Origin of the sequence: Streptosporangium canum, from assembly GCF_900113865.1 — a bacterium.
Classification (GTDB): Bacteria; Actinomycetota; Actinomycetes; order Streptosporangiales; family Streptosporangiaceae; genus Streptosporangium; species Streptosporangium canum.
The window spans coordinates 1-200,724 of the sequence record NZ_FOQY01000014.1 but is presented as its reverse complement, the minus strand read 5'-3'; the positions used below and the strand labels follow the sequence as shown (position 1 = coordinate 200,724).

Genomic DNA, 200,724 nt, shown 5'->3' with positions numbered 1-200,724 from the left:
TCCAGCGCTGGTCCTCGGCGTAGCCGTGTGCGGCCGGGCCCCGCGCCAGCTCGGCCCTCAACCGAGCCAGGCGAGCCTCGTCCAGGCGGCATTTGTCTCCGCCGGGGCCCTTGGAGGCCAGCGCCTCGATGCCGCCGGCCTGCCAGGCCCGGTACCAGCGGTTGGCCGACCTCCGGCGGTGGCACTCCATGGGCGAAAAGGTCCGCGGCCTCGAAGCACAACCGATCTCGCTTGGCACGTGCGGCGGCGGTCAGCCCGCCGCTTTCGGGATACCTCATGCTCCCGGTATGGCCGGTCTGGGCGATCGTCACGCTCTTCGCGAGGTAACTTCAGCCCTTCAAGCTCAGATGCTCGATGCACCCGCCTCCGCACAGGCACGATGGGCGGACATGTCAGGCGGCCCACAATGCGCCATAGGCTGGTTGTCGTGATCAAGGCTGTGGTGTTGACTGAGCTTCCCCCGTTTTTCCGGAGGCTTTGGATCATGGTCCACGGATCATGGGAAAGGTCTCGATTACGGGGAAGCGAAAGTACCCGCTGGAGCTACGCGAGCGCGCGATGAGGCTGTATCGGCAGGCCGAGCCCAAGCCGGTCATCGCGCACCTGGCCGACCAACCGGGCATCCACCGGGAGGCGCTGCGGAACTGGATCCGGCAGGACCAGGCCGATCACGGCGAGCGTGACGACCTGCCGAGCACCGCGGTGCTGGAGGAGAACCGGCGGCTGGCCAAGGAGAACGCCGAACTGCGGCGAGTCAACGAGATCCTGCGGGCGGCCAGCGCGTATTTCGCCCAGGAGTTCGACCTGACCCGGCGGCGGTCATGAGGTTCATCGACACCCACCCTGGCCTTGCCGCGGTCGAACTCCTCCTGCGGGTCCTGGGCGTGCCCGTCTCCACCTACTACGGATGGCGTGAGCGCGTCGCCCGGCCCAGCGCACGAGCGGTGGCCGATGCCTTGCTGCTGGAGGAGATCGTTAAGATCCGGGCCGGTCACGAGTTCGCCGGCACCTACGGCTCACCACGCATCCACTTGGAGCTGCGCCGACGCGGCGTCCGCGTCTCCCGCAAGCGGGTCGAGCGCCTCATGCGCCAGGCCGGGCTGCAGGACGCCTTCATGCGCAAGGGCTTCACGACCGGCTCCACCCGCCAGGACCCGCGTCATCAGGCGGCGCCGGACCTGGTCTGCCGCGACTTCTCCGCGTCCGCGCCAAACCGGCTGCGGGTCGCCGACCTGACAAGGATCCTCACCGGCCAGGGCGTGCTGTGGCCGGCCTCGGTCCGCGACGCTTTCTCCAACCGGGTCGTGGGCTGGAAGACCTCCGACCGGGCCGACACCGAGGTGGTGCTGGGCGCGCTGGAGTTCGCCCTGTGGAGCCGCGACGTGCGCACCGGGCAGCTCGTTCACCACTCCGATAAGGGCTGTCAATATACGGCGATTCGCTTCACCCAGCGGCTGGCCGATGCGGGTATCGCCCCCTCGACCGGTAGCGTCGGCGACAGCTTCGACAACGCCCTGGCCGAGAACCTCTGGTCAACGATCAAGGTGGAGCTGGTCTACCGCACCACCTGGGCCACCCGAGAGGAAGCCGACACGGCCCTGTTCCGTTACATCGACGGGTGGTACAACCCCCGCCGCATCCAGTCGTGATCCTTCGCGGTCACCTGCTGGCCTATTCTCCGGCTGCTGATGGGCGACTGTTCTATGACGGGCCGGAACAGGCACCGCTTACCGGAGGGGCTTACCGGGCCGTGTGGCGACGTGCCCGTAAAGCTGCTCTGAGCCCTGCTGAGCACGTGTCCCAGGTGGCTCGACGTCCGTACGACCTGCGGCATGCCAACGCCAGCATGCTGATCCAGGCAGGGGTGCCGGTAGTGGAGATTGCCCGACGTCTGGGCCACTCCATCCGCACCCTACTCAATACCTATGCTCACTGGATCGACGGCGGGGAGGATGCGGCAAACGCGCAGATCGAGGCCGCCCTATCCGCCAAAATGATCACCGGTAGTGCTGTGACCTGCAAAAACGCAAACCAGGGGCCAACCACGGGCCAACGGGCCGTAGAACTGGCCGTATGGCTGTAAAACCCCAGGTCAACCCCCTGTGTATGGGCGTCCGCACGTTATCCACAGAACGCCGTTCGTGTCCGCAGGGCCGCGTGTTCGTAAGGAAACCTGATCCAGCAGAGGCCGGGCATTGGACCTGGCGGGATTTCCGGGAGGAAACGATGGCTCGATCGATCGCCGGTGGTATCCGAGGTCACCGGTCGCGGTGGTTGCGTGCCCGCTGGACGCTGCTGATCGCCGGCCCGGGCCGCGATCGGGGTATGTCCACCGCTGAATACGCGGTTGGCACGATCGCCGCCTGTGCTTTCGCCGCGCTCCTTTTCAAGGTGGTGACGAGTCCCGAGGTCCAGCAGATGATCTCAGGCTTGATCAACCGGGCGCTGAACGTGGCCGGATGACTTCTGTGGGGACGGTCGCCTCCACGCGCCCGTCGCAGGGATCGGTGACCGCGGAGACCGCGGTGGTTCTGCCCGCCGTCGTGGTGATGCTGGCCGCCGCGTTGTGGGCGGTGGCGGCGGTCGGTGCACAGCTGGAGTGCGTGGACGCGGCCCGGGCGGGAGCTCGGGCCGCGTCACGGGGTGAGTCGCTGGAGCAGGTGCGAGGTGGTGTGCTGGCCGCCGCTCCAGCGGGTGCCAACGTCGTGGTGACCCGGAGCGCGGAGGTGACCCGGGTGGAGGTCTCCGTGAGCATCAGACCCCGCTGGGGCGCCTCGCTTCCGGCCGTCACCATCCGCGCGACCGCGGTCTCCGCGACAGAACCGGGAGCCGGGCGGTGAGGCGGAGGGATCGTGAGGGAAGGCCGGGAGGGGCCGGTGGATCGGGAAGGCCGGAGAGGGGCCGGTGGATCGGTAAGGCCGGGACGGGCCGACGCATCGGGGGGATAGGGAGAGATCGGGGAGCGGTGACCATATGGGTGGCCGGGCTCATGGCACTGGTCTTCGCGGTGACTGCGACGATCGTGTTCGCCGGCACGGCCAGAGTGGCCCGTCATCGGGCGCAGAGTGCCGCCGATCTCAGCGCGCTCGCCGCTGCCCGGCTGGCCTTCGCCGCTCCGGAGCGCGGGTGTGCGGAGGCGTCCTCGCTGGCCGAAGGCAACGGAGCGATGATCACACGATGTTTCATCGACGGCGACGGCATCGCCGACGTCCAGGTGGCCGTGGGGCTCTCGCTGCCTGTGCTGGGCGACCGGACGATCATGGCCAATGCGCGTGCCGGACCTGTCGACATCGCCGGTTTCATTGGTTGAGAAACAGTGTCGAGACGCAGGTGAGGGCGGGAGGAAACCTGCGGGAAAGCGCAGTGTGGACCCACAGGGAAACGCGGGAAAGCGCAGTGCGGCCCCATGGAGAAACAGAGTGGAGACAGGGCTGCCGGGCATTTGAGGGGCAAGGTCGCAATCGAATTACGACTCTTAGACGACATGTCCAAAAGCCAGAAATCTCACGTAAGGTTCCGCTTACCCTCGGTCCGTGTTGTCTTGTGCTCAGGCATGGGAAGGGATGGGTCGCGAGTCGCCGGGGCGCACGGCACTGTCGAGCGGTCCGTCCCGATCGCGACCACAGGTTCGGGGGCCGGGCCGGTGCGAACCGGCCTGGAGGACTGGCACGTCCGGTCGCCGTGCGACCGCTCGCGCAGCGGGTGGCCGGGTGGTGCGCGGCTCTCGACGAAGGGAAGCGTCGTGACGACGGTTCGCGGACTGGTCGCTGTGGCGACGATCGCGCCGATCGTGTCCGTGTCCGCTCTGCTTGCTGTCGCGAGTCCGGCGCAGGCCGTGGCGAGACTGGACATCCCCTCACGGGTCACCTCCAACAGGGCGGTGACTCTTTCCGGCACGGTCGATCCGCTGTTCGACGCGGTCCTTTTCATCAATGGCCGGCAGGTGGCGAAAGGCGATCGCAAGGTCTCCTACTCATGGGACCCCCGTGACCGCCCCAATGGCAGGTATGAGATCAAAGTCGAGCAGAGAGGCAAGCTCCTCGGTGCCGAGTGGCACCAGGCCGGCAAAACCCTGACCCAGGCGGTTCCTCCGGCGACACCGAGCGGGGTGGCCGTCAGGCTGCGGGGCGGCAAGGCCATGGTGACCTGGCGCAAGGGCTCCGAACCCGATCTGCGGGGCTACCAGCTTTCCACGAGCCAGACCGGCAAGGTCGGATCGGTACGGGTGGGTAGCGCCTGTTCCGGCGGCTGGTGCAGGGCGACCCTGTCCGTTCCCGCGAAGGCAGCCGGCCGGCGGATCGGGTTCACGGTGCGGGCGCTGCGCGGTAACGGCAACGGCGGCACCCTGACCTCAGGCGACTCGGCCGTCGCCTCGGTGAGCATCCCCGCTCCCAGGGCGCCGCGGACCTCGCAGGACACCGAGAGCCAGAACGCCGGCACCGGCAAGACCACCGAGAAGACCACCGGGTCACGGAACGGCACGACTCAGCAGAACACCGGCAGGAGCACAGGCAGTCCGCAGAGCGGAAAGACCGACGGCAAACAGCGGAGTGGCGTCCAGGACCTGCCGCGGCTACCGGCAAAGAAGCCCGCGACGGCTCCGACACGGCCTCCGGGGACGGCGGACGTGCCCACGAAGGCACCTGGGTCTCGGGACGCGGTCGAGGACGACGGCAACGTCGCGCAGCCACCCGCCAAGCGGGACAAGAAGGGCGATGCCGCCAGAGGTGAGTCCAGGGACGAAGAGGAGCCGACCCCCGACTCCGCGATCACCGGGACAGACGTCGCACCGGCTACGAAGACCAGCGTCACGGCCCGGTCGTCGGAGACGCCGGCGGAGGGGATAGGCCAGTACGGCATCGTCATCGCCGGTGCCCTGATCCTGCTGCTGCTCGGCGCGCACGGTGGTGCCTGGGTCCGTCGCAAGCTGCTGGCCGCGGACGCGGGCGCCGGAGCGGCGGCGACGCCCCCCGCCTCCGGCGGTGACGGCCCGCCCACGGCCGCTGCCAGGGCAACCGGGGACACCGGGCCGGTCGCGGCCACGGCCGCTCCCCGGCGGCCCGCGGTCATCCTCGCCGTGGTCAAGACCCGCCAGGTCCAGCCGGTCCCGGCGAATCCGTCTTCCGTGCACCCCCCATCGGCCCGACAGGGGCCGGCCTCTTCCCCGGTACGACAGGCCCCCGCCCGTCGTATCTCGGTTCATGCGGAGGACGCGCCGTCGGAGCAGGCTTCGGTCCGTCGCTTCTCGGTTCATGCGGAGGGTGCTCCGTCCGAGCAGGCTCCCGCGCGTCATCTTTCAGCTCACGGACAGCATGTCCTGGCCGAGCAGGTTCCCGGCCGGGCGGAGCCGGGCTCCGAACCTGTTCCTGAGCCCCGGGCCGAGCCCGTTCACCTGACGCTGCCCGTCGCGGCGCCGATCCCCGAGGTGGCCGCCGTCACCCCGGTCGCGGTCCGGATCGGAGACCAGTGGGACGGCTATCTCCCGCCCGCGCCCCGGTCCATGGAGGACAGCGGTTTCTGGGAGCGTCCGCAGCCAGGGGCGACCGACTTCTGGGCCGCCGACGACAAGGAAGAGGACGACCCGTCCTACTCCGGTGGTCGTCGCGTCCTCGGTGATGGCTGACCCGAAGGACACGCGGTCCTTTGCCGTCTCCCATACGGCGGCGTTTCTCTCGTCCGGTCGTTACGGCTGATCGGCTGGACATGCGGCTCTTTGCCGTCTGCCGTCTGCCGTCTGAAAGTGTCCTCTCGTCCGGTCGTTATGGCTGACCCGAAGGAGATGCCGTCCTCTGCCGTCTGCCGTTTGGCGGTGTCTTCCCGCCCGGTCGTTTCCGGATGGAATTCCCGTGGAGCCGATGGGGAGCATGGTGGTGGGCTGTGCCGCCGGGTGTTTCAAGGAGTCCCTTCGCGGGTGGGGTGAGGCCGGGTTCTGCTGCCGGGTTTTTCAGGGGCGGGGGCTTCGGCGGGTGATGGCGGCGGGAAGGTGACGGCCTCCGATCAGGTTTCCCGCGGCGGGAAGGTGACGGCCTCCGATCAGGTTTCCCGCGGGGCGATGGGGAGCAGGCGATCAGGTTTCCCGCGGGGCGACGGGGAGCAGGCGATCAGGTTCCCTGCGGGGCGACGGAGAGCAGGACGGCCAGGAGCCGGAGGGCGCCTGCCTTGTCCAGGGGTTCGTTGCCGTTGCCGCACTTGGGCGACTGGATGCATGAGGGGCAGCCGCGTTCGCACTCGCAGGAGGCGATGGCCTCCCGGGTGGCTGTGAGCCAGTCGAGGGCGCGGGCGTAGCCGCGCTCGGCGAAGCCCGCGCCGCCTTCGTGGCCGTCGTAGACGAAGACGGTGAGCAGCCCGGTGTCGGGATGGAGCTCGGTGGAGACGCCGCCGATGTCCCAGCGGTCACAGGTCGCGAAGAGCGGGAGCAGGCCGATGGCGGCGTGTTCCGCCGCGTGCGCGGCCCCGCCCAGGTCAAGGCCGTCCTCGGCCAGGGAGACGACCGCGGAGGTGGGCAGCGTCCACCACACCGCGCGGGTGCGCAGCGTGCGCGGGGGCAGGTCGAGGGGCTCGTCGCCCAGGAGCTCGCCGCTCTGGGCGCGGCGCTTGAGGTAGGACACGACCTGGCGGGTGACCTCCACGGAGCCGAAGTGGAGCTCTCCCGGGCCGAGCGGGTGCGAGCGGAGGGACTCCAGGACCGAGATCTCGGTGACGTCCCTGGCGAAGGTCGTGTAGTCGGGGGTTCCGGCCTCGACGAGGGCGACTCCCGCCTCCAGGTCGAGTTCGACGACCACGTACGTCTCACCCTGATGGACGTAGACGGCGCCGGTGTGCACGGTCGTGTGGGCCGAGGGTTCGTCCACGGTGCCGAGCAGCCGCCCGGTGGACGCCTCCACGACCTGGACCGGCGCGCCGCCCGCGCCCCGGATGTCGGCGAGGTCGGTGGCCCGTTCCCGGCTGGTCCAGAACCAGCCCGTGGCGCGTTGCCTGAGCAGGCCCTCCGTCACCAGGCCGGCGAGCACCTCCTTGGCGGTCGGGCCGAAGATCTGCAGTTCGTCCGGGGTGAGCGGGATCTCGGCGGCGGCGGCGCACAGATGCGGGCCCAGCACGTAGGGGTTGTCGGGGTCGAGGACGATCGCCTCGACGGGCCGGCCGAACAGCGCCTCGGGGTGGTGGACCAGATAGGTGTCCAGCGGATCGTCCCTGGCGATCAGCACCGCCAGGGCGTCCTGCCCGGCCCGTCCCGCCCGTCCGGCCTGCTGCCAGAGCGAGGCCCGGGTCCCCGGCCATCCCGCGATGAGCACGGCGTCCAGCCCGGACACGTCGACGCCGAGCTCCAGCGCGTTGGTCGTGGCCAGCCCGAGCAGGTCTCCCGACCGGAACGCCTTCTCCAGTCCACGGCGGTCCTCCGCCAGGTATCCGGCCCGGTAGGCCGCCACCTTGTCCGGCAGATCCCCGGGCGCCCCCACGTCGAACACGAGGTCCTGGAGTTTCGCCCGGGTGGTGAGGGCCACGGACTCGGCGGCACGCCGCGAGCGGACGAAGGCCAGGGTGCGGACGTCGGCGATCACCAGGTCCGCGAGGAGGTCGGCGCTCTCGGCGGTGGCGGGACGGCGGAGGGGGGCGCCGCCCTCGCCGCGCAGATCGGTCAGGGGAGGCTCCCACAGGGCGAAGGTGGTCGCGCCCCGAGGGGAGGCGTCCGTGGTCACCTCGGCCATCTGGAGGCCCGTCAGGCGCATCGCGAAGGCCCCGGGGTCGCTGGCCGTGGCCGAGGAGAGCACGAAGGCCGGGGCGGAGCCGTACCGTGTGCAGACGCGGCGCAGGCGGCGCAGGATCTGGGCCACGTGGGAGCCGAACACGCCCCGGTAGCCGTGGCATTCGTCCACCACGACCATCCGCAGCCGCCGCCAGAAGGACGACCAGTTGGCGTGGCGGGGCAGCAGGGTGCGGTGGAGCATGTCCGGGTTGGTCAGGACGTAGTTGGCGTTTTTGCGGACCCAGGCCCGTTCCTCGAAGGAGGTGTCGCCGTCGAAGGTGGCCGCGCGGAGCTCGGGGACGTCGAGCTCGTTCAGGGCGCGTAGCTGGTCGGCGGCCAGCGCTTTGGTAGGCGTGAGGTAAAGGATCGTGCCGCCGTCGAGCACCGAGGAGAGGGCGGGGACCAGGTAGGAGAGGGATTTGCCCGAGGCGGTCCCTGTGGCAATGATCACGTTTTGACCACGATGGACCAGGTCGGCCGCCTCTGCCTGATGTGACCATAGGCCCGAAATGCCGTGGTTCGCCCAGCGCGTAACCAGGCTCTCGTGAACCCAGTCCGGCCAGCGGGTCTGACCCGCCTGACGTGCTGGAACGTGCTCCACGTGGGTCACGCGGTCGCGACGTGCGGGAACGCCGAGCAGGTGGCGGAGCGCGGAACCTGCTCGAAGAGAGGAGGATGAGGGCGGAGTCACTGGTTTCCAGTCTGGCATCTGTGGGCAGAGTCGCCGGGAATCGTGATTTCGTATAGACACTGAGCGTACGCATGGTTGAATGCCGCGCGTCGGGGCTTGTCGTCTGGGGGCCACCCGGTCCCAGGAGTCACGCCTGAATCGGTACTTTCGCAGGCAAGGCGCTGGAGGATCTGTGGATCTGAAGTTGGACCACCATTCCGAGGACCGTCTCACCATCGTTGAGGTCGAGGGTGAGATCGATGTCTACACCGCGCCCAGATTGCGTGAGCTCCTGATCGACCTGGTCAACAAGGGGAACTTCCACCTCCTGGTTAACATGGAGAAGGTTGACTTCCTTGACTCAACGGGCCTTGGTGTCCTGGTCGGCGGGCTCAAGCGAGTTCGGGCGCACGACGGCTCACTGGAGCTGGTCTGCACCCAGGAGCGCATCCTGAAGATTTTCCGGATCACCGGACTCACCAAGGTCTTCGGGATCTACGCCTCGGTGGAAGAGGCCAAGGAAGCCCACGGCCGAGACAAGTAGTCGTGGCTACCGTCGAGCTGACGTTCAGCGCTCTCCCCGCGCACGTGCGCACGGCACGTCTGGTCGCCACGGCGATCGCCAGGCGCACCGGCGTGGAGGAGTCGTTGCTGGACGAGGTACGGCTCGCCGTCGGTGAGGCGTGCTCCCGGGCTGTCGAGGCACATCGCCTCCACTGTCCGGGAGAGCCGATCCGCATCGAGCTACGTGATGATCTGGGGCGGTTTGAGGTGACTGTCACCGACTCCGCCCCGAGTGATGAGTTGGAGCAGGAGCGCGAGCTTTTACGGTTCGACGATCCACTCGGGCAGCTTCCCGACACGCTGATGACCGGATTCGGCATCGCGGTCATCGTGGGACTGGCCGACGACGTCCAGGTCTACCCCAGCCAGAAGGGCATGCGCATCCGCATGAGCTGGCCTGCGGCGACCAACGGTCTGTCTCCGGTCTGACAGCCGAGAGCCTCGGGGCTCTGGCAGCAGAGAACTTCGGTAGCCGGGCGCGTCCACTGGGCGCGCCCGGCTGTCCGTATGGGGGCACGAGGTTTCGGTCAAAACATAATTTTGATACGTGTAGGCCGAAACCAGAGGGAAATGCGAGTTTAAGATTCGTTTCACCGGCCTGAATGCCCTTATAAGCAGGCTGGTCGAGAGCGATTACTGAACGCTCCGTTAATTTGGCCGAGCACAGAGGCTTCATATCCGAGTCGTAGCTGCGTAGACTCCCGGCACCGGCCAAGGTTTGTCCTTCGGAGCGGCCCGTGAACGGGCTCAATTCCGTGGGGAGTCTGCGGACGCAACCGGAAGCGGCACTGCCAACACCCGGAGTGCGCCGCTCCGTCTGCCGACCATCCATCGCAGCGCACTCCGGGCAGGACGTGTTCCCGTCTTGCCGAGGAGAGTCGGATGTCTGTGCTCCATCTAGCCGTTGCCGAAGAGCCAGCGGTATCCCTGAGCGGTTCCCATTTCAACATAGTGATAGTGGTGGCCGTCGTGGCCCTGCTCGCACTCGCCGTCGCCGGCGTCCTCGTGCGGGAGGTGCTCGCCGCCGGTCAAGGCACCGAGCGTATGCAGAACATCGCGCGAGCCGTACAGGAAGGGGCCTCCGCGTATTTGGCGCGGCAGTTCCGGACGCTCGCGGTGTTCGTCATCCTGATCCCTTTCCTGCTCTATCTGCTCCCCGCCGAATCGACCGGTGTGGCCATCGGCCGCTCGGTTTTCTTCGTGGTGGGCGCGGTCTTCTCCGCACTCACCGGCTTCATCGGCATGTGGCTGGCGGTCCGCGGGAACGTCCGGGTCGCCGCCGCCGCCCGTGAGTCGGGCGAGAAGGTCGCGATGCGGATCGCCTTCCGCACCGGCGGCGTGGCCGGAATGATCACCGTCGGTCTCGGCCTGCTCGGCGCCGCCATCGTGGTGATCGTCTACGGAGGCGACGCCCCGGCGGTGCTGGAGGGCTTCGGCTTCGGCGCCGCCCTGCTCGCCATGTTCATGCGGGTCGGCGGCGGCATCTTCACCAAGGCCGCCGACGTCGGCGCCGACCTGGTCGGCAAGGTCGAGCAGGGCATCCCCGAGGACGACCCGCGCAACGCCGCCACCATCGCCGACAACGTGGGCGACAACGTCGGCGACTGCGCGGGCATGGCCGCCGACCTGTTCGAGTCCTACGCGGTCATGCTGGTCGCCAGCCTGATCCTGGGCAAGGTGGCCTTCGGCACCGAGGGCCTGGTCTTCCCGCTGATCGTGCCGATGGTCGGCGTGATCACCGCGATCATCGGCATCTTCACCACCTCCCCGCGGAAGGGCGACCGCAACGGCATGGCCGCGATCAACCGCGGCTTCTTCATCTCAGCCGTCATCTCGGCGGTCCTCGTCGGCGTCGCGGCCTTCTTCTACCTGCCGAGCAGCTTCGCCGGCCTGACCGGGGTGAGCCCGGAGATCGCCGCGATCACCTCCGACCCGCGCCTGATCGCCATCGGGGCCGTGCTCATCGGCCTGGTGCTGGCCAGCGCCATCCAGATCCTCACCGGTTACTTCACCGAGACGAACCGCCGTCCGGTGAAGGACATCGGGGAGAGCTCCCGCACCGGTCCCGCCACGGTCATCCTGTCCGGCATCAGCGTCGGCCTGGAGTCGGCGGTCTACTCGGCGCTCATCATCGGCGCCGCCGTCTACGGGGCGTTCCTGCTCGGCTTCGGCAACGTCACCATCGCCCTGTTCGCCGTGGCCCTGGCGGGCACCGGCCTGCTGACCACCGTCGGCGTCATCGTGTCGATGGACACCTTCGGCCCGGTCTCCGACAACGCGCAGGGCATCGCCGAGATGTCCGGGGACGTCGACGGGGAGGGCGCCCGGGTGCTCACATCGCTGGACGCCGTGGGCAACACCACCAAGGCCATCACCAAGGGCATCGCGATCGCGACGGCGGTGCTCGCCGCGACGGCGCTGTTCGGCGCGTTCCGGACGGCGATCGAGACCCAGCTCGCCTCCGCGACCCAGGGCGTCAAGGACGTGCTCGGCTCCTTCAGCACGTTCAGCCTGAGCGTCGACTCCCCGAACGTGCTGGTCGGTCTGATCATCGGCGCGGCGGTGGTGTTCATGTTCTCCGGCCTGGCCATCATGGCGGTCGGCCGGGCGGCCGGGCGGGTGGTCTTCGAGGTGCGCGAGCAGTTCCGCACCAAGCCGGGGATCATGGCGGGTACGGAACTGCCCGACTACGGCAGGGTCGTGGACATCTGCACCCGTGACTCGCTGCGGGAGCTGGCCACGCCCGGCCTGCTCGCCGTGCTCACGCCGATCGCCGTCGGCTTCGCCCTCGGCTACGCGCCGCTCGGCGCGTTCCTCGCCGGGGCCATCGCCTGCGGCACGCTGATGGCGGTGTTCCTGGCCAACTCCGGCGGCGCCTGGGACAACGCCAAGAAGCTGGTCGAGGACGGCCACCACGGGGGCAAGGGATCGTCCGCCCACGAGGCCACCATCATCGGTGACACCGTCGGAGACCCGTTCAAGGACACCGCGGGCCCGGCGATCAACCCGCTGCTGAAGGTGATGAACCTGGTGGCGCTGCTGATCGCTCCGGCCGTGGTCACCTACGCCGACAACGTGGCGCTGCGGATCGGCGTCACCGTGGTCGCGGCCGGCATCGTCGTCGCCGCGGTGGTCGTCTCCAAGCGCCGCTCGGCGAGCATCGCCCCGACCGAGGAGAACAACGTCAAGCGCGAGCGAGAGCCGATCTCGAGCTGAGTAAGGCCTGACGGGAGGGGTGCGCGGGGTCCGTGCACCCCTTCCGCGTGTGCGGGGTCCCCCGATGGGAAACTGAGCCGTATGGAACAGCAGCCCTCCGGAGGCAAGTCACTCGTATTCATCCTGCTGGCGATGGCCGCGGTGTTCGCGGTGATCGTGGGGATCGCCATGTGGGCGGCGAGGTGACGACACGTACCCTGATCGTGCTGCGGCACGCCAAGGCGGCCCACGTCCACGGCCTGGCCGACCGGGAGCGCCCTCTCACCGGGCGCGGCGAGCGTGACGCCCGCAGGGTCGGGGAGACGCTCACCGGCATGGACCTCCATCCCGACCTGGTGCTCTGCTCGCCGTCGGAGCGGACCAGGCAGACCGCCAGGCTGGTCCTGCCCGATGCGGACATCACATTCGACCCGGCCATCTACGAGGCATACTCCGACGAGCTCCTCACGCTGATCCGGCGGAGCGACCCCGAGATCCGCACGCTGATGCTGGTCGGGCACAACCCCGGCGTCCACGAGCTGGTCCTGGACCTCACCGCGGGGGACGGCGACCCCGGCTTCCCGCCCGGCGCGTTCGCCGTCATCGAGACCGAGGACGAGTGGGCCGAGCTCGAGGCGGGACGCGGCGTCGCCCGCTGGAGTCCCAAGGAGCACTGAGCGTCCCGGGGTCCAGGAGCACTAAGCGTCCGGAAGGCGGGCAGGAAGGTCGCATCCCCCCGTCCTGACGACCTCGGGGGGTGGCATGCGCAGGATCGCCGAGGCGCTGCGGGGCGACTTCGTGCTCGCCGGCCGTCCCGCCTGGGGCTACAGCCTGCTGTGCGCGCTGGGCATCTGCCTTCCGCTGGTGGCCGGCGTCATGCTCGGCCATGTCCCGCAGGGCGCCGCGATGGCCCTGGGCGGCTATCTCACCGTCTTCGGGGACGTCCCGGGCCTGCCGTACGGCGAGCGCGCCCGCAAGCTGCTCGTCGCCACGCTCATGGTCACGCTGGGTTCGGGCCTGGGCGCGCTGATCCAGCCGTACCCCTGGGTGGCCGCCGTCGTGGTGGGCCTGGTCGCCATGGCCGGCGGCTACTGGCCGGTGATCAGCATTTCCGCGGTGCTCTCGGTGGCCCTGACCTATTTCGCCCCGCCGGGCCTGAGCGTGCCGGCCCACATGGAGGTCACGGCGGCCGGTGGCCTGCTGATGACGCTGCTCCTCGTGGGGCTCTGGCCGGTGCGCCGCCTCCAGCCGCTCCGCACGGCCTTCGAGACGGCCGGTACGGCGCTGGCCGACCTGCTGGAGGCCGCGGGGCGGGCCCCGCTCTCCGAGGAGAGCTGGGAGGTGCTGCGCCGCTCCGCCGGCACCGCCCTGGACGACGCGGCCAAGGGGTTCTCCCTCTACCGGGTCTCGGAGGAGGACGACCGGGCCCTGCAGCGGCTGCTGGCCACGCTGACCCGCGTCCTTCACGAGACCGTCGCGCTGCGCGTGCTGCGGGCGGCGGCCGTGCAGACGGGTGTGGGCACCGGCTGGACCGAGGAGCTGAACGAGGCGGTCGGGGCCCTGGCCCGCGCGCTGCGGGAGGCCGTGACGCTCGGCGGTTCGGCCGGGGTGCCCGAGGCGCTGGGCGCCGTCGGGCGGTTCGCCGACCAGGTCGAGGAGATCCGCCGGGCCGCTCACACGGGCGGTGCGCCGCTGCCCGCGGCCGCGCTGCTCGGGCAGGTCCGCCGGTGCCTGGACCGGATCGGGATGGCGGTGCGGTCGGTGGCGCAGCAGGCGGTCGAGGGGGTCGAGGTCGGACCGCGCCTGCCCAGGTTCGGCCGGCTGCGCAAGCCGGTGTTCTCCACCGGCCACCATCCGGTACGGCTGGGCCTGGCGGTGACCCTGGCCATGGTGCTGATGCTGGTGACCCACGAGCACTACGCCAAGTGGTTCGTGGTGACCGTGATCGTCAGCCTCCGCCCGGCCTACCGCGACACCGTGGAGCGGGTGGTGCTGCGGACGGCCGGCACGGCGGTGGGGGCGGCGGGGGCGGCGGTGGTGCTGGCGGTCGCGCCCGGCCACCTCTACCTGATCGTTTTCATCGCGGTCTGCGCGGTGCTGGGATTCGCGCTGCGGGGGGCCAGCTACGGCTACTGGACGATCTTCGCGACGCCGCTGTCGCTGATGCTGTCGGACTTCTCCCTGCCGCTGGACTGGGGGGCGGCGGCGGTCCGGGTGGCCCTCACGATCGCGGGCGGGGCGCTGGTGCTGCTCTTCGCCCGGCTGCTGTGGCCCCGGGGGCAGCGCGCGAAGCTGACCGGCAGGGCCGTGGAGATGCTCGAAAAGCACGCGGCGCTGGTGCGGTCGTTGATCGACCAGGACCCCGACGAGGTGCGCGCGCGGCTCTCCTCGGCGGCCGTCGCCGCAGACCGGTTCGCCGACTCCCTGGACCGGCTGGACAAGGAGCCCGGCGGCAGCGCGCCGCAGCGGCTCAGGGACGCCGTGACGGCCGCCCGGCGGCTCCGCGACAACGCTCTGGCGCTGTTCGCCGTGCCGCGGCCCAGCGAGGAGTCCGGGCCCACGGCGGCGGTCCTCGACATGGTCGCCGACCGGCTGGAGAACGTCGCCGAGGCGGTCGGCACGGAGCGTCCCGAGGCTCCGGCCGACGACCTGGACGGTGTCCTGGACGAGCTCGGCGCGCACGTGGACGTGCTGACCGCGCGACGGCTGGACGAGGTGGCCGAGGGGGCGGCCGATCAGATGACCGAGGTGCGCCGCGGGATCATGCACGCCGCCGCCGCGCAGCCGGCCCTGAAGGGGCTCAGCGCCGAGGCTCTCCGGCTGGCCGCGCTCACCGCTCCGCGACGATGACGCCGTCCTCGGCGTCGGCGGCCTCGACCTCGGCGCGCGGGATGCCGAGCAGGTAGAGGATCGAGTCGAGGTAGGGCACGTTGACCGCGGTGTCGGCGGCCTGGCGGACCACCGGCTTGGCGTTGAACGCGATGCCCAGCCCGGCCGCCGCGATCATGTCGAGGTCGTTGGCGCCGTCGCCGATGGCCACGGTCTGGCTGATCGGGATGCCCGCCTGGCGGGCGAAGCGTTCCAGGGCCCGTGCCTTGCCGGGGCGGTCGACGATCTCGCCGACGACCCGTCCGGTGAGCACGCCGTCCACGACCTCCAGCGTGTTGGCCGCGGAGTAGTCGATGCCGAGGTCGTCGACGAGGGCGTCGGTGAGCTGGGTGAACCCGCCGCTGACGATCGCGAACCGGTAGTCGAGCCGCTTGAGCGTCCGTACCAGGGTGCGGGCGCCGGGGGTGAGGACCAGCTCCTTGCGGACTTTTTCGAAGATCTCCTGGGGGAGGCCCTCCAGCAGCGCGACCCGGCGGCGCAGCGACTCGGCGAAGTCGAGCTCGCCGCGCATCGCCTCCTCGGTGACCCGGGCGACCTCCTCCAGGCAGCCCGCGTGGGCCGCCAGCAGCTCGATCACCTCGGCCTGGATGAGCGTGGAGTCCACGTCCATCACGATCAGCCGCTTGGCCCTGCGGTGCAGGCCGGTCCGCTGCACGGCCACGTCGACCTGCTGCACGTGCGCCTCGATGGCGAGCTCGGCCCGGAGCGTGTCCGGGTCGGCGCCGGAGACGGCCAGCTCGATGCAGGTCACCGGGTAGTTGGACAGCCGTTCGATCCGGTCGATGTTGGCGCCGGCCGCGGCGATCCGGCCGGCGATGCCGGCCATGGCGGCGGGCTGCAGCGGCGATCCGAGCACGGTGACGTGCAGCCGCCCGCGCCGCCGCTTCTCCTGCGGATCGGAGCCGGTGGACAGCTCCACCTGCAGCCCCATGTCCTCGGCGGCCCGCTCGACGGTGGTCCACAGGGCGCCTATGGTGCTGCCCGTCCCGGTCGGGGTGTCGCCCGCGTAGGCGACGAGGACGCCCAGGGTGAGCCGGCCGCGGATGACGACCTGCTCGATGTCGGCGACGACGACGGGGAAGCCGGCCAGCACGGAGAAGAGCCGCGAGGTGACGCCCGGCCGGTCGGGTCCGGTCAACGTGATCAGAAGCGTGCGCTGGTTCATCGGTGTCTACGCTACTTGGCCCCGGAATCGATCGTGAATGTGGTTCATCATCCGGACGCCTGAAGTTCGCGCTCTCCTCCCGCCCCGCGTCTCAGCGGGGCCCGGGGCAGGCGATGACGGCGGCCACCCGGCGGTGGGTGCCGGGGATATTCTCCGGCGCGGGCTTCAGGAAGATCGAGTTCACGTGTTCCACGATCGCGGAGACCGGCGGGTGCGGGGCACGGGCGTGCCGCCGTTGGACAGGCCGTGCGCCGTCTTCCGCTCCCGTGCCCCACGGGGTCCGGAGCGTCCCCGACCGTCCCGTGCCCCACGGGGTCCGGAGCGTCCCCGACCGTCCCGTGCCCCACGGGGTCCGGAACGTCCCCGACCGTCCCCCGGCGCGCCCACGGGGTCCGGAGAGCGGAGAGCCCCCGGCCTGCGACGCCCCCTGAAGGGAAGGGACAGGACGGGGGCTCTCACGGGGGGGTACGGCTAGCGCACGATCCTGGTCTTGACCTTCTTCACGAAGTACCAGCTCTTGAAGCCCATGCGCTCGAACTCGTCGCGGTTGAGGGTCTCCGCGCCGGTCGGCAGGTCATAGGTGTCGACGCCGAGGATGGCCGTGGCGGTGCCCTTGGACTTCTTGCCGAGCTTCACCGTGATCTTGATGCTCTCGTACTCGCCGACTTCGAGGGCCAGGGGGGTCCAGCACCAGTAGCCGTCCTCGTACCAGTCGCACTCGGTCCCCTTGGGGGCGTGGACCCGGACGACCTTGGAGCCCTTGGGCAGCACGCCGCCGAGGTAGTACGAGTCGGCCTCGTAGGGGCCCGTGTTGGTGGCCTTGATCGTGTAGGAGATCGTCGCTCCGGCCCGGGCCCTGCTCGGCGCCGAGATCTTCAGGTCGAAGGAGGAGTAGGGGTCGTCAGCCGTCTTGACGGCCGCGGCGGAGGCCTTTGTGGGAGCGGCCGAGGCCGGCGTGGCGAGCAGCATCGTGCCCGCGAGCGGAGCGACCAGGGCCAGAGCGGCGATCTTGTAGATCGGGTGGCGCATTAAACGTCTCCCAGTTGAGGGGTACGAGGGCGCTGCGGTTGCCCCCGTGAAAGTTCGCAGCGTTTTATCACACATATTAGGTAAAGCAAAAATCTACCTAAGTAAAGTGATTTGTGACGGAGCGAACGGGGCGGCGGCCGTACGGAATCGGGAGGGATCCCGCGCCGAGGCGGCCCGCCCTGGTGGGCCGCCTCCGCACGCGTCGGATCCGGGCGCGGACCGTCAGAGGATCCTGGTCTTCACCCGCACGTACTTCAGGTCGGTGCCCACGTCGATGCCGTGGATGTCGAGGGTGTCGAGCCCGCCCGCGGGGACGTCGATCGACGCCGAGGCGAACTCGGCCGTCGCGGTGCCCCGAGCGCTGCTCCTCAGCCACACCTTGACCTTGATCGTGACCGATCTGCCCGGCTTCAGGGTGTCGAGCAGACAGCCCACCTCGCGCCCGTCGGCCTCGCAGATCGAGCCGGAGGGGCCGGTGATGCGGACCTTGCGCGCCTGCCGGGGAGCGTAGCCCCCGACGTAGGCGATGTCGGTGGCCCAGTCGCCGGCGTTCCTGGCCTTGAGCGTGTAGGTGATCGTGTCGCCCGCGTAGACCCGGCGCGGGTAGTAGGCGGTCAGCTTCAGCGGCGACAGCGGTGCGGCCACGTGGGCCGTGGTCGGCGCGGCCGCGGCGGCGTTCGCGCCACCAGGGGTGAGGAGCATGCCTCCTGCCAGGGCGATGGCGGCGAAGGCGGTCAGGTGCCGGCGCATTTCTTACTCCAGTCGAATTCGGTGTTCCCCCGTTGATTGCCGTGCCCAGCATGGGGCGGCCGACTTGGAAACCCCTTGCGGCTGACTGGCTACTGGAGAATCAGATGGACGTCGCCGAATTCGTGCCAGAGATAACCCTCACCGAGCGCCTCCGCGTAGGACAGGGAGAGCAGCTCGCCGCCGGCGATCGCGGACAGCATCAGCAGGTGGCTGGAGCGCGGTCCGTGCAGGCCGGTGATCAGGCCGCTCACCGCCCGCACACCGGTCGAGGGGGTCACCAGGTGGGAGGTCCAGCCTCGCGCGGCCCGGACACGGCCGCCGGTCAGAGCGGCAGTCTCCAGCGCCCGCACCACGGTCGTGCCCACCGCGATCACCCGGCCTCCGGATCCACGTGTGAGCCGGACCTGCCGCGCGGTCGCCTCGGAGACCTCGAACCACTCCGGACAGGGCGGCTCGTCCGCTGTCGGCGAGGCCACCCCGGTGTGCAGGGTGATCGGCGCGACGCCGATCCCGCGCGAGACCAGCCCGGTCACCAGCCCGGTGGTGAACGGCCGGCCGGCGCTGGGCATCTCCGCGCTGCCGGGCCGGACCCCGAACACGGTCTGGTAGTCCTCCAGCGGCCAGTCCCGCTCCACGTACGAGTAGCGGATCGGCACGCCGTACCGGCGCAGGTAGGCGGGGACCTCGCGGTCCAGCCGGGCCCGCCACAGGCGCGGGGTCTCCCGCTCCAGCAGGAACAGCGTGGCCCCGCCGGGCAGCGGCAGCCACTCTCCGGCCGCGCCGCCCGGGTAGGGCTCGCTGGCCATTTCCGCGCCCGCTCCGGCCGCTCCCGGCCTCCGCGTGTCCTGCCCGGCGCCCCCGCCGCCGGGCCCGGACCGCAGTTCCAGCCGGCGGCGCAGCTCCACCAGCCAGGTCCCGTCCTCGCGCTCGGTGGAGAAGTGCACCGCGAGCCGGTCGAGCCGGACCGCCGCGGGGAGGGTGGCGGAGTTGTTGACCACCAGCAGGTCGCCGGGGTGGAGCAGGCCGGGCAACTCGGCGAACCCGTGATGGGTGATCTCCCCGGTGTCGCCGTGCGAGACCAGGAGCCGCACCCCGTCACGGGTCAGCCCCCGCGCCTCCGGCGGCTCGTGCGCCTCCAGGTCGTGCGGGAGCACGAAACCCGGAGCCATGGCGTCCGTCACGGGCGCGTTCACGAGACCTCCTCCGCCGGCCCCACCCGCCGCCCGTCCACCCGCTCGCCTCGCGCGCTCACGGGTGGCTCACCCGGCCGATCGCCGGACGCTCCTCGATCAGCCGCCGCAGGGTGGGCACGACCGTCTCCGGCCCCGGCGCCGCCGCCGCGTCCTCGGCGCCGACCGCGTCGGCCGGCATGGCCGTGTTCATCTCCCCCGGGTCGACCCACCAGACCGCGACCCGAGGCTCCTCGACGGCCGGCACGTTGGAGAGCTGCTCCAGGGCGGAGCCCGTACCCGCCCCAGCCGTCGGAGGCCAGGGAACGGGCCAGGGCCAGGCCGAGTCCGCGGGAGGCGCCGGTGATGAGTGCGGTCTTCGTCATGTCCCCGACGGTAGGAATCGAACGTCCCGCGCGCATCGGCCGCAGGACCGGGCCGCGCCTGGGCTGATGGACCTAGGACCCCGGCCGGAGGCTCCGGTGGGTCGCGGCGCTTAGAGTTTTCCCGTGACCGAAGACCGGGACGCCGTCCTGCAGGCGGTGAGCTCCGCCGTTCTCGCGGTGACCAGGCATCTCTCGGTCCGGGAGGTGCTCCAGGTCATCGTGCGCTCGGCGCAGCAGTTGCTGGACGCCCGCTATGCCGCGCTCGGCGTGCCCGACGACCAGGGGGCGTTCGCCGAGTTCGTCGCCGAGGGCATCTCCGACGAGGAGTGGGACGCGATCGGGCCGATGCCCCGCCAGCACGGCATGCTCGGTGCGATGCTGCGCGAGGGCGCGCCGGTCCGGCTGCCCGACATCCGCAGGGACGCGAGGTTCGAATACTGGCCGCGTGCACATCCGGTGCTCAAGGACTTCCTCGGGGTGCCGATCCGCGACGGCGACCAGGTGCTCGGCATCGTCTTCCTGTCCAACAAGAGGGCTCCCGGCGGCTTCACCGAGGCCGACCAGCGGCTGCTGACCATGTTCGCCGCGCACGCCGCGATCGCGCTCACCAACGCCCGCCTCTACGAGCGGGGCCGGGAGCTGGCACTGGTGGAGGAGCGCACCCGGATGGCCCGGGAGCTGCACGACGCGGTGACCCAGAAGCTGTTCTCGCTGCGGCTCACCACCCAGGCGGCGGCCTCGCTGGTGACCCGCGACCCCACGCGGGCGCTGGAGGAGCTGGAACGGGTGGAACGGCTGGCGGGGGAGGCGCTGGCCGAACTCCGCGCGGTGATCGTCGAGCTCCGCCCGGCCGAGCTCGACCGCCACGGCCTGGCCGAGACGCTCCGCAAGCACGTGCGCCTGCTGGACCGGCTGCACCCGGCGTCGTTCACGTTCGACGAGGCGCCGGTGTGCGCCCTCGAACCGGTGACCGAGGTGGCGGTCCTGCGGGTGGCCCAGGAGGCGCTGCACAACGCCTCCCGGCACTCGGCGGCGCGGGCCGTCGGCGTGCGGCTGGGCTGCGAGGCGGGCCGTGTGATCCTGGAGGTGCGCGACGACGGGGCGGGGTTCGACGTGGCCGCCGCCGCCGGGCGAGGGTTGGGCATCGCGTCGATGGAGGACAGGGCGCAGGTCCTGGGGGGGAGCGTGCGCGTGACGTCGGAGCCCGGCCACGGGACCCTGGTGCGGATGGAGGTGCCGGTGTGATCCGCGTGCTGATCGCCGACGACCATCCGGTCGTCCGGCAGGGCCTGCGCACCTTCCTGGGCCTGCAGGACGACCTCGACGTGGTGGGGGAGGCGGCCGACGGCGCCGAGGCGGTCGCCCTGGTGGAGTCCCTCGCCCCCGATGTGCTGCTGCTCGACCTGAAGATGCCGGTCCTCGACGGTCTCGGCACGCTCCTCCGGCTGGAGGAGCACGGGCTCTCCCCGCGCGTGCTGGTGCTGACCTCGGTCGGCGACCGGGAGGACGTCGCCCCGGCGATGCGGGCCGGCGCGTCCGGCTTCCTCTACAAGGACGTCGACCCCGCCGCGCTCGTCCAGGCCATCCGCGCCGTCCACGGCGGCCAGGTGCTGCTGGCCCCCGAGGCCGCCGAGGCGATGCTGTCCGTCCCCGCTCCTGCCCCCGCCCCGGCGGCGGGCAGATACGTGGCGCCGCTGACCGACCGGGAGCTTGAGGTGCTCACACTGATCGCCTCGGGCCGGTCCAACCGTGAGATCGCCCGGGAGCTGGCGGTGGCGGAGAAGACCGTGAAGACCCATGTCTCCAACGTGCTGATGAAGCTGGGCGTGCAGGACAGGACCCAGGCAGCCCTCTACGCGGTACGGCACGGCCTGGCCTGACCGCGCCCGCGGGTGGGCTCCGCCGTGCCGGGTGAGCGGCGCCGTGCCCGGATCCGCCGGGGGGCGGGGTGCCTCACGCGGCGGGTCCGCCGTGCCCGGACACGCCGGGGCGGGACTAGACGAGCTCGGTGATGGCGTGGTGGGCGGCCACGCGTGCCCGCCGTACCGCGCGGTCGAGGTCGCGCAGGGCGTTGCCCCGGGTGGCGATCTGGCCGGAGGTGAGCCCCCGGTCGTCGGCGACCCGGAGCACCGCGGCGAGCCGGGCGGCGAGGGCGGCGACCCGGTGGGCGCGGGCCGGGTAGCCGGGGGCCAGGCCGTCGTCGACGCTCTCCACCCGCCGATGCCCCTGGGCCGGGCCCTCCACGCCGAGCAGGGCGTCGGTGGCCGTGCGCATCGCGAGCGTCAGGGTGTGCTCGGCCTCGGCGAGGGAGGGGATGTCGGGGACGTTGACGCTGGCCTCCAGTACGCTCCAGCGCACCCCGGCGTACGATGACCCGCGGCGGTCCCGCGTGGGGACCAGGCCGAGGCATCTACCGGCAAGCACGGCTATCGCCGCCTGCCCGGCCTCGATGGCCGCGGAGTTGAAGGGGGGCGGTCCGGTGAGTCCGAGCGGGTCGCCCGCGACCGGGAGGGCCAGGCGCAGGGATTTCATGCCTTCGACCCGCAGGTCGGCGAGGAAGGCACGGAGGAGGAGGTCGCCGTTCTCTCCGGCGACGAGTTGGGGGCCGGCCTGCCGCTCCACCCGGTCGGCGGCCTCGTCGAGGCCGACCTGCCCGGTGAGCCAGGCGTTGCCCCAGCAGACCAAGGTGGCCGAGATCTGTGAATCAGGGTGCACCGATCCACGATATGCGCTTGTCCTGCAATAGGTTTTGTTCGAGCGATTCACGAGGAGGCGTAAGGGATGGGCGGTCAGGTGCTTCGGCTACAGGACGTCACCGTCCGCAGAGACGGGGCGGCCCTGCTGCGGGACATCGACTGGACCGTTCACGAGGACGAGCGGTGGGTCGTCATCGGTCCCAACGGCGCGGGGAAGACGACGCTGTTACAGGTCGTCGGGGCGATGCTGTTCCCCACCGAGGGCGTCGTGGAGATCCTGGGCGAGCGGCTCGGTCAGAGTGACGTGTTCGACCTGCGGCCCCGGATCGGGCTCGCGAGCGCCGCGCTCGCCGAGAAGGTGCCGCCGGAGGAGAAGGTCATCGACCTGGTGCTCACCGCCTCCTACGCGATCCTCGGCCGCTGGACGGAGGAGTACGACTCCAACGACGTCACCCGTGCCGTCGAGCTGATCGACCAGCTCGGCTGCGCCCATCTGATCCGGCGCCGGTTCAACACGCTGTCGGAGGGCGAGCGCAAGCGGGTGCAGATCGCCCGGGCGCTCATGCCGGACCCCGAGCTGCTGCTGCTGGACGAGCCCGCCGCCGGACTGGACCTGGGCGGCAGGGAGGACCTGGTCCGCCGCCTGGCGACGTTCGCGCACGACCCGAAGGCGCCGACCATGGTGCTGGTCACCCATCACGTGGAGGAGGTGCCCAGCGGGTTCACCCACGCGCTGCTGCTCCGGCACGGCTCGGTGGTCGCCCAGGGCCCGATCGACCAGGTGATGACCGCCGAGAACCTGTCCCGGACCTTCAGCGTCCCGCTCAACCTGGAGCGCGGGCTCGACGGCCGCTGGTATGCCCGGGCGCATCATTTCTGAGACCCGCACCGGCCGCCGCCCGAAGGCCGGCGGCCGGTGGCGGGGAAGTCTGTCCGGTGCCGGGGACACCCCCGCCGCCGGTCATGGAGCGTCCCCCTCCTAGCATCCGGTGAGTGCCGTGCACCGTTCCTGGGCGCGAGCCGTACGAGCCAGGTAGGGGAAGCTTGATGACGCCATGGGAAGCGATCGCGATCCTCGCGGCCGGGATAGGGGCCGGAGGCATGAACGCCGTCGTCGGATCGGGGTCGCTGATCACGTTCCCGACGATGGTGGCGGTGGGGCTGCCGCCGATCGTCGCCAACGTCTCCAACAACATCGGGCTGGTGCCGGGGTCGCTGACCGGCGCGCTCGGCTACCGCGCCGAGCTGACGGGACAGCGTGAGCGGCTGATCCGGCTGGGCGCCGCCTCGATCGCGGGTTCCCTCATCGGTGGCGTGCTGCTGCTCTTCATGCCCGCCGAAACCTTCAACGTGGTCGTGCCGATCCTGATCGGCCTGGCGTGCGTGCTGGTGGTGGTCCAGCCCAGGCTCAACAAGTGGCTGAGCGCCCGGCGGGAGGATCCCCACCCGCACGGCGGGCCGTGGCTGTGGATCGGGGTTTTCGCCGCCGGGATCTACGGAGGCTATTTCGGTGCGGCCCAGGGGGTCCTGCTCATCGGGCTGCTGGGCAGTTTCCTCGACGACGACCTGCAGCGGGTCAACGCCGCCAAGAACGTTCTCTCGCTGCTGGTCAACGGGACCGCCGCGGTCCTGTTCGTCCTTGTCGCGGAGGTGGACTGGCGGGCGGTGGCGCTGGTCGCCGTGGGGGCCACGATCGGCGGTTTCCTCGGCGCGAAGGTCGGCCGGAAGCTGCCGGCGCCTGTTCTGCGTGGCTTCATTGTCTGCATTGGCATTCTGGCGATAATCAAACTGGTGTACGGATAAATGCAGCGGCTTTTGGGCATAAAGCAGACATGAAAGGCGACAAGGTAGAGATCGTCATCGACGCGGGCGACAGCTCGCGTACCTACGAAGTCGTCGCCACCAAGGCGGGCCGCCGGGTCGAGGTGTCCAACCGCCGAGGTGGCGTGGTCGAGGTGAGCGAGGTCACCCGTAGCGGTACGGCCGTGCGCACCGCCCGGTTCATGTCCAGCCGGGTCCTGGCGCTGGTCGAGCACCCGGCCGACGGCGAGCCCGACTAGACCGGGGCGGGGCGGACCTGGAGCACGCCGTCGCGGCGGATCCGCGTCTCGAAGGACGGCTGCGGGGCGGTGGCGGGGCCGTGCGCGACCGTCCCGTCCGACAGCCGGAAGGTGCTCCCGTGCCAGGGGCACACCACGCAGGCGGAGCCGTCCTTGGAGATCAGGCGCCCCTGGTGCAGCGGTCCGGCGAGGTGGGAGCAGCCGTCGGCGAGCACGGTGACCCCCTCGCCGATCCGCAGGACGAACAGGTCGATGTAGCCCAGCCGCCTGGCCACCGGACGCCCGTCCGGCAGGTCCTTGAGCTCGCACAGGTCGTGCCAGCCCAGCGGGACCAGGTGGGCCACCGACTCGGCGTGGTTGGCCCCGGCCGCCTGACGGTAGGCCAGGTGACCGCCGAGCTGGCCGCCCAGCCCGGCGGCGCCGAGCGCCGCGAACGACAGCAGCCGGCCGCGCCGGTCGTCGCCCGCGATCCGCAGTGCCAGCGAGCCGGCGTAGAGCCCCAGCGCGGTCAGGTTGGCGATCGCGTGCACGAACCCGACCCGCTGCTGCTCGCGGTGGAGCGCCGACCAGTCGGTGATCCCCGCCGCGGCCGCGGGGAGCGCCGTGGCGATCCCGGTGGTGAGCACCGCCCGCGTCGCACGCGGGTCGGCGTGGGCCAGGTCGAGCACCGCCGTCGCCACCCAGCAGCCGAGGCTGACGGTGACGAGCGGCGGGTGAAGGGGTTTGCCGGTGGGAACCCCGTGCAGCAGGTCACGCAGCCGCCCCGGGCCGAGCCGTCGGCGCACGGCCTTGGCCAGGATATGGATCGGCCGATCCATTCTGGTTGACCGCTCGATCCGGCCGGTGAGGTCGACCGGGGGTACCAGATGCTTGAAGCTTCGGCGTTTCGTTTTGACGGTTTCCTTCACAGTCGCCCCCTTATCAACCCATAAGGACCTACCCGCGAACAGGGTTATGCACGCGCCAAATGCCCCCGGCTGACGGAGAGCTCGATGATCTCGGTGGCGTAGGCCCCCAGCGTCGCCGATCCCTCCTCGATGATTTTCACCTTCTCCAGCACCTGCCCGGCCGTCACCTTGTAGAGCGACCAGGTGCCACCCTCGTTGTGGTGGTTGGCCATGATCGGCGCGATCCTGTCGAGGGCCTTGGCGAACCTGGCCTCGGGGGTCTTGCGTTCCTCGAACTCGTCCCACAGCGCGCGCAGCCGCGCCGACTGGTCCTCGGGCAGCAGCCCGAAGATCCGGTCGGCGGCCTTGCGCTCGATGCCGAGCTGGGCCTCGACGGCGTGGGCGTCGTAGATGAACGTGTCTCCGGCGTCGATCTCGACGATGTCATGGACGAGCAACATCGCGACGACCTTGTCCAGGTCGGTGCCCGGCGGGGCGTGCTCGGCCAAGACCATCGCCAGCATGCCCACGTACCACGAATGCTCGGCGTCGTTCTCCCGCCGCGACCCGTCCATCAGGGTGTTGCGGCGGAGGATGCGTCTGAGCTTGTCGATCTCCATGGCGAAGGCGAGCTGAGCGTGCAGGCGGTCCTGTTCTGGAGGGGTGGTCACCTGCGCAAGCCTAATGCGCGCCGATCCCCCTTTTCCGAACGATCATGTGATCAGGCGGGGCTGAGCGTGACCGGGACCCCGTTGAACACGGCGTTTCCCGAAGGGATGTCGACCACGGAGTCGTCGGTCAACGTGTTCGCGTTGACCCCCGCGTGTTCCGCCGCGACCAGTTGCGCGGTCCCGGAGTGGCCCCAGCCGTGGGGCAGGCTCACCACCCCCGGCATGATCGTTTCAGTGGGTTCCAGCGGCACCACGAGCTCCCCGCCCGCCGAGCGGACGAGCGCGTGGCCGTCGAGACCGAGCCTGGTCACGTCCTCCGGGTTGATCTGCAACGTGCACCGGTTGCTCCCGCCGACCAGCGGCCCCACGTTGTGCAGCCAGCTGTTGTTGGAGCGCAGGTGACGCCGCCCGATCAGCACCATCTCCGCCGGCCGTACGGCCAGCCGCCCGCGCAGCCGCGCGAGATCCTCCACCAGGGGCGGCGGAGCCAGCTCCACCCGCCCGGAGGCCGTGCACAGCACCTCCGCCAGCCGGGGCTCCAGCGGGCCCAGGTCGACGCCGTGCGGATTGGCGAGGAGCTTGGCCAGCGACAGGCCGTAGGGGCCGAGCCTGAGCATGGCGTCCAGCCGGCGCTCGGCCCCGGTGGTCCCGTCCAGCGAGGCGCGCAGCTCGGCCACCTCGCAGCCCTCCACCGGCGAGCCGGGCGTCTCGACGGCCTTGCGGAACATCTGGTCGAGGATCATCTCGTCGAGCAGGTCCGGATCGGCGTCCGCCCCCTGCCCCGAGGCGATCATCGTCAGCCGTGCCAGGATCTCGGCCTCCGACGGCCGTCCCGGCTCCGGTGGCAGGACCGGCGGGGAGAACCGGGCGTAGTTGCGCACCGCGACGAACAGCAGCGACAGGTCGTAGTGCGGCGTCCGCATCACGGGCGGCGGCGGCAGGATGACGTTCGCGTGCCGGGTCGTCTCGTTCAGGTAGGGGTCCACGCAGACCATGAAGTCCAGGTCGCGGAAGGCCCGGTCCAGCCGGGGCCCGTTCGGCGCCGACAGCACCGGGTTGCCCGCCACCGTGACCAGCGCCCTGACCTGCCCCTCGCCCGGGGTCTCGATCTCGTCGGCGAGGGTGGCCACCGGCAGCTCGCCGTTCGCCTCGGGCAGCGCGCGGACGCGGCTGTGCCAGCGTCCCGTGGTGTACGGCCTGCGCCTGCGGCCGTTCTCGACGGCGGTCTTGGCGAACATGACCCCGCCGGGGCGGTCGAAGTTGCCGGTCAGGATGTTGACCACGTCGACCAGCCACTGCGCGACGGTGCCGAACTCGGCGGTGCAGGTGCCGATGCGCGCGTAGACGGCGGCCGTGGGGGCGGCGGCCAGCTCGCGGGCCAGCCGGGCGATCTCCCCGGCCGGCACCCCGCACACCTGGGCCACGGTCTCCGGGGCGAAATCCATCGCCAGCCGCCTGACCTCCTCCAGGCCGTCGGCCTCGACGCCGACCGCGGTGAGGTTCTCCACGAAGAGGGTGTGCACGATGCCGAGCAGCAGGTAGGCGTCGGTGCCGGGCCGTACGAACAGGTGCTCGTCGGCGAGGGCGGCGGTGCGGGTCCGGCGCGGGTCGACGACCACGAGCTTGCCGCCCCGCGCGCGCAGCGCCTTGAGGCGGCCGGGGAAGTCCGGGGCGGTGCAGAGCGAGCCGTTGGACTCCACCGGGTTGGCGCCGAGCATCAGCAGGTAGCCGGTGCGGTCCAGATCGGGCACCGCGATGGCCATCGGGTCGCCGAACATGAGGCCGCAGGAGACGTGTTTGGGCATCTGGTCGGCGCTGCTGGCGGAGAAGACGTTGCGGGTGCCGAGCGCGCGGATCAGCGGCGGGCCGTACAGGGCGCCGGCCATGGAGTGGGCGTTCGGATTGCCGAGGTAGACGGCCAGGGCCTGGCGGCCGTGGGCGTCGATGACGTTCTTGAGGCCCTGGTCGACGGCCTGGAACGCCTCCTCCCAGGTGGCCTCGCGCCACTCGCCGCCCTTGCGGACCATCGGGACGCGCAGCCGGTCGGGGTCCTCGTCGAGGCGGCCCAGGCTCGCGCCCTTGGGGCAGACGAACCCCTTGGAGAACGGGTCGTCCGGGTCGCCCTTGACCGACGTGACGTGCCCGGTGTCGTCGAGTGTGAGCCGCAGGCCGCAGACGGCCTCGCAGAGGGGACAGGTCCGGTGCGCGGTTCTCATCGGCACTCCTGAGTTCGTCGACTGAACTCATCATGGCCCGCCCCGGAGGCGCGGGGAAGCGGCCCGGAGGATTTCGGTGATCCTCCGGTCTGCTCCCGGACGGGCCCTGGCGGGGACGGGGCCGTCCCCGCCGCCGACAGGGCCGGCCCTGGGGCCAGGACGCTCCGCGGCCGGACTGCCCGGAGCCTCACCCGCACGGCGCGCGGCTCAGAACCGGACTGCCCGGAGCCTCACCCGCACGGCGCGCGGCTCAGAAGTAGTAGGGGAACCGGGACCAGTCGGGCGCGCGTTTCTCCAGGAACGAGTCCCGGCCCTCGACGGCCTCGTCCTGCATGTACGCCAGGCGCGTCGTCTCGCCGGCGAACAGCTGCTGGCCGACCAGGCCGTCGTCGATCATGTTGAACGCGTATTTGAGCATCCGCTGGGCGGTCGGCGACTTACCGTTGATCTTCCACGCCCACTCCAGCGCGGTCGCCTCCAGCTCCGCATGGGGGACGACGGCGTTCACCGCCCCCATCGCGTGCATCTGGTCCGCCGAATACTCCTCGCCGAGGAAGAAGATCTCCCGCGCGAACTTCTGGCCCACCTGACGCGCCAGGTACGCCGAGCCGTAGCCGCCGTCGAACGACCCCACGTCGGCGTCGGTCTGCTTGAACCGGGCATGCTCGGCCGAGGCCAGGGTGAGGTCGCACACCACATGCAGCGAATGCCCGCCCCCCGCGGCCCAGCCCGGCACGACCGCGACGACCACCTTCGGCATGAACCGGATCAGCCGCTGCACCTCAAGAATGTGCAGCCTGCCCGCCCGCGCCGGGTCGACGGTGTCGGAGGTGTCGCCATCGGCGTACTGATACCCCGACCGTCCGCGGATGCGCTGGTCGCCACCGGAGCAGAAGGCCCAGCCGCCGTCCTTCGGGGAGGGTCCGTTACCGGTGAGCAGCACGCAGCCCACGTCGGAACTCATCCGCGCGTGGTCGAGCGCGCGGTACAGCTCGTCCACCGTGTGCGGGCGGAACGCGTTGCGGACCTCCGGACGGTCGAACGCGACGCGCACGACCCGCTTGCCGGAACGGGTCTCGGACGAGCGGTGGTAAGTGATGTCGGTGAAATCAAAGCCCTCGATCTCGGTCCAGGCGGCCGGATCGAACAGCTCGGAAACGTCAGCGTCTGGCATATCCGCAGGATAGTGGCCGCCGATCACGCCTTCCGAACCCGGAACCCCGGCCACCACGCCGCCGGACACACGTGTCCGGCGGCGCGGTGGCGAGTGGTGGCGGGAGGGCGAGACGGCAGGAGGGCGAGGCCGCCTCGCCCTCCTGCCCGATCGGACTAGCCGGCGACGCCGAGGCCCTGGGCGACGCCCTGGCCCAGGTCCTTGTGGACGTTGGTCCAGTACTCCACGACGCGCTTCTTCATCTCGGCCGTGACCTCGGGGGCCGAGGCGTGGCCGACGACATTGCTCACCAGGTGGGAGCGGTCGGTGTCGGACAGGACGTTCTCCCACAGGGCGCGGGGCTGGACGTAGTCGTCGTCCTCGCGGTGCAGGGTGTAGGCGGAGCGGATGATCTCGCCGCTCACCTGGTAGTTCTCGCCTTCGAACAGTGCCGGGTCGGCGGCCGGGCCACCCACCGTGTTCGGGGCGTAGACCGGGTCGGCGGGGTTGGCGAAGGTCATCTGGCCGTCCTTGTTGTAGCTGTGGACGGGCGACAGCGGCCTGTTGATCGGCAACTGCAGGTAGTTGGCGCCGATGCGGTAGCGGTGGGCGTCGGGGTAGGAGAACAGCCGGCCCTGGAGCATCTTGTCCGGGGACGGGCCGATGCCCGGCACCAGGTTGGCGGGCTCGAAGCTCGCCTGCTCCACCTCGGCGAAGTAGTTGTCCGGGTTCCGGTTCAGGACGAACTTGCCGATCGTGATCTCGGGGTAGTCGGAGTGCGGCCACACCTTGGTCAGGTCGAACGGGTTGAACCGGTAGTCGGCGGCGTCCTCGAACGGCATGACCTGCACGTTCACGGTCCAGGACGGGTGGTCGCCGTTGTTGATCGCGGTGTGCAGGTCACGGATGTGGTAGTCCGCGTCCTGCGCGATGACCGCGCCGGCCTCGGCGTCGGTGAAGTTCTTGATGCCCTGGTCGGTCTTGAAGTGGTACTTGATCCAGAACTTCTCGCCGGCGGCGTTGTACCACAGGAAGGTGTGCGAGCCGAAGCCGTGCACGTGGCGCCAGGACGCCGGGGTGCCGCGGTCGGTCATCAGGAAGGTGACCTGGTGGGCGGTCTCCGGCGAGAGCGTCCAGAAGTCCCACTGCATGTTGTGGTCGCGCAGGTTGGTGTCGGCGCGGCGCTTCTGGCTGTGGATGAAGTCGGAGAACTTCTGCGGGTCGCGGATGAAGAAGATCGGCGTGTTGTTGCCGACGATGTCGTAGTTGCCCTCTTCGGTGTAGAACTTGATCGCGAAGCCGCGCGGGTCACGCTGGGTGTCCGGGCTGCCGAGCTCGCCGGCCACCGAGGAGAAGCGCAGGAAGAGCGGGGTCTCCTTGCCCTTCTGGAACAGCCCGGCCTTGGTGAACTGGCTGACGTCCTCGGTGATCTGAAGGACGCCGTGCGCGCCGCCGCCCTTGGCGTGGACCACCCGCTCGGGCACGCGCTCCCGGTTGAAGTGCGCCATCTTCTGGATCAGGTAGTGGTCCTGCAGCAGCAGGGGCCCGTTCGGGCCGACCGACTGCGAGTGCTCGTCACTCGGAGCGGGGATGCCCGCATCGGTCGTGGTGATGGGCTTGGTGCTCATACGCGGTCCTCCGGTGGTTCTCTTCATCGAGCGTCTTCGGAACGACAGTCGGGGCACAGGCCCCAGTAGATGACGTCCGCCTCGTCGACCAGATAGCCGGCATCCGACGCGGGGGCCAGGCAGGGAGCGTGCCCGACGGCACAGTCCACGTCCGTGACCTTTCCGCACTGCCGGCAGACGAGGTGGTGATGGTTGTCGCCGACCCGTGTCTCGTATCGGGCGGGGCTGCCCGCGGGTTCGATCCGCCGGAGCAGTCCGCCGCGCTGCAGCGCGTGCAGGGAGTCGTAGACGGCTTGCAGGGAGACCTGACCGACCCGATCCCGCACACCGCGATGGACGGCGTCCACGTCCAGGTGGTCGCCCTCCCGCACGGTCTGCATGATCGCCAAGCGGGCCGCGGTCACCCGCAGGCCTGCCTTCCGGAGCCGGTCTTCGTCCCCCATAGGCACACGTTATGCCCTAAACCGGAACGATTCAACTAAACGAGTCATCCAAGTTTGGGAGAATCGGATGTCCAACGGCCAAGTTGTGCCGCTTAAGGCCGATCAGGTGACATCCTCGGATACCGATGGACACGTATATTCCTCGCCGCCTCGGTGTGGCCACCGCAATCGCCCTCTCCTGCGTGCTCGTGTCGGCGTGCTCGAGCGCCGAATCCTCCGCCCAGGGCTCCACGCCGGACGTCGTGGAGAAGCCGACCGCCTCCGGCGAGCCCGCGCCCACGCCCACCCCCGAACGCAGGCCGTACACCATCTCCTTCGGAGGTGACGTGCACTTCGAGGGGGTGCTGAGGTCCCGGCTGGACGCCGACCCGCGGACCGCGCTCGGCCCCATCGCCAAGGTGCTCAGCCGCTCCGACCTCGCGATGGTCAACCTGGAGACCGCGATCACCACCGGCGGCACCAAGGCGCCGGGCAAGCAGTACACCTTCCGGGCCCCCGCCTCCGCGCTGACCGCGCTGAAGGCGGCCGGGGTGGACGTCGCGTCCATGGCCAACAACCACGGCATGGACTACATGGAGAGCGGGCTGGCCGACTCGCTGGCCGCGATCAGGCGCTCGAAGTTCCCGATCGTGGGTGTGGGCAGGAACGAGGCCGAGGCGTACAAGCCGTGGCGGACGACCGTGAACGGCAACCGCGTCGCCGTCATCGGCGCCACCCAGGTGCTGGACTCGGAGTTCATCCAGGCGTGGACGGCCGCCGGTGACAAGGGCGGGCTGGCCTCGGCCAAGAACGAGGCGCGGCTGATCCAGGAGGTGCGCCGGGCGCGGAGGAACTCCGACACGGTGATCGTCCACCTGCACTGGGGCACCGAGCTGCAGAGATGCCCGAACGAGGCCCAGCGCGGCCTGGCGCCCAAGCTGGTCGCGGCCGGGGCCGACGTCGTCGTGGGCGGCCACGCGCACATCCTGCTCGGCGGCGGCTACCTGAAGAACGGCTACGTCAACTACGGCATGGGCAACTTCGCCTTCTACAACTCGGGTCCGGAGACCGGCAGGACCGGCGTGCTCACCCTGACGATCAACGGCCGCAAGGTGCTCAAGGACCAGTGGACCCCGGCCACCATCCAAGGCGGCGTGCCGGTCCCGCTCACCGGCGCGAGTCGGCAGCAGGCCGTGACCGGCTGGAAGGCGCTGCGCGGCTGCACCGGCCTGGCGGCCAAGCCGGGCCAGGGAGATCCGGGCCAGAACGGCTAGTGTTTGGACTATCCGTCCAACAGGAGGCCGCAGTGCGATGGGTCAGGTCCGGTGACGTACGGCTGGCGCTGTTCGAGGAGGGAGACCCGGCCGCTCCCACGGTCCTGCTGCTGCACGGCTACCCCGACACGCACCGGGTCTGGGACGAGGTCGCCGCCCTGTTGCGGGACCGTTTCCACGTGGTCCGCTACGACGTCCGGGGGGCCGGGCGGTCCGGCGCCCCGCGCGACGGCGGGGACTACGCCTACGACCACCTGGCCGCCGACATGGCGGCCGTCCTCGATGCGGTGGGCAAGCCGGGCGTGCATCTCGTGGGGCACGACTGGGGCTCCATCCAGGGCTGGGAGCTGATCGGCCGGCCGGAGATCAAGGAGCGCGTCACCTCCTTCACCTCCTTCGGAGGCCCCGGGCTGGACCAGGCCGCCCACTTCCTGCGGCACGGCCGGCGGATCGAGGTCGCCGGGCAGCTCCTGCGGTCCTGGTACATCGGGGTGTTCCAGGCCCCGGTGGCGCCCGAACTGGCCTGGCGCACCGTGATGCCGGGCGTCCTGGAGCGGACCATGCGGATCTCCGAGGGGATCGCCCCGCGCCCCGGCCATCCGGCGGACACCCTCCGCGAGGACGGTGTGAACGGCCTCGGCCTCTACCGGGCGAACATGTTCACCGCCCGCCGCACGCCCCGCGCCGAGCCCGTCGTCGAGACGCCGGTCCAGCTCATCGAGACCACCCGCGACCCCTTCGTCTCGCCCGCGCTCCTGGCCTCCCTGCACCCCTGGGTGCCGCGCATGTGGCACCGGCGGATCGCCGCGGGGCACTGGGCGCAGCGCAGCCACCCCGAGGTGATCGCCAGGATGATCGCCGAGTTCGCCGAATACGTCGAGCACGCGGAGGGGACCGAGCACGCGAAGGGCGTCGAGGGTACGGAGGCCGAGGGTACGGAGGGCGTCCGGGGAGTGCGGCCGTCCAGGGAGTTGCGCCGTGCCCGGACGGGAGAGCGCGGGCCGTACGAGGACCGGCTGGTGGTGGTCACCGGCGCGGGCGGCGGCATCGGCCGGGCCACCGCGCGGGCCTTCGCCTCGCACGGAGCCGAGGTGATCTGTTCCGACATCGACCTCGACGCCGCCCGGCGCACCGCCGACGGCATCTCCGCGACCTGGCGTACGGCGCACGCCTACCGGGTGGACGTCGCGGACGTCGCGGAGATGGAGCGGTTCGCCCAGCTCGTCCGGGACGAGCATGGCGTGCCCGACATCGTGGTCAACAACGCCGGCATCGCGGTCGCCGGCCCGTTCCTCGACCACTCGGTCGACGACTGGCGGCGGACCCTGGACGTGAACCTGTGGGGCGTCATCCACGGCTGCCGGCTGTTCGCCGCCCAGATGGTCGAGCGCGGCGAGGGCGGCCACATCGTGAACATCGCCTCGCTCGCCGCGTTCGCCCCGAGCAGGGCGCTCCCCGCCTACTCGACGTCGAAGGCGGCGGTGAAGATGCTCAGCGACTGCCTGCGGGCGGAGCTGGCCGGGCAGGGGATCGGGGTCACCGCCGTCTGCCCCGGCTTCGTCTCCACCGGGATCGCGGCCAACGCGACCTATGTGGGCGGCGACGCGGCGACGCGGACGCGCGAGGACGCGGCCGCCAGAGCGGACAGGGCGCTGACCAAGCGGGGATACCCGCCGGAGCGGGTGGCCGCGCACATCCTGCGGGCGGTCCACCGCAACCGGCCGGTCGTCGCGGTGAACGCCGAAGGGAAGATCGGTTACGCGCTCTCGCGGATCTCCCCGGCCGTCATGCGCCGCCTGGCCAGGCTCTCCGGGGCGGCGGAAATCTCGCGATTGCCGAATAGCGACTGACCCGGAGGGGCCGGACGGGCAAGATGGTGGGATGCCCCCCCTGCCTGTCGAGGAGCCCGAAGAGGCTCCGCTGCGGCGTCAGCCCACCCAGAGACGGAGCGCACGGCGCGTCGAAAGGATGCTCGACGCGTGTGCCGACCTGCTGGACGAGGTCGGCTACGACGCGCTCTCCACCACCCGCATCGCCGAACGCGCCGGTGTCGCGATCGGCTCGGTCTACCAGTTCTTCCCCGACAAGCGGGCCATCACCCAGGCGGTCACCCGGCGCCACGTGGAATGCTTCGTCTCCCGGGTCGGGAGGCGCTTCCTGTGGGAGGACTACGCCGGCTGGTGGGACGCGGTCGACGCGATCATCGATGAGTACGTGGAGATGCACAGGACCGTGCCGGGGTTCCGGTCCCTGCACTTCGGCGACGTGGTCGACCTCAACCTGCTCGACGGGATGGCCGACAACAACACGGTGATCGCGGGCAGGCTGCGCGGGCTCCTCCTCCAGGAGTACGGCCTGACCGACAGCGAGGAGCTCGACCTGGCCATCCTCGTGGCGGTCGAGGCCGGGGACGCGGTGCTCAAGCTCGCCTTCCGGCGCGATCCCGCCGGGGCCCCGGAGATCGTGGCCGAGGCCAAGCGCCTGATCCGGGGTTACCTGAACCGTCAGTTCGCCGGCGCCTCGGCCTGATCGGGCCCGGGGTAAGCCTCGGCCTGATCGGAACCGGAGTAAGCCTCGGCCTGATCGGGCCCGGGGTACCCGGTCCCCGAGGGGATCCTCCGGAGAGGCACCGACGGGAGCGGAGCCTCCTCCTCCACCATGCTCCGCTCGGAGATGACGATCTGGTCCCGGGGGTCCGGCCGCCCGGCCTCGCGCCCGACCTTGCGTCCGAACTCGCGTCCGACCTGGCGTCCGGCCTCGTCCCCGTGCTCGGCGAAGGGGCGCCGGTCGCCGCTCCCGCCCTCACCCGGCTGGTCCGGGCCGGGCTCGTCCGGCAGAGGCTCGATCCGCAGCCCTTCGGCCGGCGCGGGGGCCTCGGGGAGAGTCTCGGCGGGCAGCGCCTCGACCGGCACGGGGATGAGCGCGGGGGGCGCGGGCGCCCTCTTCCGCTTCGGCTGGGACAGCGGCGGGATCTCGCAGGGCATCGCCGGGACGGCGATCGTATGGATCTGCGGCTCCTCCGGGACCGGCGCGAGAAGCTGCTCCTCGCGGAACCGGCTCTCCAGGGAGACGAGATCGCGGTAGGCCCGCTGGACGGCGTCCATCTTGGCGGAGAGGTATCCGGCAGACCCCGGGACGAGCACGGAGAGACCGACCAGGAATGTCAGGGTGAAGGTGGTCTGCTTGGACATGCCCATCGCAGCTCCTTCGCACGGTAGCGTCCCCTAGCAGGAGTCGCCTGCCATATGCCCGTTTTCCTGCGAAAACACGCGCACCGTAGCTGACCATTTACATTGAGTTACTTAAGGAATACCTGCCGTTGTGCGGGCGGAGTCGAGCGTCGCTCGGTACTCTCGCGATGTGGCGCATGTGACACATGAGCAGCTTGATCGGCTGCTTGAGCAGGCACTCCTGGCCGACGATCACGAAGACCTCGCCCGGCGGCTCGAAGCGCTGGTAGGGGCATACATATCCGGCGACATCTCGCGGGCGGCGATCCTCGTGCTCGCCGCGGAAGAGTGGCGGCAGGCCGGACAGCCCGCCCGCGCTCTCGACTGCTTCCAGCGGGCGGTGGACGACGGCGGCGAGGTGGGCGTCGATCCCCGGGCCGGAATCGCCGACACCCTCTTCGAGCTCGAACAGCCGGACGAGGGGCGGGAGGTGATCGAGGCGATCCGGGTCGACGGCGAGGTCACCCCGGCCACCGCGCTCACGGTCGCCGAGACCCTGGTCGCCTACGGAGACCTGCGGGAGGCCCACCGCTGGGCCACCGAGGGAGCCCAGGGGGCGGTGGAGGGCAGCGGGGAATACACCGCGTTGCTCCGCACCCGCTACCGGATCAGGGTGGACCTCGGCCTGCCGGAGGACGAGCTCGACGCCCTGCTCGACGCGTCGCACTGACCTCCCGGCCGTGTCGGGACGCGGGCCGTTCCGGGCTGCGGAGCGAGTCCGACAGGCGGGGCCGCGTCCCCCCGGGCGCGGCCCCGCCTGCGCGGACGGTCAGTCGAGTCCGAGCTGCGGGAGCACCTGGTCCAGGGCCGGAAGCTCGGCGGTCTCCTCCGCCACCTCCGACGTCACCTCCGACGTCACCTTCGACGGGGCGGCGTCGGCGGGGGGAGCCACCGGCACCACCGGGACCTCCGGCTCGATCGCGGCGGGGAGGTCCTCCGTCACCGCCTGCACCGAGACCGGCTCCTCCAGCGGCAGCGGCAGCGCCGTGCCGTCGCCGGACAGCGCGCCGGTCGGGTCTGTGAGGCGGGGGACCGACGGGACCTCCGAGACCGGGAACCTGATGAGGTCGGTGCCCGGGGTGCCCGGCAGGCCGGGCAGGTCCGGCGCGGTGGCCAGGGTGCCGGCCGGGGAGTGGCCGGGGAAGCCCGGCATCCCGGAGGGCAGGGCGGGCAGCGCGGGCGTGCCGGTGCCCGCCGCGACGCCGGCCGTGTCGGCGAAGCTGACCACGGCCGAGGCCTGGGAGAGGCCGGGCAGGCCGGCGATCCGCGCGAGCCGTTCCATGGAGGCGGGCCCCTCGCCCCGGGCGGGGACCGTCGTCCTGCCGGCGGTCGCGGACGCCCTGAGGTCGCCCGCCTCGTCGCAGACGGTCGCCACGGACTCCGGCGTCTCCAGCAGCTCCACCATCTCCCGCCCCTGGCAGGACACGCCGCCGGCCGACGCCGGAGCGGCCGCCAGCCAGCTCACACCGGCCGTGAGCGCCGCCACCGCGAGGAGCCCCTGGATGTGCCGTGATGTGTTAGACATTCACGTCCCCCTGTTGTTTTCGGTAGTCCGACGACTGCCGAAGGTAACAGCGGGGGTCTGCCGAGGGGTGGGCTTAACCCAATGCTGGTCAAGCCCTTACCCGGCCGGTGGTCAGGCCCTCACGGGGCCGATCTCCAGGGTGTCGCTCGTCTTGTCGAGGTCCACCAGGACCTCGTCGCCGTCCTGGACCTCGCCGGACAGCACCTCCTTGGCCAGCTTGTCGCCGATCGACGACTGGACGAGGCGGCGGAGCGGCCGCGCGCCGTACATCGGGTCGTAGCCCGTCAGCGCCAGCCAGTCGCGCGCCGCCGGGGTCACGGTCAGCGTGAGACGCCGGTCGGCCAGCCGCCGGGCCAGGTGCGTCACCTGCAGGTCCACGATCCTGGACAGCTCCTCCACGCCGAGCGCCTCGAACAGGATCACGTCGTCGAGCCGGTTGAGGAACTCCGGCTTGAAGGAGTTTCTGACCGCGTCCATCACGGCCTTCTGCTGGGTGTCCTTGTCCAGCTTCGGGTCCACGAGGAACTGCGAGCCGATGTTGGAGGTGAGGATCAGGATCACGTTGCGGAAGTCGACGGTCCTGCCCTGCCCGTCGGTGAGCCGCCCGTCGTCGAGCACCTGGAGCAGGATGTCGAAGACCTCGGGGTGGGCCTTCTCTACCTCGTCCAGCAGCACCACGGTGTACGGCCTGCGCCGCACGGCCTCGGTGAGCTGGCCGCCCTCCTCGTAGCCGATGTATCCGGGCGGTGCCCCCACCAGACGCGCCACGCTGTGCTTCTCGCCGTACTCGCTCATGTCGATGCGGACCATCGCCCGCTCGTCGTCGAACAGGAAGTCGGCCAGCGACTTGGCCAGCTCGGTCTTGCCGACGCCGGTGGGGCCGAGGAACAGGAAGCTGCCGGTCGGCCGGTCGGGGTCGGAGATGCCCGCCCGTGCCCGCCGTACGGCGTCGGAGACGGCCTGGACGGCCTCCTTCTGGCCGATCAGCCGCCTGCCGAGCTCCTCCTCCATGCGGAGCAGCTTGGCGGTCTCCCCCTCCAGCAGGCGTCCCGAGGGGATGCCGGTCCACGAGGAGATGACCTGGGCGATGTCGTCCGGGCCGACCTCCTCCTTGACCATCGGGTCATCGGGCTGGGCGGCCGCGCTGGCCTCGGCGAGCTCGGCCTCCAGCTTGGGCACCTCGGCGTACATCAGCCGTGAGGCGGCCTCGAAGTCACCGTCCCGCTGCGCCCGCTCGGCGGCGCCGCGCACCTCGTCGAGCTTCTTCTTCAGGTCGCCGACCCGGTTGAGCCCGGCCTTCTCCCGTTCCCAGCGCCCGACCAGGCCGTTGAGCTCCTCCTGACGGTCGGCGAGCTCCTTGCGGAGCCGTTCCAGCCGCTGGATGCTGCCCTCGTCGGTCTCCTTGGCGAGCGCGAGCTCCTCCATCTTCATCCGGTCGACGTTCCGCTGGAGCTGGTCGATCTCCACGGGACGGGAGTCGATCTCCATGCGCAGCCGGGAGGCGGCCTCGTCGATGAGGTCGATCGCCTTGTCCGGCAGGAACCGGGAGGTGATGTAGCGGTCGGAGAGGGAGGCGGCGGCCACGAGCGCGCTGTCGGCGATCTGGACCTGGTGGTGCGCCTCGTAGCGGCCCTTGAGGCCGCGCAGGATCGCGATGGTGTCCTCGACCGTGGGCTCGCCCACGTAGACCTGCTGGAAGCGCCGCTCCAGGGCGGGGTCCTTCTCGATGCGCTCGCGGTATTCGTCCAGCGTCGTCGCGCCGATCATCCGCAGCTCGCCCCGGGCGAGCATGGGCTTGAGCATGTTGCCCGCGTCCATCGCGCCCTCGGCGGCGCCCGCGCCGACCATGGTGTGCAGCTCGTCGATGAAGGTGACGACCTGGCCGTCGCTCTCCTTGATCTCGCTGAGCACGGCCTTGAGGCGCTCCTCGAACTCGCCGCGGTATTTCGCCCCGGCGACCATCGCGCCCAGGTCCAACGCGACCAGGCGCTTGTTGCGCAGGCTGGAGGGCACGTCGCCGGCGACGATCCGCTGGGCCAGGCCCTCCACCACGGCGGTCTTGCCGACGCCGGGCTCCCCGATGAGCACCGGGTTGTTCTTGGTCCGGCGGCTGAGCACCTGGATGACCCTGCGGATCTCCGAGTCGCGGCCGATCACCGGGTCCAGCTTGCCCGCCCTGGCCCGCTCGGTCAGGTCGACGCCGTACTTCTCCAGCGCCTGGTAGGTGTCCTCGGGCGTCTCGCTGGTCACCCGGGCGTGCCCGCGCACCTTCTCGAACGCGTCGAGCAGGGTGTTGGGGGTGGCTCCGCGCGACTTGAGCAGCTCGGCGACCGGGCCGCCGTCGGCGGCGAGGCCGACCAGCAGGTGTTCGGTCGAGACGTATTCGTCCTCAAGCTGCCGGGCCCGCTGGGCCGCGGTGTTCAGCACCGTGAGCAGCTGCCGTGAGCTCGACGGGGCGCCGACCGTGGCGCCCTGCGCCTTCGGCAGTGCCGCGAGCTGCCGCTCGGCCTCGGTGCGCAACTGCTTCCAGTCGGCGCCGACGGCCTCCAGCAGAGGTACGGCGGTGCCGCCGGTCTGGCCGAGCAGCGAGGTGAACAGGTGAGCCGGGGCGACCTCCGGGTTGCCCTCGGCGGCGGCGCGCCTGATGGCGGAGGAGACCGCTTCCTGGCTCTTCTGGGTGAGCTTGTAGTCCATGCTTGTCTGCCCTTACTCCGTTCGGCGGCTGGAGCGCCGGTGACGGGTGCCCTCACCGGTCGCGGGTCCGCCTGGTTCCCGCGCTCCGTGAGTGACGGCCACCGGTGCGCTCTGGCGTGTCGATTGCGACGTCGCGCGTCGCGGCTCGCCCCCCGGCCTCCGTGGCGTCAGGCGGGTGGCAGTTGGTACTGGATCAGCGCGCGGATCATCGCCATCTCCGCACGCAGGCGGTGGTTCTCGTCGCGCAGGCGCAGGGCCTCTGTCTCCAGCGCCAGGATGCGCTTGATGCCGGCGAGGTTGATGCCCTCCTCCTGGGAGAGCCGCTGGACCTCGCGGAGCATCACGATGTCGCGGGTGGAGTAGAGGCGCCCGCGCCCCGACGTGCGGCCCGGACTGACCAGGCCGATGCGGTCGTACTGCCGGAGGGTCTGCGGGTGCAGACCCGAGAGCTGGGCGGCCACCGAGATCACGTAGACGGGGGTGTCGTCCGACAGATCGAAGTAGTTGGCTTCCATGGCTACTCGCTTCTGGCCTGTTGGATGAGGTCGGCCCGGGGGTCACCGCCCGCCGTGGCGTCACGGAACTCCTCCAGGGCGTTGCGTGCCTTGTCCTCGAGCTGCTGGGGCACCAGGACCTCGACCGTGGCGAGCAGGTCGCCCTTGGTGCCGTCCTTGCGGGACACACCCCTGCCCCGCACCCGGAAGGTGCGGCCGTTCGGGGTCCCCTCGGGGATGCGCAGCGTGACCGGCAACCCCTTGAGGATCGGCACCTTGATCTCGGCGCCGAGCGCGGCCTCGGTGAAGGTGACCGGCACGGTGATCGTCAGGTTCTCGCCGGTCCGGCCGAAGACCGGGTGCGGCTTGACGTGGATCTGGACGTACAGGTCACCGGCCGGACCGCCGTTCTCGCCGGGCGCGCCCTTGCCCTTGAGCTTGATGCGCTGGCCGTCGCCCACCCCGGCCGGGATGCGCGCCTGGATCGTACGGGTGCTCTTACCCCGCCCGCTCCCCTCGCACACCGGGCACGGGTCGTCCACCAGCAGGCCGCGGCCCTTGCAGTCGCGGCACGGCTCGGAGAAGGCGAAGTTGCCCAGGTTGCGGCTGGCCGCGCCGGTGCCCTCGCAGGTCGGGCAGACCCGCGGGGTGGTCCCGGCCTTGGCGCCGGTGCCGGAGCACGCCGTACAGGCCGAGGAGCTGGTGAGGCGGAGCGAGACGGTGGCGCCGTCCACGGCCTCGCCGAACGAGAGCGTGACCTCCGACTCGATGTCCTGGCCGCGCCGGGCCCTGGTGGTGGCCGTCCCGCCGGCGCGGCCGGCGCCGCCCCGGTTGAATATGCCGCCGAAGAGGTCGCCGATGCGCTCCCCGGCCCCGCTCTGCTGCTGGTTGGTGCCGCCGAACAGGTCACCCAGGTCGAAGGGGAACCCGCCCCCACGGGAAGCCCCCCCGCCTCCCGCGTAACCGCCGAGTCCCGATCCGAACAGCGTCCGCGCCTCGTCGTACTCCTTGCGGCGCTTGGTGTCGGACAGGACGTCGTAGGCCTCGGAGACCTCCTTGAACTTGGCCTCGGTCTCCGTGCTGCCCTGGTTGGCGTCCGGGTGGTACTGCCTGGCCAGCTTCCGGTACGCCTTCTTGATCTCTTCGGCGGTGGCGGTCTTGGGCACACCAAGGACGGCGTAGTAGTCCTTCTCCAGGTAGTCCTTGGTGCTCATCGTCCGTTCCTTCTTTGATATGGGGGTATCAGTTGTCGTTTGACGAGGGCTCTTCGGGCTCGGCGACCGCGACCCGCGCCGGGCGGAGCACCCGCTCGCCGATCCGGTAACCGGACTGAAGGATCTCCACGCAGGTCGGCTCGGCGACGTCGGGGGAGTAGCTGTGCATGAGCGCCTCGTGCACCGTCGGGTCGAAAGGCTCGCCCTTGGCGCCGAAAGAGCTCAGTCCCAGCTTCCCGGTGGCCGTCTCCAGCGACTCGCTCACCTTGGCGAAGCCGCCGGTGAGCTCTCCGTGGTCACGGGCCCGGCCGATGTCGTCGAGAACCGGCAGCAGCTCGGCCAGCACGCCGGCCACCGCCTGCTCCTTGACCGCGGTCCGGTCCCGCTCGACCCGCTTGCGGTAGTTGGAATACTCCGCCTGGAGACGCTGCAGGTCCGCGGTGCGCTCGGCGAGCTGGGTGGCCAGCTCGATCGAGGCCAGGTCGGCGGCCGGAGCAGGCTGGTCGGCCTGCTCCTTGACCGTCTCGCGCACCTCGCCCGTCTCCGGATCGATCTTGCGGTTGTCGCGGATCACCGGCTCCTCCCCGGAACCGTTCTCACGCGTGTTCACGCTTGCGCTCCCCTCGGCTCTCCCGCCGTCACTTCTTGCCGTCTTCGCGCTTCGGCTCGTCGTCCACGATCTCGGCGTCGACCACGTTGTCATCGGACTCCTGGCCGGCCGTGTTCTCCGCGCCGGGGGCGCCGGCCGGGGCCTCGGACCCCTGCGCCTGGGCGTAGATCGCCGACCCCATCTTCTGGCTGACGGTGGCGAGCTTCTCCGCCGCGGTGCGGATCTCGGCCGAGTCGGTGCCCTCAAGCGTCTTCTTGAGCTCGGCGAGCGCCTCGTTGACCTCGTTCTTGATGTCGTCCGGGACCTTCTCGGCGTTCTCGCCGAGGAACTTCTCGGTCTGGTAGACGAGCGAGTCGGCGTTGTTGCGCGTCTCGGCGTCCTCGCGGCGCTTCTTGTCCTCTTCGGCGTAGGACTCGGCCTCGCGCATCATGCGCTCGATGTCGTCCTTCGGCAGCGCGGAGCCGCCGGTGATGGTCATCGTCTGCTCCTTGCCGGTGCCGAGGTCCTTGGCGGAGACGTTGACGATGCCGTTGGCGTCGATGTCGAAGGTGACCTCGATCTGCGGGATGCCGCGCGGCGCCGGGGCGATGCCGGTCAGCTCGAAGGTGGCCAGCTTCTTGTTGTAGGCCGCGATCTCGCGCTCGCCCTGGTAGACCTGGATCTGCACCGACGGCTGGTTGTCCTCGGCCGTGGTGAAGACCTCGGAGCGCTTGGTCGGGATCGTGGTGTTGCGCTCAATGATCTTGGTGAAGATGCCGCCCTTGGTCTCGATGCCCAGCGACAGCGGGGTCACGTCGAGCAGCAGGACGTCCTTGACCTCGCCCTTGAGCACGCCGGCCTGGAGGGCGGCGCCGATGGCCACGACCTCGTCCGGGTTGACGCCCTTGTTGGGCTCCTGGCCGCCGGTCAGCTCCTTGACGAGCTCGGCGACCGCGGGCATGCGGGTCGAGCCGCCGACGAGCACCACGTGGGCGATGTCGGAGATCTTGATCCCGGCGTCCTTGACGACCTGGTTGAACGGGCCCTTGCACCGCTCGAGCAGGTCGGCGGTGATCCGCTGGAACTCGGCGCGGGTGAGCTTCTCCTCCAGGTGGAGGGGGCCCTCGGCCGAGGCGGTGATGTAGGGCAGGTTGACGGAGGTCTCCGACTGGCTGGAGAGCTCGATCTTGGCCTTCTCCGCCGCCTCGCGCAGGCGCTGGAGGGCCATCTTGTCCTTGGTCAGGTCCACGCCGTGGGCGTTCTTGAACCGGGTCGCGAGCTCGTCGACGACGCGCTGGTCCCAGTCGTCGCCACCGAGGTGGTTGTCGCCGCTGGTGGCCTTGACCTCGACGAAGCCGTGGCCGTCCTCCTGGCCGACGTCGAGCAGGGACACGTCGAACGTGCCGCCGCCGAGGTCGAAGACGAGGATGGTCTCGTCCTTCTCCTTGTCGAGGCCGTAGGCGAGCGCCGCCGCGGTGGGCTCGTTGATGATGCGCAGCACGTTGAGGCCGGCGATGGTGCCGGCTTCCTGCGTCGCCTGCCGCTGGGCGTCGTTGAAGTAGGCCGGGACGGTGATCACCGCGTCGGTGATCTTCTCGCCCAGGTAGGCCTCGGCGTCCTGCTTGAGCTTCTGCAGGACGAAGGCGCTGATCTGCTGCGGGGAGAACTTCTTGCCGTCGATCTCGACGGACCAGTTGGTGCCCATCTCGCGCTTGACCGAGCGGATCGTGCGGTCCACGTTGGTGACGGCCTGCCGCTTGGCGACCTCACCGACGAGGACCTCGCCGTTCTTGGCGAAGGCGACCACGGACGGCGTGGTCCGCGAGCCCTGCGCGTTGGCGATGACGGTGGGCTCACCGCCCTCGAGGATCGAGACGACGGAGTTGGTCGTCCCCAGGTCGATACCTACCGCACGTGCCATGAGTACGTCCTTGTAGTCAAAGTTGAGTCGGTCAGACTCATACTGGAACCTCGTGTGACGTTTGTCAAACGACTTGAGTCTATGTCGCTCAACCCTGTGAGGCGTGAAAGCATTCCCGGTTTCCGGGAAACAGGAGGCGTTCCCTGTCTCCCAACGAAGGAGCACGCATGATCGCTCCCCCTGATCCCGGTCCGGGAGCCGAGACATGATCGGCTCCCCCGATCTCGGGCTCGGGCCCGGGACCGGTGAGTGGTCGCCGCGCGACGACTTCGACCGGGTCTTCGACGCCCACTTCGCCGAGATCCACCGCTACGTCGCCCGCCGCCTGGACACCGACGCCGCCGACGACATCGCGGCCGACACCTTCCTCGTCGCCTTCCGCGAACGCGAACGCTTCGACGCCGCACGGGGCGGCGTCCGTCCCTGGCTGTACGGCATAGCCACCAACCTGCTGGCCAAACACCGGCGGAGCGAGGTGCGCCGCTGGAAGGCGCTCAGCCGGACCGAGGCGGCGGGTCAGGTGGACAGCCACGAGAACGCCGTGGCCGCCAGGGTCGCCGCCGGGCAGGTGACCGGCCGACTCGCGGGGGCGCTGGCAGGTCTGGCCAAGCGCGACCGCGATGTCGTCCTGCTCGTCGCGCTCGGCGGGCTCGCCCACGCCGAGGTGGCGACCGCGCTCGGCATCCCCTACGGGACCGTGGCGTCCCGGCTCAACCGCGCCCGCAAGCAGCTACGCAAAGCACTGGGCGACGTCAACCCGCTGGAGGCCGGAGATGGATGAGATCACCCTGCTGTCGTCCGCCCTGCCGGACGCCCCGCCACCCACACCCGAGGCCGTCGCCCGCGCCCGCGCCCGCCTGACCACCCACGAGGTACGGCGCCGCCGTCACCCCTCCTGGACACTGATCATTGGAGCCTCCGTGGCCACCACCGCCGTCATCACCGCGGTCGCGCTGGCCGCGACCCTTCTGGGTTCGCCGCCGCTCCCGGTGCTGGAGACACCGAAGACCGGTGAGCACCTGCTCCGGGAACTCGCGGACAGGGTGGAGAAGCTCTCACCCGGGACCGGCGCCTACTGGCGCGTCCAGGGGACTCGCGTCCGCCGGTATCTGGTCGGCACCGGACCCACGCGCTACTGGATCGCGTCCGGAGGGGAGATGCGACAGTGGACACCGCGGAAGCCGGGAGCCTTGTACGTCCAGGAGACGGAGTCGTCCGGCATCCGGCCGGACACACCGCGGGACGAGAAGATCTGGCAGAAGCAGGGCTCGCCTGACCGCTGGCGCCTGCCCGAGTGCGAGAGCTCTTCTTCCCTTCCCTGCCCTTCGATCACCCTCGCCGACAAGCGGTCGCGACGCGAGTACCGGATCATAGGAGACGTCCCCGACCCTGGCCTGGGAGGTCTCACCATCGCCGAGTTGGACGCCCTCCCGACCGATCCGGCGCGGCTGCGGGAGCGCCTTGAGGGCTACCGCAAGGCCGAGCAGAAGCGGGGCCTCAAACGGTCCTGGGAGGAGTTCCTCAAGGCGGCCGTGCGCGATATGACGGTCATACCGGCCAGTCCCGGACTCCGGGCGGCGCTGCTGCGCCTGTACGTGGAGCAGCCCGGGGCCGAGGTGGCGCGGGAGGACAGCGATCCGCTGGGCCGTCCCGCCATCGCCATCGACCTCGGGACCAAGGGGTATTTCCAGCTGGGCACCCGTATGGTGCCGATCACGCAAGAGATCCTCCTCGACCCTCGGACCGGTGAGGGCATGGCCGAGAGGTCCGTCACGACGGACGCCGAAGGCGGGTTCCCGAAGGGCACCGTGGCCCACTACGTGGTCGTCGACAAGATGGGCTGGACCGATGAGCGGCCCACGCTCCCCCCGGGCTGCCGCCGCGTGAAGGCCGGCGGCGTCTGCCGCTGACCCCTCCGGTACGGCTCCCGCCGCGCGGCGGGAGCCGTACCGGGCACAGGTCAGGGCTTGGCGCCGTCGACGATCTTGCGCTTGCCGAGGGGGGCCTTGAGCTTGACGGTCGTCACCTTCTGGATGGCGATGGCGATGCAGGCCATGTTCTTGGCCTTGGCGCTCGGGCCCTCCCAGAGGGTGACGGTCACCCGCTTGGAGGTCTCCCGCACGGTGACCCGGTCGAGGACGGTGCAGGGCTCCACCCCGGACCACCAGACGACCCGCAGGCTCCGGCCGTCCTTGGACGGCTTCGCCGTCAGCCACCGCACCTTGCGAGGGTTGTCGGTGTGGCCCTGAGGCTTGGTCGGCTTGGGGCCCTGGGTGGGCTCCTCCCGGGGGGCCACCGTGTGGCTCACCGGCCGGGAGGGGCTGTCGGCGGTCGCGGTGCCGGTGGTCGCGGTGCTGTGCCCGGCGCCGCAGCCCACGGCCAGCAGCAGGCTTCCAGTGAGGATGGAACTCGCGATCATACGCATACCCCTGCAACGGATCGGAGCACGGAGCGGTTCAGGCCATTCTGACATCGCGCCGCATGACCTCGGTCCTGACCCGGAGGACCGCCGGCTTCTCCAGTGCTTCGATCCGCTTGACCCGGGTCACATACTCCCGCAGGACCGCGTTCACGGTGTCCCCTGCCGACGAGATGCCCAGCATCCTCATGGCCTCGGCGAGGGCCTCGTCATCGAGGTCGATCCAAGTGACGGTCATGTCGTCTCTCCAGCGCCGGTGTTGTATGTAGCCACCATGGACGGCTCCCGGGGCTCGCGGGGGCGGATCCCATAGGCTGGTCAATCACTTCTCCTCAGGCAAGGTGCGCAGACATGATCGCGATTCTGGGAACCGGCAAGATGGGCGAGGCCCTGCTCTCGGGGCTGCTCCGGGCCGGGTTCAAGCCGGGCGACGTGCTGGTGACCGCGCGGCGCGCCGAGCGGGCCGAGGCCCTCAGGGAGCGGTACGGCGTGCAGGTGGTGTCCAACGCCGAGGCGGCCAAGAGCGCCGACACGATCATCCTCGCGGTCAAGCCGCAGGACATGGCGTCCCTGCTGACCGAGATCGCGACCCACGTCCCGGCAGACCGTCTGGTGATCTCGGCCGCGGCGGGCATCACGACCTCGTTCGTGGAGTCGCGGCTCGGCGCGGACATCCCGGTGGTCCGCGTCATGTCCAACACGCCGGTCCTGGTGGACGAGGCGATGAGCGTGATCTCGGCGGGCGCCCACGCCTCGGAGGAGCACCTCAGGCGCACCGAGGACCTGCTCAGGCCGGTCGGCAAGGTGCTGCGCATCCCCGAGACGCAGCAGGACGCCGCCACCGCCCTGTCCGGTAGCGGGCCCGCCTACTTCTTCTACCTCGTCGAGGCCATGGTCGACGCGGGCATCCTGCTCGGCATGCCCCGGGCCGCCGCCCTCGACATGGTCACCCAGTCGATCGTCGGCGCGGCCATCATGCTGCGTGACTCCGGGGAGCACCCGGTGATCCTCCGCGAGGCGGTCACCTCCCCGGGCGGCACCACCATCGCCGCCATCGCCGAGCTGGAGCGGCACAGCGTCCGCGCCGCCTTCCTGGCCGCCATCGAGGCCGCCAGGGACCGCAGCCGCCAGCTCGCCGGGGGCTGACCGTCCCCCTCTATTAGGAAACCTTCCTGCATAAGGCATCATTTCCACAGAACTTCGGTGGGAATGAGGCAATCGTGGCGCAGGCCGTACAAGCTGGTGACCAGCGGGAGCAGGCGGGGCCGGCGGTCTGGTCGCGGAGTTTCGGGCTGTTCTTCACCGCGCGGTCCGTCTCCATGCTCGGCGCCGCGATGGTCCCGTTCGCGACGGCGGTCGGCGTGGGCGGGCTCGGCTACGGCGCGACCGGGGTCGGGCTGGCGCTGGCCGCCTGGATGGCGCCCTTCGCGGTGCTCATCCTGTTCGGCGGGGTGTTCGCCGACCGGTTCACGCCGCGGCGCATGATGATCGGCGCCGACACGGTCCGGGTGGTGACGCAGGGGGCCGGCGCGGCGCTGTTCGTCTTCGACCGGCCGCAGCTCTGGCAGATCCTGGTCATCTCCGCGGTCAACGGCGTGGCCGCCGCGATGTACCAGCCCGGCGTCTCCAGCACGGTCCCGCGCGTGGCCGCGGACGTGCAGAAGGCCAACGCGACCCTGCGCGTCTCCGAGTCGATCATGCTGCTGGCCGGGCCGGGCGTCGCGGGCGCCATCGTCGGCTTTGCCGGGGTGGGGGTCGTCTTCGCGATCGACGCCGTCGGGTTCGCGATCAGCGCGGCCTGCCTGCTCCTGCTCCGCCTGCCGGTGGTCGCGGCGCCCCCGGCAGGGGAGTCCATGTGGCGCAACCTGCGCGGCGGCTGGCAGGAGTTCCGGTCCCGGACCTGGATGTGGTCGGTGATCCTGATCTGGGCGGTCTTCGGCGTCACCCTGTTCGGCCCGATGATCCCGCTGGGCTCGGTGCTCGTCACCGGCCGGCTCGACGAGGCCGCCTACGGCCTGGTCATGTCCGCCTCCGGCGCCGGCACCGTCGTCGGGGGCCTGGTCGCGATGCGGGTCCGCCCGGTCCGGCCGTTGATGGCCGGGGCGATCGGCCTGTTCGGCTTCGGGCTGGAGCCGCTGTCCATCGCCGCCGGGGCGCCGCTGACGATCATGATGGCCGCGCACGTGGTGGGCGGCGCGGGCTGGGCGTTCTGGTCGGTCATGTGGGCCACGAGCGTGCAGACCCAGGTGCCGCCGGAGGCGCTCAACCGGGTCACCGCCTACGAGGTGGCCGGATCGACCCTGTTCGTCCCGCTCGGCCAGGTGCTCGCCGGCCCGGTGGCCGGGCTGGTCGGGGCGCGGGAGCTGCTCGCCGTCTCCTCGGTCGTGGCGGTCGCCGGCTGCGTCGCCCTGCTGCTGGTGCCCGCGATCCGTGGGCTGCGCCGGGTGGCCCCGGCCTGACCCGGCCCGCCTGACCCGGCCCGCCTGACCCGACCGGCCTGGCCCGGCTGGGAGACCGCCGGTCGGCGCGGGGGCGGCCAAGCGCGTGATCAGTCGGTACGGCATGCCGTACCGTCATAAAGGGGGCGCGGTTAATCGGAATAAGTCTGGATATTTCGCTCAGATGAAAACCGCCCTCTCCTCCGTGACGGCTGGGTAAACCCGCGTGCGTATCCGTGCGGTAACGTCGGCCGGGGTGGGAGATCGTCCAGCGAGCGCGCCGCGACGCGATCAGACAGGGAGGCGTCATGAGCCGGTCCGTCCGGGTGGTCTGGGACGACGCGCTCATCGCGTACGACTTCGGCCCCGGGCACCCGCTCGCGCCCGTGCGGGTCGAGCTGACCATGGCGCTGGCCAGGGAGCTCGGCGTGCTGGACGCGGTCGAGGTGACCGGCTGCGCGCCCGCCACCGACGACGAGCTGGCGCTGGTCCACAAGCGCGACTACATCGAGGCCGTCAAGAGGGTCTCCGCGACCGGGCGGCCCGACCTGGCCCACGGGCTCGGCACCGAGGACAACCCCGCCTTCGCCGGGGTGCACGAGGCCTCCGCGCTGATCACCGGTGCGAGCCTGGCCGCGGCCCGCGCGGTCTGGACGGGCGAGGCCGAGCACGCGGTGAACGTCGCGGGAGGCCTGCACCACGCCATGGCCGCCGCCGCGAGCGGGTTCTGCGTCTACAACGACCCCGCGGTGGCGATCGGCTGGCTGCTGGCGCAGGGCGCCTCCCGGATCGCCTACGTGGATGTGGACGTCCATCACGGGGACGGCGTCCAGGCGATGTTCTACGACGACCCCAGGGTCCTCACCATCAGCCTGCACGAGAGCCCCCGCACGCTCTTCCCGGGCACGGGCTTCCCCGAGGAGCGCGGCGCGGAGGGCACCGCGGTCAACGTGGCGCTGCCCGCCGGATGCGGCGACAGCGGCTGGCTGAGGGCCTTCCACGCGGTGGTGCCGCCGCTGCTGCGGGAGTTCGCCCCCGAGGTCCTGGTCACCCAGCACGGCTGCGACAGCCACGCGCTCGACCCGCTGGCCCACCTGATGCTCAGCCTGGACGGCCAGCGCACCGCCTACGCCGCGCTCCACGAGCTGGCCCACGAGACCGCGGGCGGCCGCTGGGTGGTGACCGGCGGCGGGGGATACGAGCTGGTGCAGGTGGTGCCCCGGGCGTGGACCCATCTGATCGCCGAGGTCTCCGGGCACCCGCTCGCCCCGGCCACCGCCACCCCGCAGGCGTGGCGCCGGCTGGTCAGGGAGCGGACCGGGCAGACGCCGCCGCTGTCGCTGACCGATGGCAGAGATCCGGAATTTAGTGATTTCTCCGCTGGTTATGATCCAGCAGACCCGATCGACCGGGCCATCATGGCGACCCGGAAGGCCGTGTTCCCCTTCCACGGGCTGGATCCCCTCCCGTGACGGCGGGCACCGGCGAACCGGCGCGGGAGACGGGGAACGGACGGATGAGTGACGGAGGAGGTCACAGGTTGACAGCGCCCGAGCTGCGACGCCCGGCGTCGCCGCTGACCCGAGACGACCTTCGTGAGCATCTGGTCCGCACCCGGATCGCCGGTGACGTGGCGACCAGCCGGGAGAACAACCTGGACCACTACAGGTCGCTGTCCAACCGGGACCCGCACCACATGTTCGGGCTGACCCTGGAGGGCCACTGGTCCTACCGGGACGTGCTGGCCCTGATGGCCAAGTCCGCGGGGGTCGTGGCCGACCCGGACCACCGCGAGGGCCAGGACGTCATCGACCCGGACCGCACGATCGACGCGGTCGAGGCGATGGGCGACACGATCGCCGGCGTGCTCCGGACCGGCAGCCCCCGGATCCTCTTCGCCACCGGCCACCCCACCGGTCTGCTCACCATCCACATGGTCGTGGCCCGGCTGGCGCGGGAGCACGGCGCGATCCTGATGGGCCCGGCCGAGGGCTGGTCCTACTGGAGCGCCGGGTTCGGCCGCAAGCGTCAGATCCGCTACATGGACGACGTCGCGATGCTGGCCGACCGGGGCGCCTTCGTGCACAGCCACGACCCGGCCCCGATGCGGGCCATGCTCGACGAGCTCGGCGACGACCGCCCCGATCTGGTGATCGCCGACCACGGCTGGGCCGGCGCGGCCGGCGAGGCGGGGATTCTCACGGTCGGGTTCGCCGACAGCAACGACCCCGCGCTCTTCGTCGGAGAGGCCGAGGGCAAGATCGCGGTGACCGTCCCGCTTGATGACAACGTGCTACCAAGATATTACGATCCGCTGACGCGTCATCTGGTCGAAAGGGTCGTGCGGGCCCTCTGAGGCGAGGGTTGCGCAAATCGGGACATCCCTATACGGGCTTTTCGCGCCTGCATTCCGTGGTGCTCGCCGACCGTTTGCCAACTTTTTGAGGATTGTGGGCGACTCTAATAAGAGACGGTTGGTCCGTTCCAAGATCAAGGCGAAGGGTGCGGTCCGGCTGCTGGCCAGCGAGTTTCTCCATTTCGCTGACATGGGGCTGCGGAGACTGAGAAAGTAGGGGGTTTGCGCACTCGGAGTCCCGACTTACGCTGACGGCAGTACACGTGCGTGAGCAATGGCACCAGTGGGGATAACCCGGAAACACGTGCGGAAGAGGCGTCCGATGGGTGCAGGCGAAAGACCTCTCAGCGAGGTGAAGTTCCTGACGGTGGCTGAAGTGGCCACGGTCATGAGGGTGTCCAAGATGACTGTGTACCGACTCGTGCATTCGGGCGAGCTGCCGGCCATCCGGGTCGGTCGATCCTTCCGAGTGCCGGAGCAGGCGGTGCACGACTATCTCAGGGATGCCTACATCGAGGCGGGTTGAAGCGAGCGAGCCCCAGGTGGTGAGCGGAGCGACCGGTGAGGGACGGACCGGCTGCGTGGCCGGCGCGGAGCGGTGAGCGGCCAGCGGGTCCGAGTCTTCCGGTCAAACCGGCACGTGGGGGACTCATGCTTCACTGAGGTAGCGGCGTGGTCGTCACGTCGTGAGTTCCAGTACCCGGGATCCCCCCAGGGGGCGATCTACCGTGGATCGCCGGTAGTCTGTTGAGCCGGTGTGTTGTTCGCGCACCGGTTTGACAATCTCGGCTACCAGCTACCTGGGGGTCCCGTGGGCTCTGTGATCAAGAAGCGCCGTAAGCGCATGGCGAAGAAGAAGCACCGCAAGCTTCTCAAGAAGACCCGTATTCAGCGGCGTAACAAGAAGTAGTAACGCGGATCTGCGAGGCGCCGATGACCCACACCGTGCTTGTCACCGGGGTCTCGCGCCACATCGGCGCCCGAGTGGCGAGCGTTCTCGCGGCTGACCCGGACATCGACCGGGTCATCGGAGTAGACACGGTGCCGCCGCCCTCGCTCTCACGTGATGGCGGCGTCCCTCTCGGCCGGACGGAGTTCGTCCGCGTCGATCTGCGGAGCCCCGACATCGCCCAGGTGATCGCGGCCGCCGACATCGACACAGTGGTCCACATGAGCCTGGTGAGCGCTCCCCCGCGGAGCGGTGGCCGGATGCTCATGAAGGAGCACAACGTCATCGGCACCATGCAGTTGCTCGGTGCCTGTCAGCGGTCCGCGACGGTCCGCCGTGTCGTCGTACGTTCCACCACCGCGGTGTACGGCTCGTCCCCGCACGACCCCGCCGTCTTCACCGAGGACGCGGAGCCGGGCGAGTCGCCCACCCACGGATACGCCAAGGACGCCTCGGAGGTCGAGGGCTACGTCCGGGGCTTCGCCAGGCGGCGCGGTGACGTGACCGTGTCGATGCTCAGATTCGCCAACTTCATGGGCCCCGGCGTCGATTCGCCGCTGACCCGTTACTTCACCCAGCCCGTCCTGCCGACCGTGTTCGGCTTCGACCCTCGCCTGCAGTTCGTCCATGAGGACGACGCGGTCGAGGTGCTCAGGCGGATGGCGATGGAGGACCACCCCGGCACGTTCAACGTGGCCGGCGACGGCGTGCTCCTGCTCTCGCAGTGCGCCCGAAGGGCGGGGCTGCTCTCGCTGCCCGTGCCCTCTCCCGCGTTCCGTCTCCTGGGTGACCTCGCCCGCGGCGCGGGACTGGTGGACTTCTCTCCCGAACAGCTCCGGCTGATGTGCCATGGCCGCGTGGTGGACACCACCCGGCTGGCCGCCCGCCTCGGCTGGAAGCCCAAGTTCTCGACCTCCGCCGCCTTCGAGGACTTCGTCCGCGCCCGGGACCTGGCCGGCGGACTCCCCGCCGCCATGATGGAACTGATCTCCCAGGCGGTGACGAGGTGACGGAGATGGCAGGTGAGCCCGCCGAGACGGACGACGCCCAGGTGATTCCCATCACCCGGGCCCGTTCCCCGCACGGGTCTCCGCCGTCCGAGCACGAGCCGCCGCCGTCCGAGCCGCCGCCGTCCGAACGGGGGGCTGCGCCCGACGAGGACGGCGACCACGACCACGACCGCGACCGCGACCGCGGCCTCGCCGAGCTGCTCGCCTTCCTGCGCCGCCGCATCACGGGGGAGTACGAGGTCGACGAGTTCGGCTTCGACCCCGAGCTCACCGACAAGGTGCTGCTGGAGCTGATCCGCCCGCTCTACCGGCACTGGTTCCGGGTCGAGACCGTCGGCATGCACAACGTGCCCGGCGACTCCGGCGCTCTCGTGGTGGCCAACCACTCGGGCACCCTCCCGCTGGACGGGCTCATGCTCCAGGTGGCGCTGCACGACGACCACCCCGAGCGCCGCGCCGTCCGTCTCCTCGGCGCCGACCTGGTCTACCAGCTTCCGCTGCTCGGTCACCTGTCCCGTAAGACCGGTCACACTCTGGCCTGCCGCGACGACGCCGACCGCCTGCTCCGCAAGGGTGAGCTCGTCGGCGTCTTCCCCGAGGGCTTCAAGGGGGTCGGCAAGCCGTTCTCCGAACGCTACAAGCTGCAGCGCTTCGGCCGCGGGGGCTTCGTCGCCTCCGCCATCCGGGCCGGGGTCCCGATCGTCCCCTGCTCCATCGTGGGTGCGGAGGAGATCTATCCCAAGGTCGGCGACCTGCGTTTCCTGGCCAGGGCGCTGGGCCTGCCCTACCTGCCGATCACCCCGCTGTTCCCCTGGCTCGGCCCCCTCGGCCTGGTGCCGCTGCCGTCCAAATGGATGATCGGTTTCGGCGAGCCCATCCGCACCGACCAGTTCGACCCCGCGGACGCGGACGACCCCATGCTGGTCTTCAATCTCACCGACCAGGTCCGCGAGGTCATCCAGCAGCAGCTGAACGAGCTCCGCCTCCAGCGCGGCCACGCCTTCCCTCCCTTCTTCTGACTCCTCCCCGTGCCTTCCGGCCGCTCTCCCGGCTCTTTCCCGTGCCTTCCGCCCGACGCCCGCTCTTCCGGCGGCGAGCGGACGCTTTCTGAGGGGTGAGCGGACGCTCTCCCAGGAGTGAGCGGACACGCCGATTTTTATTAGGCGCCGCGTCTAACAGTGGGTGCTTTCGGTAGATATGGTGTGCTCAGCATCGAGCCTCCGGACATGAGGAGTGGTCATGGGCGCACGCCGTACCGCGAGAAGTGCCCTCGTCACCGGGCTTGCCGTGGGAACGGCGCTGGGGATCGCCACGCGACGGCGCAAGGCACGCGCGGAGACGGCGCTCGGCGGGCACCGGGGGAGGCCGGTCACCGTCGTCACCGACGACGGGGTACGGCTCGCGGTGGACGTGGAGGAGGCCGAGTCACCCGAGTTCGCCGTGGTTCTCGCCCACGGCTGGGTGATGAACCGGCACTGCTGGCACTTCCAGCGGGAGGCGCTGGCCGGCAGGGCAACCCTGATCTTCTACGACCAGCGCGGGCACGGAGACTCCTCGGCCGGGGCTCTCGGCGCGTGCACGGTCGACCGGCTCGGCGACGACCTGGCCGCGGTGATCGAACAGGCCGTCCCCGAAGGGCTGCCGGTGGTGCTCGTCGGCCATTCGATGGGCGGCATGACGATCATGGCGTTCGCGGGACGGCACCCCGCCGCCTTCGCCTCACGCGTGGCCGGGGTGGCGCTGCTGAGCACGTCGTCCGGCCGGCTGGCCGGCAGCACGTTCGGGCTCCCCGGGCCGATCGGGCGGCTCGCCCCGCGCGTCACCCCTGTCGTGTTCGACCGCATGCTGACCCGTGCCGCGGCCATCGACCGCGGCTCGGCTCTCAGGTCACGCACGAACCTGCCGGTGATCCGCTACGTCGCCTTCGGCCCTCGCGCGACGCGCGCGCACGTCCGCTTCGTCAACGACATGGCCGTGGCCACCCCGACCGAGGTGATGGTCGGCTTCTTCCGCGACTTCCTCGTCCACGACAAGCTCGCCGCGCTGGCCGCGCTCGGCTCGGTGGAGACGCTGGTCATGGTCGGCAGCCGTGACCGGCTCACCCCGCCCGTCCACAGCCGGCGCATCGCCCGGAGCATTCCCGGCGCCGCCCTGACCGTGCTGCCCGGCGCCGGTCACATGATCGGGCTCGAACGGCCGGAGGCCGTCAACCAGGCCCTGAGCGATCTGCTGGACCGGGTCGCCCGCCGTGTGGACGGTCGTCCGGAACGGTAAGGGGCGGTTACCCGGAGCCGTGGAGGCGGCTCACTTGGAGCGGTAGAGGCGGCGCAGGGCGACCGCAGCCGCCACCCCGCCGGCGAGGGCACCGGCGCCCGCGGCGATGGGCAGGGCGATCATGGTGGCCTTGCGGCCGGTACGGAAGTCCTTGATGTCCCACTTGTTCTCGCGGGCGTGGTCGCGCAGCTCGGCATCGGGGTTGATCGCGATGGCGTGGCCGACCAGGGAGAGCAGCGGCAGGTCGTTGGCCGAGTCGCTGTAGGCCGAGCAGCGGGACAGGTCGAGGCCCTCCCGGCGGGCCAGGGCCCGGACGGCCTCCGCCTTGGCGGGCCCGTGGAGCAGGTCGCCGACCAGGCGGCCGGTGTAGACGCCGTCCACGGTCTCGGAGACGGTGCCGAGGGCGCCGGTCAGCCCGAGCCGCTGGGCGATCACGCGGGCGAGCTCCACCGGGGTCGCGGTGACCAGCCAGACGCGCTGACCGGCCTCCAGATGGCTCTGCGCGAGGGCGCGGGTGCCGGGCCAGATCCGGTCGGCCATGGCCTCGTCGAAGATCTCCTCGCCGAGGCGGACGATGTCCTCCACCCTGCTGCCCGCCACGAACGCCAGCGCGGTCTCCCTGGCCTGGGCGATGTGCTCGGGGTTCTCGTCGCCGCGGACCCGGAACACCGCCTGGCCGAACGCGAACTTGAGCAGGTCCTTGGTGGTGAACAGGCCACGTGAGGCCAGGCCCCGGGCGAAGTGGTAGATGGAGGCGCCGCGCATCATGGTGTTGTCGACGTCGAAGAAGGCGGCGGCGGTCGGGTCGGGGTCGGCCATCGGCATCGCGACGGCCGCCGCGGCCGCAACCTCTCCGGCTATCTCCGGTCCGTCCTGCCGTCGTCTCAGCCGCTTCATAGCCTCCCAGCTTAACCGGCGCAGGCGGGTGAAAACGGTGTACATCGCGTTAGCGGAAGGGGATGTCCCGGTGGCGGCGCGGAGTCCCGTTCGGGCGTGGCGCGGAGTCCCGTTCGGGCGTGGCGAGGACTTCCGGCCGGGTGTGGCCAGGCTATTCGGGCGGGGCCAGCCCCTCGATGTAGTTGAGGTAGCCGTGTGCCCGGCGCCGTTCCTCCACGTCCATCTTGGGGAGCATTCCCTCGATCTGGTTGCGCTGCTTCTGGACGAACCGCTTGAGCTGGCCTGTGCTCTTCGCCTCACTTTTCGCGTCGTGGCGCCGTACCCGGGTGAGAGAGGTGATCGCGGAGCGGGTGGTGTCCTCCATGTCCTGGAGGGTCTCCTTGATCAGACGGTTCGGGCGGCGGCTGGAGCCGAGGAGTTCCTCGACCTCGTGGGCGCGGGTCTCCGCGTAGTCGAGGGAGCGGCCCGCCCGCTCGGCGTCGTCGGTGCTCAGGTGGAACAGCGTGCTCTCGGCGGCGCGCTTGAGCGGGTAGAGCGTGTCCCCCGGCATCGACCGGTAGGTCGCCAGTCCCGCCATGACCACCGTGGCCGCCAGGCTCAGGCTCAGGAACTGGGCCAGCAGGCCGGGGCGCGGCCTCGGCCGTGCCGGGGCGGCCCGTTCGGCGGATGGCTCCTCCGGGCCGGACGTGTTCACGAGGCGCGTGCGGAGTTCGGAGCGGAACTCCGGACGGGGGCCGCCTCCCATCCGGGCGCCGAGCCTCGACACGCGGTTCTGGATGCGCGCCTGCGATCTCCGTGAGATTCCGGGCAGCCACTTACCCATGAACGCTCCCTGCCGCCCCCAGATCATGACCCATCGGTGTCACTTGCCTAACGACGGCTCGGCGCGGCAGGTTACGCGGTGCGGTCACCATCGGCATTCCGGTCGAGGTCAGCTGAGGTCCGAGGGGAGCGCGCGGGCGAGTGCCCGGATCGCCCGGAACTGCAGCGCCTTGATCGCCCCGCTCTTCTTCCCCATGATGAGCGCGGTCTCCGCCAGCGACATGCCGTGCAGGAAGCGCAGCACCACGCACTCCTGCTGCTCGGGGCCGAGGTCGCGGACGGCGCTGAGCACCCGGTTGTTGATCATGGCGGTGACGACGGCGTTCTCCGGGATGTGCGGGCCGTCGAGCGGGATGTCGATCACCTCGGCCGTCGAAACCTCAAGGCGGTACCTGCCGGACTTGAAGTGATCGGTGATCAGATTCCTGGCGATGGTCACGAGCCAGGCCCCGAAATCACGTCCCTGCCAGGTGAAGTCGGCGATTCGGCGAAGTGCGCGGAGGAAGGTCTCGCTCGTGAGATCCTCGGCCAGCGGGTGGGACCCGACCCGGAAGTAGATGTAGCGGTAAACGAGGTCGAGGTAGCGGTCGTAGAGCGTGCCAAACGCATCGGCGTCTCCGGTTTTGGCACGCAGAACGAGCCTCCGGAGATCCTCCGAGGCATCCTCGCGTACGGCGAGCTCGTTCCTGCGGACAGGCTGGGTCACCCCGGAGACGGTGGGGAGAGGCCCGGCGAATGGCCACGTGTCTGGCATCCGTTATCCCTGTGGGGGAGGGGGTGCGGCGTGCTCGCCCACTCTAGAAATCAACAGGAAATTCCACAATCCACTTCGTAACGTCGTGACTAGGGGTAATCGGCCGATACCGTGTGGGGCCGGTTCTTTCGGGCCGGACCGGTGAGTCAACTACCAGTTCGGCTACCGGTTGGGGGGTAATGTCCGGCAGCATTGGAGACACCATGGAAGTCCTCGTCGCTGTCATCGCGTTTGCCGGTGCGTTGCTCGCAGCCATTGCCACTGCCGCCCTCATCAGTCGGTTCCGCGCTGAGCCCAAGGGGTGGCTGATCGCCTGGAGTATCACGACGGCGACCCTCTGCCTGTCACTCGGAGTAATCGCCGTCGGCCATTTAGTTGGGTTCGGGTCGACCACATTCCGGGTTTATCAGCTGACTGGATCATTGCTGGCCCCGTTGTGGCTGGCCATCGGTGCCGTCCAGTTGCTGGCTCGCAAGTCCGGTGCCAGGTTCGCCTCCTGGCTCGTGGGGATCGCGCTCACCATCATCGCCTCGGTGATCATGATGGTCGACCCGATCCTCCAGGACACCACGTTCACCAAGTCCCTGCCGCCCGGCGGCCGCCACTGGGGACTGCTGCCGGGCTATCTGCTCGGCGCCGCCCACGTCGGCGTCGCGCTCGTCCTGCTGGGCGGCGTCGTGCTCGCGGTCCTGCGCTGGCGCGGGGGCGACGACTACGACGCCGACAACATGCACGCGCTCCTGGCGATCGGCCCGACCGGCCTGGCCCTGATCGGAGCCGTGAGCTTCACGGTCCCCGGGCTGTTCACCGCGCTCCTCCTCTTCGTCACCGCCGCCGCGGTCTGGTACGTCGTGCTCCGCCCCCTCGCGCCCTACGAGGACGAGGACGAGGACGACGAGCCGGAGGACGACTGGGAGGAGCGGCGGCCGGTCGGCCGCCGTGCGGCCGAGCCGCCCCGGGACGTGCAGGTCGCCGGCCGCCGTGCCCTGCCCGAGGAGTCGCCTCGGGACGTGCAGGTCGCCGGCCGCCGTGTCCTGCCCGAGGAGTCGCCCCGCCGCTCCGGTCTCGGCGACCTGGTGGCCGAATACCGCGCGGGCGAGCAGGACGTCGACTACGCGGCGCGCATGCAGCGGCAGCCGCCCGTCCAGGGCGACCCGTTCGGTGGTCCCGCCACCGGCACGTTCATGGCCGGCGAGTACGGCATGCCGTCCCCAGGCCAGCCCGCGGGCGGCGCCGAATACACCCGGCAACCCCCGATGACCGGCCAGTTCGGCATGCCGCCGGGCAACCAGGCGACCGGTGAGTACGACGTGCCGGTCAACGAGTACGGCAGGCCCACCGCTCCCGCGGTCGGCGGCCCGGGCAGGCCGGTGGGTCCCAGCACCGGAGAGTTCGCCAGGCCCGACCCGCTCCACGGCGCCCAGCCCGGCGGCAGCCTCCAGCCCATGCCCGCCGACCAGGCGTTCGGCGCCCCGTCCGGTTACGGCCAGAGCGCCGCTCCGGGACTCGGCGGCGCTCCGGGTTACGGTGAGGCTGCGGGGTACGGCCAGGCTGCGGGGTACGGTCAGGCTCCGGACCGCGGTCCCGGCGGCATGCCCGGTTACGGCCAGGCTCCCGACCGGGGGCTCGGCGGCCCGCCCGCGACCGGTTCCGCGTATCCGGGCGCGGCGGCCGACCAGCCGGGCGGATCCTCCCGCCCGTCACCCGGCATCTTCGGCCTGCTGACCGTGTTCACCCTGATCGACGGCACCGGAGAGGCGTTCGACCGGCTGGCCGAGGAGACGCTTGAGGCCGTCCGCCGTTCCGAGCCCGACACGCTCGTCTACGTGTGCCACTCGGTGAAGTCGGCCCCGCTCCAGCGCATCGTCTACGAGCTCTACCGCGACGAGGTCGCCTACACCGAGCACCAGCGCCAGCCGCACGTGGAGCGTTTCGTCAGCGAGCGGCAGAACATGGTGCTCGCCACCAACGTGATCGAGCTCAACATCAACGCGGCGAAGGTGATGCCGCTCCCGATGGCCTTCAGGCTCTGAGCGCGGCGCGCAGACGGTTCTCGTCGACGCGCCAGAAGTCGTGCTGGACACCGTCGACGAGGGTGACCGGGATCATCTCCCAGTATTTGTCCTGGTCCTCCTCGGAGGCGGTGATGTCGCGCTCCTCCCAGGGGACACCCAGCTCCGTGGCGACCCGCTCGATCACCGTCCGCGCGTCGTCGCACAGGTGACAGCCGGGCTTGCCGAGCAGTGTGATGCGGTGGTCCTGCGGTGCCATGCCCGCCACGGTAGCCGAGCCGCGAGCGTGCGCAGGCGCTCCGCCTTCCGCAATCGGCGAGAACCTCCGGGACGGACAGGCGGGTTACGCTTCTGAGTACCGGGAGAGCGATCCTCGCGCGGTCAGCGGGACGGCGGGAGGGCGCTCGCTGTCGCGTCGCGGCCGACGCCGCGAACCCCCACTTTGTGCACCGGTTCACAAAGGGACTAACCTGAATGACAGTGGCCTCACCTCGTCATCCGTCGCGTCCGGGCCGCGCCGGCCGCCTGTCCCCCTGGAGCTCCGGCACGTGATCCGCCGTCTGTCCCAAGCTCGTGAACGTGGCATACCCGAGGCGACCGTCGCCCGGCTGCCGCTCTATCTGCGCGCGCTGAACGGCATGGCCGAGCGGGGCCTGGCGACCGTGAGCTCGGAGGATCTCGCCGTCGCCGCCGGGGTCAACTCGGCCAAGCTCCGCAAGGACCTCTCCCATCTGGGCTCCTACGGCACCCGCGGGGTCGGCTACGACGTCGAATACCTCATCTACCAGATCTCCCGCGAGCTGGGTCTGACCCAGGACTGGGCCGTTGCCATCGTCGGAGTGGGTAACCTCGGTCGTGCACTGGCCAATTACGGCGGGTTCGTCTCCCGAGGATTCCGGGTCGCCGCTCTCCTCGACGCCGACCCCGAGGTGGTGGGCGACCATATCGCGGGATTGAATGTGGAACACATCGACGAGCTGGAAGCCGTGATAAAGCGGCGGGGAGTGTCGATCGTGGTGCTCGCGACGCCGGCGGCGGCAGCTCAGCAGGTGGCCGACCGGGTCATCGCCGCAGGGGTCACCAGCATCCTGAACTTCGCCCCCGTCGTACTCGCCGTGCCTGAAGGCGTCGATATCCGTAAAGTCGACCTATCGATTGAACTGCAGATCCTTGCGTTCCATGAACAGCGCAAAACGGATCGGATGACTGGGGGGCCCGCGATGGCCGAGGAGTGGCCCGAGGCGGTGGACCTGTGAGCGAGCGCGACGAGCGAGCCCGGGGACACCGCATTTCCCGGAAGGACGCGGGCGGTCGGGCCCGTCGACGTCCACGGAGAGCCGAGGCGGGCCGATGAGCGTCCTCGTGGTCGGCCTCAGCCACCGGACGGCTCCGGTGGCCCTGCTGGAGCGGGTGTCCGTCTCGGGTGACGCGCTGGTCAAGTTGCTCCACGCGGTTCAGCGGGACGCGTGCGTCGCCGAGGTCATGGCCGTCTCGACCTGCAACCGGGTCGAGGTCTACGCCGAGGTGGACCGGTTCCACGCCGCGGTGACCGCGATCTCCGAGCTGCTCAGCATCCATTCGGGTGTCCCCATGGAGCAGCTGTCGAACCATCTCTACGTGCACTACGAGGACCGCGCCGTCGAGCACCTGTTCTCGGTCGGCTCGGGCCTCGACTCGATGGTCCTGGGCGAGGGGCAGATCCTCGGCCAGGTCCGCTCGGCCCTCAAGCTCGCCCAGGACCAGGGCACGCTCGGACCGACGCTCAACGAGCTCGTCCAGCAGGCGCTGCGGGTGGGCAAGCGCTCCCACACCGAGACCGGCATCGACCGGGCGGGCGCCTCCCTCGTGGGCGTGGGCCTCACCCTCGCCGAGCGCGTGCTCGGCCCGATCCGGGGCAAGCGCGCCCTGGTGGTCGGCGCCGGCTCGATGAGCGCCCTGTCGGCCGCGACCCTGCAGCGGGCGGGCGTCACCGACATCGTGGTGGTCAACCGCACCCACGACCGCGCGGTACGGCTGGCCCAGACGGTGGGCGGCCGGGCCGCCGAGCTCGGCGACCTGGCGCGGGAGCTGGCCCAGGCCGACCTGGTCATCTCGTGCACCGGCGCCACCGACGTGGTCATCACCGCGGACATGATCGAGGCCAGGGAGATGTTCCTGCTGGACCTCGCGCTCCCCCACGACGTGGACCCCGCCGTACGGCAGCTGCCCGGCGTCACCCTCGTCGACCTGGAGTCGATGCAGGACGGCGCGGCCGACGCGGAGACCGACGACGGCGGGCGCGCCGAGGCGGTCATCGCCGTGCGCGGGATCGTCGCCGCCGAGGTGGCGGCCTACCTGTCGGCCGAGCGCGCCGCACGGGTGACGCCGACCGTGGTCGCGCTGCGGAGCAAGGCGGCCGACGTGGTCGAGGCGGAGCTCGGGCGGCTCGTCGCCCGGGTCCCGGAGCTCGACGGGCGGGTCCGGGACGAGGTCACGCAGACGATCAGGCGCGTGGTCGACAAACTGCTCCATGAGCCCACCGTGCGTGTCAAACAGCTCGCGGAGTCTCCGGCAGGCGATCATTATGCGGAGGCATTGCGTGAGCTGTTCGATTTGGACCCGAAGGTTCCCCGTGCGGTGAGAAGTATCGAAAGGACCGACGCCGAGACGAGCAAGAAGGAGGTGGGCAGATGAGCAGCGTCTCCTCTCCGCTCAGACTGGGCACGAGGCGGAGCCTCATGGCCACGACCCAGTCGGGGCTGGTCGCCGCACGGCTGACCGAGCTGACCGGCCGGGCCGTCGAGCTCGTCGGCGTCACCACCTTCGGCGACGTCACCAAGGCCAACCTCACCCAGCTCGGCGGGACGGGCGTCTTCGTCAGCGCGCTGCGCGACAAGCTGATCGACGGTGAGATCGACTTCGCGGTCCACTCGCTGAAGGACCTCCCCACCACGCAGGACCCGCGCGTGGTCATCGCGGCGATCCCGCCGCGTGACGACCCCAGGGACGCGCTGGTGAGCACGGCGAAGCTGTCCGACCTGCCGGCCGGCGCGAAGGTCGGCACCGGGTCTCCCCGCCGGATCGCCCAGCTCAGGGTGCTCCGTCCCGACCTCGACTACGTCCCGATCCGCGGCAACGCCGACACCCGGATCGGCAAGGTCACCTCCGGCGAGCTGCAGGGCGTCGTGCTGGCCGCCGCCGGGCTCGGACGGCTGGGCCGTGAGGCCGAGATCTCCCAGACCTTCGAAGTGGAGGAGATGCTCCCGGCCCCCGGACAGGGCGCGCTGGCCGTGGAGTGCAGGGCCGACCGGGCCGACCTCATCGAGTTCCTGAGCGTGCTCGACGACGCCCGGACCCGCGCCGCGGTGACCGCCGAGCGCGCGGTGCTCAACGCCCTGGAGGCGGGGTGCGCGGCTCCGGTTGGTGCGTACTCGGCCGATGACGGGCAAAATCTGATTCTGACCGCCGCTGTCGTCGCCGTCGACGGCAAGCGCGCGGTGCGCAAGTCCACCGCCGGGACCCTTTCGGCGCCCATGGATCTCGGCCGCGACCTCGCGGCAGAGATGATCGCCGAAGGGGCAGGCACGTTGATAGGGGAGCAAGCACATTGAGCTCCGGAAGTACCACCTTCGAGCGCCCGGCCGGGTTCGTCGCCTTCGTGGGGGCGGGCCCCGGTGACGAGGGCCTGCTCACGCTCCGTGGCGCCGACCTGCTCTCGAAGGCCGACGTCGTCGTGCTCGACCGGGAGGCGTACGGCGCGCTGTTGCGCCACTGCCGGGAGGGCGTCGACGTCGTCGACGCCGCCGAGGAGGACGCGGTCTCGCTGAGGACCGTCACAGAGGCCAAGGGCGGTCGCGCCGTCGTGCGGCTCTGCGCCGGCGACCCGATGTTCTTCTCCTCGATCACCGAGGAGGTCGCGGCCTGCGCCAAGGCGGAGGTGGACTTCGAGATCGTGCCGGGCGTGCCCCCGGCGACGGCGGTGCTCACCTACGCGGGCATCCCCGCCGCGGTGGCGGTGCCGGAGTTCCGGGTCGTGGACGCGACCCAGGTCGACGACTGGAGCGCCCACGCCACGGGCACCGGCACCCTGGTGATCTACAACGGTGTCTCCGCGGCCGTCGCGATCGGCAAGGCGCTGATCGCCGCAGGCCGTCCGGACTCGACGCCGGTCGCGATCAGCAGCGCGGGCACCACCACCGAGCAGTACACCGTGGTGACCACGCTCGGCCGGATCGCGCCCGACCTCAAGCACGCCGGGATGACCGAGCCCGCGCTGATCGTGGTCGGCGAGGCCGTCGGCATGCGTGACCGGCTGTCGTGGTTCGAGACCAAGCCGCTGTTCGGCTGGCGGGTGCTCGTGCCCAGGACCAAGGAGCAGTCGGCCGGGCTGGTGGAGCAGCTGCGCTCCTACGGCGCGGTGCCGGAGGAGGTCCCGACGATCTCCGTCGAGCCGCCGCGCACCCCGCAGCAGATGGACCGGGCGATCAAGGGCCTGGTCACCGGCCGCTACGAGTGGGTGGCGTTCACCAGCGCGAACGCGGTCAAGGCCGTGCGCGAGAAGTTCGAGGAGTACGGCCTGGACGCCCGCGCGTTCGCGGGGCTCAAGGTCGCGGCCGTCGGCGAGGCCACCGCACGGGCGCTGGTGCAGTTCGGCGTCAAGCCCGACCTGATGCCGTCGGGCGAGCAGTCGTCGGAAGGCCTGCTGGCCGAGTGGCCGCCGTACGACTCGATGCTCGACCCGATCAACCGGGTGCTGCTGCCCCGGGCCGACATCGCGACCGAGTCACTGGTCGCGGGGCTGACCGAGCTCGGCTGGGAGTGCGACGACGTGACCGCCTACCGGACTGTCCGCGCGGCTCCGCCGCCCGCACCGATCCGGGAGGCCATCAAGGGCGGCGGGTTCGACGCGGTGCTGTTCACCTCGTCGAGCACGGTGCGCAACCTGGTGGGCATCGCGGGCAAGCCGCACAACGTCACGGTCATCGCCGTGATCGGCCCGCAGACCGCCAAGACGGCCGAGGAGTTCGGGCTCCGCGTCGACGTGATGGCCGACAGGCCGTCGGCTTCGGCCCTCGCGGCGGCGCTGGCCGAGTACGGCGCCAAGCAGCGGCAGGCCGCGCTCGCGGCCGGAGACGTCCCTCGCAGGCCCTCCCAGACCCGGCGAGGCGCCCGGCGTCGCGCCAAGTAATCTGGAACCGTCACGGACGCCCGGCGAACGAGGCGTCCGCGACGGTCCCCGCGAGCGTGCACGTCACATCTGAATACGATTCCCCGGTCTCCGCCCCCATGGCGGGGAGAGGGAGAGATCTTGACTTCTTCCCCATGCCCGGAGCCCGGGATTCCGCCCCTCACGGGCCGGTTTCCCTGCTTCACTGGCAATCACCCGGCCGGCTCGCGCCGCTCGGGCCCCACGCCGCCTCCACAGGCGTCCCACCCCGCCGCCGGCCCGGCGGCGGGAGCACTGCCGATCACCCGCGCGGTGGCCTGGCCGTCGTCACCGCCGGACCCGTCAACGGATCACGAGGCACCGCGCCGTGTCCTCTCCCAGCGCCAAAGCCCGGGATCTCCACCCTGGAAGGATTCAGATGAGCGCCCAGTTCCCCGTCGCGCGTCCGCGCAGGCTCCGCCGTACGGCGGCGATGCGCCGGATGGTCTCCGGCACCAGGCTGCACCCGGCGGAGCTGGTGCTGCCGCTGTTCGTCAAGGAGGGCATCGGCGAGCCGAACCCGATCGGCTCGATGCCCGGAGTGTTCCAGCACACTCGTGACTCGCTGCGCAAGGCCGCCCACGAGGCGGCCGAGGCGGGAGTCGGCGGGCTCATCCTGTTCGGCGTGCCCGCGGTGAAGGACGCGCGGGGGTCGGCGGCCGACGACCCCGACGGGATCATCCAGCAGGCCGTCGCCGACGTGGTCGCCGACGTGGGCGACGCGCTGGTCGTGATGACCGACACCTGCCTGGACGAGTTCACCGACCACGGACACTGCGGCATCCTGACGCCCGGCGGCGAGGTCGACAACGACGCCACCCTGGAGCGTTACGCGGCCGCCGCGGTGTCCCAGGCCCGGGCCGGGTCGCAGGTCATCGCGCCCAGCGGCATGATGGACGGCCAGGTCGCCGCGATCCGCGCGGCGCTGGACGCCGACGGCTTCGAGCAGATCCCGATCCTCGCCTACTCGGTCAAGTACGCCTCGGCGTTCTACGGGCCGTTCCGGGAGGCGGCCGAGTGCGCGCCGCAGTTCGGCGACCGCGACGCCTACCAGCAGGACGCGGCGGGCCCGGTCGGCGAGGCGCTGCGCGAGGTGCGGCTGGACCTCGACGAGGGCGCCGACGGCGTGATGGTCAAGCCCGCCCTGGCCTACCTCGACATCCTGCGCCAGGTGCGTGAGGCGGTGGACGTGCCGGTGGCCGCCTACCAGGTCAGCGGGGAGTACGCCATGATCGAGGCCGCGGCGGCGAACGGCTGGATCGACCGGGACCGGGCGATCATGGAGTCGCTGGTCGCGATCCGCCGGGCCGGGGCCGACATGATCCTCACCTACTGGGCGACCGAGGTGGCCAAGAAGCTCCAGTGAGACCAGTGGCACATGCCGAGAACTGGGGGTTTGCCGCTTGCTCGGGTGGTCTGTGCGTTAGAGTGCGAGTACCGGTGCGGATGTGTCCCAGGTGGCGTAGACCCTGGTTGTCTGACTTCCCTTGCTAACCAGAATGTGGATATGTCATCGCATCCGGGGGGCACCGGGATGGGCAGACGACGGAGGACACAATGGTGGGGGTACCGCTGACTCGTCGTGGCAGGCGACGTGCTCATCCGAAACAGACGATCAGCTCCGTGCTGGAGTACGCCGCTCTGGGCTGGGCGAGCTGTCCCGGCGCGCGGCCGCTGCAGGGCGGTCCCCGCGCCTGCTCCTGCGACCGGGTCGGCTGTCCCGACCCGGGCGCGCATCCGCTCTCGCGGGCCTGGCAGATGCAGGCCACCACCGACCCCACCCAGCTCACCCACTGGTGGCAGCGGGAGCCCGAGGCGAATGTGATCCTCCCCACGGGCCGTGTCTTCGACGTGTTCGACGTACCGGCCACCGCGGGGCTCACCGCCCTCGCGGGAATGGACTCCGCCGGATCCGCAACGGGCCCGGTCGCCGCGAACGGCGACCGGGTCCTTTTCTATGTGGCCACCCGTAACGTCGCAGAGGACGAGGACGAATGGTGGTCCTGCCCCCTCGACTTCGGGCCGGCCACCATCGACGAGATGCCCGGCCTGCGCTGGCACTGCCGTGACAGCTACGTCCTCGCCCCGCCCTCGGCTCTGCCGTCCGGCCGGGCCGGCTCGTGGCTGCGCCCGCCGGACGGCCGTCCGCTGCCCGACCCGCTCCGCGTCCTCGACTGGCTCGCCGACGTCTGCGACTGAGCAGCGCCGGTCGGATCCCGCCGACGGCCCGGGGCCAGGCGGGGACGGGCCGGGTCAGGAGGAGCCGCCCAGCCCGGCCTCGCGGGCACGGACGATGGCCTGGGCGCGGTCGGCCACCTGGAGCTTCATGAAGATGTTGGAGACGTGGTTGCGCACGGTCTTGCCGGACAGGAAGAGGATCCCGGCGATCTCGTTGTTGCCCCGGCCCTGGGCGACCAGTTCGAGCACCTCCCGCTCCCGTTCGGTGAGTTCGGGGAAGGCGGTGCGCGACGGGTCGGGCATGCCGCTGAAGTAGGTCAGGACGCGACGGGCGATCTCGGGGCCGTAGATGGCCTCGCCCGCCGCGACGGCGTGCACGGCGCGGCCGATCTCCTCGGCGCCGGCCTCCTTGAGCAGGTAGCCGCGCGCCCCGGCGCGCATGGCGGTGAACACCGAGTCGTCGTCGCGGAACATGGTCAGCACCAGCACCCCGATCCGCGGGCTGGTCCTGACGATCGTCCTGGTCGCCTCGACGCCGTTGCCGCCGGGCATCTGCAGGTCCATCACGACCACGTCCGGCTGGAGCTCGGCGGCCAGTGCCACCGCCTCCTGGCCGCCGGAGGCCTCCCCGACGACCTCGATGTCCATGGCCGCGAGCAGGCCGCGCAGGCCCTGCCGGAAGACCGGGTGGTCGTCCACGATCAGCACGGTGATCACGTGGCCTCCTCAGTCGGCAATCTGGCGGTCACCTCCGTGCCGCCGCCCGGCCCGCGGCCGATCACACAGGAGCCTCCCACCTCGGCCGCCCGCTCGCGCATCGAGGTCAGCCCGACGCCCGCGGCCGGGTTCTCGGGCAGGCCGACCCCGTCGTCGGCGACCTCCACCCGCAGCTCGCCCGGCAGGCGGCGCAGCCGGACGAGGATCGTGGCCGCGCCGGCGTGGCGGCGGGCGTTGGTGAGCGCCTCCTGGGCGATGCGGTAGGCGGCGACCTCGACGGCGGCGGGCAGGTCGTCCAGCGCGCCGTCCACCGCCACCGCGGTCTCCCCGGCGGAGGCCCGCAGCGCCCCCTCCAGGCCCAGGTCGTCCAGCGCGGGCGGGCGCAGGCCGTACACCAGCTCGCGGACCGATGCGATGGTCGCGGTCATCTCCTCGCGGACCCGGACCAGCAGCTTCTCGGCGGCCTGCGGATCGGCGCCGAGCCGTCTGCGCGCGTCGTCGAGGGTGAGCGTGACGCTGGTCAGCGCCGGGCCGAGCCCGTCGTGCAACTCCCTGCCCAGCCGGCGGCGCTCCTCGTCGCGGGTGGTCCGGATGCGCTCCCGGGAACGGTGCAGATCGGCGGTGAGCCGTACGGCGTGCGCCGGCTCGGCCAGGTGCCGGGCGAGCACGGCCAGCGGCTCGCGGCCCGGCCACGCCCCCGCCACCAGCAGGGTGCCCACCCGCTCGGCGTGCCAGAGCAGCGGTATTTCCTGCGTCCCGGGCCGCAGCTCCCCGTCGCTGAACACGCGCACCGGGCCGCCCCACCCGGTGCGGACCTCGACACCGACCCCGGCCGCGCCCAGCGCCCCGCGGATCACCGTCACGGCCTCGCCGAGCGCCGCCGCCGGGTCCTGCGCCCCCTGCCCGGTACGGCCCAGCAGGTCGGCGAGCCGGTAGGGGTCGCGCTCGACGGCGAACACCCGGTCCACCACCCGCTGCAGGCGCAGCCGCGCCGGGTGGAAGACCCCGCCCACGGCCACTGCCGCGACCGCCCCCGCGACGGAGCCCAGGCCGCCGGCCAGGGCATTGGCCAGCCAGATCAGTCCGAAGTAGACCCCTCCGGTGACCGCGACCAGGCAACCGTAGACCAGCGTCCGGTTGACCACGACGTCGATGCCGTAGAGGCGGTAGCGCAGCACCGCCGCGATGATCGACAGGGGCAACACGACGACGATGACGGATTCCAGGGCCATCAGCAGCCACGAGCCGGTCGTCACCCGGACGATCCAGGAGGTCAGGACCACCACCAGCGCGGCGGCGTACCAGCCGATCTGGCGCCGGAGCTCGGTGTCGCCCGCCCGGTAGCGGAAGGCCAGCGACAGCACGCCGAGCGCGGTGAGTGCCATCATCGGGGCGCCGATGTACGACTCCACGGCCGGTGAGATCTCGCGCAGCGCCTCGACCCCGAACGGGTTCGCGACCGGGAGCTGGCTCTCGAACCCGGGATCCGGAGCCAGTCCCAGGAACAGGGAGTGCCCGGCCATGAGGAGCAGATTGGCGTACAGGACCGGCCGCCAGCGCCGGGAGGGCAGCCGGCCGTCGGGGAACAGCAGCGGCAGCAGCGAGACGTACACCGGCACGTGCCACAGCCACAGCCACATTCCCAGCCACGCGAGGTAGGGGGTGAACCCTCCGGGATCGGTGAGGTAGAGCCAGTGGGCGCCGCTGTAGACCAGGTAGTAGAGGCCGCCGATCACCCCGCTGCCCCACAGCAGCCAGGGCACGAGCAGCCGGGGCCGGCGGGTGACGAGGAACGCGCCGGCGGCGGGGAACAGGACGACGGTCGCATCCATGGTGACGAAGGGGTCGGCCCAGGTCGAGGCGCTCAGCTCCCTCAACCGGACCGCCAGGAGGTTGCACGCCGGCGCCAGCACCGCCCCGGTCCAGACGAGGACGGTCAGCGCCCTGTGCCACCGGCCACCCACGGCGTCTCCGTCCGTGGTGGAGGCGGCGGCGTCTTCGTCTGTGGGGGAGGTCATGGTTTCTCCGTTCCGAGGGGGAGGTGGACGATGACCTCGGTGCCGCCGCCGGGACGCGGTCCGACCGTGCAGGAGCCGCCCGCCTCCGCCGCCCGCTCGCGCATGGAGACCAGTCCCACGCCGCCGCGGACCCGTTCCGGCAGGCCGATCCCGTCGTCGGCGACCGAGAGCCGCAGCTCGCCGCCACCCGCCGCCCTGCCCCCCGCCGCCCTGCGGCCTGCAGCGCCGCCCTCCGCGCCGCCGGGCCCGCCTCCGCCGGACGCCGGCCCGGTCTGCTCCACCCCGGTACGGTCCGTCTCGGCCTGGATCGTCTCGGTTTGGACCGTCTTGGCCCGGAGCAGTTCGACCCGGACCAGGGCGGTGGTGGCCTGGGCGTGGCGGCGGACGTTGGTGAGCGCCTCCTGGGCGATCCGGTAGGCCGCCACCTCCACCGCCGCGGGCACGTCGCCCAGCGGGCCGACCACCGCGATGTCCACCCTGGGCCCCGGCGCGTCGGCCAGCGCGCGCAGCGAGCCGACCAGGCCGAGGTCGTCCAGCGCGGGCGGGCGCAGGCCGTACACCAGGTTCCTGACGTCGACGATCGCGGCGCCCATCTGGTCGCGCACGCGGATCAGCAGTCCTTCCACGGCCTCGGGATCTCGTTCCAGCCGGAGCCTGGCCTCGTCCACGGTCATCGCCAGGCTGGCCAGCGTCGGCCCCAGCCCGTCGTGCAGGTCGCGGCGGAGCCTGCGCCGCTCCTCCTCCCGGGTGGTGAGGATGCGCTCCCTGGAGCGTCGCACGTCGGCGGTGAGCCGTACGGCGTGCGCCAGCTCCGCCAGGCGCCGGGCCAGCGCGTCCAGCAGGTCCGGCGAGGTGCCGGGCCCGCTGCTGAGCAGCCGCCCGACCGGCTCCCCGTGCCAGACCAGCGGAGTCTCGACCGGCTGGTCTCCCAGCTCGCCGTCGATGACGACCCCGGTATGCCCGCCGTGGACCTCGACGGCGACGCCGTCGGCACGGAGCGCCTGGCGCACCAGCGCCGCGGCGGTGACCAGCCCCTCGGCGGGGTCGACGGCCTCCTGCAGGGTGCGGCTCAGCCGGTCGGCCACCCGGTAGGGGTCGCGCTCGACCCGGAGCAACCGGTCCACGACCCGCTGCAGGCGCAGCCGTGCCGGGTGGAACACCGCGCCCGCGGCCAGCGCCGCGACCAGCCCGGCCACCGCGTCCTGGCTGCCGGCCAGCGTGGTGACCAGCCAGGTCAGCCCGGAGTAGATCCCGCCGGTGACCACCGCCAGCCCGCCGTACACCAGGGTGCGGTTGAGCACGAGGTGGACGCCGGACGGCCGGGGGCCCGGCCCCCGGGCAGGGGGTGTCGTCACTGCCATGACCGCAGGATCCCGCACCCCGTGTCCCGCCGTCCCGGGGCTGGTGTCCCGTTCCGGAACGGATTCCGGGACCTCGCCGAACCCGGGCGCGCCCGCGTGCGCCCGGACGGTCCGATCGGATCACCCGCTCTGGCGGGGGCTGTCCCCCCGGTGACTACCCTGGAGGGCGTGAGCCGTACTGAGAACTCCGAGGACCTGTTCGCCCGCGCACGTGAGATCGTCCCGGGAGGTGTCAACTCCCCGGTCCGCGCCTTCGGGGCCGTCGGGGGCACCCCCCGCTTCATGGCCTCCGGCCAGGGGCCCTACATCACCGATGTGGACGGCAACCGCTACGTGGACCTGGTCTGCTCCTGGGGGCCGATGATCCTCGGGCACCGTCACCCGGCCGTGGTCGAGGCGCTGCAGGACGCTCTGGCGGCGGGGACCTCGTTCGGTACGGCGACGCCCGGCGAGGTCGAGCTCGCCGAGGAGATCGTCGCCCGGGTGGAGCCGGTGGAGAAGGTCCGCCTGGTCAGCTCGGGCACCGAGGCCACCATGTCCGCGGTACGGCTGGCCCGCGGCTTCACCGGTCGGTCCAAGGTCGTCAAGTTCGCCGGCTGCTACCACGGCCACGTGGACGCCCTGCTCGCCTCGGCGGGGTCCGGCCTGGTCACCTTCGGTCTGCCCGACACTCCCGGTGTGACCGGCGCCTCGGCCGCCGACACGGTGGTGCTGCCCTACAACTCGGTCGAGGCCGTGACGGAGGCCTTCCGGGCGTTCGGCGCCGAGATCGCGTGTGTGATCACCGAGGCCTGCCCGGCCAACATGGGCGTCGTCCCGCCGCTGGACGGGTTCAACGCCACGCTGCGCGAGCTCTGCACCGCGCATGGCGCCCTGCTGATCATCGACGAGGTGCTCACCGGTTTCCGGGTGTCGGAGTCCGGATGGTACGGGCTGGACCCGGTGGACGCCGACCTGATGACCTTCGGCAAGGTCATGGGCGGCGGTCTGCCCGCCGCCGCGTTCGGCGGCCGTGCCGACGTGATGGCCCACCTCGCTCCGGAAGGGCCGGTCTACCAGGCCGGCACCTTGTCCGGTAACCCGCTGGCCTGCGCCGCCGGCCTGGCCACCCTGCGCGCCTGCGACGACGAGGTCTACGACCGGGTCGACGCCTCCGCCCTGGTCATCGGCCGCGCCGCCGCCGACGCCCTGGCCGCCGCCGGGGTGCCGCACCGCCTGCAGCGCGCGGGCAGCCTGTTCTCCGTCTTCTTCACCGAGGACCAGGTCACCGACTTCGACGGGGCCCAGAAGCAGAACACCGCCGCCTACCGGGCCTTCTTCCACGCCATGCTCGACCAGGGCGTCTACCTGCCCCCGTCGGCCTACGAGGCCTGGTTCCTGTCGGCCGCCCACGACGACGAGGCCCTGTCCCGCGTCGCCGACGCCCTGCCGATCGCCGCCAAGGCCGCCGCCCAGGCCTCCTAACGGGGCAGCTTGTCCAGGTCGACGTCGATGGGGAAGGGGACCGGGACGGTCAGGCGTCCGTGGTGGATGCCGGTGAGGCCGTAGGAGCCGGTGGCGGGATCGAGCTCGTAGACGTAGACGACGGGGCTGCCGTCGTTGTCCTCGACCCGCCAGAAGTGCGCGATCCCGGCTTCGGCGTAGCGGAACGGCTTGGTCTTGCGGTCCCGGTCCTCGGACTCGGGGGAGACGATCTCGACGACGAGGTGGACCTCGTCAGGGGTGTAGAACGTCCGATCGTCGTCGTCGGCCGCCACCGTGTCGATGATCACGATGTCAGGACAGGGGCGCATCCTGGGCCCGAGCTTGATGTCCATCTGATCGACCGACGACAGGTACTCGGGAGCCTGTGTGTCGAGGACCTCGGTGAGACGGCGGATCATGCGCTGGTGAAAGCGCTTCTGGGGGGACATGAAGACGAGAGCTCCATCGATCAGTTCGACGTGCTTGAAGAAGTCGGGCTCGCCGTTCGGTCCCTCTGCCGGAAGACGGTCGAGGTCGTCGGCGGTCCATCCCCACGGAGGTGGGGACGGCCAGTAGTCGAGTGCGCTACTCACGTCGGTCACCGTAACATCGTCTCCGTCACCCGGTGTGTTCATTCAGATCATCTCCGTTGCCTTCAATTCATTCTCTCTCGCTTCTGTCGTTGACGGCAGAGGTGTGCCCCCTCCTTGGGGGACGAGTCGCGGCCTTTATGTGAACATTTTGTTTGCTTCAAAATGTTGACAACAATTTATTGTGACAGCCATGCTGGTCGCATGAACACCGAATCTGATCAGACGTCCGACCCCTTCACCCCGCCCGACCCGGCTCAGGCGCGGGCGCACCGCGTGTACGCGTCCCTTTTCCGCATCGCCGAGCGGCACGCGGCCACCGAGGCGCAGCGCTCCCGGCAGGTCCACCCCGACGTCCTCGGCCCGCACGAGGCCATCAGGATCGTGTCCCTTCTCGCGGGCGGCGCCGCGGAGCGGGAAGAAGGTGAGCCGGAGGTGGACAACGCCGACATCACCGCCGCCCTGACCCTCATCCCGCTGGCGCGCGCGGAGATGGACCAACTGGAGGCGGGGCTCCTGCTGATGGCGCGCGGCCGCGGCCTCACCTGGCAGGAGATCGCCTTCGGCCTCGGGCTGGGCACCTCCCAGGCCGCCAGGCAGCGCTACGAACGTCTGGCCGGTCGCGTGACCGCCGATGGGGGCGGCGGTGGCGCGGGAGCAGAGACAGATGACACGGACAGGTGACACGGACGGCGGGGGCGGTGGTGCGGATCAGGGTGGGGACCGGCGCGTCCCTGTCCCCACCCTGATCCGCGTACGGCGGCCCGCTGCCGACCCGCCGTCGCCCTTGGAGGCAGGAACGGAAGGCCGTCGGGCTCGCCGCCCAGGATCGCGCCCCGGGCGGCCGCGCCGGGCGTGTGACCGCCGTGATCGTGGCGCGCCGTACGCCCGCGGCGTCCGGCCCCCTACGGCAGCGGCCGCCGCGCGTGCCAGTCGGTGACCTTCTGGTAGGCGTGGGCGAGCGCCAGCAGCGTGGCCTCACCCCACGCGGGCCCGGCCAGCTGAACGCCGATCGGCAAGCCGTCCGAGCCGAAGCCGCAGGGGATCGAGACCGCCGGTAGGCCGGTCCCGTTCAGAGGCACGGCGTACAGAGGTCCGCCGATCGGCTCGGTCAGCCTCCCGGTGGCCTCCATCCTGGGAGCCGTGCGTTCACGGCTCGGCAGGACGAGGACGTCGACACGCGTGAACAGTTCGGCCAGCTCCGCGCGTAGTCGCTGGGTGGCGCGCAGGGCGTCGACGTAGTCGGGCGCGGGTACGGCCAGCCCGCCCTCCAGCCGCTCACGGATCTGGGGGGTCAGGTCCGCGGGACGCTCCCGCAGGAACCGGCGGTACTCCGCCGAGGCCTCGCAGGCCAGGATGGTGGAACCGGCCTCCACGGCCGCCTTCCACGCCGGGACCTCGACGTCGACGACCTCCAGCCCCATGTCCCGCAAGGCGACGAGTGCCACGGTCAGGGCGGCGGCCGTATCGGCGCTGAGCGGCTCCCACAGGAAGCCGCGTAGCACCCCGGCCCTGAGGCCGCGCACGGAGCGGCGGAGCGGCGTCGCCCGGCCGGCCCCCTTCCGGTGCGACGCCCCGGCCCGGCCCGGGTCACGGTCCGCGACGGCGTCGAACAGCACGGCGCAGTCTTCCGCCGATCGTGCCATGGGCCCGGCATGGTCCAGCGTCCGGGCCAGCGGCACGACCCCGGTCGTCGGAACACGGCCGAACGTCGGCTTGAGGCCCACGACGCCGCACCAGGCCGCCGGGTTACGGATCGAACCGGTCGTGTCGGTACCTATGGCACCCGGCACCAGGCCCGCCGCCACGGCCGAGCCGGACCCCATGCTGGAGCCGCCGGCGTACCGCTGGAGGTCCCACGGGTTACGGGTCGGCCCGTAGTGATAGGTGTCAAGCGGCCCATAGGCGAACTCGGGCAGATTGGTCTTCCCGAAGACGATGGCGCCCGCCGCCCGCAGCCGGGCCACGATCACGGCGTCGCCGGTGGCCCTCGCGTCCGCGAGGACCCTGGAGCCCGCGGTGGTCCGCTCTCCTTCGACGTCGATGTTGTCCTTGACGGCGATCGGCACGCCGTGCAGCGGTCCCCGCACGTCCCCGCGACGCAGTTCCTCCTCCGCGACGCGGGCGTCGGCGAGGATGCGCTCCGACGGAAGCGAGACGAAGGCGTTGAGCAGGGGATCCAGCGACGCGCAGCGGGCCAGCAGCGCCTGGCACAGCTCCACGGGTGAGAGCTCGCGGGCGGCCAGCATCGGACCGAGTTCGGAGATGCCCAGGAAGTGGAGCTCGCTCATGACCGGCTCCGGCTGCCGTCCGTCCCTCCGGTGCCCGGAAGGCCGGCCGCGAGCCGCTGCCCTGTCCGGCGGTTTCCCGCCTTCCGCGAGCGGCCGGTGAGCGGGGTCTCAGTCATCGGAGATCGTGTTGCGCAGTACACCGATCTTGTCGATCTCGACCTCGACGGTGTCGCCCGGCCGCATGAAGACCTGCGGTGACCTGCGCGCTCCGACGCCCCCCGGAGTGCCGGTGGCGATGACGTCTCCCGGCGCGAGCGTGGTGAACGTCGACACGTAGGAGATGATCCGCGGGATCGAGAAGATCATCTCGCTGGTCGTCGCGTGCTGCATGATCTTGCCGTTGAGGCGGCAGGACAGGGTGAGGGCACTGTCGGCGGGTATCTCGTCCATGGTGACCATCCAGGGCCCGAAGGCGCCGGTCCGTGGGAAGTTCTTACCCGGAGTGTACTGGTGCGTGTGACGCTGGAACTCGCGCACGGAGCCGTCGTTGTAGCAGCTCAGCCCGGCTACGTGGCGCCAGGCCGCATCGGGGGCGATCCGGCGGCCGGAGCGTCCGATGACGACGGCGACCTCGGCCTCGTAGTCGAGCGTGTCGCTCTCGCGCGGGCGCAGCAGCGGGCTGTCGTGGCCGGTCTGCGACTCGGGGACACGTAGGAACACCGCCGGCTGCGCGCTCACCGAGTTTCCCGTCTCGGCGCGGTGATCTTCGTAGTTCAGGCCGACACAGATGATCTTGTTTGGATTGGGGATCACCGGGAGCCAGGTCACGTCGGACGCCGCGTAGTCCACCTTGTCCAGATGCTCGCTCGCGAGCACCATCGCGTCGTCGCCGATGAGTGACTTGAGGTCGGGATGGCGGGTGCCGAGACGCGCTCCAAGGTCGACCAGGCCACGGTCGGTGACGGCGCCGTAGGTGGTGGCACCCTGAGGAGTCTGAAAGGTTGTAAGTCTCATATCGTCACATGTCCTGGATGACAGCGATGGCGTTGATCTCGATGAGCATGTCGGGGTGGACCATCTTCGACACCTCAAGGAGGGTCGAAGCCGGCGGCGGCGAGGGGAAGTACTCGCGACGCACCCGGTGGATCGCCGCGAAGTGCTCGATGTTCCTGACGAAGACGTCGACGCGCACGATGTCCTCCATCGCCCCGCCCGCCGCCTCGACCAGGTTCTTCATGTTGTCGCAGACGCGCCGGGTCTGCGCGTCGATGTCGCCCGCTCCGGTGACCGTGCCGTCGGGCAGGCGCGCCGTCATCCCGGACAGGAACAGGAGCCTGCCGCGCGCCTGGGTCGCGATCGCCTGGGAGAAGTGCCCGCTGGGGGAACTGACGGCTTCCGATGTCACTTGCTGCTTCGCCATGACGGCCCTTCACGTGAGGGTTCGTTCCGATGATGTTCTGCCGGGCGCCGGTGACGGAGCCGGTGACGGCCCGCGCCGGCCCGGCGGGAGCCGGTCGTGATCGTCCTGCTGTGGATCACAGGAGAATTTCGCGCAGCACGGTACGCGCGTCCATCTCGTACTCGCAGTCGACCACCGGCGGGCTGGCCAGGTGCCAGGTGACCGCCCCGGTGCCGGCGCCGTAGGCGAAGATCTCCTCGCGGAGCAGCGGTCCCACCTCGTGCAGGGTGTAGGCCTGAGTGCTGAGGACATGGCTCCATTGGAGGCCGAGCACACGGAGCCGCTCCTCCTGCTCCGCCCGGACGAAACGCAGCTTGTCGCGCATGGCGTCGATGGACGTCTCTCCCCGGCGGACGATGCTGTCGCGATACTCGCCCGGACCTTGGGCGCACTCGGCGTTGCCTGCCAGCACGAAGGTCGGATGAGGGCTGTCGGACTCGACCGTGTACGAGAAAGCGTGCAGCGACGGCACTTCGGGCTTGTCGTAGGCGGGGCAGACGTTCGTCCGGGCCACCGGGTTGACGCCGTCGGAGTAGAGACCCCAGCGTTCCAGGGTCTTGACGTACACGCGGTTGAAGTCGACGAACCCCTGCTCGGTGAAGGGGGCCGACGACCTCAGCTCGCAGGCCGCGAACGCGGTGGTCGGCCGTCCGATGGCCGCCAGATGTCTCTCGACGGCGGCGAAGCCCTCGGCGAGCGGAACGGGGCGGGCGAAGCGCACCCGCTCCAACGCGAACCCCGGGGCCGCGGCCACTCCGCTGGAGAACTGGAACACGCCTTCGACCTTGATGAAGCGGTATCCGCCCGGGTGGAAATCTAGGAGTTCCATGGCACCTCCCTCTCTCTTTGTCTATCGTACTACAAATGACTTTAGCGGCAAGATGTCTGATCTGAGAAGTGGAACAGGGATGCGAGGTGCCCGACGGGGCCGCTCTCCGGCCGCCTGGGCGCCGTGGTCCGACGGGAGAGTCAGACGTGCGGCGTGAAAAAAGGAGCGGCCCGCGTCACCGACGCGGACCGCTCCTCACATGCTGGGTCGCATGGTGGGCCGTCGAAACCGCTCACATCCGGCGGACGACCTCGAACACCACGTAACCGTTGTCGACGTCGACGAGCGACACGGCCATCATGCGGCCTTCACGTGTGTAGTGGCGTTCCAGGAGCCGGGTGAACGCCTCACCCTCGGGCACCTGCAGCCGTGTCTCGCCGCTCCGGCTCACCGTGGCCAGGATCTCGACGACCGCGTGGTCGATGGGCTCGACCAGATAGGCGCGCGCGAAATCGAACTGCGTGGGCGGGCCCTGCTGGGGCAGGCCGGAGGGGTCTTGGAGCAGGGACCACGGAACCGCGTCGCGGATGCAGATCGCCAGGTGCCCGTCGGCGTAGAAGCGGGTGTCGGTGAGGAACGTCTCCCCGTCGGGGAGGCTGTCGCCGAAGGCCGCGACCACGTCCTGCGGCAGCCGCTCCACCCTGGAGCGATCCGCCTCGACATGGACGTCGTGCCCCTTCTCCCGCAGCAGGTCCGTGAAGCCGACCAGCCGTTGCAGGGCCAGCGCGGAGGGATGGACATGCTGGTTGATCGTCGTGCCCAGCGCGCGGCGCCGGGTGATGATCCCTTCCCGCTCCAGGCTCGCCAGCGCGCCGCGGACCGTCGTGCGGCTCACGTTGAGCATGCCGGCCAGATCGTCTTCGTTGGGCAGTTTGTCGACGAACTGCTTGTCGAGGATGGCCTTGAGGATGGTGCCCCGCACCTGATCCACGAGAGGTGCCTTGTTGAACGGCTGAATGGCCACGCTGCCTTCTCTGAGTTGGCACTCTGTCTTCGTCCTACGATATACGTTACATGTTGGATGGACGCCCTCACGAAGACACCACGTTTTCGCCCGCCGATCCGACCTGGCGGGCAGGGGGTGCCGCCGCGGCGCCCGCCCGCCCCCGTGTCAGCAGGAAGTAGAGGACGGCGCTGACGCCCATGCCGGCCGCCCAGGAGAGATCCACGTTCCCCATCGCGCGGGCGACGGGGCCCTGGAAGGCTTCGACGGCACCGTACTGGAACGCCCAGGCGGAGGCGAGGCCGGCGAGGAACGCCGAGACCGCTCGCATGTTGACGTCGCCGTACCGGGAGGTGCGCGGGTCGGCGTAGAGCCCGTCGCAGTCCACCTGCCGCCTGCGTACGACGTACCAGTCGACCAGCGTCACACCGGCCCAGGGGCTGAGCCATATGACCACCGACGACATGAAGTTGGTGAAACCGGCGGCGAAGCTCTCGGACTCGATGAAGACGAACAGCGGCAGGAAACCGATCACACCGGTGAGCAGGCTGGCGGTGGTGCGCTTGAGCTTCATGTCGAGCGAGAGAAGTCCGAGCGAGGCGGTGTAGATGTTCACGATGTTGGTGCCCACCGGGCCGTGCAGGATCACGAACAGGACGGGAACGGTCATGATGCCGAAGAGGGAGGCGACGATCTCGGCCGGATCGCCCGCCTGCGAGGCCGTACCGGAGAGCGCTCCGAGAACCGACAGCCAGGCCAGGGGGGTGAAGATGCCCATCGCCGAGGCGGCGTACAGGCGCTTGGGGGAGACGCCGGGCCGGGTGAACCTGCTGTAGTCCGAGGCCCACGTGATCCACCCCATCCCCCATCCGACGCCGACCGCGGTCAGCAGCTGGGTGGCGGCGGTGAACCGCTCGCCGCCGGCCAGCGACGATTCGGTCCAGCTGATGTCCTCGAGCCTGGTCAGCACCACCACGGTCATGACCACCATGACCACGGCCACGACCGGGACGGTGTACTTCTCGAACGTGCGGATCGCGTAGAAGCCCAGGACGCCGATGACGACCTGGACGATCATGATCGCGACCGCCAGCCCGTACTTGACGGTGTCACTGGGCTGCAGGCCCATCTGGTGGGCGATGCCAAGACAGAGGTCCAGCACGACGTAGGTGTTGATGCCGATCCATCCCGTGGCCATGAGCGTCTGCAGCAGCGCGGGCAGATAGGCGCCGCGGCGTCCGAACGTCGCCCGCGCGAGGACCATCTGGTTGACGCCGGTGCGGTGTCCCATCAGCGCGAACAGGCCGAAGATGAGGGCGCCGACGGCCTGTCCGATGACGGCGATGAGGATGGTCTCGAGCAGGCTCAGCCCCAGTGCTATGCCCACGGTCCCGACGATCCAGCTGATCGGTGCGAGGTTCGCGCCCGCCCATATCCAGAACTGCTGCAGCGCCGTGGCGTCCCGTCCTTCGGGCGGTACGGGCCTGATGCCGATCTCGTCGACGTGCAGGGCTTCCTCGAGTTCTCGCCGTTCGTTGTCTCCGGCACTCATTACGCCACCTCTCCACCGCTCGATCTTGAAATCAGGGTGAGCTTTGTCATACGTATTCCATTGTGTAGGGGAGGCGAACCTGTGCGTCAAGAGTCGTTCACGCACTGTTTCCTGGAGAACATCCCGCTCAGCGACGTGATCAAGCGCCAAATCGGCCCTTTTCGGCCTTGACAGAAATCTGGAGCGGGGAGAATAGTGGTTCAAGGTAATACGAAGGACCAAGCCGTTCGATGTGTGGCGTAACGACGTCACACGGGACGGCGGACAGAGCACAGGAGGATGCGATGCTGCGAGGGATAGTTGTCCGGGGATCCGAAGGCAAGGCCTACGAGACCGGCCCGGCGCTCTTCAAGGTCGGTGGCCGTGACACGGAAGGCCGGATCGACTTCATGATCATGGATCTCGAGTTCCACACCGGCCCGAAGCTCCACGTCCACGAGCGGCAGGAGGACACCTTCTACATCCTCAGCGGCGTGCTCACCATCCAGATGGGCGAGGAGGTGTACGACCTGGAGCCGGGGGACTTCGCGACGGTCCCGCCCGGCCTTCCCCACACCTTCGACAACCTGCGCGAGGACCAGGGGCCGGTGCGGGTCATCAACATCATGACCCCCGGTGGGTACGAGGAGCTCTTCGGCGAGTTCGACGAGCTGCCCGAAGGCGCCGGTCAGGAGGAGATCGAGGCCATCTACGCCAAGTACGAGGCCAAGCTCGTCGGCCCGGCGCTGCACGAGAGACTCAGGCGCGCCTGATCGGCGGATCCCAAGGTGACACACATGACCGGACCGCTGTCCGACGTGGTCGTCCTCGACCTGTCCAGAGCACTCGCGGGCCCGCACGCGGCCATGATGCTCGGAGACATGGGAGCGCGGGTCATCAAGGTGGAGCAGCCCGGCTCCGGCGATGACACCCGAAGCTGGGGCCCTCCTTTCGTGGGGCCTGAGGGCCGGCGCGAATCGACCTACTTCCTGTCCTGCAACCGCAACAAGGAATCAATCGCGCTGGACCTCAAGTCCGAGACGGGGCGTGACGTGCTCGGCCGGCTCGTCGGACGGGCCGACGTGCTGGTGGAGAACTTCCGTCCCGGCGTGCTGGCCCGCCTGGGCTTCTCCACCGAGCGCCTGCACGAGCTCAATCCCGCACTCGTGATCCTGTCGATCAGCGGCTTCGGGCACGACGGGCCCGAAGGCGGCCGGGCGGGCTACGACCAGATCGCCCAGGGCGAGGCCGGGCTCATGACGCTGACCGGCCCGTCGGCCGAGGAACCGACGAGGGTGGGCGTCCCGATCGGCGACCTTCTGGCCGGCATGTACGGCGCGTACGGCGTGGTCTCGGCGCTGCACGAACGCGCGCGCACGGGCAGGGGCCGAGTGGTGCGCACCAGCCTGCTCGCGGCGATCGTGGGGGTCCACGCCTTCCAGGGCACCCGGTGGACGGTGGCCGGTGAGGTGCCGCGGCCGACCGGCAACCACCACCCGTCCATCTGCCCGTACGGCCTGTTCCACACCGCGGACGCGCCCATCCAGGTGGCGGTCGGCAGCGACGGCCTGTGGCGGGCGTTCGCGCCGCTCGTCGGGCTGGATCCGGCCGACCCGCGATTCGCGGTCAACGGCGACCGCGTCGCCCACCGGCGGCAGCTGATCGACACGATCGAAGCCGCCTTCGCCGCCGAACCCGCCGAGGTGTGGCTGGCACGGCTCGACCGGGCGGGGATCCCCGCGGGCAGGGTCCGCACCCTCGACGAGGTGTACGAGTGGCCGCAAACCCGGTCGCAGGGGCTGCTCATCGACGTCGAGCACCCCACGCTCGGCGTGGTGACCCTGCCGGGGCCGCCGCTGCGACTTGACGACGCCCCGTACGCCGGGGGGCGGGACGGGCACCTGCCGCCACCGACCCTGGGCGAGCACACCGACACGATCCTGGCTTGGTTGGAGACATGACATCAGTGCTGGTACACACGCCCGCGGTCACGGATCGGCGCCCATGACCGTCCAGGCGGGACTCGGCTCCGTCTCCCTCATCGAGGCCGTCGTGGATCCCGGATCCTGGCGGAGCTGGGACGAACCCGTCTCCTCCGTACCCGCCGACCCCGCCTACCGCGCCGATCTGGCCCGCGCCCGGGAACGCACCAACCTGGACGAGGCCGTCGTCACGGGAGAGGGCACGATCGGCGGACACCGGGTCGCGGTCATGACATGCGAGTTCGCCTTCCTCGGCGGATCCATCGGGGTCGAGGCCGGCGAGCGGCTCGTACGAGCGGTCGAGCGCGCCACCCGTGAAGGGCTAGCCCTCCTCGCGTCGCCTTCGTCGGGCGGCACACGGATGCAGGAGGGCACCCTGGCCTTCGTCCAGATGGTGAAGGTGACGGCGGCGATCGCCGACCACCGGAAGGCGGGACTGCCCTACCTCGTCTACCTCCGGCACCCCACCACCGGCGGCGTACTGGCCTCCTGGGGATCGCTCGGCCACGTGTCGGCCGCCGAGCCCGGCGCGCTCGTCGGCTTCCTGGGACCCCGCGTCTACGAGGCCATACACGGCGCGCCGTTTCCCGACGGCGTGCAAACCGCGGAGAACCTCTTCGCGCACGGCCTGCTGGACGCGGTGTTCCCGCCGTCCCGGCTCGCCGAGACGGTGGCACGCGTCCTGAACGTCCTGCACGCGCCGCGGGAGCTTCCGGCGGCCGGTCTTCCCGTGCACGGCGCCTCCAGCGGATCGGTCACCGCACCGGTCGGCAGTCTCCCCGCCGCCGAGTCGATCGGCAGGTCCCGGCGCGCCGACCGCCCGGGGGTGCGAGCCCTGCTCGCCCGGGCGGCCAGTGACGTCACCCCGCTGAGCGGGACCGCCTCGGGCGAACGAGACCCGGCCCTGCTGCTCGCCCTCGCCCGCTTCGGGACCGCCCCCTGCGTGGTCCTCGGTCATGACCGGGACCTGCCGGACGGTCATCCCGCTCTCGGCCCGGCGGGGCTCCGAGCGGCTCGCCGCGGCATGCACCTGGCAGCCGAGCTGGGGTTGCCCCTGGTGACCATCATCGACACGGGCGGTGCCGCACTGTCCCGGGAGGCCGAGGAGGGCGGGCTGGCCGGCGAGATCGCACGCTGCCTGGCGGACCTCGTGATCCTTCCCTCGCCGACCGTGTGTCTCCTGATGGGGGAAGGAGTCGGCGGCGGAGCGCTCGCCCTGCTGCCTGCCGATCGCGTCATCGCGGCACAGCACGCCTGGCTCTCCCCGCTTCCCCCCGAAGGGGCCTCCGCGATCCTGTACCGGACGACCGACCGGGCGGCGGAGATCGCCCAGCGGCAGGGGGTGCGCTCCACCGATCTGCTGAGAAACGGTGTCGTCGACCGGATCGTCGCGGAACTCCCGGACGCCGCCGACGAACCGGAGGTGTTCCTCGCGCGCATGGGCGTGGTCATCGAAGAGGAGCTCGTCGCGCTTGCCCGGCGCGACCCCGCGGAACGGATCGCCGCGCGCCGCGGACGGTACCGCCGGATCGGGTGACCTTGGGGGTGCCGTGAGAGCGGCTAGGGGAGGTTCGAGGGCCGGGGTTCGCGCTGCGGTGGGTTTTGCAGGGGTTCGTGCTGCGGGGTTTTGCGGGGTTCGTGCTGTGGGGCTTTGCAGGTTCGCGCTGTGAGGGGTTTTGCGGAGGTTCGCGCTGCGGGGGTTTTGCGGGGTTCGTGCTGTGGGGCTTTGCAGGTTCGCGCTGTGAGGGGTTTTGCGGGGGTTCGCGCTGCGGGGGTTTTGCGGGGTTCGCGCTGCGGGGGGTGGGTGGTCCGGCCGGCCGTCGTTGGTTTCGGTCTGGGGGATTCAGGCCTTCGGCCTGGCGGGCGTGGTGGTTTCGGTCCTTTTATACGCCGGCCGGACCACCCACCCCCCTCCGCGCCACCGTGCCGGCCGTACGGCCTGGCCGCCGTAGTCGCTCTCTTTCTCGCTGTTCGGTGTGCTCGGGGAGGCTGAAGCGATCCGTTGGGGTCCGTTCGGGCCGGTCGCCGTAGCTGAAGCGTCGCTGTCGAAAGGAGCGCAGGGCTGGGTCGGAAGAGGCTGCGCCCGGCGGGGAAGGGCCTTCCCGCCCGTGGGGCACCAGCTTCGGTGAGACCGCCGATGCCCACCCACCTCATCCTTGAGCAGGGCTCAACCACCAAGGCGGCTTCGGCGCCGTCCGGTATCCGACGCCCGCTTCACGGTCGGCAGTGAACCAAGGTCGTCATCCGTGGTCACGCGAACACCGTAGCGGCCGTCGGCGACGGCTTGGGAGCACGTCATCGGGTCCCACGGCGGGACGGTCAGGCCCGCCACCCTCAGGCTCGTCACCCTCAGGCCCGCCACTCCCCTCAGGCCCGCCACCCTCAGGCTCGCCACTCCCCTCAGGCTCGGCGCCGCCTCAGGGGGCGTGGTCCCTCATCGGCAACTCCCCAGGAGACCCCGGGCTTCAGCCGTGGGGAGGATGTCAACAGGCCCTGGTTCAACCGGCGAGGAACGAGCACCAGGATCAGGGGTGGGCATCGGCCGCCTCACCGAAGCTGGTGCCCCACGGGTGGGTGAGGCTGTTCAAGGGGGCACAGCCTTCCACCTCAGCCCTGCGCTCCTTTCGACAGCGACGCTTCAGCTACGGCGACCTGCTCTGCACAGACCTCAGTGGATCGCTTCAGCTACCCAGAAGAGGCTGGGCGGCCGGAAAGGGAGCGACTGCGGCGGCCAGGCCGTACGGCCGGCACGGTGGCGCGGAGGGGGGTGGGTGGTCCGGCCGGCGTATAAAAGGACCGAAACCACCACGCCCGCCAGGCCGAAGGCCTGAATCCCCCAGACCGAAACCAACGACGGCCGGCCGGACCACCCACCCCCCGCAGCGCGAACCCCCGCAGCGCGAACCCCCGCAGCGCGAACCCCCGCAGCGCGAACCCCCGCAGCGCGAACCCCCGCAAAACCCTCCCGTCTGCCGCGAACCTAGGCGCGGAACGAGGCCTCCCGGCCCGCTTCAGCGTTGAAGCCCCAGACGGCGGCGAGGCCGACGGCCAGGAAGAGATGTCAGGTTCGCATCTCCTTATCCTTATTTGCACTGATAATTCAGCACAAGCGAGACTTTCTTACCGGCGTCGTTTAGAGTTGCTTACATGTTGGATCTCAACCGTCTCAAGGCCCTGCACGCCGTATCCGTCTACGGGTCGGTCGGCGCGGCGGCCGACGCGCTCATGGTGACCCCGTCCGCGGTGTCGCAGCAGCTCGCCAAGCTGGAGCGGGAGACCGGCGCGACGCTGCTGGAGCGCAACGGGCGCGGGGTGCGGCTGACCGACGCGGCCGGGTTGCTCGCCGACCACGCCGAGCGCATCCTCGCGCTGGTGGAGACCGCCGAGGCCGACTTCGAGGCACTGCGCGGAGAGGTCGTGGGGCGGTTGAGCATCGGGGCCTTCCCCACGGCGGCCCGGGGGCTGCTGCCCGGAGCGCTGGTTCATCTGCGGGAACGCCATCCCGACCTCCGGCTCCAGCTCATCGAACGGGATCCCGAACGGCAGATCCGCGAGGCGGCCAGGGGCGAGCTCGACCTCGCGGTGGTTCAGGACTGGATGAACCGGCCGATGGCCATCCCCGAGGGGCTGTCGCGCGCGATGCTTTTCGACGACATCGCCGACGTGGTCCTGCCCGAGACCCATCCGCTGGCCACCCGGTCCGAGATCGAGCTCGCCGAGCTGTCCGGAGAGCGCTGGATCAGCTCCTCGCCCGGCACGATCTGCCACGACTGGCTGGTCTACACGCTGCGCTCGGCCGGGCTGGAGCCCGACATCGCCTGCATGGCGGATGAGTATCCGACCCAACTCGCCCTCGTCGCGGCCGGGCAGGGGTGCGCGATCATCCCCCGCCTCGGCCGTGACCACATTCCCGCCGGGGTGCGGGTCGTCCCGATCCTGCCGCGCCCGATCCGCAAGATCTACGCGCTCTGGCGGAGCGACGCCGCCCGGCGTCCGGCGATCAGGGCCGCGGTCGAGGCGCTCAGGGCCGTCTCGCTCTCCCACCGGCCGGCCGAGCCGGTCGAGTCCGCTGAGCCGGCCGCGTCGGTCGAGGAGCGGGCCACCGGCTGAGGGCGATCACCGCCACCACCACATCGTCGCCGTCGCCGATGACGGCGGCGGCCGTACCGGCGCGATCAGGCTCCGGCGGCGGGCGGTCAGTGCCGTCGGTGCCAGGGCGAGGACCGGCGCGAACCGCCGCAGGAAGCGGCCCTTCGAACGCGGACCCCGGATGTGATCGGCTACGACCCTGATCGCGCCCCTCCGGCACGGCCAGAACCGTCCATCTATACGCGCTATTCACCCGTACCAGTCGGTAGGCTTGCGGCACCATGGCTGAGACCACCGTCGTTCACCTCCTGCGCCACGGTGAGGTGCACAACCCCGCTAACGTCCTTTACGGCAGGCTGCCGGGATACCACCTCTCGGAGACCGGCAGGCAGATGGCCGAGACGGTCGCCAAGTCGGTCGCCGGACGTGACGTTGTCGCCCTGTTCTCCTCCCCGCTGGAGCGGGCGCGGGAGACCGCGGCCCCGCTCGCCGCGGCCTTCGGCCTGGAGGTCACGGTCGACGACCGGCTCATCGAGGCGGAGAACATCTTCGAGGGCGTCCCGGTCGGCAACGGTGACGGGGTCTTCCGCAGCCCGCGCCACTACCGCCACCTGTGGAACCCGCTCCGTCCCTCCTGGGGCGAGCGCTACACCGACGTGGTCCAGCGGATGAAGGGCGCGATCGACACCGCCCGTGAGGCGGCGCGCGGCCACGAGGCGATCATGGTCAGCCATCAGCTCCCGATCTGGATCATCCGGCTCGCGGCCGAGCGCAGGCGGCTCCCGCACGACCCCCGCCGCAGGCAGTGCGGCCTGGCCAGCCTCACCAGTTTCTCCTTCGAGGGAGACCGGCTGATCAGCGTGGGGTACAGCGAACCCGCAGGTGCGCTCGTCAAGCGCCCCACTGTGCCGGGCGCGTGACCCCGCCGGTAGAGTGACTGCTCTACCGGTTGTAGTACAGGGAGACCCTGCCTCTGATGCGCGCACAATCCTTCGCCGCTGCCGTGCTGCTCCTGACCGTGGCCGGATGCGCCGGTAACCAGGGGAACCAGCCGCAGACCGGAGACACCCGCTTCGTGGCCGGCGATGGCAAGATCACTGTGTTCGAGGCCGCCGACCGCAAGCCCGCCCCCGCGGTCGAGGGAGAGACCCTGGACGGCGGCTCCGCGACGCTCGCCACGCACAAGGGCAAGGTCGTGGTGCTGAACTTCTGGGCCTCCTGGTGCGCGCCCTGCCGGGCCGAGGCCCCGGTGCTCAAGGACATCGCGGCCAAGACCAAGGCGGGTGGCGTGGAGTTCCTCGGCATCGACTTCAAGGACCGCAAGGCCGACGCGATCGCCTTCGAACGCACCCAGCAGTCCGGCTACCCGAGCATCTTCGACCAGCCGGGCAAGGTCGCGCTCTCCTTCCAGGGCACGGTCCCCCCGGCGGCCATCCCCTCGACGCTGATCATCGACCGGCAGGGCCGGATCGCGGCCCGGGCGCTCGGCGCGGTCAAGTACAACGATCTCCTCAACGCGATCAACAAGGTCGGCGATGAGAGGTAACACGGAGCGGCGGTGGAGGCGCGATGAGCGCTGATCTGGCGAGCACGGTGGCGAGCGGGTCGCTCGCCCTGGCGCTGCCGATCGCGTTGGCGGCCGGCCTGGTGTCCTTCCTGTCGCCGTGCGTGCTGCCGCTGGTCCCCGGCTATCTGTCGTACGTGACCGGGATGAGCGCCGACCCCAAACGGGGACGCATGGTCATGGGCATCGCGCTGTTCGTCCTCGGCTTCGCCGCGGTGTTCGTGGCGGGCGGGGCGCTCTTCGGCGGGCTCGGCGCGGCGCTGCTCGGCAACGCCGACGTCATCACGCGGGTGCTGGGCGCGCTCACCGTCGTCCTGGGGCTGGCCTTCATGGGGGTCATCCCGGGCCTCCAGCGCGACTTCCGCATCCACCGGCTCCCGGCCGCCGGCCTCGCCGGCGCGCCGCTGCTCGGCGTGGTGTTCGGCCTCGGCTGGACCCCCTGCATCGGCCCCACCCTCGGGGTCGTCCTCACCCTCGGCCTCACCGAGGGCAGCGCCGGGCGCGGCGCGCTGCTCGCCTTCGTCTACGCCCTCGGTCTCGGCCTGCCGTTCCTGGCGGCCGGGCTGGCCTACCGCAAGGCACTGCACACCTTCAAGGCGGTCCGCCGCCACTCGCAGCTGATCACCAGGGTGGGCGGGGGCATGCTGGTCGCGGTCGGCCTGCTGCTCGTCACCGGGCTCTGGGGGGAGCTCATCGTGACGATGCAGGGATGGATCGGCGGATTCGAGCCGGTGATCTGATGGAGGAAGTCGAGCAGACCGCCGGGGAACGGATGGCGGGCGGAAGCAGTCCCGACTCAACGAGCAGCCGAGTGAGCGCGAGCGTGAACACGACTCTGACCGAGAAGAAGCCCGAGGCCGGGCCCGCGAAGCTCGGCCCCGTGGGGTGGGCGCGCTGGTTCTGGCGCACGCTCACCTCGATGAAGACTGCGCTGATCCTGCTGTTCCTGTTCGCGCTGGCCTCGATCCCGGGATCGATCTGGCCGCAGCGCGGCGTCTCCGACGCCATGGTCGTGCGGTACTTCGACGACAGCCCGCAGCTCGCCGAGTGGCTGGACCGGTTCTGGCTGTTCGACGTGTTCAAGGCGCCGTGGTTCGCGGCCATCTACCTTCTGCTGTTCCTGTCGCTGATCGGTTGCGTGCTCCCGCGCACCAAGGCCCACCTGCGCGAGCTGCGCAAAAAGCCGCCCGCGCCGCCGCGCAACCTGGTCCGGCTGCCCCAGCACGCCTCGTTCGAGAGTGACCTGACCGTCGAGACGGCGGCCGCGCGGCTGCGGGCCAGGCGGTTCCGGGTGACCACCGGCCCGGACTGGGTCGCCGGCGAGAAGGGCTACCTGCGCGAGACCGGCAACCTGGTCTTCCACGTCGCGCTGCTGGGACTGCTGGTGGCGGTCGGGATGGGCACGCTGTACGGCTACCGCGGCAACGTGCTGGTCGTGGAGGGCGAGGGCTTCGCCAACACGGTCGCGGCCTACGACCGCTACATGCCCGGCCAGCAGGTGAGCGCCGAGTCGCTGGAGCCCTTCTCCTTCGCCCTCGACGACTTCCAGGCCACCTACATCGCCAGTGGGGAGCGGCGGGGACAGCCGCTGGACTTCGAGGCGAAGCTCAAGGTCACCGACGCCCCCGGGGCGCCGGAGCGCGACTACGCCCTCAAGGTCAACGACCCGCTGGAGGTCAACGGCACGCAGACCTACCTGATCGACCACGGGTACGCGCCCACCTTCAAGATCACGGATGGCAAGGGGCAGGTCGCCTTCGACGGCCCGGTGCCGTGCCTGGTCGCCCAGCCGGCGAACTTCACCTCCGAGTGCGTGATCAAGGTGCCGGACGCCCAGCCGGAACAGCTCGGCCTCCTCGTGGCCTTCCGGCCGACCACCGTGCCGCTGAACGGCGACTGGGTGTCGGTCTTCCCCGGCGCGGCCAACCCCACGGCCCAGGTCTACGGCGCGTTCGCCGGCGACCTGGGGTTGAAGAACGGCCGGCCGCAGTCGGTCTACGAGCTCGACCCGGCGAGTCTGAAGAAGATGAAGCCGCTGGTCATGAAGGCCGAACCGCTGGCCGTGGGCAAGAAGCTCGACCTGCCCGGCGGCACGGGCTCCATCGAGTTCACCGGTGTCAAGGAGTGGATCGCCCTCCAGATCGCCTACGACCCGGGCCGGATGCCCGCGTTCGTGGCCTCCACGCTGGCCGTCCTCGGTCTGGTGCTCTCCCTGACCGTTCGACGCCGCAGGGTGTGGGTACGGGTGAAGGACGCGCCGGCGGAGGCGTCCGGCGGGTCCGGTCACGAGCACGACCGTAAACACGTCGAGGTGGGCGGTCTCACGCGCACCGAAGGCAGCGATTTCAGCGAGGAGTTCGCCGAGATCGTCTCTGTTCTGAATCCAGGAGTGAAGGATGCCCGCTGAGGTCGACGCCGGCCTCGCCCTGTTGAGTGATCAGCTCATCTTGGCGACGGTGCTGCTCTACGTCTTCGCAATGATCGGCTACGCCCTCGATCTCGGCTTCGGCCGGTCAAAGGTCAAGGCCAGGGCGGTCGCCGAACCCGCGCTCGTCACGGTCGGCGGTGGTACGGCCGCCGCCCCGCCCGCCTCGGAGGAGAGCTCCGCCCCCGCGGTGAAGGCGCCGCCCGCCTGGGCGATGTGGGCCGGCCCGGTCGCGGTCGGGCTGTCCTGGCTCGGCTGGGCCGCGAACCTCGGCTCCATCCTCACCCGGGGCCTGGCCGTCGGCCGCTGGCCGTGGGGCAACATGTACGAGTTCGTGGTCGCGATGTGCTTCGCGGCGGTGAGCGCGTTCCTGTTCATGAACCTCCGCTACCGGATCCGCTTCCTCGGCGCGTTCGTCATGGTCGCCGCCACCCTCGGGCTGGGCTTCTCCGTCCGGTATCTGCAGGTGCAGGCCGGCCCGGTGGTGCCCGCGCTCAACTCCTACTGGGTGGCGATCCACGTCTCGGCGGCGATCATCGCCAGCGGCCTGTTCATCATGGCCGGCGTCTCCGGCGTCCTCTACCTGATCAGGAAGGACACCTCGGTCCGCCTGCCGTCTCTGGCGGACCTGGACCGGGTCGCGCACCGGGCCATCGTGATCGCCTTCCCGATCTGGACCTTCGCCGTCATCGCCGGCGCGCTCTGGGCCGACAAGGCCTGGGGCCGCTACTGGGGCTGGGACCCCAAGGAGGTCTGGGCCTTCATCACCTGGATCGCCTACGCCGCCTACCTGCACGCCCGGGCCACCGCGGGCTTCAAGGGCAAGGCCGCCATGATCGTGCAGCTCATCGCCTTCGCCTGCCTGCTGTTCAACCTGGTCGGGGTGAACATCTTCCTCGGCGGCCTGCACTCCTACGCGGAGGTGCCGGGCTGATCGCGGCGCCGGAGGCCGCGACCGGGGCCCGGCAGCCGGTCCGCTCCGGCGCGGCGGGCCCGCCGTACGCGCCGCCCCGGAGCGTCGGTGCCTATTCCTCGTCGCGCAGCCGCCGGTCGAGATCCTTGAGGAAGTCGGGGTCGTCGTCGGGGCCCTTCGGGGCCTCGGGCCGTGCCGGCCTGTCCTTGGGCTGGAGCGTGCGGGGCGCGTGCGGGCCGATGGGACGGCCGAGCAGCAGCCAGAACAGGCCGCCCACAGGCGGCAGCAGCACGATGATGATCACCCACAGGAGTTTGGGCAGGTTTCGGGCCTCCTCGTCCGGCGTCGTGATGGCGTCGAACAAGCAGTAGAGCCAGAAGGCGAGCAGTGCCAGCGCGACAAGCAGGGGCATGCCCGAACTGTAAGCCATTGGGAGCCGGGGTGCGGCAAGGCCCCTGTTCCGGGTGACGGACGAAGATCCACGTCGTACGGTGGGACCGGTTGCCACTTCCCCTGGGGGCGTGATGGCGAATTCAGCGGACAAGGGCCGTCATCGACGGCGCTGGTGGCAGCGGGGCCCGTCCCAGCGCACGGAGAGTGCCGTCAGGGAAGCTCCGCGTGAGGTCCCGCCGAGCCCCGAGCGGCGGGCAGGGGCCGTGACGGCGCCGGTGGTGGACCGCCCGCAGTACACATGGCGTGACTTCGAGCTGGAGGACGAGCGTCCCCGGGCCCAGCCCAACGCTCCGGACGTCCCCGACATGGGTGACGGCCTGCGGCACTGCGGCCGTCTTGAGCGCATCCTGCACCGCCAGTGGGACTCCTGGCAGGGGCCGCCGTCGCCCGAGGTCGTGCGGGCGGTGGAGAGCCTCGCCAGGCTGCCGGACGTGCTGAAGGCCAAACTGGCCGACGGCCTCAAGGGGATCTACGTCGGCGCGGGCGGGGTGCCCGACCTGGACGACATGGGCTACCTGCGCGGCGCGCCGCTGCCCTCCGGCCGGGCCACCTGGGACATCTGCGCCGGAGCGTACGGCGATCGCAAGATCGTGGTGGGCGACCGCCCCTCGCCCACCCCGGACGTGATGATGCACGAGGTCGGACACGCGCTGGACGACGTGGACGCGCCCCACGGGGACTGGGTCTCGGACTCCCCGGAGTTCGCCGCCCTCTACGCCCAGTGCGTTCCCGTGCTGGCCTCGGGGTTCCACCGGCAGGCGGGGGACCTGGGCCGCAGGGAGTTCTTCGCCGACGCCTTCGCCGCCATCGCGTCCCGGCAGCGCCCCGCCCTGGTGGACATGCTCGGCGGCGACACGCGGATGGCGCTCAATGTCATGTTGTTCTTCAACCGGCGCTACGGAATCTAGGTGATCTGGGATGTACGTCATCCGGCTCGCTGACGGGACTCTGCGGGTGCCGCAGAGCCTGTCCAGCGATGACGGGCGTCTGATCGGCAACGCGTACGTGGAGCTCTCACCGGGGGATCCGGACTACGACCGCTGGCTGCCCGAGGCGCTCACCGAGGAGGAGTCGGCACGGCGGCGGCGGCGCTGGCTTGAGGAGAACGACGAGCTGGAGCGGGAGTTCCTGGCCTTCAAGGCCGAACAGGACAGCTAGCGCTCGGGGCGGGGTGACTCGGTCACGGGGGAAGGTCACCGGTCACGGCGCGGAGCGCGGCGACCTTGTACGACTCCACGGTGACCCTGCGGCTTCCGGGTAAGGCGCGCAGGATCACCGGTGGTGTGACGTCATAAGTCGTCAGACGCGCGGGGACTCGCCTGCCGGCCGTTCGGCCGTCAGTACGTCCTCTCCACGCAGAAGGGCGTGCACTTCCGACTCGCGGAAACGCCGGTGCCCTCCGGGGGTACGGATGCTGCTGATACGGCCTGCCGCGGCCCAGCGTGTAACCGTCTTTGGGTCGACCCGGAAGAGGGCGGCAACCTCTCCAGGCGTCAGCAGACGCTCGCTGCTACTCTCCACAATCTCTCCCCCTCGCATCCCGCTTCCTGCCAGCGGGCGGACAGGTAACCAGTGTGCCGAGCGAAGCCTGATTTATCCGTGCTTTTCATCAAAGATCACGGGTTGTTATCGACTGACTGCCCGATTGTTATATGATAGAGCCTCTTTGGGACTCTCGTGGTTGTTTCTTTACGAAACTGATCTGTTGGGCAGACTAGCAGTGCTCGTGCTCGGTGCGAAGAGCGTCCGCTACGTCTTCATCTCGCGCTCATACGGACAGAGTGACGTAACCTCGACGCTGTGCATCCCGTCTTCGTTTACACCGCGTCCCGGCTAGGTCTGCTGGCCGTGACCCTCGGTGTGCTCTATCTCCTCGGCCTACGTCAGCCATTGATCCTTCTGGTCGCCGCATTCCTGGTCAGCGGTGTGGCCAGTTACGTCCTGCTGTCCAAGCAGCGCGACGCGGTGAGTGAGCGAATCTCTAAGAATCGGGAGTGATCACGGCAACGGGAACATGCCGACTCGGGCATGGTACTCGTGACCAAGCCGCGTTGTGTCGCTACCAACCAGTAGCCCGCCCCGATGGGCCAGGAATGCCTTGACGCCGATTCCGCGCTCTCTAGTCGGATTCCACTTCAAGGCCTTCCCGGTCCGCGGATGGATCGCTCCGATGCCGGGCCGCTGCACGGCTCCCGGGCCGGCCGAATCGCGGCCGAGGGGGTTGTCCAGCCAGCGCTGGTGGCCGCCCACGTAGACGGCCGCCCCGGTGACCGCCACCGAGTAGAGCGAGTCGCCGCCGGTGTGGTTGACCCATGTCGCCCTCACCTCGCCCCGCGTGTAGGTCTCGAAGCGCGCGGCGGTGTCGCACATCTTCCCGGCCCCCGCGGGGCCGCCGGTCGTGACGACCGCGAAGTAGCTGCCGTCGGGGGCGAAGTCCAGGCCCCGCACGTAGCTGGGGAAGACGTCCAGGCATCTGCCGGCGTAGGCGTCGGTCCGCCAGTCGGCGACCCTGGCGGGCAGCGTGCCGACGTCGATCAGGCCGAGCTGGGGCCGCGACAGCCCGTCGAGGGTGGTGAAGTTGCCGTCGACGGCCAGCCGGTCCCCGCTGAGGGAGATCGACTGCACCTTGGTCCGGCCGCCGCGGGGCGTGCCCGGCCGTACGGCGAAGTCCGGGTCCACGGCGCCGGTGGCGGCGTCCAGCCGGGCGAGGGCCACGCGGAAGACGCGGCCCACCCCGGTGAAGTCGCCGCCCACGTAGAGGCGGGAGCCGCCCCGGGCCAGGCTGGTGACCGTGCCCCCGTAGACCTGGGCGTCGAAGCCGGTCACCGGTGCGCCGTCGGACAGGCGCAGAAGGGCCAGGCCCCGGGTCCGCGCGTCGCCGGCCACCGCGAACTCGCCGCCCGCGTAGACGGTGCCGCCGGCGCCCGCGGCCAGGGCGTGGACCGGACGGTCGAGGTAGGGGGCGAAACCGGGCAGGACCCGCCCGGTGGCCAGGTCGTAGGCGAAGATGTTGTCGCGTTCCAGGGTCTGCGTGCTCCCGGCGTCGCGGACCCGGCCGAACGAGCCGCCGACCACCACCGTGCCGCCCACCAGGGCGATGGCGTTGACGATCCCGTCGAGCACGTGCGGGGTGGTGTTCACCGGGTCGGCCGAGACGACCTTGCTGTGCTCCGTGGTGCCGGCGGCGGCGACCCCGGTGGGGAACAGCGTCAAGACGGCGGCCAGTACGGAAACGGAAGTGGTTCTGGCAAACATTCGGCAATTTCTAGCAGACTCTCGGTAATTAAGCGGCTACTTTCCGTGGATTGTCCGGGCGGGCCTAGGCTTGTCCTCATGACGCGCGCTTCGCTGGACAAGCAACCGCATGAGGTCGCCGCGATGTTCGATCGCACGGCCCGGCGCTACGACCTGGTCAATGACGTGATCTCCCTCGGCCAGGTCCGGCTGTGGCGCAAGGCGACCGCGGCGGCCGTCGACGCGGGCCCCGGCGAGCTGGTCCTCGACCTGGGCGCGGGCACCGGCACCTCCACCGACACCTTCACCGCGCTGGGAGCCCGCGCGATCGCCTCGGACTTCTCGCTCGGCATGCTCCGCACCGGCGTGCGGCGGCGCGGCGGCTCGGGCCTCTCCGGCGGAGGGGTGCGGGGCGTCACCTTCGTCGCCGGTGACGCGCTGAGGCTGCCCTTCGCCGACGAGTCCTTCGACGCGGTGACCATCTCCACCGCGCTGCGGAACGTCCAGGACACCGGCCAGGCGCTGCGCGAGATGTTCCGGGTGGCCAAGCCGGGGGCGCGGCTGGTGATCCTTGAGTTCTCCCACCCTACGGTCAAGTCCTTCGACCTCGTCTACACCCAGTACCTCATGAAGCTGATGCCGCAGGCCGCCAAGTTGTTCGGCTCCAACGACGACTCCTACGAGTACCTGGCGGAGTCGATCAGGGAGTGGCCGGACCAGGCGGCGCTGGCGAAGATCATCCAGGGTGCGGGCTGGGAGCGGGTCGCCTGGCGCAACCTCGCGCTGGGTATCGTGGCGCTTCACCGTGCATATAAGCCCGCATAGAAGATTCGTCGGCGATAGCCGTACCCGACTGACACTTCGCCTCGCAAAGGGGTTAGACTTCGGGCCGACAAGTTTGTGAAGACCTTCACAAAGGAACGAAGGGCCCCTCACCCCGAGGCCGTCAAAGCTTGTAGGACAGGACAGGTCCCGTGACCGTGCCAGCCGCCATGCAGCGGAATGTCGCTGAGGCTGACGCCGACGTAATCGTCGTCGGCGCCGGGCCCGCCGGTTCGACAACCGCTTTCCATCTCGCACAGGCCGGGCTCGACGTCCTGCTGCTCGAGAAGACCACATTCCCCCGCGAGAAGGTGTGCGGCGACGGGCTGACGCCCCGGGCCGTCAAGCAGCTCATCGCCATGGGGATCGACATCGACGCCCCCGGCTGGGTCAGGAACAAGGGCCTGCGGGTGGTCGGCGGCGGGCTCCGTTTCGAGCTCGACTGGCCCGAGCTGTCCAGCTACCCGGACTTCGGGCTGGTCCGCACCCGGCAGGACTTCGACGAGATCCTCGCCGCCAACGCGGTGCGCGGCGGCGTCCGCCTGCTGCAGGGGGTCAACGTCACCGCCCCGATCCTCGACGACCGCAGCGGCCACATCGTGGGCGTGGTCGCGAAGAAGGACGGCGAGGAGGTCTCCTACCGGTCCCGCCTGGTGGTCGCCGCCGACGGCAACTCCACCCGGATCTCCCTGGCGATGGGGCTGCACAAGCGCGAGGACCGCCCGATGGGCGTCGCCGTACGGACCTATTTCGAGAGTCCGCGCCACGACGACGACTACCTGGAGACCTGGCTGGAGCTGTGGGACGGCGACACCCTGCTGCCCGGCTACGGCTGGATCTTCGGCGTCGGCGACGGCACGTCCAACGTGGGCCTCGGGCTGCTGAACACCTCCGAGTCCTTCAAGGGCATGGACTACCGCGACCTGCTCAGGCGCTGGGTCAAGAACATGCCCCCGGAGTGGGGCTACGTCGAGGAGAACATGACCACCCCCATCAGGGGGGCGGCGCTGCCGATGGCCTTCAACCGCCAGCCGCACTACACGCGGGGCCTGGTGCTGGTCGGCGACGCGGGCGGGATGATCAACCCGTTCAACGGGGAGGGCATCGCCTACGCGATGGAGACCGGCCAGATCGCGGCCGAGACCATCGTCCAGGCGCTGGCGAGGACGACCCCCGCCCAGCGCGAGCGCGTGCTGCGCGCCTATCCTCAGACGTTGAAGGACGCCTACGGCGGCTACTTCACCCTGGGCCGGGGCTTCGTGGAGCTCATCGGGCACCGCGGCGTGATGGACTTCTTCACGCGCCACGCGCTGCCCCACCCCCACCTGATGCGGTTCGCGCTCAAGCTCCTTGCTAATCTCACCGACCGGCGAGGCGACGCGTCAGACCGCATCATCAATGCTCTGTCGAAGGTCGCGCCACCGGCATGACCACAGCAGCCGCCTCCGCACGTGGAACAGAGCGATGACCCCCCTGCATAAACTTGCACAACAAAACAACATGATGAGCTGCGCGCCGGCGCGCGTGGAGATGGGAGAGGAGGCGTAGCGATGGAGCTGTATGCACCCATCCTGGTGCTCGCCGTTCTCGCGGCGGGATTCGCGATCTTCTCAGTGACGATCGCGCCCTTCACCGGTCCCAGGCGCTGGAACCGCGCGAAACTCGACGCCTACGAGTGCGGCATCGAGCCGACGCCCCAGCCGGTCGGCGGCGGCCGCTTTCCGCTGAAGTACATGATCACCGCGATGCTGTTCATCGTCTTCGACATCGAGATCATCTTCCTCTACCCGTGGGCGGTCGCGTTCGACCAGCTCGGGATGTTCGGGTTGGTCGAGATGGTGCTGTTCATCGTCACCGTGCTCGTGGCCTACGCGTACGTGTGGCGCCGCAAGGGTCTGGACTGGGACTAGATATGGGACTTGAAGAGAAACTTCCGAGCGGGTTCATGCTCAGCACGGTCGAGCAGGTGGCCGGCTGGGCGCGCAAGAACTCCGTGTGGCCGGCGACCTTCGGTCTCGCCTGCTGTGCCATCGAGCTGATGGCCACCGGCGGTCCCAAGCACGACCTGGCGCGCTTCGGCATGGAGCGCGCTTCGGCGTCTCCGCGCCAGGCCGACCTGATGATCGTGGCGGGCCGGCTGTCCCAGAAGATGGCCCCGGTGCTGCGCCAGATCTACGACCAGATGGCCGAGCCCAAGTGGGTCATCGCCATGGGCGTCTGCGCCTCCAGCGGCGGCATGTTCAACAACTACGCCATCGTGCAGGGCGTGGACCACGTCGTCCCCGTCGACATCTACCTGCCCGGCTGCCCGCCGCGGCCCGAGATGCTCATCGACGCGATCGTGAAGCTGCACGACAAGATCCAGAACACGAAGTTCGGCGCGCATCGCGCCAAGCAGATCGACGAGCTCGAACTGCAGGCGCTGCGGACGCTGCCGCTGATCGACCAGGGAACCGTCAAATGAGCAGGTGGAGCGAGCCCGACGCGGTGCGCCATGGAGTACGAGCGGTGAGCGACTGATGAGCTGGAGCGAGCCCGACGTAGTGAGCGCAGTGGCCCACGAGGCACGAGTGGTCCGCGTAGCGAACGAGGAGCGGTGAGCGACTGATGAGCACGGACAATCTCCCCGAGGTCCCGGAGGAGCCGATCGCCCATCTGGGCATGTTCGGCGCCTCGGGCTCCGGCGACACCTCCGGTTACGGCGGCCTGGTCGTACGGCGCCAGGCTCAGCTGTCCACCCCCCGCCCCTACGGCGGCTACTTCGACACCGTCGCCGACGAGCTGGAGCGCGCCCTGGGCGGCGACCTCGGCGACGCCGTCGAGCGCGTCGTCGTGGACCGCGGCGAGCTGACCTTCCACGTCAAGCGCGAGAGGCTGCTGGAGGTCGTCAGGCTCCTGCGCGACGACGCCGCACTCCGCTTCGAGCTCTCGCTCGGCGTCTCCGGCGTGCACTACCCCCATCTCGAGGGGGAGGAGCTGCGCGCGGTGATCCACCTGTGCTCGATCACGCACAACAGGCGGCTGCGCCTTGAGGTGTCCTGCCCCGACGCCGACCCGCACATCCCCTCCACCGTCTCGGTCTACCCGACCCACGACTGGCACGAGCGGGAGACCTGGGACTTCTTCGGGATCGTCTTCGACGGCCACCCGGCGCTGACCCGCATCATGATGCCCGACGACTGGGACGGTCACCCCCAGCGCAAGGACTATCCGCTGGGTGGCATCCCGGTCGAGTACCGCGGTGCCGAGATTCCCTCGCCGGACCAGAGGAGGTCGTACAAGTGAGCGAGCGCGGCGAGCGAGCCGGCAAGCAGAGCGGCATGCGCACGGAGCCGACGGAGGGGGACTCGTGAGCGCTCCGTACGAGGAGGCCACCGAGGGCAAGGTCTACACCGTCTCCGGCAACGACTGGACGGAGCTGGTCGAGACCCTCACGGGCCAGCAGGACGAGCAGCTCGTCATCAACATGGGCCCGCAGCACCCGTCCACGCACGGCGTGCTCCGCCTGGTCCTGAACCTCGACGGTGAGACGGTCACCGAGGCCCGCACGGTCATCGGCTACCTGCACACCGGTATCGAGAAGAACATGGAGTTCCGGACGTGGACCCAGGGGACCACGTTCGTCACCCGCATGGACTACCTCGCGCCGATCTTCAACGAGACCGCCTACTGCCTGGGCGTGGAGAAGCTGCTCGGCATCACCGACCGGGTCCCTGAGCGGGCCCAGGCCATCCGGGTGATGATGATGGAGCTCACCCGCATCTCCTCGCACATGGTGGCCCTCGGCACCTTCGGCATGGAGCTGGGCGCGACCACGCCGATGCTCTTCGGGTTCCGCGAGCGCGAGATGGTGCTCGACGTGATGGAGTACATCACCGGCCTGCGGATGAACATGGCCTACGTCCGGCCCGGCGGCGTCTCCGTCGACCTCCCGGCCGGCGCCGTGGACAAGGTCGGCGAGCTGCTCAAGGTCATGCCGGGGCGCATCAAGGACATGCGCAAGTTGCTCGACGCGAACCCGGTCTACCTGGCCCGCACCAAGGACGTCGCCTACCTCGACCTCACCGGCTGCATGGCGCTGGGTGTCACCGGGCCGATGCTGCGGGCCGCGGGCCTGCCCTGGGACCTGCGCAAGTCGCAGCCCTACTGCGGCTACGAGACCTACGAGTTCGACGTCCCGACCGAGAAGACCGCCGACGTCTACGGCCGCTACCTCGTGCGCGTGGCCGAGATGGAGGAGTCGCTCAAGATCATTGAGCAGGCTCTGGACCGCCTGTCCGGCCCGCTCAAGGGCGACCGCGTGATGGTGGACGACAAGAAGATCGGCTGGCCCGCGCAGCTCGCGCTGGGCCCCGACGGTCTCGGCAACTCGCCCGACCACATCGCGCACATCATGAGCGGCTCGATGGAAGCGCTGATCCACCACTTCAAGCTGGTGACCGAGGGCTTCCGGGTCCCGGCGGGGCAGGCCTTCGCCTCGGTCGAGTCGCCCCGCGGCGAGCTCGGCGCCCACGTGGTCAGCGACGGCGGCACCCGGCCCTACCGCGTGCACTTCCGCGACCCGTCCTTCACGAACCTGCAGGCCATGCCGGCGACGTGTGAGGGCGGCATGGTCGCCGACGTCATCTCGGCAGTGGCTTCGATCGACCCCGTCATGGGAGGTGTGGACCGGTGAGCGGCGAGCCGACGAGTGAGCGCAGTGGCCGGCCGAGGGACGAGGCCGTCCGCGTAGCGAATGAGGAGGGGAGCGCGACCGTTGACACTGGCGGCGAGCCGACGAGTGAGCGCAGTGGCCGGCCGAGGGACGAGGCCGTCCGCGTAGCGAATGAGGAGGGGAGCGCGATCGTGAGCACTGGGTATACACCGGAAGTCCGCGAGCGTCTGGAGCGGGACGCCAAGGAGATCATCGGCCGCTATCCCAAGCCCAGGTCGGCCCTGCTGCCCCTGCTGCACCTGGTGCAGTCGGAGGACGGCTACGTCTCCGACGACGGTCAGGAGTTCTGCGCCGAGATGCTCGGCCTGAGCAAGGCCGAGGTCGTGGGCGTGTCCACCTTCTACACGATGTACAAGCGCAAGCCGATGGGCGACTACCACGTCGGCGTGTGCATCAACACGCTGTGCGCGGTCATGGGCGGCGACCAGATCTGGGACGAGCTCTCCGAGCACGCCGGCGTCGGCCACGACGAGACGACCCCGGACGGGAAGATCTCGCTGGAGCGGCTGGAGTGCAACGCCGCCTGCGACTTCGCCCCGGTGATGATGGTCAACTGGGAGTTCTTCGACAACCAGACCCCCGCATCGGCCAAGCAGCTCGTCGACGACCTGAGGGACGGCAAGGAGATCTCGCCGACCCGTGGCCCCAAGAAGCTCTGCACCTTCAAGGAGGCCTCGCGGGTGCTGTCCGGCCTGCCCGACGGCCTGGCCGCTGACGGTCCCTCGGCGAGCGGTCCCTCACTGGAGGGCCTCAAGATCGCCAAGGCCAACGGATGGAAGGCCCCAGAGGCACCATGACGACTCTCACCCCGGTCCTCACCGCGAACTGGGACCAGCCCAACTCCTTCACCCTGGAGGGCTACGGCGACTACTCGGCGGCCAGGAAGGCGCTGGGCATGGACCCCGACGCCGTCATCCAGGCCGTCAAGGACTCCGGCCTCCGCGGCCGCGGCGGCGCGGGCTTCCCCACCGGCATGAAGTGGGGCTTCATCCCGCAGGGCGACGGCAAGCCGCACTACCTGGTGGTCAACGCCGACGAGTCCGAGCCGGGCACCTGCAAGGACATCCCGCTGATGATGGCCAACCCGCACTCGCTGGTCGAGGGCATCATCATCACGTCCTACGCGATCCGCGCCAACCACGCCTTCATCTACGTGCGCGGCGAGGTCCTGCACGTCATCCGCCGCCTGCAGGCGGCCGTGGCCGAGGCCTACGACAAGGGTCTGCTCGGCAAGGACCTCTTCGGCTCCGGCTTCGACCTGGAGCTCGTGGTCCACAGCGGAGCGGGCGCCTACATCTGCGGCGAGGAGACGGCTCTGCTCGACTCGCTGGAGGGCTATCGCGGCCAACCTCGGCTCAAGCCCCCCTTCCCCGCCGTGGCGGGCCTCTACGCCTCGCCGACTGTCGTGAACAACGTGGAGTCGGTGGCCAGTGTTCCCTCGATCATCTCCAACGGAGCCGAATGGTTCGCGGGGATGGGCACCGAGAAGTCCAAGGGCTTCGGCATCTTCTCGCTGAGCGGCCACGTCACCCGTCCCGGCCAGTACGAGGCCCCGCTCGGCATCACGCTGCGCGAACTGCTCGACATGGCGGGCGGCATCCGCGAAGGGCACCAGATCAAGTTCTGGACCCCCGGCGGATCGAGCACCCCGATCTTCACCGACGAGCACCTGGACGTCCCGCTCGACTTCGAGTCGGTCGGGGCCAAGGGCTCCATGCTCGGCACCCGGGCCCTGCAGATCTTCGACGAGACCACCTGCGTGGTCCGCGCCGTGCTGCGGTGGACCGAGTTCTACGCGCACGAGTCCTGCGGCAAGTGCACTCCCTGCCGGGAGGGCACCTACTGGCTCAAGCAGGTGCTCAAGCGGCTGGAGAAGGGGCAGGGCACCGAAGAGGACCTGACCACGATCACCGACATCGCCGACAACATCCTGGGCCGCTCCTTCTGCGCCCTGGGCGACGGTGCCACCAGTCCCATCCACTCGTCGGTGAAGTACTTCCGCGACGAGTACCTCAAGCACTTCGAGATCGGCGGCTGCCCGTTCGATCACGCTCCGTCCACGGTGTGGGGGACCAGGTGAGCGAGCGGAGCGCGGCAACCAGCAAGCACAGCACCGTTTCGGTCATGGGGCCGACGGAGGAGGCGCCATGACCGTCGAAGCGACGACCCCGGCCCAGGCGCCGGTAGACCTGGTGACCGTCACGATCGACGGTTTCCAGGTGAGCGTCCCCAAGGGAACGATGATCATCCGGGCGGCCGAGCTGCTCGGCATCCAGATTCCCCGGTTCTGCGACCACCCGCTCCTGGAGCCGGCGGCCAACTGCCGCCAGTGCCTGGTGGACATCCCGGACGCGGGCAACGGCCGGGGCTTCCCGAAGCCGCAGCCGTCCTGCGCCATCGAGGTCGCCCCGGGCATGGTCATCCAGACCCAGCTCACCTCCCCGGTCGCGGAGAAGGCCCAGCGCGGTGTCATGGAGCTGCTGCTCCTGAACCACCCGCTGGACTGCCCGGTCTGCGACAAGGGCGGCGAGTGCCCGCTGCAGAACCAGGCCATGTCCAACGGCCAGGGCGAGAGCCGTTTCCAGGAGAAGAAGCGCACCTTCGACAAGCCGGTGGCGCTCTCCACCGAGGTGCTGCTCGACCGCGAGCGCTGCGTCCAGTGCGCCCGCTGCATCCGCTTCTCCGATGAGATCGCCGGTGACCCGCTCATCGACTTCTTCGAGCGCGGGGCCAAGGAGCAGGTCGGCGCCGCCAACGGCGAGCCGTTCGAGTCCTACTTCTCGGGCAACACCGTCCAGATCTGCCCCGTGGGCGCGCTGACCGGCGCCGCCTACCGGTTCCAGGCCCGCCCGTTCGACCTGGTCTCCACGCCCAGCGCGTGCGAGCACTGCGCCAGCGGCTGCTCGCTGCGCACCGACCACCGCCGGGGCAAGGTCACCCGCCGGCTGGCCGGGGACGACCCGGAGGTCAACGAGGAGTGGAACTGCGACAAGGGCCGCTGGGCCTTCACCTACGCCACTCAGCCCGACCGGCTGAAGACCCCCCTCGTCCGTGACGAGGAGGGCCGCCTGGTGCCGGCCTCCTGGCCCGAGGCGCTCGCCGCCGCGGCCCGGGGACTGGCCGCGGCCCGCGGCAGCGCCGGCGTGCTCGTCGGTGGCCGCGTCACCGTCGAGGAGGCCTACGGCTACGCCAAGTTCGCCCGGATCGCGCTCGGCACCAACGACGTCGACTTCCGGTCCCGGCCCCACTCCGCGGAGGAGGCGCAGTTCCTCGCGCACGCCGTCGCGGGCAAGGGCATCGAGATCCGCTACCGCGACTTGGAGAAGGCCCCGGCCGTGCTCCTGGTGGGCTTCGAGCCCGAGGACGAGTCGCCGATCGTCTTCCTCCGCCTGCGCAAGGCGTGGCGGAAGAAGGGCGTGAAGGTCTTCTCGATCGCTCCGTTCGCCGGCGAGGGCCTGGCCAAGATGGGCGGCACGCTGGTGCGCACGCTGCCCGGCGCCGAGGCCGCGGCCGTCGAGGACCTGATCTCCGGCGTCTCGCCGATCGCCGAGGCCGTCAAGCAGCCGGGCGTGATCATCCTCGCCGGTGAGCGGCTCGCCACCGCGCCGGGCGCGCTGTCCGCGCTGGTACGGCTGGCCGACTCCAGCGGCGCCCGCCTGGGCTGGGTCCCGCGCCGCGCCGGTGAGCGCGGTGCGATCGAGGCCGGCGCGCTGCCGAACCTGCTGCCGATCGGCCGCCCGGCCGACGACGCCGCCGCCCGCGCCGAAGTGGCCAGGGTGTGGAACGTCGCCTCGCTCCCCGACGCCCCGGGCCGCGACACCTCCGCCATCCTGGCGGCGGCGCTGAACGGGGAGCTCGACGCCCTCGTCGTCGCCGGGGTCGACCCCAACGACCTGGCCGACCCCGAGGCCGCCCTCGCGGCCCTGGAGAACACCCCGTTCATCGTGAGCCTGGAGCAGCGCGCCAGCGCGGTCACCGACCGCGCCGACGTGGTGCTGCCGGTCGCCACGGTGAGCGAGAAGTCCGGCACGTTTGTCAACTGGGAGGGCCGCGGCCGGACGTTCGAGGAGGCGCTCCCGGTCCCCGGGATCATGAGCGACCTGCGGACCATCGCCGCGATCGCCGACCACATGGATGTGCACCTCGGCCTCCCGGACCCCGCCGCCGCCCGCCGCGAGCTCGGCTCGATCGGCGCGTGGCGCGGCTCCCGGGCCGCCGCCCCGGCCGTGAGCGCCCGGACGGCCGCCGCCCCGAAGGCCGGCGAGGCGTTCCTGGCCACCTGGCACCTGCTGCTCGACGACGGCCGCCTGCAGGACGGCGAGCCGTACCTGGCGGGGACCGCCCGGACGGGTGAGGCGCTGGTGTCGGCGGCCACCGCGGCCGAGTCAGGCGTCGCCGACGGCGACAAGATCATCGTCACCACCGAGCAGGGCTCGCTGAGCCTGCCGGTGCGGATCGCCGACCTGCCCGACCGGGTGGTGTGGCTGCCGTCGAACTCCGCCGGCCGCTCGGTGACCCGTGACCTGTGTGCCACGGCCGGTGACATCGTCAAGATCGGGAGTGCCTCATGAGGACTCTTCTCGTAGCGGCCGATCCGACCCTTGCCGACTTCGGCAAGGATCCGCTCTGGATCAGCATCATCAAGGCCGCCGTCATCTTCATCGTCCTGATGCTGGGCGTGCTCTTCGGCGTGTGGTTCGAGCGCAAGCTGATCTCCCGCATGCAGAACCGGTACGGCCCCAACCGGGCCGGGAAGTTCGGCCTGCTGCAGTCGGTGGCCGACGGACTGAAGATGGGTCTCAAGGAAGACCTGATGCCGCGGACCGTGGACAAGGTGATCTACTTCATCGCCCCGGTCGTCCTCGCGGTTCCCGCCTTCCTGGCCTTCTCGGTCATCCCCATGGGGCCCATGGTCTCGATGTTCGGCGTCACGACGCCGCTGCAGCTCACCGACCTGCCGGTCGCGGTGCTGCTGGTGCTGGCGATGGCCTCGATCGGCGTGTACGGCATCGTGCTCGCCGGTTGGGGATCGCGCTCGCCGTACACGATCCTGGGCGGCCTGCGGGCCAGCGCGCAGGTGGTCTCCTACGAGATCGCGATGGGTCTGTCGTTCGTGGGCGTCTTCCTGTTCGCGGGGACGCTGTCCACCTCGGAGATCGTCAACGCGCAGGCGTCCGGCGGCACGCTCCCGCTCGGCGGCCTCAACATCCCGATGCCCTCGTGGTACATGATCCTGCTGATCCCGTCCTTCCTGATCTACATCGTCACGATGCTGGGCGAGACCAACCGGGTCCCCTTCGACCTGCCCGAGGGCGAGGGCGAGCTGGTCGGCGGCTTCCAGACCGAGTACTCCAACTCGCTGAAGTTCGCGGTCATCATGCTCGCCGAGTACGTCAACGTCTTCGTGGTGTCGGCCGTGTCGATCACCCTGTTCATGGGCGGCTGGCGGGCCCCGTTCCCGATCTCCACGTGGGACGGCGCGAACGCCGGCTGGTGGCCGCTGCTGTGGTTCTTCCTCAAGATGGTGCTGGTCTTCTCCTTCTTCATCTGGTGCCGCGCCTCGCTGCCGCGAGTCCGCTACGACCAGCTCATGGCCCTCGGCTGGAAGATCCTCATCCCGATCAACCTCGGCTGGATCCTCCTGGTCGCCACCGTCCGGGCCATGCAGATGGAGAGCGTCGACAAGTCGCTGGTGCTGATCCTGGCCGCGATCGTGCTCATCGGCTGCATCGCCATCTGGTGGCGCTTCGACAGCGTGCTGCAGAAGCGCAAGGAGGAAAAGGCCGCCCAGGTCCAGGCCGAGTTCGAGCAGCTCGACGCCGAACCGGCCGCGGGTGGTTTCCCTGTGCCGCCGCTCGACCTGCCGCACTACCACGGGGTAGAGCGCAAGGAGGTTCCCAGTGGGACTAACTGATTGGCTGAATCCCGTCAAGGGGTTCGGCGTGACCTTCCACACCATGTTCAAGAAGGTCGAGACGGTCAACTACCCCGAGGAGAAGAAGCCCACTGCTCCGCGCTTCCACGGCCGGCACCAGCTCAACCGCTGGCCCGACGGTCTGGAGAAGTGCGTCGGCTGTGAGCTCTGCGCCTGGGCCTGTCCGGCCGACGCGATCTTCGTCGAGGGTGGGGACAACACCGACGAGGAGCGGTTCTCGCCGGGCGAGCGCTACGGGCGCACCTACCAGATCAACTATCTGCGGTGCATCCTGTGCGGCCTGTGCATCGAGGCCTGCCCCACCCGCGCGCTGACCATGACCAACGAGTACGAGCTCGCCGACTCCAGCCGCGAGAGCCTCATCTACACCAAGGAGATGCTCCTCGCGCCGCTCGGCCCCGGCATGGAGCTCCCCCCTCACCCCATGCGTCTGGGTGAGACGGAAGAGGACTACTACCGGCTGGGACGTAACAATGGGTGAGACCATCACGTTCTGGGTGCTGGCCGTCGTCTCGGTCTCCGCCGCACTCGGACTCGTCTTCAGTCGCAAGGCCGTCTACTCGGCCCTCATGCTGGGCGTCGTCATGCTGTCCCTGGCGGTGCTCTACGCCGTCCAGGACGCCCCCTTCCTCGCCGCGGTGCAGATCATCGTCTACACCGGCGCGGTCATGATGCTCTTCCTGTTCGTGCTGATGCTCGTCGGCGTGGACTCCGCCGACTCGCTGGTCGAGACGATCAAGGGGCAGCGCTTCTGGGCGACCATCGCGGGCCTGGGCTTCGCCGCCCTGCTCGCCCTGGGAGCCGGCAACATGGTCTTCGCCCCGGCGAAGGGCGTCGGCGGCGCCGTACAGGAGGCGGGCGGCAACGTTCCGGCCCTGGCCCAGCTCATCTTCACCAGGCACGTCTTCGCCTTCGAGATCACCTCGGCGCTGCTGATCACCGCCGCGCTCGGCGCGATGGTCCTGGCCCACCGCGAGCGGGTCCGCCCCAAGGCGACCCAGCGCGACCTGGCCCGCGCCCGGTTCACCGGCCCGCAGCCGTCGCCGCTGCCCGGACCGGGCACCTACGCGCTGCACAACGCCATCGACATGCCGGCGCTGCTGCCCGACGGCTCGGTCTCGTCCAAGTCGATCAACCGGGTGCTCGCCCGGCACGACCAGGAGGACGGCGTCAAGCCGACCGACCCGGCGAAGGCCGCGCTCGTCAAGCAGGTCATCGACAAGGACGTCGCCGCCGAGGAAGACGTCGCCGCGACAGAAGCGGCTCATCAGGAGGACGCCAAGTGACCACTCACTACCTGGTGCTCTCCGCGCTGCTGTTCGCGATCGGTGGCGCCGGCGTGCTGGTGCGACGCAACGCGATCGTGGTGTTCATGTGCGTGGAGCTCATGCTCAACGCCTGCAACCTCGCGTTCGTCACCTTCGCCAGGCAGCACGGCAACCTGGACGGCCAGCTCATCGCGTTCTTCGTGATGGTGGTGGCCGCGGCCGAGGTCGTGATCGGCCTTGCCATCATCGTGATGATCTTCCGAACCCGCAGGTCCGCGTCGGTGGACGACGCCAACCTGCTGAAGTACTAAGAGGTGGCCGGTGCAATCTCCTGTTGAGATCGTCCAGCACTCCGGTGGAGTGATCGGGGTCTCCTGGCTGATGATCGCGCTGCCGCTGCTCGGGGCCGCGATCCTGCTGCTCGGCGGACGCCGTACCGACCGCTGGGGCCACCTCCTCGGTGTCGCCATGTCGCTGGCCGCCTTCGTGGTGGCCGTCGTCTCCTTCGTCGAGATACTCGGCCTGCCCGAGTCGGAGCGCCGCCGGGGTATCGAGCTGTACCAGTTCATCCCCGGCGTCGCCGACATGGGGCTGCTGATCGACCCGTTGTCGATCAGCTTCGCCCTGCTGATCACCGGTGTGGGCTCGCTGATCCACATCTACTCGATCGGCTACATGTCGCACGACCCCGACCGGCGCCGGTTCTTCGCCTACCTGAACCTGTTCGTCGCGGCGATGCTCCTGCTGGTGCTGGCCGACAACTACGTCGCCCTGTTCGTCGGCTGGGAGGGCGTGGGTCTCGCGTCCTACCTGCTGATCGGGTTCTGGCAGTTCAAGCCCACCGCGGCGGCCGCCGCCAAGAAGGCCTTCATCGTCAACCGCGTCGGCGACTTCGGCCTGCTGATCGCGATCTTCACGGTCTGGACCACGTTCGGCTCGGTCGCCTTCGGTGACCTCTCCGGCGCCACCGTCAGCGGGGCGATCGGCTCCGGCGCCGCCTCGCAGGGCACGATCACCGCGATCGGCCTGCTGCTGCTCCTCGGCGCCTGCGGCAAGTCGGCCCAGCTCCCGCTGCAGTCGTGGCTGCTGGACGCGATGGAGGGCCCGACCCCGGTCTCGGCCCTCATCCACGCCGCGACCATGGTCACCGCCGGTGTCTACCTGGTCGTCCGGTCCGGCGCGTTCTTCGAGGCCGCCCCGACCGCGCAGCTCGTCGTGACGATCGTGGGCGTGGCCACGCTGCTCGCCGGTGCGATCATCGGTTGCGCCAAGGACGACATCAAGAAGGGCCTGGCCGGCTCGACGATGTCGCAGATCGGCTACATGATGCTCGGCGCGGGCCTCGGTCCGGTGGGCTACGCCTTCGCCATCGCGCACCTGATCACGCACGGCTTCTTCAAGGCCAACATGTTCCTCGGCGCCGGCTCGGTCATGCACGCCATGAACGACGAGGTCGACATGCGCCGCTACGGCGGGCTGTTCTCGGTGATGAAGGTCACCGCGGTCACCTTCATCATCGGCTACCTGGCGATCATCGGCTTCCCGCTGCTGTCCGGTTACTTCACCAAGGACGGCATCATCGAGACGGCCATGGAGCACAACCAGATCCTGGGCTGGCTCGCGGTCGTGGGCGCCGGCATCACCGGCTTCTACATGTCTCGGATGATCTTCATGACCTTCTTCGGCAAGAAGCGCTGGGCCGACGACGCCCACCCGCACGAGTCGCCCTCGGTCATGACCGTGCCGCTGGTCATCCTGTCCATCGGCTCGATCTTCCTCGGTGCCTTCCTGATCCTGGACAACAGGTTCATGAAGTTCCTCGCCCCGGCCGTCGGCGCCCCCGAGGAGCTCCCCGCGTTCCACTTCGTCAGCACCGCCGGTCTGGCCACGCTCGCGCTGGTCGCCGTCGGCGCCGCGTTCGCGTGGTTCCGCTACGGCGCGGCCGAGGTGCCCCAGGTCGCCCCGCGCGGCTCCTTCCTCACCACGTTCGCCCGTCGTGACCTGTACGGCGACGCCCTGAACGAGACGCTGTTCATGCGCCCCGGCCAGTGGCTGGCCCGGATCGCGGTCTTCGTCGACAACCGCGGCATCGACGGCCTGGTCAACGGGCTGGCCGCGACGATCGGCGGGACCTCCGGGCGGCTGCGTCGCGTCCAGACCGGCTACGTGCGGTCCTACGCGTTGTCCATTCTCTTCGGTGCCGCCGTGGTCGTTGGCGCGCTGCTCTACGTAGGGAACATGTGATGCCCTGGCTCTCGATCCTGATGGCCGTGCCCGTGCTGGGCGCGGTCGGGGTCTCCCTCACCAAGAGCGACAAGCTCGCCAAGCAACTGGCCCTCGCGGTCTCGCTGGTCGTGCTGGCGCTGACCGGTGTCATGGCGGCCCAGTTCAACCCGTCCTCGGCGACGCGGTTCCAGTTCGCCGAGGTCTACGACTGGATTCCCCGCTTCGGCGTGCACTACGGCGTCGGCGTGGACGGCATCGCCCTGGTGCTGATCGCGCTGTCGGCGGTGCTCGTGCCGATCGTGATCCTGGCCTCCTGGCACGACGCCGACGGCACCGGGGCCGCGGCCCCGCCCAAGCGGTCGGTGAAGACCTACTTCGCGCTGCTGCTGGTGCTGGAAGCGATGATGATCGGCGTCTTCGCGGCGACCGACGTCTTCCTCTTCTACGTCTTCTTCGAAGCCATGCTGATCCCGATGTACTTCATGATCGGGTCGTACGGCGGCGCCCAGCGGTCCTACGCGGCCGTGAAGTTCCTGCTCTACTCCCTGTTCGGCGGGCTGCTCATGCTGGTCGCGGTGATCGCGCTCTACGTGATCGCCGACAAGGGCACGTTCATGTTCCCCGAGCTGGTCGGGGTCATCCAGGACCCCAACACGCAGAAGTGGCTGTTCCTCGGCTTCTTCATCGCCTTCGCGGTCAAGGCGCCGCTGTGGCCGTTCCACACCTGGCTGCCCGACGCGGCCGCCCAGGCCCCGGCCGGCGCCGCCGTGCTGCTGGTCGGCGTGCTGGACAAGGTCGGCACCTACGGCATGCTCCGCTTCTGCCTGGAGCTGTTCCCGGACGCGGCGAAGTTCTTCACGCCGCTGGTGATCGTGCTGTCGGTCGTGGGCATCGTCTACGGCGCGATCGTGGCGATCGGCCAGACCGACATCAAGCGCCTGATCGCCTACACCTCGATCTCGCACTTCGGCTTCATCGCGCTGGGCGTCTTCGCGATGACCGCCCACGGAGGCGCGGGCGCCACCCTCTACATGGTCAACCACGGCTTCTCGACCGGCGCGCTGTTCCTGATCGCCGGATTCCTGATCTACCGCCGGGGTTCCAGTCAGATCGCCGACTACGGAGGCGTGCAGAAGGTCGCCCCGCTGCTCGCCGGCACCTTCCTGATCGCCGGCCTGTCGGGCCTCTCCCTGCCGGGCCTGTCCTCGTTCGTCAGCGAGTTCATGGTCCTGATGGGCACCTACGAGCGCTACGCCGTCCCGGCGATCATCGCCACGAGCGGTGTGATCCTGGCGGCTGTCTACATCCTGTGGATGTACCAGCGCACGATGACCGGTCCCACGGCCGAGTCGGTCAAGGGCTTCACCGACCTGAACATCCGGGAGAGATGGGTGGTGGCCCCGCTGATCGCGGTGATCATCGCTCTCGGTTTCTTCCCCAAGCCGGTGCTCGACGTGATCAACCCCGCGGTGGACCAGACGCTGTCCAACGTCCATGTGGACCAGTTCACCCCAGCCGTCGCTGACAAGAAGGGGGCCGGGCAGTGAACGGCACCATCCAAGCTCCGACGATCGAATACGCGCTGCTCTCCCCGATGCTGATCGTGTTCGGCGCGGCGGTCATCGGCGTGCTGGTCGAGGCGTTCGCGCCCCGATACCTGCGCAAGTCGATCCACGTGCCGCTCACGCTGCTGGCGCTGGTCGGCGCGTTCATCACGACCATCCTGACGGCCCTGAACGGCCTGCCGGACAAGGCCGCCGCCATGGGCGCGGTCGCGGTGGACGGCCCCTCCCTGTTCATCTGGGGCATCATCCTCGTGCTGGCCTTCATCAGCGTGCTGCTGATCAACGACGACGAGCAGTTCGTCGCGCAGGCGTCGGCCGTACCGGGAAGCACCGACGAGGAGGAGGCGGTCCGCAGCGGGTTCGCCCAGACCGAGGTCTACCCGCTGGCGCTCTTCGCGGTCGGCGGCATGCTGCTCTTCCCCGCCTCCAACGACCTGCTGGTCATGTTCGTGGCCCTTGAGGTCATGTCCCTGCCGCTGTATCTGCTGTGTGGCCTGGCCCGCCGTCGCCGCCTGCTCTCGCAGGAGGCCTCGGTCAAGTATTTCCTGCTCGGCGCGTTCTCCTCGGCCTTCTTCCTGTACGGCATGGCCCTGGTGTACGGCTACGCCGGCTCGATCGAGCTGAAGGCCATCGCCGACTCGCTCAGCACGGTAACCGGCCAGGACACGCTGCTGTACATCGGCACCGCGATGCTCGGCGTCGGCCTGCTGTTCAAGATCGGTGCGGCGCCGTTCCAGGCGTGGAAGCCCGACGTCTACCAGGGCGCGCCCACCGCCATCACCGCCCTGATGGCCTCCACCGTGCTGGTGGCGGCCTTCGGCGCCCTGCTCCGGGTCTTCTGGGTCGCCCTGGGCGGCCTGGAGTGGAACTGGCAGCCGGTCATGTGGGGCGTCGCGATCCTGACCATGATCGTCGGTGCGGTCCTGGCCATCACCCAGACCGACATCAAGCGCATGCTGGCCTACTCCTCGGTCGCGCACGGGGGCTTCCTGCTCACCGGCGTGGTCGCGATCGGCACCTTCGCGCAGAACACGCAGGCCCTGTCGGCCATCCTGTTCTACCTGGCCGCGTACGGCTTCACCACGGTCGGCGCCTTCGCGGTGGTCACCATGGTCCGTGACGCGGGCGGCGAGGCCGGGCACCTGTCCCGGTGGGCCGGCCTCGGCAAGCGGTCCCCGGTGCTGGCGGCCATCTTCGCCTTCTTCCTGCTGGCCTTCGCGGGCATCCCGCTGACGAGCGGCTTCTTCGGCAAGTACGCCGTGTTCGCGGCGGCGGTCTCCGGCGGCGCGCTGCCGTTGGTCATCGTGGGTGTGGTGAGTTCGGCGATCGCCGCGTTCTTCTACGTCCGCGTGATCGTGCTGATGTTCTTCAGCGAGCCGGCGGCCGACGGCCCGACCATCGCCACGCCTACCTTGGGCACCTCGGCTGTGGTCGCTCTGGCGGCAGCGGCTACCGTAGTGCTGGGGATTTTCCCGCAGCCGGTGCTCGACCTTGCGGACCAGGCTGCGTCCGCGCTGTTCATTCGTTAGAGGAGTAAGGCTTCATGGCTGCGCCACCAGTTGTTGATCTTCCGTTCGTCGACGAGCGGTTGGCGCAGGACCTCGCTAGCGGGCTGGCAGAGGTGGAGAAGCTGCTGCGGAGCTCGGTGGAGAGCGAGGACGCCTTCGTCACGGAGGCGTCCAAGCACCTCATCGAGGCGGGCGGCAAGCGGTTCCGGGCGATGCTCGTGCTGCTCGCCGCCCAGTTCGGCTCGCCGGAGGCCCCGGAGGTGGTGCCCGGAGCCGTGGTCATCGAGCTGACCCACCTGGCCACGCTCTACCACGACGACGTCATGGACGAGGCGCCGGTGCGCAGGGGCTCCCCGTCGGCCAACGCCCGCTGGGACAACACCGTGGCCATCCTGACCGGTGACTACCTGTTCGCCCAGGCTTCGGAGATCCTCGCCGACCTCGGCGCCGACGTCATCCGGATCCAGGCCCAGACCTTCTCCCGCCTGGTCCGCGGCCAGATCCGCGAGACCATCGGCCCCCGCCCCGGCGAGGACCAGGTGGCCCATTACATCGACGTCCTGGCCGACAAGACCGGCTCCCTGATCGCCACCTCGGGCCGCTTCGGTGCCCTGCTGAGCGGCGCCTCGCCCGAGATCGTCGACCGGCTGACCCGGGCGTGCGAGGCCATCGGAGTGGGCTGGCAGCTCGGCGACGACCTGCTCGACGTCGCCTCCGACTCGGTCGAGTCCGGCAAGACGCCGGGCACCGACCTGCGTGAGGGCATCCGGACCCTGCCGGTGCTGTACGTCCTGTCCTCCGACGCCCCCGAGGACGCCCGCCTGCGCGAGCTGCTGGCCGGTCCGGTGGCCGAGGACGACGTCGCCGAGACCCTGCGCCTGCTGCGCGCGAACCCGGCCATGGCGCGGGCCCGCGCCGAGCTGGCCGCCTGGGTCGACCGGGCCCGTGAGGACCTCTCGGGTCTCCCCGACATCCCCGCCCGCGCCGCCTACCTGGCCCTCTGCGACTACGTCGTGGAGCGCTCCGGCTGACCTCCTCCCGGAGGAAGCAGCGCTGTTCCTCCGGCATCCTGGGCCCGTCTCTCCCGGGATGGCCGATGGTCGCGGTGCCTCTTCTCAGCCGGTCGCGGTCTTCGGTTTCAGACGGTCACGGCCTCCAGCGCCGTACGGCGGGTCTCACGGACGGCGCGGAGGCTGTCCCAGGTGAAGACCGACAGGGCCAGCCAGACGATGGCGAACCCGGCCCAGCGGCTGGGCGGCATGACCTCGTGGACGACGAACACCCCGACGATGAACTGCAGCACCGGGGCGATGTACTGGAGCAGGCCGACCGTGGTGAGCGGGATCCGGATCGCGGCGGACGTGAAGCAGAGCAGCGGAATGGCGGTGATCACGCCACCTCCGGCCAGGAGGAGGGCGTGCCCGGCGCCCAGGCTCCCGAAGGTGGCGCCGCCCTGCCCCTGCAGGTAGACCAGGTAGCCGAGCGCGGGCAGCAGCAGCACCAGCGTCTCGATGGTCAGGCTCTCCGCGGCGCTCACCTGCGCGATCTTCTTGACCAGGCCGTAGGTGCCGAAACTGACGGCCAGCACCAGGGCGATCCACGGCAGCCGGCCGTAGTCGAGGGTGAGGACGACGACGGCCAGGGTGCCCAGCCCGACCGCGCCCCACTGCCACGGCCGCAGGCGCTCCTTGAGCAGGAAGACGCCGAAGAGCACGCTGACCAGGGGGTTGATGAAGTAGCCGAGCGCGCTCTCCACCACATGCCCGGTGTTCACGGCGTAGATGTAGACACCCCAGTTGACCGTGACGATCGCGGCGGCCAGGGCGAGGAGGCCGACCTTCTTGGGGGTGCGCATGAGCTCGCGGAACCAGGACCAGTGGCGTCGCACCGCGAGGATGGCGACGACGGCGACCAGGGACCAGGCGATGCGGTGGGCCAGGATCTCCAGGGCGCCGGCCGGCTTCAGCAGCGGCCAGTACAGCGGGAACAGGCCCCACATGGTGTAGGCGGCGATGCCGTACAGGACTCCACGGCGCGATTCAGGCATGTCACCTATTTTGACTGCTTACGAAATTTAATACAAATTAGTGATTCTTGTCTTACTGTTAAGACGCTCTAACGGGAACACCGGGGCCCGCCGGATGGTTGGCTCTGTCAGAAAGTGTCAGGAGGAGGTTCGCAATGGGCTGGCTGTTCGGCAAGGACAAGACTTCCATGGTGTCCGCGGAGAACGCGCTCCCGGGCCGTGACACCCGCATGGCGGTGCCCGCGCGTCACGCGGTCCTCGACGCCCCGCTGGCTCCGCCGTACCCGGAGGGGAGCGAGATCGCCGACTTCGGCCTCGGCTGTTTCTGGGGCGCCGAGCGCAAGTTCTGGCAGACCCCCGGCGTGGTGTCGACCTCGGTCGGCTACGCGGGCGGCCACACCCGGAACCCGACCTACGAAGAGGTCTGCAGCGGCCAGACCGGCCACACCGAGGTCGTCCGCGTGGTCTTCGACCCGTCCAAGGTGTCCTACGAGGAGCTGCTCCGCGTCTTCTGGGAGGCCCACGACCCCACCCAGGGCATGCGCCAGGGCAACGACGTCGGCACCCAGTATCGCTCGGTCGTCCACTTCCACTCGCCCGAGCAGGAGAAGTCCGCTCTGACCTCGCGTGAGGCCTACCAGAAGGTGCTCACCGAGTCCGGCTACGGCACGATCACCACCGAGATCGCCCCAGCCGGCGACCACTTCTTTGCCGAGGATTATCACCAGCAATACCTTTTCAAGAACCCCGGCGGCTACTGCGGGATCGGCGGCACCGGCGTCTCCTGCCCTGTGGGCATCGTGCCGGCAGGTGAGTAACTCAGTTCCCCAGGTGGAATATGGCCTCGTCAGCGCAGAGGGCCAGGCCTTGAAGTTGAGGTCGAGCCCTCTGTGAAGTTGTCAAAGGGCTCAGGTGCGTACCAAGGCCTGCACGAGATCAGCAGCCAGCAGAGACGTTGCCAAAGCAACCGTCTCGGGCTCGCCGATTCCCTCTTCCGCGCGCCCGGCCATCGTTGAGCCGAGCGCGTCCGGTCCTGCCGCGAACAGTGTCGCCAGATGTTCGACCGCCTGCTCGGTGACCTCGCTGCTGATGGGGTCACGAGCTAGGAGCCTGAACGTGGTGGCCAGTTCAGCGGTGTCGGCGTCGATAAGGATGCGGTACGTGTCGTGTGCGTCCTTGTCATTCAGCCGGTGGGGGCCGAAACCCGTTCGGCGATCTTGTGGAGCTTGGCCACCAGCAAGGCTGCGGGCCCGGCGACTCTGACTCGATATACGCGGGCATCGGCCGGGTCAAGGGCGGTCACGTCCATGACCGTGTTGTCGATGACAGCGGCTTCGAGACCTCGAGCGCGCCGGGTGGCGCGGCGATCATGCGGTGGGATGCGGGCTCCCCGCGTGTTCCTCGTACCTGCTCCCGCAAGAGCCTCGGGCACCATCAGATCGACGGGAATGCCTGCGGAGTTCAGCCACGCTCCGGGTTGTCCGCCAATGGGGTCACGGTAGAACCCCGCGCGGCCCATAGATTGCTCCAGAAGCGGATCGTCCTCCAGGACCCTCGGGTCGAGTGCGAGATCGCTGTCCTTCGTCGTCTCGGCGAGTGCGACAGGACTTCCTGCAGTGTGCAGGTAGACGGCCTGTGCTCCGATCACGATCACAGCATCGCGATGGGCATCCAACGCGGCCAATGCATCGAGAAGCGCGGACCGAGATCGGACGAGGATGTCGCTACTACTTACGCCAGGAGGATTCATGTCGCGCCATCCATTCAATGAGTTCTTCGGCTTCAGAGGGGCTGCGTCCAGGGCCTGTCATCAAATCGACGGCGACTTGGGGCGGTGCTGCGATCGTGAGACCGGAAGCGTCGGTAAGGGTGCGGGTGAAGACGATGTCGCTTTCCGGCTCGGCCAACATCACATTCGCTCCGGCGTCAGCAGGGCGAAGATCCCAGAGTTGGGCGGTGTGCTCAGCGTCCGTCGTGTAGATCATGGCGGAGCGGGCTGGAGCATAGGGGGCCCAGCTGGCTGCGGCCAAGGTCCCGGTTATGGCGTACTGGGTGGGGTTATCAGCCGCCCGCCGCATGAGGTCAGGTAGGCCTCTCGGTGCTATCCACCGTGTGACACGACTGCTTCGTACGAACCCGTAGTCCTCGCTCCAACGCCTCAGCAGTGCGACCCAGTCGGGAACTACGACTGCACCCGAGCTGGTCCGTGTTGCCAGGTTCTCGCTCTCGAGAAACTCGATCACCCGGTAGGTCGACCCAGTAGAAACGTCAGCGACGTCGATCAGCTCACGGATCGCCCACGATTTTTCGTGGTCCAACAGCGCACGCACGATCTTCGCCGCGGGAGCGCCCTTCAACGTTCCGCGCGGTCTTCCAGGACCGCGCCACGGATCATGGTCGGCCCCTCGATCTGCAACGTATAGACCGGGCTGAGAGACGTTCAGGGTGATGTTCCCTGTCGCGTCTATGTAGGACAGGCCAGCCTCCGAGAGCCGCTTACGCACGGGCGGCGACAGGTATCGGGACACGACAACCCCACGGCTGCCTGGATGCTCGTCCGCCGCGGCATTCAACTGCTGGAGCAGCGTAGCGGTGTCACGTCTCTCCACCACGCGCTTGGCTTCCACAACCAGGACGACCGAGGTTCCGTCCGGTGCTGTCACCTTCCAGAGAGCGTCGAAGCGAGCATCGGGTGGTCTGCGGCTCAGTGGTTGGACGTCCCAGCCGGCCGGCAGCCGGTCACCTAGCACAGCCATTCCGGCTCGCAAAACTTCACCCTCGTTCTGAGGCTGTGGCCTTGCCTCCATTGGTGCTCTCCAGTCCCTCGATGTTCGGGAAAAACCCTAACTCCGTGGAAGGTGGAAAGCAGGGATTTCCCGAACAGCCAGCCGGAAGCGGTTGCCGGCGTGCCGCTTCTGAAGCCCGTTTGCCTGCGCGGGCGAGCTGTTGCGTGAAGACGAGTGCTACCGCCAGAAGTACCTCTTCAAGAACCCCGGAGGCTACTGCGGCATCGGCGGCACCAGCGTCAAGCTGGGTGACCCGTCCGAGTGGGGCGCCTGCCAGACGGGCCTGGTCCCGACCGAGGAGTAGCTTCCGGGGTCCACTCAACGGCTCTCGCCCATCTTGTGGGCGTGAGCCGTATTCGTTGATCGTCCGGTTCCGCCGTCGTCCTCACCGAAGATGCTCCTTCGGTAGGCGGCTGTGTTCGGTTGAAAGCAGAGTGTGATGGGAGTGTGGTCCATAGCATCAACGCTATGAGCTGGGGTACCGTAGAACTGGAACCGGAAGTTCGGAAGTGGCTTGAAGGTCTACCTGTGGCATCGTTCGCGAGGGTGGCTTTCTATGTTGAGCTGCTTGCGGCGGAAGGGCCTCTGCTAGGGGAGCCCTATACGAAGCAGCTTGACGGCAAGCTACGTGAGCTCCGGTTTCATCTTGACGAGTTCGCCATGCGCATCACCTACTGGATCGCACCTCATCGCCGGATCGTGCTCTTGACCGTGTTTCACAAGACGCGGATGCGTGATGAACGAGAGATTGAGCGGGCTCGGCGAGCCATGCGTCGCTGTGTCGAACTGGCGCACACCGTCGACGAGGAAGAAGAGACAGCATGAGCGAGCAGGGGAGCTGGCGAGAGCTCAGAGATCGTCGGATGGCCGAGCCGGGCGCGGCTGAGGCCTATGAGGCCACACGTCTCGCCTATGAACTGGGTAAGACGGTCAGGGGGATGCGTGAGGGGCGGGGCTGGAGTCAGAACGACCTGGCTCGTGCGTCAGGCATGACACAGTCGGCGGTGGCGCGGTTCGAGGCGGGCGGGACCATTCCCACGTTGCCGGTTCTGGAGCGTCTGGCGCGTGCCCTGGACGCGGATGTCGAGGTCCGCCTGACGCCACGGGCTCCCGCTGCTTGAGCTGAGGCCCCAACGCCGACAGGAAACCTATCGTCGTGCTGCCGACACCTCTCGGGTTACTGCAGCGTTGGCGGCACCAACGTCAAGCTAGGTGACCCATCCGAGTGGAGCTCCTGCCAGACGGGCCTGGTCCCGACCGAGGAGTAGCTCTCCAAGGAGTACCGGTCTTCGGATGCGGGTCGTTCTGCTGTTCGGCCCGCGTCGCGGTGAGACCACGTATGTCGGGCACCGCCTGGTTACACTCGATGCATGAGCGTGATGCGCGAGGAACTGCACCACCTGGTGGACTGCCTGCCCGAGGAGAAGGTGGCCCCTCTGCTTCGTCTTGTGCGTGACCAGTTCGACGAGCGGCCCGTCGTCCGTGACCTGCCGTTCATCGGGATGCTTGAGGCCGAGCCGGATTTCGCGGAACGCTCTGAAGAGATCTTGCGCTCGGAGGACAATCACTCTTTGTGATCGTCATCGATTCGGGGCCTTTGGTTGCAGCGGTCAACATCCGGGACCGGTGTCACGAATCCTGTGCCAGGCTTCTGCGGAGCCATCCCGGTCCGCTTCTCGTTCCCACGACGGTCGTTACGGAAGTCTGCCAGCTCATAGAGAGACGGCAGGGGAGCAAGGCGGAGGCGGCGTTTCTCAGCTCCTTTCGTGCTGGGCTGGTTCTGGCCGACGTCACCGCCGAGGATCTTGACCGGATGAGCGAGCTTGTGGAGGTATACGCCGACCTTCCGCTGGGTGTTGTCGACGCCTCCGTGATCGCGGTGGCTGAGCGGCTTGGCCTGACCGAGGTTGCCACGCTCGATCGCCGTCATTTCACCGTCGTGCGCCCCCGGCATGTGGACGCGTTCACTCTCCTGCCCGAACGGCTCTGAACACGAGACCGAAGACGCGTCTCGTGTCATGTACACGTAGTGGTTACTGCAAGTATGGACGGCACCAACGTCAAGCTAGGTGACCCGTCCGGTGGAGCGCCTGCCAGACGGGCTTGGCCGTGACTGAGAAGTAGTTCGATGGTGTTGAAACCTCCGTCTCGACGCCCCGGAGGCCTTTTATGGGGCGGAAGCGGTGAGCTTGGCCTATCCGGTGGCTGGAGACGCCTCCCACAGGGCGGACAGCGGAAGAGCACGCATTCGCTCTCCGAAAGGGAGCGTTTCCTGCCCCGCGTAGAGGACGTATCCGGCGATGAGCCGGTCGCCGAGTTTGCGGGCCAAGTGCTGCAGCCCTCTGAAGTCATCGGCGCGTACGGTTTCCGCCGCTTTTACTTCGATGCCGACGACTTCGCCGGAGGCTCGTTCCAGAATGCCGTCGACTTCGACTCCGTCTCGGTCTCGGTAGTGGTAGAGCCGCACAGGCTCTTCCGCCCACGTCAGCTGGCGGGCCAGCTCGCCGAGGGCGAAGTTCTCTATCAGGGGACCCACGGGTGCGGTTATATCGGTGACCCGGGATGGGGTGAGGCCGGCGAGGTGTGCCCCAAGTCCGGAGTCGACCACCAGGAGCTTGGGCGTCGCGATGGCGCGTGTGGTCGCGTTGGAGGACCAGGCTGGAATCCGTCTGATGACGTACACCAGGTCGAGCAGGTCGACGTATCGCTTCACTGTGTTACGGGGTAGTCCGAGGTCGCGGCTGATGTTGTCGATCACGGCCAGGCCGCCCATCCGTCCGCAGAGGATGTTGAGCAGACGGCGCATGTCGGCGGGGCGCTCAATGTCGGACACCTGTTTCACATCCCGATTGATCAAATCGGAGATGTAGGACTCGAAGAAGCGCGCTCTTCTCCGATGCGAGGGGCGGTGGACGGCCTCCGGATAGCCGCCCCGTAGTGCGCGATCCAGATAGTCGGCTCGACGGAGCCCGGGTCTCGGAACCTTGAGATCAGAGCCCCGCCGAAATGCCGCGTCCACGAATCCGTCGGCGCTCCGCTCGATCTCGCCTTGAGAGAGAGGCCAGAGTTCGATCGTCTCGGACCTGCCCGGAAGCGCGTCCGGAAGGTCTCGGAGACCTAGGAGCCGGGCGGACCCCGTCAGTAGGAAGCGTCCTGGCCGCGGATCGGCGTCGACTTCACGCTTGATGGAAAGCAACAGGTCCGGTACTCGCTGGATTTCATCGATGAGGAGGAGTCCGTCGTGATGCACGATCCCGTCCGGATCCTGCCGTGCTGCGGCACGCACGGCCGCCTGATCCAGATAGATCTCGCCGGCTCCTGCTGTTTTTTGCGCGATCGCCTGGGCCAGCGTGCTCTTGCCGACCTGTCGGGCACCATTGATCACTACTACCCGGGTGTCCGTAAGCGCTTCCCTCGCCATGGATTCCGCACGACGAGGGAAGAGTGTCAGTTCGTCGATGTCCACGGGGTGAGGATAGTCGTCATCGAGTCGCTGTTTGGCAGATTTGCCGAACTATCTATGGCAGGTTTGCCGCGCCCTTCGTGGCGGATTAGCCGACTCTGTTCTGGCAGATCTGCCGATCTTGCAGGAGCTCGCCCGTCCAGGGTAAGCGTCGAAGAATTCCCCATGGCCACAGCGGTCTCGGCGGGCCGGGCGTCACCTGTCCGGTCGGTCTGGCGTCCGGGCAGGTGTGATCATCTGATGCGCCGGCTGCGCCAACTCGACTTGTCAGGCACTCTCTAGCAAACGCCGGGCAACTTACAGACCTTGGCGGCCATCTTCCTGGCGTCCTTGGTCAACTGGCCGGGCCCGTAGAATCCCTCGTCGGTCGTGTAGATCATCAGTGCGCTGCCCCTGCGCGCGACGATACCGGTGATCGTCTGGTTCAAGCTGCCGTCCTGCCAGGTCTGATAACCCATGCCTATGGCCTCGTCTCCCGCCTTGGCCTTGCTCGTCCGCCACTGGATCTTGAGTTCGGGCGCCGATGGGTCGCCCTTGCGCGCGCACCGCTTGACCTCGGCGCGCAGCCGGATGAGCGCGGAATGGGCGGCACGAGGGCTCTTGTAGATGACGAGTTGTTCGGAGGAGTTGCTGGGGCCGCTGGTCCAGAGCGTGATCGTGCGGGCTGCTACCCGGTTGCGATCGACGGCGCGCCGGTGCCCGCACGGGTTCAGCTCCAGCGGACCGGTGAGCTTGTCGCTGAGCTGATAGCCCTGTTCGGCTGCCTGCTCAGGGGTCAGGGTCCTGCGCGCGTCGCGTTCGGTGAGCAGGAAGTTCTTCGGAATCTCGGTCGCGGTCGCCGGGGACAGGGCCAGCAACAAGGAGAGTGCCACACTGATCATGAAGGGTTAGATGCCGGCGGGAACGGATCGGTTCTCGGTCCTCTCACCAGATCGGCTCAAGCAGGCCGGGGGTGAACCGCCTGAACGCCTTCTCGGTGGTGATCATCGTGACGTCGCCGGCCCACAGCGCGTCCGGGGCGACCGCGGTGAACGTCCGGCGCGGCTGGCGGGCCGGGGCGAGGATCGCGGTCGGAAGCATGGGGCGGCGGCTCAGACCGCGATGACGACCTTCCCCGGGACGTGCCCTTCTTCCACGTATCCGATGGCGGCCGGGATCTCCTCGAACGGATAACAGCGGTCGATGACCGGGGTGACCCTGCCGTCCTCGATGAAATCGGTCAGCGTCCTCAGGTTCTGTCTGTTCTTCACGCATCGGACCACGTCCGCGACGACCACGCTCTGGGACACGAACGGCGACATCGCGAGGGCCGAGAACACGTGACCGACGGGTTGCAGCCACCGGCTGCCCGGCCCGCCGACGGCGACGTAGATCCCCTTGGGCGTCATCACCCGCCGGCACGCCGATCCCGGGCGGCTTCCCGCGATGTCCAGCAGCACGTCGTAGCGCTGTCCGTGCCGAGTGAAATCCTCTTTGGTGTAGTCGATGACCTCATCCGCGCCGAGCGATCGGACCAGGTCGGCATTCCGGGTGCTGCAGACGCCGGTGACCTCCGCGCCGAACGCCTTGGCGATCTGCACGGCGAACGTGCCCACGCCTCCCGACGCCCCGTTGATGAGAACTCGCTGTCCCGGCTGAATCCGTCCGCCGTCGCGCAGGCCCAGCAGGGCTGTGCCGGCCGCCATCGGCACCGCCGCCGCCTGCTCGAACGACAGGTTCTTCGGTTTGGGCGCCAGCTCGCTCTCCCGGACGCAGGCGTACTTGGCGAAGCCGCCCTGTTTGGGCATCGCGAACACCTCGTCGCCGGGGCGGAACTCGGTCACGTCCTTGCCGACCGCCTCGACCTGCCCCGCGATGTCGGCGCCCAAGATGTTGATCTTCGGCTTGCGCAGTCCGGGGCCGCCTCCCATCAGACGCGCGATGCGCGGCTCCCCTCTCATGAGGTGCCAGTCATAGGGCTGGACGGAGGTGGCGCGTACCCGGACCAGCACCTCGTCGTCGCCGGGCACGGGCTTGTCGATGTCGGTGAGCTCCAACACGTCGGGTGAGCCGTACGAGCGCAGGACGAACGCCTTCATCACATTCTCCTCGTCCACCGCGGGTACGGGTGCAGCCGTGCCGCGGGTTCTGCCGGGGGCCGTCACACTCACAGATCGATGTCGTGGCCCGTGTCGATGGGGCGGAGGTATCGCCGGCCGGATGGCGGCACGTGTGTCCCGAGCCACGAAACTCAGCGTAGATTGCCTGTGCAAAGGACTCATCAGCCGAAAGTACGCCTGATTGCCGGATGATCGGTCGGCTCAGATCAGGCCGTTCTGCCGATGAGCCGCCGCCGTCTCAGCCGCCACGATCGGGTCATGACCGATGAGAACCTGACAGGACGTCCCCGGTCTCCGCAGTCGCCGCGGAGCGGCCGGCCGGCGGACGGCCGGAACACGGCGGGAACCTCCGCCGCAGCCACCTCCACCAGGGCGGATTGGCTCGTGCCCGCCGCGCTGATCGTGCTCGGCGCCGTCCCCGTGATCGCCGGTGCCGCCCGCCTGACCGAGCTGACGAGCGGCGCGGAGATCACGCCGGAGAACGCCCGCTTCTTCGCGGTGCCCCTGCCCGTGGTGCTGCACATCCTCGGCGCCACCCTGTACGGCGTGCTGGGGGCCTTTCAGTTCGCCCCCGGGTTCCGCCGCCGGAGGCCCGGCTGGCACCGCGTCGCCGGGCGGGTCCTGGTCCCGTGCGGACTCGTCGCAGCGCTTTCGGGTCTGTGGATGACCCTGCTCTATCCTCGTCCGGTCGGTGACGGTGATCTCCTCGCCGGCTTCCGGCTCCTGTTCGGCTCGGCCATGGTCCTGTGCATCGTGCTCGGGTTCGCCGCGATCCGGCGGCGGAACGTCGCCCGGCACCGCGCCTGGATGATCCGCGGTTACGCGATCGGCCTGGGGGCGGGCACGCAGGCGCTGACCCACCTGTTCTGGTTCCTGATCTTCGGCCCACCCGGAGAGTTCCCCAGAGCGCTGCTCGTGGCCGCGGGCTGGGTGATCAACCTCGCCGTGGCCGAATGGATCATCCGTAGGCGATCGGCCCGGCCGGCCTCGCACCCGGCTCAGTTCTTGACGCGGTTGGTCTCATAGGCCCACATGGCGATCTCGACGCGGTTGCGGGCGCCGAGCTTGGCCATCAGGCTGGCGAGGTGGGACTTGACGGTGCTGAGAGAGATGTGAAGCTCATCGGCGATCTCGTTGTTGGTCCGGCCGCGTGCCACGGTGGCCAGGATCTGTTCTTCCCGGTCCGTGAGTGTCTCGATGGGGTGCACCGGCGGTGAGCTGGGCCCGGCGTTGGCGAAGGCGCTGAGCAGCCGTGCGGTGACGCTCGGGGCGATGAGCGCGTCGCCGTTGGCGGCGGCGTGGATGGCCTGGGAGAGCATGGCGGCGCCGGCGTTCTTGAGCAGAAAGCCCCGGGCGCCGGCTCGCAGGGCGGCGTAGACGTAGTCGTCGAGGTCGAAAGTGGTGATGACGACCACGGCGAGCGGATCGGCGACGTTCGGTCCGGCGAGGAAGCGGGTGGCCTCGATGCCGTCAAGGCCGGGCATGCGAATGTCGAACAGGCACACGTCGGGGCGCAGGCGCCGCGCGAGCTCGACGGCTCGCCGTCCGTCGGCGGCCTCGCCGATGACCTCGATGTCCGGTTGGGCGTCGAGGATCATCACGAGCCCGGTCCGGGCGATCTCCTGGTCGTCGGCGACGATCACTCGGATGCTCATGTCGCCGCCCCGCTTCGGGGCAGTACGGCGGTCACGGTCCAGCCCCGGTCGGGGTTGGGGCCTGCTTCGCAGGTGCCGCCGAGCAGGTCGGCGCGTTCGATCATGCCGATGAGACCGTACCCCGGCGGCGCGGCCGGGCGTATGGGGCCGCTGTCGCCGTCGTCGCTCACGCGCAGGCGCACCGATGTGTCGTCGGCGGTGACGTGGACCTCGATGCGGGTGGCGTGACGGGCGTGTCGCTGGGCGTTGGTGATCGACTCCTGGGCGAGGCGGTAGATCGCGGCCTCGACCGACGGGGGGAGGTCGTCGACGTCACCGGAGATCTCCACGTCGACAGCGGGGCCGGAGGGGTCTCGGCTCGCGAGCTGTTCGAGATCGGTGACGCGTCGGCCGGGCGCCAGGTCCGCGGGCTGGTCCCGGCGCAGGATACGGACCATGGCCCGCATCTCGTCGAGGGCGCGTGCCGCCTCGGCCTCGATCACGCGGAGCGCGTCGGTGGCGGCGTTCGGTCGCGACTCCGACGTGGCGAGGCCCGCCTGGGCGCGGATCGCCATCGCCGAGACGTGATGGGCGATGGTGTCGTGCAGGTCGCGGGCAAGCTGTTCGCGTTCGAGCAGCTTGATCTGGTCGAACTCGCGCGTCCTCGCCCCGGCCCGGTACCGGAGCGCCCCGCCCAGGGCCATGGCCGCGAACATGACGGCGAACGCGCCGACCACGTCGCCGGGGGTGATGCGGCCGAAGACCAGCGAGAGGGAGACCGCGACGAGCATGATCGTCGACCCGAGCGTGACCTCGCGTCCCGATCCCCACCGGAACAACGAGTACACCAGGATCAGCAGGTACGTCATCGTGTACGTCTCTGCGGAGTCGCCGTCCGTCAGCAGCGGGGCCAGGCTCGTGATGGCGAAGGTGATCGCGACCATCGGCAGCGGCCTGGTCCGGCGCCACAACAACGTGGGCACCAGGCCGACAGTGAGGATCACCGAGACGGCCCGCCACGGAAGGTCCGGCCGCAGAAGCCCTTCGAGCACCGCGACCGGCACGAGCACTCCCACGAGCACCCAGTCCCGCCATACCCGCGGTGGCGGGTCGGGGGGACTGGGCTCGTCCCACACGTAGCGAAGAAAGGGGGGCACGTGAATATGGTACGAGAGCGCGTGCTGATCGGGGCAGCCCAGCGCACGGGGACGCACCCTCCGCAAAAGGTGACGCCTCCGTAAAAAGTGACGCCTCCGTAAAAGGTGACGCGGACGCGGGGGGACCTACGGCCTCAAGGCTGTTCGGGGGTTTTCCTTGTTTCGCACGTCCCTGCCGAGGTTTCTCACGTCGCCGTCCTGTCGAGGAAATCGATGACGCGGGTGTTGAGGTCGGCGGCTCCGTGCCAGGGCATCGCGTGGTGGGAGAGACCCGGCAGCACCGCGGTCTCCGCGTGGGGGAGAAGGCGCGCGACGGCGGATGCGATGCGGTGAGGGGCGTGGGCCCTGCTGCGTCCGGCGAGGAGCACCAGAGTCGGCGTCGTGAGTGTGCGCAGCAGCCCCGGCTCGGGCCGCTTCCCGGTTACGACTTTCACGTCCGGGAACTCCGCGGCCAGACCGTACAGCCGCAGCCAGGCGGGGTCGGCTTCCGCACCGCCGGTCTCCCACGTCAGGAGGGTCTGCGCGCGGGAGGCCGTCGGCCGGATGAGGTACGGCAGCGCGCGTGCCAGATATCCGGCCCGGAATCCTCCGAAACACTGCGTCGGATCGAGAAGGACGAGCCGCCGGACCCGCTGGGGCGCGTGGAGGCCGTACGTCAGGGCGATCCATCCGCCGTAGGAGTGCCCGCACACGGCGGCGCTGTCGATCCCGAGCCCGTCGAGCACGCCGTCCAGCCAGTCGAGCAGGTCGGGGACGTCGCGAGGGGGGCGTTCGCCCCGGGTGCTCCGTCCCGGCTCGCCGATGCGGTCCACGGCGTACACCCGATGCCGGCGCGCGAACTCGGCGACGTTGGCGAACCACATCGCCGAGGTCGTGCCACCGCCATGCAACAGGATCAGCGGCGAGCCGTCCGCGGGCCCGCACGCGTTCACGCGCGTCGTGCCGTACGCCGACGGCAGGTCGATCTGCTCGACCTGGACCGGCCAACGGTCCAGGACCGCGTCATAGGCGTCAAGGAAGGCCGCGTTCGCGCTGCGGTCGTCATCGGGCATGCCTCACCTCGGCAAATGGCTTGTTCAACAAGAATCTCGCTGAGCGAGATATTGTCATGATATGACAGCGGTGCGGAAGGAGACAGGCGAGGTGCAGGAGACAGGCGAGGTGCAGGAACAGGACGCCGGGATGCGAGTGGTGCACCTGCTGCGTGCCGTCACCGTGGAACTCGACCGGATCGGGGAGAGGTTCGCCGCCCGGCACGCCCTCCACCCGACCGATGTGCGTGCGCTCATCTGCCTCCTGGACGCCGCCCGCACGGGCACGTCCGCCACTCCGGGAACGCTGGGGGCGCACCTCGGTCTCAACTCCGCGGGCACCACGGCGGTGATCGACCGTCTGGAGAGGCTCGGTCATGTGCGCCGGGAACGCGACACCCGAGACCGCCGCCGTGTGCTGCTGAGAGTGGACGAGGGCGCCGTCGCGCTCGGATGGAGCTTCTTCGGCCCGCTCATCCACGAGGTCGTCGCCGTCATGGGACGGTTCGACGCCGCGGACCAGGCAACCATCGAGCGCTTCCTCGCCGGTGTGCACGAGGCTGTCACCCGGGAACGGGCCGGCCGGGAACAACACCTGTGACGTTCCCTCCCGGGCCGCCTCGGAGATCGGGGTGGCGGTCCCGCCCGGACCGAAAACCTATTATCGTAAATAAAGAGCTGTTGATAGAGTCGGGTGGTAATTCCCGTGAGGGATCGCCGCGTAACGCGCGGGCTTCGGGCTCCCGGCCGGATCGGAATGCATTACGCGGACAACGACGTGCCCTACGTATTCCGGAGCAGCCCATCCGTGGGGGGACCAGGCAGTGACAGGTGGTCGCAGAGGTCTCATGCAGGTGGAATTCTCATCGACCGGCCACATTCTTGAGATCGCCTGTGGGGACGACTGTAGCTGGGCTCTGCTGGGACCTTCGCCGGGCCCTCAGCCGTGAGGATCGCTCAGCCCACCTGATCGGGGACCCGGTCGTGTCAAGCGACGGGACGGCTGGGAAACGGGCGGGAGGCGGGTGACGGCGCCGCCGTACGGGGCCGGTGGGCGCGGTTTCCGGGGCCGGCCGGCCGGACGGCCACCCCCGGTGAAGCGATCGATCCCCCATTCAATATCGTCCGATGCATGAGCACTCACTATGACGTGGTTGTCCTCGGCGCGGGTCCGGGCGGATACGTGGCCGCCGTTCGAGCGGCCCAGCTGGGACTCAGCGTGGCGGTCGTCGAGGAGCGTTACTGGGGCGGTGTCTGCCTCAACGTGGGATGCATCCCCTCCAAGGCGCTGCTGCGCAACGCGGAGCTGGCGCACATCTTCACCCACGAGGCCAAGACGTACGGCATCCGGGTCGAGGGCCAGGTCACCTTCGACTACGGCGAGGCCTTCAAGCGCAGCCGCAAGGTCGCCGACGGGCGCGTCAAGGGCGTGCACTACCTGATGAAGAAGAACGGAATCACCGAATACGACGGCCGCGGCACCTTCGTCGACGCCAACACGCTTCAGGTGGCCGGCCGGGACGGCGGTGCGGAGACGGTGACGTTCGACCACTGCGTCATCGCGACGGGCGCGACCACGAAGCTGCTGCCGGGGACCTCGGTGACGGAACGGGTCGTGACCTACGAGGAGCAGATCCTGAGCGACGAGCTCCCCGAGAGCATCGTCATCGCGGGGGCGGGCGCGATCGGCGTCGAGTTCGCCTACGTGCTGCACAACTACGGCGTCAAGGTGACGATCGTGGAGTTCCTCGACCGCCTCGTCCCCCTGGAGGACGAGGAGGTCTCGGCGGAGCTCGCGCGGCGCTACAAGCGGCTCGGCATCGAGGTGCTGACCTCGACCCGGGTGGAGTCCATCGACGACTCCGGCGAGAAGGTGCGGGTGACGGTCTCGCGCGAGGGGCGGCAGCAGGTCATCGAGGCCGACAAGGTGATGCAGGCGATCGGCTTCCAGCCCCGCGTGGAGGGCTACGGGCTGGAGCGCACCGGGGTCGCCCTGACCGAGCGCGGCGCCATCGACATCGACGGCCGGGGCCGTACGAGCGTGCCGCACATCTTCGCCATCGGCGACGTGACCGCCAAGCTGATGCTCGCCCACGCCGCCGAGTCCATGGGGATCATCGCGGCGGAGACCATCGCCGACGAGGAGACGATGGAGCTGGACTACGTGATGATCCCGCGGGCGACGTACTGCCAGCCCCAGATCGCCAGCTTCGGCTTCACCGAGGCGCAGGCCCGTGAGCTCGGCTACGACGTGAAGGTGGCCAAGTTCCCCTTCACCGCCAACGGCAAGGCCCACGGCCTGGGCGACGTCACCGGATTCGTCAAGATCCTCAGCGACGGCGAGCACGGGGAGCTGATCGGCGCTCATCTGATCGGCCCGGAGGTCACCGAGCTGCTGCCCGAGCTGACGCTGGCCCAGCAGTGGGATCTGACGGTCCACGAGGTGGCGCGTAACGTGCATGCCCACCCCACGCTCGGGGAGGCGGTCAAGGAGGCGGTTCACGGCCTGGCCGGGCACATGATCAACATGTGAGACCGGAGGTGGGTGTCATGGCGGATCCGATCGACAAGGTGGCGTGGATCCGGATCGAGGGCGGCAGGATCCTGGGTGCCCGCTCGCGTGGCAAGGACGTCTGCTATCTCCCCGGCGGCAAGCGCGAGGCCGGGGAGACGGATCTCGACACGCTCGTCCGCGAGATCGGCGAGGAGCTGTCCGTGGCGATCGTCAGGGAGAGCGGTCGCTTCGCGGGGGTCTTCGAGGCCCGGGCGCATGGTCACGGCGAGGGCCTGACCGTACGGATGTCCTGTTACGAGGCCGACTACCGGGGCGAACTGGCGCCCGGCGGTGAGGTCGAGGAGGTCGTGTGGCTCGCCTACGGTGACCGTCATCGCGTGTCGCCGGTCGTCCGGCTGATCTTCGACGCCCTGCGGGCCGAGGGCCGGTTGACCTGAGCGGGGCCGTCCGGGAGAGGAGCGGTATTCGATCCGTGGCGTTATTCCACTTTAAAATAATTTTATAATGTAAAAAAGTTATATCAACTCTTATAGGTGCATTTGTTCTTCCTTGTCCATGTGATGGCTAAAGTCGGCCAATGGACATCGTGGCCCGTAACAACGTCAAGGTCTCCGGCCGGAGGGGCGGCAGACCCATGATCTTCTCCCACGGGTTCGGCTGCGATCAGAGCATGTGGCGATATGTGGCACCCGCCTTCGAGGACGAGTACGAGACCGTCCTGTTCGACTACGTCGGAGCCGGACGTTCGGAGTTGTCCGCCTACTCCGCCGAGCGTTACACCTCGCTCGACGGCTACGCCCAGGACGTCCTCGACGTCTGCGAGGAGCTGGACCTCACCGGAGCCGTCTTCGTCGGGCATTCGGTCAGTGCGATGATCGGCGTGCTCGCGGCCATCCGCGAGCCCCGCCGGCTGAGCACGCTGATCCTGGTCGCCCCCTCGCCCCGCTACATCGACGACGGCGACTACGTCGGCGGGTTCAGCGGCGCCGACATCGAGGAGCTCGTCGACTCGCTCGACAGCAACTACCTGGGATGGTCGAGCCAGATGGCGCCGGTGGTCATGGGCAATCCGGACCGTCCGGAGCTGGGGGAGGAGCTGACCAACAGCTTCTGCCGTACCGACCCGGAGATCGCCAAGCAGTTCGCCAGGACGACGTTCCTGTCCGACAACCGGGACGACCTCGGAAAGGTCGCCGTGCCCGCGCTGATCCTGCAGTGCTCGCACGACGCGCTCGCTCCGCCGCAGGTGGGGCACTATGTCCACCGGGCGATCCCGGGCAGCGAGCTGACGCTGATGCGGGCCACCGGCCACTGTCCCAACCTGAGCGCCCCCGAGGAGACCATTGCCGCGATCAAGGCGTTCCTGTAGGCGAATGGCCCATGGCCGCCCGTGACGACGCGCAGGTGACCGGCGAAACCCTGGAGATCCTGGAAGACCTGTACGAGGACGCCCCGTGCGGCTATCTCTCCACGCGGGGCGACGGCATGATCATCAGGGTCAACCGTACGATGCTCGCCCTGACGGGATATCGCCGGCAGGACCTGGTCGGCCGGACCCGGATCCACGACCTGCTGGCGGTCGGCGACCGCATCCTCTACGAGACGCATTTCGCCCCGCTGCTGGCGTTGCAGGCCGGGGTCAAGGAGATCGCGGTCGACCTGAGATGCGCGGACGGGAGCAGGGTCCCGGTGCTGCTCAACGCGGTCATGAAGGAGCAGACCCGCACCCGGCCGGAGGAGATCTGGATCGGCGTCGTCGCCGCCAGCGACCGCAGAGGCTACGAACGCGAGCTTCTGCAGGCGCGGCAGCGGGCGGAGGAGTCCCAGAGGCGGGCGGTCGAGCTCGCCCGGACCCTGCAGGAGAGCTTCATCCCGCCGGCGCTGCCCCGCGTTCCCGGAATGGACGTCGCCGGGATGTACCGGCCGGCCGGACGGGGGGACGAGGTCGGCGGTGACTTCTACGACATGCACGAGGTCGTGGACGGCTGGGCCATCGCCCTCGGCGACGTGTGCGGCAAAGGCGTGCAGGCGGCCGTCGTCACCAGCCTCGCCCGGTACGCCGTCCGAGCCGCTCCCCTCCGGGACAGCAGGCCCTCGGCGGTCCTCGCCAACCTCAACGAGGTGCTGTTGAAGGAGCGGACGGACCGGTTCCTGACGGCCGTCTACGCGCAGGTCCAGCGGGACGCCCGGGACCGGTTCCGGCTCACCCTGTCCCTGGGCGGCCACTCGCCCGCCGTCCACCTCTCCAAGGAGGGGCTCATCAGCATGATCGGCCACCCCGGGACCGTGCTGGGCATCCTGGAGTCCGTGGAACTTCACGACGTCACCGTCGATCTCGCCCCGGGGGACGTCGTCGTCTTCTCCACCGACGGGGTCGTCGAGGGGCGGGGCCGGACGGGGTTCTTCGGGGAGGAGAGGATGGGGCGGGCGCTCAGCGCCGCGCGGGACGCGGACGCGGCGGGCATCGCCGGGCGCCTGATGGATGAGGTGGTGGCATTCCAGTCCGGCATGCCCAGCGATGACATCGCCATAGTGGTGCTCAAGATTCCGGAGTGAGCGGGTGCGGCCCCCGGCGGGTTCCGGGATGAGTGAGGCCGTCCGGCGGGTTCCGGGCGGCCTCCGCTTCCACCGCGGCCCGGTCCGTGCGCGGGGAGGGCGGCGATCGGCCGCGCGTCTCCCCTCAGGAACTCCTGTCGCGTCTGGCCGGAGTCCGCTGGTCCGCCTCGTCGGCGAGCTGGTCCTCCACGATCGCGCACCAGCGATGCCACCGCGCCAGGTCGAGGTGCTCGTCCACGTCGCCTACACCCGCTCTGGCCATGATCTCGTGGTTGTCGGCCGCGGTCTCGTGCGCGTTGACCAGCGCGTGGTGGCCGTGGTTGGCGAGCGCCTCACTGACGGCCAGGTTCACGGCGATCTCTCCCATCGTCCTGGGACGGTCCGGAGACCCGTCCCCCAAGCTGTTTCCGCGGAAGTCGTGGCCCTGCGCGTCGTCACTCATAGGTGCTTGAGTGCCCACCTATCCCTGGATCTATCTGGGACCTCCGATCGGATGCGGGTATCCGGCCGGACCGGAGGCCGCCCCCGCCGCCTGCGAGGACGGGCGTCGCCTCCTCGCACACTGGTGCAGACTGATGGCCATGCACACACCTGCCGGACCGGACGAGGTGCCCGGAGTCGACGTTCCCGACCGGCGCGGCCGGACCGGCCTCGACCGGGCCGGGCACGACCTGGACGGCAACCCCCGGGTCCGGGTGCGGGAGGTGGAGCTGCTCTCGTCGAGCTGGTACGTCCTGCGCAGGACGACCTTCGACTACCTGCGCACGGACGGGAGCTGGTCCACCCAGGAGCGCGAGACCTACGACCGGGGCAACGGCGCGACGGTGCTCCTCTACGACGCCGAGCGGGCGACCGTCCTGCTGACCAGGCAGTTCCGTTACCCGGTCTACGTGAACGGCCACCCCGACGGGCTGCTGCTCGAAACCGCCGCCGGCCTGCTCGACGACGACGACCCGGAGACCGCGATCCGGCGGGAGGCCGCCGAGGAGACGGGCTACGAGATCGGCGAGGTCCGGCACGTCTTCGACGTCTACATGAGCCCCGGCTCGGTCACCGAGCGCCTCCACTTCTTCGCCGCGCCGTACACCGCGGACCGGCGGACCTCCGAGGGGGGCGGGCTGGCCGACGACGGCGAGGACATCGAGGTGGTGGAGCTGCCCTTCGCCAAGGCTCTCGCCATGATCGGCTCGGGGGAGATCGCCGACGCGAAGACCATCATGCTGCTGCAGTGGGCGGCGCTGTCCGGTCCGTTCGCCGGCCGAGACAGGTGAGGGGGCCGGGGGTCGGCGACCGGGATCTCGTGGAAGCCGAGGCGGTGGTAGAAGGTCCGGGCCGGGGTGTTGGCGCTGACCATGCCGAGGCGTACGGCCGGACAGTGGTCATGCGGGCGATGATGCCCTCGTGGGAGCGCTCTCTCAAGATCTGCGGCAGGCGGGCGTCTCCGGGCGGCGGTATCCGCCTTCCCGCGCCTGCCGCCGGGGCAATACCCTGCACCGCATGATTGAGGTGGAACTGAGGGGCTGGCGGCCCGACGACGCGCCGGTCCTGATCCGGGCGTTCGGCTCGCCGGACATGGCGCAGCAGGCGGCGCGGCCGATCGACACCCCTCAGGCGGCACTGGAGTGGATGGGGACGTGGGGCTTCCGGGACGACGCCCAGGCGTTCGCCGTGGTGCTGGACGGTCAGGTCGTGGGGAACGTCGCGGTGAGCAACATCGACGCGCACGCCAACGGCTGGGTGTCCTACTGGACGACACCGCAGGCCAGGGGGCGCGGGGTGGCCGTGGCCGCGGCCCGGAAGCTGGCGGAGTGGGCGTTCCGGGAGCGGGGGCTGTTCCGGCTTGAGCTGGGGCACCGGCTCAACAATCCGGCCTCCTGCGCGGTGGCGACCAGAGCGGGGTTCCTGACCGAGGGGGTCGAACGGGCCAAGCTGAGCTACGGAGGCGTGCGATACGACGTGGAACGGCACGCCCGCCTGGCCACCGACTGACCCGCCGTACGGGCCGGAGAGGGGCAGACACGGCCTCCCTGTGCGCCCGGGGCCGCGTGGAGCGGCGGGCTACAGCGCCTTGAGTCCGGCGAGCACGTCGCGCAGCACGCTCTCCTGGGGGAGCGCGACGTCGTTCACCGGGAGCCGGACGGTGATCAGGCCGGAGTCGCGCAGGTCGCCGAGGAGCACCCGGATCACCCCGATCGGCATGCCGGTCTCCGAGGCCATCTCGGCGACCGAGACCGGCAGGCGGCAGGCCTTCATGATCTGAGTGTGTTCGGGAGGCAGGTCCTGCGGCGGGGTCCTGATCGCCACCACGATGGCGATCAGGTCGAACCGGGCACCGGCGGCCCGGGTCCGGCCGCGGGTGAGCGTGTACGGACGGACGATGGGTCCGGCGTCCTGGTCAAGCCAGCGTTCCGTCATTCCGCCCCACTTTCCTGTTCCGCACGGCGCCATCCGTCGCGGAACGACGTCATCACACTGCTCGGGGCCCGCTCCGCCGCCTCAGCCGATACGGTCCGCCGCTCGGGCACGGCCTGCCGTACGCGCTTGGGCAGACCGCTGCCGGTGGTGACCCACTCGACCTCGGCCGAGTAGGCGGCCTGGCGGTCGGGCGTCGCGACCACCAGCTCGCCGGGCAGGAGCACGATCGCCGTGGTGCCGCCGAAGGGGGAGGGGCGCAGCGAGACGCGGATGCCGTGCCGGGCGGCGAGCTGCGTCACGACGAACAGGCCGAGCCGGTCGCTGTCGGCCAGGTCGAACTCCGGTGGGTCGGCCAGCCGCCGGTTGAGCTGGGCCATCTCGTCCGGGGAGATGCCGAGCCCGCGGTCCTCCACCTCGATGGCGTAGCCCCTGGCCACCATCTCGCCCTGGATGTTCACCGTGGTGTGCGGGGGCGAGAAGATGGCGGCGTTCTCCACCAGCTCGGCCACGAGGTGGATCACGTCGGTCACGACCGTGCCGACCACCGCGGGCCCCTGCGGCACGTTCACCGTCACGCGCTGGTAGTCCTCGACCTCCTCGACGGCGGCGCGGACCACGTCGTAGATCGTGACCGGTGTCCGCCAGCCCCGGCCGGGGACCGCGCCGGACAGGATGATCAGGCCCTCGGAGTGGCGGCGCATGCGGGTGGTCAGGTGGTCCAGGCCGAACAGGTCGTCGAGGGTCTCCGGGTCGCTGGCCCGCTGTTCCATCGCCTCCAGCATGGAGAGCTGCCGGTGCAGGAGCGACTGGCTGCGCCTGGCCAGGTTCACGAAGACCTTGTTGACGCTCTTGCGCATCTGGGCCTGGCCGGCGGCGGCCTCGACGGCGGTCCGCTGGACGGAGGAGAACGCCTTGCCGACGTTCACGATCTCGGTGGTGGTGCCGTAGTTCAGCTCCTGGGCCTCGGAGCAGACGTCCTCGCCCCGGCGGAGCCGCTCGACGACGTCCGGCAGCCGGCTGTGGGCCAGGTCGAGGGCCGCCTGCTGGAGGCCGACGAGCTCGGTGCCTATCCGGCGGCCGAACCGCACCGAGACGAAGATGGACATCGCGACCGCGATCAGGCCGAGCCCGCCGGCGATGCCGATCTGGAGCAGGATGCCGTTGGCCAGCGGCCCGGACCGGTCGCTGATGCCCTTGCTGACGTCTCCGCCGAGGTCGTCGAAGGTGTCGGAGACCTTCGCCGCGACCGTCGCCCAGGAGGGGGCGGGCCTGCCCGCCGTGGTGACGGCCTTCTCGATCCGCTCGAACGAGGCGTAGGCGCCGGAGTTCTGCAGGCTCCGGTAGAGCTCCTGGAACTCCTCGTCGAACTGGTTGAAGCCCATGGAGTAGAGCAGCCTGCGGCCGGTGGCCAGCTCGCTGAACTTGGCGCGCTCGTCGGTGCTCATGCTGCCCTCGGCCACGGCGCCGGCGATCAGCGCGGCCTGCTGGCTGAGCATCTCGCGGCTGCGGCCCATCAGGACGACGGCGCGGGTCTGGTCGTTCAGGTCGATGTCCGAGGACAGCCGGATCTTGTCGTAGACCTCGAAGGCGGCCCCGACGATCGCGTTGTAGGCGTCGAGGGTCTGCGTCTGGCCGGCGGTGCGGGTGTCCACCTCGCTCCGGATCTCGGTGAGCCGCTCCAGCGAGCTCAGGAGCTTGACCAGGCGGTCCCGCACGGCCGGGGCCGTGCCCTCCCGGAGGGTGGGGGCCAGCCGCTCCAGATCCGCCCGGGCGGTGTTCGTCCGGATCCGCTGGGCGTCGAGTTCGGTGCGCGAGATCGTCGAGCCGCCCAGGACGGACAGGGACAGCAGCCGTTCGTGCTGGATCGCGGTGGTCACCGCCCGGGTGGGGAGGACGCCGCGTTCGTATCCCTCGCCGGCCCGGAGCAGTTCCTGGCCGCTCTGGAGGGTGAGGGTCGCCGCAAATGCCCAAATCGCCACAAGAGAGACAATCGGCACTATAAGGAGGGTGAAAATTTTGACCCTGATCGAGTGGTTGCGGCCGACCATAATACCTCGCACTACAGATATGTGCGGTTAACAGTGGCGAAACCCTAGCAACGCGGATCATCGACGACCAGAGATGCGGGTGATTCATATCAAGAAAGGATTTGTAGCTTTCGGGCTACTGCGAACCAACGCCGCCCGGGGCACGTCTTCCAGAGAGAGGGGGGATGTGCTCATGAAGCAGATCGCGGAACTGATCGGGCTGGAGGCTGACCGTGCGGCGGAGGCGGCTCTGGCGCACGGCGGCGAGCTGGAGAGGTCGGGGGCGGTACAGCTCGTCAGGTTCAGCCCGTCACTGATCACCGCGGAGGTGGACGACGGCGCCGCGTATGTGGAGTTCCGGGTCGTCGACGGCGTCCTGCGCTGGTACTGCACCTGTGCGGAGGGGCGGGGCGGGGCCCTGTGCGCTCACTGCGTGGCCACGGCTCAGTCGGTCAGGAAGAGGACCGACAGGAAGGCCTCCCCCGGGGCGTCGTCGCCGACGGCCTCGGCGAGCACGGCGCGGATCGCCCTGTAGGCCCGGCGGCCCGAGGCCGGATCTCCTTCGCATGCCCTGAGCTGGACCTTCGTTACCCCCTCGGCTTGACTGAGTTGTCTAGTTGTCAGACAATTTGGGGATGAAGCTCGCCGTCGTGGGTGCCGCCGTGCTCTGGGGCACCGCGGGCACCGCCGGACTGCTCGTCGCCGGCGTCGACCCGATCTCCCTGGCCGCTGCCCGCCTGGTGATCGGCGGGCTGGTGCTCGCGGTCGCCGTGGGCCCGGCCGTCCGGTCCCTGCCGCGCCCGGCCCTGCTCCTGCCGGCCGCGGTGGCCGTGGCCGCCTACCAGCTCTGTTTCTTCGCCGCGGTCAGCCGGACCGGCGTGGCCGTCGGCACCGTGGTCGCCATCGGCAGCGGCCCCGTCTTCACCGGCCTGCTCTCCTGGGCACTGGACCGGGTGCCCCCCACCCGGCGCTGGGCCGGGGCGACCGCGGTGGCGATCGCGGGCTGCGCCGTACTCACCGGCGGGGGCGGCCAGGCGCGGCTGGACGGGATCCTGCTCGCGCTGCTCGGCGGCCTGCTCTACGCGTTCTACGCGGTGACGGCGGCCCGGGTGATCGGTACGGGAGCCTCCTCCGACGCGGTGATGGGCGCCATGTTCGGCGGGGCCGCGGTCGTGATGCTCCCGGTCCTGCTGTGGACGGGCACCGCCTGGCTCGCCGAGCCGCGCGGCCTGCTCACCGCCCTCTACCTCGGCTGCGCCACCACCGCACTGGCCTACATCCTGTACGGCAGAGGACTGCGCACCACCCCTGTCGCGACCGCCGCCACCCTCGCGCTCGCCGAGCCCGCGGTCGCCGCCCTGCTCGGCGTCGTGGTTCTCGGCGAACAACTCACGCTCGTCTCGGCCGCGGGGCTGGTGCTGCTCGGCGCGAGCCTGGTCGTGGTGGCCCTTCCCGAACGGTGGTCCAGCCGCCAGGGCCGAGCCGCGGCAATAGAGTCGTCGGCGTGACCATTCCGCTCCGCCCCGTCTCCGCCGTCAGCGCCCTCGCCGACGCCCTGCGCCGCCGGGTCCTGTCCGGCGAGATGCCGCCGGGCACCCCGCTGCCGGAACAGGAGCTCTCCGCCCTGTACGGCGTGGCCCGGCCGACCGTCCGGGAGGCGCTGGCCGTGCTCGTGCACGAGGGGCTGCTCAGACGCGAACGGCACCGCAGCGCCCAGGTGGCCGAGGTGACCCTGGCCGATCTGGACGACCTGATGTTCGTGCGGCGCCCGCTGGAGGACCTGATGGCCACCTCCCTGGCCGGGCGGCGGGTGGAGGAGGCGGACGGGGCGCTGGTGCGGATGGCCGGGCTGCCCGGTGACGCCCCCTGGTCCGACGTGGTGGCCGAGCACATGGCGCTGCACCAGGCGCTGATCGTCGCGGTGGGCAGTCCCCGGCTGGAGCGGCTCTACGCCACGCTGGCCGCCGAGACCCGCCTCGGCCTGGTACGCCTGCGCGCCGTCTACGCCGACCGGGACGTGCTGGTGTCCGAGCACCGGGACCTGCTCGACGCGATCGGCCGGGGGCCGGTGGAGACGGCGAGACGGGCCGTGGCCGCGCACCTGGATCACGGCTGGGGCGCGGAGTAGCCGTACGGGGGCGGGCGGCGGTCATGTGCCCGGGGCGCGGTCAGGACGTGAGGTAGCGGCGGTCCGGGATGTGCCTGGGGCGTGGTCAGGACGTGAGGTAGCGGCGGTCCGGGGGCGGGCGGCGATCACGTGCCTGGGGCGCTGCCGGAGTGGGCGGTAGCGGGGCGGTTCGCGTGCCCGCGCCGGTCGCCCGACTTGCGCGCTTCTCTTGCACCGGATGCCCTGGAGTCGTCACAATCGCGGCCATGCACGGCAATTCAGTGCCGGACTCCTACGTGTATGTCACCGAAGAAGGCGTGACCCGCCACTACGCGGACGGCAGCGTTGACGCCCTCGCGTGGGAGGACGTCGTCGAGGTGCGCGTCGTGGGTGACCCGGACATCCTGTACATACTCCTCGATCGTGACGGCCAGGGGTGCGTGGTTCCCCAGTCGGCCACCGATACCGCTTTCCTGGCCCGTCTCCGCTACCTTCCGGATTTCGACCTCGACCGGCTCGGCGAGGCGGTCGACGCCGCCCGCGACGACTATGTCGTCGTCTGGCGCAGCCCTGAGCCCCCGTCCCCCCTGCCGGATTTCGAGTACGACTAATTCCTTGTCTCCGGACGGATCAGAAGCGGCAAACCTACATGTTTGGACCGTTCCGTCAAGATGTTCCGTCTGCCCCACTTAGGCCAGTAGTGGACAGAGGCCAGTATTCCCCTGCCAAATCTTGATCACTAGGATTTCCATGGGTATCCACGCTCCTGATGCATTAGAGAAATCTGTCAACCAATGAAACGAGGCGGGCGTCTCGTTATCTGTTAACGCTGGGGCATCTGGGTGGGGTGGGGTATGAGGGTGGGGACACAGGAGCCCGCTGTCGCGCTCCTCGGCAGTTCGGTACGCGCCGCTCCGAGCATCTGGACGCGGTCCTACGCGAGGATTCTGCTGGCCGGGGACCTCGCGTGCGCGGTGGTCGCCTGCGAGGCGGTCCTGGGGGTCCGCCTCTGGTTCGGCGCCTACATTCCGGGGACGGAGGCGCTTCTGGGGCTCGGACTCGCCCTGGCGTGGCCGTTCTCCCTGGCGGTGGGAGGCGCTTACCGCAAGCGTGCGCATGGTGAGGGGACGGAGGAGTTTCGGGCGGTTTTCGACGGCGGGGTTGGTTTGACCGCTGCTGTCGCGATCGGGGCTTATGCCACGCAGACAACTATTGCTCGTAGTTTCGTAATGGCGATGTTCCCTCTCGCCCTCATTCTCACGATCGTTTTCCGGTACCGGATGCGGAAACGGCTCCACCGGCGGCGCTCCTTCGGGGAGTACATGCGCCAGGTGGTCGTCGTCGGGCACCGGGAGTCGGTGCTCGATCTGGTGATGCAGCTGCGGAGGCAACCGCACCACGGCATGACGGTGGTCGCCGCGTGCCTGCCGTCGGGCTCCGAGGGCCTGGACATCGACGGGGTCCCGGTCCTCGGGGGCTTCGGCGACGTCCCCGACGTGGTGGCCGAGGTCAACGCCGACACCGTCGCCATCCTGGCCTGCCCCGAACTGGACGGCGCGGCACTGCGCCGGCTCGCCTGGGGCCTGGAGGACGCCCGCACCGACCTGTTCGTGGCGCCCGCGCTCATGGACGTGGCGGGCCCGCGCATCAGCATCCGCCCGGTGGCCGGGATGCCGCTGCTCCACGTCGAGCATCCCGAGTTCGACGGCGCCAAGCACCTCGCCAAGAACCTGTTCGACCGGGTCGGCGCGGGCCTGGCCCTGCTGGTGCTGTCCGTCCCCATGCTGGTCATCACCCTGCTGATCCGCACGACCAGCACGGGCCCGGCCCTGTTCCGGCAGGTCAGAGTCGGCAGGGGCGGCCGGGAGTTCAACGTCGTGAAGTTCCGCACCATGGTCAACGACGCGGAACGGCTCAAGACGGACCTCCAGCGGCACAACGAGTTCGACGGCGTGCTCTTCAAAATGAGGAACGATCCACGGATCACCCGTGTGGGAGCCTTCCTCCGCCGTTACTCCCTCGACGAGCTGCCGCAGCTGCTCAACGTGCTCCGCGGGGAGATGTCGCTGGTCGGGCCGCGGCCCCCGCTGCCCGAAGAGGTCAAGCAGTACGGCGAGGACGTGCGCCGCCGCCTGGTCGTCAAGCCCGGCATGACCGGTCTGTGGCAGGTCAGCGGCCGCTCCGACCTGACGTGGGAGGAGTCGGTCCGCCTGGACCTGCGCTACGTCGAGAACTGGTCACTCTTCCTGGACCTGCAGATCCTCTGGAAAACCTGGAGCGCCGTCACCGGCGGAGAAGGGGCCTACTAGCCGTGAAAGCACTCGTGCTCGCCGGGGGGTCGGGCACTCGGCTGAGGCCGATCACCCACACCTCCGCCAAGCAACTCGTCCCGGTGGCCAACAAGCCCGTCCTGTTCTACGGGCTCGAGGCCATCGCCGCGGCCGGCATCCGGGAGATCGGGATCGTCGTGGGCGACACGCAGGCCGAGATCGAGGCCGCCGTCGGCGACGGCTCCGCGCTCGGCCTGCAGGTGACCTACATCCGCCAGCAGGCCCCGCTCGGGCTCGCCCACGCGGTGCTGATCGCCCGCGACTACCTGGGTGACGACGACTTCGTCATGTATCTCGGCGACAACTTCATCCTCGGTGGCATCAACGGCATCGTCGACCGGTTCGTCCACGACCGGCCGTCCGCCCAGATCATGCTCACCCGGGTCGGCGACCCCCGCCAGTTCGGCGTCGCGGAGCTCGACGCCGGGGGGCGCGTGGTCGGGCTGGAGGAGAAGCCGGCCGACCCCAAGAGCGACCTGGCCCTCGTCGGCGTCTACCTGTTCACCCCCGCGATCCACGAGGCGGTGGCCGAGCTGAAGCCGTCGTGGCGGGGCGAGCTGGAGATCACCGACGCGATCCAGTGGCTGATCCAGGAGGGGCACGAGGTCGAGTCCACCGTCATATCCGGCTACTGGAAGGACACCGGGAACGTCACCGACATGCTGGAGGTCAACAGGCTGGTCCTGGAGTCCCTGGACGGTCGTGTCGACGGCCGGGTGGACGGCGCCAGCGAGCTGATCGGCAGGGTGGTCGTCGAGCCGGGCGCCGTGGTCGAGCGCTCCCGCATCGTCGGCCCGGCGATCATCGGCGCCGGGGCCCGGGTCCTGGACAGCTACGTCGGCCCCTTCACCTCCATCGCCGCCGACTGCTTGGTCAGCGGCAGCGAGATCGAATACTCGATCGTGCTGCCCCGCTCCTCGATCTCCGGGGTGTCCCGGATCGAGGCCTCGCTCATCGGCCACGACGTCGAGGTCACCCCGGCCCCCAACACCCCCAGAGCCCACCGTCTCGTGCTGGGCGATCACAGCAAGGTTCAGATCAGCTCATGAAGATCTTGGTCATCGGTGGGGCCGGGTTCATCGGCTCCCACTACGTCCGCACGCTCGGCGCGGACGGCGTCGCCGTGACTGTTCTCGACAAGCTCACCTATGCCGGGAACCGGGCGAACCTGGCGGGCGCCGCCCACGAGTTCGTGCACGGCGACATCTGCGACGCCGGGCTCCTGGCCGAGGTGGTGCCGGGCCACGAGGTCGTCGTCAACTTCGCGGCCGAGTCCCACGTGGATCGCTCCATCGACGGCGCCGGGGAGTTCGTGCGGACCAACGTGCTCGGCACGCAGACCCTGATGCAGGCGTGCCTCGACGCGGGCACCCGCCGGGTGGTCCAGGTCTCCACCGACGAGGTCTACGGGTCGATCGACACCGGCTCCTGGAAGGAGGACGCGCCGGTGCGGCCGCGCTCGCCGTACGCCGCGGCCAAGGCGGGCGGCGACATGATCGCCCTCGCCTACGCGGTCACCCACGGCCTGCCGGTCTCCATCACGCGCTGCGGCAACAACTACGGGCCCCACCAGTATCCGGAGAAGGTGATCCCGCTCTTCGTCACCAACCTCCTGCGGGGACGCAAGGTCCCGCTCTACGGTGACGGCGGCAACGTCAGGGACTGGATCCACGTCGCCGACCACTGCGCGGGCATCCGGCTCGTGGCCGAGCGGGGCGAGCCGGGCGAGGTCTACCACATCGCCGGTACGGCGGAGCTGACCAACACCGAGCTGACCGCCCGGCTGCTGGCGGCCTGCGGCGCCGGCTGGGACATGGTCGAGCACGTCGAGGACCGCAAGGGGCACGACCGCCGCTACTCCCTGGACGACTCCCGGCTGCGTGCCCTCGGCTACCGGCCGGCCGTCCCGTTCGAGCAGGGCCTGGCGGAGACCGTCCGCTGGTACGCCGACAACCCGGACTGGTGGGAGGCCGCCACGGATCGTCGCGGCGGGGACAGCGCGGGCGCGGGGCTCGCGACCGTGGGCGTCGAGCAGACAGGTGGGAAGATCGCATGAGCCGGTGGTTGATCACCGGGGCTTCCGGCATGCTCGCGACCGAGCTGCTGGGCCGCCTGCAGGCCGCCGGGGAGTCCGTCCTCGCCCTGCGCAGGGACGAGCTCGACCTCCGCGACGGGCCCGCCGTACGGCATCTGGTGTCGGCCTGCCGGCCGGACACCGTGGTGAACTGCGCGGCGTGGACGGCGGTGGACGACGCCGAGACCCACGAGGCCGAGGCGCTCGCCGTCAACGGCCACGGGGTGCGGGCGCTGGCCGAGGCGTGCGAGCGGCTCGGCGCGCGGCTGATCCAGCCCTCCACGGACTACGTCTTCGACGGGACCGCGCTGGACCCCTACCGGGAGGACGCGCGGACCTGCCCGGTCAACGCCTACGGGCGCACCAAGCTCGCCGGCGAGCGGGCCGTGCTGGAGGTGCTGCCCGAGACCGGCTACGTCGTGCGGACCGCCTGGCTGTACGGCGCGACCGGGAAGAACTTCGTCCGGACGATGGCGGACCTGGAGAGGACCCGGCCGTCCCTGGACGTCGTCGACGATCAGGTCGGCCCGCCCACCTGGGCCGGCGACCTGGCCGCCGGGATCATCGAGCTGGGCCGCACCGGGCCGCCGCCGGGCGTCTACCACGCCACCGGCGCCGGCCAGACGAGCTGGTACGGCTTCGCGCGGGAGATCTTCGAGCTGGTCGGCGCGGACCCGGACCGGATCACTCCGGTCTCCACCAAGGAGTTCGCGCGTCCCGCGCCGCGGCCGGCCTACAGCGTGCTGGGACACGAGCGCTGGAGCCGGGCGGGACTGCCGCCGATGCGGGACTGGCGAGAGGCGTTGCGGGGATCCGATGTCCTTGTCAGAGGCTAGGCGCGGCGCGGCCCGGGGCGCGGGCGGCGGGGTCCCGGTCGCGGCCGGATGCGGCGAGGTCGGCGTAGTGGGCCGCGCATGCGCCGTGGTCCGGCAGCAGGCCCGCGTCCAGGGCCTCCTTGAGGGTGGGGGCGGCGGCGTCCTTGTCCGACAGGATCGGCTCCACGCCGGCCGGCCAGCCGATCCCCAGGTCCGGGTCGAGCGGGTGGATCCCGTGCTCGCGCGCGGGGGCGAAGGGCCGCGAGCACAGGTAGACGACCGTGGCCTGCTCGCTGAGCGTCAGGAACCCGTGGCCCAGCCCCTCGGCGACGTAGAGCCCGCGCCGGGACTCGTCGTCCAGCAGGACGCTCTCCCAGCGGCCGAAGGTGGGCGAGCCGACCCGGATGTCCACGACGACGTCGAGGACGGCCCCGGAGACGCACGTGACGTACTTGGCCTGGCCGGGCGGCACGTCGGCGAAATGGATGCCCCGCAGGACGCCCCGCCTGGAGACCGAGCAGTTGACCTGGGCGAGGTCCAGCCGGTGACCGACGGATTCCTCCAGGTCGGCGGCACGGTAGCTCTCCAGGAACGATCCACGGGGATCAGCGTGGATGCGCGGTGTATGACACCAGGTTCCGTCGATGCTGAGGGGTTCCATGGGCCGAAGCATGCCACAGCGGAACGGTGTAACACCGCCAAAGAATCGGGCGAAATCCTAGGGTTCGCGCTCGATGAAATGATCTTGACGGAGAACGGTCGAGCCGCGTTCCGCGGCGAGGGAGCGTATTGATGACAACCTGCCGGCTGTGCGGCTCCACGAGCCTCGCCAGCGTCGTCGACCTCGGCGCGACACCGCCCTGCGAGCGGTTCCTCACCGCTGAGCAGCTCGACGAGCCCGAGGTCACCTACCCGCTGCACCTGAAGGTGTGCACCGGCTGCTGGCTGGCGCAGATCCCGCCGCTGATCACGCCGGAGGACACCTTCACCGAGTACGCCTACTTCTCGTCCTACTCGACCTCCTGGGTGGAGCACGCGCGGGAGTACGTGGACGGGGCGGTCGAGCGGCTGGGGCTGGACGAGGGCTCGTTCGTGGTCGAGGTGGCCAGCAACGACGGATACCTGCTGCAGCACGTGGTCGGGCGGGGGATCCGGTGCCTGGGCGTCGAGCCGTCGAAGAACGTCGGCGAGGCGGCCAGGGAGCGGGGCGTGCCGACGGTCACGGCGTTCCTCGGCCCGGAGACCGGCGCCGCGGTGCGCGCGGAGCACGGGCCCGCCGACCTCGTGGCGGCCAACAACGTCTACGCCCACATCCCCGACGTCATCGGGTTCACCAAGGGCCTGCGCGCGCTCGTGGCCGACGACGGGTGGGTCTCCATCGAGGTGCAGCACCTGCTCACCCTGATGGAGCACAACCAGTACGACACGATCTACCACGAGCACTTCCAGTACTACACGGTCGCCTCCGCGCAACGCGCCCTGGCCTCCGGCGGGCTGTCCCTCGTGGACGTCGAGCTGCTGCCGACCCACGGAGGCTCGATCCGCCTGTGGGCGCGGCCGCAGGAGGTGGCCGGCGAGCCGGGCGAGCGGGTGGACCGGGTGCTCGCCGCGGAGAAGGCGGCGGGCCTGCACGAGCTGGCCGGATACACCGAGTTCGCCGCCCGGGTGGCCGGCGTCCGGCGGGACCTGCTGAGGTTCCTCGTCGAGGCCGCCGAGCAGGGCAGGACGGTGGTCGGCTACGGCGCGCCGGGCAAGGGCAACACGCTGCTCAACCACTGCGGGGTCCGCGCGGACCTGCTGCAGTACACGGTGGACCGCAACCCCTACAAGCACGGCAGGTTCACCCCCGGCGCGCGGATCCCGGTCCTGCCGCCCGAGCGGATCGCCGAGGACCGGCCCGACTACGTGCTGGTCCTGCCGTGGAACCTCCGCGAGGAGCTCACCGCCCAGCTGTCCTTCGTCCATGACTGGGGAGGCCGGCTGGTCTTCCCCATCCCCCGTCTGGAGATCGTCGAGGTGAACCCGTGAAGGTCGTGCTCTTCTGCGGCGGGTACGGAACGCGGATGCGCACCGGCACCCCCGGTGACGCGCCCAAGCCCATGCAGCTCGTGGGCCCCCGCCCTCTCATCTGGCATGTGATGCGCTACTACGCGCACTTCGGGCACACGGAGTTCATCCTCTGCCTCGGCTACGGGGCGCACCACATCAAGGACTTCTTCCTGAACTACCAGGAGACCACCTCCAACGACTTCGTCCTGCGCGGAGGCAGGATCGAGCTGCTGTCCGCCGACATCTCCGAGTGGTCGATCTCCTTCGTGCAGACGGGGATCGAGTCACCGATCGGCGAGCGGCTGCGCCGGGTCCGCGACCACCTCGACGGCGAGGAGATGTTCCTGGCCAACTACGCCGACGTGCTCACCGACGCGCCGCTGCCGGAGATCATCGATCGCTTCGCCGCGTCCGACGCGGGAGCCTCCATGATGGTCGTCCCGCCGTCGGACACCTTCCACTGCGTCGAGCTCGGCGAGCACGGGATGGTCGGCGGCATCACGCCGGTCAGTGAGATGCCGCTCTGGGTGAACGGCGGATACTTCGTGCTCCGCCAGGAGGTCTTCGACCACATCCCGCCGGGAGGCGACCTCGTCGCGGACGGCTGCGCCGAGCTGGCCAAGCGCGGCCGGATGCTCGCCTACCCCCACCGCGGCTACTGGCGGCCGACCGACACGGTCAAGGAGCGGGTCGCCCTCGACGAGGCGTACTCGCGGGGCGAGCGGCCGTGGGCGCTGTGGGAACGCGGACCGGCGGTGCGGACCGCATGATCGGATTTCGGCCGGCCGGGGCGGACGGGACGACCGGGAACGGCGGGATGGGGAGCGTCGCGCTGCTCGCCGCCCACTGCGACGACCTCGCCATCGGCGCGGGCGGCAGCCTGCTGACCGTCTGCTCGGCACGTCCCGGCCTGCGGGTGGACGCGCTGGTGCTCTCCGGCGGCGGCACCGAGCGGGAGGACGAGGAGCACGCGGCGCTGGCCGCCTTCTGCCCCGGCGCCGACCTGCGGCTCACCGTGCTGAAGCTGCCCGACGGACGGCTGCCCGCGCACTGGGAGGAGGCGAAGGCCGCCGTGGAGGAGCTGCGCGCGCGGTCCGACCCCGATCTGCTGTTCGCGCCGCACCCCGCAGACGCCCACCAGGACCACCGGGGGCTGGCGCGGCTGGTGCCCACCGCCTTCCGCGACCACCAGGTGCTCGGCTACGAGATCGTCAAGTGGGACGGCGACCTCGGACGGCCGCAGGTCTACCAGCCGCTCGCCGCCGAGGTGGCCGAGGCGAAGGTGACCCTGCTCCAACAGCACTACCCCTCACAACGGCGACGGCCCTGGTATGACCGCGAGGCGTTCCTCGGGCTGGCCCGCATCCGCGGAATCGAGTGCCACGCGCGCTACGCGGAGGCGTTCCACGTCAACAAACTGACCATCGATCTGGCTGGAGGATGAACCGGATGCGCGTGCTGCTGACCGGGCACCAGGGTTACCTGGGAAGTGTGATGGCCCCGATGCTCGCCGAGGCGGGCCACGAGGTGATCGGCCTGGACTCCGGGCTCTTCGCCGACTGCGTCCTGGGCCCCGTGCCCGACGACCCCCCGGGCCACACGGTCGACCTGCGGGACGTCACCGCCGCCGAGCTGGCGGGGATGGACGCCGTGGTGCACCTCGCCGCGCTGTCCAACGACCCGCTCGGCTCGTTGGCGCCCCAGCTCACCTACGACATCAACCACCACGCCTCGGCGCACCTGGCCCGGCTGGCCCGCGAGGCGGGCGTGCGCCGGTTCCTGTACGCCTCCACCTGCTCGGTCTACGGCGCCTCCGGCGGCGGCGACCTGGTCGGCGAGGACGCGCCGCTGCGCCCGGTGACCCCCTACGCCGAGTCCAAGGTCCGGGTCGAGGACGACCTGGCCAAGCTGGCCGACGACGACTTCACCCCGGTCTTCCTGCGCAACGCCACCGCGTTCGGGTTCTCGCCCCGGCCGCGCGCCGACATCGTGCTGAACAACCTCGTCGGGCACGCGCTGCTCACGGGCGAGGTCCGGGTGCTGTCCGACGGCACCCCGTGGCGGCCGCTGGTGCACGCCCGGGACATCGCGAGCGCCTTCGTCCTGGCCCTGGCCGCTCCCCGCGAGGCCGTGCACGCCAGGGCGTTCAACGTGGGCACCGAGCAGAACAACGTGACCGTGGCGGAGATCGCCGCCGAGGTCGTCGAGGCGGTGCCCGGCTCCGAACTGGTGATCACCGGTGAGGCCGGGGCGGACCCGCGCTCCTACCGGGTGGACTTCTCCCGCATCCGCGCCGCGCTGCCCGGCTACCAGGCGCACTGGACGGTCAAGGAGGGCGCGGTCGAGCTGGTCGAGGCCTACCGGCGGTTCGGCCTGACCGAGCGGGACTTCCAGCACCGGTTCACCAGGCTCGCGCGGCTGTCGGCCCGGCGCGCCGAGGGCAGCGTCGACGACGCGTTGCGACCGCACGAGGTGGCCGCAGGTGACGACTGAGACCGTGGGGCGTGAGATGCACGCCCTGGTCGAGCGGCTCTACCCGCTGTGCCGGAGCATCACCGGCGACGGGGTGCGCCGCACTCTGGAGATCGTCGGGGAGTCCGTGCCCCTGCGGATCCATGAGGTGCCGACGGGGACCGAGGTCCTCGACTGGACCGTGCCCAGGGAGTGGAACATCCGTGACGCCTACATCAAGGACGCCTCGGGCGCCCGGGTGGTCGACTTCGCGGAGTCCAACCTCCACGTGGTCGGCTACAGCGTCCCGGTGTCGGCCACCATGTCCCTGGAGGAGCTCCGCGGCCACCTGCACACCCTGCCCGACCAGCCCGACCTGATCCCCTACCGGACCAGCTACTACGCGGAGACCTGGGGGTTCTGCCTGCGGGAGAACACCCTGGCCGGCCTGCCGGAGGGCGACTACGAGGTCCGGATCGACTCGACCCTGGCCGACGGCCACCTGACCTACGGCGAGCACGTGGTGCCCGGCCGGGTCCCCGACGAGGTGCTCGTCTCCTGCCACGTGTGCCACCCCTCGCTGGCCAACGACAACCTGGCGGGCATCGCGGTGGCGACCAGGCTCGCGCGGCGGCTGGCCGAGTCCGACCCGTGGTACACCTACCGCTTCCTGTTCATGCCCGGCACGATCGGCGCGATCACCTGGCTGGCGCGCAACCGGGAGCGCGTCGCAAGGGTCAAGCACGGGCTCGTGCTGGCCTGCGCGGGAGACGGCGGCGCGCTGACCTACAAGCGCAGCAGGCGGGGGGACGCGGAGATCGACCGGGTGGTGCGGCACGTCCTGCGGACCTCGGGGCGCGAGCACGAGATCGTGGACTTCTCCCCGTACGGCTACGACGAGCGGCAGTTCTGCTCACCCGGTTTCGACCTGCCGGTCGGCTCCCTGACCCGCACGCCGTACGCCGGTTACCCGGAGTACCACACCTCGGCGGACAACCCGGGCTTCGTCTCGCCCGAAGCGATGACGGACACCCTGGAGACCTGCTGGGAGATCACGCGGGTGCTGGAGCGCAACCACCGCTATCTCAACCTCAGCCCGTACGGCGAGCCACAGCTCGGCAGGCGGGGCCTGTACGGCTCGCTGGGTGGACGCAGCGACACCAAGCAGGCGCAGATGGCGATGTTGTGGGTGCTGAACCTCTCCGACGGAGAGCACAGCCTGCTGGACATCGCGGAACGGTCCGACCTGCCCTTCGCCACCGTGGCGGATGCGGCACAAGCCCTGCGTGGTGCGGGACTCGTCAAGGAGAAGGGGAAATGACGCAGGTTCAGACCGTCACGGGTTCCGGGGTGCTCAACCTCCGGGTCGGCGAGGTGGTGGAGGTCCTCAGCGAGGCCGAGATCCAGGCCACCCTGGACGAGAGGGGCGAGCTGGACGAGCTGCCCTTCATGCCGGAGATGCTCGCCTTCTGCGGGCGGCGGCTCACCGTGCACAAGGTGGCCTACAAGCTCTGCGACACGATCAGCCGTACCGGCATGCGGCGGATGGAACGTGCCGTGCACCTGACCGGGGCGCGCTGCGACGGGCAGGCGCACGGCGGCTGCCAGACGGCCTGCCTGATGTACTGGAAGGAGGCCTGGCTCAAGCGGGTGGACCCCGGCGCCCCCGAGGCGCCCGCCCCGGCGGCCTCCGGGGAATCCGCGGCGTCCGGGGCGTCCGGGGGATCGGGCGGCCTCGCGGCGGGCCGCCGCCTCCTGCCGATCCTGGAGGTCGCCGCCAGGAAGGAGCCCGGCCCCGACGGGGAGGAGCGCTTCTCCTGCCAGGCCACCGAACTGCTGCGGGCCGCGCCCACCTGCCTGCCGCTCAAGGACGTCCGGCAGTACGTCACGGACGTGCGCACCGGCAACGCGGGCGCGTTCTTCGCGCTCCGCGCCCTTCTCGTCGGACTTTTCAACCGCTTTCAGGACCGGAGCGGGCGGGTGCTGCCAAGCTGGCTGCAGATCAAGGGGGGCCTCAGGTGGGGCTTCGTCAAGGGCCGGCTCGTCGGCGCGACACCGAGCGTCACCCTCGACCTCCAGCCGGGAGAACTCGTCCGGATCAAGTCCAAGGAGGAGATCGTCGAAACCCTCAACCAGGACCTGCTCAACCGCGGGATGGGGTTCGAGGAGGAGATGTCGCGCTACTGCGGGCAGACGGCACGGGTGCTCTCGCGCGTCGATCGGTGCATCGACGAGAGGACCGGCCGGATGCTCCAGATGAAGACCGCCTGCATCGTCCTGGAGGGCATCGTCTGCGCGGGTGCGTACACCGTCAGCTGCCCCCGGGAGTTCATCCCGTTCTGGCGAGAGATCTGGCTGGAACGGGTCGAGGAGCCCGCCTGACCGGATCAGGGCACCGACTGCGGCGGTGCCGGTCCGGGGGTGAACTGTGAAAGGTAAGAGATGGAAGACAGACAGGGCGCGGAGCCGGCGACGGCCGACGCGGACCCCGCGGAGCCGGCCGCGGCCACCTCCCAGGTCGGGGAGATCGGCCGCCAGGCCGGTCGCGGGCTGCGCTGGAGCCTGCTGGGCAACCTGGTGATGAAGGCCGGCTCGTTCGCCATGAGCCTGGTCCTCGCCCGCCTGCTGGTACCGGAGGACTTCGGCGTCTTCGCCATCGCGCTGGCGGCGAGCCAGATGGTCATCCACATCAACGACGCCGGCATCATCGCGGCGACCGTGCAGTGGCGGGGCAGACTTGAGGAGATGGCGCCCACGGCTACGGTCGTGGCCATCACCTCCAGCGGCGTCCTGTACGGGATCTTCTGGATGATCGCGCCGTACTTCGCGCAGCTGTCCGGCAGCGAGGAGGCCACCTGGGTGATCCGGGTGCTCGCGGCCACCAACGTCGTCTACGGCCTGACCGCCGTGCGCAGCGCGGCGCTGCTGCGCAGGTTCGAGCAGGACAAGCTCACCAAGGCCAACCTGGTGGGCTTCCTGGTCAACGCCACGGTCTCCATCTCGCTCGCCGCCGGGGGCGCCGGCGCCTTCAGCTTCGCCTGGGGCCAGCTCGCGGGCGCCTCGGTCACCGGGGTGCTGGTGGTCGCCTTCGCGCGGCTGCGGATCCGGTTCGGCCTCGACCGCGCGGTCGCCAGGCGGCTGCTGGTCTTCGGGCTGCCGCTGTGCGTGAGCCTCGGCATCGAGGGCGTGCTGCTCAACGCCGACTCCGTCATCGTCGGCAACGCCCTCGGGCCCACCCTGCTCGGCCTCTACCTGCTCGCGTTCAACATCTCCAGCTGGGTGCCCGGCCTGATCGGCACGGCCGTGCGCTATGTCGCCCTGCCCAGCTTCTCGCGGCTGGCGGAGGAGGATCCGAAGTCGCTGTCGCTGGGCGTGCAGCGGGCGGTCCCGCTGCTGCTGTCCATCGTGCTGCCGATCGCGGTGGTGATGGGCACGCTCGCCCCCGCGCTGGTGGTCTTCCTGTACGGCGAACGCTGGGCCCCCTCCGCCGAGGTGCTGCGTTTCCTGGCGATCGTGATGACCGTGCGGATGCTGACCGCCCTGGCGTTCGACGTCCTGGCCTCTCTCGGCGCCACCAAGGCCACCGTCTGGCTCAACCTGGGCTGGGCGGTGGCGCTGGTGCCCGCGCTGACGACCGGCGCACGCGTGGACGGCATCCGGGGCGCGGCGATCGGGCACGCGGTGGTCGCCGTCCTGGTCGCGCTGCCGCTGGCGACGCTCGCCCTGCACAGAGCGGGAGTGGTCCTCGCCCCGATCGCCTCCGCCCTGGTGCGCCCGCTGCTCGGCGGCGTGCTCGCGGCGGCCGTCATGACGTCGCTGGCCCAGGTCGTCCACGGCGTTCCGCTGGTCCAACTGTGCGTGGCGGGCGGCACGGGACTGCTCGCCTTCATCCTCGTCGTCGTGCCGCAGGCCGTGCTCAGGCAGCTGGGCGGCCGGGTGACCGAGCTGATCCCCGCACGCTCCCGCTGACTGGAGAGGGAAACCGGATGCTTGGAACCGACACGCTGGTGTCCGTCGGGCTGCCCGTGCGCAACGGCGCCGCGAGGCTGGAGGGTGTGGCCAGGTCGGTGCTGGCGCAGGACCACGAGAACATCGAGCTGGTGATCTGCGACAACGCCTCCACCGACGACACCGAGGAGTTCTGCCGGGAGCTGGCGCACTCCGACAGCCGGATCACCTATCACCGGCAGCCGGAGAACGTGGGGCTGCTCAACAACTTCATCCACGCGGGGCGGATCGCCCGGGGGACGTTCTTCCGCTGGGTCGGCGACGACGACTGGCTGGCCCCCGAGTGCGTCTCCCGGTCCCTGCGCGCCTTCGCCGAGGACGAGCGGCTCATCCTGGTCACCACGCAGGTGTCCTACTCCGACCCCGACGGGACGGACCGGACCGGGGTCTACGAGGGCACCGGGCTGCTGTCCGACGACCCGGTCGAGCGGTTCGCCGAGATGCTGCGCATGCTCAACGAGAGTCACCTGCTGATCGACCCCCTGTACGGCCTGATGCGCCGCGCCGCCGTCGTCGGCATTCCCCGGCGCAACATGCTCCGCGAGGACGAGGTGTTCGCGGCGAAGCTCGCGCTGGCCGGGCCGTGGGGGCACGTGCCAGAGGTGCTGGCCCGCCGCAACTGGAAGCACGAGCGCATCGGGGTGGTCGGACGCCGCCTCGGCGTGCCCGCCTGGCAGGCGCACTTCTCCTCCACCCTGCAGTACCGCGAGATCCTGCGCTGGCTGGGTGCGGCCGACCTCACCGGGGAGCAGCGCGGCCGCGCGCGTGCCGCCGCGCACCGGATGTACGCCCGCCGCCAGTGGCGGACCGTGTCCCACCGCAGCCGCAAGCTCGCGCGGCTGGGCACCGGGCTGCTCCTGCCCGGCCGGTCCTCCGGGCGCTCGGCGGCCGGAAGCTGATCATGAATCACCGTGTGCGCGCGAGTCGCACCCGTCGCGAAGAAGGAGAGCGTTCAGGATGACCACCGTCTTTTCCAACAGCGTGGTGGACGACGACACCCGGCGCGGCCTGCTCTACGAGGGGAAGGTGTTCACCTACTCCGCGACGCCGGCCTCCAAGGAGCTCGTCGGCCTCGCCCAGCGGCTGATCGCCGAGGCGTTCGGCGACCACGACCCGCAGACCGCCCAGTTCGACATGCCGGTCGAGGAGTTCGCGGCCCTGCTCGCCGGCCTCAAGCCGAGGTTCATCCACCACCCCCGGTGCAAGGAACTGCTGCCGGCCGTGCTGGAGGAGCTCGGCTGCTCGCTCGACCGGACCTACTTCGACGTCCCCCGGCTGCGCACCTCCACCTCCGACGACTACCTCACCTCCGGCATCTCCTACGCCTTCCACCCGCACCGCGACTGCTGGTACTCCGCCCCGTTCAACCAGCTCAACTGGTGGATCCCGATCTACCCGGTGGTGCCGGAGAACGTGATGGCCTTCCACCCCCAGTACTTCGACCGCCCCGTGCGCAACGGAAGCGCGCGCTACGACTACGCCGAGTGGAACCGGACCAGCCGGCTCAGCGCGGCCCGGCACGTGCGCAGCGACACCAGGGAGCAGCCCAGGCCCGAGGAGCCGGTCGAGCTCGATCCGCAGGTGCGGGTGGTGCCCGAGCCGGGCGGGGTGATGCTGTTCTCCGGCGCGCAGCTGCATTCGACGGTCCCCAACACCTCGGGCAGGACCCGCTTCAGCATCGACTTCCGGACCGTGAACATCGACGACGTGCGCGCCCGCCGGGGCGCGGCGAACGTGGACGCGGCGTGCACGGGCACGACCCTGCGCGACTTCGTGCGCTGCTCCGACCTCGACCCGATGCCGGAGCGACTGGCGCTGGAGTACGAGGCCGAGGCACTGGCCCGGGTGAGCTGACGGCCCCGGCCGTACGTCCGCCGCCTACGGCGCGGGGCGTATGGCCGCGCGCATCCGTGACAGCCTGGCCCGTGCCGCCTCGCGCAGCGCGGGCCAGCCGCGGTGACGCTGGAACGGGAGCTCGAAGACCGCCGCGAACGCCCGGGCCGTCAGCAGGGCCACCGGTACGGCCAGCACGAGGGCGGTCAGGAACGCGGGCAGGCCCGCGGGCACGCGCGGCGCGACGATCAGCTGGTAGATCGCCACGACGATCGGAGCGTGGATCAGGTAGAGCGTGTAGGAGAAGGAGCCGAGACTCCGGATCGGCCGCAGGTCCAGCAGCCGGACCAGGGCCGCCGGCCGGCCCGTCGCCACTCCGGCCAGCAGCAGGCCCACCGCGGGGCCGAGCGCGATGTCGACCCAGAAGTAGTGCTTCACCGTCCAGACCGAGCCCTGCACGACGATCACCACGAGCACCGGGACGGCGGCGAGCGGCGCCAGCCAGTGCCAGGGCAGCCGCCGTACGCGTCCGTCCGCGGCGATGACGCCCGCGGCGACCACGCCCACCGCGAACAGCACGGCGAACTGGGGCGTCAGCCGCATCAGCATGCCCACGGCGGGCACACCGGGCGCGAGCAGGCCGATCGCCGCCACGAGCGCGGTGACGATCCCGAGCATCACGGCCGCGCCCGCCCTGCGCAGGATCAGCAGCAGAAGCGGGAAGACCAGGTAGAGCTGGGCCTCGATGGCGATGGACCAGAAGGCGCCGTTGGGACTCGGCGCGCCGAAGAGGTCCTGGAGCAGCAGGCCGTAGACGGCCACCGACTTGGCCGTGGGCGGTCCCTCTCCCGGCTGGGCGACCAGGGTCCACGCGATCAGCAGGCTGAACGCCAGGGCGGCCCAGTAGGGCGGCAGGATGCGCCAGGCGCGGCGCTGGGCGAACCGGCCCATGCCGCCCAGCCGCCATTGCGACCGCGCGGGGGAGACGGCCAGGGAGAAGCCCGACAGGACGATGAACACGACCACCGCGAAGTGTCCGTAGAGCAGCCAGCCGAGCCAGCTGGGGCCGGTGTTGGCCGGGTATCCGGGAAAGGCCATCAGCCAGCAGTGGTGAACCATGACGAACAGGGCCGCGACGCCGCGGATCCCGTCCAGTCCCGCCAGCCGGCCGCGGCCGCCGGCCGCCCGCTCCGGACCGTCGGCCGGGCCAGGCTGAACATCCCTTTCGGGTGATTTCATCCGCTAAAACCCCGTCTCGGACTGGTAGGGGCTGTCGCGTCTCCCCTTTTTGGCCTATCGACGGGTCTATCGCTGTATGGTCACCAGACGTAACATCCGATGAGGGAATGTCGAGCGGTCCGGCTCCGTGCCCGGCCGATGTAACGGGAGGTCTCTGCTTCCCGATGGGTAATTGTATTGTCGCGGGGGGTGGCGGTGCCCCGTCATAAATTAGGGGCGGATAAATATGGACTTCTGGAAGGCCATATTCGGGCTCGTCAAGCGTAGACTCATCGGCCCTCCCCTGGCCGTGCTCGCGCTCGCCGCGGCCACCCTGGTCTTCTTCCTGATGCCCACCACCTACGTGTCCACCGCGTCCATGGTGCTCACCACCCCCGCGACCGGTGGAACGCTCCCGTCCGACCCGACCAAGCCCCTCGGGCTGACCAACCCGCTGCTTCAGTTCAGCGACGGTCTCCGGGTCACGGCCGGCATCCTCATCCTCTCCATGAACGCCCCCGAGGTCGCGGCCGAGCTGGGCGTGCTGCCGAACGGCACCACCGAGATCACGATCAACGACGGCCGCACCAACCCGAACCTGCTGGGCATCAGCACCAACGGGCCGTTCGTCTACGTGGAGGTCCAGAGCCGGTCCGCCGCCACCGCCCAGGAGGTGGTGGTCAAGGCGAAGCAGCGCGTCCGGCGGGAGCTGACCGACCGCCAGCAGGCGCTCAAGGCCCCGCGCTCCACCTTCATATCGATCGTCGACGTGGTGCCCTCCTCCACCCCCGAGGCCAAGCTCTCGGGGAAGCTGACGGCCGCCGGCGGGACCCTGTTCCTCGTGTTCCTGGTCGGCATCGGCATCGCCTACGCCATGACCCAGATGCGGCAGGGCGGGCGGTCCGCCGATCCCGCGCGTCCCTCCGAGGGGGGCGGCGGGCCGCAGGAGGGCGCCTCCGGGGCCGCCGCGTTCTCCGGCACCGGGGCGGGCGCCGACCCGTTGACCGCCTACCCGCGGATGGACACGCGGGAGGCCGCGGAAGGACCGTTCCACGACGACCCTGAGCCGCTCGTCGTCGTGATCGAGAACGAGCCGTTCACACATCGGGACGACGACGCCGGCGACACCATCGTGTTCATGCGCACCAGCGGCCGGGACGACCACGAGAAGTGAGCGGGCCCTCCGGCGGCCGCCCTCCGGCCACCGAAGGGCCGGGCGCATCGCCGGCGGCCCGCGTCATCCGGTGGGGCGCACCGTTCACCGGCGGCCCGCGTCATCCGGTGATCTGGGCGCACCGTTCGATGGCGGCCCGCCGTACGTCCCAGGGCGTCTCCGACTTCGCCGAGATCATCATCGCCACCGCCTCCGGGCCCAGCCGGTCGGCGAACGCGATGGCCCCCTCACGGTCCAGCGGGGTCCGCTGCCAGTTCTTGTGGCAGATCGTGGTGTTCGAGGGCGGAGGCTCCGCGGACTCGCCCAGGACCTCGTCGACGAACACGCCGTAGAGCATGAACTCCGAGATGTGCAGGCGGGAGTTGAAGGCGTCCATCCAGTGCCGCCCGGTGGTCTCGCTCACCCGCCGCTGCATGGCGCGGACGGTGGCGGGGACCCAGAAGTTCAGCGCGGTCACGTAGTCGGTCAGCGGGGGCGGCGGCGCCGGGGGAAGGCCGAGCAGCTCGCGGGAGACCTGGTGCCACAGGACGTGCCGGTCCATGTCCGCGGTCACCCCCTTCTCCTCGCGGTGCAGGCACAGCCGCCCGCCGGCGGTGAAGCTCTCCACGGTGGTCGGGCGGACCAGCACCACGTCGGAGTCGGCGATCATCACGGCGTCCACGTCGAGCCGGGCGGCGAGAGCGATCTTGAGCGTCTGCTGCATGACCCAGCCCCGGACCGGAGGCCACGGCCTGCGGGCGTTGACCCACAGGGGGTAGGGCGCCAGGCGGAAGTAGTACTTCGGGAGAAGCTCCTGGTAAGTCCATATGCGGCAGCGCGGACCGGCGTACTTGGCGAAGATGTCCGTCCACACCGGAGAGATGATCACATGGTGTACGGTCTCGTCCGAGGTGTATTCCAGGACCGAACGGTGAAGATCGGCGAACAGCTCCGCGTCGGGCCCGTGGCTCGGTGTGATGACGGCAAGCTCGGTCATGGACAGTGGGCTCCAGTCATGCGGAATCGATGGTCACGAAACACCCGCAATCAGTATCGTCACACCGGTTGGACCGTTACGGCAGGCGTTCGAGGCAACCTCGGTCCCATTCCGAGCTCCCATTCCGAGTAACGCCCCGCCCAGGTCCGGGCGATGACCATTAGCGGGCTTCTGTGCGGTCGCCCGCCGTTCGGTTCGGGGAGGAAACGCATGGACTTCTGGGGAACGGTCCTCGTCGTATTCCGCCGCTGGTACATCTTCCTGCCGATATTCGCGCTGTCCCTCACCGCCGCCGGCGGCATCTACTCGACGGTCATGACGACCTACACCTCCAGCGCCGTCCTCATCCTGACCACGCCGACCACCGGCGGGAGCCTGCCGACCAACCCGGACATCCCCAACGGCCTGACCAACCCCATGCTCAACTTCGATCACGGGCTGAGCATCTCCGCCTCGATCCTCATCGCGGCGATGGGGACGTCGGACATGGCGGCCGAGCTCGGCGTGAGGGACGGCGGGGACTTCGCCTTCAGGGTGACCAACGGCGGCAACAACCTGGAGTCGCTCGCCACTGGACCGTTCCTGTTCATCGAGGGCGAGGCCTCCTCCGCGGCGGCCGCGCAGGACATCGTGAAGCGGGTCATCGTCCGGGCGAAGGCCGAGCTCGATCACCGGCAGAAGGCGGTGCGGGCTCCCATGGCGACCTACATCACCACCTACGAGGCGGTGCCGCCGACCACCCCGATGGCGCAGCGGGGCCGGAAGCTGCGCGCGGTCGCGGCGGCGATGGGCGTGGGCGTCGTGGCGAGCCTGTGCGCCTCGTTCATGGCCGAGAGCTTCTTCCAGAGACGGAAGGCCCGTCGCCAGGCCGGCGCCCCGGACCCCGCCGACACGCCGGGCGAGCGGCCCCTGCCGGACCGGGCCGCCCTCAACGGCCGGGCGCACGCCGACGGCCCGGTTGCGAGGCACTGACCCCATGGCGGCCAAACCCACCCTGCCGGCCCGCCGGCGTGCCGACGGCGCGACCCTGGCCAGCCTCTTCGCCGTGGCGCTGCTGATCGTCCCGGCCCGCATGGTCTTCCGGGCGCTGCCGCTGTCGATCACGCCGGCCAGCCTCATCGCCCTCGCCGCGGCCCTTCTCTGGCTGTGCGCGCACCTCACTCTCACGCTGGGCATGGCCAAGGGCCGCAACCCGGTGCGCACCGCGTTGTTCGTCTACCTGACCGCGATCGTCGCCACGTACGGCTACGCCAGCTACGGCTACATGCCGTCCGACGAGCTCAACCTGGCCGACCACGCGCTGATCCTGCTGGTGGCCAACGCCGGTCTCGCGCTCATGATGTGCGACGGGGTCCGCGGCGCCGCGCGTCTCGACTTCGTGCTCCAGGCCGTCGTGGTGGCCGCGTCGGTCATCGCGGTGATCGGGGCCTTCCAGTTCCTGTTCGACCTCGACCTCACCCAGTACATGCAGATCCCCGGACTCCGCTACACCTCCGAGGACGGATTCATCACCGAGAGGTCCGACTTCCGCCGGGTCGCCGCGACGACCGGCCATCCCATCGAGTTCGGTGTCGTGTGCGCGATGCTCCTGCCGATCGCCGTCCACTACGGCTTCCAGGCCGGCGAGCGCGCCGAGCCCGCCCTGCGGTGGTGGGTGTGCTCCGGGCTGATCGGGATGGGCCTGATGTTCTCGGTCTCGCGCTCCGCGGTGCTCGGGCTGGCCGGCGTCGGCGTCGTCCTGTTCCTCGGCTGGCCCGCCCGGCGGCGGCTGCACGCGATGGGAGTCGTCCTCGTCTTCCTGATCCTGATGAGGATCATGGTTCCGGGGCTCCTGGGCACGTTCTACGGCCTGTTCGCGAACTTCGGCAACGACGACAGCATCCGCTACCGCACGCACGACTACGAGGTCGCCGCCCACGAGATCGCCAAGCACCTGTGGCTGGGCCGTGGAGCGGGCACGTGGTACGCCCCGAAGCATCAGGTCTTCGACAACCAGTACATCCTGTCCACGGTGGAGACCGGTCTGATCGGCATCGGAGCGATCGTCGGGATGTTCGGGTGCGCGATCTACGCGGGACTCCGGGCCCGCCACCTGAGCAGCGATCCCGGCACGCGCGACCTGGGCCTCACCCTGGCCGCCTGCATGGTGGTCCCGCTCATCGGGGCGGCGACCTTCGACCTGCTCTCCTTCGCCACCGTCACCGGTCTGGCGTTCCTGCTGATCGGCGCCGCGGGGTCGCTCCTGCGCAGCGCCACCGAGACGGCCGCGCTCCATCCCCGCGACACCGGCACGTTCTGGCGCGTCCGCGCCCCCAAGGACCTGTTCCGCGGATCCGGCGGGAGGAGCGACCAGGTCGTGCCCTGACCGCTCCCGCCCGCCGGGCCCGTCTCAGCCGTCGCACTCCAGCGGTCCGACGACGGAGGTGATCCGGTAGTTCTGGTCGATCTTCACCAGGGAGTTGCCGGCCCAGTCGATGGCCTTGCAGTCGGCCTCGACCGGTCCGTAGATCCAGGAGTCGTCGACCAGCTTGTTGTCGCGCACGACCAGATTTCCGCGCGCGTTCTTCAGCTGGATGCTGTAGGTGCCGCCCATCACGAGGTTGTCCGTGACGACGGCGTCGACGATCTGCTTGTCGACGAGGAAGATCGGCGCGGTGACGTCCTTGGCGTGGCGCTGGTCGATGGTGTTGTGGTCGAAGGTCAGGCCCTTGCCGGTGTTGTAGGTCTGGATGCCGTCGGAGTGGTCACCCGGGTTGGAACACAGGTTGGCGTAGGAGTCGCGGATGACGACGTCGTCGCCGGAGGCGCGGAAGCCGTCGCCGTGGTTGCGGACGTGCACCCGCAGGGCGGTGTATTTGTCCTGTCCGATCCCCGGCAGCGTCTTGCAGCCCTGGGCGGGGCCGACGGTCGAGTCGGTGATGGTGAACCGGTAGGTCCGGGGGCCGTCGGCGTTGATGACGCCTCCGTCGATCTGGCTGTTCCTGACCGTGACGTTCTCGGCGTGGATCAGCAGGTCACCGGGGATGTGCACGCCGTCCAGCACGGTGTCGGGCTTGGTGACCCGGTAGGCGGCGCCGTCCTCGTTGAGGGTGCTTCTGCGCAGCTGGGTGCCGGGCGGCACACCGGTGCAGGCCGGGGTCGGATGCCCCGCACAGCTGCTGCCGCCGTCGCTCGGCCGGGGGGTCGGCGTCGGTCCCGGGGTGAGTGTCGGCCGGGGGGTCGGGGTGGGCTTCGGGGTGAGTGTCGGCCGGGGGGTCGGGGTGGGCTTCGGGGTGAGTGTCGGCCGGGGGGTCGGGGTGGGCCTCGGGGTCAGCGTGGGCCGGGAGGTCGGCGTGGGCCTCGGCGTGCCGGTCGTGGTGGCGCTGGGGCTGGTGGAGGTGCTGGGACCCGGGCCGGCCGTCTGGCTGGAGCTGCCGCTCGGACTCGCGCCGGTCTGGCTGGGAGAGGGGCTCGTCCCGGTTGTCTGGCTCGGGCTGGGGCCCGTGCCGGTCTGGCTGGGACTTGGGCCCGTGCCGGTCTGGCTGGGGCCGGGGCTCGCGTCGGCCGTCCGGCTCGGGCTCGATGACGTGCCGGGGGTGGCGCCCGTACTCGGGGTGGGGCTCGGGACCGGCGTCTCACCCGGCCCCTGGGACGGCTGCGGCGGCTGGGACGGACCCGTGGGCACCGGCGCCGGGGAGTGGTCGCGCCAGCGGAAGATGACGTCCACCCAGTAGTTGTAGCCCTTGGCGTTCCAGCGGTCCGGGAAGGTGCTCCTGCCGTACCCGAACACCCCCGCGTTGCGGGACGTCGTGGCCAGCGGCCCTGAGCGGGCGGAGTCGAAGCCCCTGCTGCCCACGTAGTTGCCGGCCGCGCTGTGGTAGGAGACCGTGTAGAGCTGCTTGGCCTTGAGCCGCACCGGCGAGGCGAAGCGGGCCTCCTGCCAGCCCGAGGCGCTCTCTCCGTCGAACGTCACGCGCGCCAGCCGTTTCCCGCCCGCGCTCCACAGGCTTCCGGTGTGCTTGCCCTTGTCGCCGGGGGCCTTGTAGAACCGGACCCCCGCCACCCAGCCGCTCCTGGCCGCGGTGAAGCGCATGCCCAGTTCGACGGGCGCGCGGTCGGCGCGCGGGGTGGCCTTCACCTTGGTGCTCGTCGACCAGAAGCTCGTCTCCTTGGGCTCCTGCGGTGCGGCGGCGGGCGCGGGCTGAGCCGCGGCCGCCTGTTCCACGGTGACGCCGTCACGGGTAATGAACCAGACAGCCGGGACGGACACCGCCACGACGGCCACGATGAGGACTGCGACCAGTCCCGGTTGTGACCGTCGGCGGCGGCGGGGCGGCCTGCCTTCGCTATTTCCACCCCGGCGTGGGGGGCGTGTACTGGTCATCTCTCTGACCTCCGCGCCGATTTGCGGTCGGCTCGACAATGTGTCCGTTTGGTCCTCGCGCAGAGGCCATTGTTGCGGCTGAGGTCATAGATACGCATCAGTTTTGCGGGTATTGCCGAGAAGAGTTCCCAAATGACGATTGTTCGACTATGTCATTACTTGATCACATCGGCATGAGGGCCGTCTCATCTGATGTGCCAACAATAAGGAGGAGATGGTGTGAAAGTTAGCCTACGCAGGTCAGAGGGCCGACAGTCGAGGTGACGCGGTAGTTCTCGTCGATCGTCACCAGCGAGTTGTCAGCCCAGTCGATCGCCTTGCATTCGGAATCGACCGGACCGTAAACCCAAGACTTGTCGACCAGTTTGTTGCCCCGCATGATCAGCTTTCCGCGTCCGTTCCGGAGCTGAATGCTGTAGGTGCCGCCCATGATCAGATTATTGGTGATCACGGCGTCGACGATCTGCTTGTCGACGAGGAAGATCGGCGCGGTGACGTCCTTGGCGTGGCGCTGGTCGATGGTGTTGTGGTCGAAGACCAGGCCCTTGCCGGTGTTGTAGGTCTGGATGCCGTCGGAGTGGTCACCCGGGTTGGAACACAGGTTGGCGTAGGAGTCCTTGACCACGACGTCGTCGCCGGAGGCGCGGAAGCCGTCACCGTGACCGCGGACGTGCACCCGCAGGGCGGTGTACTTGTCCTGTCCGATCCCCGGCAGCGTCTTGCAGCCCTCGGCGGGGCCGACGGTCGAGTCGGTGATGGTGAACCGGTAGCTCCGGGGGCCGTCGGCGTTGATGACGCCTCCGTCGATCCGGCTGTTTTTGACCGTGACGTTATCGGCGTGGATCAGCAGGTCGCCGGGGATGTGCACGCCGTCCAGCACGGTGCCGGCGGTCCTGACCCGGTAGGCGGCGCCGTCCTCGTTGAGGGCCTTCACGGTCAGCTTGGTGCCGGGCGGCACGCCGGTGCAGGCCGGGGTCGGATGGCCGGGGCAGCGGCCGGTGGCGCCGGTGGGCTCACCCGGGGTGCCGGTGGGCCGGCTCGTCGGGCTCCCGGCCGAGGACGACGTGCATCCCGTCAGGGACATCACGGTGACCGCTGAGACGGCGGCGAGCAGACTGACCCATCGCATGTCGTTCACCCCATCGCATCCGGATCGCAGAGCCGATCTCGCAACTGCTTCCATGATCCCGCAGAAAGGTCCCGCCCGCTGATCGCCGACACGGGAAGGGGCCAGTCGATCCGCAGTCCGGGATCGTCGTAGCGGACGGACAGGTCCTCGGCCGGGTCGTGCTCCCGATCGATGCGGTAGCAGACGTCGGTCTGCTCGGTCAGGGCCTGGAAGCCGTGCAGCAGCCCGGGGGGCACGTAGAGGGTGACGAAGGTCTCGTCGTCGAGCAGCACGGAGGTCTGCTCGCCGAAGGTGGGCGAGCCGGGGCGGGCGTCGACCAGCACGTCGTGCACCGCCCCGCGCGCGCAGCGCACCAGCTTGGCCTCGCCCCGGCCGGAGCGGCCGTGCATCCCGCGGACCGTCCCCTGCCGCGAGCGGGACTGGCTGTCCTGCACGAACGCCGCGGGGTCCAGCCCGGCCCCCTCGGCGACGACCTTGTCGAAGGTCCTGGTGAACAGCCCCCGGTCGTCACGGTGTGGCGTCGGTACGAACAACAGCACCCCGTCGATTTTGGTTCGTTCTACTCTCATCAGGTCATCCTTTTCAGAGGCGATCGGGAGGCGTTCCGGTGAACGACGCTGTGGACGAGGACACCCCGCCGGGCCGCGGACGGCCCGGCGAGCGGCAGCCGGTTGTCAGCGTCGTCGTGCCCGCGCACAACGAGGAGGCCGTCGTCGCGAGCGGCCTGCGGCGGCTGCTGGCGGGGACGGCTCCGGGTGAGTTCGACGTGGTGGTGGTGGCGAACGCGTGCTCCGACCGCACGGCGGAGGTCGCCAGGCAGGCCGGCGTGCGCGTCGTCGAGACGCCGGTGCCGGGCAAGGCCAACGCGCTGCGGCTCGGCGACGAGACCTGCCGGACCTTCCCCCGCGTTTATCTGGACGCCGACGTCGAGCTGGACGCGGAGTCGGTGCGCGCGCTCGTCGCCGCCGCGGGCCGCCCCGGCGTGCTCGCCTGCGCCCCGGTCCCGGCGTGGGATCTGGCCGGAGTCGGCTGGTTCACCCGGCGCATGCACAAGGTGCACGACCAGTTGATCGCGCCGTTCCGGGCGCTGGCGGGAGTCGGGGTGTACGTCCTCACCGAGCAGGGGCACGCCCGGGTCTTCCCCCTGCCGGACGTGATCTCCGACGACGGCTGGGTGCACGGCGGTTTCGCGCCTCACGAGCGGGCGGTGGTGTCCGAGGCCCGGTCGCTGGTCCGCCCGGCGCGGACCGTCTCGGCGCACCTGAACAGGCGGGTGCGGGTGCGCCTGGGCAACCGGCAGCTCGCCGAGCTGGGCCGGTCCGCGGCCGAGGGCCGCCTGCGGCTGAGCTCCCTGGGCGCCCTCGTGGCAGGACGGAAGGTCAGCCTCCTCGACGCGGGCTGCTACCTCACCGTCCTGCTCATGGACCGGACGCTGACCCGGATGCGCGCCTCGCGCGACAGCGAAGTCCAGTGGGGCACGGACGCCGGCAGCCGGTCCCCGGCGGGCGGATAGCCGGCGGGGGGCCGCGGCGCCGTCCGTCCGGGCGGTGACGTCCGGGGGGCCGGCACGGCCTGCCGTACCGCTGTCCGAGAGGTGGCGGGGCCGCCCGGTACGGCCTGCCGCCCCGCCGTCCGCGTGGCCGCTACGGCCGGGCACCGGCCCGCTCGGTGATCGCGTATACCCGGACCGAGCCGAACGGGCTGTCCTCGGCGCTCCTGCGTCCCCGTGTCACCGTGCGAAGGTGGCGGAAACGGCCGGTGCTCAGCAGGAACGCCTCCTCGACCGGGTTGAAGTAGATCACCGTGACCGGGCGCGGGTTCCGGTCCACGGTCGCGATCAGCCGCTCCATCACGGTCGCGAAGGTCTCGCCCCGGAAGGGGTTGTTGAGGAACACCACGCTGACGTCGTCGGGGATGTCGTAGTCGAGCACGTCCGACCGGACGAGGTCGACGTCCTTGCAGCGCAGGCGGAGACGGGTGCTCGCGATGTTCTGCCGTGCGATGTCGTTGAGCTGCTCGGACAGCTCGACACCGATCACTTTCCCGAAGGGGTACCGGGACGCCGCCTCCAGCACCATGCGGCCCATGCCGGAGCCGAGGTCGATGAAGACGTCGTGCTCGCCGACGTCGCGCCGGGGCAGCGTGCGCCGGAGGGTCTGCCAGTTCGCCGCCGAGTAGTAGACCCTGTCATGCCGGGCCAGCCCGAACTCCTCAAGGCCCACGACGTCGGAGGTCCGTACACCGTACCGGCGCTCGAACAGGAGTTGGACGGAGGTACGGCGCAGCCATTTGTAGGACCGCCGGAGCCCTTCCACCGCTCCGGCCGCGGTTGCCGCGCCCGCGTCGACGCAGCTCTCCATCAGGGCGGCTAGCTCCGTGGCGGCGACGGTCTCGATGAGCACGCTCATGGCGACGCTTCCTTTCTCGCTGGCATGTCAGGAACAGGCGGCCTCGTAGGCGGCCAGAAGCGCGGTCCTGGAGCGTTCCCACGACAACGGACCGGTGACCCGGGCCTTACCGGTCTCGCCCATGCGCCGACGCTCCTGAGGATCGTCGAGCAGCCGGGCGATCAGCTTGGCGAACTCCGACTCGTCGTTGGCCGGTGCGTAGACCGCGGCGTCTCCGGCCGAGACCCGCGCTTCGCGGAGGTCGAAGGAGACGATCGGGCGGGCCATCGCCATGTACTCCATGATCTTGTTCATGGTGGACACGTCGTTGAGCGGGTTGAGCGGGTCCGGCGCGAGGCAGACGTCCGCCGCGGACAGGTAGCGCAGCAGGTCCTCGTCCGGGATCCGGCCGGTGAACTCGACGGAGTCCGACAGGCCCAGCTCGTGGGAGAAGGCGACCATGTCCTCGAAGGTGTCCCCGCCGCCGACGAACACCGCGTGCCAGTCCGTGCGGCCCAGGTCGTCGCGGAGCCTGGCCAGGGACCGCAGCGCGTAGTCCACGCCGTCCTGCGGGCCCATCACGCCGAGGTAGCAGAGCAGGTGCGGCTTCCCGCGCTTGATCGACTCTTCCAGGGGGACCTGGTGGAACCGCTCGACCGCCGGTGCGCTGCGCACCACGAACACCTCTTCGGGCTTCTTTCCGCCCCTGCTGATCGCGACCTCGCGGTAGCTCTCGTTGGTCGCGATGACCACGTCGGCCGCCTGGTAGGTGAGCCGCTCCAGCCGGCACACGGCACGGTAGAGGAAGTCCTTGCCGCGGTCGAAACGGGACAGGTAGAGCTCGGGCACCAGGTCGTGCTGGTCGAACACGAACCGTGCGCCCTGCCGCTTGAGCATTCTCGCCACGAGGAACAGCAGGTCCGGCGGGTTGCAGGCGTGCACCACGTCCACCGGACCGATCCGCCGGGCCAGCCGGAAGGTGTGCCGCAGCGCCGAGCCGTACTCCTGCACGTAGCCGAGCGGGCCGCCGGTCGCCGCCCGCAGCGGATAGCGGTAGATCTTCACCCCGTCTATCTCGACGTGCGGCTCGGTGTCCCGCTTGGTGCCCTGGGGACAGATGACGTGCACGTCCCAACCGGCGTCGCGCAGCGTGGTGCTTTCCTGCCACACCCGCCGGTCGAACGGTACGGAGAGGTTCTCGACGAGGATGAGTGCTTTACCAGCCAAGGCCCACGTATCCAGGATGTGCCCGGCGCTCGGCGGCGTCGGGGAGGCGGACGAGGTCGATGATCGTACGGTCTCCCGCGCCGTCGAGCGCGCTCAGCACGGCGGGGTCCTTGCAGCCGACGACGCAGACGTCGGCGTGCGCGAGCACGTCGTCGGCGGAGTTGCTCAGCAGGTCGCCCAGGTGCGGCAGCCTGCTCTCGATGTAGTCCCGGTTGGCCCCCATCAGGCGGGACAGCGAGACGTTGGCGTCATAGATGCGCAGGTCGTACCCCTTGCCCAGCAGGCGTTCGGCCAGCTCGACCAGGGGGCTCTCCCGCAGGTCGTCGGTGCCCGGCTTGAACGACAGCCCGAACAGCCCGATGCGGCGGCTGCCGGCCGCGGCCACCAGCTCGAAGGCGCGCCGCAGGTGGTCCTCGTTGGACGGCAGGACGTGCGACAGCAGCGGCACCGAGACGTCGGCCCGCCGGGCCGCGTAGACCAGGCCCCTGAGGTCCTTGGGCAGGCACGAGCCGCCGAAGGCGAAACCCGGCCGCAGGTAGGCCGGGCTGACGTTGAGCTTGCGGTCGGCGAGGAAGACGTCCATGACCTGGTGGGAGTCCAGGCCGAGCGCCTGGCAGACCGCGCCGATCTCGTTGGCGAAACTGATCTTCAATCCGTGGAAGGCGTTGTCGGCGTACTTGGTCATCTCGGCCACCGCCATGGGCACCCGGAAGACCTCGCCCGGAAGGCCCTCGTACAGCGAGGCGACCGCGTCGCCGCTGGCGGGGTCGAGCTGGCCGATGACGGTCTTGGGCGGCTCGAAGAAGTCGCGCACGCTCGTTCCCTCGCGCAGGAACTCCGGGTTGACCGCCACGCCGAAGCCGGTTCCGGCCCGCAGTCCCGAGGTCCGCTCCAGGATCGGGATGAGCAGGTCGGTGCAGGTGCCGGGGAGCATGGTGCTGCGGAAGACGATCGTGTGCCGCTCGCTCTTGCCGGCCAGCACCTGGCCGATCTGCTCGGCCACCCGCTCCAGGTAGGCGGTGGAGAGGCTGCCGTTCGGGGCGGACGGCGTGCCCACGCAGATCAGCGAGATCTCCGTCGCGTCGATCGCCTCGGCGACGTCGGTGGTGGCCCGCAGCGCACCGGCCCGCACGACCTCGGCGGTCAGCTCGCCGATCCGCTCCTCGACGACCGGCGCCTGGCCGCGGCCGATGAGTTCGATCTTCGTGGGATTGACGTCGACGCCGATCACCTCGTGCCCGCTGGCCGCCAGACAGGCCGCGGAGACGCAACCGACATAGCCGAGCCCGAACACGCTGATTCTCATTGTGCGCTGCCTCCATCGCGTCACTTGCCGGCCGGTTGCGGGGCAGGAGGCGTTTTCTAAGCCTCGCCCGAATCACCCTTTAGTCGGATGATTTCGTTGGATCGTTACGATTTCGAGAAGTGCTCACTTCGAGATGGGATTACCGCCGCAATGCGCGAAGTTTGTGCACAATATGGCGCAAACCAGGACCCAATGCGGATGATTTCGCCGTGGTGACCATGGAGTCCCGTGCCCGCCGCAGCGCCTGCCGGGCCGAGCTCCGGGTCACGATCCCCTGGCACACCGGCGTCTCACCGGTCTTGGCGCGCCGCTTGTACTCGTCGTCGCCGCGTCCGAGGTCGATACGGGCGATGCCGAGGGCGGGAGCGGCGGCGACGAGTTCGCGCAGCAGCATCCATCCGGGGGCGAGGCTGGAGAAAGCCGGGTCGTAGACCGGAAACCACCAGTGGAGCACATTTCCCGAACGTATTCCGAAATGTGCCGCCACCAGATGGGGGCCGGCGTGCAAAGTGGACAGAACGCCCCCGAATGAGGAGTCGCGGGTGTGCAGCAGCCGGGTCAGCAGGTCGTGGCGGTCCGGTTCGGCGAAGTAGTCCCGGGCGCCGGTGGCGGCGTACTGCGCGCGCTTGAGCTCCACCACCCGGCCCAGAACCTCGGGGTCGACCGCGTCGGCGGCGAACCGCACCGTGCCGTGCGTCCGCTCGGCCTTCGCCGTACGGCGGCGGGCCTGTCCCATGTTGTCCTTGCCGCTGCGCGACGCCCGGCCCAGGTATCCCTCCAGGCCGCCGGAGACGTCCAGGAACGGCGACGGCCGCCGGGACTCCACCCACGGCTCGAAGTCCGCGCAGCTCTCCACCAGATGGTCGAACTCGAAGCCGCGGACTCCGCCGGTGAGCAGGGCCAGCGGGGGGAAGGAGGAGCCGGGGGCGAGCACGGGCCCCTGGAAGTCCGCCGCCGGCCAGCCCGCGGGCCTGATCAGCGACCGCTCGCGGTGGTGCGGCAGCAGGGCGCTGACCTCGCCCGCCCGGTCCCTGCCCACCGCCACCCGCACCTCGCGGCCACTGGCGTGCACGGCCGCGGCGAAGCCGGGGTGGAAGTAGGGGCTGTCCAGCAGGGGGTTGGCCGCCCGCAGCAGATGCCAGGCGTCCAGCTCCTCCGCGGTGAGCGAGTCGAACCCGACCGTCCGCACCGCTCCCACCGTCTGCGCCGCCTGCGCGGTCCGGGTGGCCTCCCGTGCCCTCGCCTCCCGCGCCCCCGCCGGCCGGGCGGGATCGGGTGCCTCCGGTCCGCTGGGCGCTTCGCTCGCGGGCATGCTCATCGTCGTTCCTCTCGTCGCCGACCGGATCAGTCCGCGAGCTTCTGGAGCCGGCGCGACGGTCTGAGCAGAGCCACGACCGACGCCCGTGACGTACGGCGCCCCGCGAGCGCGCGCACTCCCTCGCCGAAGACGACCGCCAGGTAGTAGGCGAACGAGGCCGGAGCGCTCCGGCGCCGGCGGAACAGCTTCACCTTGTTGACCGTGAGCAGCGCGGCGAGGGTGGGGTTGACCCCCGAGTCGCCGCCGATGTGCTCGATCACCGACGCCGGTTCGTACCAGAGCGCCCAGCCCCGGTCGCCGGCACGGAGCGCGAACTCGGTCTCCTCGCTGTAGAGCAGGAACGACTCGTCCCACGGGCCGATCTCCCTGATGACGTCAGTGGAGATGAGCATGGCCGCGCCGGTCGCCCATGCCGCGACGCCGGGCCGTTCGTACTCCCGCGGGTCGGTGACCAGCTCGCCGAGCGTGCCGATCCGGCCCGCGAGGTCGCCGCCGATCAGCGCCTCCGCCAGCGCCCTGCGCAGGGTGGGCGTCCTGCGCAGCGACGGCTGCAGGCTGCCGTCCGGGTTGATCATGCGTGGTACGGCGATGCCGCGCCCCGCCGGCCGCAGCGCGTCGGCGAGCGGGAGGAGCGAGCCCGGCCGCAACCTGCAGTCGGGATTGATCACGTAGACCGCGTCGATGTCCCGCAGGTCCAGCGCCTCGATGCCGGCGTTGATCGCCGCGGCGTAACCGGCGTTCCGGCCGAGCTGGACGGTCCGGAGCGGGAGGCCGGTCATCCCTGCGGCGACCTTGAGCGACCCGTCCTTCGAGGCGTTGTCGGCCACGACGACGTCGGCCAGGCGCACACCTCGGGAGCCTTCGACGAGGGAGCGCAGACAGCCTTCGAGTACCTCCGCGCTGTTGTAAGTGACGATCACTACGGCGATCCGGGGGGTACCAGGCGTCATATATTCGTCATCGTCGGGCGCGGCGGTGTCGTTACCACGTTCCAAGCCTTACCGGGGCTCCGGACCGCGCCCGCGCCGATCGCGGGATCTCTCACCCGCGGACACGCTTGAACGCCCGCGCGGCGACCCTGCGGACGCGCAGCGGCAGCGGCGGCGTCCCGTCGATGATCCGGGGGGCCCACGTGCCGTCGATGTCGTGGCGCAGGCTGTTGCGCGGCTGCAGCCAGGAGCCGGGCCGGGCGCGGCCGCCGTCGCTGGTGTAGGCGCGCGTCACCGCCGCCCGCCGCAGCCTGCCGAGCACGCGCCTGTCGTAGGAGCCGAACGGGATGGCCACCCTCGACACCAGCCGTCCGGTGAGCTCGCCGAGGAGCCGGTTGGCGTCGGCGATCTCCTCTTCCGCCTGCTCCCCGTCCAGCCGCCGCCAGTCGCGATGCGCCCAGCCGTGTGAGCCGACCCGCATGCCCGCCGCGACCAGCTCCCGCACCCCGTCCGCGTCCAGCCGGCCCGGCTCGCCGAGGAGCCCGGCCAGCACGAAGAACTCCGCGGTGAGGCCGCGGTCGAGCAGCCGGGGAAGGGCGATCTCCACATCGGAGGCGTTGCCGTCGTCGAAGGTGATGCGGACGTCCTGGCGGCCCACCGCCGCGTCGAGGACCCGCTCGAACTGCTCGACGCTGACCCAGGTGGCGTCCTCGCCCGGGTCGAGCTCGCGGCTGGTCGGACCGATGCCGTGCACCGTGAGGTTGACGACCGAATCCACCAGCGCCCTCGTTTCTGATCCGGCGTCCCGGTTGCGGGCACGGGCACCGCGCGCGATGACCGTGCCCCCGGTTGATATCGGATTGCGCGGCCTCCCGTTACAGCGCGCCGCCCCGCCGCCCGGGGGCCGTCAGCGTCCGGGCGGCGGGGGTCTCCTCGTCGTACGGCGCGGCGGAGCCTGTCAGCGCACGGCGCGGTGGGGGCCCGCCGGAGGGCGTCCCGTCACGGCATGGCATCCCGTCAGGGCGCGACGGTCCGTCAGGGCGCGACGGTCCGTCACGGCACGGCGGTCCGTCACGGCACGGCGTCCTGGCGCAGGCGCTCGGCGTACCAGGCCGCGGTCAGCCGCAGGCCCTCCTCCAGGCCGGTGGCGGGACGCCAGCGGAGCACCTCGGCGGCGGGAGCGATGTCGGCGATCCGGGCGCTGTCCAGCGGGCGGTCGGAGAGCGCGCCGTAGCGGGGCCGCAGCGAGCTGCCGACGATCCGGCCCAGCAGCTCCACGGTGTCCCGGATGGAGGTCCGCGTGCCCGTGCCGATGTCGAAGCTCCGGCCGGCCGCCTCGGCGGTCCCGCCCGCGGCGAGGAAGGCGTCGACCACGTCGTCGACGTAGACCCAGTCCAGATGGCGCGTTCCACTGCTGAGGCTGGGCGCCTCGCCGCGGAGCAGCGAGAGTGTCGCGTAGGGCACCAGCTTGCTGGTGTCGTGCTGGCCCGGCCCGTAGACCATCCCGATGCGCAGGGTCGTCACGGGGACGTCCCAGAGATGGTGGAACATCCGCGCGTAGCCGCTGGCGGCCCATTTGGCGACCGCGTAGGGCGAGGACGGCGCCGCCTCGCCCTCGCCAGGCCGGGGCTCCTCCAGCGATCCGGCGAGCACCACCCGGGTGTCGGGGCTGCCGGCGACCGCCGTCAGCAGGTTGACCACGCTGGCGAGGTTGCTGTCCAGCATCGTCCGGACGAGCCGCGGGTCCCTCGCTCCGGCGACCTCGCTGGCGAGGTGGAACACGACGCCGGGCCGGGTGGAACGGACGAGGTCCTCGATCGCCTCCGCGTCGCTGACGTCCGCGACGTGCCAGGTCGTACCGGGGGCGGACCTCTCCCGGGGTCTGCGGCTGACCGCGTGCACCTGCGCCCCGAGCGAGCCCAGGCGCCGTACGAGATGAGCTCCGATGAATCCGGTGGCACCTGTCACCAGCACGCGTGAGCCGTACCAGAGGTGGTCCTCCTGTCCCTGGGCATGTGGGTCTCGGGGCGCAGGGGCGGTGAGCATGGGCGTTCTCCTCGTGTGTCTAACGAGTCATGTCGGACGCTCTAGCTGGCATACCTGGCTGATAGGCCCAGGCATTTCATACCTTGTCCCGCGCGGCGAGGCAGCCGATATCGGCGTGTCCGGGGAAAAACCGATGGGGCCGCTCGATCGAGCGGCCCCATCGTCGTCGTCTCGTCTGTCAGCCGATACGCCAGGTGTCCCCGGCGAGCAGCAGGTCGTCCAGGTCGCCCCGGCCGCGGTCGCCGACGGCCTCCTCAAGCTGCCCGGCCATCAGCTCGTCGTAGGAAGGGCGCTCCACGCTGCGGAAGACGCCGATCGGAACGTGCTCGAAGGCGGGCTCGTCCAGCCGTGACAGCGCGAACGCCAGCGACGGGTCGGCGCGGTGGGCGTCGTGGACGAGGATCTCGTCCTCGCGCACCTCCGCCCTCGGGACGACCTCGATGCCGCCGTCGGCCGCCCGCCGTACGGCCTTGGAGGCCGAGACGATCGGCTGGCCGTGCTCCAGGCGCAGCGTGATGTCGTCACGCTGCGCCGGATCCTTCAACTGCTCGAAGGCGTTGTCGTTGAAGATGTTGCAGTTCTGGTAGATCTCGACCAGGGAGGTGCCCCGGTGCTCGGCGGCCTCGCGCAGCACCGACTGCAGGTGCTTGCGGTCGGAGTCGATGGTCCGGGCCACGAAGGAGGCCTCGGCGCCGATCGCCAGCGAGACCGGGTTGAACGGCTTGTCCAGCGAGCCCATCGGGGTGGACTTCGTGATCTTGCCGATCTCGGAGGTCGGGGAGTACTGGCCCTTGGTCAGGCCGTAGATCCTGTTGTTGAACAGCAGGATGTTCAGGTTGACGTTGCGGCGCAGCGCGTGGATCAGATGGTTGCCGCCGATGGACAGCGCGTCGCCGTCACCGGTGATCACCCACACCGACAGGTCGGGGCGCGAGGCGGCCAGCCCGGTCGCGATCGCCGGGGCTCGCCCGTGGATCGAGTGGAAGCCGTAGGTGTTCATGTAGTACGGGAACCGGGACGAGCAGCCGATGCCCGAGACGAACACCATGTTCTCGCGCTTGAGGCCCAGCTCGGGGACGAAGGACTGGACCGCGGCCAGGATCGCGTAGTCACCGCAGCCCGGGCACCAGCGCACCTCCTGGTCGGACTTGAAGTCCTTCATCCCCAGCTTGACGTCGGACTTCGGGACCAGGGACAGGCCCCTGCCGTTCTGGATCTCACTCACTGTCGATCACGTCCTGGATCACGCCGGCCAGCTCCTCGGCCTTGAACGGAAGCCCGCGCACGCGGTTGTAGCTGATGATGTCGACCAGGAAACGGGCGCGGAGCAGGAGCGCGAGCTGGCCGAGGTTGATCTCGGGGAGCAACACCTTGTCGTAGGCCCGCAGGACCTCGCCGGTGTTGGCGGGCAGCGGGTTGAGGTGCCGCAGGTGGGCCTGGGCGACCTTGCCGCCGGACTTCCGGATCCGCCGCACGGCCGCCGCGATCGGGCCGTAGGTGGAACCCCAGCCGATGACCAGCACGCGGGCGTCGCCGTCGGGGTCGTCGACCTCCAGCGGCGGGATGTCCTGGGCGATCCCGTCGATCTTGGCCTGGCGGAGCCGGACCATCTTGTCGTGGTTGCCGGGGTCGTAGGAGATGTTGCCGGTGTTCTCGGCCTTCTCGATGCCGCCGATCCGGTGCTCCAGACCCGCGGTGCCCGGGATGGCCCAGGGGCGGGCGAGCGTCTCGGCGTCGCGCTTGAAGGGCAGGAAGGTCACGCCGTCCTCGCCGTTGGGCCCGGTGGCGAACTCGGTGGAGATGTCCGGCAGCTCGGCCGCGCTGGGCACCTTCCACGGCTCGGAGCCGTTGGCGAGATAGCCGTCGGACAGCAGCATGACCGGCGTGCGGTACTTCACCGCCAGGCGGGCCGCCTCGATGGCCGCGTCGAAGCAGTCGGACGGGGTGGAGGGCGCCACGATCGGCAGCGGCGACTCGCCGTTACGGCCGAACATGGCCATGAGGAGGTCGGTCTGCTCGGTCTTGGTGGGCATCCCGGTGCTCGGCCCCGCGCGCTGCACGTCGACCACGAGCAGCGGAAGCTCGGTGGTCACCGCCAGGCCGACGGTCTCGGCCTTCAGCGCCACGCCGGGCCCGGAGGTCGTGGTGACGCCGAGCGCCCCGCCGAAGGCGGCGCCGAGCGCCGCGCCGACGCCCGCGATCTCGTCCTCGGCCTGGAAGGTGCGGATGCCGAACCGCTTGTGCTTGGACAGCTCGTGCAGGATGTCGCTGGCCGGGGTGATCGGGTAGGACCCGAGGAACAGCGGCAGCTTCGCCTGCACCGAGGCGGCGATCAGGCCGTAGGCGAGCGCCTGGTTGCCGGAGATGTTGCGGTAGACGCCGGGGGGCAGCTTGGCCGGCTTGACCTCGTAGGAGACCGAGAAGGACTCGGTGGTCTCGCCGTAGTTCCAGCCCGCCTGGAAGGCCGCGATGTTGGCCTTGGCGATGTCGGGCTTCTTGGCGAACTTGTTCTCCAGGAACTGGATCGTCGCCTCGGTCGGCCGGTGGTAGAGCCAGCTCAGGAGCCCGAGGGCGAACATGTTCTTGGACCGCTCGGCGTCCTTCTTGGACAGCGTGAAGCCCTCAAGCGCCTTGACCGTCAGCGAGGTCAGCGGCACCGGGTGGAGGCGCCACTCGGCGAGCGAGTCGTCTTCCAGGGGGTTGCCGTCGTAGCCCACCTTCTGAAGGTTGCGCTTGGTGAACTCGTCGGTGTTGGCGATGATGTCGGCCCCGCGCGGCAGGTCGCCGAGGTTGGCCTTCAACGCGGCGGGGTTCATCGCGACCAGGACGTTGGGGGCGTCGCCCGGGGTGAGGATGTCGTGGTCGGCGAAGTGAAGCTGGAAACTCGACACACCCGGCAGGGTCCCTGCGGGGGCGCGGATCTCGGCCGGGAAGTTGGGCAGGGTCGACAGGTCGTTGCCGAACTCCGCAGTTCCCGCGGTGAAGCGATCACCGGTGAGCTGCATGCCGTCACCGGAGTCTCCGGCGAACCGGATGATCACGCGGTCGAGTTGCTGAACCTGCTTGGTCAAAGCTCAGTCCTCCTCGACGCGGCAGGGCGCCGTTGCTGGTTGCACGTTCTCAGTTCCATGCTAGATCCCTCGGAGTGACGCGTAATCTTTCGCGTTGCTAGATCCCTCGAAGTCACGCGTAATCTTTCGCGTTCCACTCGGCGGAGGAGGGTGACGTGTGTGGCACATCCTCGGCGGCCGCTGGGTCAAGGCGGGGGCTGGCGTTGCGAATGCGGCCGGGAGGCGGCCTGCGTGGGGGTCACGATCGCGAACAGTTGGCCCTACACAGCCCGGCGGCGAGCCGGCACAGGTCTATGTGCAGGCGGCCGAAGAGGACAGTTGGGGTCACGATGCCTAACTATATGTCCCGCCGGGGAGCCGACCTCATCACCTCCGGCTATGTGCTCATAGCCCCAGGTTATGGCATTGCCTGCTTCTCCAGTGCGCGCGTGACGCTGCCCGACTCGCCCGAGCCGCCGCCGGACGCGGCGGAGTCGTAGGTCCTGCCCGGTTCCATTCCGCGCGAGCCGTACAGCTCGGGGACGGTGACAAGGGTGTACCCCTTCTCCCGCAGGCGGCGCACGATCTCGGGAGCCGCGTCGACGGTCGCGCCGTGGACGTCGTGCATGAGGATGATCGCTCCCGGCCTGGCCTGGGAGACGGCCCGGCCGGCGATGGCCCCGGGGTCGCGGTCGCGCAGGTCCTCGGTGTCCACGCTCCACCGGACCACCGACAGGCCCAGCCTGCGCGCCACGGCGGCGACCTGGACGCTGCTCGCGCCGTACGGCGGGCGCATCAGCGTCGGGACCTGCCAGGTCGCCTGGGCGATCGTGTACTGGGCGCGGTCGAGCTGGTCGGCGATCCTGCTGCTGGACAGGGAGGTCAGGTCGCGGTGGGACCAGGTGTGGTTGGCCACCAGGTGTCCCTCCTGCCGCATCCGCCACAGCAGCTCGGGGCGGGCGGCGGCGTTGGAGCCGGCACTGAAGAAGGTCGCCCTGGCGCCCGCGCGGGCGAGGGTGTCCAGCAGCCGCCCGGTGTCCGGGCCCGGTCCGTCGTCGTAGGTCAGCGCGACGCACTTGACCCTCGCGCAGTCCACGCTGCCGGCCTTGGAGCTCCGCGCCGGAGGCTTGATGGTGTTCGCCGCCTTGATGGACTCGTCCGGCCCCATCGGCGGAGACGTCCGCGCCCTCTCCGCGGCCGCCCGCTGAGCCCGCAGCCCGGTCGCCGACAGCAGCGGCGCCACCTCGGCGGCCGGGACGGCCACCGCCACCCGGCCGAGGGACTCTCCCGCCACCTGGTAGTCGTCGAACTCCACGACGAGCTCACCGCGTGGGTTGAAGCTGAGGGAGTCGAACAGCTCCGCGTCCGGCCTGATGGCGCGCGGATCCACTCGCGACCCCTTGCCGGTCAGGCTCTCCCTGACGATCCGGGCCAGCTCGGTCAGCGCGGAGTCGCCCCGGAGGAGGGCGCTGGAGTCCAGGGCGCGCCTGTCCACCCGGTCGTACCAGACGGTGGTGCGGGACTCCGCCCAGCCGGCTCCCAGGGACTCGCCGGTGCGCAGCCGGACGCCGATCACCTGGTCGGACGCGGCGGCGAGCTGCCAGTCCACGTTGAACTCCGGGTGGGGGAGGGCGGTGTTCATGGAGGTGTCCCGGGTGAACCGGTCGAGCCGCTCGGTGACCGTCCGGCGGATCTTCTCGGACAGGCGGGGGGCGTCGTCGACCGAGGGGTAGGCCACGTGCACGCGCCGGTCGCCGGTGTCACCTCCGTTCATGTTCCGGACGCTCAGCCCTTGGACCTGGGAGGGGTCCACATAGTTGATCATCGTGGGCTCTGAGGGGAGCGGGTCTTCCTCGGCGGGGGAGGGGATGGCCACGCCGCAGCCGGCCACAGTTGCGGCAACTAGCGCGATTCCTCCGATGAATCGCAATTTGGGCATGAAGGAGAGGTTAAAGGCGATATCTGGCCTTTTGCCGGTCTTTGGGGGTAATAGGGAAGAGGTTTTGGCCGCATCGGGTTTGACGGCTCTCCTGGGTGACGAGGGCGGTGGATACTGCTATAGGTGGGTGGGAGAGGCTCCGTCCGGCGGGGTGCCCACGAGGAGGATCCATGAGCGGATATTTCGGCTCCTATGGGGTGGTCCTCGCGCTGTTCGTGATCGGGGTGGCCATCGTCGCCGGTGCGCTGTCGGTCAACCGGCTGCTCCGCCCGCATCGCCCGACGCCGGAGAAGCTGCTGACCTACGAGTGCGGCATCGACCCGGTCGGCGCCGACTGGGCCCAGTCCCAGATCCGCTACTACGTCTTCACCTACCTCTACGTCGTGTTCGCCGTGGACGCGGTCTTCCTCTTCCCGTGGGCTACGGTCTTCGCCGCCCCCGGCTTCGGGATGACCACCCTGGTGGAGATGTTCGTCTTCCTGGGCTTCATCGCGCTCGGGATCCTCTACGCCTGGCGCAAACGCGTGCTCGCCTGGACATGAGACCCGGGTGGCCGGGCGAGCGTGACCATCGGCACTGAAGGAGAATGAGTGGCATGGCGGATCTTCCGATGCCCACGGTGGGGCCGGTCTCCCGGCTGGCCCCCAAGCCCATGCGCTTCATCCTCAACTGGGGACGGCGCTACTCGTTGTGGGCGTTCAACTTCGGCCTGGCCTGCTGCGCGATCGAGTTCATCGCGACCTCGGCGAGCAGGCACGACTTCATCAGGTTCGGGGTCATCCCGTTCGCCAACGGCCCGCGGCAGGCCGACCTGATGATCGTCTCGGGCACGGTGACCGACAAGATGGCCCCCGCGGTCAAGCGGCTGTACGAGCAGATGCCCGACCCGAAATACGTGATCTCCTTCGGCGCCTGCTCCAACTCCGGCGGGCCGTACTGGGACTCCTACAGCGTCACCAAGGGCGTCGACCAGATCATCCCGGTGGACGTCTACGTCCCCGGCTGCCCGCCCCGGCCCGAGGCCCTGCTCCACGGCATCATGCTGCTCCAGGAGAAGATCGCCGCCGAGCACCTGGGCGACCGGTACGCCCGGCCGGCCGGGGAGCCGGTCGTATGAGCGGCGACGCGGGGCTGCCGGGGGTGGCCGCCATCCAGGAGCGGTACGGCACGCGCGCACAGGTGTCGGAGTCGTTCGGCGAGATCACGGTGGACGTCCAGGCCGGCGACTGGATCGGCCTGCTGGAGTCCGCCCGCTCCGCGGGCTACGAGTTCTTCGACTGGCTGACCGGGGTGGACGACCCGCCGGACGGGTTCTCGGTCGTCGCCCACGTGTTCGACCCCCGCTCGCGCGGGCACCTGCTGCTGCGCACCCGCGTCCCGCGCGAGGACCCCCGCCTGCCCAGCGCGGTCGGCGTCTTCCGGGGCGCCGACTGGCACGAGCGCGAGACCTTCGAGATGTTCGGTGTGATCTTCGAGGGCCACCCGAACCTGGTCCCGCTGCTGCTGCCCGACGGCTTCGAGGGCTTCCCGCTGCGCAAGGACTTCGTGCTGGCCGCCCGGGTCGCGAAGGCCTGGCCGGGGGCCAAGGAGCCCGGTGAGTCCGACCACGGCTCGCCGAGCCGCCGCAAGACCCTCCCGCCCGGCGTGCCCGCCGACTGGGGACGTGATGGCTGAGACGCCCGGCGGCCGGGGAGACGTGATGGCCGGAGTGCTCGGCTGGAGCGCTCGGCCGGGAGGCGTGATGGCCGGAGTGCTCGGTTGGGAGGCGTGATGGCCGGAGTGCTCGACGCCGCGGTCCGGCTCGTCGGGATCATCGCGGTCTTCCTCGTGCTGCCGCTGGTCGCCGGCCAGACCGAGCACAAGGTCATGGCGCACATGCAGGCGCGGCTCGGCCCGATGTACGCGGGGGGCTTCCACGGCTGGGCCCAGCTCATCGCGGACGGGGTCAAGTTCGTCCAGAAGGAGGACGTGATCCCGGCCGCCGCCGACCGCCGGGTCTTCGCCCTGGCACCGGGGGTGGCGCTGATCCCCTACCTGGTGGTGATGGCCGTCATCCCGGTCGGCCCAGGTCTGGTCGGGGTGGACCTGGACGTCGGCCTGTTCTTCGTCCTGGCCGTGATGGGAGTCGGCGTGCTCGGCTCGATCATGGCCGGCTGGTCGTCGGGGAACAAATACTCGGTCCTGGGCGGGATGCGGTCGGCGGCCCAGCTCATGTCCTACGAGCTGCCGCTGGTCCTGGCGGCCTCCAGCGTCGCGATGGCCGCGGGCACGCTCTCCCTGCCGGGCATCGTGGAGGCCTGGCAGTGGTGGTGGCTGCCCTGGCAGGCGATCGGCGCCGTGATCTTCTTCGTGGCGGGGCTCGCCGAGCTGCGCCGCCCGCCGTTCGACATGCCGATCGCGGACTCCGAGATCATCATGGGCCCGCTGACCGAATACGCGGGGATCAGGTTCGCCCTGTTCATGCTGGCCGAATACGCTGGGATCATCGTGGTCTCCGCCCTCACCGCCGTGCTGTTCCTGGGCGGCTGGCACGGGCCCCTGCTGCCCGGGCCCGTGTGGATGCTGATCAAGGTGTTCGCCCTGGTGTTCGTGGTGATCTGGCTCAGGGTGAGCTTTCCCCGCCTCCGCGAGGACCAGCTCCAGAAGCTCGCCTGGGTGGGCCTCGTGCCGCTGGCGCTGATCCAGCTCGCGCTGACGGGGGTCGTCAAAGTCCTGGCGGGATGATCCGCCCCTCCGCGATCCCGCCGCCGGTGGTGTGGCGGGTCGCGCGCAGACACCGCTCCGCCGTACAGGATGGGACCGGTGTGCGAAGCGTGCGCGCGGGACACGTTCGAAGCGTGCGCGCCGGGCAAGGGGCAAGAAGGAAAACCGTATGTGACATCACAGGCCAAGGACGGAACGCATGACTCTCGCGCTCGCCGTGGAGGACGACGATCTGGTCGTCGAGGTACCGGAGCATCCGCCGGTACGGCTGCCGCTCGCCGGCCCGGATCGGGTGAGCGCGCTGCTCCTGTTCGGCTACCCGGGCAGGGGCAGGACGCGGTACGGCCTGGCGGTGCTGGACGAGTCCGGCCTGGTGATGATGGAGGCTCCCGGCTCCCGCTCGCGCCGGCAGGTGGAGGCGTTCGCCCGGGAGAACGGCCTGGGGTTCGAGCTGCGGCGGTTCGCCACGGGGGAGGAGGCCCGGGTCGCGCTCGCCCGCAGGTCGCCGGGGTGGCACGTGGTGACCTGGCGCCGGCCGCCCCCGGCGCTGCCGAGGCTCCGCGTGCCGGGGGTGAGAAGCCTGCGACCCCCCATGGGCTCGCCGAAGGTCTGGTGGCGCGAGCAGCTGCTCTACGGGCTCATGTGGCTGGTGCTGGCCTACGGCGTCGCCTTCGCGACGCTGGTGGTCCTCAACATGACGGCCCCCAGCCGTGACGTCGCCCGGGGCATGGGCCTGCTCGGGATCGCCGCCCTGGTCCTGGCCGTGGTGACCGTCATCGGCGCCGCCGTCGTCGTCGGGATCGGCCGGCGCCGGACCCGCAGGCAGATCGCCGACGCCCGGGAGCTCCAGCGGCGGGGGGACCCGCACTGCCGCCTGGTGGTCGTCCACGGCCGGCTGCTGCTGGAGACGGCGCGCAGGACACGCGAGATCGACGCGTCCAGACTGCTGCTCTACTCGGCGGAGCCCGGAATGAGCGGGCTGATCGTCGGTGAGAGCCTGCTCCACCTGCCGGGACGCTGGGATCCCGAGGAGGTGGAGCGCTTCGCCGTACGGAACGGACTGGAGCTGCAGACCCGGGCGCTGAGCCGCGAGGAGTACCTCGACCTGACGACCCGGGTCCGGGACGCGGTGCCGTAGACGACCGGGGTCCGGGACGCGGTGCCGTAAGACGGACCCGGGTCCCGGACGCGGTGCCGTAGACGACCGGTTCCAGGGCCCGGCACCCGGCTCCGCGGGGCCGTCCGGTCCCGCGAGGGTACGGCCGGCGTGCGACGGCCGGCTCAGCGGCTCACCGTGGTCTCCCGCTCCATGCGTGACAGCTTCTCGGGATTGCGCACGGCGTAGAGCCCGCTGATGAGGCCGTCGTCGATGCGCACCGCCATGACGGTGTCGATCTCGCCGTTGAGCCGGCGGATCAGCGCCGGGTGGCCATTGACCTGTGCCGGCTGCAGCGACGCCATGGCGAACCTGCCCAGCACGTCGGCCACGCTGCCGGCCCCCACGACGGGCGCCGGCGCGGCCCGCACGACTCCGCCACCGTCACCCAAGAGGACGACATCCGGCGCGAGGATGTCGAGCAGGCGCTGCAGATCGCCCGTTTCGACCGCCCGCTGGAACGCCTCGAGCACGCCGCGGGCCTCGGCTGGAGAAACGACCCCGCGCGGCCGGCGCGCCGCGACGTGCGCCCGTGCCCGATGGGCGATCTGGCGGACCGCGGCCGGGCTCTTGTCGACGGCTCCGGCGATCTCGTCGTAGGCCAGATCGAACACCTCGCGCAGCACGAACACCGCCCGCTCGGTCGGCGTGAGCGTCTCCAGCACCAGCAGCATCGCCATCGAGACGCTCTCGGCCAACTCGACGTCCTCGGCCACGTCGGGCGTGGTCAGCAGCGGCTCGGGCAACCAGGGGCCGACGTAGGACTCCTTGCGCCGACCGAGCGTGCGCAGCCGGACGAGCGCCTGCCGGGTGGTGATCCGGACCAGGTACGCGCGCTGATCCCGCACGGTGCCGAGATCGACGCCCGTCCACCGCAACCAGGTCTCCTGCAGGACGTCCTCCGCGTCGGTGGCCGAGCCGAGCATCTCGTAGGCGACGGTGAACAGCAGGTTGCGGTGGGCGACGAACGCCTCGGTGGCGGACTCCGCGCGGTCGCCCTGGCTCATGCCCCCGCCGCGATCTTCGGGTGCGGTCTGCGACGTGCCGGCCATGGGAGCGGCTCCTTCAGTCTCGACTGTGTCACCCACCAGACACCGGGCACCACCGTTTTGTGACACCGAGACGGTGGCCAATCCCTGCTGTTCGCTGCCGAATGACGTGACTTGCCCGCCGCCGGATGACATGACGCCGAGGCGGCGTCGTGAGCAGCGGTGCGCCGGATGCCACCGGTGCGGCCACCTGTCTATGACGTACGTCACATGGCCGCGCTGTCACAAGGATCGAGCCGCCGGTGTCTTGTGCTCGTTCAGCGCAACACGCGACGACACAAGGGAAACGCATCGTGGAACCACGTTCGAACCTCTTTGGCGGCCCGCTCGCAGCCACATCCATGAGCTCGGCGCTTGACACGCTGCGCCGCGACTTCGGCGGCGACATCATCGAACCGGGCGCGGCGGAGTACGCGTCGGCCAGCCGCTCGGTACTGGCTTCGGGCAGTCCGGCCTGTGTTCTGCGGCCCAAAAGCGTCGGGGACGTGCGGGCGGGTGTCGGATTCGCCGCCGGCGCAGGGCTTTCGCTGTCCGTGCGAGGCGGCGGCCACGGCTTTGCGGGCTTCGGCACCAACGACGACGGCGTCGTGATCGACCTCGGCGAGCTCGCGAACGTGGAGATCATCGACAACGAGCGTCACCTCGTGCGGATCGGCGGCGGCGCCACCTGGGGTCAGGTCGCGGACGCCCTGGCCCCGCATGGCCTGGCGATCTCCTCGGGCGACACCAGGAGCGTCGGTGTCGGCGGGCTGACGTTGACCGGCGGCATCGGCTGGAAGGTCAGGAAGTACGGCCTGGCCCTGGACAGCGTGGTCGCCGCAGAGGTGGTCACCGCCGGCGGGCAGGTCGTGCGGGCGAGCGAGGAGGAGAACCCGGAGCTGTTCTGGGCGATTCGCGGTGGCGGCGGCAATTTCGGGATCGTGACCGCCTTCGAGTTCGCGGCACACCCGACGACGGACGTCTTCTACGGCAAGATCGTCTTCCCGGCGTCGCAGGCGGCCGGCGTGCTTCAGGGCTGGGCGGACCATCTCCGCACCGCCCCCGAAGAGCTCACCTCCATCGCGAACTTCGCCAATCCCTTCGCCGGCGGACCCGAAGCGCCGGTCGAGATCCACGTCGTCTTCGACGGCGACGACCCGGGGCTCGCGGCGCGGGCCATCGACCCGATCCGCCGGCTCGGCACGGTGATCGACGACGATGTCGCGCTGAAGCCCTACGCGGACACGCTCGTGGACGGCGTGACCCCGCCGCCCGGCATCCGGCTCGTCGCCCGAAGCGCGTTCGTCGACAAGGAATCGGTGTCCGAGGTCCTTCGGATCCTTGCCGAGGCCGGGGCGTCGGAGCAGCCGCCGTTCATCGCCGTGCGCAGCGTCGGCGGCGCGCTGTCCCGAGTCCCCGGTGACGCCACCGCCTACGCGCATCGCCAAGCGGAGCTGATGTTCGTGACCACCACCGTGGGTCCGGCGCCGGTCGTCGAGGCCGCTCGTCCGGCTCTGGAAGCGATCTGGCGGAGACTCGCACCTCACGTCAGCGGCGCCTACGCGAACTTCCTCGCTTCCGCCACCGAGGAGGATGTCGCCGCGATCTATCCAACGGAGACCTATGAGCGGCTCGCGGAGGTCAAGCGTCAGTACGACCCCGGCAACCTGTTCGCCAGCAACCACAACGTCCGGCCTCGGCAGGCCGTGCGGACAGGCGAAGCCGTCTGAGCCGCCCCGGCCAGTCCGTACAACGCGGCCCGCATCGTGCCGTACGGCCCGCAGTCGTGTCGTACGGCCCGCATCAAGCCTGTACGGGCCACGTCGTGTCGTACGGCACGTATCAAGTCGTACGGGCCACGTCGTGTCGTACGGCCCGCATCAAGTCGTACGACACGTGTCGTGACGCCGAGCCGCTCCGCAGGCGCCACGCCGGACCAGTCCCGGTGAGTCTGCGGGAGGGGCCAATCCGAGGAGTCGAGCCGAGGTCCCCGATATGCCGTCAATCTTGTCCGCATCCTAGGACCGGACCTGTCCTAGCTGCCGCGTAATGTCTTGGGCATGGCGAAAATCACCCCGTTCCGCATCGATATCCCGCAGGCCGACCTGGACGACCTCCGCGACCGCCTGGACCGCACCCGCTGGCCGGACGAGCTGCCCGGCACCGGCTGGTCGTACGGCGTCCCGTCCTCGTACGCGAAGGAGCTGGCCGAGTACTGGCGGACGGCGTACGACTGGCGGAAGCAGGAGGCGGCGCTCAACGAGCACCCGCAGTTCACCACCGAGATCGACGGCCAGAACATCCACTTCCTGCACGTCCGCTCGCCCGAACCCGACGCGCTGCCGCTGATCATCACGCACGGCTGGCCGGGCTCGGTCGCCGAGTTCCTGAAGGTCATCGGACCGCTCACCGACCCGGCGGCGCACGGCGGCGACCGGTCCGACGCGTTCCACGTCGTCGCCCCGTCGATCCCCGGGTTCGGCTTCTCCGGTCCCACCACCGAGACCGGCTGGGACATGCAGCGGGTCGCCGGGGCGTGGGCGGAGCTGATGGACCGGCTCGGCTACCAGCGGTACGGCGCGCAGGGGGGCGACAGCGGCGCGGTCATCGCGCCGATGCTCGGCCGCACCGCGCCCCAGAACGTCGCCGGCGTGCATGTCAACGGCGCGCTCGGGTTCCCGACCGGCGACCCGGCTGAGTTCGAGGGGCTGACCCAGGCGGAACTCGCCCGCCTCGGCCAGTACCAGGACCAGGACCGGGCCGGCTACGCGATAATCCAGGCGACCCGGCCGCAGACCCTCGCGTTCGGGCTGCACGACTCGCCCGCGGCGCAGCTGGCGTGGATCGTGGAGAAGTTCAAGGAGTGGACCGACCCGGCCCGCGAACTGCCCGAGGACGCGGTGGACATCGACCAGATGCTCACCGACGTGAGCATCTACTGGTTCACCGGGACCGCCGCCTCGGCTGCCCGCCTCTACAAAGAAGGGCAGAAGAGGTGGGGGGCGGCGGTCGAGTACTCGGCGCTGCCGCACGGCGCCGCCGTCTTCCCCGGCGACGCCGGGGTCCGGCGGATCGCCGAGCGCGAACACAACGTCGTGCACTGGTCGGAGTTCGACCGGGGCGGTCACTTCGCCGCGATGGAGGCGCCCGACCTGCTCGTCGAGGACGTCCGGGCCTTCTTCCGCCTCGTCAGGTGAGTTCCTGATCGTGGATGGCGGCCGGCGCGCCCGCCGGTCGAGTTGTCGTGCGCGGGTGGCTGCGAGGTCCTTTCTCCCGGGCCGGCCATGCGATGGTCGTGGATCTCCGGGGCCGTGGGCCCCGGAACCGATCGATCGTCTAGTTCACGATCCGCAGCATGATGTCAGCGGCCGTGGGCCGGTTGCCGGGCTGTTTCTCCAGGCAGGACGCGGCCAGCGGGCGCAGTGACTGGGGCAGGGCGGACAGGTCGGGGTGATGGTTGATCACCCTGTTGAGGATGGCGGGGATGGTGTCCTCGCCGAAGGCCACGCGGCCGGAGGCGGCGAAGATCATGGTGGCGGCCCAGCTGAACACGTCGGTCTCCGGGCCTATGCTGCCCCCGCCGAGCTGCTCGGGGGACATGTAGGCGGGGGTGCCCATGATGTTGCCCGACGTCGCGGTGACCTGGTCGAGGGCGCGGGCGATGCCGAAGTCGATCACGCGTGGGCCGTCCGCGCCGATCAGCACGTTGGCCGGCTTGAAGTCCCGGTGCACCACGCCCGCCCGGTGGATGGCGGCCAGCGCGCCCGCCGTGGACAGGGCCAGCCGGGTCAGCCCGTCCTCGTTGCGCGGTCCCTGGTCGCGGACCAGCTGCTCAAGGGAGACGCCGTCCACGTACTCGCTGACGACGTAGGCCTGGTCCTCGTTGATGTTGACGTCCAGCACCCGCGCGGTGGAGAACGTCGCCACCCTGCGGGTCGCCTCCACCTCCCGCAGGAACCGCTCCCGGACCACCTGGTCGCCGGTGAAGTGCTCGTGCAGAACCTTGATCGCGACCTTCTGCCCCTGCGGGGTGAGCGCGAGATGGACCGTTCCCTGACCGCCCTTGCCCAGGCTTCCGATCAGCCGGTACGGTCCCAGCCAGCCCTGGGGCGCCGGGCCGTTGTGCTGTCCGCCGTTGTGCTGTCCGCTGTTGTGCTGCGCCCGGCCCTGGTGAGGCTGGTCGTAGCCGTGGCGGGTCTGGTCATGGCGCATCTGGCCGTTGTGGGGCTGGCCGTGCCGGCCCTGGGGCTGGGTGTGGTGGGTCTGGGGCCGCGGGCCGGGCGTCTGCATCTGCGACGCGACGGTGGGCACGGTCGGGTACGGCATCACCGGGACCGGGGCCGGATGGGGGGCCGGGACGGGGTACGGGATCGGGGGAGCGGGCTGCCGGAACACCGACCCCCTGATGATCAGCGCGTGGCCCAGACCGCCGAGCCAGTTGCCGAACAGCCCGATCATCATCGTGGCGTCCAGCCAGGTCGGGATCAGCTCGGAGTCTCCGTAGATCCCCGCGCCGACGATGAACACCCCGACGCCGAGCCCGTAGAGGACGGTGGCGAGGACCAGCGCGGCGCTCCGCAGCCGGTAGGCGGCGTGGCCCATGATGAACGGCGTCCCGATGCCGCAGGTGAACAGGGGCACCAATGTCCACACCACGCTCCACCCCGTGTTGGAGCGTGCGGGCGGCTGCGAGTGCCAGGCGGGGCCGTACTGGTGGGACATGTCGCGAACAATACGTATTTCTGAAGCTGCTTGCAGTCCTCTTCCGTATCGGTTCCGCAGTTAGAGCGCGGTAATCGAACACACAGACTGTGGATAACTGTTGTGGATAACCGGAAGAGCCTGGGGATCGCCTCTCCGACGGGCCACCGCATTCCCGAGCGGACCCCTATGCGCCATGATGTTGAGTTGTGGGACGGATACCAGGAGTGGGGTTGGCAAAGGGGCTCTCCGTCACCCTTCGCCACATGCTGAGCCGATCGGTGACTCAGCAGTACCCCGAAGTTCGGCCGGACCTGCCTCCCCGGAGCCGGGGGGTGATCGCTCTGGTCGAGGAGAACTGCACGGTGTGCATGCTCTGCGCCCGTGAGTGTCCCGACTGGTGCATCTACATCGACTCCCACAAGGAGACCGTCCCCGCCCCCGAGGGCGGCCGTCCCCGTGCCCGCAACATGCTTGACCGCTTCGCGATCGACTTCTCCCTGTGCATGTACTGCGGGATCTGCATCGAGGTCTGCCCGTTCGACGCCCTGTTCTGGTCCCCGGAGTTCGAGTACGCCGAGGGCGACATCCGCAACCTTCTCCACGAGAAGGACAAACTGGCCGCCTGGGCCCAGACCGTCCCCCCGCCCCCCGCCCACGAGCCCAACGCCGCCCCCCCGAAGGAACTGGCCGCCGCCTCCCGCCCAGGCCCCGGCGGGAGGGCTCCCGGCGCGGCCGGTCCCGGCATGACCCGCCCGGCTCCCGCCGCCGATGAGGCGGGCTCGGGTACGGCCTCCGCCACCGGCGAGACGGGTCCCGGCGTGGCCTCTGCCGCCGGTGCGGCCCGGCCTGCTCCCGCCGCCGGTGAGACGGATCCCGGTGCGGCCGGCACCGCCCCCGAATCGGCCGACACCCCCTCCGCGCCGGACGTCTCCACCCCCGGCACCGGTACGGCGGGCCGTACGACGGGCAGGTCCGGCCCGCTGAGGCCGCCACGAACGGCGTCGGCGGGGCACGCGAGCGTCCGGGCCATCCGGCCGCCGGGAGCCCTGCCCAAGAAGGACGCTCCATCCACAGGCGAGCCATCCGCCGAGAAGTTATCCACAGATGAGGGTGGCGCGCCTCCGGCGGCGGGCAGACCGGAGCAGACTTCTTCCACGGATCCGAGTGGAGAGCCTGAGGAGGAGTCGTGACCGAGGCGCCGTCCTATCTGTCGCCGACCGGGCAGGAGATCGTCTTCCTGCTGCTGGGCGCGGTGGCCGTCGGGTCGGCGCTGCTGGTGGTGACTACCAAACAGCTTGTCCACGCCGCTCTCTGGCTGGTCGTCTGCTTCGGCGCGCTCGCCGGGGGCTACCTGGTCCTGACGGCCGAGTTCGTCGCCTGGGTCCAGGTCTTGATCTACGTCGGCGCGATCGTCGCCCTGCTCCTGTTCGGCCTCATGCTCACCCGCGCTCCGATCGGCAGAACCGCCGATCTCGACAGCCGCAACCGGCCGGCCGCCGCGGTCGTGGCGGTCGCCACCGCCGTCGTGCTGGTCACCGTGGTCATCGACGGCTTCCGCACGGCCTACGCACCCCTGGAGCCCGGCGGGGGCTCGGCCAAGGAGCTCGGCTCCAGCATCTTCCGCAACTGGGTGCTCCCGTTCGAGGCGCTCTCGGTTCTCCTGCTGGCCGCCCTCATCGGCGCCATCGTCCTGTCCCGCACCGACATCCGGGGGAGGGACTGACGTTGCACGTCGTCTATCCGGCTGTCGTCTCGGCGCTGTTGTTCTCCATCGGTGTGTACGGCGTGCTCGCCCGCCGCAACACGATCCTCGTCCTGATGTCCGTCGAGCTGATGCTCAACGCGGTCAACCTCAACCTGGTCGCGTTCGACGTGTGGTTGCGCGATCGGTTGCACAGTGGCCAGGTCCTCACGCTTTTCGTCATCGTGATCGCCGCCGCCGAGGTCGGTCTCGGCCTCGCGATCATCCTCGCGCTCTACCGCAACCGCCAGACCGTGGACCTCGACCGTCTCCGCGACCTGGCCGAACCCACCGGCACCGACGGCGGCACCGCTCGGGACCCCGCCCAGGACCCTGCCCAGGACCCTGTCCGGGGGCCGCTCCAAGGGCCGGCCACCGCCGGATCCAGCGATGCCCGCACCGACCCCGGCCAGGCCGTGTCCGAGTCGGCCGCCAGGTCGGGGGAGACGTCGTGATCGCCGTCGCCGCTCTCGTCATCCTGCTGCCGTCCGTCGCGGCGGCCGCCGGGCTCCTGGGCTCCCGGTTCCCCCGGGGGCTGCGGGGCGGAGCCGCCGACGTGGCCGCGAACCGCCGGGCCGCCTGGATCGCGGTCGTGCCCACCGGGATCTCCACGGTGCTCGCGGCCTGGCTGGCCTACGCCGGCTGGAGCGGCAGGGGCGGAGGGCCGGGCGAACCGTTCCCCTTCCCCGCCGGGCCCTCCGGCCCGTCCGGGATCGGCGGGGTCACCGGGACACTCGACGTCATCGACACGGGCTCGGTGCCGATCTCCGTCGGGCTGCTCGTCGACGGCCTCTCCGCCTCGATCGCGGTGCTGGTCACCGTGGTCGCGCTGGCCGTGCAGATCTACTCGATCGGTTACCTGGGCGACGACCGGCGCTACCCCTCCTACAGCGCCTTCATCAGCCTGTTCACCGGCGCCATGCTCCTGGTCGTCTACGCGGCAGACCTCCTCGTCCTCTACGTGGGCTGGGAGATCATGGGTCTGTGCTCCTACCTGCTGATCGGGCACTGGTGGGAAGACCGGGCCAACTCCCGGGCGGCGGTCAAGGCGTTTCTGGTCACCCGGCTCGGGGATGTGGGTTTCCTGTTCGGGATCTTCGTCCTCGGCACGGCGGCCGGCAGCTTCAGAGTCGCCGACGTCATCGCCAAGGTGCCCGAGATGTCCACCGGTACGATCGTCGCCGCGACCATGCTGCTGCTCGCCGGGGTCGCCGGAAAGAGCGCCCAGGTCCCGCTGCACGTCTGGCTCCCCGACGCGATGGCCGGTCCGACACCGATCAGTGCCCTCATCCACGCGGCCACCATGGTCGCGGCCGGAATCTTCATCGTCGCCCGCCTCTATCCGGTCTTCCTCGGCGCCGGCCCCACCCTGGACGTGCTCGCGGTCCTCGCCGCGCTCGGCATGCTCGGCGCCGCCCTGGCCGCTCTGGCGCAGGACGACCTCAAACGCGTCCTCGCCTACTCCACGATCAGCCAGCTCGCCTACATGGCCGGTGCTCTGGCCGCCGGGTCCGAGAGCGCGGCGATCTTCCATCTGATCACTCACGGCGCTTTCAAGGCCCTGCTGTTCCTCTGCGCCGGAGCGGTGATCCACGCGGTCGGCTCCAACCTCATGAGCACGATGGGAGGGCTCCGCAGGGAGCTTCCCATCACCTTCGCCGCGATGACGATCGGCTTCGCCGCCCTGATGGGTCTGCCCCCGGCGAGCGGCTTCTTCAGCAAGGACGAGGTGCTGGTGGCCATGGAGCGCGCCCTGTCCGCAGGGCCGCTCACCGACGCGGCGGCCCTGCTGCTGTACGGCTGCGCGCTGGCCACGATCGCGGTGACCGGCGCCTACGCCACCCGCGCGTGGCTGCGGACCTTCTTCGGAGAGCGTCCCGTCAACGCCCTCCCCGAGCCGGAGCCGGGCACGGCCCACGTCGTCGACATCCATGAGGCACCGGCCACCATGCGCTGGCCCATCGTCATCCTCGCCGTTCCCGCCCTGCTCCTGGGCCTGGTGGGCATCGCCGAGGTCCACTGGGGCACGGCCGCCCTCAGCGTCGTGGTGGCGCTGCTGGGTGCCGGCGCGGTCTACGCGGCATGGCACAGTGACCCGCTGGGCGATCCGGCCCGCATGCTCGGCCCCTTCCGCGCCCCCTGCGAGCAGGCATTCTACGTCGACTCCGTCTACACCACGCTGTTCGTCCGGCCCGTGCTCGGCCTCGCCCGCCTGGTCGCCCGCACCGACGACCGCGTGGTCGACGGCGCGGTCCGCGGTTCGGGCCGGGCAACCGTGGGCCTGGCGAGCCTGGTGCGCCTGGCACAGAACGGCAACGCCCAGCTCTATGTCACCGGCCTGCTGGCCGGCGTCCTCCTCATCGCGGTAGGGGCGGTGATCTTCGGGTGAGTTCCCCGGCGCCCTCCCCGGCCGCCATCGTGGCGCCGCCGATCCGGCCAGTGACGACGAGCACGATCCCGACCACGCCGCCCGGGTGGGGTGGCCGGATCACGGCCTCGACGCCGGGTGAGGTGGCCGGACCATGAACTGGGTGCTGATCGCGCTTCTCGGGGTGCCGCTGGCAGGGGCCGCCGCTCTGCTCGCGCCATTCCGGAGGGATACCGCCGCCGGGGGGCGGCTGCTCCAGACGCACGCCCTGGCCGTCTCCGGGGTCACGTTCGCGCTGTCGGTGGTGCTGGCCGCCGGGTTCGACTACGGCGACGCGGCCCGAGTGCAGTTCTCGACGGATCTGGCCTGGGTCCCGGGGCTGGACCTCAGGTTCCACCTCGGAGTGGACGGCATCTCGCTGCCCCTGGTCGTGCTGACCACGCTGCTGGTCTTCCTCTGCTCCGTCTACCTGTGCTGGGGCCGTGCCGACGGGCCCGGACAGCTCCTGCGACCCAAGACCGGCGGCAATCGGCCCCGGGCCCTGGTGTTCACGCTGCTCGTCCTCGAAGTAGGCATGATCGGCACGTTCCTCGCCCTCGACCTGCTGCTGTTCTTCGTTTTCTTCGAGGTCGTCCTCATCCCGATGTACTTCGTGATCGCCGTCTGGGGCGGGCACGCCCGGCGGGCGGCGGCGATCAAGTTCATTCTCTACACGTTGCTCGGCTCCGTCGTGCTCCTGCTCGGCCTGCTCCTCATCTGGGCGCAGACCGGCACCCTCGACATGATCGCCCTGGCCCGCGCCCACGGGACGGGGATGTCCTCCTCGGCGCAGGTGCTCGCCTTCATCGCCGTCGGCATCGGCCTCGCGGTCAAGACTCCGATGTGGCCGCTGCACACCTGGCTGCCCGCCGCACACACCGAGGCGCCCACCGTCGGCTCGGTGCTCCTCGCGGGCGTCCTGCTCAAGATGGGCACCTATGGCTTCGCCCGCATCGCCATCCCGGTCCTGCCCGACGGCGCCGCGGCCATGGCCCCCTGGCTCGGTGCCTTCGCGGTGATCGGCATCATCTACGGTTCCCTCGCCTGCCTCGCCCAGCGTGACCTCAAACGGATGATCGCCTACTCCTCCATCGGTCACATGGGCTTCGTCCTGCTGGGCTTCGCCACGCTCACCCCGGTCGGCGTCAACGGTGCGCTCTTCGGCAACATCGCCCACGGCCTGATCACCGCCCTGCTGTTCTTCATCGCCGGAGCGATCAAGGATCGCTACGGCACCACCGACATGCCCTCGCTCGGCGGTGGCATGCTGTCGCGCCTGCCGCATCTCGGCTCCCTGCTGACCTTCGCCGCCGTCGCCTCCCTCGGAATGCCGGGCCTGGCGGGTTTCTGGGGCGAGATGCTGGCACTCCTCGGCGCCTACGGACCGGCCGCGGGCCTGTCCCGTCCGCTCTACCTGACCTTCATGGCGCTCGGAGGCCTCGGCACCGTGCTGACCGCCGCCTACTTCCTGCTCATGCTCTCCCGCGTCACCCACGGCCGCTCCGTCGAGACCGTCCACGCTCCGGTGCTCGCCGCGGTGGGCGGCGGGGGAGGCGGCCGCCGACCGGGGACCGTCCTGAGGGTCGGGATCGCACGCGTGCGAGACGTCACCGGCTACGAATTGGCCGCCTGGGTGCCGCTGATCGCGCTGATCCTGCTGCTCGGTCTCTGGCCGAAGACGCTCCTGCTCGTCACCGGCCCGGTGGTCCGGACCCTGCTGGGGGCGCCGTGATCCAGTCGATCGACTACTACGCGGTCGCGCCGCTGCTGGTTCTCGTCCTCACGGCCGGAGCGGTGCTGCTCCTGGACGCCTTCCTGCCCCGCAGGCCGTACGCGCGTCCCTTGCTCGGAGCGGTCACCCTCACCGGGGTCCTGGGCGCGCTTGGCGTGGTGGCCGCGCAGGCCGTGCGGGACGGCGACCCGATGCGGACCTTCTGCGTGCCCGCCGGGCTCCCCGGCCCGGCCAGGGCCGGCATCGGCGCGCTGGACGTCGGGACGCTCGGATCAGGGCCGGGCGGGCCGGGCGGAGCCGCCTCGGCGCTGTGCTCGTTCGTGGTCGACGACTTCACGCTGGTCTTCGCGGGGCTCGCGCTGGCCGCCGGGGTCGTCGTGGTGCTCCTGTCGATGGCGGAGCTCTCCGCCGGCGACGTCCCCGTCGGAGAGTGGTACTTCCTGCTGCTCTGCACGCTGGTCGGCGCCGTCGCCCTGCCCGCCTCCCGGGACCTGGTCATGCTTGTGGTCGCGCTGGAGCTGGTCTCGCTGCCGGTCTTCGCGCTCACCGCCCTCAGACGCTACGACGGCCGGAGCTCGGAGGCGGCGGTCAAACTCTTCCTGGTCTCCGTGGTCTCCACAGCGGTGATGCTCTTCGGGGTCTCCCTGCTGTACGGCATGACCGGGACCGTCTACCTCGACAGGCTGGCCCAGGTCCTACGCGGGCCCGTCGCGGAGCCCATGGCCATATCCGGGCCCGACGCCTACGCCTCCGTGCTCCAGATCACCTACGACCTGCCGCCGGTGCTCATCGTGGCCATGGTCCTGGTGATCGCCGGGTTCGGCTTCAAGGTCGCGGCGGTGCCGTTCCACGCGTGGGCGGGCGACGTCTACCAGGGAGCTCCGATCCCGGTCGCGGCTCTGCTCTCGGTGATCTCCAAGGCCGCCGGGTTCGCCGGGCTGATCCTCATCCTGGTCGCCGCCCTGCGGGGCCAGATCGCGGTCTGGGCTCCGCTGGTCGCGATCATCGCCGCGCTGACCATGACCGTCGGCAACCTCCTGGCCCTGCGCCAGCGCCATGCCGTACGCCTGCTCGCCTGGTCCTCGGTCGCCCAGTCGGGCTACATCCTCGCTCCCCTCGGAGTCCGCGACGACGAGGCGGTGAGCGCCTCGATCGCCTATCTGGTGTTCTACGCGGCGATGAACCTCGGCGCGTTCGCGGTGGTCATGCTGGTGTCACGGCGTGGGGCCCGGGGTGGGCTGGACGACTACCGCGGGCTGGCGTTCCGCAACCCGGCAGCCGGGCTGGCGCTGGCCTTCTTCCTGATCTGCCTGGCGGGGCTGCCACCGGGGCTGGCCGGGCTGTTCGCCAAGGTCGTGGTATTCCGGGAGCTTGTCGACGGCGGCGGAGCCTGGCTGGCCCTGGTGATGGCCGCCAACACGGTCGTCGGGCTCTACTACTACGTCGCCTGGGCGGCACGGATCTTCACCCCGGTCCCGGTGACCGAGGGCGCCGGCGCCCCTGCGACGGCGGGCGGTGCTCCCGCGGGAGCGGGTGTTCCCTCTGCGGTGGGTGAGGTCCCTGCGGGGGCCGATGTTACCTCTGCGGTGGCCGGCCGTACCGGGGGTGGCCGTGCCGGGTGGGTGCCGGTGGGGGTGGCCATCGTGCTGGCGGGGGTCGTCGCGGTGGTGTTCTCGATCGCCCCCCAAGTGGTGCTCGACCTCCTGCCGGAGGGCCTCATCGCTTCCGGTTGAACGATGTCGGGAACGTTCGACCTGGCCGGAGACGTTGGCACTGGTGAATCGGCATCAACCGAAAGGGGGGTGCAGTGCACCACAACGGTCTGCGTACCGCAGTCCTTCTCGGCGCACTGTCCGCGGTGATCATCGCGGTGGGAGCGTGGCTGGGGGGCGGCGCCGGCGTGCAGATCGCGGTTCTGATCGCGCTGGTGACCAACGGTGTCGCCTACTTCTTCTCCGACCGGATCGCCCTGTCCGCCATGCGTGCCCGGCCGGTGGGCGAGGTCGAGCAACCGACCCTCTACCGGATCGTGCGCGAGCTCTCCACCGAGGCCCGCCAGCCCATGCCCCGGCTGTACGTCTCGCCGACCATGCAGCCCAACGCCTTCGCGACCGGCCGCAACCCCCGCAACGCCGCGGTCTGCGTGACCTACGGCATCACCCAGCTCCTCGACGAGCGCGAGCTGCGCGGGGTCATAGGACACGAGCTGTCCCACGTCTACAACCGGGACATCCTGGTCTCCTCCGTGGCGGGTGCGCTTGCCACGATGATCACCTACCTCGGCTACGTCGGCCTGATCTTCGGCGGTGGAGACGACGACGAGGGCCCCGGTTTCATCGGAGCCCTGCTCATGATGGTGCTCGGTCCGGTCGCCGCCGGGATGATCCAGATGGCCATCTCCCGATCCCGCGAATACCAGGCGGACGAGTCCGGAGCCCGGCTGACCGGTGACCCGCTGGCCCTCGCCTCGGCGCTGCGGAAGATCGAGATGGGCGCCCGGCAGCTGCCGCTCCCCGAGAACGGACGTCTCGCCTCCGCCGCCCACCTCATGATCGCCAACCCCTTCCGAGGGGCTGGGATCGGCCGGCTGTTCTCCACCCACCCGCCCACCGCCGAGCGTGTCGCCCGGCTGGAGCGGATGGCCGGCTACCGCCGTTGAGACCGGTCAGGGGCTGAGCCCGGCGACGATCGGGTTGTGGACGGACGAGACCGGTCGGGGGCTGAGCCCGGTGACGATCGATGGACGAGAGCGGTCAGGGGCTGAGCCCGGCGACGATCGGGTTGTGGACGGAACTGGGCACGGCGAAGGTGTCCACCAGCTGGACGAGCCCTGACACCTGGTCCACCCGATACCAGGTGTAGACCGTGTCGATCTTCTTGTTGATCCTGGGCGGGGCGACCATCTGCAGGTCGAGGTGGCCTGCGCCGTCCCAGCGGAGCCGGGTGGGGATCCTCTCGGAGGGGAGCGCGATAGGCAGCCCGCCACCGGCCTTGCCCATGGCCACGTTCCACAGGCCGATGGCCGACTCGTCGGCGGTGAAGTGGGCGACGGTCGTGCCGTCCGGGCTGAGCGCGCCCCCCACGGGGACGCGTCCCTTCTCCGCCAGCGTGGACGTCGAGTAGATCCCCGCCCTGAACTCGTCGTCGACGGCGAGCATGAGCTTGGCGTCCGAGCTGAAGCTCCACGGCCGCAGCCCCGGCGGCACCACCGAACTCCTCCCGTTCCGCGCGTTGAGGACCCTGTCGTCCCGCCCGTTGCCCAGGACCACGTAACGCCCGGCCGGAGCGAGGTCGATCCGCGTGGAGCGGAGCTCGCGCGACCACTGCACCCCAGGGACCACCCGCACATTTCCAGTGGACATGTCACGGATGACGAGCGTCCTGTCTCCTCGCCGAAAATAAGCGACATACTCCCCGTCTGGGGACAGGGCCAGCGGTGCCCGCCGCTTGCCCGCCTTCGCCGCGAACACTCGGGCATCGGTCAGCTTGATCACCTGACCGTCCCATGTCCAGAGCGTCCAGGGGGCGCAGACGCAACCGGCCAGCCCCGCATAACGGACTGAAGACCCTGTGGTCCCCGTCTCCGCATCCGCCATCACCGGAGCCCCCGCTCCCATGACAACGGCGATCACACCGGCGAGAACCGCCGGTCGGCGGCACAGTCTCATCGACGCCCCCTTGAGCTCATCGACAGGGGGACATCACGTAGGGGCCACTGTACGCGCCGTGGCAGGCCTGTCACCGGTATGACCGCAGCATGGACCAGGAAGTGGTCCGGCGCCGGTCGGCGATTGCCGGCGGGCGGGCACGAGCTCACGGAAGCCGTCGCAGCGATCCGATTCGGCCTCCTCTCGCCCGTCACCGACGCGCGTGAGGGGCCGTGAGGTTGGAACCTTCAGGAATGTTGGGTGACCGGGTCGGTCTCCTCCGGGGAGAGGCCGGGGATGCCGTCGATGCTCTCGCGGTTGTTCCTGGCGCGGTAGGTCCGCTTCTGCTGGACGTCCTTGCGCTGCGCCCACTCGTCCAGCAGTGTCCGGTCCTCGTCGAAGGACATGAAAGGCACCGAGAAGCCGCAGGAGTCGGAGATGCGGTCGCAGTCGACGATGATGATCGACCGGACGCCGGGGTGCGGGCCGAAGTTCTTGATCAGGTCGGGGAAGCCGGGGTTCTCCGGGACGACGACCCGGCCGGTGCCGTACAGGCGGAGGATGTTGGGCGGGCCGGAGAAGGCGCAGAACATGACCGTGATGCGGCCGTTCTGGCGGAGGTGGGAGATGGTCTCCACACCGCTGCCGTCCAGGTCGAGATAGGCGACCGTGGTGTCGTCGAGGACGGCGAAGGTGTCGGCGTATCCCTTGGGGGAGACGTTGACGTGACCGCCCTGCTCGGGGGCGGTCGCGACGAAGTAGACCGGCTGCGCCTGGATGAACTCGCGCAGCCGATCGTTGATCCTGTCATGAATTTTCCCCATGAAAGGGAAGATAGACGGTCGTCATTCGCCGGGCAGCCACCAGGTCCACGGGTCAGTCCTGACTTTGAAGGAGTCCAGCCTGTGGGTGGTTCCGGTCCCGGCGTTCACCGTCCGCTTCACCGCCGAGATGACGGTGCCCTCCTCGTCGCCCCTGCTGGTCCAGAGCGTCAGGGTGCCGGCCGCGTCCCAGTAGAGACGCTGCGCGCTCTCGTCCTTGGGCGTGCCGAGCGGGACCGCGTCGGAGACGGTGTCCGAGGACAGGTCGTAGGTGCGCAGGCGGGGCTTGCCCGACCCGCCGGTGATGACCAGCGTGACGGTGGTCCCGTCGTCGGCCAGCGCGATCGGCGCGTTGTTGGACACGATCTGCGGGACGACCTGGCGTGAGGTCTCGTGACCCTCGGCGTCGAAGACCGCGAACTCGGTGATGTTGTCATCGGTGAACCGGCCGGTCAGCAGATGCTGTCCGTCGGGGCTGAAGCTCAGCACGCTGTTCTTCGGCGGCAGCTTGGTCACCTTGCCGGTCTTCAGGTTGGCGACCAGGCTCGGCAGCTTCTCGGCGTCGTCGAAGTAGTCGACCACGGCGATCGAGCCGTCGGGGGAGAGCGTGGTGTCCACGCTGTCCTGGCCGAGCTCCTTGGGCAGATCGGCCGCCCCGCCGGGCAGCGGGCGGACCTTTCCGCTGTTCACATCGCGGATCACGAGCCTGTCGCCCTTGATGTAGTTCACCGATCGGCCGTCGCCGCTGACCGCGAACAGGGCGTTGGTCTCCTTGTCCACCTTGCCGCGTGCCTGCTTGGGGTGGACCCGCGCGTCGGTCAGCTTGACGGTCTTCCCGCTGCGCATGGTCAGCGTCCAGTTGCCGCAGGGGACCCTGTAGTCCTTCTTGGAACAGCTGCTGACCCAGGCGTACCGGACGGAGTCGTCGGATGCGGCTCCCGTCGTCGCATCCGCCGGAGTTGTGATCATGGTGGCAGCCGCTGCCGCGACCGTGAGGGCGGCGAATCCGCGTGAGGGTTTCATCGATGGTCCTTTCGTCATCTGGATAGATGCGCCCCGGGTGCCAAAGGTTGCGTCACGGATCAGCCACGCTCTTCGCGGGGCGAGCAGCGGTTTTCTCCATGGCGCGGTCGTTTTCTCCGTGGCGCGGTCGCGCGGAGATCTTCTCCGTGGTGCGGTCGCACGGTGGCTTTCTGCATGGCGCGGTCGTGCGGCGGTTTTCTCCGTCGCACGGTCGGCCGGCTCCAGGCGGTTTCTCCATGGCATGGCCGCGTGAGTGGTCGGCTGCGGGCCGGGAGCGGGCTGAAATCGTGGGCGATGATTCTGCGATTTCCCTGCCGGACCTTCTCGCCGTTAATGTTCCCGGCCGTGACCGGCCGCCGGATGGGCCGGTGGACTCTCCGGTGAGGCGGACAGGGAGCGGGCTTTGCGGGCACCGCTCCGTCGCTTATTGTGCACCATTGCAACGTTCCCGTCATTCCATTGGAGCCTCGCCGTCATTCATGTCGGCCGGTGCTTGAAGCGCGGTCGTGAAGCGGATCGAGAATCGGGGGCTGGGCGAGTCGGGCATCGCTCGCAGGGAGCTGTCCGACAGATTTAAGTTCTGTTCAGAATGCGCTGACAATCAGTCCGAGAAAACAGTCGAATTGACGGTGTTTTGCCGCCTGTCAGAGCCGTGGCCAGGTGATTTGCGCAGCGTGATCGGAGTCCGCCGGACAGGTGGCGCGCACGGGAAGAGGGGACGGATGATTCTGTCCGGCCATTGGCCAAGGCGTCCTTCGGTCCGACTGCACCCCGCTGAGCTGGTCGAAAGCCGGGAGGGCGGGGCGGTCCAGGGGGCTGGATCCGCTTGGGGCTCTCACTGTCGAATGCACGGATGTCAAATCGGAGTTGTCAAAGAAGGGCTTCGGGACGCCGCATGGAAAGCCCGGCATCCGGCTCCATGCGGCCGCAATGCCATTGACCGGAAAACGGCAGGTCGGCGTACCTCCGGCATCTGTCTTCGGCTATTTAGTGTTCCTGAAAAAAGTGATGCGATAGTGCGCCGATAGGCGCTGATCATATTTTTTCGCTGACGCCTCGGGGCAGGGGCGAACAGAACCGGACGCCTTCGCATTGGCTGAGCTCATGTGCGGCAGGGGCTGGCTCAGGTATGACAAAAGGCGAGCTCAGGTACGGCGCAGGGCGAACTCGCGTGCGGAACAAGAGGGGTCGCGGAAAAGAGCGCGTTCGAGGACCGGGAACGGGAGGCCCCGGCTTTCTACCTGGTTACCGTGCGATGGCACGCCTTGTCGAGGCGAGGTTCCATTTCGGGCTGCGGAGGGTCACTGAGGTGATCTCAGCAAGATCGGTTCGGGCATTTTACTCTTGATGCCGTCAGAAGGGGGCCGGCGGACATGAATCGGGATGGATCGCGATGCCCCTGAAATAGGCGTGGAGCTTTCGGTAGAAGAGGTCTCACCACAAGCCGTCTTCGGTCCAGAAAGCCCCACGTGATCACCTATCGTGCCACGCTCGACGTCCCCCGGGAGCTGGTTTGCCATCTCTCCCTGCTGCTGGCGGCCGAACGCCGCCGCCTGGGCACCCGCTCGGGTTCTCGGGCGCTGACCTGTTTTGCGCAGGCGGTGATGGGGCTGCGCTGGTTTCGCGACCGCACCGACCGGGCCGCCCTCGGCCGCGACCACGGCGTCTCCCGCGCTACCGCCTACCGCTACATCGACGAGGTCATCGACGTCCTGGCCGACCAGGCGCCCGACCTGCACCAGGCCCTGCGGCGCGCCGTCGATGAGGGCCTCACCCACCTGATCCTGGACGGCACCGTCATCGCCACCGACCGCTGCGCCGAGAAGACCATCAGCGTCAAAGGCGAACCCATCGACGTGTGGTACTCCGGAAAGGCCCGCCACCACGGCGGCAACATCCAGGCCCTGTCTGCGCCCTGCGGCCTGCCGCTGTGGGTGTCCGACGTCGAACCCGG

At 70.1% G+C, this 200,724-nt stretch carries 191 protein-coding genes and 4 pseudogenes; 120 read left to right on the top strand and 75 right to left on the bottom strand.

Annotated features, from left to right (window positions below):
* Positions 1-190: pseudogene (locus BM085_RS22085) on the bottom strand (helix-turn-helix domain-containing protein); the annotation flags it as partial.
* Positions 191-498: 308 nt separating this feature from the next.
* On the opposite strand from BM085_RS22085, the gene BM085_RS22080 reads away from it, so the two are divergent.
* The 7 genes from BM085_RS22080 to BM085_RS22050 all read left to right on the top strand — a co-directional run bounded on the left by BM085_RS22080 (position 499) and on the right by BM085_RS22050 (position 5,623).
* Entirely contained in the window at positions 499-825 is a 327-nt protein-coding gene (locus BM085_RS22080) for a transposase (protein WP_093888831.1), read from the top strand.
* Complete coding sequence (locus BM085_RS22075) at positions 822-1,649, top strand: IS3 family transposase (protein WP_093888830.1); 828 nt, start codon at positions 822-824, stop codon at positions 1,647-1,649. The genes BM085_RS22080 and BM085_RS22075 overlap by 4 nt, the downstream gene beginning before the upstream one ends.
* Positions 1,646-2,083 (top strand): tyrosine-type recombinase/integrase, encoded by a 438-nt coding sequence (locus tag BM085_RS22070; RefSeq protein ID WP_177245205.1) that lies wholly within the window; start codon positions 1,646-1,648, stop codon positions 2,081-2,083. The genes BM085_RS22075 and BM085_RS22070 overlap by 4 nt, the downstream gene beginning before the upstream one ends.
* Positions 2,074-2,463, top strand: a complete 390-nt coding sequence (locus tag BM085_RS46045) for a DUF4244 domain-containing protein (RefSeq protein ID WP_245789519.1) — start codon at positions 2,074-2,076, stop codon at positions 2,461-2,463. Before BM085_RS22070 ends, BM085_RS46045 begins: the two co-directional genes overlap by 10 nt.
* Positions 2,460-2,840 (top strand): TadE family type IV pilus minor pilin, encoded by a 381-nt coding sequence (locus BM085_RS22060; protein WP_093888827.1) that lies wholly within the window; start codon positions 2,460-2,462, stop codon positions 2,838-2,840. The genes BM085_RS46045 and BM085_RS22060 overlap by 4 nt, the downstream gene beginning before the upstream one ends.
* A complete protein-coding gene (locus tag BM085_RS22055; RefSeq protein ID WP_342742893.1) occupies positions 2,837-3,310 on the top strand; it encodes an Rv3654c family TadE-like protein in 474 nt (157 codons plus the stop codon). Before BM085_RS22060 ends, BM085_RS22055 begins: the two co-directional genes overlap by 4 nt.
* A 432-nt stretch (positions 3,311-3,742) precedes the next feature.
* A complete protein-coding gene (locus BM085_RS22050) occupies positions 3,743-5,623 on the top strand; it encodes a fibronectin type III domain-containing protein (protein ID WP_143121013.1) in 1,881 nt (626 codons plus the stop codon).
* A 478-nt stretch (positions 5,624-6,101) separates the two neighbouring features.
* Here BM085_RS22050 and BM085_RS22045 read toward each other — a convergent pair whose 3' ends face one another.
* Complete coding sequence (locus BM085_RS22045) at positions 6,102-8,453, bottom strand: DEAD/DEAH box helicase (RefSeq protein ID WP_245789518.1); 2,352 nt, start codon at positions 8,451-8,453, stop codon at positions 6,102-6,104.
* Between the two features lie 154 nt (positions 8,454-8,607).
* Here BM085_RS22045 and BM085_RS22040 point away from each other — a divergent pair, with 154 nt between their 5' ends.
* From BM085_RS22040 to BM085_RS22020, 5 genes are all read left to right on the top strand, one after another.
* Positions 8,608-8,958 carry an STAS domain-containing protein gene (locus BM085_RS22040; protein WP_012887265.1) on the top strand — a complete coding sequence of 117 codons (351 nt, stop codon included), beginning with the start codon at positions 8,608-8,610 and terminating at the stop codon, positions 8,956-8,958.
* Positions 8,959-8,960: 2 nt separating this feature from the next.
* Positions 8,961-9,407: an ATP-binding protein gene (locus BM085_RS22035; RefSeq protein ID WP_012887266.1), complete on the top strand. Its 447-nt coding sequence runs from the start codon at positions 8,961-8,963 to the stop codon at positions 9,405-9,407.
* 453 nt (positions 9,408-9,860) lie between these two features.
* Positions 9,861-12,194 carry a sodium-translocating pyrophosphatase gene (locus BM085_RS22030; protein ID WP_093888823.1) on the top strand — a complete coding sequence of 778 codons (2,334 nt, stop codon included), beginning with the start codon at positions 9,861-9,863 and terminating at the stop codon, positions 12,192-12,194.
* Between the two features lie 182 nt (positions 12,195-12,376).
* The gene (locus tag BM085_RS22025) at positions 12,377-12,850 is read left to right on the top strand and encodes a SixA phosphatase family protein (protein ID WP_245789517.1); all 474 of its coding nucleotides are present in this window, start codon (positions 12,377-12,379) and stop codon (positions 12,848-12,850) included.
* A gap of 85 nt (positions 12,851-12,935) precedes the next feature.
* Positions 12,936-15,023: an FUSC family protein gene (locus tag BM085_RS22020; RefSeq protein WP_093888821.1), complete on the top strand. Its 2,088-nt coding sequence runs from the start codon at positions 12,936-12,938 to the stop codon at positions 15,021-15,023.
* Here the strand turns inward: BM085_RS22020 and serB are convergent.
* The 5 genes from serB to BM085_RS21995 all read right to left on the bottom strand — a co-directional run bounded on the left by serB (position 15,004) and on the right by BM085_RS21995 (position 19,443).
* Positions 15,004-16,227, bottom strand: coding sequence for a phosphoserine phosphatase SerB (gene serB, locus BM085_RS22015; RefSeq protein ID WP_093888820.1), 1,224 nt, complete (start codon positions 16,225-16,227; stop codon positions 15,004-15,006). The genes BM085_RS22020 and serB overlap by 20 nt on opposite strands.
* A 471-nt stretch (positions 16,228-16,698) precedes the next feature.
* Positions 16,699-17,256, bottom strand: a complete 558-nt coding sequence (locus tag BM085_RS22010) for a DUF11 domain-containing protein (protein WP_177245204.1) — start codon at positions 17,254-17,256, stop codon at positions 16,699-16,701.
* A gap of 222 nt (positions 17,257-17,478) precedes the next feature.
* A complete protein-coding gene (locus tag BM085_RS22005) occupies positions 17,479-18,006 on the bottom strand; it encodes a DUF11 domain-containing protein (protein WP_093888818.1) in 528 nt (175 codons plus the stop codon).
* An 89-nt stretch (positions 18,007-18,095) separates the two neighbouring features.
* Positions 18,096-19,199: an S-adenosylmethionine:tRNA ribosyltransferase-isomerase gene (locus tag BM085_RS22000; RefSeq protein WP_093888817.1), complete on the bottom strand. Its 1,104-nt coding sequence runs from the start codon at positions 19,197-19,199 to the stop codon at positions 18,096-18,098.
* Between the two features lie 55 nt (positions 19,200-19,254).
* Positions 19,255-19,443, bottom strand: a complete 189-nt coding sequence (locus tag BM085_RS21995) for a hypothetical protein (protein WP_093888816.1) — start codon at positions 19,441-19,443, stop codon at positions 19,255-19,257.
* Positions 19,444-19,684: 241 nt separating this feature from the next.
* Here BM085_RS21995 and BM085_RS21990 point away from each other — a divergent pair, with 241 nt between their 5' ends.
* Entirely contained in the window at positions 19,685-20,806 is a 1,122-nt protein-coding gene (locus BM085_RS21990) for a GAF domain-containing sensor histidine kinase (protein ID WP_093888815.1), read from the top strand.
* A complete protein-coding gene (locus BM085_RS21985) occupies positions 20,803-21,441 on the top strand; it encodes a response regulator (protein WP_093888814.1) in 639 nt (212 codons plus the stop codon). Before BM085_RS21990 ends, BM085_RS21985 begins: the two co-directional genes overlap by 4 nt.
* A gap of 115 nt (positions 21,442-21,556) precedes the next feature.
* On the opposite strand, the gene BM085_RS21980 is transcribed toward BM085_RS21985, so the two are convergent.
* Complete coding sequence (locus BM085_RS21980; RefSeq protein ID WP_093888813.1) at positions 21,557-22,276, bottom strand: hypothetical protein; 720 nt, start codon at positions 22,274-22,276, stop codon at positions 21,557-21,559.
* Positions 22,277-22,342: 66 nt separating this feature from the next.
* On the opposite strand from BM085_RS21980, the gene BM085_RS21975 reads away from it, so the two are divergent.
* The 3 genes from BM085_RS21975 to BM085_RS21965 all read left to right on the top strand — a co-directional run bounded on the left by BM085_RS21975 (position 22,343) and on the right by BM085_RS21965 (position 24,317).
* Positions 22,343-23,137 carry an ABC transporter ATP-binding protein gene (locus BM085_RS21975; RefSeq protein ID WP_093888812.1) on the top strand — a complete coding sequence of 265 codons (795 nt, stop codon included), beginning with the start codon at positions 22,343-22,345 and terminating at the stop codon, positions 23,135-23,137.
* A gap of 167 nt (positions 23,138-23,304) precedes the next feature.
* Positions 23,305-24,060, top strand: coding sequence for a sulfite exporter TauE/SafE family protein (locus BM085_RS21970; RefSeq protein WP_093888811.1), 756 nt, complete (start codon positions 23,305-23,307; stop codon positions 24,058-24,060).
* Positions 24,061-24,089: 29 nt separating this feature from the next.
* Positions 24,090-24,317, top strand: a complete 228-nt coding sequence (locus BM085_RS21965; RefSeq protein ID WP_093888810.1) for a hypothetical protein — start codon at positions 24,090-24,092, stop codon at positions 24,315-24,317.
* Here the strand turns inward: BM085_RS21965 and BM085_RS21960 are convergent.
* The 6 genes from BM085_RS21960 to BM085_RS21935 form a co-directional block, all read right to left on the bottom strand.
* Positions 24,314-25,135: a Rieske (2Fe-2S) protein gene (locus tag BM085_RS21960; protein WP_245789515.1), complete on the bottom strand. Its 822-nt coding sequence runs from the start codon at positions 25,133-25,135 to the stop codon at positions 24,314-24,316. The two genes, BM085_RS21965 and BM085_RS21960, sit on opposite strands and share 4 nt — an antisense overlap.
* A 134-nt stretch (positions 25,136-25,269) precedes the next feature.
* Positions 25,270-25,824 carry an HD domain-containing protein gene (locus BM085_RS21955; protein WP_245789527.1) on the bottom strand — a complete coding sequence of 185 codons (555 nt, stop codon included), beginning with the start codon at positions 25,822-25,824 and terminating at the stop codon, positions 25,270-25,272.
* A 101-nt stretch (positions 25,825-25,925) separates the two neighbouring features.
* Positions 25,926-28,091, bottom strand: coding sequence for a molybdopterin-dependent oxidoreductase (locus BM085_RS21950; protein ID WP_093888807.1), 2,166 nt, complete (start codon positions 28,089-28,091; stop codon positions 25,926-25,928).
* A gap of 250 nt (positions 28,092-28,341) precedes the next feature.
* Positions 28,342-29,265 carry a 1,4-dihydroxy-2-naphthoyl-CoA synthase gene (locus tag BM085_RS21945; RefSeq protein WP_031169539.1) on the bottom strand — a complete coding sequence of 308 codons (924 nt, stop codon included), beginning with the start codon at positions 29,263-29,265 and terminating at the stop codon, positions 28,342-28,344.
* A 155-nt stretch (positions 29,266-29,420) separates the two neighbouring features.
* The gene (locus BM085_RS21940; protein ID WP_093888806.1) at positions 29,421-30,872 is read right to left on the bottom strand and encodes a catalase; all 1,452 of its coding nucleotides are present in this window, start codon (positions 30,870-30,872) and stop codon (positions 29,421-29,423) included.
* 23 nt (positions 30,873-30,895) lie between these two features.
* Entirely contained in the window at positions 30,896-31,315 is a 420-nt protein-coding gene (locus tag BM085_RS21935) for a Fur family transcriptional regulator (protein ID WP_093888805.1), read from the bottom strand.
* Positions 31,316-31,440: 125 nt separating this feature from the next.
* On the opposite strand from BM085_RS21935, the gene BM085_RS21930 reads away from it, so the two are divergent.
* The 3 genes from BM085_RS21930 to BM085_RS21920 are packed head-to-tail and all read left to right on the top strand — an operon-like array spanning position 31,441 to position 35,097.
* Positions 31,441-32,568 (top strand): CapA family protein, encoded by a 1,128-nt coding sequence (locus tag BM085_RS21930; protein ID WP_093888804.1) that lies wholly within the window; start codon positions 31,441-31,443, stop codon positions 32,566-32,568.
* A 32-nt stretch (positions 32,569-32,600) separates the two neighbouring features.
* Complete coding sequence (locus BM085_RS21925) at positions 32,601-34,418, top strand: SDR family oxidoreductase (protein ID WP_093888803.1); 1,818 nt, start codon at positions 32,601-32,603, stop codon at positions 34,416-34,418.
* A gap of 31 nt (positions 34,419-34,449) precedes the next feature.
* On the top strand, positions 34,450-35,097 hold the full coding sequence (locus tag BM085_RS21920; RefSeq protein WP_093888802.1) for a TetR/AcrR family transcriptional regulator: 648 nt from the start codon (positions 34,450-34,452) through the stop codon (positions 35,095-35,097).
* Here the strand turns inward: BM085_RS21920 and BM085_RS21915 are convergent.
* Complete coding sequence (locus BM085_RS21915; RefSeq protein WP_143121012.1) at positions 35,073-35,759, bottom strand: hypothetical protein; 687 nt, start codon at positions 35,757-35,759, stop codon at positions 35,073-35,075. The genes BM085_RS21920 and BM085_RS21915 overlap by 25 nt on opposite strands.
* A 169-nt stretch (positions 35,760-35,928) precedes the next feature.
* Here BM085_RS21915 and BM085_RS21910 point away from each other — a divergent pair, with 169 nt between their 5' ends.
* Positions 35,929-36,468, top strand: coding sequence for a hypothetical protein (locus BM085_RS21910; protein ID WP_012887293.1), 540 nt, complete (start codon positions 35,929-35,931; stop codon positions 36,466-36,468).
* A gap of 99 nt (positions 36,469-36,567) precedes the next feature.
* Here BM085_RS21910 and BM085_RS21905 read toward each other — a convergent pair whose 3' ends face one another.
* The 6 genes and pseudogenes from BM085_RS21905 to dnaK form a co-directional block, all read right to left on the bottom strand.
* Positions 36,568-37,323, bottom strand: a complete 756-nt coding sequence (locus BM085_RS21905; RefSeq protein WP_143121011.1) for a hypothetical protein — start codon at positions 37,321-37,323, stop codon at positions 36,568-36,570.
* Positions 37,324-37,434: 111 nt separating this feature from the next.
* Positions 37,435-40,017, bottom strand: a complete 2,583-nt coding sequence (gene clpB, locus BM085_RS21900) for an ATP-dependent chaperone ClpB (RefSeq protein ID WP_093888799.1) — start codon at positions 40,015-40,017, stop codon at positions 37,435-37,437.
* 12 nt (positions 40,018-40,029) lie between these two features.
* Positions 40,030-40,532, bottom strand: a pseudogene (locus BM085_RS47440) (heat shock protein transcriptional repressor HspR).
* 2 nt (positions 40,533-40,534) lie between these two features.
* Positions 40,535-41,725 carry a molecular chaperone DnaJ gene (gene dnaJ / locus BM085_RS21890; protein ID WP_093888798.1) on the bottom strand — a complete coding sequence of 397 codons (1,191 nt, stop codon included), beginning with the start codon at positions 41,723-41,725 and terminating at the stop codon, positions 40,535-40,537.
* A gap of 28 nt (positions 41,726-41,753) precedes the next feature.
* Positions 41,754-42,335, bottom strand: a complete 582-nt coding sequence (grpE, locus tag BM085_RS21885) for a nucleotide exchange factor GrpE (protein WP_093888797.1) — start codon at positions 42,333-42,335, stop codon at positions 41,754-41,756.
* A 28-nt stretch (positions 42,336-42,363) separates the two neighbouring features.
* Complete coding sequence (gene dnaK, locus BM085_RS21880; protein ID WP_093888796.1) at positions 42,364-44,235, bottom strand: molecular chaperone DnaK; 1,872 nt, start codon at positions 44,233-44,235, stop codon at positions 42,364-42,366.
* A gap of 205 nt (positions 44,236-44,440) precedes the next feature.
* Here dnaK and BM085_RS21875 point away from each other — a divergent pair, with 205 nt between their 5' ends.
* Both BM085_RS21875 and BM085_RS21870 read left to right on the top strand, forming a co-directional pair.
* Positions 44,441-45,016, top strand: a complete 576-nt coding sequence (locus BM085_RS21875) for an RNA polymerase sigma factor (protein ID WP_093888795.1) — start codon at positions 44,441-44,443, stop codon at positions 45,014-45,016.
* Positions 45,009-46,145: a hypothetical protein gene (locus tag BM085_RS21870; protein ID WP_093888794.1), complete on the top strand. Its 1,137-nt coding sequence runs from the start codon at positions 45,009-45,011 to the stop codon at positions 46,143-46,145. The genes BM085_RS21875 and BM085_RS21870 overlap by 8 nt, the downstream gene beginning before the upstream one ends.
* 50 nt (positions 46,146-46,195) lie before the next feature.
* On the opposite strand, the gene BM085_RS21865 is transcribed toward BM085_RS21870, so the two are convergent.
* Positions 46,196-46,654 carry a hypothetical protein gene (locus BM085_RS21865; protein WP_093888844.1) on the bottom strand — a complete coding sequence of 153 codons (459 nt, stop codon included), beginning with the start codon at positions 46,652-46,654 and terminating at the stop codon, positions 46,196-46,198.
* Positions 46,655-46,691: 37 nt separating this feature from the next.
* The gene (locus BM085_RS21860) at positions 46,692-46,892 is read right to left on the bottom strand and encodes a type II toxin-antitoxin system VapB family antitoxin (RefSeq protein WP_093888793.1); all 201 of its coding nucleotides are present in this window, start codon (positions 46,890-46,892) and stop codon (positions 46,692-46,694) included.
* 113 nt (positions 46,893-47,005) lie between these two features.
* Here BM085_RS21860 and proC point away from each other — a divergent pair, with 113 nt between their 5' ends.
* The 9 genes from proC to BM085_RS21815 all read left to right on the top strand — a co-directional run bounded on the left by proC (position 47,006) and on the right by BM085_RS21815 (position 55,681).
* A complete protein-coding gene (proC, locus tag BM085_RS21855) occupies positions 47,006-47,800 on the top strand; it encodes a pyrroline-5-carboxylate reductase (protein ID WP_012887303.1) in 795 nt (264 codons plus the stop codon).
* 74 nt (positions 47,801-47,874) lie between these two features.
* A complete protein-coding gene (locus BM085_RS21850; RefSeq protein ID WP_093888792.1) occupies positions 47,875-49,113 on the top strand; it encodes an MFS transporter in 1,239 nt (412 codons plus the stop codon).
* 287 nt (positions 49,114-49,400) lie between these two features.
* Positions 49,401-50,564, top strand: coding sequence for an acetoin utilization protein AcuC (locus BM085_RS21845; protein WP_093888791.1), 1,164 nt, complete (start codon positions 49,401-49,403; stop codon positions 50,562-50,564).
* Between the two features lie 68 nt (positions 50,565-50,632).
* Entirely contained in the window at positions 50,633-51,448 is an 816-nt protein-coding gene (locus BM085_RS21840) for a phosphatase (protein ID WP_093888790.1), read from the top strand.
* A gap of 322 nt (positions 51,449-51,770) precedes the next feature.
* Positions 51,771-51,974, top strand: coding sequence for a helix-turn-helix domain-containing protein (locus BM085_RS21835; protein ID WP_012887307.1), 204 nt, complete (start codon positions 51,771-51,773; stop codon positions 51,972-51,974).
* A gap of 285 nt (positions 51,975-52,259) precedes the next feature.
* On the top strand, positions 52,260-52,358 hold the full coding sequence (locus BM085_RS21830) for a 30S ribosomal protein bS22 (RefSeq protein WP_018654693.1): 99 nt from the start codon (positions 52,260-52,262) through the stop codon (positions 52,356-52,358).
* 23 nt (positions 52,359-52,381) lie between these two features.
* Positions 52,382-53,407 (top strand): NAD-dependent epimerase/dehydratase family protein, encoded by a 1,026-nt coding sequence (locus BM085_RS21825; RefSeq protein WP_037936491.1) that lies wholly within the window; start codon positions 52,382-52,384, stop codon positions 53,405-53,407.
* A 5-nt stretch (positions 53,408-53,412) separates the two neighbouring features.
* The gene (locus BM085_RS21820) at positions 53,413-54,426 is read left to right on the top strand and encodes a lysophospholipid acyltransferase family protein (protein ID WP_093888843.1); all 1,014 of its coding nucleotides are present in this window, start codon (positions 53,413-53,415) and stop codon (positions 54,424-54,426) included.
* Positions 54,427-54,646: 220 nt separating this feature from the next.
* Positions 54,647-55,681, top strand: a complete 1,035-nt coding sequence (locus tag BM085_RS21815) for an alpha/beta fold hydrolase (RefSeq protein WP_093888789.1) — start codon at positions 54,647-54,649, stop codon at positions 55,679-55,681.
* A 30-nt stretch (positions 55,682-55,711) separates the two neighbouring features.
* Here BM085_RS21815 and BM085_RS21810 read toward each other — a convergent pair whose 3' ends face one another.
* The 3 genes from BM085_RS21810 to BM085_RS21800 all read right to left on the bottom strand — a co-directional run bounded on the left by BM085_RS21810 (position 55,712) and on the right by BM085_RS21800 (position 58,106).
* A complete protein-coding gene (locus tag BM085_RS21810; RefSeq protein WP_093888788.1) occupies positions 55,712-56,578 on the bottom strand; it encodes an HAD family hydrolase in 867 nt (288 codons plus the stop codon).
* Positions 56,579-56,729: 151 nt separating this feature from the next.
* Positions 56,730-57,401: a DUF5667 domain-containing protein gene (locus tag BM085_RS21805; protein WP_143121010.1), complete on the bottom strand. Its 672-nt coding sequence runs from the start codon at positions 57,399-57,401 to the stop codon at positions 56,730-56,732.
* Between the two features lie 108 nt (positions 57,402-57,509).
* Positions 57,510-58,106, bottom strand: coding sequence for a sigma-70 family RNA polymerase sigma factor (locus BM085_RS21800; protein WP_231509998.1), 597 nt, complete (start codon positions 58,104-58,106; stop codon positions 57,510-57,512).
* Positions 58,107-58,576: 470 nt separating this feature from the next.
* Here BM085_RS21800 and BM085_RS21795 point away from each other — a divergent pair, with 470 nt between their 5' ends.
* Positions 58,577-60,187, top strand: coding sequence for an antibiotic biosynthesis monooxygenase (locus tag BM085_RS21795; protein WP_143121009.1), 1,611 nt, complete (start codon positions 58,577-58,579; stop codon positions 60,185-60,187).
* Here BM085_RS21795 and BM085_RS21790 read toward each other — a convergent pair.
* The gene (locus tag BM085_RS21790) at positions 60,177-60,425 is read right to left on the bottom strand and encodes a glutaredoxin family protein (RefSeq protein WP_012887316.1); all 249 of its coding nucleotides are present in this window, start codon (positions 60,423-60,425) and stop codon (positions 60,177-60,179) included. The genes BM085_RS21795 and BM085_RS21790 overlap by 11 nt on opposite strands.
* Positions 60,426-60,714: 289 nt before the next feature.
* On the opposite strand from BM085_RS21790, the gene BM085_RS21785 reads away from it, so the two are divergent.
* The 6 genes from BM085_RS21785 to BM085_RS21760 all read left to right on the top strand — a co-directional run bounded on the left by BM085_RS21785 (position 60,715) and on the right by BM085_RS21760 (position 67,550).
* Positions 60,715-61,422, top strand: coding sequence for a redox-sensing transcriptional repressor Rex (locus BM085_RS21785; protein WP_012887317.1), 708 nt, complete (start codon positions 60,715-60,717; stop codon positions 61,420-61,422).
* Positions 61,423-61,516: 94 nt separating this feature from the next.
* Positions 61,517-62,839 carry a glutamyl-tRNA reductase gene (locus tag BM085_RS21780; protein ID WP_093888785.1) on the top strand — a complete coding sequence of 441 codons (1,323 nt, stop codon included), beginning with the start codon at positions 61,517-61,519 and terminating at the stop codon, positions 62,837-62,839.
* Positions 62,836-63,756 carry a hydroxymethylbilane synthase gene (gene hemC, locus BM085_RS21775; protein WP_093888784.1) on the top strand — a complete coding sequence of 307 codons (921 nt, stop codon included), beginning with the start codon at positions 62,836-62,838 and terminating at the stop codon, positions 63,754-63,756. The genes BM085_RS21780 and hemC overlap by 4 nt, the downstream gene beginning before the upstream one ends.
* The gene (locus BM085_RS21770; RefSeq protein ID WP_093888783.1) at positions 63,753-65,333 is read left to right on the top strand and encodes a bifunctional uroporphyrinogen-III C-methyltransferase/uroporphyrinogen-III synthase; all 1,581 of its coding nucleotides are present in this window, start codon (positions 63,753-63,755) and stop codon (positions 65,331-65,333) included. The genes hemC and BM085_RS21770 overlap by 4 nt, the downstream gene beginning before the upstream one ends.
* A 397-nt stretch (positions 65,334-65,730) precedes the next feature.
* Positions 65,731-66,717: a porphobilinogen synthase gene (gene hemB, locus BM085_RS21765; RefSeq protein ID WP_093888782.1), complete on the top strand. Its 987-nt coding sequence runs from the start codon at positions 65,731-65,733 to the stop codon at positions 66,715-66,717.
* 191 nt (positions 66,718-66,908) lie between these two features.
* Complete coding sequence (locus BM085_RS21760) at positions 66,909-67,550, top strand: bifunctional DNA primase/polymerase (protein WP_093888781.1); 642 nt, start codon at positions 66,909-66,911, stop codon at positions 67,548-67,550.
* A 54-nt stretch (positions 67,551-67,604) separates the two neighbouring features.
* Here the strand turns inward: BM085_RS21760 and BM085_RS21755 are convergent, their stop codons facing one another.
* Genes BM085_RS21755 through BM085_RS21745 form a run of 3 tightly spaced genes read right to left on the bottom strand, consistent with a single transcriptional unit; the run spans position 67,605 to position 71,625 of the window.
* Positions 67,605-68,246, bottom strand: coding sequence for a response regulator transcription factor (locus BM085_RS21755; protein ID WP_031169607.1), 642 nt, complete (start codon positions 68,244-68,246; stop codon positions 67,605-67,607).
* Positions 68,243-70,264 carry a sensor histidine kinase gene (locus BM085_RS46040; RefSeq protein ID WP_245789513.1) on the bottom strand — a complete coding sequence of 674 codons (2,022 nt, stop codon included), beginning with the start codon at positions 70,262-70,264 and terminating at the stop codon, positions 68,243-68,245. The genes BM085_RS21755 and BM085_RS46040 overlap by 4 nt, the downstream gene beginning before the upstream one ends.
* Complete coding sequence (locus BM085_RS21745) at positions 70,261-71,625, bottom strand: sensor histidine kinase (protein WP_093888780.1); 1,365 nt, start codon at positions 71,623-71,625, stop codon at positions 70,261-70,263. The genes BM085_RS46040 and BM085_RS21745 overlap by 4 nt, the downstream gene beginning before the upstream one ends.
* Positions 71,626-71,793: 168 nt before the next feature.
* On the opposite strand from BM085_RS21745, the gene hemL reads away from it, so the two are divergent.
* The gene (gene hemL / locus BM085_RS21740) at positions 71,794-73,089 is read left to right on the top strand and encodes a glutamate-1-semialdehyde 2,1-aminomutase (RefSeq protein WP_093888779.1); all 1,296 of its coding nucleotides are present in this window, start codon (positions 71,794-71,796) and stop codon (positions 73,087-73,089) included.
* On the opposite strand, the gene BM085_RS21735 is transcribed toward hemL, so the two are convergent.
* Positions 73,086-73,682, bottom strand: coding sequence for a Uma2 family endonuclease (locus BM085_RS21735; RefSeq protein WP_245789511.1), 597 nt, complete (start codon positions 73,680-73,682; stop codon positions 73,086-73,088). The two genes, hemL and BM085_RS21735, sit on opposite strands and share 4 nt — an antisense overlap.
* A gap of 201 nt (positions 73,683-73,883) precedes the next feature.
* Here BM085_RS21735 and BM085_RS21730 point away from each other — a divergent pair, with 201 nt between their 5' ends.
* Positions 73,884-74,363: a DNA-binding protein gene (locus tag BM085_RS21730; protein WP_093888777.1), complete on the top strand. Its 480-nt coding sequence runs from the start codon at positions 73,884-73,886 to the stop codon at positions 74,361-74,363.
* 221 nt (positions 74,364-74,584) lie between these two features.
* Here the strand turns inward: BM085_RS21730 and BM085_RS21725 are convergent, their stop codons facing one another.
* The 6 genes from BM085_RS21725 to BM085_RS21700 all read right to left on the bottom strand — a co-directional run bounded on the left by BM085_RS21725 (position 74,585) and on the right by BM085_RS21700 (position 80,693).
* Positions 74,585-75,970, bottom strand: a complete 1,386-nt coding sequence (locus tag BM085_RS21725) for an amidase (protein WP_093888776.1) — start codon at positions 75,968-75,970, stop codon at positions 74,585-74,587.
* A 108-nt stretch (positions 75,971-76,078) separates the two neighbouring features.
* Positions 76,079-76,924 carry a fumarylacetoacetate hydrolase family protein gene (locus BM085_RS21720; RefSeq protein ID WP_093888775.1) on the bottom strand — a complete coding sequence of 282 codons (846 nt, stop codon included), beginning with the start codon at positions 76,922-76,924 and terminating at the stop codon, positions 76,079-76,081.
* A gap of 4 nt (positions 76,925-76,928) precedes the next feature.
* Positions 76,929-77,330 carry a RidA family protein gene (locus tag BM085_RS21715; protein WP_012887331.1) on the bottom strand — a complete coding sequence of 134 codons (402 nt, stop codon included), beginning with the start codon at positions 77,328-77,330 and terminating at the stop codon, positions 76,929-76,931.
* 115 nt (positions 77,331-77,445) lie between these two features.
* Positions 77,446-78,198 carry a 2-amino-5-chloromuconate deaminase CnbZ gene (gene cnbZ / locus BM085_RS21710; RefSeq protein ID WP_093888774.1) on the bottom strand — a complete coding sequence of 251 codons (753 nt, stop codon included), beginning with the start codon at positions 78,196-78,198 and terminating at the stop codon, positions 77,446-77,448.
* Positions 78,199-78,430: 232 nt separating this feature from the next.
* Positions 78,431-79,162 (bottom strand): GntR family transcriptional regulator, encoded by a 732-nt coding sequence (locus BM085_RS21705; protein ID WP_177245202.1) that lies wholly within the window; start codon positions 79,160-79,162, stop codon positions 78,431-78,433.
* Between the two features lie 67 nt (positions 79,163-79,229).
* Positions 79,230-80,693, bottom strand: a complete 1,464-nt coding sequence (locus tag BM085_RS21700) for a purine-cytosine permease family protein (RefSeq protein ID WP_093888772.1) — start codon at positions 80,691-80,693, stop codon at positions 79,230-79,232.
* A 284-nt stretch (positions 80,694-80,977) separates the two neighbouring features.
* Here BM085_RS21700 and BM085_RS21695 point away from each other — a divergent pair, with 284 nt between their 5' ends.
* From BM085_RS21695 to ccsB, 9 genes are all read left to right on the top strand, one after another.
* Positions 80,978-81,445: a cupin domain-containing protein gene (locus BM085_RS21695; protein WP_012887335.1), complete on the top strand. Its 468-nt coding sequence runs from the start codon at positions 80,978-80,980 to the stop codon at positions 81,443-81,445.
* A gap of 24 nt (positions 81,446-81,469) precedes the next feature.
* Positions 81,470-82,633, top strand: coding sequence for a CaiB/BaiF CoA transferase family protein (locus tag BM085_RS21690; RefSeq protein WP_093888770.1), 1,164 nt, complete (start codon positions 81,470-81,472; stop codon positions 82,631-82,633).
* A gap of 43 nt (positions 82,634-82,676) precedes the next feature.
* On the top strand, positions 82,677-84,191 hold the full coding sequence (locus BM085_RS21685) for a carboxyl transferase domain-containing protein (RefSeq protein WP_093888769.1): 1,515 nt from the start codon (positions 82,677-82,679) through the stop codon (positions 84,189-84,191).
* Positions 84,192-85,801: 1,610 nt separating this feature from the next.
* On the top strand, positions 85,802-86,764 hold the full coding sequence (locus tag BM085_RS21675; protein ID WP_093888768.1) for a LysR family transcriptional regulator: 963 nt from the start codon (positions 85,802-85,804) through the stop codon (positions 86,762-86,764).
* Between the two features lie 260 nt (positions 86,765-87,024).
* On the top strand, positions 87,025-87,663 hold the full coding sequence (locus BM085_RS21670; RefSeq protein WP_012887341.1) for a histidine phosphatase family protein: 639 nt from the start codon (positions 87,025-87,027) through the stop codon (positions 87,661-87,663).
* 56 nt (positions 87,664-87,719) lie between these two features.
* Entirely contained in the window at positions 87,720-88,289 is a 570-nt protein-coding gene (locus BM085_RS21665) for a TlpA family protein disulfide reductase (RefSeq protein ID WP_031169643.1), read from the top strand.
* Between the two features lie 23 nt (positions 88,290-88,312).
* Positions 88,313-89,047: a cytochrome c biogenesis CcdA family protein gene (locus BM085_RS21660; protein WP_031169645.1), complete on the top strand. Its 735-nt coding sequence runs from the start codon at positions 88,313-88,315 to the stop codon at positions 89,045-89,047.
* Between the two features lie 83 nt (positions 89,048-89,130).
* Positions 89,131-90,714, top strand: coding sequence for a cytochrome c biogenesis protein ResB (gene resB, locus BM085_RS21655; protein WP_245789509.1), 1,584 nt, complete (start codon positions 89,131-89,133; stop codon positions 90,712-90,714).
* On the top strand, positions 90,704-91,666 hold the full coding sequence (gene ccsB / locus BM085_RS21650; RefSeq protein WP_093888766.1) for a c-type cytochrome biogenesis protein CcsB: 963 nt from the start codon (positions 90,704-90,706) through the stop codon (positions 91,664-91,666). Before resB ends, ccsB begins: the two co-directional genes overlap by 11 nt.
* A gap of 91 nt (positions 91,667-91,757) precedes the next feature.
* Here the strand turns inward: ccsB and BM085_RS21645 are convergent, their stop codons facing one another.
* The gene (locus BM085_RS21645) at positions 91,758-92,057 is read right to left on the bottom strand and encodes a PLD nuclease N-terminal domain-containing protein (protein WP_386445983.1); all 300 of its coding nucleotides are present in this window, start codon (positions 92,055-92,057) and stop codon (positions 91,758-91,760) included.
* 112 nt (positions 92,058-92,169) lie between these two features.
* Between BM085_RS21645 and BM085_RS21640 the strand changes: the two genes are divergently transcribed.
* Both BM085_RS21640 and BM085_RS21635 read left to right on the top strand, forming a co-directional pair.
* Complete coding sequence (locus BM085_RS21640) at positions 92,170-93,006, top strand: hypothetical protein (protein ID WP_093888764.1); 837 nt, start codon at positions 92,170-92,172, stop codon at positions 93,004-93,006.
* Positions 93,007-93,016: 10 nt separating this feature from the next.
* Entirely contained in the window at positions 93,017-93,256 is a 240-nt protein-coding gene (locus tag BM085_RS21635) for a hypothetical protein (protein ID WP_093888763.1), read from the top strand.
* A gap of 141 nt (positions 93,257-93,397) precedes the next feature.
* Here the strand turns inward: BM085_RS21635 and BM085_RS21630 are convergent, their stop codons facing one another.
* A complete protein-coding gene (locus BM085_RS21630; RefSeq protein ID WP_012887349.1) occupies positions 93,398-93,637 on the bottom strand; it encodes a BldC family transcriptional regulator in 240 nt (79 codons plus the stop codon).
* Positions 93,638-93,898: 261 nt separating this feature from the next.
* Here BM085_RS21630 and BM085_RS21625 point away from each other — a divergent pair, with 261 nt between their 5' ends.
* Positions 93,899-94,096 carry a DUF4229 domain-containing protein gene (locus BM085_RS21625; protein WP_031169657.1) on the top strand — a complete coding sequence of 66 codons (198 nt, stop codon included), beginning with the start codon at positions 93,899-93,901 and terminating at the stop codon, positions 94,094-94,096.
* On the opposite strand, the gene BM085_RS21620 is transcribed toward BM085_RS21625, so the two are convergent.
* The gene (locus BM085_RS21620; protein ID WP_093888762.1) at positions 94,097-95,353 is read right to left on the bottom strand and encodes a hypothetical protein; all 1,257 of its coding nucleotides are present in this window, start codon (positions 95,351-95,353) and stop codon (positions 94,097-94,099) included.
* Positions 95,354-95,431: 78 nt separating this feature from the next.
* Here BM085_RS21620 and BM085_RS21615 point away from each other — a divergent pair, with 78 nt between their 5' ends.
* The 17 genes from BM085_RS21615 (at position 95,432) to BM085_RS21535 (ending at position 114,401) form a co-directional block, all read left to right on the top strand.
* Positions 95,432-96,157, top strand: coding sequence for a demethylmenaquinone methyltransferase (locus BM085_RS21615; RefSeq protein WP_031169662.1), 726 nt, complete (start codon positions 95,432-95,434; stop codon positions 96,155-96,157).
* A gap of 167 nt (positions 96,158-96,324) precedes the next feature.
* Entirely contained in the window at positions 96,325-97,584 is a 1,260-nt protein-coding gene (locus tag BM085_RS21610) for a geranylgeranyl reductase family protein (protein WP_043651207.1), read from the top strand.
* A 120-nt stretch (positions 97,585-97,704) separates the two neighbouring features.
* Positions 97,705-98,064 carry an NADH-quinone oxidoreductase subunit A gene (locus tag BM085_RS21605; RefSeq protein ID WP_031169666.1) on the top strand — a complete coding sequence of 120 codons (360 nt, stop codon included), beginning with the start codon at positions 97,705-97,707 and terminating at the stop codon, positions 98,062-98,064.
* A 2-nt stretch (positions 98,065-98,066) separates the two neighbouring features.
* Positions 98,067-98,618, top strand: coding sequence for a NuoB/complex I 20 kDa subunit family protein (locus BM085_RS21600; protein ID WP_086571426.1), 552 nt, complete (start codon positions 98,067-98,069; stop codon positions 98,616-98,618).
* A gap of 143 nt (positions 98,619-98,761) precedes the next feature.
* Positions 98,762-99,439, top strand: a complete 678-nt coding sequence (locus tag BM085_RS21595) for an NADH-quinone oxidoreductase subunit C (protein ID WP_093888761.1) — start codon at positions 98,762-98,764, stop codon at positions 99,437-99,439.
* Between the two features lie 64 nt (positions 99,440-99,503).
* The gene (locus tag BM085_RS21590) at positions 99,504-100,829 is read left to right on the top strand and encodes an NADH-quinone oxidoreductase subunit D (RefSeq protein ID WP_093888760.1); all 1,326 of its coding nucleotides are present in this window, start codon (positions 99,504-99,506) and stop codon (positions 100,827-100,829) included.
* A gap of 170 nt (positions 100,830-100,999) precedes the next feature.
* Positions 101,000-101,665 (top strand): NADH-quinone oxidoreductase subunit NuoE, encoded by a 666-nt coding sequence (gene nuoE, locus BM085_RS21585; protein WP_093888759.1) that lies wholly within the window; start codon positions 101,000-101,002, stop codon positions 101,663-101,665.
* Positions 101,662-102,948, top strand: a complete 1,287-nt coding sequence (gene nuoF / locus BM085_RS21580; protein ID WP_031169675.1) for an NADH-quinone oxidoreductase subunit NuoF — start codon at positions 101,662-101,664, stop codon at positions 102,946-102,948. Before nuoE ends, nuoF begins: the two co-directional genes overlap by 4 nt.
* Before the next feature lie 67 nt (positions 102,949-103,015).
* On the top strand, positions 103,016-105,439 hold the full coding sequence (locus BM085_RS21575; RefSeq protein WP_093888758.1) for an NADH-quinone oxidoreductase subunit G: 2,424 nt from the start codon (positions 103,016-103,018) through the stop codon (positions 105,437-105,439).
* The gene (gene nuoH / locus BM085_RS21570; protein WP_093888757.1) at positions 105,436-106,782 is read left to right on the top strand and encodes an NADH-quinone oxidoreductase subunit NuoH; all 1,347 of its coding nucleotides are present in this window, start codon (positions 105,436-105,438) and stop codon (positions 106,780-106,782) included. Before BM085_RS21575 ends, nuoH (BM085_RS21570) begins: the two co-directional genes overlap by 4 nt.
* Positions 106,769-107,284, top strand: a complete 516-nt coding sequence (nuoI, locus tag BM085_RS21565; protein ID WP_031169693.1) for an NADH-quinone oxidoreductase subunit NuoI — start codon at positions 106,769-106,771, stop codon at positions 107,282-107,284. The genes nuoH (BM085_RS21570) and nuoI overlap by 14 nt, the downstream gene beginning before the upstream one ends.
* Entirely contained in the window at positions 107,277-108,089 is an 813-nt protein-coding gene (locus BM085_RS21560; RefSeq protein WP_093888756.1) for an NADH-quinone oxidoreductase subunit J, read from the top strand. Before nuoI ends, BM085_RS21560 begins: the two co-directional genes overlap by 8 nt.
* Positions 108,086-108,382 carry an NADH-quinone oxidoreductase subunit NuoK gene (gene nuoK, locus BM085_RS21555; protein ID WP_012887364.1) on the top strand — a complete coding sequence of 99 codons (297 nt, stop codon included), beginning with the start codon at positions 108,086-108,088 and terminating at the stop codon, positions 108,380-108,382. Before BM085_RS21560 ends, nuoK (BM085_RS21555) begins: the two co-directional genes overlap by 4 nt.
* 70 nt (positions 108,383-108,452) lie before the next feature.
* Positions 108,453-110,315, top strand: a complete 1,863-nt coding sequence (gene nuoL / locus BM085_RS21550) for an NADH-quinone oxidoreductase subunit L (RefSeq protein WP_245789524.1) — start codon at positions 108,453-108,455, stop codon at positions 110,313-110,315.
* Entirely contained in the window at positions 110,315-111,844 is a 1,530-nt protein-coding gene (locus BM085_RS21545) for an NADH-quinone oxidoreductase subunit M (RefSeq protein WP_093888754.1), read from the top strand. The genes nuoL and BM085_RS21545 overlap by 1 nt, the downstream gene beginning before the upstream one ends.
* Complete coding sequence (gene nuoN / locus BM085_RS21540) at positions 111,841-113,391, top strand: NADH-quinone oxidoreductase subunit NuoN (protein ID WP_093888753.1); 1,551 nt, start codon at positions 111,841-111,843, stop codon at positions 113,389-113,391. Before BM085_RS21545 ends, nuoN begins: the two co-directional genes overlap by 4 nt.
* 14 nt (positions 113,392-113,405) lie before the next feature.
* Positions 113,406-114,401 carry a polyprenyl synthetase family protein gene (locus BM085_RS21535; protein WP_093888752.1) on the top strand — a complete coding sequence of 332 codons (996 nt, stop codon included), beginning with the start codon at positions 113,406-113,408 and terminating at the stop codon, positions 114,399-114,401.
* Between the two features lie 107 nt (positions 114,402-114,508).
* On the opposite strand, the gene rarD is transcribed toward BM085_RS21535, so the two are convergent.
* Positions 114,509-115,417 carry an EamA family transporter RarD gene (rarD, locus tag BM085_RS21530; RefSeq protein ID WP_093888751.1) on the bottom strand — a complete coding sequence of 303 codons (909 nt, stop codon included), beginning with the start codon at positions 115,415-115,417 and terminating at the stop codon, positions 114,509-114,511.
* A 134-nt stretch (positions 115,418-115,551) separates the two neighbouring features.
* Here rarD and msrA point away from each other — a divergent pair, with 134 nt between their 5' ends.
* Positions 115,552-116,214, top strand: coding sequence for a peptide-methionine (S)-S-oxide reductase MsrA (gene msrA / locus BM085_RS21525; protein ID WP_093888750.1), 663 nt, complete (start codon positions 115,552-115,554; stop codon positions 116,212-116,214).
* A 365-nt stretch (positions 116,215-116,579) separates the two neighbouring features.
* On the opposite strand, the gene BM085_RS45300 is transcribed toward msrA, so the two are convergent.
* Both BM085_RS45300 and BM085_RS21515 read right to left on the bottom strand, forming a co-directional pair.
* Positions 116,580-117,050 carry a hypothetical protein gene (locus BM085_RS45300; RefSeq protein ID WP_218158792.1) on the bottom strand — a complete coding sequence of 157 codons (471 nt, stop codon included), beginning with the start codon at positions 117,048-117,050 and terminating at the stop codon, positions 116,580-116,582.
* Between the two features lie 73 nt (positions 117,051-117,123).
* The gene (locus BM085_RS21515; RefSeq protein ID WP_093888749.1) at positions 117,124-118,059 is read right to left on the bottom strand and encodes a hypothetical protein; all 936 of its coding nucleotides are present in this window, start codon (positions 118,057-118,059) and stop codon (positions 117,124-117,126) included.
* A 283-nt stretch (positions 118,060-118,342) separates the two neighbouring features.
* Between BM085_RS21515 and BM085_RS43260 the strand changes: the two genes are divergently transcribed.
* The 5 genes from BM085_RS43260 to BM085_RS21495 all read left to right on the top strand — a co-directional run bounded on the left by BM085_RS43260 (position 118,343) and on the right by BM085_RS21495 (position 120,172).
* Positions 118,343-118,486: a hypothetical protein gene (locus BM085_RS43260; RefSeq protein WP_177245200.1), complete on the top strand. Its 144-nt coding sequence runs from the start codon at positions 118,343-118,345 to the stop codon at positions 118,484-118,486.
* Between the two features lie 164 nt (positions 118,487-118,650).
* A complete protein-coding gene (locus BM085_RS21510; RefSeq protein ID WP_093888841.1) occupies positions 118,651-119,007 on the top strand; it encodes a type II toxin-antitoxin system RelE/ParE family toxin in 357 nt (118 codons plus the stop codon).
* Positions 119,004-119,303 (top strand): helix-turn-helix domain-containing protein, encoded by a 300-nt coding sequence (locus BM085_RS21505; RefSeq protein WP_093888748.1) that lies wholly within the window; start codon positions 119,004-119,006, stop codon positions 119,301-119,303. Before BM085_RS21510 ends, BM085_RS21505 begins: the two co-directional genes overlap by 4 nt.
* A gap of 249 nt (positions 119,304-119,552) precedes the next feature.
* Positions 119,553-119,759, top strand: a complete 207-nt coding sequence (locus BM085_RS21500; RefSeq protein WP_143121008.1) for a hypothetical protein — start codon at positions 119,553-119,555, stop codon at positions 119,757-119,759.
* Positions 119,756-120,172, top strand: a complete 417-nt coding sequence (locus BM085_RS21495) for a type II toxin-antitoxin system VapC family toxin (RefSeq protein ID WP_093888746.1) — start codon at positions 119,756-119,758, stop codon at positions 120,170-120,172. The genes BM085_RS21500 and BM085_RS21495 overlap by 4 nt, the downstream gene beginning before the upstream one ends.
* A 393-nt stretch (positions 120,173-120,565) precedes the next feature.
* On the opposite strand, the pseudogene BM085_RS21490 reads toward BM085_RS21495, so the two are convergent.
* The 4 genes and pseudogenes from BM085_RS21490 to BM085_RS21480 all read right to left on the bottom strand — a co-directional run.
* Positions 120,566-121,603 (bottom strand): annotated as a pseudogene (locus BM085_RS21490) (ATP-binding protein); the annotation flags it as partial.
* A 320-nt stretch (positions 121,604-121,923) separates the two neighbouring features.
* On the bottom strand, positions 121,924-122,517 hold the full coding sequence (locus BM085_RS21485) for a hypothetical protein (protein WP_143121007.1): 594 nt from the start codon (positions 122,515-122,517) through the stop codon (positions 121,924-121,926).
* Between the two features lie 52 nt (positions 122,518-122,569).
* Positions 122,570-122,725 (bottom strand): hypothetical protein, encoded by a 156-nt coding sequence (locus BM085_RS44565; RefSeq protein WP_177245199.1) that lies wholly within the window; start codon positions 122,723-122,725, stop codon positions 122,570-122,572.
* Between the two features lie 11 nt (positions 122,726-122,736).
* Positions 122,737-123,723: an NAD(P)-dependent alcohol dehydrogenase gene (locus BM085_RS21480; protein ID WP_093888744.1), complete on the bottom strand. Its 987-nt coding sequence runs from the start codon at positions 123,721-123,723 to the stop codon at positions 122,737-122,739.
* Between the two features lie 279 nt (positions 123,724-124,002).
* On the opposite strand from BM085_RS21480, the gene BM085_RS21475 reads away from it, so the two are divergent.
* On the top strand, positions 124,003-124,770 hold the full coding sequence (locus tag BM085_RS21475) for a DUF2306 domain-containing protein (protein WP_218158790.1): 768 nt from the start codon (positions 124,003-124,005) through the stop codon (positions 124,768-124,770).
* On the opposite strand, the gene BM085_RS21470 is transcribed toward BM085_RS21475, so the two are convergent.
* The 3 genes from BM085_RS21470 to BM085_RS21460 all read right to left on the bottom strand — a co-directional run bounded on the left by BM085_RS21470 (position 124,743) and on the right by BM085_RS21460 (position 127,587).
* On the bottom strand, positions 124,743-125,399 hold the full coding sequence (locus tag BM085_RS21470) for a response regulator (protein WP_093888743.1): 657 nt from the start codon (positions 125,397-125,399) through the stop codon (positions 124,743-124,745). The two genes, BM085_RS21475 and BM085_RS21470, sit on opposite strands and share 28 nt — an antisense overlap.
* Positions 125,396-126,535 carry a sensor histidine kinase gene (locus BM085_RS21465; RefSeq protein WP_177245198.1) on the bottom strand — a complete coding sequence of 380 codons (1,140 nt, stop codon included), beginning with the start codon at positions 126,533-126,535 and terminating at the stop codon, positions 125,396-125,398. Before BM085_RS21465 ends, BM085_RS21470 begins: the two co-directional genes overlap by 4 nt.
* 185 nt (positions 126,536-126,720) lie before the next feature.
* On the bottom strand, positions 126,721-127,587 hold the full coding sequence (locus BM085_RS21460) for an alpha/beta fold hydrolase (RefSeq protein WP_093888741.1): 867 nt from the start codon (positions 127,585-127,587) through the stop codon (positions 126,721-126,723).
* A gap of 61 nt (positions 127,588-127,648) precedes the next feature.
* Between BM085_RS21460 and BM085_RS21455 the strand changes: the two genes are divergently transcribed.
* From BM085_RS21455 to BM085_RS21435, 5 genes are all read left to right on the top strand, one after another.
* Positions 127,649-128,167, top strand: coding sequence for a MarR family transcriptional regulator (locus BM085_RS21455; RefSeq protein ID WP_218158789.1), 519 nt, complete (start codon positions 127,649-127,651; stop codon positions 128,165-128,167).
* Between the two features lie 531 nt (positions 128,168-128,698).
* Positions 128,699-130,099, top strand: a complete 1,401-nt coding sequence (lpdA, locus tag BM085_RS21450) for a dihydrolipoyl dehydrogenase (RefSeq protein WP_093888740.1) — start codon at positions 128,699-128,701, stop codon at positions 130,097-130,099.
* 17 nt (positions 130,100-130,116) lie between these two features.
* The gene (locus BM085_RS21445; protein WP_093888837.1) at positions 130,117-130,518 is read left to right on the top strand and encodes an NUDIX hydrolase; all 402 of its coding nucleotides are present in this window, start codon (positions 130,117-130,119) and stop codon (positions 130,516-130,518) included.
* A gap of 140 nt (positions 130,519-130,658) precedes the next feature.
* The gene (locus tag BM085_RS21440; RefSeq protein WP_093888739.1) at positions 130,659-131,450 is read left to right on the top strand and encodes an alpha/beta fold hydrolase; all 792 of its coding nucleotides are present in this window, start codon (positions 130,659-130,661) and stop codon (positions 131,448-131,450) included.
* 11 nt (positions 131,451-131,461) lie between these two features.
* A complete protein-coding gene (locus BM085_RS21435) occupies positions 131,462-132,637 on the top strand; it encodes a PP2C family protein-serine/threonine phosphatase (protein ID WP_093888738.1) in 1,176 nt (391 codons plus the stop codon).
* A 124-nt stretch (positions 132,638-132,761) separates the two neighbouring features.
* Here BM085_RS21435 and BM085_RS21430 read toward each other — a convergent pair whose 3' ends face one another.
* A complete protein-coding gene (locus BM085_RS21430) occupies positions 132,762-133,079 on the bottom strand; it encodes a hypothetical protein (protein WP_093888737.1) in 318 nt (105 codons plus the stop codon).
* 139 nt (positions 133,080-133,218) lie between these two features.
* On the opposite strand from BM085_RS21430, the gene BM085_RS21425 reads away from it, so the two are divergent.
* Together BM085_RS21425 and BM085_RS21420 are read left to right on the top strand one after the other, a co-directional pair.
* The gene (locus BM085_RS21425; protein ID WP_093888836.1) at positions 133,219-133,908 is read left to right on the top strand and encodes an NUDIX domain-containing protein; all 690 of its coding nucleotides are present in this window, start codon (positions 133,219-133,221) and stop codon (positions 133,906-133,908) included.
* A gap of 226 nt (positions 133,909-134,134) precedes the next feature.
* A complete protein-coding gene (locus BM085_RS21420) occupies positions 134,135-134,626 on the top strand; it encodes a GNAT family N-acetyltransferase (protein WP_093888835.1) in 492 nt (163 codons plus the stop codon).
* A gap of 69 nt (positions 134,627-134,695) precedes the next feature.
* On the opposite strand, the gene BM085_RS21415 is transcribed toward BM085_RS21420, so the two are convergent.
* Together BM085_RS21415 and BM085_RS21410 are read right to left on the bottom strand one after the other, a co-directional pair.
* Positions 134,696-135,052: a DUF742 domain-containing protein gene (locus BM085_RS21415; protein ID WP_093888736.1), complete on the bottom strand. Its 357-nt coding sequence runs from the start codon at positions 135,050-135,052 to the stop codon at positions 134,696-134,698.
* The gene (locus tag BM085_RS21410) at positions 135,049-137,031 is read right to left on the bottom strand and encodes a sensor histidine kinase (RefSeq protein WP_177245197.1); all 1,983 of its coding nucleotides are present in this window, start codon (positions 137,029-137,031) and stop codon (positions 135,049-135,051) included. Before BM085_RS21410 ends, BM085_RS21415 begins: the two co-directional genes overlap by 4 nt.
* 241 nt (positions 137,032-137,272) lie before the next feature.
* Here BM085_RS21410 and BM085_RS21405 point away from each other — a divergent pair, with 241 nt between their 5' ends.
* The 8 genes from BM085_RS21405 (at position 137,273) to rfbD (ending at position 144,426) form a co-directional block, all read left to right on the top strand.
* The gene (locus tag BM085_RS21405; protein ID WP_093888734.1) at positions 137,273-137,614 is read left to right on the top strand and encodes a hypothetical protein; all 342 of its coding nucleotides are present in this window, start codon (positions 137,273-137,275) and stop codon (positions 137,612-137,614) included.
* Between the two features lie 100 nt (positions 137,615-137,714).
* The gene (locus BM085_RS21400) at positions 137,715-138,587 is read left to right on the top strand and encodes a DMT family transporter (protein ID WP_093888733.1); all 873 of its coding nucleotides are present in this window, start codon (positions 137,715-137,717) and stop codon (positions 138,585-138,587) included.
* Complete coding sequence (locus tag BM085_RS21395; RefSeq protein WP_093888732.1) at positions 138,584-139,207, top strand: GntR family transcriptional regulator; 624 nt, start codon at positions 138,584-138,586, stop codon at positions 139,205-139,207. The genes BM085_RS21400 and BM085_RS21395 overlap by 4 nt, the downstream gene beginning before the upstream one ends.
* Positions 139,208-139,452: 245 nt before the next feature.
* The gene (locus BM085_RS21390; protein ID WP_012887398.1) at positions 139,453-139,797 is read left to right on the top strand and encodes a hypothetical protein; all 345 of its coding nucleotides are present in this window, start codon (positions 139,453-139,455) and stop codon (positions 139,795-139,797) included.
* Between the two features lie 243 nt (positions 139,798-140,040).
* Positions 140,041-141,495, top strand: coding sequence for a sugar transferase (locus BM085_RS21385; protein ID WP_093888731.1), 1,455 nt, complete (start codon positions 140,041-140,043; stop codon positions 141,493-141,495).
* A gap of 2 nt (positions 141,496-141,497) precedes the next feature.
* Entirely contained in the window at positions 141,498-142,565 is a 1,068-nt protein-coding gene (locus BM085_RS21380) for a glucose-1-phosphate thymidylyltransferase (protein WP_093888730.1), read from the top strand.
* Positions 142,562-143,572, top strand: coding sequence for a dTDP-glucose 4,6-dehydratase (rfbB, locus tag BM085_RS21375; protein WP_093888729.1), 1,011 nt, complete (start codon positions 142,562-142,564; stop codon positions 143,570-143,572). The genes BM085_RS21380 and rfbB overlap by 4 nt, the downstream gene beginning before the upstream one ends.
* A complete protein-coding gene (gene rfbD, locus BM085_RS21370) occupies positions 143,569-144,426 on the top strand; it encodes a dTDP-4-dehydrorhamnose reductase (RefSeq protein ID WP_093888728.1) in 858 nt (285 codons plus the stop codon). Before rfbB ends, rfbD begins: the two co-directional genes overlap by 4 nt.
* Here rfbD and rfbC read toward each other — a convergent pair.
* Positions 144,416-145,066, bottom strand: coding sequence for a dTDP-4-dehydrorhamnose 3,5-epimerase (gene rfbC, locus BM085_RS21365; protein ID WP_093888727.1), 651 nt, complete (start codon positions 145,064-145,066; stop codon positions 144,416-144,418). The genes rfbD and rfbC overlap by 11 nt on opposite strands.
* A 131-nt stretch (positions 145,067-145,197) precedes the next feature.
* On the opposite strand from rfbC, the gene BM085_RS21360 reads away from it, so the two are divergent.
* The 9 genes from BM085_RS21360 to BM085_RS21320 are packed head-to-tail and all read left to right on the top strand — an operon-like array spanning position 145,198 to position 154,767.
* Positions 145,198-146,433 (top strand): class I SAM-dependent methyltransferase, encoded by a 1,236-nt coding sequence (locus BM085_RS21360; RefSeq protein WP_093888726.1) that lies wholly within the window; start codon positions 145,198-145,200, stop codon positions 146,431-146,433.
* Positions 146,430-147,224 (top strand): sugar phosphate nucleotidyltransferase, encoded by a 795-nt coding sequence (locus BM085_RS21355; RefSeq protein ID WP_012887405.1) that lies wholly within the window; start codon positions 146,430-146,432, stop codon positions 147,222-147,224. The genes BM085_RS21360 and BM085_RS21355 overlap by 4 nt, the downstream gene beginning before the upstream one ends.
* Positions 147,221-147,898, top strand: coding sequence for a PIG-L deacetylase family protein (locus BM085_RS21350; RefSeq protein WP_218158788.1), 678 nt, complete (start codon positions 147,221-147,223; stop codon positions 147,896-147,898). The genes BM085_RS21355 and BM085_RS21350 overlap by 4 nt, the downstream gene beginning before the upstream one ends.
* A 5-nt stretch (positions 147,899-147,903) precedes the next feature.
* On the top strand, positions 147,904-148,947 hold the full coding sequence (locus BM085_RS21345; RefSeq protein WP_093888725.1) for an NAD-dependent epimerase/dehydratase family protein: 1,044 nt from the start codon (positions 147,904-147,906) through the stop codon (positions 148,945-148,947).
* A complete protein-coding gene (locus tag BM085_RS21340; protein WP_093888724.1) occupies positions 148,937-150,226 on the top strand; it encodes a DUF4910 domain-containing protein in 1,290 nt (429 codons plus the stop codon). The genes BM085_RS21345 and BM085_RS21340 overlap by 11 nt, the downstream gene beginning before the upstream one ends.
* On the top strand, positions 150,223-151,287 hold the full coding sequence (locus tag BM085_RS21335; protein WP_093888723.1) for a hypothetical protein: 1,065 nt from the start codon (positions 150,223-150,225) through the stop codon (positions 151,285-151,287). The genes BM085_RS21340 and BM085_RS21335 overlap by 4 nt, the downstream gene beginning before the upstream one ends.
* Positions 151,288-151,347: 60 nt before the next feature.
* Complete coding sequence (locus BM085_RS21330; protein ID WP_093888722.1) at positions 151,348-152,874, top strand: oligosaccharide flippase family protein; 1,527 nt, start codon at positions 151,348-151,350, stop codon at positions 152,872-152,874.
* A 17-nt stretch (positions 152,875-152,891) separates the two neighbouring features.
* The gene (locus BM085_RS21325) at positions 152,892-153,812 is read left to right on the top strand and encodes a glycosyltransferase family 2 protein (protein ID WP_093888721.1); all 921 of its coding nucleotides are present in this window, start codon (positions 152,892-152,894) and stop codon (positions 153,810-153,812) included.
* 58 nt (positions 153,813-153,870) lie between these two features.
* Positions 153,871-154,767, top strand: a complete 897-nt coding sequence (locus tag BM085_RS21320; RefSeq protein WP_093888720.1) for a phytanoyl-CoA dioxygenase family protein — start codon at positions 153,871-153,873, stop codon at positions 154,765-154,767.
* 24 nt (positions 154,768-154,791) lie between these two features.
* Here the strand turns inward: BM085_RS21320 and BM085_RS21315 are convergent, their stop codons facing one another.
* On the bottom strand, positions 154,792-155,985 hold the full coding sequence (locus tag BM085_RS21315; protein WP_093888719.1) for an acyltransferase family protein: 1,194 nt from the start codon (positions 155,983-155,985) through the stop codon (positions 154,792-154,794).
* Positions 155,986-156,211: 226 nt separating this feature from the next.
* Here BM085_RS21315 and BM085_RS21310 point away from each other — a divergent pair, with 226 nt between their 5' ends.
* Positions 156,212-157,138, top strand: a complete 927-nt coding sequence (locus tag BM085_RS21310) for a hypothetical protein (RefSeq protein WP_093888718.1) — start codon at positions 156,212-156,214, stop codon at positions 157,136-157,138.
* A gap of 100 nt (positions 157,139-157,238) precedes the next feature.
* Here the strand turns inward: BM085_RS21310 and BM085_RS21305 are convergent, their stop codons facing one another.
* On the bottom strand, positions 157,239-158,114 hold the full coding sequence (locus BM085_RS21305) for a DUF6492 family protein (RefSeq protein WP_093888717.1): 876 nt from the start codon (positions 158,112-158,114) through the stop codon (positions 157,239-157,241).
* A gap of 210 nt (positions 158,115-158,324) precedes the next feature.
* Between BM085_RS21305 and BM085_RS21300 the strand changes: the two genes are divergently transcribed.
* Both BM085_RS21300 and BM085_RS21295 read left to right on the top strand, forming a co-directional pair.
* Positions 158,325-159,086: a hypothetical protein gene (locus BM085_RS21300; protein ID WP_093888716.1), complete on the top strand. Its 762-nt coding sequence runs from the start codon at positions 158,325-158,327 to the stop codon at positions 159,084-159,086.
* A gap of 4 nt (positions 159,087-159,090) precedes the next feature.
* Positions 159,091-160,479 (top strand): O-antigen ligase family protein, encoded by a 1,389-nt coding sequence (locus BM085_RS21295; RefSeq protein WP_093888715.1) that lies wholly within the window; start codon positions 159,091-159,093, stop codon positions 160,477-160,479.
* Between the two features lie 24 nt (positions 160,480-160,503).
* Here the strand turns inward: BM085_RS21295 and BM085_RS21290 are convergent, their stop codons facing one another.
* The 3 genes from BM085_RS21290 to BM085_RS21280 form a co-directional block, all read right to left on the bottom strand.
* Positions 160,504-162,369: a DUF4082 domain-containing protein gene (locus tag BM085_RS21290; RefSeq protein ID WP_177245196.1), complete on the bottom strand. Its 1,866-nt coding sequence runs from the start codon at positions 162,367-162,369 to the stop codon at positions 160,504-160,506.
* 334 nt (positions 162,370-162,703) lie between these two features.
* Entirely contained in the window at positions 162,704-163,606 is a 903-nt protein-coding gene (locus BM085_RS21285; RefSeq protein ID WP_143121006.1) for a hypothetical protein, read from the bottom strand.
* A 5-nt stretch (positions 163,607-163,611) separates the two neighbouring features.
* Positions 163,612-164,175: a dTDP-4-dehydrorhamnose 3,5-epimerase family protein gene (locus BM085_RS21280; RefSeq protein ID WP_093888712.1), complete on the bottom strand. Its 564-nt coding sequence runs from the start codon at positions 164,173-164,175 to the stop codon at positions 163,612-163,614.
* Positions 164,176-164,213: 38 nt separating this feature from the next.
* On the opposite strand from BM085_RS21280, the gene BM085_RS21275 reads away from it, so the two are divergent.
* Positions 164,214-165,119 carry a glycosyltransferase family 2 protein gene (locus BM085_RS21275; protein ID WP_218158787.1) on the top strand — a complete coding sequence of 302 codons (906 nt, stop codon included), beginning with the start codon at positions 164,214-164,216 and terminating at the stop codon, positions 165,117-165,119.
* A gap of 130 nt (positions 165,120-165,249) precedes the next feature.
* On the opposite strand, the gene BM085_RS21270 is transcribed toward BM085_RS21275, so the two are convergent.
* The 11 genes from BM085_RS21270 to BM085_RS21225 form a co-directional block, all read right to left on the bottom strand.
* Positions 165,250-166,014, bottom strand: a complete 765-nt coding sequence (locus BM085_RS21270) for a class I SAM-dependent methyltransferase (RefSeq protein WP_093888711.1) — start codon at positions 166,012-166,014, stop codon at positions 165,250-165,252.
* A 27-nt stretch (positions 166,015-166,041) separates the two neighbouring features.
* A complete protein-coding gene (locus BM085_RS21265; RefSeq protein WP_093888710.1) occupies positions 166,042-167,220 on the bottom strand; it encodes a glycosyltransferase family 4 protein in 1,179 nt (392 codons plus the stop codon).
* Positions 167,210-168,526: a nucleotide sugar dehydrogenase gene (locus BM085_RS21260; RefSeq protein WP_093888709.1), complete on the bottom strand. Its 1,317-nt coding sequence runs from the start codon at positions 168,524-168,526 to the stop codon at positions 167,210-167,212. The genes BM085_RS21265 and BM085_RS21260 overlap by 11 nt, the downstream gene beginning before the upstream one ends.
* A 139-nt stretch (positions 168,527-168,665) precedes the next feature.
* Complete coding sequence (locus BM085_RS21255) at positions 168,666-169,844, bottom strand: GNAT family N-acetyltransferase (RefSeq protein WP_245789507.1); 1,179 nt, start codon at positions 169,842-169,844, stop codon at positions 168,666-168,668.
* Between the two features lie 26 nt (positions 169,845-169,870).
* Complete coding sequence (locus BM085_RS21250) at positions 169,871-170,794, bottom strand: glycosyltransferase family 2 protein (protein ID WP_093888708.1); 924 nt, start codon at positions 170,792-170,794, stop codon at positions 169,871-169,873.
* Positions 170,795-170,885: 91 nt separating this feature from the next.
* Positions 170,886-171,551 carry a polysaccharide deacetylase family protein gene (locus BM085_RS21245; protein WP_093888707.1) on the bottom strand — a complete coding sequence of 222 codons (666 nt, stop codon included), beginning with the start codon at positions 171,549-171,551 and terminating at the stop codon, positions 170,886-170,888.
* 293 nt (positions 171,552-171,844) lie between these two features.
* Positions 171,845-172,819 (bottom strand): NAD-dependent epimerase/dehydratase family protein, encoded by a 975-nt coding sequence (locus BM085_RS21240; protein WP_093888706.1) that lies wholly within the window; start codon positions 172,817-172,819, stop codon positions 171,845-171,847.
* 178 nt (positions 172,820-172,997) lie between these two features.
* The gene (locus BM085_RS21235; RefSeq protein WP_093888705.1) at positions 172,998-174,044 is read right to left on the bottom strand and encodes a 2-oxoacid:ferredoxin oxidoreductase subunit beta; all 1,047 of its coding nucleotides are present in this window, start codon (positions 174,042-174,044) and stop codon (positions 172,998-173,000) included.
* Positions 174,037-175,890 (bottom strand): 2-oxoacid:acceptor oxidoreductase subunit alpha, encoded by a 1,854-nt coding sequence (locus BM085_RS21230; protein WP_093888704.1) that lies wholly within the window; start codon positions 175,888-175,890, stop codon positions 174,037-174,039. The genes BM085_RS21235 and BM085_RS21230 overlap by 8 nt, the downstream gene beginning before the upstream one ends.
* Before the next feature lie 238 nt (positions 175,891-176,128).
* Complete coding sequence (locus tag BM085_RS47435; RefSeq protein ID WP_352031834.1) at positions 176,129-176,218, bottom strand: putative leader peptide; 90 nt, start codon at positions 176,216-176,218, stop codon at positions 176,129-176,131.
* 69 nt (positions 176,219-176,287) lie between these two features.
* Complete coding sequence (locus tag BM085_RS21225; RefSeq protein WP_093888703.1) at positions 176,288-177,808, bottom strand: polysaccharide deacetylase family protein; 1,521 nt, start codon at positions 177,806-177,808, stop codon at positions 176,288-176,290.
* A 170-nt stretch (positions 177,809-177,978) separates the two neighbouring features.
* On the opposite strand from BM085_RS21225, the gene BM085_RS21220 reads away from it, so the two are divergent.
* The 5 genes from BM085_RS21220 to BM085_RS21200 all read left to right on the top strand — a co-directional run bounded on the left by BM085_RS21220 (position 177,979) and on the right by BM085_RS21200 (position 181,649).
* Complete coding sequence (locus BM085_RS21220; protein ID WP_093888702.1) at positions 177,979-178,350, top strand: NADH-quinone oxidoreductase subunit A; 372 nt, start codon at positions 177,979-177,981, stop codon at positions 178,348-178,350.
* Between the two features lie 53 nt (positions 178,351-178,403).
* Positions 178,404-178,925: an NADH-quinone oxidoreductase subunit B gene (locus tag BM085_RS21215; protein WP_093888701.1), complete on the top strand. Its 522-nt coding sequence runs from the start codon at positions 178,404-178,406 to the stop codon at positions 178,923-178,925.
* A complete protein-coding gene (locus BM085_RS21210; protein ID WP_093888700.1) occupies positions 178,922-179,482 on the top strand; it encodes an NADH-quinone oxidoreductase subunit C in 561 nt (186 codons plus the stop codon). The genes BM085_RS21215 and BM085_RS21210 overlap by 4 nt, the downstream gene beginning before the upstream one ends.
* A gap of 96 nt (positions 179,483-179,578) precedes the next feature.
* Positions 179,579-180,532, top strand: coding sequence for an NADH-quinone oxidoreductase subunit NuoH (gene nuoH, locus BM085_RS21205; RefSeq protein WP_093888699.1), 954 nt, complete (start codon positions 179,579-179,581; stop codon positions 180,530-180,532).
* A 178-nt stretch (positions 180,533-180,710) separates the two neighbouring features.
* Complete coding sequence (locus BM085_RS21200; RefSeq protein WP_093888698.1) at positions 180,711-181,649, top strand: hypothetical protein; 939 nt, start codon at positions 180,711-180,713, stop codon at positions 181,647-181,649.
* Positions 181,650-181,792: 143 nt separating this feature from the next.
* Here BM085_RS21200 and BM085_RS21195 read toward each other — a convergent pair whose 3' ends face one another.
* On the bottom strand, positions 181,793-182,674 hold the full coding sequence (locus BM085_RS21195; protein WP_218158793.1) for an RNA polymerase sigma-70 factor: 882 nt from the start codon (positions 182,672-182,674) through the stop codon (positions 181,793-181,795).
* Between the two features lie 284 nt (positions 182,675-182,958).
* On the opposite strand from BM085_RS21195, the gene BM085_RS21190 reads away from it, so the two are divergent.
* The gene (locus BM085_RS21190) at positions 182,959-184,425 is read left to right on the top strand and encodes an FAD-binding oxidoreductase (RefSeq protein WP_245789505.1); all 1,467 of its coding nucleotides are present in this window, start codon (positions 182,959-182,961) and stop codon (positions 184,423-184,425) included.
* Positions 184,426-184,755: 330 nt separating this feature from the next.
* The gene (locus BM085_RS21185; protein ID WP_093888695.1) at positions 184,756-185,892 is read left to right on the top strand and encodes an epoxide hydrolase family protein; all 1,137 of its coding nucleotides are present in this window, start codon (positions 184,756-184,758) and stop codon (positions 185,890-185,892) included.
* 139 nt (positions 185,893-186,031) lie between these two features.
* Here the strand turns inward: BM085_RS21185 and BM085_RS21180 are convergent, their stop codons facing one another.
* Positions 186,032-187,417, bottom strand: a complete 1,386-nt coding sequence (locus BM085_RS21180) for a serine/threonine-protein kinase (protein WP_093888694.1) — start codon at positions 187,415-187,417, stop codon at positions 186,032-186,034.
* Positions 187,418-187,731: 314 nt separating this feature from the next.
* On the opposite strand from BM085_RS21180, the gene BM085_RS46035 reads away from it, so the two are divergent.
* The 7 genes and pseudogenes from BM085_RS46035 to htpX all read left to right on the top strand — a co-directional run bounded on the left by BM085_RS46035 (position 187,732) and on the right by htpX (position 195,938).
* Complete coding sequence (locus BM085_RS46035) at positions 187,732-188,589, top strand: 4Fe-4S binding protein (RefSeq protein ID WP_245789503.1); 858 nt, start codon at positions 187,732-187,734, stop codon at positions 188,587-188,589.
* Positions 188,586-189,122, top strand: a complete 537-nt coding sequence (locus tag BM085_RS21170) for an NADH-quinone oxidoreductase subunit J family protein (protein ID WP_093888693.1) — start codon at positions 188,586-188,588, stop codon at positions 189,120-189,122. The genes BM085_RS46035 and BM085_RS21170 overlap by 4 nt, the downstream gene beginning before the upstream one ends.
* A gap of 2 nt (positions 189,123-189,124) precedes the next feature.
* Positions 189,125-189,442 (top strand): annotated as a pseudogene (nuoK, locus tag BM085_RS47205) (NADH-quinone oxidoreductase subunit NuoK); the annotation flags it as partial.
* Between the two features lie 149 nt (positions 189,443-189,591).
* Complete coding sequence (locus BM085_RS21160) at positions 189,592-191,529, top strand: NADH-quinone oxidoreductase subunit 5 family protein (RefSeq protein WP_093888691.1); 1,938 nt, start codon at positions 189,592-189,594, stop codon at positions 191,527-191,529.
* A gap of 133 nt (positions 191,530-191,662) precedes the next feature.
* Positions 191,663-193,279: a complex I subunit 4 family protein gene (locus BM085_RS21155; RefSeq protein ID WP_093888690.1), complete on the top strand. Its 1,617-nt coding sequence runs from the start codon at positions 191,663-191,665 to the stop codon at positions 193,277-193,279.
* Positions 193,276-195,012 (top strand): NADH-quinone oxidoreductase subunit N, encoded by a 1,737-nt coding sequence (locus BM085_RS21150; RefSeq protein WP_093888689.1) that lies wholly within the window; start codon positions 193,276-193,278, stop codon positions 195,010-195,012. The genes BM085_RS21155 and BM085_RS21150 overlap by 4 nt, the downstream gene beginning before the upstream one ends.
* Before the next feature lie 74 nt (positions 195,013-195,086).
* On the top strand, positions 195,087-195,938 hold the full coding sequence (htpX, locus tag BM085_RS21145; RefSeq protein WP_093888688.1) for a zinc metalloprotease HtpX: 852 nt from the start codon (positions 195,087-195,089) through the stop codon (positions 195,936-195,938).
* A gap of 94 nt (positions 195,939-196,032) precedes the next feature.
* Here the strand turns inward: htpX and BM085_RS21140 are convergent, their stop codons facing one another.
* The 3 genes from BM085_RS21140 to BM085_RS21130 form a co-directional block, all read right to left on the bottom strand.
* The gene (locus tag BM085_RS21140) at positions 196,033-196,641 is read right to left on the bottom strand and encodes a hypothetical protein (RefSeq protein ID WP_143121004.1); all 609 of its coding nucleotides are present in this window, start codon (positions 196,639-196,641) and stop codon (positions 196,033-196,035) included.
* A gap of 533 nt (positions 196,642-197,174) precedes the next feature.
* Positions 197,175-197,750, bottom strand: coding sequence for a pyridoxamine 5'-phosphate oxidase family protein (locus BM085_RS21135; RefSeq protein WP_093888686.1), 576 nt, complete (start codon positions 197,748-197,750; stop codon positions 197,175-197,177).
* 21 nt (positions 197,751-197,771) lie between these two features.
* Complete coding sequence (locus BM085_RS21130) at positions 197,772-198,770, bottom strand: TolB-like translocation protein (RefSeq protein WP_093888685.1); 999 nt, start codon at positions 198,768-198,770, stop codon at positions 197,772-197,774.
* A 1,469-nt stretch (positions 198,771-200,239) separates the two neighbouring features.
* Here BM085_RS21130 and BM085_RS44560 point away from each other — a divergent pair.
* The coding region (locus BM085_RS44560) for a transposase (RefSeq protein WP_483883303.1) at positions 200,240-200,724 on the top strand (485 nt) is incomplete at its 3' end.

Coding starts and splice junctions, on each gene's coding strand:
- BM085_RS22080 (WP_093888831.1), top strand. CDS start 499: ATGGGAAAGGTCTCGATTACGGGGAAGCGAAAGTACCCGCTGGAGCTA.
- BM085_RS22075 (WP_093888830.1), top strand. CDS start 822: ATGAGGTTCATCGACACCCACCCTGGCCTTGCCGCGGTCGAACTCCTC.
- BM085_RS46045 (WP_245789519.1), top strand. CDS start 2,074: ATGGCTGTAAAACCCCAGGTCAACCCCCTGTGTATGGGCGTCCGCACG.
- BM085_RS22060 (WP_093888827.1), top strand. CDS start 2,460: ATGACTTCTGTGGGGACGGTCGCCTCCACGCGCCCGTCGCAGGGATCG.
- BM085_RS22045 (WP_245789518.1), bottom strand. CDS start 8,453: ATGCCAGACTGGAAACCAGTGACTCCGCCCTCATCCTCCTCTCTTCGA.
- BM085_RS22030 (WP_093888823.1), top strand. CDS start 9,861: ATGTCTGTGCTCCATCTAGCCGTTGCCGAAGAGCCAGCGGTATCCCTG.
- BM085_RS22020 (WP_093888821.1), top strand. CDS start 12,936: ATGCGCAGGATCGCCGAGGCGCTGCGGGGCGACTTCGTGCTCGCCGGC.
- serB (WP_093888820.1), bottom strand. CDS start 16,227: ATGAACCAGCGCACGCTTCTGATCACGTTGACCGGACCCGACCGGCCG.
- BM085_RS22010 (WP_177245204.1), bottom strand. CDS start 17,256: ATGCGCCACCCGATCTACAAGATCGCCGCTCTGGCCCTGGTCGCTCCG.
- BM085_RS22005 (WP_093888818.1), bottom strand. CDS start 18,006: ATGCGCCGGCACCTGACCGCCTTCGCCGCCATCGCCCTGGCAGGAGGC.
- BM085_RS21975 (WP_093888812.1), top strand. CDS start 22,343: ATGGGCGGTCAGGTGCTTCGGCTACAGGACGTCACCGTCCGCAGAGAC.
- BM085_RS21970 (WP_093888811.1), top strand. CDS start 23,305: ATGACGCCATGGGAAGCGATCGCGATCCTCGCGGCCGGGATAGGGGCC.
- BM085_RS21965 (WP_093888810.1), top strand. CDS start 24,090: ATGAAAGGCGACAAGGTAGAGATCGTCATCGACGCGGGCGACAGCTCG.
- BM085_RS21960 (WP_245789515.1), bottom strand. CDS start 25,135: ATGGATCGGCCGATCCATATCCTGGCCAAGGCCGTGCGCCGACGGCTC.
- BM085_RS21955 (WP_245789527.1), bottom strand. CDS start 25,824: ATGGAGATCGACAAGCTCAGACGCATCCTCCGCCGCAACACCCTGATG.
- BM085_RS21950 (WP_093888807.1), bottom strand. CDS start 28,091: ATGAGAACCGCGCACCGGACCTGTCCCCTCTGCGAGGCCGTCTGCGGC.
- BM085_RS21945 (WP_031169539.1), bottom strand. CDS start 29,265: ATGCCAGACGCTGACGTTTCCGAGCTGTTCGATCCGGCCGCCTGGACC.
- BM085_RS21940 (WP_093888806.1), bottom strand. CDS start 30,872: ATGAGCACCAAGCCCATCACCACGACCGATGCGGGCATCCCCGCTCCG.
- BM085_RS21935 (WP_093888805.1), bottom strand. CDS start 31,315: ATGGGGGACGAAGACCGGCTCCGGAAGGCAGGCCTGCGGGTGACCGCG.
- BM085_RS21930 (WP_093888804.1), top strand. CDS start 31,441: ATGGACACGTATATTCCTCGCCGCCTCGGTGTGGCCACCGCAATCGCC.
- BM085_RS21920 (WP_093888802.1), top strand. CDS start 34,450: ATGCCCCCCCTGCCTGTCGAGGAGCCCGAAGAGGCTCCGCTGCGGCGT.
- BM085_RS21915 (WP_143121012.1), bottom strand. CDS start 35,759: ATGTCCAAGCAGACCACCTTCACCCTGACATTCCTGGTCGGTCTCTCC.
- BM085_RS21905 (WP_143121011.1), bottom strand. CDS start 37,323: ATGTCTAACACATCACGGCACATCCAGGGGCTCCTCGCGGTGGCGGCG.
- clpB (WP_093888799.1), bottom strand. CDS start 40,017: ATGGACTACAAGCTCACCCAGAAGAGCCAGGAAGCGGTCTCCTCCGCC.
- dnaJ (WP_093888798.1), bottom strand. CDS start 41,725: ATGAGCACCAAGGACTACCTGGAGAAGGACTACTACGCCGTCCTTGGT.
- dnaK (WP_093888796.1), bottom strand. CDS start 44,235: ATGGCACGTGCGGTAGGTATCGACCTGGGGACGACCAACTCCGTCGTC.
- BM085_RS21875 (WP_093888795.1), top strand. CDS start 44,441: ATGATCGGCTCCCCCGATCTCGGGCTCGGGCCCGGGACCGGTGAGTGG.
- BM085_RS21870 (WP_093888794.1), top strand. CDS start 45,009: ATGGATGAGATCACCCTGCTGTCGTCCGCCCTGCCGGACGCCCCGCCA.
- BM085_RS21865 (WP_093888844.1), bottom strand. CDS start 46,654: ATGATCGCGAGTTCCATCCTCACTGGAAGCCTGCTGCTGGCCGTGGGC.
- BM085_RS21860 (WP_093888793.1), bottom strand. CDS start 46,892: ATGACCGTCACTTGGATCGACCTCGATGACGAGGCCCTCGCCGAGGCC.
- proC (WP_012887303.1), top strand. CDS start 47,006: ATGATCGCGATTCTGGGAACCGGCAAGATGGGCGAGGCCCTGCTCTCG.
- BM085_RS21845 (WP_093888791.1), top strand. CDS start 49,401: ATGAGCCGGTCCGTCCGGGTGGTCTGGGACGACGCGCTCATCGCGTAC.
- BM085_RS21835 (WP_012887307.1), top strand. CDS start 51,771: ATGGGTGCAGGCGAAAGACCTCTCAGCGAGGTGAAGTTCCTGACGGTG.
- BM085_RS21825 (WP_037936491.1), top strand. CDS start 52,382: ATGACCCACACCGTGCTTGTCACCGGGGTCTCGCGCCACATCGGCGCC.
- BM085_RS21820 (WP_093888843.1), top strand. CDS start 53,413: ATGGCAGGTGAGCCCGCCGAGACGGACGACGCCCAGGTGATTCCCATC.
- BM085_RS21815 (WP_093888789.1), top strand. CDS start 54,647: ATGGGCGCACGCCGTACCGCGAGAAGTGCCCTCGTCACCGGGCTTGCC.
- BM085_RS21810 (WP_093888788.1), bottom strand. CDS start 56,578: ATGAAGCGGCTGAGACGACGGCAGGACGGACCGGAGATAGCCGGAGAG.
- BM085_RS21805 (WP_143121010.1), bottom strand. CDS start 57,401: ATGGGTAAGTGGCTGCCCGGAATCTCACGGAGATCGCAGGCGCGCATC.
- BM085_RS21790 (WP_012887316.1), bottom strand. CDS start 60,425: ATGGCACCGCAGGACCACCGCATCACACTGCTCGGCAAGCCCGGCTGT.
- BM085_RS21780 (WP_093888785.1), top strand. CDS start 61,517: ATGAGCGTCCTCGTGGTCGGCCTCAGCCACCGGACGGCTCCGGTGGCC.
- hemC (WP_093888784.1), top strand. CDS start 62,836: ATGAGCAGCGTCTCCTCTCCGCTCAGACTGGGCACGAGGCGGAGCCTC.
- hemB (WP_093888782.1), top strand. CDS start 65,731: ATGAGCGCCCAGTTCCCCGTCGCGCGTCCGCGCAGGCTCCGCCGTACG.
- BM085_RS21760 (WP_093888781.1), top strand. CDS start 66,909: ATGGTGGGGGTACCGCTGACTCGTCGTGGCAGGCGACGTGCTCATCCG.
- BM085_RS46040 (WP_245789513.1), bottom strand. CDS start 70,264: ATGACCTCCCCCACAGACGAAGACGCCGCCGCCTCCACCACGGACGGA.
- BM085_RS21745 (WP_093888780.1), bottom strand. CDS start 71,625: ATGGCAGTGACGACACCCCCTGCCCGGGGGCCGGGCCCCCGGCCGTCC.
- BM085_RS21730 (WP_093888777.1), top strand. CDS start 73,884: ATGAACACCGAATCTGATCAGACGTCCGACCCCTTCACCCCGCCCGAC.
- BM085_RS21725 (WP_093888776.1), bottom strand. CDS start 75,970: ATGAGCGAGCTCCACTTCCTGGGCATCTCCGAACTCGGTCCGATGCTG.
- BM085_RS21720 (WP_093888775.1), bottom strand. CDS start 76,924: ATGAGACTTACAACCTTTCAGACTCCTCAGGGTGCCACCACCTACGGC.
- BM085_RS21715 (WP_012887331.1), bottom strand. CDS start 77,330: ATGGCGAAGCAGCAAGTGACATCGGAAGCCGTCAGTTCCCCCAGCGGG.
- cnbZ (WP_093888774.1), bottom strand. CDS start 78,198: ATGGAACTCCTAGATTTCCACCCGGGCGGATACCGCTTCATCAAGGTC.
- BM085_RS21700 (WP_093888772.1), bottom strand. CDS start 80,693: ATGAGTGCCGGAGACAACGAACGGCGAGAACTCGAGGAAGCCCTGCAC.
- BM085_RS21695 (WP_012887335.1), top strand. CDS start 80,978: ATGCTGCGAGGGATAGTTGTCCGGGGATCCGAAGGCAAGGCCTACGAG.
- BM085_RS21690 (WP_093888770.1), top strand. CDS start 81,470: ATGACCGGACCGCTGTCCGACGTGGTCGTCCTCGACCTGTCCAGAGCA.
- BM085_RS21685 (WP_093888769.1), top strand. CDS start 82,677: ATGACCGTCCAGGCGGGACTCGGCTCCGTCTCCCTCATCGAGGCCGTC.
- BM085_RS21675 (WP_093888768.1), top strand. CDS start 85,802: ATGTTGGATCTCAACCGTCTCAAGGCCCTGCACGCCGTATCCGTCTAC.
- BM085_RS21670 (WP_012887341.1), top strand. CDS start 87,025: ATGGCTGAGACCACCGTCGTTCACCTCCTGCGCCACGGTGAGGTGCAC.
- BM085_RS21665 (WP_031169643.1), top strand. CDS start 87,720: ATGCGCGCACAATCCTTCGCCGCTGCCGTGCTGCTCCTGACCGTGGCC.
- BM085_RS21660 (WP_031169645.1), top strand. CDS start 88,313: ATGAGCGCTGATCTGGCGAGCACGGTGGCGAGCGGGTCGCTCGCCCTG.
- ccsB (WP_093888766.1), top strand. CDS start 90,704: ATGCCCGCTGAGGTCGACGCCGGCCTCGCCCTGTTGAGTGATCAGCTC.
- BM085_RS21645 (WP_386445983.1), bottom strand. CDS start 92,057: ATGCCCCTGCTTGTCGCGCTGGCACTGCTCGCCTTCTGGCTCTACTGC.
- BM085_RS21640 (WP_093888764.1), top strand. CDS start 92,170: ATGGCGAATTCAGCGGACAAGGGCCGTCATCGACGGCGCTGGTGGCAG.
- BM085_RS21635 (WP_093888763.1), top strand. CDS start 93,017: ATGTACGTCATCCGGCTCGCTGACGGGACTCTGCGGGTGCCGCAGAGC.
- BM085_RS21630 (WP_012887349.1), bottom strand. CDS start 93,637: ATGCGAGGGGGAGAGATTGTGGAGAGTAGCAGCGAGCGTCTGCTGACG.
- BM085_RS21620 (WP_093888762.1), bottom strand. CDS start 95,353: ATGTTTGCCAGAACCACTTCCGTTTCCGTACTGGCCGCCGTCTTGACG.
- BM085_RS21615 (WP_031169662.1), top strand. CDS start 95,432: ATGACGCGCGCTTCGCTGGACAAGCAACCGCATGAGGTCGCCGCGATG.
- BM085_RS21610 (WP_043651207.1), top strand. CDS start 96,325: ATGCAGCGGAATGTCGCTGAGGCTGACGCCGACGTAATCGTCGTCGGC.
- BM085_RS21605 (WP_031169666.1), top strand. CDS start 97,705: ATGGAGCTGTATGCACCCATCCTGGTGCTCGCCGTTCTCGCGGCGGGA.
- BM085_RS21600 (WP_086571426.1), top strand. CDS start 98,067: ATGGGACTTGAAGAGAAACTTCCGAGCGGGTTCATGCTCAGCACGGTC.
- BM085_RS21595 (WP_093888761.1), top strand. CDS start 98,762: ATGAGCACGGACAATCTCCCCGAGGTCCCGGAGGAGCCGATCGCCCAT.
- nuoF (WP_031169675.1), top strand. CDS start 101,662: ATGACGACTCTCACCCCGGTCCTCACCGCGAACTGGGACCAGCCCAAC.
- BM085_RS21575 (WP_093888758.1), top strand. CDS start 103,016: ATGACCGTCGAAGCGACGACCCCGGCCCAGGCGCCGGTAGACCTGGTG.
- nuoH (WP_093888757.1), top strand. CDS start 105,436: ATGAGGACTCTTCTCGTAGCGGCCGATCCGACCCTTGCCGACTTCGGC.
- BM085_RS21560 (WP_093888756.1), top strand. CDS start 107,277: ATGGGTGAGACCATCACGTTCTGGGTGCTGGCCGTCGTCTCGGTCTCC.
- nuoL (WP_245789524.1), top strand. CDS start 108,453: ATGATCGCGCTGCCGCTGCTCGGGGCCGCGATCCTGCTGCTCGGCGGA.
- BM085_RS21545 (WP_093888754.1), top strand. CDS start 110,315: ATGCCCTGGCTCTCGATCCTGATGGCCGTGCCCGTGCTGGGCGCGGTC.
- BM085_RS21535 (WP_093888752.1), top strand. CDS start 113,406: ATGGCTGCGCCACCAGTTGTTGATCTTCCGTTCGTCGACGAGCGGTTG.
- rarD (WP_093888751.1), bottom strand. CDS start 115,417: ATGCCTGAATCGCGCCGTGGAGTCCTGTACGGCATCGCCGCCTACACC.
- msrA (WP_093888750.1), top strand. CDS start 115,552: ATGGGCTGGCTGTTCGGCAAGGACAAGACTTCCATGGTGTCCGCGGAG.
- BM085_RS21510 (WP_093888841.1), top strand. CDS start 118,651: ATGAGCTGGGGTACCGTAGAACTGGAACCGGAAGTTCGGAAGTGGCTT.
- BM085_RS21505 (WP_093888748.1), top strand. CDS start 119,004: ATGAGCGAGCAGGGGAGCTGGCGAGAGCTCAGAGATCGTCGGATGGCC.
- BM085_RS21500 (WP_143121008.1), top strand. CDS start 119,553: ATGAGCGTGATGCGCGAGGAACTGCACCACCTGGTGGACTGCCTGCCC.
- BM085_RS44565 (WP_177245199.1), bottom strand. CDS start 122,725: ATGCTTCCGACCGCGATCCTCGCCCCGGCCCGCCAGCCGCGCCGGACG.
- BM085_RS21480 (WP_093888744.1), bottom strand. CDS start 123,723: ATGAAGGCGTTCGTCCTGCGCTCGTACGGCTCACCCGACGTGTTGGAG.
- BM085_RS21475 (WP_218158790.1), top strand. CDS start 124,003: ATGACCGATGAGAACCTGACAGGACGTCCCCGGTCTCCGCAGTCGCCG.
- BM085_RS21470 (WP_093888743.1), bottom strand. CDS start 125,399: ATGAGCATCCGAGTGATCGTCGCCGACGACCAGGAGATCGCCCGGACC.
- BM085_RS21460 (WP_093888741.1), bottom strand. CDS start 127,587: ATGCCCGATGACGACCGCAGCGCGAACGCGGCCTTCCTTGACGCCTAT.
- BM085_RS21455 (WP_218158789.1), top strand. CDS start 127,649: ATGACAGCGGTGCGGAAGGAGACAGGCGAGGTGCAGGAGACAGGCGAG.
- lpdA (WP_093888740.1), top strand. CDS start 128,699: ATGAGCACTCACTATGACGTGGTTGTCCTCGGCGCGGGTCCGGGCGGA.
- BM085_RS21445 (WP_093888837.1), top strand. CDS start 130,117: ATGGCGGATCCGATCGACAAGGTGGCGTGGATCCGGATCGAGGGCGGC.
- BM085_RS21440 (WP_093888739.1), top strand. CDS start 130,659: ATGGACATCGTGGCCCGTAACAACGTCAAGGTCTCCGGCCGGAGGGGC.
- BM085_RS21435 (WP_093888738.1), top strand. CDS start 131,462: ATGGCCGCCCGTGACGACGCGCAGGTGACCGGCGAAACCCTGGAGATC.
- BM085_RS21430 (WP_093888737.1), bottom strand. CDS start 133,079: ATGAGTGACGACGCGCAGGGCCACGACTTCCGCGGAAACAGCTTGGGG.
- BM085_RS21425 (WP_093888836.1), top strand. CDS start 133,219: ATGCACACACCTGCCGGACCGGACGAGGTGCCCGGAGTCGACGTTCCC.
- BM085_RS21420 (WP_093888835.1), top strand. CDS start 134,135: ATGATTGAGGTGGAACTGAGGGGCTGGCGGCCCGACGACGCGCCGGTC.
- BM085_RS21415 (WP_093888736.1), bottom strand. CDS start 135,052: ATGACGGAACGCTGGCTTGACCAGGACGCCGGACCCATCGTCCGTCCG.
- BM085_RS21405 (WP_093888734.1), top strand. CDS start 137,273: ATGAAGCAGATCGCGGAACTGATCGGGCTGGAGGCTGACCGTGCGGCG.
- BM085_RS21400 (WP_093888733.1), top strand. CDS start 137,715: ATGAAGCTCGCCGTCGTGGGTGCCGCCGTGCTCTGGGGCACCGCGGGC.
- BM085_RS21390 (WP_012887398.1), top strand. CDS start 139,453: ATGCACGGCAATTCAGTGCCGGACTCCTACGTGTATGTCACCGAAGAA.
- BM085_RS21385 (WP_093888731.1), top strand. CDS start 140,041: ATGAGGGTGGGGACACAGGAGCCCGCTGTCGCGCTCCTCGGCAGTTCG.
- rfbB (WP_093888729.1), top strand. CDS start 142,562: ATGAAGATCTTGGTCATCGGTGGGGCCGGGTTCATCGGCTCCCACTAC.
- rfbD (WP_093888728.1), top strand. CDS start 143,569: ATGAGCCGGTGGTTGATCACCGGGGCTTCCGGCATGCTCGCGACCGAG.
- rfbC (WP_093888727.1), bottom strand. CDS start 145,066: ATGGAACCCCTCAGCATCGACGGAACCTGGTGTCATACACCGCGCATC.
- BM085_RS21360 (WP_093888726.1), top strand. CDS start 145,198: ATGACAACCTGCCGGCTGTGCGGCTCCACGAGCCTCGCCAGCGTCGTC.
- BM085_RS21350 (WP_218158788.1), top strand. CDS start 147,221: ATGATCGGATTTCGGCCGGCCGGGGCGGACGGGACGACCGGGAACGGC.
- BM085_RS21345 (WP_093888725.1), top strand. CDS start 147,904: ATGCGCGTGCTGCTGACCGGGCACCAGGGTTACCTGGGAAGTGTGATG.
- BM085_RS21335 (WP_093888723.1), top strand. CDS start 150,223: ATGACGCAGGTTCAGACCGTCACGGGTTCCGGGGTGCTCAACCTCCGG.
- BM085_RS21330 (WP_093888722.1), top strand. CDS start 151,348: ATGGAAGACAGACAGGGCGCGGAGCCGGCGACGGCCGACGCGGACCCC.
- BM085_RS21325 (WP_093888721.1), top strand. CDS start 152,892: ATGCTTGGAACCGACACGCTGGTGTCCGTCGGGCTGCCCGTGCGCAAC.
- BM085_RS21320 (WP_093888720.1), top strand. CDS start 153,871: ATGACCACCGTCTTTTCCAACAGCGTGGTGGACGACGACACCCGGCGC.
- BM085_RS21315 (WP_093888719.1), bottom strand. CDS start 155,985: ATGAAATCACCCGAAAGGGATGTTCAGCCTGGCCCGGCCGACGGTCCG.
- BM085_RS21310 (WP_093888718.1), top strand. CDS start 156,212: ATGGACTTCTGGAAGGCCATATTCGGGCTCGTCAAGCGTAGACTCATC.
- BM085_RS21305 (WP_093888717.1), bottom strand. CDS start 158,114: ATGACCGAGCTTGCCGTCATCACACCGAGCCACGGGCCCGACGCGGAG.
- BM085_RS21300 (WP_093888716.1), top strand. CDS start 158,325: ATGGACTTCTGGGGAACGGTCCTCGTCGTATTCCGCCGCTGGTACATC.
- BM085_RS21295 (WP_093888715.1), top strand. CDS start 159,091: ATGGCGGCCAAACCCACCCTGCCGGCCCGCCGGCGTGCCGACGGCGCG.
- BM085_RS21285 (WP_143121006.1), bottom strand. CDS start 163,606: ATGCGATGGGTCAGTCTGCTCGCCGCCGTCTCAGCGGTCACCGTGATG.
- BM085_RS21280 (WP_093888712.1), bottom strand. CDS start 164,175: ATGAGAGTAGAACGAACCAAAATCGACGGGGTGCTGTTGTTCGTACCG.
- BM085_RS21270 (WP_093888711.1), bottom strand. CDS start 166,014: ATGAGCGTGCTCATCGAGACCGTCGCCGCCACGGAGCTAGCCGCCCTG.
- BM085_RS21260 (WP_093888709.1), bottom strand. CDS start 168,526: ATGAGAATCAGCGTGTTCGGGCTCGGCTATGTCGGTTGCGTCTCCGCG.
- BM085_RS21255 (WP_245789507.1), bottom strand. CDS start 169,844: ATGAGCATGCCCGCGAGCGAAGCGCCCAGCGGACCGGAGGCACCCGAT.
- BM085_RS21250 (WP_093888708.1), bottom strand. CDS start 170,794: ATGACGCCTGGTACCCCCCGGATCGCCGTAGTGATCGTCACTTACAAC.
- BM085_RS21240 (WP_093888706.1), bottom strand. CDS start 172,819: ATGCTCACCGCCCCTGCGCCCCGAGACCCACATGCCCAGGGACAGGAG.
- BM085_RS21225 (WP_093888703.1), bottom strand. CDS start 177,808: ATGCCCAAATTGCGATTCATCGGAGGAATCGCGCTAGTTGCCGCAACT.
- BM085_RS21220 (WP_093888702.1), top strand. CDS start 177,979: ATGAGCGGATATTTCGGCTCCTATGGGGTGGTCCTCGCGCTGTTCGTG.
- BM085_RS21215 (WP_093888701.1), top strand. CDS start 178,404: ATGGCGGATCTTCCGATGCCCACGGTGGGGCCGGTCTCCCGGCTGGCC.
- BM085_RS21210 (WP_093888700.1), top strand. CDS start 178,922: ATGAGCGGCGACGCGGGGCTGCCGGGGGTGGCCGCCATCCAGGAGCGG.
- nuoH (WP_093888699.1), top strand. CDS start 179,579: ATGGCCGGAGTGCTCGACGCCGCGGTCCGGCTCGTCGGGATCATCGCG.
- BM085_RS21200 (WP_093888698.1), top strand. CDS start 180,711: ATGACTCTCGCGCTCGCCGTGGAGGACGACGATCTGGTCGTCGAGGTA.
- BM085_RS21195 (WP_218158793.1), bottom strand. CDS start 182,674: ATGAGCCAGGGCGACCGCGCGGAGTCCGCCACCGAGGCGTTCGTCGCC.
- BM085_RS21185 (WP_093888695.1), top strand. CDS start 184,756: ATGGCGAAAATCACCCCGTTCCGCATCGATATCCCGCAGGCCGACCTG.
- BM085_RS21180 (WP_093888694.1), bottom strand. CDS start 187,417: ATGTCCCACCAGTACGGCCCCGCCTGGCACTCGCAGCCGCCCGCACGC.
- BM085_RS21155 (WP_093888690.1), top strand. CDS start 191,663: ATGAACTGGGTGCTGATCGCGCTTCTCGGGGTGCCGCTGGCAGGGGCC.
- BM085_RS21140 (WP_143121004.1), bottom strand. CDS start 196,641: ATGTCCACTGGAAATGTGCGGGTGGTCCCTGGGGTGCAGTGGTCGCGC.
- BM085_RS21135 (WP_093888686.1), bottom strand. CDS start 197,750: ATGGGGAAAATTCATGACAGGATCAACGATCGGCTGCGCGAGTTCATC.
- BM085_RS21130 (WP_093888685.1), bottom strand. CDS start 198,770: ATGAAACCCTCACGCGGATTCGCCGCCCTCACGGTCGCGGCAGCGGCT.